The following is a 230,686-nucleotide window of genomic DNA, read 5'->3' on the forward strand; positions in this document are numbered from 1 at the left end:
ATACCCATTCCCAAACCCGCGAATATAAAAAATGAAGTCATTCCAAGTGTTGCCGCTTTACCTATTTCTCTTATATTTTGTTTTTCTTCTTCAGATATTATTTCAACTTCCATATTTTGTTTTTTAACAGGTGTATGTTTTTTTGCTTTTTTATACATCTTATATTCCAAATATACATTAACAATTAATAAAGAAGCTAATATGACTTGTTGTATAATAAACCCTGCTGATAAAAATTTGAAATTAAATCCTTGAAAAGCAACACAACATGACGCAACTCTTATAACCCAATCGATTATTGCTTCAATTTTAAACATTTTATATTCTTCTTTGTTATCAGTAGCTAATATAAATGATGTAGCGATTAAAAATACATATGGTGACAATACCCAAATCACTTCTATTGTTAAATTATTTTTCAATGCGATTTTATCGTATGAATATATAAATACAAATGCAAAATTACTTATATAACTCATTAAATTTAATAACATCAATAGCTTAACATCTTTTTTCATTTATAACATCTCCTATTTTTATAATTAGATTTTTTAACATGTATTTAGACGTATCTCAATGGTTTTTGTTAATTATCACTAATACAAAAATGTAATTAAATCTTCTTAGATTAAAGTCGAAGTGTTAGTCATTAGTTGTTCTTATGTAACCTTAATAATTAGCAAACTGTAAAGATCAACCCTGTTGGAAGCCCAGTAATTATAGCTATACCTTTATTTTTCACTACTGCATTAACGCATGCCCATGCAAATACTGTAGCATTTGCAGCTAATAATGCTACAGATACAGCAGCCATAATCTGCGACTTATTTTCTGTAATTACTATTCCTTGGCCTTTTACCATATAAGTTTTGGCTGATTTATTTGACCATACCAAAAACATTACTAAAAGTACTGTAACTAGCGCAATTATGTATATCATGAATTCGGGAGGATTTTTATCATAAAGAACCCTACTGTCAGTTAATTCGTTTAGATTATATACCTTCAAGCTCATCTACTCCTTATTTTAGCTCCATAAATACATCTGCCACAATTCCTTCTTCATTTTTACCTACGAGAACCGTGTAGCTGTCTCCTTTTAAATTACTTTGTATGTTTTTTTGAATATATATAAGAGCTGCACTAATAATTGTAAGAATCAACACTACTATAAACAACGTATTCATTATGTATAATATTACTGCTGAAAATAATGCTAAGGCAATATCCATAATTAGTGACAATGTTTGGAATCGGCCAAGTTTTTTTGTTCCTATTCTTTTTAAAGTTGCACGAGTTTCCTGCTTAAGTTTACTTCTACCTAATTCACATTAAATCTCCCATTTTTGATTAGCTTCCGCGTGCCCGGTACAACAAAAAAACACTGAAGTATATTTACTCACTTCAGTGTTTTTCCACTGGCTACTGCTATTTTTTGTTTCTTTTTTTATATTTTCAATTTTATACCTAATTTTACATCTAATAAATCGGCATCAAATGTACTCTTTTCGCCTTGCTAATCGTCCATTCCCATATACTGGGTGTCTGACGCAACCCCATTCCATTAAATGTATGAAGATCGAATCTGTTTAATGGTCGCTAAGACTTACAAATGATAATAAAATTTTAAAATAATTCCATCCCTACGAATATATGCTTTGACGTCCAACCCAGTCATTCAAGACCCCTTATCACGTCAGCTGTAGTTATTATAACTACAAAATTACTAACAAATAAACATTTGAATTGCCTACTACGGATTCCATATCCCACAAACATATTTTTAAGTATAATCAATTATTCCATTTAAAACTAACCATTAATAATCTACCTTTCCAAATTGTTTTGTATGACATATTATTGACTATATTATCTTTATAAAAATCAACATCTGCTCTTTTACTAAATATAAAAAACATATCAGTATTTTTTTGATCTCTTTTAAGAAATATAATATTTATATCTTTGCTTTTATTCATTAATATTTCATTACAATTTAAAAACTCTATAATACTATTAATATCTTTCTTTCCTTTTAAAAACCAACTACTTCCAATCATAAAAGGTATAGCTTTTGTTTCTGCCAATATATTATAGAGTTCAAAATTATATTTATCAAATAAGTAATAAAACCATATAACTATATTTAAACATTCTATTCCAAACATAGTGTAAAATAATTGTTCATTTCCTATAATTGTATAATCAATTATTATACTTAATATTAATACACAATTTGCAATAATTAAAATCAATTTCATTCTATAATTATAGTAAATTTTCAAAATGTAATACAATAATATTGCTATACCTGCAATTATAAAATAAGTAATTATATTCATAGGTGGCCTCCTCTTGCTAATTAATTACTAAACTTTAACAAATTATATAACATTGTTAAAGTTTAGTAATTTAAACATAGATTATATCAAATCAATCAATTAACTTATTTATACCACATTTAAAAACTAAGTGTTAAAGAACTATTTGTAAAATATATAGTTGCAATAGCTATTGATGCAGCGGCTATTGCACCACAACCTATTCCAAATGCTATTCCTGATATTCCTGCGAATGGTCCACCAGCTGCTGCTACTTTTAATAATGTACCTGCTCCTATATATCCTAGCGCACTAATTATTTTGGATCTATTAATAGTAATAGATGCCCCCCCCATCAACATACTCCATTTCATCGCTCTCAACCTCAACATAACTATTTGGTAATCTTAAAACCATTTCACTCATTTTTTAATCCCCTTCCCATTATTATAATATTTTTAACTGTTTACTACAATCAATAATAATTGCATTATTTATATCAAAGGTACCTGCAGACACCTAAAATAGCTAATTAAGTTTTATACCAATCTGTTCCATAAAATACTTCATATAAGTTATTTTTTCATACTTAACCCTGGTTTCCGTAACCATACCTAGTGTAAGGTTAACCTTTTCTCCTTTTTTATCTGAAAGATATGTTTTATCAAGTTTTACTTTAACCTTGAAATATACATTTCCTTTTTCGCTATCTATGGTAGCATCTCCATCTATATTTAAAACTTTCCCTTTAATAGTTCCATATTCTACTTGGTTTAAGCCTGCTACAGCAACTGACACTTCATCCCCTATATGTATCCTCGGTCTATCCCCAGAAGATAATAAAGTTTCTATTATTAATTCTTCTTTATTGTTAGTTATGCTACCCAGTACATTTCCAGCTTGTAGCACTATGCCCTTTGTTATAGTGGCGCTTAAATGTAGTTTACCATCCTTTGGTGCAACAGCTTTATATTCTTTTGCACTCTTTCCTAGGGTGGCCTTTTGAATTTCAAGTTTATCTCGTTCTAATTCAAGCTGCGTTCTTTCAGTAGTGAATTGTAAAATCGTATCGTAGTAATTTCCATCCAATTTAATTTTTTGTGTCCTTTTAAATTCTTTTATCTGATCCTCTGTACCACCCTGTTTTTTTAAAGCCTCTTCGTCTACTATGAATTCTTTTCTTTTTATGTAGCCGTTTCTTAATTTGTTATAAAACTCTTTTTCATCATCATATTTTTCAAATGTATTTGTTTGGTTAGTAGCATCCTTTTCTGCCCTTATAAGTAATGCTATTCTCTTATTAAGCAGTACAATTTGATCCTCTGCTTGTCCTGATTGCAGATTTGATTCTACCGGATTTAATGTAAATAGTACTTCCCCAGCTTTTACTTCCTTACCTTCTAATGCACTTACATCTACTATTGAACCAGATACAGCGGCCATAATCTGCGACTTATTTTCTGTAGTTACTATTCCTTGGCCTTTTACCATATAAGTTTTGGATGATTTATTTGCCCACACCAAAAACAGTGCTAAAAGTACTGTAACTAGCGCAATTATGTATATCATGAATTTGGGAGGATTTTTATCATAAAGAACCCTACTGTCAGTTAATTCGTTTAGATTATATACCTTCAAGCTCATCTACTCCTTGTTTTAGCTCCATAAATACATCTGCCACAATTCCTTCTTCATTTTTACCTACGAAAACCGTGTAGCTATCGCCTCTTAATTTCATATCATTTTCGAAGGCGAATAATCCTAATTTTGAATAAGCATACTGAAGATTTTCTTCTTTTTCAGTAAACCTTGCAAACAAGCAATTTGTTACTCTTATTTGATTCTTTAATTCATAAGGTTTTTCTATATTATGGATTGAATTTTTTAGCTGTATCATAAGCTTTATTGTTACTTTAGTCTGTCCATTTTCATCACCCTCCACAAATGAATAATTAATCATTGGACCCACTGTAGAATTCCCCTTTGACTTTATATAACTATCCATCATATATGTAATTTTGTTTATATCTATAAGTTCGTTTTGACTCACTTCTCTTATAAGTACATTGTTTAATTTCAGGATTTTATTTTCTTTTACTACTATTTTTTCAGTTATACTCATACTCTTCACCATCCTTAGTAACTTTTTTAGTATCTAATGTTTCATCATTTGTTTCTTTTTCAATATCCTTTACTATTATAGTCTCATCTAATTTTTCTATTCCTCCAACTTGACTTATATAAAGCCTATAATAATATCCTTTTTTATTTAAAAGTTCCTCATGGCTTCCCTGCTCCACTACCTTGCCCTTATCCATAACATAAATTATGTCGCAATTTCTTATGGTGGCGAGTCTATGTGCGATAATTAGCATTGTGTAACTTTCAAAACACCTAAAATCCATATTAATAATATATTTTGCCCCTAATATACCTTTTTGGCGGGATAGGCAAAACTACCCTAATACTCTATTTAAAGCCTCGCTCTAGAAATCACTTTCTATTTTGAGACGGCCTCTATTCAAAATACAAAAAACATCCATAGATTTGATTTACACAAATCTATGGATGTTCCCAACTCTTTATTAAATGTGTGATAATAGAATTATCTTGTTTATACTCTTTTATTCATTTTTTTATGATATATAGGAGCAATCCTGCTACAATCGCCATTATTTGTATAAATGCGTCCTTTATTTTGACATAAATGATCTATCATATTTACTTCTTACAAAAAGACATATAACCCAATAAACAGTATAAATTACTGCATATAATCCAATCAGAGTAGCAATCATATCTTTACTAAAATCAACATTTGTTGAATAAAAACCCAAACCTCCACTAGAAAACATTACGTTTACTAATTGATTTATTTGAAATGTATCTTTCCCTTTTTTAAGGTTTTTATTATACCTGAAAACGTCTGTTCCCAACCAAATCATATATGGTATAGCTGAATAAATTAAAATGCCCACAACAAAAACTCCTCAAAAATATTTTTTTCCTTTAGCTTACGCTAAATAAAGCAAACGGATTAGTAGTAGTTGTTATTGTAAATTTTCCTTTCCTACCCATGTTCCATAAAGCTGCCTCTCCAGCACTTGCCAGCTGAGAACTAACAAGAGCCATAGGTGCGAATGATATTGCTGCTGTAAGCCAACCTACAGCTCCAAATGGCAATAGCAAAGCAATCGCTCCTGAAGCAAAGCCTGCAGCACCAGCTCCAATAGATGCCATAGCGGAAGCTGCTCCCCAACCTTTAGCACCTGAATACGTTGCACCCCCATCAACATACTCCATCTCATCTCTCTCAACATCAACATAACAACTTGGTAATCTTAAAACCATTTCACTCATTTTTTAATCCCCTTCCCCATTATTATAATATTTTTAACTGTTTACTACAATTAATAATTACATTAATTGCATTATTTATATCAAAGGCACCTGCAGATACCTAAAATAGCTAATTAAGTTTTATTCCAATCTGTTCCATGAAGTATTTCATATAAGTTATTTTTTCATACTTAACTCTAGTTTCTGTAACCATACCTAGTGTAAGGTTAACCTTTTCCCCTTTTTTATCTGCAAGGTAATTTTTATCAAGTTTTACTTTAACCTCGAAATATACATTCCCTTTTTCGCTATCTATAGTAGCATCTCCATCTATATTTAAAACCTTTCCCTTAATAGTGCCATACTCTGCTTGGTTTAATCCCGCTACAGCAACTGCAACTTCGTCACCTTCGTGTATCCTTGGCCTTTCACTAGATGGTAGTAAAGTTTTTATTATTAATTCTTCTTCCTTACCAGTTATGCTTCCAAGTACATTTCCAGCTTGCAAAACCATGCCCTTTGTTATAGTGGCGCTTAAATGTAGTTTACCATCCTTTGGTGCAACAACTTTGTATTCTTTTGCACTCTTTCCTAGGGTGGCCTTTTGAATTTCAAGTTTATCTTTCTCAAGTACACTGTACGGACGACCTTTATCGGATACAGCGTTCCAACGTGTGAAATTATGAGCAGTTAAATAAATTTATGGTCATTATATGGTTATAACTTTACCTCTTCCATCCATTGTATTTAAAAAAAATAATCAATAAATCAACCATTTCATTGGAACACTTTACTTTCCGTATTGAATAGTCTCTTGTGTCTAATGATAGAGGATTATAATTTACGAATAAATTTTATATACATCACACGTCTAAGGCTCTTTCCTCTCCTATATTTCTTGATATAGGAGACAAATGGTACTACAGCATCGCTGTTAACCTATTCATAATCTTTCTTGTCCTACTCTTTCGGCGTGATCAGTCCCCAATTATTATTACCCCTTCCATTTGAACTAGGAATAGAGATTATTTGTTACGAAATTTAAATACAAGGAAATTCTAACCCTATATGACTGAACCCGAAGTGTGGCATTACTGCCAGTGTCTCCGACTTCACCTATGCTTCGCAACATTACATTACTACAAGGCTGGTACGAGCAGGAGTATTAGTCAGACTCAGCATCCATAAGATATTAGGCTCTCATTCTGGCCTCGAAAATATTAGCTACCTACAAATAACACGATTGCAGGTTTACATCAGTGCCACTCTACTATGAGAGTATTATGCTGTAATTAAGGTTGCACCAGCATCAAATATCCCATTTTTACCAAACCATCGCTTTATTCCTTCTTTAGGTGACTGTCCAAACCCCATAGGATGTAACTGAAAATCACCATAGAAGTCACTGAAAACAGTTCCTTCTATGGTGATGATTATAATTCAGAAAATCCGATTTATACACAAACTGCAGGAGTCGTAGTCGCATTCTTCACCTTGCTACAAATTCTTTTCTTTACAATTAAAATACAAATAAAAATTTTCACCTAAAATATCTTTAACTTTTGTATATCTAAGTCCTATTTTTCTATCAGTACATATTGTTGGATATAGTAATAAAATCCCAATCAATATAACCGCAGATTCAAGCAAAGTACCTATCCCAAAAAATCCAAATGCAGATATAAGAACTAATATATATCCAAGAGATGCATACAAATCGTCTCTAACAAAAATTCTCTTTGCTAAAGATTTATCTAAATAAAATAAATAACACTTTCTATAATTAGCAATTAAAAACCATATAAATGAATAAATAGAAACAAATACAATGAATATTCTTAGTAATTTAATATCAATCTGATGTATTTGTGTTATACCCATTCCAAAACCCGCAAATATAAAAAATGAAGTCATTCCAAGTGTTGCCGCTTTACCTATTTCTCTTATATTTTGTTTTTCTTCTTCAGATATTATTTCAACTTCCATATTTTCTTTTTTAACAGGTGTATGTTTTTTTGCTTTTTTATACATCTTATATTCCAAATATACATTAACAATTAATAAAGAAGCTAATATGACTTGTTGTATAATAAACCCTGCTGATAAAAATTTGAAATTAAATCCTTGAAAAGCAACACAACATGATGCAACTCTTATAACCCAATCGATTATTGCTTCAATTTTAAACATTTTATATTCTTCTTTGTTATCAGTAGCTAATATAAATGATGTAGCGATTAAAAATACATATGGTGACAATACCCAAAACACTTCTATTGTTAAATTATTTTTCAATACGATTTTATCGTATGAATATATAAATGCAAATGCAAAATTACTTATATAACTAATTAAATTTAATAACATTAAGATCTTAACAGACTTTTTCATTTATAATATCTCCTATTTTTATAATTATTTTTTTGACATAGGTATTTAGACGTATCTCAATGGTTCTTGTTTATCATCACTAACCCCAAAAGTAATTAGATCTTCTTAGATTAAAGTCAAGGTGTTAGTTATTAATTATTTTTATGTAACCTTATTAATCAGCAAATTTTGTAGCATTTGCAGCTAATTAGTAACTAAAAACTAGTCACTACGTTCCAGTTTTTATAATGGGGTGAGATGTCCGTTCTAAAGAATATATAAATTCCTAAATTGTTCAAATAATAATTTTTCTAATCTACTATTTACAATAGATGATTTAGGAATTGAGTTTAAAACCTCATTATAAGTAATCTCGTTAAGAAAATATTTTGTTCTACTAATAATGTATTTTTGATAAAAATTTCTCTTAGTAGAACTATTTCTTATTAACTCAAATAATTTTTTTGCCTCTTCTAATTTCCCCTCTTTAATTACCATATATATAACAATTACATTTATATATTCAAACAGATTTCCATTTAAATATTTTATTTGGGATAACTTTTCTATTAAATTCTCCATGTTTTTAATTATATTTATATTAAAATCATCAATACTATTAATTAATACATAATAAAGTATATATGTCTGTAAATTAATTTGATTTTTATTATGGCTGATTGACCTGGTCAAGCAAAATTGTAACACTTGTGTGTAATTAATTATTTAGAATATCTTTTCTCAAAAGGAGTTAACCCTCCCAGAGAACTATGAGGCCTTTTATGATGATAATATCTAAAAATATAGTCATTTATTAGCTCTTCTAAATGCAGAGCATCTTTAATACTGTAATGCTTAATATGTTCATTCTTAAGTTTTCCAAAGAAAGACTCCATAGGAGCGTTATCATATGGACAACCTGCTTTACTCATAGATTGTTGCATTTTTTTATTCTCACAAAAAGAAGTGAATGCCTTTGAGGTATATTGTGAGCCTTGATCACTATGAATTATTAATCCCGTAGGGGGCTTATGATTAGATATGGCTTCACTGAGTGTATCAATAGCTAGCTCCGCCGTTATATTACTAGATGTCTTAGTTGCTACAATACTTCTATCATATAGATCTAAAATAGAACAATTGTACATTATCTTACCGCTGGAAAGATGTATATAGGTGAAATCTGTACACCATTTTAAATTTTTAGCTACAGCTGTAAAATCTCTATTTAGAATATTAGAAAATACTTTATGTGAAGTTCCTTTTACATAATTAGGTCTTTTTCTAAATGAAACGGACTTAATATTTAATTCTTTCATATATTTATGCACAGTTAACAAGCTCAAATTAGTTCCTTGTTTTTCTAATGAGCGTTTTACCATTCTATATCCCATTTTCCCATTTTCACTGTGAAAAATTTTCTCTATATGTTTCAAAATTAATTTTTTTTGTTCATTATAGATACTTTTTCTGAATTTCAAATAATTATAATATGCATTGGGTGATAGCTCAAAACGGCGTAATAACCATCTGACACCAAATTCCTTATTGTTGGTAGATATAAACTGGTAGATTAATTGTCTATTTCCTTGGCGAAGAATGCCGCAGCTTTTTTTAAGAAAGCATTTTCCTTTTCTAATTCAATAGTTCTTTTTTTTAGTAATTTATTTTCCTCATAAACACTAGGAGATATTTTTTCTTCTGCTTCTTTGCATTCTTCGCAATAGCTTTTAATCCACACATTAAGGGTTGATCTAGATACACCATATTCTTTAATTAGACTTGGGATAGTTCTACTATTTTCTAGATTTAATTTTACTAGTTTTTCTCTAAAAATTTGATCATACATTTTTTTTGCCATTTGTAACACCACTCTCCTAATTTTATTATACTATTTTATTAGTACTAAGTGTTACAACTTTAGTATATCAGGTCAGATGTTGTGGAAAAATTTATCTTCCATATTTAATTCTTCACATACATCATTAGCATATTTGTAAATAAACAGATTCTCCTCATTCATATTTTGCTTTTGATTTGATAATATATTATTATAGTAAAATAAAGTTGATACGACAAACACTTTATCCTTGTATAGCCTATAAGACATTATCCCATCACTAAATAAAAGAGTAAGACCCCCTATTATCATTGACATAACACCAAAAACTTTAATAAACAAATTTGGAATATAATAATTATATATTGTATTAATTATGATTCCCAATACTAAACTTCCAAAAGAACCGGCCAAAGTTATAAAAATAATTTTATTTTTTTTAATTTTAAAATCAGTTTTATTTCTAAGCATACTTATTTCAGGTAAAACATAACCAGGCATGTATTCTTTAAGCTTAATATCTATTTTTATATTATACTTCCCTTCATTTTTATAAATTTTAATTGGATAAGCATCAAGACAATATATATCCAATCCTATTAATTTTAAAGCCCAAAAATGAATTAGCTCGTGAATTATGTTCGTTAATAAAAAACTTATAATGATATATATAAACACTAAACTCATATGTTCCCCTTTTGTAATTTATTATTATATGCTAACCAGAAGTTATCTCTTTGCTTAAATCAACTTCCCGTTCTATTAAATACATTATTATCTATATAATTTGCTTTCACAGACTTCTATTGTAATATGATTTAGTCAAATTTCATAAAATGCTTTTACTCATCGTGCTTGCTCCCTTGCTTGACTTCGAATACTTATTTCCATAATATATATTAATAGCTTACTAGTGAAATTAATGATTATATTTCCAAGAAAAATCACCACTCATTTGGTGTTAGTATAATATTGTAGACACGAAAAACCGAACACATTAAAATATAAATATGATAAGGATGTGTTTATAATTGCAAGAGGTCAAAAACAATATACAGCTGAATTCAAAAATACAATAGTAGAGCTATCTAACTCCGGAAAAAAGCTTAGCAGGGTTAAGCAGTGACTATTCCCTTTCAAAATCAACAGTAACAGATTAGATAAATAAAAGGTTGGTAAACCATAAAAATGATACATAGTAGCATTGGATATATTACTCCCCAACAAAGTGAATATTTGGCTAAATGCTCTGCGAGCTCTTTAATATTTAGATGATAATACGTTTTTCCTATTTTAGGTCCATATTCCGTGATCTCATTTCTGTATAAATATTAGTATTAATTTTTATCCTACCCACATAAAACACTTCTTGAGCATTAATAAAACTCTGTCACACCTGTTAAGTCCTAAAGTCTTTGCGATAGTAATTCCTCCTATATTTTCTTCTAAATACATATTTACAGTGTTTAGATTAACTTTAAGTCGATAATTTTTTTATTTTTTCAAAAAAATCATTCCATAAAATAATTTTTACAACTCTTTTTTAGTTGTGTCCATTCAATAGGGTGATACCAACTATGTTGAATGTTTTATCTAGGTGATTACTTCTTCCCCCTTAGGCTTGTGCCCGCATCCATGTTTTTACAGGCACCTAACAATTCTACACCTGTTAATCCTTTTTTTTTTAACAATACCGTAAAAATCTACTTATAAAAAACATATCAAAAATAATAAAAAAAGCTATTAACAAAAATTATAATATCATTTTTATTAAATTATTATTTATTAAGACTATTGATGTGCCTAAAAATAATACTACCGCCAAAAATAAATTACTTCCATTAGTTAATAATTTTGAGAGTATAGTGTCTTGCTTAACAAAGTCCTTGAATATATTCATTTATACCCACCTTTTTTTCTATTACTTTTCGAATATAATTAATGTTGTATTTGTTTTGTAGATTTACGAAGCCTTCCACTTCTAAACTAAGTATCGTTTTATTGGATAGCCTTTTTGTAAAATAAGGGTAATACCATTTAAATTCACCCATAAAAAAAACCATAATTCTACTTGCAAAATTCTTTATAGCTTTTGATTACAGCGCAAATAAATTTCAAATTAACTACAAACAATACTAAAAACATAAAATTTTCTAATATGCCTTCTGGCCAAAAGCTACTAATATTAAATTGGATAATTGAAATTATAATTAAACAAGGAATATATTTTCTAACATTAGCTGCATAATCGGACATAGCAAATTCATAAAATTTATTAATGATTTTCAAAATCTCACATCCATTTCCCCTACATATTTTCCAAACTTAATTTGCAATGATTTTTCTTCAATTTCTTCCTTATTCTTGTTTAATATTTTCGTTGCAATTAAAATACTTTCTTTTAACTGTTTATCAATATTATAATTTTTATCAATAAACTCTAAAACTCTTAGTTTATACTGAAAAACTTTAAATGCCATTTGTATGTGATTTGTCACAAAAATCATTTCACTTTTATAATCATCCAATTTCCTGATTTCTCCACCTAATGACAATCCATTTCTTTCTTCATTCAAGTTGATATCCAAAAGAATTGAAATTAATATCAAAATAAAAAAGATGAGCAATCAATAATAATTAATGATTACTTATCTTCTTTAAAAGAAATTAGTTTATTGGTATATTAATTAATAAAAATACAAATCAAATATGCCATACTACAAATAAATGCTTTTAGCATTTCCAATCTTCTCAAGAAGACGTTTCAAAATTAATGGAAATTCACCTAATTTTATCTCTTTAACGCCAATGTTATCCTTTTCTTGAAAAAAGTCTTCAATTTCATAATATATTTTTTTTGTAACTGCACTTTTATGTAAAAAACAGGGTTCTGAATCATTGAAGTATTCAATACTTTGCTCAATAATAATATTCTCTGCAACTGGTAGTTTATAAAGATTACCCTCATATAAAATGCAATTATCATTATCTGTTATTTTAATATTTCTCGGCATTTAATAAACTCCTTTATATTTACTATATTAAATTATAAAAACTATAAATAAACAAAATAGGAACATCACTATTGCGGTTAATAATTTTATTAAATACATTTTCTCTACAAGGAATGATGATACTTTGAACATATCAGTCCCTTTATCAATAATAAATACGATTATAATTGGTGGTATAATAAATACTAAATCATATAAGAATAAATAAGAAAAAGCCTTAAGAGAATAAATGCTATTTTTTTGTATCATGTAACTTATACTTGCAAGATATACTTGTCCTGTACATAAAAATTCTCCTAATGAAATAACTACACCTAATAAAAAACTTATAATAACTAATATTTTCCCACTTTTATTTTCCAAAAATCTTTTTATTACATTGTGATTAAAACGTCTAACTTTTCTTGGGAGTTGATTTTTAATTTGTCCAAATTTTTCCTTTCTTGCTTTTAAAAAATCATTTACATTCAAATAAATAATTATAGCAGAAAACAATATAAATATTTCTTTCATTATTGTATTATATATTCCTATATTTATTTTAGATAGATATGTGTATAAGACTGAACCTATTAATAAATATGCTATAAATTTACCTAAAATAAAACTAAAACCAAGCTTCTTTATTCCAACATTTTTGACACTAATAAGTGAGAGAAAAAATAAGAGCATGGATATAGAGCATGGGTTAAGTCCATTAATAAATCCTGTAAATATAAAACCTAAAATATCATAATTGAATGAATTTGCATTTATCTGAATTCCCTCCAAAATGGGTGTTTCCTTAACCTTCTCATTCTGTAATATTTCTATTATTATAGACTTTATTTCAGACGGCTCTTTTATATATCTATCTGATACGAATATAATTGGTGCTCCTCCAGTCTCTTTATTTAACTTATATTCATTATTATATCTAACAAGCATCTCATAATTTTGACTTTTACTTATATCATATTTATATATCTTAATATTTTTATGCTCTTTCTGTAATTTATTTAGTTCATCTTCAAACTTATTGCATGTATTACAAAGAGGCACATTGAAATAAATCAAATTTAACTCATTAGTCTTTGCCTGAATTGTATCGACCATTAAGAAATTAATGGCAAAGAATATTATTAGCAAAAATAATATTCTACAGTATCTTTTTACTACTTTATTAATATTCATACTTCTCATATTTTAACCTCACTTGGATTATTTATTATTTAAATTTCACTATGAATATGATAAAGTTCCTACCAATATTTATTTACGATTAAAACATCTAATCATAATTCTACCACAATTTATTTTCCTAATTGGAGTTTAATATACCTTCTACAATTTTTTTAAATTCATCTTTTTTATAAATACCAACCATTTTTTCATTACCTACATACATTGTTGGTATTGTATTAATCTTGAGATAGTCTATTTCTTTTTTTATTTCCTTGATATCGTTTTTCCTTTTATTATATAATTCTTCTCCCAAATATGATTTTAAGTACTGCTCCGATTTTGGATTAATATACTTTTCTTTTTCATTGAAAATCTTTCCAATTTTTTTATAATCCTCTGTACTAATTTTAGGCATATTTAAATGCATATTTTCATTAACATTCTTAAATATTAAAACAACTTTCTTATTAGCTATATATTCTAATAGAATTGGCTCAATATTTTCATTCATTTTTTTACAATCTGGACAATTAAAGTCCGTATACTCAATTATCTTAACAGGTGCCTTAATATCACCAAAAACAATTCCAGCATTAGATATAGTCTTAATATCATCTTTTTTACTTAAACCCTCAGATCTATTTATAAAAATACCCATAATCACTAATAGAACTAAACTTATTGTAATAACAACACATTTTTTCTTCCTTTTAAACTTCATTTTTCCTTAATCCTTTCAATAAAATATTAAATATTATTGATAAGACAATAGTCGCCAAAAATACAGCCAAAACTAATAATAAAAATGTAGTCTTTATATTAAACGTATAGCCATTGTTTCCAATTTTAAGAATCTCCATTGTGTTAAAAAGGATTTTACCACTTTTATTACCAAACATTTTAAGAAAGATTAAACTCATAGCAGTTATAGGTAAAATAATTATACTTAAAACAGCAGCTAAACCATATGTTTTTTCACTAATTTTTATCATCTTAATCTCCCCTAGTATCTAAATTATTTTTTTATTGTATATCATTAATAATATATAGTTAAGAATATTTTTACCATCACCTGTAAATGGTAGTAAATGTACTAATTGAATAACAAACATTCCCGCAAAAATATTGATATACAGAGAATATTGCCACTCTTTAAACATGGTGAAACTAATGATGTACATTAAAACTCCTAAGATTCCAGGAATTATTGATCCTGATAAGGCTATAATAATATTGTTATTAGAATTAGTTTCTGCCGGTCTTACAAATCTCACTCCCAATGGACTTATCCCTAAAAATCCTATATTTTTATTTTTCTTTTTTATCCATAAAGAGTACATGTGAGATAATTCATGTATGTTTGTGCTCAAAATTAATCCAACAAAAGCGATCAAAAATCCAAATGCTACTCCCGAAGCTAAACTATCACTAATTAAGACTACACTCAATATGTATAGAACTAATGTCCATATAAATAATATCCCTATTTTTTTAAAAATCACATTATTAATACTATTAAATACAGAAAAAAAGTTGCTGTTTTTTATAGTAACTCGTTCTTTATATCCTTTTTTATATTGTGAAATAAGGTTGATAAATATATTTTTTATCCTTATATTAGTTTTATATTTCCAGTTTAAAAGATAATTTGTATTTAATTCATAGAATAAATTATTTATATCATTATATAGAACATCATAATTGATTTTGATTTCTTTGTTTAAATATTCTGTAATCTCACTTACACTTTTAATTCCATCAACTAGTAATAATATTTTATAAGCCGTTTCATTTATTGGAATATCAGCATGTAGATTATGATCAAAAATGTGATCTTTATTAATCTCAATATTTTGAGGTATATATGGTATTCTTTTTAATTTATTCATATTTTATCCTCCATTTAGCCACTAAATAAAAAGCAGCAAATAATATAATTGTAAGTACTACCGCCACAATTATCAAAGACATATTTGTTGTAATTATTTGATTTAATATAACCACTATAGGAATCATTGTAAAAAAGAGAATAAAAAAAGCAAATACACCCATATAAGGGTTCTTGTTATCTACTGGAATTAATATTCCTAAAATATATAATGATATTATTGAACTAATAACTATTGGAATGCTAATCAATATTTGATATATATCCATATTAATTCCTAGTATTATTATAGTTATAAGTAGAAATAAACCATATCCAATAATACATAATCCTATTGCCTTTGAAATCAACACCTTTAACAATTCAACCCCATTAGCTTTATACATTATAAAGTAATTATTTTCATTTCCAAAGGAGTTTAGCGCCAACATACTAGAAACTAAACTTACTATCCCTATTATCATAATATTCGGCTCTAAATTTCCCAATTTAAATCTTACTAAAATTGACAACAACAAAAAAATTATTATATTTATGTAATTTTCTTCATTTCTAATTTGAACTTTAACTTCTTTTATAATTAATGATCTATTAAACCCTTTTGACATAGGCAGAAATTTTAATATTTTAGAAGAGTTGTTATTCTGAACTTTTTCATAGCAAAATAAAGTGCTTAAAGCTAAAAATGCAGTAATTAAGATATAAATACTTATTCTTAAATAGCTTACAGAATTAAATGCTGCAACCTTTACTGATTTCATAAGAACTCCACTAATTAAATAAAGTATATTATAATCAAATTTAGTGTATGAAGATAAAATCCCTTCCACCGAAAAATTTTCTATAAAATAATAAAATACTGACATTAGTAAAATTAAAAGCGTTATAAGTTTTCTATAAGGGAGTCCAATCATAGATATAATAAATATACAAAAGTCATATATTATTGTATTTAAAAAGAATACAAAAGTAATTTGTATAATAAAAGCTAATATACTGGCTAGCAAAAACCCTCCCTGTAAATCATTCATAACCAATGACGGTATAACTAATAAAGTATTTATAAACAATTCGCTGACAAATACAACAAAAAATATTGGAAGCTTGTATCCTAAATTCCTTTCGAATGTAGTAAGCGGAAACCAATTTAACTGCATTTCAAATTCACCGCGATCTTGTATTACAGATTTTACCAACACAAATAGTGCCGTTGTTACCACAGAAATATTTACTAATATACCAGAAAACAATAAATATAGTGACCTAGTATCCCCATTCACAAACATTACTATTATAGGATTTACAACACAGTATCCTGCTATTACGGATAAAAAGGTTATAAAAAATAGAAATGAAATTACTCCTACAACCTTACTTTTAGTATTCAATATTTTTGCTAGACTTCTCTGCCATATTTTAAAAACTAATTTACAAATTATTAATGACTTCGTCAATTTTATCACTCCTACTTTTATCAAGGGATGCTTTAATAAAAACTTCTTCAAGTGAATTACAGTTATATTCTTTTTTCAATATATTACTAGTATTTTCTGCAACTTTCCTCCCTTTAGAAATTATTACAATTCTATCACTCAAACTATCAGCTAAAAGAAGATCATGAGTTGACATTAAAATACTTTTTCCATCTTTCAAAAATTTTCTCAACATTTTTTTTGTTGTTATTATCGATTCTACATCTAATCCTCTAAATGGCTCGTCTAACACCATCAATTTGCCTTCTAACATAAATGCTGCAATTAATTGAAGCTTTTTCTTCATTCCATGTGAATAATTTTTTATTATTTGCTCCATAGCTTCTGCCATATTGTATATTTGTACAAGTTTTTTAATCTTTTCGTCATTTACATTTTGATACATTGATTTTACGAAGTTAATATATTCTTTACCTGTCAAAGACTCAATAAGTAATAGTTCGTCCGGTACATATGCAATATATTCTTTAAATTTCTTAGTATTATTTTTTTGACCGTATAAAGACAAAGTCCCTTTGGTTGGAGAAATAACTCCAAGTAAACAATTAATTATTGTAGTTTTCCCAGAACCGTTTGGACCAACAATTGAAACCAATTCTTTTTCTTTTAGTTCTAAATCAAAATTTTGAATGCCCCAAAAATTATTTGAATATTTTTTACTAAGGTCTTTAATTGATAACATAATAAAAGTTCTCCTCCCTAAATAGAATATTGTTTTTGTAAAATTTTATTTTGCAATCAACTATAAATTTAAATGAAACTTAGACAAGCTTATTATCCATTATAGGCTTGTCTAAGTTGAAGAATGATGCAATAAAATAGCTTTTTTATTGCATTTTATTCATTTAATAACATTCAAATTTGACTTTTAATCCCCATTCAATTATGCTATAATCTCCAGTGAAGCCACTGTAACCATTAGCAAGACACCACACTGACATACCTATGAACCATGTAACACCAATTACTAGTAATACTGCCATAAATATTATAATCCACGCTTGATCTTCAGTATATTCAACTGAAGTACAGTCAATTTTTGGACATAAATAAGTTTCCATACAACACCCCTTTTTTGTGGTATTGTCAAAAATACTAATCTATCTTTGACTTACCCAATTTTATTTTAATAATTTATATAAATAACTTGCTTCCAATTCAGGATTAGGTATTTTAGTTTCGCGAGAACTAAAATACCTAAACAAAAGAAAGGAACAAGATATCATCATGATTAATAATTCTTCAATTCAGTCAATCGTTTACATACAAAATAATTACTAACCTTATTTCTCTACTACCATATTATAAACCTTTAAGGGTCGTCCTTTTAATATTCTTACCTAAAATACAAACCCATACCAAATCTCTTTATAATTTTTTATCAACCTTATATAGTGATTTAGGCATCTTACATTCATTAAATGACCAAACTATACACATTGATGATGAAGCTTTCGCCACTGCCGATACACCAGAACAAGTTATTGAAGCTACTTTTTCTAATATTAAATTTTTCATTTTTCCACCCCTTATTATTAAGTTCTCCTATTGCTTTACTTGAATTACCATGATATTATTTTACCATATTGTGATTGCTTAATTCTACATTTTTTCCTAAGATGGGCTTTTTTGCACGTGAAATGTAATTAATATTAATTTTTATCAATAAATTATTGTTTAGGGTGGCGTTATATGAATATAAATGAAAAATTAAGCAACTTATACATGGAATTTGTCAAAAAAAATTTAGATAAGACAGAGGAAGAACTTGAAATACTCCATTATGGCACTCAAGTTATATTAATTAGTATATACAAATTAATTATTCTGTTTATAACATCATATTTTCTTAAAGTATTCACCTATACATTAATAGCATTTATAGTTTTTGGCTTCCTTAGATCTTTTGCTAATGGCGTTCATGCAGACTCTAGCCTAAAGTGTATTTTTTTAAATTATATAATTTTCTTAGGAAATGTGTTTTTAAGTCTAAATTTCACTCTAAATAGAACTTCAATAATTATCTTATTTTTAATAAGCTTAATTTTAGTTGTTAAATATGCTCCTGCCGATACAGCTGAGCGTCCCCTTGTAAGCAAAAAATTAAGAAAAGCTTTAAAACTAAAATCTATCGCTGTTGTATTAATTTCGTGTTCAGTAAGTCTATTATTACCAAATTCAATTTATAAAAATATAATTATTTATTCCATCTTCCAAGAATCCTTTTTAATTACTCCCTTTGCCTACTTTATTTTCAGAAAACCTTATAATAACTATAAAAATCTGCAACTTTAAAGCACTAATTATTAACAATAATTAGTGCTTGTGTAAAAACGAAGTTATCAATACTAATATTTAAATATACATTATTATATTTTTAATTCTAAATATCCTTACAGTATCCAAATATAGATTATAAATAAATCTTAGACAAGCCTAATTATAAGCTTGTCTAAGATGTTGCAATAATAAAATAAATTTATTATTACATTTTATTTACATTCAAAATTGACTTTTAATCCCCATTCAACTATGCTATAATCACCAGTGAATCCCTTGTAACCATTACTAACACACCACACTGACATACCTATCATCCATGTAGCACCTACCGCTAGTAACGCTGCCATAAATACTATAACCCACGCTTGATCTTCAGTATATTCAACTGAAGTACAATCAATTTTTGGACATAAATAAGTTTCCATACGACACCCCTTTTTTGTGGTATTGTCAAAATATTAATCTATCTTTGACTTACACCATTATATTTTTATAATTTATATAAATAACTTGCTTCCCGCTCATGATTTGGTATTTTAGTTTCGCGAGAACTAAAATACCTAAACAAAAGAATGGAACAAGATATCATCATGATTAATAATTATTCAATTCAGATAATCGTTTACATACAATATAATTATTAGTCTATTTCTTTAGCACTAAATCCAAACTTTTAGCACAATCTTATAAACCCTTTTTCCTCAGTTCTTCTATCGATTTACTTGAATTACCATGACTTTATTTTACCATGTTTAATTATTTGATTCTACATTATTTCCTAAGTTGGGCTTTTTTGAGCGTGAAATGTAATTAATATTAATTTTTATCAATAAATTACTCTCTTAGACTTCTTTATTTTCAGAAAATCAAATAATGACTATGAAAATTTACAACACAAGAACTAATTATTAACAATAATTAGTTCTTGTGTAAAAACGAAATTATCAATACTAGTATTTAAATATACATTATCATATTTTTCATTCAAAATATCTTTAACAGTTTTTAAGCCTATTCCTCTATTGACGCCTTTTGTTGAAAAATTTTTCTCGTATATTTTATGAATAGATGCAGTATTTTCCGGGCAAGAATTTTTTATAATAAATGTAGTACTATTATTATTTTTATATACTAAAAATTCAATAAATTTGTTATCGCATAATATCGCAGCTTCTATTGCATTATCAAAAACAATTCCGATAATCCTACAGATATCTATTAAATATATTGACAATTCATTAACATCGTCCACAATCTCTATTTTGACTTTTATGTTTTTTGATTGAGCCTTAATAATTTTAGAAGAAAGTAGTCCTTTCAACGAATCAATTTTTATATGCATAAGTGATGTATAAGATCGATTCTTTTCCAATATTTTTTTACTTTCAGGCATTAATTCTTTATAATAGAATTCCTTCAACTCTTTTATATTTTCTGACTCGATATATGCCCCTATTGTTTGGAATATATTAATTTGGTCATGTCTAAAACTTCTTAAGTCATTTGAAAGATTTTCTAAATTTATAGTATATTCTTTAAGATGGTCCAATTCTTTTTCTCTGTAATCCCATTCTAAATCTTTTTTAATACTTTCGTTATTTGTATTAGTTAATATTAATATCACAATAAAATAGCTAATTATCAAAAAAAGGTTTAATGAAATAAAAAATTTATTAGGCTTATTAAATATCATTTTTAATGATAAAGAATAAGAATATATAGAAATAAGTGATATTACTACAGTGGAGACTAAAATAGAAATATTTTTTGATTTTATATTCAAAAAATTTTTAATATAGTTATTTTTTAAAACTTTACATGAAAATTTACTTAGAAAATAACATACTATTAAAATTAATAAAGCTGTTAATAATTTAATTTTAGGATTATTTAGTATATCACAATATTTAATTTTTAAAATAAAAACTAAGATAACCCCAGTAACAGCATCACCAAAAGCAAAAATCAATTGTATAAAAATAGAAATTAATAGAGCATAGTATACTTTTTTAAAAAGTATATATAAGTATATAGTCATTATTATTGTTGTAATAGGAATTATCAACTTATTTTCATTATAATTATTCAATAATACAATTATAGAAAATAAAACACTATTAATAACTAAAAAGTTTTTTTTAGTTATTTCCATATAACTTATATTAATCATAATAATACCAAAATTTAATGCAATAATAAATATATATAATAACTCCACTATCATATTAAACATTTTTTAATTAATCCTTTTAGATATAATGCTGAGCTATAACAGATCTCATCATTAATCATATAGATAGTTTTATTTTTTTTATCAAGAAACTTAATTTTGGTGGTATTAACTATATAAGATCTGTGACATTTATAAAAATATGATGGTAATTTAGCTTCTAGATCCTTCATTTTTCCATAGAACTCAAAATGGCCATTAGTCGTATGGCCCCTTAATTTATGACCAATATCTGCTGTTTCAAAGAATAGGATTTCATTAAATAGAAAGTTTTCAATCCTATTCACTAGATTTATTGAAATGACTTCTTTTTCTTTAACATTAACATTTTTATAATTATTGTAGGCTCCACTTAAGCATTCTGAAATGCTGCTTTTAAGAGCCTCATCATCAAATTTTAAGATATAATCAAAAGCTCGTACTTTATATTTAAATGTTAAAAATGATAACTCAGCATGTGAAGTTATAAAAACAATATATCCTTTTGTATCATAATTTCTTATCTCTTTTGCAAGGTCTATTCCATTTGATTTAGTGCCTAAATCTACATCTAAAAAGTAAATAAAGCTTTTTTCTATGTTGTTCTTAAGATGATTAACTACATCTTTAGAATTATCAGCTGATAAAACTATCTTTAAATCAAGCTTTAAATCTATTAATTTATTTTTTATAATACATTCAATCTTTTCCCTTTGCATCTCATTATCTTCACAAATAATTATATCAAGCATTTTAGCACCACCTTAATAAGAATTCAAACTAAAACTTATAATAATATGACAATTTACATTATTATTATACCATTTCCAACAAAAAAACACTACATTGCTAATTAGTTACATGAGCTATGCCCGCGGTGGTTTTTATGAGCGAAGCTAATTTAATCCTTCTATGGCATTTTTAGTTTTTATATTATTCTATATACACGATATTTCGAATAGATTAAAATAGAGGAATGAATGTAATGACGTTTTCCTCTAAAATTAACTAAGGAGATGTTGCTTTGAAAAACAAATCTAAGCTACTATTTTGTATAATTATTTCAATAAGCTTTATTTCGCAGGGTTGTAGCAAAAAAGCTGAATCTATTGCTACGCCAAACCAATCAAACCCTAAAAAAACAGAATCCGCTGTAAAGACCTCACAAAAGTACTTCTCTCCTTATACGGGTGAAGCGGTAAAAAAAGAACTATTAGATAATATTGCTGTGCTTGTGGTAGTAGAAAACTCAGTAGCTGCAAGACCTCAATCGGGTTTGGATGCTGCGGATATAGTTTATGAGACCATGGCTGAAGGTGGCACACCTAGATTCATTGCATTATTTCAAAAAAACAATGCTGAAAAGGTTGGACCAATTAGAAGTGCCAGGCCTTACTTCTTAGATATTTCAAAAGAATATAACCTGCCCTTTGCTCATTGTGGTGGAAGTTCGGAAGCTCTTGTTAAAATAAAAAATGAAAACTTAATGAGTATGAATGAAATGACACATGCTTCTGCTTATTGGAGAGATTCGCTGCGAAAGGCTCCTCATAATCTTTATACCTCCACAGAAAAATTAAGAGAACTTGTTAAAAGAAAAGATTTTGTCAAAGCTCCTACTGTAAAATTAAAATTTGACAAAGGCTATTGGGATAACGCTAAATCACCGAAAGCTATAGATGTACTTTTAAAAATAAACAAAAATTACAACACTAGTTACAATTATAAGGATGGGCTTTACCTCAAAAGCATGGATGGAAAATCATCAACTAATAAAGAGAATAAGCTTCCACTAGCATTTAAAACCATAGTGGTGCAAATCACCTCCATTAAAAAACAAGCAGATGGACAACATTTAGACATTTCTCTTGTAGGTAAGGGGGATGGTTATGTTATTAGTAATGGCAAATTTATAAAAATGCATTGGGCTAAAAAAGATGCCACTTCGCAAACACTTCTAACTGATGAGGGTGGTAATAATTTGCCATTAAATCCCGGAAAAACTTGCTGGAACATTGTAGATAAAAATACCATTGTAGATATTAAGTAAATTATAAGGTTAGGCGGTTACTACTATAGTTGCTATATTAATTATTTAGATTGAATTTTTTTTTTTTTGAACCTTATAATATAAAAAAAGACTTGCCTCGTATAATGAGACAAGTCTTTTTGTTGTATTTCGATTAAGCTTTTTGAATTTTTCCATCAACTTCTTCCTGATTAGTTGTTTCTACAATATATTCCTCATCAAAATATTCTTCTTCAATATCTTCTTCAACAATATCATTGCAAACCTCAGCTTTAGTTAAGCATATTAAACATTTTGAAACTTTTTTGTTTACTACACCCACTCCTAATAGAAGAAATGCGATACCTCCATATATTGCAACTGGTTCAAATATTCCTGGCAACAATTGTGATGGCACTAACGCATCTCTTACAGTAGCGGCAGAATAACCCTGAGCTACTGCTTGATTAAAGTTAGTTCTATATAAGAAAACATTATTAACTAATAATGCAACTCCCATAATTGCAACAACTGAAGCGACAACATACAACGTAATTGAAATAGCAGATTTTCCTGATTTTTTAGACGCATTTTTTGCTTTGATTTTCATAGTAATTCGTCCCCATTTCCGCCATTAAAGGCTATATTATAATTTCGTTTTAATACTGATATTATTTTTCAGCACTTTTGCTTCTTTTAATAATAGTAACAAATAATTGTTGCATTTAAGTGTCAATATTGTGAACAATTTATAACTAGGGTTTCCAAGTTTTAAACCCATCCTCCATTAATAATACATCTAAGTGTTTTGAAAGAGATTTCCACTCACTTTTTAAACAATGATATGCTTCTTTACCGTCATCACTTAAAACGTAAAACTTACGTGGGCGACTAAAACAAACTCGATTTGTACTACAAAAAACAAAATATAAAATGTTTAAAACATAAATAACCTATATTCGGCCCCTACAAAAGACCATATCGCCAGTAATGGTACTATTATCTAGCATATGTTCCATTTTTATCCGTATATCACCTATACCCCAATATTGACAGACCTGTCACATTTATTCTCAATTTATGGAGTTTTGTAAACAGACAATCCTATGATACCATATAGGTTGTTAGTTTTAATTAATAAAATTTGACTGACATTCTATTATTTTATTGAGGAGAGGTTATATGTTAGAGTTTAGGAATATAAGGAAGGTTTTCAAGGGCAAAACCGTAATTAACGACATTAGTTTTACTGTAAATAAGGGAGAATTTGTAGTTATAGTAGGACAAAGTGGTTGCGGTAAAACCACAACCTTAAAATTGATTAATAGGTTAATTTCACCAACGTCAGGGAGCATACACTTGGATGGTAAAAATATATTAAAGGGTGATACAATTAAGCTACGACGGAATATGGGGTACGTCATACAGCAAACAGGACTTTTACCACATATGACTGTAGGAGAGAATATTGGAATAATACCAATGCTTGAAAAATGGCCAGAAGATAAAATACTTGACCGAACAACTGAACTTTTAAAGATGGTAGGAATGAAGGCAGAAGAGTATGTTGATAGATATCCATGTGAATTAAGTGGAGGTCAGCAACAAAGAATTGGGGTAGCAAGGGCCTGGGCAACAAATCCAGATGTAATTCTTATGGACGAGCCTTTTAGTGCCTTAGATCCAATTACGAGAAATCAGCTTCAAGATGAATTGTTTAATCTTCAGCAAGAGTCTAAAAAGACAATAGTTTTCGTAACTCATGATATGGATGAAGCCCTTAAGCTCGGTGATAGAATTTGTATTATGAAGGACGGAAACATTGTTCAGTATGATACTCCAGAAGAAATTTTAAATAATCCTGCTAATGATTTCGTTAAAGAATTTATAGGTAAAAATAGAATATGGCAGCAACCAGGGTTTATAAAAGCTAGGGATATTATGATTACAGAGCCAATTACAACTAGTGGCAACAGAACAGTAGTCCAAGCTTTAGAAATCATGAAGGCAAACAAAGTGGACAGCTTATTAATTATTAATAAAGAAGATAAGCTGGAAGGAATCATTACAATAAAAGACATTATAAGGAATTATATAGGTTCTATAAAGGTAAATACTATTATGGGCACAGAAATTAAAACCGTTAATTTAGATGACTCTTTAATAGATATATTAAATCTAATGAATGAACTTAAAATTGGATATGTTCCAGTTGTAGATGACAGTTCTAAATTAGTTGGATTAATTACTGAGAGTAGCTTGTTGATTGTTTTAAGCAATCAGTATATTAACCAGGAGGATGATGAATAATGGGCATATTAAATGGAATAGTTAGTTTTAAAGACTTCGTAGTTTCAAGGCAGAGTCAAATAATAGATTTAACACTTCAGCATATTGAATTAACCGTATTTGCTGTGGTTATAGCCATAATTATTGGAATCCCTTTAGGTATATTAATATCTAGAGTTAAGAAGTTATCGGGGCCCGTTATAGGTTTTGCGAATTTAATACAAGCAATACCTAGTTTAGCTTTATTAGGGTTTTTAATACCAATACTTGGAATAGGTAGTACGCCAGCAATACTTATGGTATTTTTATATTCACTACTTCCTATTATAAAAAATACCTATACTGGACTTATGAATATAAATCCAGATGTAATCGAGTCATCTAAAGGCATGGGTATGACAAATAAACAAGTACTTAAATTAGTTCAATTACCACTTGCGTTCCCAGTAATTATGACTGGTATAAGAATATCAGCAGTTACTGCTGTTGGACTTATGACAATTGCAGCATTTATAGGTGCAGGCGGACTTGGATATATGGTATTCTCAGGTGTGCAAACGGTAGATAATAATATGATTCTAGCTGGAGCAATTCCTGCATGTTTATTAGCACTGTTAATGGACTCTATTGTAGAGAAAATTGAACAAGGGGTAACACCTCCAGGAATCAGAAAAGCAGATGGAACAATTAAACTGTCTAAGAGAAAAAAACATAAGTTTAGTAAAACGCAAAAAATCATAGCTAGTAGTTTAGCCATGATACTGATAGCTAGCGGTGTGTATATGTCCACTAAAAAAACTGACACTATTGTGGTAGGTTGTTACAACAGTTCCGAACAAATTATATTAGGTAATATACTAGCAACACTAATAGAAAAAAATACAGATATCAAAGTAGAGACACATTTAAATTTAGGAGGATCAGGACTCGCTTATTCTGCATTAAAAACTGGTGAAATAGACATGTACCCTGAGTATACTGGAATGAGTTTAGTCGGTATTATGAAGAGGTCCCCAATTAATGATCCAGCTAAAGCTTATAAAATTGTAAGTGATTATTACATTAAAAACTACGGTATAACTTGGCTAAAACCCTTTGGTTTTAATGATACTTATACATTATCGGTAGGACAAGACACTGCTAAAAAATACAATCTAGAGACCATTTCAGACCTTGCAAAAGTAGGAGGCGAGCTTAATCTCGGTGCTACATTAGAATTTTGCAATAGAGCAGATGGTTATTCAGGATTAACTAAAGTATATAATTTGAAATTTAAAAGTGCTAGCGCAATTGATGGAGGACTTCGGTATGCAGCCTTAGATAATAAAAAAGTAGATGCTATAGATGCTTTTAAAACTGAAGGGTTATTAAAGTCATATAACCTTAAGGTTTTAAAAGATGATAAAAACTTCTTCCCAAATTATGATTGTGTACCCATAGTTAGTAGTAAAACTCTTGAAAAACATCCAGAACTTAAACCTTTAATTAATAAATTAGGCGGCAAGATTACGAAAGAAAAAATGATAGACTTAAATTATAAAGTTGATAAGCTTTCCGAAGAACCAGCAAAGGTTGCCGAAGACTTTTTGAGGGAAAATAAATTGATTAAGTAGTATATAAAGTTATAGAATATCTTTTATAAGAAGAGGTATAGCAAAATTTTGCTATACCTCTTCTTATAAAAGATTATTTAGACATGAAGTTTTTACCACGGTGCATATCAATTTCCTCTACCTTTATTACTTTGAGTGAATCGCTAGCATCTTTTTCTAACGCTAATTTTCCGTACTTATTTACTTCATTTTTATCTCGTGAACCATGTTTAAGGGATGCTGCTCCACCTATGCATCCACCAGAACAAGCCATGCCTTCTATGAAATTGCCGTTTGATCTATTAAATTTCAATAATTTCAAGGCTTTATCACATTCAATAAGGCCGTCACAGCTAATAGGTTTAAACTCAACTGAAACATTTTCAGCATCAACTAAGTGTTTTACTGCTTCGGTAAGACCGCCAGCTTTAGCAAAAATCCTTCCATAATAAGAAGCATTATTCAAAGGAAGTTCTTCACACTCTTGAAGATCTATTTCAAATGCCTCAAGCATTGCCTGAAGTTCTTCAAAAGTCATTACATAATCAGTAATGCCTTTTATATCTGATTGCTTTATTTCCATTTTTTTAGCCGTACAAGGTCCAATAAATACAACTTTAGCTAAAGGATCTGTATTTTTAATGAGCTTAGAAATTGCTATCATCGGAGAAACTGTGCTTGATACATGTTTACCGAGCTCTGGGTAATTTTTCTTGATATATGAAACAAAAGCTGGGCAACAAGAGCTTGTCATAGTTTTGAGCTCCTCGATAGTTTCTATAAATTCTTTTGTTTCATTTTGAACTACCATATCTGCACCAATAGCTGCTTCTACGACATCATAAAAGCCCATTTTTTTTATACCTGAAAGTACTTGACCAATCTTAACATCGGTAAATTGACTAGCGATTGCAGGCGCAACGACAGCATATACATGCATATTTTTATCTTCTTTTGATTTTATTAATGCATTAGTAATATCTACTACTGATGATTTATCCATAATTGCACCAAAAGGGCATTGATAAACACAAGCACCGCATTGTATACATTTATCATTATCTATTACTGCTTTTTTATCTTCATCAATACTTAATGCGCCTGCACTGCAAGCTCTACGACATGGTCTCATAACATCAGAGATTGCGTTGTACGGGCAAGCAGCTTCACATTTGCCACATTCAATACATTTTTCTGTATCAATGTAAGATCTACGATTTATAGAGTGAATTGCATCCACAGGGCATACTTGAATGCATTTGTGTGTTAAACAACCTCTACAAGCTTCGGTAACCGTGAATCGTTGTATGGGACATTCATCACAAGCAATACTTATTACTTCAATAACATTTTTGTTTTTTTTACATCCGCCCATTACAAGTTTTATTCTTTCCCCAATAATTGCTCTTTCCTTATGAATACAACAACGAGTTCTTGCTTTAGGGCCTGGAACAAGAACCTTAAATAGATTTCTACCTTCTTTTTTTAGAGTTCCTTTAATCGCAAGTTTAACTACCTCTGTTATTACCTCATATTTTATAAGTTGTATATCATTATCAAATTGCTTCAAATTTATCACTTCTCCTATTTTTATAATGTAAAGTACGAATATCAAATTCTAGACACTTTTAAAAACGTGTAAAAGATATTCAATTCCTATTATCGAGAATATATATATGTATTGTTCCTAATAATTGGTTTTAGTTACATTAAAATAATATCACTATGTTAAGAAATCAGCAAGTGGGCCCCTCAAGTACCCACAATACCTTTCCTTGACAAAACACCATTGTTATAATAAGTTCTAAACTTCTGGTTTATTTTTTATTAATTCCAATATACATTCTATATCCATAAATTTAAAATATAATTCTATAGTAAGCTCATCTAATACAACTACATCATATTCATTATTTTGTTTAATCCTAATTTTTTCTGAGTGCTTAGCAAGTAAAATTTAAACGTAATATGAAATATGTAATGAAATTGTAATAATTCTGTAATCTCTTAAATTAGAATAAGTAGTATTATAAATGTATAGATACGACAACATTTTACATATGAGATGATAATATTGCAAATTTTGGACAAGTTGTATTTGATTGTAATTTTATTCAGTGTTTATTATTTGCAAATAAGCTGTTAAGGAAGTGTTAAATAAGTGTTAAATATTAATGAAAAAAAGAGACTTAATAAAAGAACTATAAAAATAAATTTATTATCTGGCTGCATTTTTTTAATTTTAATAGGTGCTCTTATAATAGGTAAAAATTTTCTTAAAGAAGAAGTTAAAGCTGAACCAGTTACTGCTACAAATAATAATGCATTACAGCATAATAATGAAACCAGTAATAAACCACCAAAAAATTATACCGTAAATAAAGAAGGACAAAAGTACATTTATGATGCTACAAAGGTAAATGCCATAGTAAATTACAAAGAAAAAAATGATGGTAAGAAGATAGCATTTCTTACCTTTGATGATGGTCCATCTACCACTGTAACCCCCCAAATACTAGATATTCTAAAAGAGTATGACGTTAAAGCAACATTTTTTTTGATTGGAGAAAATATAGAAGAGAATGAAAAAAGTAAAGAACTTGTAAAGCGTGAATTTAATGAAGGACATGCAATAGGCAATCATACTTATTGTCATAGCCTGAATGTGTTGTTTCCTAACAACAAAATTAATATACCTGTTTTCATGAATGATGTGAAAAAAACCGAGGACGCTTTAAAAAATATTCTTGGCCAGGATTTTAATACAAATATTTTAAGGGTGCCAGGAGGATATATGTCCAGGACATATTATAAAGATCCAACTTTACCAGAGTTTGATACAATATTAAAGAAAAAAAACATGGTTAGTATAGATTGGAATGCTCAAATTAAAGATGCGGAAGGTAAGCGCAATAAAAGTCCAGAAGAGTTCCTTAGCATATTAAAGGAAGAGGTTGGGACAAAAGAAAAAGTAATTATATTGATGCATGATACTTATGGTAAAATAGGAACTGCTAATGCATTACCTCAAATTATAGAATATTTAAAGGGTCAAGGATATGAATTTAAAACAATAAAATAAGTGCTAACGCGACTAGTCGCGTTAGCACTTATTTTACTTTTTTTTGCCAATCATCCACATAACTACCCGTAGCCCAATGAGCCATTACTGGCAGTTCTCCTGATTTAAACTTCAAAGTTAATGATTTTTCTCCAAGGTTATATCCTTTTATAGTAAAAACCATTAATTCTGTATTGGTTAGAACAACAACAAAGTCTCTATTAGGTGAGGAATAAGCATCCACTGCACTAGGAACCTTTGTTTTTATTACGTTAAAAGAAGGAAATAAATTATCATAGGTAGTTAATGATTTAGGTGTAGCATAAGGAATATCAAAATCTATAAATGAATTCTTACTATTTATTTTCGTTTCCATTCTTCCCCTTAGTATCCATCGTCCACTCCTTCTTATTACACCCCAATTAGTATCCACTTTTTTTAGATTTTCATCTTTAATGTTTTTAGGTGCGTTTAAAAGTGTACCTGCCAAAGTAGACTTTTCTATTTCCATTCCCAGTATGCTTGTAAGTTTTATGGATTCTCCCAATAGATTATCCATAGGAAGAATTTTAAGCTGATTATTAGTGTATTTATTTTCTGAATAATTATTATTTACATCCTCTAAAGTATCAATTGAAACATAATTGCTACCTACAAATTTAATAGCCATACTACCTTCCGTTTTGGTATACTTTATTTGTTTTGAATTTGTATTTATCGGATTAATTGGATTAATTGGATAAGACCAAAGTACATCCTTAGCATCTCCATTTTCTATTTTCTTACTTATCCCTACCTTCCAAAATCCATCTTGCCTTGGAAGTAGCAAATCTTTAGTTTCCACAATGGGTAGAATTTTATCATTTACCGAACTAATCATTAAGGTTTTATATAAATATTTGCTAAGCCCATCTTCCGCTTTAGGGTTTTCATACCTTAGTCCAAGTAATAATCCTGACTTAGATCTTATTTCTTTTTCTGCCTTACTGATTAAAATTTTTGTGTTATCTTCTTTATCTTTATCATATGAAGGCGTAGTACTAGAATCTTTTACTTTATGAAAATATAATAAAATGCCCTCATAATTTTTTATTAAAGTTACCTCATCCAACTTTATGTATTCATCGAAAAAAATATTATTGGAGTTAATGGTTATAATTTGCACATCATCATTTTGTATTCCTAAACTTTTAGCACTTATTTTTACAGTATTCCAAAAATAGTTTTTAGTATTCACGGACTTAACTTTATATTGAGGATTATTAGAGATGTCACCATTAAAGTCAACTGTATCTTCACTAAAATAAGCACTCTTTCCAATTAATTCTTTTGCCTTTTTATCATCTATTGTAGCTCCACCAATAGAAACATATTTTTCTACTGTCCAGCTTCCTCCTATAGGAGACACCTTGAGTTTTTTATGTAATCCCTGAGAGTTTAAATTTAATCCTGCATACTGACTCCATATAAAAATTATAATAGAAAATAAAACAAAAAATAAACATAACGCCTTTTTCACTGCGAGCCACCTCTTATATATTTAAATTTTATTATTTCTTATGCCAACGGTAAGAATATTCTAACATCTGTACCCATGCCGTGTTCACTTGAAATCTCAAGTTTACCATTGTGCATTTCTACGATTTCTTTACAAAGAGAAAGTCCTATTCCATTTTGTGACATACTTGTTCTGCCTTTGAAAAATTTTTCTGTGACTTTAGGCAAATCCGCCGGTGAAATTCCTATTCCATCGTCCTTTATAATAATGCAAATATTATTACCGGCAATGCATGCTTCGAGTGTTACATTGCCCCCTTTTTTTGTAAAATTAAAGGCGTTATCTAAAACGTTAATAATAACTTGATTCACCCTTTTTTCATCTGCAAAAACTGGAGATAAAGCTTCTTGTATTTTAACAGTAAAATTAATATTGTGACGTATTGACTTGGGCATAAACTGTTTTTCTATATAGGCTATAATGCTTTGAATATTTACATATTCTTTTGTAAGTGGTACTTTTCCAGATATAAATTTAGAAAAGTCCAACAGTTCTTCCACCATTCCTGTAAGTTTATCGCTTTCCTTTTCTATGATGCTAAGTCCATCTAGTATTTCTTCCTTATCTTCTAAACTACCAGAACTAATAGTTGCAGCCCAACCTTTTATCGATGTCAACGGAGTTCTAAGTTCATGAGAAACCGACGCAATAAATTCATTTTTCAACTTTTGATTTTTTTCAATTTCTTCTGCCATAAAATTAAATGTATCGGATAGTTCTCCAATCTCATCATTTCTTATTTTTTCTAGTCTTTCATTGAAGTTTCCAGACGCAAATTTCTTAGCTAGGTTTTTTATTTCCTCTAAGGGTTCCACAATAGTATTAGATATAAATATACTAGAAACACCAGAAATCACAATTACAAGAGCCCCAACTCCTAAGAAAAGAAATGTTATTTTACGAATCAGTGCATCTACCTCAGATAATGAAGTAACAAAACGCAGTACACCCTCTATTTTATTAGAGGATTTTAAGGGGCATGAAACGTACATAAAATTTTCTTTTGTATACTTATCTTTCTTAGTAAAGGTCCCAAGTCCCCCCATCAATGCCTTTTTTACATCATCGTCTTCAATAGGTTTCTCATTAAAATTACCAATTGAATCCATTAGCATCATTCCTGAGCTATCAATAATTTGGACCTCAGCAGAGGTGTTTTTCCAAAAAATATCAGCATTATTCTCCACATTTTCCTTTAAACTTGATGAAGAAAAATAATTATTATAAAAATCAACAGACCCCTTAATTTGGCTCGAAAGCAAAGACTCCATGTTTTTGTAGTAATATTTCTCTATAGAAACCGTAAGAAAAACTTCTAAGGTAATTACCGTAAAAAAAATCACTAATAGATAACTCCAAACAAGTCTGGCTTTTATTCCTCTCAAAATATCACCTCTTTTTCCATCTATATCCAACGCCCCATACTGTTTCTATATATTTGGGCTTAGAAGGAGTATCTTCAATTTTTTCTCTAAGACGTCGTATGTTAACATCTACAATTTTAGAGTCTCCAAAGTATTCATAATTCCATACTAAGTTTAATAAATCATCTCTACTAAAAGCTTTTTCCTCATTTTCCATGAAGGCCTTCAGAATCAAGTATTCTTTAGGAGTTAAATCTAGAAGCTGGCGATTTTTATATACCTTCATTGAAACAGTATCTATGATGAAGCACCCAGAGATTAATCGCTCAGGATTTTTCTCTTCACTATGACTCATTCGTCTAAGTAGAGAATTTGCTCTGGCAATAAGTTCTAAAGGATTAAATGGTTTTACCATATAATCATCAGCACCATACTCAAGGCCCATTATTTTATCCATATCTTGTCCTCTAGCAGTAAGCATGATAATACCCAAATTCGGAAAATCAGCCCTTAACAATTCACAGGTTTTAAACCCATCCATACCAGGAAGTGTTATATCTAAGATTATTAAATCTGGTCGCTCCTGGTGGACTTTTTCTAAACCTTCCTCTCCAGATACAGCTTCAAGCACTAAAAAGTTATTTCTTTGGAAATTAATTTTAATAAACCCTCTAATAGATTCCTCATCTTCTATAATGAGCACTTTTTTTTCCATAATTTCACCTCTTACAATGAAAGCAATATTCTACTACAATCTGCTTTACATATTATTAGCTTTAATTATAACATAATGCAGCTATGAAATATTATAAGTAATAAACCTGTGAAAGTGTAAAAGATAAAAATACACCTACTGCGTATAAATGTAGAAGTAAATGAGCGTCAGCTTTAAACAAAATAATTAACATAGCAGCAGCTGACCCTAATACTATTATTCCATTTGAAAAGCTTAGCCTCTTTCCTCTTTGAGAAAATTGCCTTGGAGCATATCCATCCTTTACCATTATAGAGAGTAACAGTGGTAGACCTGCATAGGCTGTATTTGCAGCCATTACTAAAATTAATGCAGTGGTAACTTGAATAGTGTAAAACATAATGCTTTTTCCGAAAACTTGTTGAGCAATTTGAGCAGATACTGTCGCATCAATCAATTTAGCTTAAATCAGAAAGAGGTATAGCAACATCCTGCTATACCTCTTTCTTTGTAACTCTTGTATATAATCCTAAAAAGATAGGATGTCCATTTAAACAAACATCCTATTATAATTATTTATTTCATTGGCAAGTTATCTTTTATATTACTCTTAGCAAATATTTTTGTTAAATGTGTTATGAAAAACCCAAAAATTATAAATCCTACTGGCCCACCATAATTCTTTAATATTGGACCTATCGCTTCTTTGAAACTTGTAGCTCCTGCAATATCTCCCCAGCCAGCGCCAAAAAATGCTAATACACCTAATATGAAAACAACAGTTGAAGATGTAACTACAGCTGTTTTTGATTTTAGCATTACAAATGGAGGTACATTACCTTTAAGCCTAAATGTTAAATATGCGGCTGAAAGAACAATATAAGGTATTGCAAGGCATAAACCGGATAAATTAGTTAATGTGTTAAAAAAAGCATCTATTGAATTCAATCCTATTAGTGGTACTATTATTAATACTGATAGGATTCCACATTGAACCCAAAGTGCATTAACTAGTGTTCCATCTTCACGTTTCTTAGTTAAAAATTTAGGAAAGGTGCCACTCGGAACCTCTGAGAACATAGCCCTGATTGGAGATTCTAACCAAACCACAAATGCGGCTATTGACGATACGGTTAAAATAAAAGCATATATTTGGACAAATATTTTACCATTTAAGCCCCAGGTTTCTGCTAATATCTTATAAACAACATAACCTGCATCCTTAACACCAGCTTTGGTTATTAATTCAGGTGATGCAACTAAGCATATTGCAAGTGATCCTAGTACATACGCTCCAGCTATAAATGTAGTTGCTATAATAACTGCCCTTGGGAAAACTTTTTTAGGATTCTCAACATCTTTAATATAAGTTCCTGCCACCTCAGCCCCTGCAACAGCAAGAATCAGCCATGAGAAAGTTGAAAAATAATCAGCATCAAACTTGGGTATAACTGTTGCTTTTGTGAAGGTTGTAGCTGATGGTTGTTTGCCAACTAATACTCCAACAACTGCAAATAATATAAATATAACTGTAACTGCTAAAGTTAATTTCCCACCTAAATCACTAATTTTCGAAAATCTTTTAACTCCAGTTGTAGCTATATAGGTTAATAGTACTGCTAGTCCCAATCCTATCCAAGGTAACATATATGCATTGGCATCGTTGAATCTGTTTTCACCAAAAAGAGTCCATGATACCATGACTGGTATTCTTGCAAAAACCATTTGCAAATAGAATAAATTAGCAACAAAGTATGACCATGTACCTATAAACGCCCATCTTGGACCAATTGAGCATTCTATCCAGGTGTATAACCCTCCCTCTTTGTCTTTATTAGAGGACGCTAACTCTGCTATCATTACTGATAAAGGTAGGAAGAATAATAAGGCAACTATAAGCCATGACGGAATAGCTGCCGGCCCGAGTGCCACTGCATTTGAAGCAATATTGCCAAATCCAAATGTTGGAACAAAAATTAACATTACCAAAGTCCATAATCCAAGTTTTTTTGTATTATTCATAATTTACCTCCCTAATTTTAGAGGTTAGTGCAATCACTAGCCTTATTTTATACAATTATACCAATATTAGTCACATATAATCAACTACTACTTTCGCTTATAAACCAATTGTTTGATTTTATTGTAAAAAATGCACCTCTATAGTCCTTAAAATACGATAATAGCAACCATAATGGCCTCTGTCTTAGTCCTATAAATTATAATGTAATTCTTTACGCTAAATAAACTTTATGTTATATTTACTTTAGTTTAACATGCTCATTAACGGTACATAGATGCCCTACATATATATAAGTAAGAAAAAACAATTAACTCAGATATGGGAAATATTTCTAAGATTTTTCCTGAAAGACAAATTTAATTTTAAGAGGTGATATCGTGGTTAATAATAATAATAATAATAATAATAATAATAATAGGTCTATCGGAGTTATTGACTCAGGAATAGGAGGTTTATCAGTTGTTAAAGAACTTCGACTTCTCCTGCCTTATGAGAATATAATATATTTTGGAGATAATAAAAATGTACCCTACGGGAACAAAACAGTAGGCGAGATTACGAGTTTAACAAAACGTATGATTGATTTTCTAATTAGTAAAGACGTAAAGGTAATAGCAATTGCTTGTAATACAATATCCAGTATAATAGAACTATTTAGTATGGATTATGACATTAAGATAATTGGTATTATTAATCCTGTTATTGATACTATAAGCAAAAGTACAGACAAAGATGCTGTTGGTTTAATAGCTACATGTTTTACAGTAAATACTCATTGTTATAATAAAGCTCTATTAAAAGTGAATAGCAAAATAAAAATTATATCAGAGGGAAGTGCAGAACTAGCAGAAATTATTGATAGTTCTGATTATAAATCTGAGGCTGTAAAGTGTATAGTAAAAAATCATATCGGAACTATTATTACTAAAGAAAATGTTGATACTATTATTTTAGGATGCACTCATTACCCACTAATAATGGATATATTTAAGGAATGTTATCCCAATATAAACTTTATAAATCCTGCTTTACAACAATGTGCTGAGTTAAAGCAGTATTTACAAGAAAATAATATTATTAATAATGATAAGACTAACGGTTCATTTGAGATTTATACAACAGGCGATATTAAAAAGTATGAAAAAGGTGTGGATTTATTAGCACTAAGAAATCCTGACAATATCATAAAATATATTGAAGAGAATTAATTATATAATAGAAAATAAAACAGGCAAGTTCCTTAGGATCTTGCCTGTTTTTAATGTACCTTATAAAAAATTTGAAATTTTATAACTTCCATCACTGTTATCTTCACTCTCATCCTTCTTTGTTCTCACCTTACTCACACTTTCTAATGACTCAATATCAGAATGTTTTTTAAGAACTCGATCTTTTATACTATGACTTTCTGCTATATTATTTAGCACCGCTATCGCATTATCTTTTTGGTTTTTATCACGATCTTCATTATAATGTATATTATTATTGTGTGACATAAAAAAACCTCCTCTTTTTTTTAAATTTCATACTCTTATTTTAGGCTTTTTACCTTGTTGAAATACTATGAAATTCTTGGGATTTATATGAACTTGATAATGAAATAATGGTTATTGCTAAAAAAATTATAACCTAAAAAAACCCGTAGAAATCAATCTACGGGTTATCCTCTATTTTTTTCTTTGCTTTTTTTTTGTAGCTTTTACCTGCTTTTTTTTGTTTTTATTTTTATTCATCTTGTTAATTCCTAGCATATATTGAGACTTAGACTCAATACTCTCTCTAGGAAAACATCTCCAACACCCTAACTCTTCTATAGTATCCTTAAGAAATGAATACCCTTCCTCTTTTAACTTTGGAAATTTTTCTTTATCATGGATTTTAATAGCCCCATCCACTTCTTCTAAAGAAATGCACTCCTCATCTATTAGTCCATCTTTATAAGCCTTTTTTATGTGTTCATATAATTCACTAGGACCCGCTTCACAAGAATCATATATAAGTTCATTCCAAACTTGTGAAAATTCCCGTTCAAGTTTCTCTTCAAATAAACTTTTGTAATATTCAATAACTTCACTTTGTGATATAACTCCTTCGCCCAGAAGTACAATAAAGGATTTAATCGCAGCACTTCTAACATATTCATTAACACTGCTATCTTCTACTAATTTTTTTATTGGATCCATATCGCTTCCACAAACTGATGCTAAAATTTTGTGTAAATCCTCTGTAAGAAAATCACCAAAAATATCGTCTGAAATTTCATTTGGTAAACTAATTAAATCTATAATCGGCTCAATACTTTGCTTTTCTTTAAACTGTGCTAACAAGAAAATGGCATATATATGCGCAAAATAATTAGTTTTTTCTAAAATCTCTTGATAATTTTCTTTGGCATTCTTTAATATCTCAAGTAATTCAGGTATGAACTCTTCTTTGTGGTTAATTATTTCCTTCAATTGTGCTTCTGGGAATTTCCCATTATTATATTCAATTTCTTTAAGTAATTCATTCATAAAATAAAACTCCTTCTTCATTTTATTCGTTACTAATGTATTATCTTATAATTTCTTTATAATATCAATGCTTTTTATATTTTCAAGGACTCTCTATCACCAAGTACATTTTCACTTTCCCTAATAACTTGGATAAGGGCATCAGCAATCTCTTTATCGAACTGATTACCGCTAGATCTACTAAGCTCATCGATAGCGTCTTTATAAATTTTGCTTTTATTGTAAGGTCTGCACTACGAAAAAAATAATGAGGTCAGTAAAACTGACCTCATTTCTTTATTATTTTTCTCTTAGACATTTTGGTTCTACAGGCTGATAAGTAAACCACCAGCATGCTGAAGAAGCTACAGAAGTCGCCACAAATGTAGTTACCACTGCAATTAAAGTGAATAGGTGTTTATTTATTTTCTTCATACTAATTTTACCTCCTTTTCTTAATATTTATGATTTAAAAAGGTATCTACTTTGCCTATTAATAAGTGTGCTGGAGCTGTAAGCGTAAATGCTTGCCATAAGATGCCTGAATATATGCATAGAGCATAAAAAAGTAGATTTATTCCACCACTATTTATATACAACAGGATAATAAATACTGAAATGATTAAATAAACACTTAAAAGTATTGTAGATCCTTTTTTCATCCGCTTTCTTTTTTCTTCTTTTACTATAGGCTTTGAGGCACTGTCCACTGGGGCTAATTTGTAAATTATGTAATAGGACCATATAAAAATCAATGTTCCTATTATTATAATTAATTTTAAATTAACCACTGAGCTCATTAAAAGCGATATTAATACCGCTTCTCCTACACATACAATTGTTCCTATGAAAGTGCAAATTCCTGGTGAACTTGCATGAACTCCTCCAGAATATTTTCTAAGAATACTTGCTGTAAAGGAAATTATTAGAGCTTCAAACGCTACATGAAACAACAATCCAAATAAAAATACAATAATTATAGAAATAAACATCTGCATTAAAGCAAAAGTGCCATAGGCAATTACCTCTCTATTATCCTCATCAAGGGATAATTCTAATGCTACTTTATTAGCAATATTATCAGATAATTTCTCCATTTATTACCTCGCTCATCTTTTTTCTTCTAGCAACATATAAATAATATGTTGATACTATAATTGCAAAAACCAACAATGATGGAATTCCATATAATGTTTTTAATAAAGGTTCGCCTAACACATATATAAGATCTGCTTTAAAGATATTATCAATTATAAAAACATTAATTCCCTCACAAATAAATTCCAGAATTACTGTCATTATGCCTGCTTTTATGGATTTAATTATACTAATTTTATTTATATTAACCGTTAATACAATAATTACTATAATATTAAGAATAGCATGTACCCCATATTGAATTGGTAGTAATCTTATTAAATAAACTGCTATAATAAAAATAATACTTGATATTATATATCTTTTTATATTAATAACAGTCTTTGAAAATACATATACTGCGAAAAAAATTAGAACTCCTTCCGGCAGACCTCTAAATAAAAACTCTAACAACGTTATTTTCAACATATTTTACTTCTCCCCTAACACCCTTCTAAAATATCTATGTATATATTGCCAATTATATCATTAATATTACAAAATAGTATATAATTCTTAATACAATTCAATAAAACTTCAGATACTACTAGTGCAACCCTCAGACTTCATTATCTCTGTTTCATTAATGCTCTTTATGGTATTAAATATAATAATAAAGGCAAAAACTCTTATACATATATCTCCAATGCTCATAACGCTGTAACCCACATCAATTATATCTGTTAAAAATTTCAACTTAGTTACTTCACTCCCCATAATATGTATGTCATTGACTTTCATAAAAGAATCTGGTTTTGCATAACCAGTTAAGTATGCTAAAGTTGGAAATACTGGCATCTTCCCATTATTAGCTGCTATAGCAGTATTATTCAAAGCAGTTCCAATAAAAATAAATATTGACCCTATAATTGCACTAACATTAAGCTTATATTTAATAATCAAAATCAAAAACGTTAAAAGATAAAAGTAATGAAAAGTGCTAGCATACTTTATAAATGCATAATTACCATGAAATAGCATCACCTCTAAAATTACATATATTAGTACAAATGCTAATACAGGATATACTGCCCATGTCTTAAAAAGTGGCCTCACTTTGTACCCTTTTATTTTTGCAATAAAAAGAGCTAGAAGTATGGATTCAATCATATATATTCCTCACATTCAAAATCTCAATATTAAATCTATTTCTCTTTAAATTATACTATTTTTTCAACCAATCTTATAAATTCTTCCATGTTGTTTACAACATAATCGGGCTCATACTTAAGAATCATGTCCATAGGCAGTGCGCTCCACCCAACAACCACGGATGTAATTTTTGCATTTTTCGCACATAAAACATCAAATGAACTATCCCCCACAAAGATGGTCTCCTCTGGTTTCCCTTTCAATTCCTTTAAAGCCATAAGTGCTGGGGTAGGATCTGGCTTATGTTGGTCTGTATCGTCTGCCCCTATAATGCTTTCAAAATAATCCATTAATCCGAAATGTTTTAATCCTTTAATGGCCGAATCATTTAAACGGGAAGTTACGATTCCAAGATTATATCCTTGTCTATGGAGCTCTATTATTCCTTCCCTTACGCCCTTGTGGATTGTAATCAACTTTTCGAAGTTACCGGTTTGGAATCTACGATAGGTTTTAATGGCTTCTTCACTGTCATCACCAAATTCCCTATCTAATGTAATTTTTAAAATTTCTCCAAAGTTTTTAATAATCTCCTCTTTATCTACTTGCTTGTTCAAGTGCATTTTATAAGTATGCTGAAAAGATTGTATAATTAGTTCATTTGTATCTAACAAAGTCCCATCCAAATCAAACAAAATATTTCGAATTGCCATAAAAATCTCCCCCTTATCTACAATAACGGAGTTACTCCGCTAATTTCATTCTACCAAAATAACAAGCATTTTAAAAGAAAAATAAAACTATCTCTCCATATATTTGTATTAAAGTAAATTATATTTAAACGATAAAAAACCACTGAAATATATGTATATTTCAGTAGTTACCTTCGATAGCTTTCACTAAGTTTTTTGTTACTATTCTTCTCTGTATTCTAAAATATCTCCTGGCTGACACTGAAGCTCACTACATATAGCCTCAAGGGTAGAGAATCTTATTGCCTTTGCTTTATTGGTTTTTAATATAGACAAATTCGAATTTGTAATTCCCACTCTGTTTGCCAGTTCAGATAAAGAAATTTTTCTTTTGGCCATCATTACATCTAAATTCACTATTATTGCCATGTATTTCACCTCAATTTGTTTATATAACGCAAATATCTATACCGTAAAATCATTTTCTTCTTTAACTTCAATCGCCTGTTTAAAAACCTTAGAAAGAACTAATGTAAAACAACCTGCAAAGAAAAAAATTATAAACTCAATGTCTGTGTGAATCCCTTTAGCATCAATTTCTATTAACTTTAAATTTAAATATTGATTGTTAATAAAAAAATTGAGCACATAACAAGCAGCAATTATAAAACATGAAGCAGCAACAATTTTTAAACTTTCAACATTCTTCCATACAAAAGGGTTTGCTTTAACTAATGAATTCATAATGCACCTAAGATAATACATTATACAAAGTAATGCAAAACCACCTAGGACGAATAGAACGCAGGTGATAATATTTTTAAAGTTAAGTAAGTTTACTTGCTCAGTCACCAATGCTTTTCTAAGTATTAATAAATACACAATAAACCCTATAACAATTAAACCATCTAGCATTAACTTTAGTAGGGATGATAAAGAAGTTTTTCCATAATATTTCATAAAAATTCCCTCCATAACTTGTAATTTTATTTTTTTAAATTAAATGCTACTTTATATTAACAAGTAAGTATAAATCAATGTGATTAATTTCAACAATTTATGTTGTTTGCTTTTTATCTCCAGATTCTTAAATGATATAAAATTGTAATTTAACTTATATGAACTTTAAAACAATATTATCACATTAGTTTTTTTTTTACAATGCAAATTCACTGTTTATCAATGAATTTATATTGCAAAACACTAGTACCCTGCTATTATCGATAATAGATGGTATGAAGTCATTACTTCCAATTAAATTTAGCTATTTTCAATGTTTTCCTGTTTCGGTGGTAATATTTACGTTGAAATACATGGGTGTGATATAATAAAAAAGTTAGTGTGTATATTGGTGATCCCAATGTAATGATAGGGACAATGTACCTATCTGCAATAAATAAAAAAATGGAGAATCCTTGTATGTGGAGCATAAAAAAATATATATTCCTAACAATAATTGTAATAGAATTATAAGGAAAGAGATGATCAAATGATAAATGCAAATTTCAACGATTGTAAGTTAAGCAGTGAGTTATTAAAAGCAATTAACATGTTAAATTTCAAGAATTTCACAGAAGTCCAAAAGCAGGTTATACCAGCGGTACTCGCGCAAAAGGATGTAGTAGTAAAGTCCCAAACCGGAAGTGGGAAGACTGCCGCATATGCTATTCCTATTTGCCAATTAGTAGATTGGGAAGAAAATAAACCCCAAGCATTAGTGCTTACACCAACAAGAGAGCTTGCTATTCAAGTCAAAGAAGATATTTTTAATATAGGTAGATTTAAAAGACTTAAAGTATCTGCAATTTATGGAAAGTCTCCTTTCTATGATCAAAAAAAGGAACTTAAACAAAAAACACATGTAGTAGTTGGCACACCTGGTCGTATTATTGATCATTTAGAAAAAGGTACATTTGATACATCAAATGTAAAGTATCTTGTAATAGATGAAGCTGATGAAATGCTTAATATGGGATTTGTAGATCAGATAGAAACAATAATAGGTGGCTTATCAAAAGAACGTGTGACTATGTTATTGTCAGCCACAATGCCCAAAGACATAGAGACTTTATGTAACAACTACATGAAAGATCCTATATACATAGAAATAGAGGACCAGAATAAATTAAAAAGTAATATATGTCAAGAAAGATATAACGTAGACGAACTAGATAAAATAGACCTTTTAAGAGATATAACCATAGTAGAAAACCCTGATAGCTGTATAATATTCTGTAATACAAAACTAAAAGTAGATGCAGTTTATAATAAGCTGGTAAATCTCGAGTATACTTGTAAAAAAATACATGGTGGAATGGAACAAATTGATAGATTAAGAGTAATGAATGATTTTAAAAAAGGTTATTTTAGATATCTAGTGGCTACAGATGTTGCAGCTAGAGGCATAGACATAGATAGCATTAGCCTTGTAGTTAATTATAATATACCGGGCGACAAAGAAAGCTATGTCCATAGGATAGGAAGAACTGGACGCATAGGAAAGACAGGCCATGCAATTACCTTTGTAACCAGAAACGAAAGCAGATTTTTAAATGATATACATAAATATATTGGCAAAGAGATTATTTTAAACGAAAGACCTTCAACCGAAACCGTAAGTAATGCCAAAGAAGAATTTGCGAGAAAAATGAATACAAGACCTGAAGTTAAAGAAGCAAAAGGCGCCGAGCTAAGCAAAGAAATTATGAAATTACATATTAACGCAGGTAAGAAAACAAAGATGAGAGCAATGGATATTGTAGGTACACTTTGCAGTATTAACGGCATGACAAAAGATGATATAGGAATCATCAATATAATTGATATATCTACTTTTGTAGAAATATTAAATAATAAAGGTGAGTTGGTATTTAAGGAATTACAAGAAACACCTATCAAAGGTAGACTTCGCAGCGTAAGTAAAGTGATATATGAATAGAAAAGTAGCTATCAGTTAAGATGTTAGTAGTAGGGGTAAGGCTTCTTTTGTTCCCCTGCTACTAGTTTTTTTGTATAATAATTAACAACTTTGTTACTATTCTTATCTGTATTCTTAAACATCGCCCGGATGACAAATGATAAAGAGGTGTTTCCATAATATTCCATAAAGATCCCATCCATAACTAATTTCTTTAATAAGGTCCTGTATGCCACTTAAAAAATGAATCTACTTTTTATTTATTTTTTTGTTGTTCTTCTTTTTCTCTTCTTTCTTTTTCAACTTTTGGAAAAAAAATAAAATTAATATAAACAAATCCTATAATTAATATTCCAACAGTAACAATTACAATCATATCTTGAGAATTCATATCATTGCCTCCTTGTATTAGTATCTATAAATAATTTTTAATGTTTATTAATCAAAAAATAAAAAGGCGGGACTCAAATAAGAGTTTCCCGCCCTAGAAACAAAATTCTCGGAATCAAACTAAACTTCAGTTTGTCCAACCGCTAAAAAACATTAAAATATATTCTTCTATATAGTATATAATACTACATAGTTTAAATTAATTCAATTTCTAACTAAAAAATCCTTCCTTTGTAAAAAAGAATAAAATTTCTATGAATTTTCACTATTTAATTAAAAGCAATTTTCCATCATTTATTCCCCAAAGCTCGTCTTAACTGGATGTGACTTTTGGGGAATGGGATATTTTGAAGGTACAGTACATAAAAAGGCTTTTGAAAATAGTCATACCGTTGTATTTATTTTTGACGATGATAAGCTAATCGGTTTTGGTCGTGCAATTTCAGACGGAATTTGCCAAGCCACAATTTATGATATAGCAGTATTACCTAAATATCAAGGTAAAAAAATAGGTTCAACAATTGTTGATAGCATATTAAAACGTATCCCTCAATGTACTTTCATATTATATGCTTCACCTGGTAAAGAAATTTTTTACGAAAAACTTAGTTCACTTAAGAAATAAAGTAATACTTGGATGTTTAGCTTATGGTGGATATCTATAACACTATATCTCTTTTCTTTATAACCAATGAACTTATTAAAGAAAATACTATTATATATATAACAGCAGTTATTGCAAATAAAAATATACTGTGTGGTCCGCTCTTATTTATGTAGGGCGCAGCATACATTCCTCCACCTGGCATAAAGTAAATTACATCCTCTTGTAAGGTTATAAACATCATACTAAGTACAACAATTCCTATTCCTAAACCAATCATTGCACCACTATTATTAATAATCAATGCGAATAAACTTATCATAGCAGAGAAAGACAGTAAAGGAAGTATTACAACTCCATAACATTTAATATTGTAGACAAGATTTTTTAAAATATCCTCTTTCCCACCTAACCCAAGTGTAATAGAGCCTATAATATAGCTAAAAATAAAACTAATAGCCATAAATATTAATGCATATAAAGCTATAAATAAAAGCTTTCCAATTATAAAATCACTTTTCTTTATGGTTGTCATTAAAGAAAATTTCATAGTTCCAAGGCTATAGTCCTCTGTTAAAACTTCTGCTATAACCAGCACCATAAACATTGGCACTATAGGTTTCATCACCATACCATCTAAAGTTGCTATCACAAAATTATTTGCATTAATTCTAGGACCCTTTGCTGCACCCATGAGGATTATACTAAAAATCAATAAAGCACACAGTAAATAAAACTTTTTACCACTAACCATTTTTATTATCTCATTCTTAAAAACCTTAAGCATATTTTCCATCTCCTTCCATTAGATTTAAAAAGTAATCCTCCAAAGAGTTTTCCTTGCAGCAAATATTTTCAATATTTATTTCATTGGAAACTAGTAATTTATTTACATTCTGAAAATTACCCTTTGTAAGCCTAATTCTTATACCATTTTCAAATTTCTTAATCTTCATTGAAATGTCCATGTCTGTGAGAAGCCTTGCAGTCTTTTCCTCTTCTTTTGTATGAATTTCGATTATTTCCTCGTCGGTATTTAATAGTTCTTCTACATAACCTTGAACCCTTAGACAACCTTTTTCTATAATTCCTATCCTGTTGCATACAGCTTGAATTTCACTCAATATATGAGATGATATCAGGACGGTTACTCCATACTGTTTTGATAAATCATGTATTAATTTTCTTATGTCTTTTATGCCCTGAGGATCTAATCCATTGGTTGGTTCATCTAGTATAACTATATTGGGATTGTTTAAAAAAGCTCTTGCAATTCCAAGTCTCTGTTTCATACCTAAGGAATATTTTGAAACCTTTTTATTTGCAGCTTCAGTCATATCTACCATCTCAAGAACTTCCCTCACCCTCTCCTTTGGAAGTTCATAAAGATTAGCCATTAGAAGAAGGTTTTTGTAACCTGATAATCCGCCGTAAAAGCTTGGTGATTCTACCATGGCGCCTATTCTTTCAATAGCCTTTTCTCTTTGGATATGAACATCATACCCATTTATAATTACCTTGCCTGATGTAGGCTTTATAAGGCCCATAATACTCTTTATAGTTGTGCTTTTCCCCGCTCCATTTGGTCCAAGAAATCCGTAAACATCTCCCTCATATACTGCAATGCTTAGATTATTCACTGCTTTCCTTCCATTATATTTTTTAGTTAAACCCTCAGTTTCTAATAAATATTTTTGCGTCATATATAATCAGCTCCTTCATTTCGGTTTTATAATTATATATTACCAAGCTTTTGGTCCTATATTATCCAAGTCTTCCTAAGTGACATTTAATTGTTCATAAAAAAACTTACTTTTACGCTGAGGCTTAAAAAACTAACGGTTATGAAAACTATATAAAATCTCCAGTGCAATAAAAAAACATCCACATAGGATGCTTTTTAAATATATTTTATCCATAATTCTTGAACAAACATGTTACCTTCTATGCTTGTATTTAAGAATGCATTATGATATTTTTTATCTATAATCTGTTTTACGCTATATAAACCTAGCCCTCGTCTTTTCCCATTTGTGGAATAGCCTTCTTCATATATCTTATGAATCTTAGGTTTCTGTCCAAAAAAATTATTTTCAATAACTATGGTCACGTAGTTATCTTTGTTTACTAAGCAAACATAAAGCTTAGGATATTCACATTTTTGTGCAGCTTCAATAGCATTATCTATCAATATTCCTAGCATTCTGCATAAATCCATTATATTCATAGCTATATTCTTTATATCTTCAACTATTTCCACTTTTATATCAATATTAAGTCCTGCTGCCTTTATTAGCTTTGTAGATAGTATTGCTTTCACTCCATCCACCTTAATATATTTTAACTTATCAATATTGCTATTACTCCACTTTATATCCTTATCCATATCAATAACATTATCATAAAAAAATTCTCTTAATCCTTCTATATCAGCCTTATCTATGTATTCTTTAAGTGGTGTCAGCATATTCATATAATCGTGCTTAAATCTTCTGGTTTCTCCGTACATTTCTTCTATCATATTAGAATATTCCGCTATTCCTTGCTTTTCCTTAGTCTCTCTTTTAAGTTTAACCCTATATTCTAAACTTTTGTCGTAGTTATACACAATTAAGGTTATAAGAATAATAGCTATTAAAGGCAATACCGCTGGTATAAAGTTACCAGTAATAAAATGTATCTTATCATTATCTATTGCGTTAGCTGTTAAAAGAGGTAAAATTCCACATATCATTAAAGTTAAGGGTATACTAGTAATTAATATCATTCTAAATCTTAATTGATCTGCTGTAAGCTCCTTATAACCTTTTTTTCTTTTTACAATACTCCTTATTATGAAAAAACTTAAAATAACCACTGGCAACAATATAAGAAATTCTAAAAAGCTATATTTAAGTGGTATGTTTTGTGAATTTTTGCCTGAAAAAGTATATGCAAAAATGTATAGCGTATGTAGTAAATAAACCACATAAATTGTTATCAATGCTTTTATATTGCTTTTATTGTTTCTTAGCTGAAAAATAGTAATTATACAAAATACGGGAAGGATGATTAGATAAGAACCAGTACTAATAACTATTCCTATTATGATAGAAATAAAAAAATATTTCCTTATTTCTTCTTTCCCTATAAACTCGTTATTCAAAATATATATAGAAATGCAACATAAAATGCTCATAAGTAAGGCAGGTATAATCATATAAGTAAAAAATACCATTATAAAAGTTTCAAAGCTCATGTTAAGAGCCCCCTCATGTACCTAAAGGAAACATAGCATTCCTCTCCGTTTTCCATTACTATTTTATTATTTTTCTTGTCCACTTCTTTAATTTTATCCTTATTAACAATATAAGATTTATGACACCTGTAAAAGTTTGGAGTGAGTTTTTCTTGAATATCTTTTAAATTACCATAAAAGGCAAATTGCCTATCTTCTTCATGAACACAGATCTTATGAGCTACTCCTGTAGTTTCAATAAATAAGATATCATAAAGCTTTATATTTATTATTCTCGCTTCATCTTTTATGGATATGTGTCCCTTTTTATTTCCCGATTTATAATAAGCGTTATAAGCCTTTAAAATGCAGCTATTAACCCTATGTTTAAAATCTTCCTCGTCCTTTATTACATAATCCATAGCCTCCACCTTATATTTAAATGCCAAATAGCTCATCTCTAAATGAGTAGTAACAAATATGATAAAGCCTAAGGGATCCATTTCCCGTATCGTCTCACCTAGCCTTATGCCATTTATATTGTTTTTCAAATCTACATCTAAAAAGTATATACCTGTAGTTTGATTTTTTTGCACATAGCTTATCACTTCTTCAGGATTAGCTGTGCAAACTGCTACTTCGAGGTTCAGCTCTTCTCTCAAAATAGTATTTTCTATAAGATTCTTTAGCTTTTCCTTATGGACCGCATTATCTTCACAAATTATTACCTTAATCATAATATTTCTCCTTCTTGGCAGAGCTCATTATATTTTAGGTGGTAATATTTACTTATATCATACATCATCGCTTTTATCTTTATTATATCATAATTAACTTGAATTAAAGGAAATCCCTTCAGCTATAAACTACAACATATATGCACCAATGCATGTTAAATTATCTCCTATGGAGCTGCACAGCTTCAAGGAAGATGCATTAACGACTTCGGTGGATATGTAAATATAGTGCCACCCACGCGGAAAATAACAAGTGTGTAGCACTATCTCCTATTGTTATAATCCTAAAAACCAAGTAGCCAGTGTAAAGTACACCATCAATGCTACAGCATCCACTATTGTGGTTATTAGTGGACTTGCCATTACGGCTGGATCCAGTTTAAGCTTTTTTGCAACTATAGGCAAGATTCCTCCTATTACCGTTGCTAATAATATAGTTATAAACATAGTAATACAAACCGTAATCGCAATAAAAAATTCTACTTTTTCAAAATAAAATATTCTCAAAAAGTTAAATAAGGCTAGAACAATTCCAACAACGAAACTTACCCTAAACTCTTTAAATATAACTTTGAGTATATCCTTTAATTTTATTTCACCAAGTGCCAATCCTCTAATAACTAGCGTTGAAGATTGTGAACCAGCATTACCAGCAGTATCCATAAGCATAGGAATAAATGCTGCCAAAATTACTACAGATTGAATAACATCATCAAATTTTTTTATAATGTTACCTGTAAATGTTGCAGATATCATTAATACGAGAAGCCATACCATTCTATGTTTTGCATGATTCCACACGCTGGTTTTTAAGTATTCCTCCTCTGATGGAGCCATTGCAGCCATTTTTTGAAAATCTTCTGTATTTTCTTGATCTATAATATCAACTATATCATCTATTGTTATAATGCCTACTAATTTTTTCTCATTGTCAGTTACCGGAATTGATAACAAATCGTATTTTTTAAATAATCCAGCAATGTTTTCTTGATCATCCATTGTATTAACATAAATAACTGCTGTCTTCATAATATCTTTTATAAGTACAGTAGACTCACTTAAAATAAGTTTTCTTATAGATACAATTCCTTGTAAATATCTATTCTTTCCAATAACATAACAAGTATTTATTGTCTCTTTATCTGTTCCAACTTTTTTAATATGACTTATTGCTTCTTCTACTGTTATTTCTTTTTTTAAATCAACGTACTCCACAGTCATTATACTTCCAGCTGAACTTTCAGGATACTTTAATAATTGATTTATTATTTTTCTTCTTTTTTCATCTGTATTTGTTAATACCCTATCAACTACATTGGCTGGAAGTTCTTCTAAAAAGTCGACTGTATCATCTATAAATAAATCATCAATAATACTTGAAACCTCTTTATCCGTTAAGGCATCTATTACAAAAACCCTTTGTTCATGTTCCATATACGCAAACACATCCGCCGCTATATCTTTAGGAAGTAATCTAAATACCTTTACAACACTTTCTTTATTCAGCTCTTCAAATAATGCTGCTATATCAACTACATTTTTTCTTTCAAGCTCTCGTCTTGCTTCAATAAACTTATTTTCATCTATAAGCTGTAATACTTTTTTCATTATAGTCACCTCCAAAACAATAAAAAACCCCGTCAAACCTAACTACATAGTGATAGTATCCTTCTTTTAATTGCATGTCAATATTTTGTAAGAGTGTATTCTCATTATCATCATAGCAACTGAATTTTATGCTAAACATAAAACAATTAGTTAATATAACTTGCTTTTTATAATAAACTATGATAACATAAGAATTGACTTAAATGAATAGTAATTAATGTAGCACATATATATTTCAATTGGTACTTTTAAATATAGTATTTTAATATCGAAATTTTATTAGTGAGCTATTACAAAGCATTTAAGAAAATAAAATTTCGGAGGTATACATTATATGAATGGTACAGTTAAATGGTTTAATGGAGAAAAAGGATTTGGTTTTATTACAGGAGAAGACGGAGTAGATGTTTTCGCACATTTTTCTCAAATAAATTCAGATGGTTACAAATCACTTGATGAAGGTCAAAGAGTTTCTTTTGACATCGTTAAAGGACCTAAAGGACCACAAGCAGAAAACATTTCAGTATTATAATTAAAAAAAGACCATTAAATAGTTATACTATTTAATGGTCTTTTTTTATTTGTATGATTTACAACGTACGCATTTGTAGCTTAGAAAAGTGTTAACCATTACATTTGTTACTTATGCTTTCTTCCCACCAACCAAAAGCTATCCTACCTTCTGTTAAAACTCCTGGTGTTTCTGGATTTGATAGAAATATTAAGAAATTACCACCTTCGCCAATAATTATTTTACCATTTTCACTTTCCACCAATGTTGTTTCAGGCTGGGCACGTCTTACAAAGGCTTTGATTCCACCAGTTGGCTCACCTATAACATTAGATGCGTATTCTAGTTTCACCTTTGCTCTAGGTTGTGGTTTGACACTTAAATTTGTAGGCGTTACAAGTGCATACTTAACATCTGACTCAGGAGGAGTTGCGTTAAACCAAAACTGTGCACGGAAAGCTGACTCTGCAACATCAGTTACAGTCCAAACATTCACATGTAAAATAACACCTGAATTAATTGGATTGTATAATCTTGCCCAGGCACTTGTACCTTTTCCAAATACTAAGTAAGTAAACCAAGGGAACTTCACCCTTAGTTTCTCTCAGAACCGTACGTGAACCTCTCAGCTCATACGGCTCCCATCATTCAGTCGTTGGTAATATTCCCATTTTCCAGTGTGCAAACAAATTTCTATCTCTTTTCGCAATACTTCCCAACCAATATTCTGCCCTTCGTTTATGTTTTCGTTTCTTATACTTTCTTCGAACCCATTTTACTAAAGCATTATTGATATATCTTAATACTGAATACATTTCCGTTTTATAGAAATGTGTATAATAGTTAATCCACCCCTGTATCTTTTTATTAAACATACTTGATATATCCCACAAGTCTTTATCTACCTTCAACTGTACTCTCCAACTTCTTACTTCTTTCCTAATTCTTTTCTTTGCATTATCTGCTATCGCTGGTAAGAAACTTGTAAAATACTTTCCATATTTACTTTTTGCGCCTCTAGGCTTAAATGTATACCCTAGGAAGTCAAATGATATATTTGGATAATCTCCCTTTCTATCATCATCTTTACAGTATACAATCTTTGTTTTATCAAGGTTCAGTTGCAATCCGTATTCTTCGAACCTTTCTTGCAACCGTCTTTGTAGATATTTAGCCTGTTTTAGGGATACACAGTGTGCTATTCCATCATCTGCGTATCTTGCCCACGGAATTGTTTTGAATTCTTTTGTTATAAAATCATCAAACACATAATGTAAAAACAGATTCGCAAGTACTGGACTTATGACACCCCCTTGCGGGGTTCCAGAAATTCTTGGCACTAGTTTTCCCGTTTCCATTTGAAATGGTGCAGTTAACCACCTTTGAATATATAGAATAATCCATTCTTCATTTGTATGTTTCTTTACCATTTTAATTAAAATGTCATGTTTGATATTATCAAATAGTCCCTTTATATCAAATTCAAGGACCCAATCTTTCCTCCAACACCTTTTTCTTGTAACATCAAGTGCCTGTATTGCAGATTTATTAGGTCTATATCCGTAGGAATCCTCATAAAACATAGTCTCTACTTCTGGTTCAAAGTATAGTTTAACTAGCATTTGTGCAATTCTATCCTCAACAGTCGGTATCCCTAGTAATCTAGTTCCTCCACTTTTCTTTGGAATTGCAACTGCTTTTACAGGTTGGGGAAAGTAACTTCCTGATGACATCCTATTCCAGATTTTATATAGATTATTTTTCAAGTTCTTTTCAAAATCTTCAATTGACTGTCCATCAACTCCATATGTTCCCTTGTTTGCTTTCACCTTTTCGTAAGCTGTAACTACAGCTCTTTTAGAAATATTAAACGGCTTTGTTTCCATCATAAGCTCCTCCTCCTTTTCAAAGTTGACTTATTTCTGAAACTGAATAACTTGAAGTCCTTCGCTCCACTTCCATTACAGAAGTTTCTTCACTACTACGACCCAATCTGCCCCTATGCTTGCATCGATACTCTTTTCTCACAGTTCTTCTGCTTGAAATACTCTCTTAACATCAAGCCGTAGGTTCCCACGTTCCATACAAATGCCCATACTAAAGTCATGCCACCTTTATGCCGCCCACCGCCTAGCCAGTAAACAGGTTTCCTCTAGGCTTATCCCAAGTTAACGACTACCCCCTGGTTTTGATGGAGTCTCTACGCTTTCGACATTTTCGTAAGTGATTCACATGCTCGTTCATCTCTTTAGTACATACTTGACAGATTTACCTCTGCCTTTTCCTTAACGCTAAGCACCATAACTTTTGATTACAGCACCTTAAGGTAGTTTGAAATCTCCACCTGCATGGCGATTTCGGAGGACATTCCTCCATCATCTGTATAGCACAGCTATATTAATCAACTCTTGCGAGTTGATTACCACGCTTTCGTGGCGCACAATCATCAGCATACCCAATAAAATATTGTCCACGCATAGATTCGTACAGCTCTATAGGAATATCAACAGTTTTCGAAAGTGTTTCGTATCTATCTTTACAATTTTTTTGATTCATTAAATTACCACCTCACTACATTATATGTGCACTCTCGGAAACTCTTAAGGTACTGCTAACTCTTGATTCATTTTGCTCAAAAATCAACTTCACCTCAAAAATTCGTGGTGCCTCATATTGTACGAATAACCTAGAAAATTTAAGCTATTCGTATTACTTTTAATCTTTTTTACTTAAACATTGTGAAATAAGACTTGACAGCTAGTAAAAATTCGCAAAATTAAATATGTATATTTTTTTACATTATTTCATTTGCGAGGAGTGTTTTTATGTTAACTGTTAAGGTTTCTCATTCTCAATATCAATATTTTCTTGAAACATTTTTAGAAAAATTCTATATTCAAACCAATCAACAAATCACTTTGTTTGAGCGTAGTTCACAAATAACTAAAATCTGGTCTACCGACCTAACCGGAATTGTCCCTCTAATAGAAAGTACTTACTCTAAATCTAATCAAGGGGCTCCGCCCAAAGATGCGGTAGCATTACTCAGGTCACTTATTATCATGGCTTATTGTAAAGAAACTAGTATATCATCTTGGGTAAAAACATTACGTTCAGACCCTTTCTATTCAATTTTATCTGGCTTTATACCCGCTTGCTATTCAGACTCTAAAGCCGAAGGCATACATGTTGACCGAATTCCTGGTGTAGGTACTTTTTATGATTTTATGGATAGGCTGATTCATAAGGATAAGATCCTTAATAAATCCAAACTGCGTAAAATTAAACGTAAACCACGTAAAAAACAAAAGAAAAACCAAAAGATGAATAACTCCAAGTCTGGTGTAGTTGACCGTTTAGTTAAAAGAATCTTAAAATATGATAATTCAAAGCTCCTTGACAGAAGCGAATCCAAAATGAACAACATACTTAAAGAATTATTTGTTATTCCTTCTTTATCAATGGGTATTTTGGGCGATCCTTCTAAACTAAATATTGCTGGCGACGGAACCTGTATGCCAACACAGGCTTCGCCTTACGGTAAAAAAGTTTGTGATTGCAAACTTAAACCAGGAGAACATTGTGACTGTTATCGAAAGTTTACCGACCCCAGTGCTAGCTGGGGTTGGGATAGCTTTAATGAACATTATTACTATGGTCATACCTATCACGGATTTACTGCCTGTGATAGCTTTTACAGCCTACCTATCCATATTAAATTTGTTAGCGCGGCACGCCATGATGCTGTTACTGGCGTTTATGCACTTAAAGAACTTGTGGATTTATATCCTGAAATTAAATTTCATTCTGTAGCCTTAGATTCTGCTTATGATGCTAATGCTTTTTATCTTTTATGCATGCATTATGGAATAAATCCTATTATTGATTTAAATTCACGTTCTTCAAAACCTTCATCAAATAGTGAATTTGTTAAACTTGATAAGAATGCTATTCCACACGGAACTGTTTGTGGACATCAGCTTCGTAATTGGGGAATTATTAGTAAACAATATAGACATAAATGGTTATTCCCAGTTCAATGTGAAAACTGTGAAAAATGTCCTATGAAAAGCAATAAATCTTATTACACTAAAACATTAGACAACCCAAGGTATTTCACTCCAATATTAAGAGGTTCAAAACAATGGAAATCTCTTTATAAAAGACGTTCAACTACTGAAAGATGTTGGGATAGAATAAATAACAATTTTCATGCTGAAGATGCAATTATTTATTCTGTTGGGTGTAGAATAACAAGGGTATTTCTTGGTGCATTTTGCTGTTTCATAGATGCTTGGGCATCAGAAAGATTAATAGCCCTTGCCGATATTTTCCCAACTCTTAAAAATATAGCTGCGTAATTTAAAATAAATTTCAATTCAATAACCAGCCTACGGCTTTTTTAAAATAGTGTATAAAAAAGTCTTTTTGTCATGTCCGTAATTAATTCAAATATAACTTTTCATTCAAATAAGCACTTTTAATACTTAAATATGGAAATTGTTAATTATTGTTTTCCGACTATACTATTATATTTGCAATATTAAAATATCGTGACATGATAAGTTTTCAGAACAAAATCTCCCTACGGTCGAGTATTAAAGTGATGCTCCACAAATAGTGTGGCATCACCTCTTAATTATCATATCTGAACCACATTCTATACACAAAACAATAGGACTACCACTTTTCTTGTCATATTCTTCAGGCGTATAACATTCAAACGCAACAAAGTCAGGCACTTCTTCTTCAAACCCACATTTTTTACATTTAAAAAGTATCATTTTATCACGTTCTTGTGGTCGAAATGGTATGCTATCCTCATTCACTTTACCTTTAAAAATTCTTTTAATACGTTCCCATATCATATATATACCCATACTTTCTATGCCATATTTGCCACAATTCCATTAGCTGGCCGCATTTTAAACACTTTCTCGGATCTTTGGAAAAATTAATAATCATTAATTCTCTATAAGTCATTTTTCTTGTTTCCTTTTTCCAATTTATTTTTAGTGTGAACTGAATTGCCTTAAGACCACTTTTTATGTATTGCAAAAGACCAAAACACTTCCGAACTTTTACACTTATACTGCCTGAATATACTCCGTATAGTCTAACCATCTTGAAATATTTAGGGGTAATATGCATTAATAATCTACCTACGAATACTTGCGCTGTAACTGTTTCTTCTACTCTCTCATTGGTTTCATGACTCTTATACCAAAACGTTACATTTTTCTCATCATAACTAAGTATTCTATATTCTGCTATCGCAGGCCTTGCTAAGTATCTGCCTATATATCTTGCTGCACCTCTTGCACTTTTCATTCTTGATTTTGCATTTATATAGAATCCATCAGGATAATCTTTAAACATTTTTAAGTATTCTGCGTTCTTCTCTGGCTTTTTACTTATCATATAATTTATTAATTTAAACTGCCAAACTTTTCTGAAATATTTGTAGTCAAGGTATTCCATCTCCTTAACTTCATTGCCTTTTGTTTTTATTTCTGGAACCAATGCATGGACATGTGGATTAAAACCTACATTCCTTCCAAATGTATGCACTACTCCTATCATTCCACTTTGCCAAAGTACTCCTCCTTTTTTACCCCTTTTCTTTTTCTGATACTCTTCTCTATTTTTATAGTTTACACCATTCGCAAACTCGTTTATAGCCTCATATACCATGTCTTGTAAATCTTTTAAGCACTCCCTATTCCAGTAAAAATAATTCCTATATTCAGCTGGTATTGTGAATACACAATGTCTATGCGGTACATCTAAAATCTTGTTTACTTGTTTTTCTACCCATTCACTTATGTACTTTTTCCCACATTTACTGCAAAATCTACTTTTGCATGTAAACCCTATTTTAAATACTTCTAAACATTTTAAGCATATATACGCAACAAAACCTAATGAAATATCTCCACATCCTATCATTTTCATTACTTCGATATTCATATGTTCTCTCATCTTTTCAGGATACTTTTCTTTATTCAATTTCCAAAACTCTGGATAATTATCTTCAAATATTTGTTTTATAGTAATCTTATTTATTTTCATGATTTAATCATCTCATATTTATCTGATTTTTTCTATCTATTTTTTAGCTAGAATGTTATCCACAGCGGTTTCCGCAAGCTGTTTCCTATATAATAAAAAAAAGTAGTAAGAGTCACTCTTACTACTTTTTGAATGTTTGTTTTAATAATCTAAAACATCAATGTATTTGGCATTTACTGCTGGTATTTCTTGAGGTGAAAATGATGCCTATACCTTTACAAGTAATATCCCAAACATAATTATGCATAAAGATACCCTATGGAGCAGACTTTTTTTACTTGTCTACTCTATAGGGTATTTAAAAATTTCATTTATCATTATTATTTTATTTATACTACTTCATTATCTAAGTTTGCTCCACTAAATTGACTATTATAAAGATCTGCATAGAAGCCATTCTTAGCAAGAAGTTCATTATGGTTACCCATCTCAATAATACTTCCTTTATTCATAACTAATATTAACTCTGCATCTTTAATTGTAGAAAGTCTATGTGCAATTACAAAACTTGTTCTATTTTGCATAAGTTCTGTCATAGCTTTTTGTATATAAACTTCTGTTCTTGAATCAACGCTACTTGTAGCTTCATCAAGTATCATAATAGTTGGATTTGCAAGTATTGCCCTAGCTATAGTAAGAAGTTGTTTTTGACCCTGTGATATATTTGAAGCTTCTTCATTTAGTATTGTATTATATCCATCAGGAAGAGTCTTAATAAAGTGATGCGCATGAGCTGCTCTTGCTGCCTCTATAGCTTCTTCATTAGTTGCTCCATCTTTACCATACGCAATATTCTCCATTATAGTACCATTAAAGAGCCACGTATCCTGAAGTACCATCCCAAACATATTACGTAGTTCTCCACGCTTTATATCTCTTATGTCCACTCCATCAACTGTAATTGAACCTGCATCTATCTCATAGAACCTCATAAGCAAGTTAACAAGTGTAGTTTTACCAGCACCTGTTGGTCCAACTATTGCAATTGTATGACCTCGTTTTACATCAAGGTTCATATTCTTAATAAGAGGTTCATCTGATTTATAGCTAAAGTCAACATTTTCAAACTTAACTTCGCCCTTCGGAATCTCAATTACCTTAGAATTATTAGTTTCTACAATCTCCTCAACTTCATCAAGTAATTCAAAAATACGTTCAGCTGAAGCTACCGTTGATTGAATAATATTTGCAATATTTGCAGTTTGAACTATTGGTTGAGTAAACTGACTAGAATATTGAATAAAGGCTTGTATATTACCTATAGTAATTTTCCCTTGGGTTGCTAAATATCCACCAACAACGCAGACTACTACATAACCTATATTACTAACAAATCTCATCATAGGCATTATAACCCCTGATATAAACTGAGCTTTCCAACCTGCATTGTATAACCTATCATTAATATTTCTAAACTCTTCAATAGAATCCTTCTCATGTCCAAATGATTTAACTATTTTGTGTCCAGTATACATTTCTTCAACATGGCCATTAAGTGCTCCAATTTCTTTTTGCTGAGCAGCAAAATATTTTTGAGATCGTTTTGCAACAAACGCTGTCACAACAATATATAGTGGCAAAGTTAAAATAACCACAAGTGTAAGTAACGGGCTTATTGTGAGCATCATAATGATAATACCCATAATCGTAACAATAGCTGTAATAAGCTGTGTAAGACTTTGTTGAAGCGTTGTTGAAATATTATCAACATCATTTGTTACACGACTTAATATCTCACCATGAGTTCTTGCATCAAAAAATTTAAGTGGTAGCCGTGAAAGCTTATCTTCAACTTCTTTTCGCAAGTTATATACAGTTTTCTGTGCAACACCAGCCATTATATATTGTTGAAGAAACGCAAAAACTGTACTTACTAAATATAATGCAATTAATAAAATAATAATATTTCTAATATATGTGAAATCTATCTTTCCACCATTTACATTCATTATTTTAGAAATTCCAGTTTTAATTTGAGCGAGGCCCTCAATTACTTTGGGACTCTTTGCAGCTGCTGGATCAGACTTTATTAAATCTGCTATTTTGCCCTGCTGAGCATGTAGTTGAAGTAGAGCAAATTTATTCATTATACCTTGAACTAATCTATCTATAGCTTCTCCTGAGATCTTAGGCCCAACTATTGTAAAGATAGTACTTATGATCGCAAATATAAAAACTAGAATAAAATTAGTTCTCTGAGGCTTTAAATAACTTAAAAGCCTTTTTAATGTGCCTTTGAAGTCTTTGGCTTTTACTATAGGCCCTGCGAAGGATCCCATTGGTCCACCACCTTGGCGTCCCGAACCTCCGCCTGATTTGTTATTCTTGTTGTTTTCACTCATGATAATTCCTCCTCTGAAAGCTGTGAAGATACAATCTCATGATATACCTTACAACTAGTTAAAAGTTCCTTGTGAGTTCCCATTCCTGCAATTTTACCATCATCTATTACTATAATTCTATCCGCATCCATAACTGTTGCAACTCTTTGGGCAATAATTATTACTGTAGATTTTGCTGTTTCTTTTTTAAGTGCTGCACGTAGTTTTGCATCAGTTTTAAAATCAAGTGCTGAAAAACTATCATCAAAAATATATATTCCAGGTTTTCTAACTAAGGCACGCGCTATAGAAAGTCGTTGCTTTTGTCCACCGGAAACATTCGTTCCTCCTTGGGCAATAAGATGGTCATATCCTTCTTTCATTCCATTAACAAAGTCTGTAGCTTGTGCTACCGTAGCTGCATGCTGAATTTCTTCAATAGTAGCATTATCCTTGCCATATTTAATATTCTCAGCAATGGTTCCAGAAAAGAGTACAGTATTTTGAGGAACGAAACCAATCTTAGACCTTAGAGCTTCCTGACTCATTTCGCGTACATCCACTCCATCAACCAATACCTGGCCACTAGTTGCATCATAAAAACGCGGTATTAAGTTTATAAGAGTTGATTTACCAGAACCTGTACCACCAATAATTGCTGTTGTTTCACCAGGCTTTGCACTAAAGGTTATATTACTAATGGCTGGTTGATCCGCACCTGGGTAGCTAAATGTTACATCCTTAAACTCAACGTATCCACTTTGTTTATCAGCTAACTTAATAATCTTTGGATCAATAATTTCAGATTCCATTTCTAATACTTCATTTATTCTTATTGCAGATGCTTGCGCTCTTGGTATCATTATAAATACCATAGCAAGCATTAAGAATCCCATTAAAATTTGCATTCCATATTGTATAAATGCTATTAATGAACCAACTTCCATGCTTCCAGCATCTATTCTTTTAGCACCGAACCAAATAATAGCAACCGTTGTGACATTCATAATTAACATCATTACTGGCAATAAAAACGCCATAATTTTATTCACTTTTACAGCATTATTCATAAGATCAATGTTAGCATCATCAAATCTATTCTTTTCAGTATCTATACGGTTAAATGCACGTACAACCCTAATACCAGTAAGTCCTTCACGTAATACAAGATTTAATTTGTCTATCTTCACTTGCATTAATTTAAATAATGGCATAGCGAATTTAAGAGTTACTCCAATAATAATCCCAAGAAGCGGAACTACAACTGCAAAAATCCAGGTTAGTGATGCATCCTCTCTTAAAGCCATAACAACACCACCTAGGGCGGTTAAAGGGGCAAAAAGCATAATAGAAAAAATCATTACTGTTGCCGTTTGAACCTGAGTAACGTCATTTGTAGTCCTTGTTATAAGGGTGGCAGTACCTACCTTATCAAACTCATGAAGCGAAAATCCTTCGACTTTAGCAAACAATTTATTACGAATAATCCTACCAAGTCCTACAGCAGTTCTTGACGATAGGAATGCAGCTACAACTGAGCATATAACACCGCCTGCTGAGATTAATAGCATAAGTCCACCTATTCTAATAATATAATCAATTCCTTTATAAGTTCCACTAAATCCTAAAAATGAAATAGTTTGAACTACATCCTTGTGTACTATACCTTTATCAACTATATCAGCCATTAATGTTGGCAAATATAGGTTTGCAAGTACTTGAGTAAAAATCAATATAACTATTAGCACTATTTGCAATGTGTATTCTTTTAAAAATCTAAATAATTTAATCAAAAGTATCATCTCCATTCATTTGTTATTGCATTATTTTTATTGGTCATTTAAAAGCTTCTTAAGTGTATCTAAGCCTTCAAATATTTTATGAAGTTCTTCTGTACTTCCCTTACTCATTATATCTGCAATGTTTTTTTCAAATTGGTTATGAAAGTTTTTATGCATCTCTTTAAAGTTTGGTGACATACTTACGTAGACTACCCTCTTATCCACATCGCTTCTTTCTCTTACTACCATTTCCTGCTTTTCAAGCCTATCAATAATTCCAGAGACTGTACTATTTGATAAACAAAGCTCATTGCTAAGTTCTGTTATCTTAAGTTTCTTTTTTTTACTTAAAAGCCCCAAAACCATACCTTGAGGCGCAGAAATACCTGTATCACAAAGAACTTTACTCATATTATGTTTAAATAGCTGCATAACCTCTTGAAAAAGTCTTGCAACTTCTAAGCTTTCATTTATTTTTTTCACTTAATTACCCCCTTAAATGTATTTCGTCTACTAATATTTCGTATCCGTATATTTAGCTTACGAATTATATTATAATCCCATATATATTTTATGTCAATACATTTTCACATACCCTTAAATTGGATATGATTGATTTATGATAATGTCTTACTATACCACATTTGATTATGTCCCAAATATGAAAACATTGTATAATAAACCTCATGACTAGAAATGAGGTGCCGATAATGAGAAAGGTGAATTTAACTATGGAAGAAATAGATAAGTACTCTACTATAAAAAAATTAGTAGAAACAGATGGAAATAAAAAGCGAGCAGCTATAGCTCTCAATTGTTCAGTTAGGCATATTAACAGAATGGTTAAGGGATATAAAGAAAGTGGAAAGGAATTCTTTATTCATGGTAATCGAGGGCGGAAGCCCTCACATGCCCTCACTGTTAATACAAAGCAGTTAATCCTGGATTTATACCGTACCAAATACTCTGAAGCCAATTTTACTCACTTTTCTGAATTACTAAAAAAACATCACAATATAACGGTTTCTACTAGCACTATTCACTCTATCCTTATACAGGATTTCATCCTGTCCCCTAAGGCGAAGCGTGCTACAAGAAAAAGGATCAAGGCAGAATTAAAAGAACTACAAAAAACAACTAATTCTATTAAAGAAATTGCTGAAATTCAAAGTTCCATAATTGCTGCCGAGGATGCACATCCTAGACGTCCAAGATGTGCTTATACAGGTGAAATGCTTCAAATGGATGCTTCGGTACATCTTTGGTTCGGTAATGAAAAAAGTCAGTTGCATATCGCTGTAGATGATGCCACTGGCGCTATTATGGGGGCTTATTTCGATCCACAGGAAACTTTAAACGGATACTATCATGTACTACACCAAGTGCTTACTGACTATGGTATTCCCTACATGTTATTCACTGATAGACGTACTGTATTTGAATATAAACAAAAAAAATCCCCTTCAGTTGAAGAGGACACATTTACACAGTTTAGCTATGCGTGTAAACAATTGGGTATAGAAATTAGAACCAGTAGTGTTGCACAAGCCAAGGGACGCGTAGAAAGAATGTTTCAGACGTTACAATCACGCCTCCCCTTGGAAATGCGACTAGCTGGTATAAACACAATTGAGCAAGCAAACGAATTCTTAAACTCCTACATAAAAGAATTCAATGCTCAGTTTGCATTACCTGTTGATGATATCAAATCTGTCTTTGAAATGCAACCAGATAATGAAAAAATCAACTTAACTCTTGCCGTATTGACTAGTAGGAAGGTAGATAACGGAAGCTGTATCAAATTTAAAAAGAATTACTATTTACCTATAGATTCCAATGGTCATCCTGTACATTATCGCAAAGGAACATCTGGAATGGTAATTCAGGCATTTAGTGACGAGATTTTCTTGTGTGTAGATGAAAAGGTTTATGCGCTAGATTTATTACCAGGGCATAAACTTTCCTCTAAGAACTTTGATTTAGTTGTTCCAAATGACCAACCTAGAAAACGCTACATACCACCAATGAGTCATCCTTGGAAACAAGATTCTTTTGAGCGGTATCTAAATAAACAGGCTCACCGCAGCGATAATGTAGCATAGGAACACTAAAAATCTGTTCATTTTAGATCTTTGAAAAAGACAATCTTCTAAGGTTTATTAAGTGAACCCAAAACATATCTCAATAATAGATTAAGAAACTGGCCAATGGAAGCAAAAGCTAATAAAATCAAATTGACAAAAATAACTGGATTCCCATTCACTAGCTACGCTAATATAAATGGAAGGATTCTTGCATACCCTCAAAAACAATTTTTCAGTTTTAATGACATTTCAGAAGGAGATGCTTTAATGCATCAAAAATTATAAGCCTACGGCTAAAAGATATTTAGGAAAGATTTTAGGAGAAATTTCAAAGTAACTAAATAATCTTATATCCAGTTTGCACAACATGCATTAGGTAATCAAAATCAATGTAAAAGCACCAGAAAAACTGGTGCTAATGTTTTAAATATTTTGGGACATTTTCAAAAATGCTTGACATACATTTTCACATACCCTTAAATTGGACTTTAGGATATTTTACCTTTGCCAAGCCCTAGAGTTTAAGTTATAATTTTATAAATAATGGAGGTGTGTTTATGAATGTTGATTTTTCTAATATTAATCTGAATACCATTATTATGGTTGCATTAGCTATATTACTTGCTTATCTTGGTATTGCAGTATTTAAAATAATTGGAAGGATATTAAGCATTACACTCGGTGTCTTCCTTTTAATATATGTCCTTAAACAAATAGGTATTGCAATACCTGTATTAACTGATTTTCTTAGCTATCTTTTACAGGTGATAAATCCAATTATCGATAATATAAGACATTTAGTTACTTCTGTAAATTTTAAATAGGCATATAATTCAGTTAGGTTTTTTATGTTTCATAGTGAAATAAAAAAAGCGAAGAACAGATTATCCAAATTTCTTTTGATAAAATAACAATACAGGTTGTTTACAAACCCAGTATAATTTTTTTATTATACTGGGCTTTTTACATGCAATTATGCGATAGCATTTTGAGTTATGGATAAATTTAAAATAACAACTATGTTCTTAGTTAGAAAATCAAAAAACCTTAAAGATAGCAGGCTAGCTATCTTTTTCATATTCTGCACTGCTGCTGTAAGCAGACACTGCTCTTGCACATTTTCTAATCCACGCATATGGCAATAGCGAAGCCCATGCAGTTGTTTTGAATCTGCGAAGCTTCGCTCTATAGTTTCTTTTCTTCTTCTATATATATTTCTGCCTTTATCTGTTCTGGTGAACTTTACAACATCTTCTTTATACGTTTCCCAAACATGTCTTCTAATAGTTTTAAACTTGCTTTTTGCAGAAAAGCATTGAGCTCTGTTTGGACATATGTCGCAATATTTTGCATTACCAACATATTCTTTATATCCTTCTCTTGTTGTTGTTTTATAATGTAAAGCCCTTAAGTCAGGGCATACGTAAATGTCCTGCTCTTTAACATATTGGAATTTATTTTTTGTGTACATTCCTTTTGTATGTGGAGACCTACGGTATCCCATTACAGATTTTAATTCCCTCTCATATAGTTTTTTACATATAAGATTTGTAGCATAACCAGCATCTGCACCAACATATTTTGTATTAAAATTAAACTTTTTTATTTGCACATCTAATCTATCGATATAAGGATCAACATCATTTATGTTTCCAGGAGTAACATACACATCAGTAACATACACATCAGTAATTATATTATGTCTGCTATCGACAGTTCTGTGATCTAAATATGAGAAGCCTTCCGGCTTGCCATCTCTCATCATATATCCACTGTCGGGGTCGGTTGTGCTAACTTTAGTTTCTTTTATTTTGGTAACAGGTTCTTTTTCTTTTAAAGGTTTTTTACCATGGTTTATTCTATCTTCTTCCACTGCTTTATTAAGTTCAGCTACATATTCTTTCGGCGTTTTTTCAACTTCAATTTTCACAAGCTTTCGCTTATTAGCATTTGCTTTTAGGTGTGTAGAATCTGTGTAAAGTATTTTACCGGTTACCATCTTAAGATTTATAGCCTTAAATACTACTTTGTCAAATATTTTTTGAAACACATCTGTACCTTTAAACCGTCTACGTCTATTTTGGCTAATTGTTGAATGATCTGGAATAGGATCAGTAAGACTTAGTCCTAGAAACCATCTATAAGCCACATTTACTTCAATGTCCTTTACAAGTTGTCGTTCAGATTTTATTCCAAATAAGTACCCAATAAACAGCATTTTAAAAAGTATAATAGGATCTACGCCAGGTCTTCCATTATCTAAGCAGTAATATTTTTTAGTCAGTTCTCTTATAAAAGAGAAATCCATGTATTTATCTATATTTCTCAGAATATGGTCTTTAGGAACTAAATCTTCTAAATACACCATTTCTAGTTTTTGTTGTGTGAAGTTCTTTTCATTAATCATAATAATGCCCTCCGAATTATAAAGTTTGTATACTATATATATTCGACATTGATGTCCTAAAATCCTTTTTGAATATGAAAAAAACACTCCAATTTTAAATTAGAGTGTTTTACATTTTATGTTTGTCAACGGTCTGAAAAAAACATGCTAATTAGCATGTTTTTTTTATCGCTACTAGGGAATGATAATATTATAGAAATTAATTTTATTAGGAGATGACAACATTGGATGCTAGTCAATTTTTAAATTATAAAAACTGGGTTGTAGTTGGGGATGTATTAAACCCTTCCAAATATGCTTATAAAATATTGAATTCCTTAAAAAAACATGGGTTTAACGCAGTGGGGGTAAATCCATCTATTGAAAATGAAGGGATTTATATCACCCTAAGTGATATACCCTACAAGGTAGAAGTTTTAGATTTATGCATTAATCCATATAAAGGTATTAAAATTCTTCATGAAGCTCATGAGTTAAAAATAGATAAAGTCCTTATTCAACCAGGAGCTGAAAGCCCTGAAATAATTAATTTTTGTAAATCAAGTGGAATGCAAGTAATAGATGGATGTGCCTTAGTAGAATTATCAAAAATATAAACCAAATAAAATCTTTACTCCCCATATACCGTTTTGTAAACTCAACATAAATAAGTTTTGCACATTTTTAGAAATATTGCAGAAATTTGCAGAATAATTATTACCAATGATAACACAATATTACAAAATAATGTATTGCTTTGTGGTATAATTAAAATATTGCGGATAGGCATTTTACCTTTATATGTAAATTGTCTAACCGGCATTGTTTTATACTATAGCGGGAGGGGAATATATGGAATTAAATACATTAGAAAGCGAGATGCTAATTGACATTTACGATGCTGATATGTTGCCAGGAATGTCATTCGAAATTGAAAATTACAATTTAACAGAAGAAGATCCAAAAGAGAAGAATCAAGAATTTGCTTCTTATTTAGGAAAATTAAAAAGGTTAGGTTTTGTAAAATATGAAGAGATAGAAGCCTTTGTAAAATGTGGAAGTCGTAGCCCTAAATATAATAATAATGTAGTTATGATTTGTGAAGATAAAATACACATTGATTCCAAAGGAATAAAATTAGTAGAGTTGTATAATTACAGTAATTCCGAAATTCAAAGAAATCTGTATAGATGTGGCTAAATGATTAGCCCAAACAGTAAGAAATGAATTATTCGCTATGATATTATTTCAATTTGAATATTTTAAAAGATCCATATACAATGCAAGTAAACATTAGAATTCCAGTAATGGGATTCTTTTTTTTATTTATATCATAAGACATATCATAATAACACTATCCTAAAGGTGTTAACATGGTATAATAAGGTATTGGTATAGTAAAAAATAATAAACAGAATGGAGTGATAAAATTGGAATTCAATTTTAATAAAGACTTAAAAGTTACTATGGAGCAGACTATTAAAAGCAGTGACACCGCAATTTCTTATGGATCTGGAAATCTAGATGTTTATGCTACTCCAGCTATGACAGCGCTTATGGAGAATGCAGCAATGAATTGTGTTCAACAAAATCTACCTGATGGTTTCACAACCGTTGGTATAGAGATTAGTGTTAAACACATAAAGGCAACACCTGTTGGCGTTAAGGTTAGAGCTGAAGCTTTATTATCAAAGGCAGAAGGCAAAAAATTGTTCTTTAAGGTGGAAGCCTATGATGATATGGGTAAAATAGGTGAAGGAATTCACATAAGGTACATAGTAAATTCTGAAGAATTCATGAAAAAAACAGCACGTTAAATCATAACCTGCGGTTCTGTTCATCATCTTCGATGCTACAATATCACAATTAAGACTGTACCTAACAGGGCAGTCTTTTGTTATGTTAAAAATTAATACTATTTTTAGATACAATAGCAATATAAAAAAGCAGTAGAACTAACTACTGCAATTTTTTAGTTTTACTATATGATTTTTGCTGGCCTTTTGTATATACCACCAGCTTAAAAAAACTGTTAAATCTCCATAATAATTGGAAGAATAATTGGCCTACGCTTTGTTTTTTCATACAAATATCGCTCTGTGGATTTTTTTATATTAGATTTTAATACATACCATTCAATAATTTTCTTGTCTAAGCACTTATTAAGCTCGACCCTAACAATTTCTTTTACTTCACTAATTAATTCATCCGATTCCTTTGCATATATAAATCCGCGAGTTATTATGTCTGGTCCCGCAATAATACTATAAGATTCACGTTCTAAAGTAACCACAACAGTGAGCATGCCATCTTCTGCTAAGTGCTTTCTATCTCTAAGCACTATGCTTCCAACATCCCCAACACCAAGTCCATCTACAAATACAGATCCAGTGTGTACCCGTCCTGTTACTTTAGCTTCATCCTTTGTAAGTTCTAAAACCTGCCCTGTTTCCATAGTAAATATATCTTTGCCTTGCATACCTAATTTTTGTGCTAACTTAGCATGGTGACTTAAATGTCTGTATTCACCATGAACTGGCATAAAATATTTAGGATGAACTAATGCGTGAATTACTTTCAATTCTTCTTGATATGCGTGACCGGATACATGCACCTCTTCTAAATCCTCATAAATTACCTCTGCCCCTTTTTTGAATAGCTCATTGATTACTCTAGATATAAGTTTCTCATTGCCCGGAATTGGAGATGCAGAAATAACAAATAAATCCTCTGGCTCAAGGGTGATTTTCCTATGAGTAGCAAAAGCCATTCTAGCAAGTCCTGCCATAGGTTCGCCCTGACTTCCGGTAGTTATTATTGTAATATTTTTATTGTGGTAATTTTGCATATCATCTATACCTATAATGTAACCTTCTGGTACATGGAGATATCCAAGTTCAATAGCTACTTGTGAGATATTGTCCATACTCCTCCCACTAAAAACAATTTTTCTACCATGTTTCACAGAGGCATCTACGATCTGCTGTATTCTATGAATGTTTGAAGCAAATGTAGCTACAATAACCCTTCCCTCCGCATTAGAAATTATTCTAGTTAGAGTCTTCCCTATAGTTTTTTCAGAAATTGTATGCCCTTCACGTTCCACATTCGTGCTATCCGCCATAAGAAGTAGCACGCCCTCTTTACCTAAATTTGAGATACGTTCAAGATCCATGACCAATCCATCAATGGGGGTATAATCAATTTTGAAATCACCAGTATGTAATATAACACCTAGTGGTGAGTGGATGGCAATAGCACAGGAGTCTGCTATGCTGTGAGTAACCCTTATGAATTCAACTTTAAGATTTTGTAGTTCTATTGTTTCTCCAGCATTTACATTGTGAAGTTCACAATTAGATAATATATTGTGCTCCTTTAGTTTATTTTCAATTATCCCTAACGTTAACCTAGTACCATAAATAGGTACATTCAATTGTTTTAGAATGTACGGAAGCGACCCTATATGATCTTCATGTCCATGAGTTAAAAAAATACCTTTTACTTTTTCTGCATTATTTTTTAAATAAGTTATATCTGGAATTACTAAATCTACACCGTACATTGCCTCATCAGGAAAGGCTATACCACAGTCTATAACAATGATTTCATCCGCATATTCAATAGCTGTTATATTCTTACCTATTTCTCCAAGGCCTCCTAAAGGAATAACCTTTATACTTTCCTCGTTTTTCACTAAATTCTCCCCTTCATTTATATCAATTATATTATTAATATTATTTTCTTTATTTTGCCTTGAATTATAAAATTAATACCTTTATGGGAGAATTTTTTTTGCTTTTTTATAATCATTTTATTTATACCAACATTGTAATTTTATTTGAACTAAACACAGAATATACATAAACATTATAGTATAATAATATTATCTATATAAAAATAGATTTCATTATATTATAAATTTTATTTTTTGGAGGTTCACCATGAAAATAGCTGTAATAGACGCACAAGGGGCAGGTCTTGGTCAAACAATCATAAAAAAAATTCGTAAAGAAATTGACCTAGATATCTATATTGTTGCACTTGGTACAAATGCATTTGCTTGTTCAAATATGGTAAGAGCTGGTGCAAATATTGGTATAAGTGGAGAGGAATCAATTTGCTCATTTTGCAAGAAAAATAAAATCGATAGTATAATCGGTCCAATTGGAATAATATGTAGTGGTGGCATTAACGGTGAAATTACCCACATGATTGCCACATCAATATTTAATATGGATTGTACTAAATATATACTTCCACTACAAAAACATGGTATTTATATACCAGGCACAAGGAATATGCAAATCAAGGATATAATTGAAGAGATTGTACTTGATATAAAAAGTAATATAAAATATCATTTTATATAAGAAGGTTTATACATAATATTTAAAATACCAGTTCTTTATCCTCTGTAATTTTAGCATCTGACTCATACAAAGACTTTATTAATTCTTGGGTTAAGACTTCTGTTGGTATTCCATAACTAACAATCTTGCCTGCTTTCATGGCATAAATTTTGTTAATCCGCTCTATTAGCTATCTAAAATTTTTATTTAATGTTTTAAGGATTTAAACCCGTATCCAAAGACTTCATAAATATTATTCACTGTTACAAAAGCATCCTTATCAACAAATTTTATGAATTTTTTAAGTGTTATAAACTCCCTTCTTCCTACTATAACCACAACAACTTCTTTACTCTCATCTGAAAAATCCCCTACTCCGTTATATACAGTAGATGTTTTATCTAGCTTTTCTCTTATATATTTTCTTATCTTATCGCTGTTATTACTTATAATTGTAACTTCTTTGCACACATTTATTCCATCTATGATGTGATCAATAAGAAAACCATTAATTATAACTCCAAGCATTGCATATAATGATAGCTTAATTCCAAAGGCAAAAACCGCCATTAAAATTATAATTAAATCACACATTAAAACTCCTTTTCCTAAATTTATATGGAAAAATTCATTTAATATCTTAGCTAATATATCTGTCCCCCCTGTTGAAGCATTTTGATTAAATACTATCGCTGTACCTATTCCCGATATTAGTATTCCAAATATAAGTTCCAGTAAAATATCTCCTGTAATTGAATTATTAATAGGTATAAACTTTTGAAATACAATTATAATACCTCCTACACCAAAGCTTGCATACACACTTTTCCCACCAAAACTCTTTCCGATAGCAATAAATGCTATTACAAACAAAATAAGGTTTATTATCATCATTATCCAACCTACGGATAACCCCCCTGTAAATTTATTTATAACTATTGCTAATCCATTCGCCCCACCTGTCGCTAAATTATTTGGCATTAAAAAGAAATATAAACCTGCTGATACCATAAACATTCCTATGTTTATAAGCGCAAATTCCTTTATCTTTGTTTGCATAATATGCCTCCTTATAATTATCAATTGTATTACCTATCCTCTATAAAATAATCATAATTTCTTTCTCAACGAAAAATTAAGCCCTTTAGCATTTATGCTAAGGGCTTGATAATAATACCAACCATATTTGTAAAAAACGCAAAATTTAAAATGCATTTTCATACAAATATACGTCACACCCCCTATCACTCGTAGCGTTCTTGGTGTATTAATAAAGGCAGGTCTTCTGACTTTGGATCACAGTCGCTTTAATCCTTCCCAGCAAAATTGTCAGTGGTATAATTTAGAGCTTCTCACCATTACAGCGGCGGGACCGTTCAGGCTTTTCACCTGGTTCCCTTTTAAATGAAATGCAAAACATCTCATACCTTTAAATTCGATATTAAATTACTTTCATTTAAAAGTTTCTTTTAATCTCTTCCATAAAACCTTTTTTAATTGAGCTTTATTTAGTAACAGAGTTTTTATTAAATTCTTCCACAATAACCCTATCGGCTTTTCTATTTCCCGTTATATTGACAATAAATTCTTTGCCTAAGTTTTTGTACATATTCATAATAATTCCCCCTTCAAACTCTAAATATTATTAACTTAATTTTAAAATTTGAGGTGGTTATAATCAAAACTCTATACCCTCTCTAGATGGTATTCCTTCGTTAAAATAATGTTTAATATCCTTCATCTCAGTTACAAGATTCGCTTTATCTATTATAGCTTTAGGTACGTCTCTCCCTGTTAAAATCAATTCTATATTAGCAGGTTTATTCTCCATTAATTCTAGTAGTTGTTCTTCACTTATTAGTTGATTGTTCAATGCTCCCATTACCTCATCCATGATAAGTATGTCGCATTTTTCTTCTTTTAATGCTTCCCTGCAAAATTCATACCCCTTTTGTACTTCTTCTTTTAATTCATTTTTTTCCTCTGCATTTAATGTCCAAAAAAAACCTCTTTTTTTCTCAAACCTAAATATATTAAAAAAGGGAGCCAATTTTTTTGCACTTTCAATTTCACCAGTTTTACTTCCCTTCAAAAACTGTACCATAAATACAGTATATCCATTTCCTGCTGCACGTACAGCTATTCCTACAGCTGCAGTCGTTTTACCCTTGCCATTCCCCGTATAAATTTGAACATATCCATTTTTTAATTTCCCCATTATATTCATTTCTCCTTGTTTTAGCATATGCATACATATGCTTTATTATCTCAGGGTTATCTTATATTTTTTTATTTCATATTGCAAATCTTGTCTTGAAATACTTAATTCTCTTGATATTTTGCTAACATTGTTTTCGTTTTTATTCAGTGTTTTTTCAATAATTCCCTTTTCAATATCAGCCATATAGCTAACCAACTCGAACTTCTTTTCTACATTTACCACCATATTTTGAAAACACCTCCCTATCTCTCGTAGAGTTAACTGTGTATAATTATAGAAAGGTATTCTATAAGGCTGGAAAATCATTATTCAGTTTTATTCCCCTGATTTTCTTTTTTAGTTCTCTCTACGAATCTTCCCAGGAAAAAGAATAGAACACCAACTCCTATACCTGTCTGTAGACAAAAGAGTAAACTCTCAATTTCGCCTGGTAATTCTCCACCAATCCAAGTTTCCATAACAGGTTCAAACCAAGGCTTATACTCGGTACCTGTAATCTCGGAAACCACTTTGCTTCCTGCATCATCTGAGCCACCAAATTCAGCACCCTTTAACGTGAATAATGGTATAATGGCAATCACTGCAGCAATAATTAATAAAATGATAACCTTTTTTTTCGTCTTTACCATTAATTTTCGCCTCCCTTTAGGAATCCAAGTTCTGTTAATTCGGATTTTGCATATGTTTCAAGACCCATAATGATGACAACGGTCAGAATACCCTCGATAATTGCCAGCGGAAGCTGTGTCGGTGCAAATACTGCAAGGAACTTGACTACAGATGCTGCGATACCACCGTTTGCAGACGGATACGCAAGTGCAAGTTCAAAACTTGTTACACAATAGGTTAATAAGTCACCGATTGATGCTGCCAGAAAAATACCTACATATTTATTGACTTTGAGCTTCTGGCATGATTTGTAGATTACATAAGTAATAAGCGGTCCTGCAATAGCCATAGAAAACGTATTAGCACCAAGAGTGGTCAGTCCGCCATGAGCAAGCAAAATTGACTGAAAAAGTAGTACAATAATCCCCAGGATGCTGACTGCCATTGGTCCGAATAGGATTGCACCAAGTCCGGTACCAGTCATATGTGAGCAACTTCCTGTTACTGACGGAATTTTTAAAGATGAAAGCACAAAAATGAATGCGCCTGACATAGCAAGAATAGTGATGGATTTACGGTTCTTAGCTAATGTTTTCTTAATTGATAAGTAACCTGCTACCAAGAATGGAACGCATATAACACCCCATATAATACAGAATTTTGGTGGAAGGTATCCTTCCATGATGTGCATTGCGTTTGCTGCCGGAGCTACCCCGAGAATTAATGCGAAAGCAATCGCAATAAAGACAATTTTCTTTTCTTTCTGATTCATTTTTTTCCTCCTCTATTGTTTTTAATTTATATTAATCTAAGCTAACCTGCCTAGAAAATCCAACTATTTTTCAAACATTTCCTTAAATTCTTGCGTACTTTTCGGATAGGCACTAGTATCTTCCAGCAGATGTTTTTCTACAAGCAATTCATATATCTCCATCACGGTTGGCTGTTTTAGATTTGCTTGTTTTAAAATTTCTGTGTTTTGGAAAATTTCTAATGGTGTTCCATCTGCGATAATTTTTCCTTGGCAGAATACAAGGACTCGCTCCGCCCATCGATATGCGAAATCTACATCATGGGTGGAAATGAGCATTGTCTTGCCCTCCGAACCAAGCTTATCCAAAACTTCTTCTAGTATCAGTACATTTAAAGGATCAAGTGATGCAGTCGGTTCATCAAAGATAATGATTTCTGATTTCATAGCAATTATGCCCGCAATGGTGACTCGCTTCTTTTCACCGCCACTCAAATAGTGTGGCGGACGATCCTTGAAATCTGATATGTTCATGTATGCCAGTGCTTCCTCAACTCGCTTGAGTACTTCCTCTCTTGGAAGCTTTAAATTCATTGGCCCGAATCCAACTTCTGCCCTAACTGTAGATGCGATTATTTGATTGTCCGCATCTTGAAAAACAATCCCGATATTTTTTCTAAGTCCTTTTAAATTCTTCTTATTAACGACAGTACCCCGGTAAATTATTTTTCCCTGTTCAGGTGTAAATACACCGTTTATGTTCAAGAAAAATGTAGATTTTCCGGATCCATTAGAACCAATAACAGCGATTTTCTCACCTTCATTGATATCCACACTTACGCCGTCCAATGCAGACTTGCCATTTCCGTAGACGTAGTATAGATCTTCGACCTTCAATATTGATTTCCCCATAATCGCTCCTTTCTATCTTGTAACGCCCCATATCAGAATCAAAAAACTTATAAATGCTACCGCAGAGGCAATCTGTATTGTCTCTACCTTTTTATCTTCCTCCAAAAATATAAGATCCCCATCATAGCATCTGGCCTCCATTGCATCATAATAATCGTTTGCCTTTTTCAACGAAATAACCAGCATATTGCTTGCAATGCTTCCAAATGTATAGCATGAAGTCTTAAAATCACAGTAGCCCTGACGGGATTCTGCGGAATTTTTCATTTTAGTATAGACATCCATTAAAATGAAAATATAACGGTAAATGAGGTTCATCAGCTCTACAATAAGCTTTGGAACATGTGCCTTTCGAAGCACATATATAATCTCGGAGGACGGAGTTGACAGTGTCATCATTTGTAGGGCACTGATAGCTGCAAAAACTTTCAGAATCAAAAATGCCACTTCCTTAAGCTTTGCCTGAGAAGTAAACACATAGCAGAAGCCAAGATACAGGTTATACTGCCCCATTGGCTGCTTTGAAAAATCAATAGCAATTGTAAAAGTGCCAAGGAGGATAAAGATGATTGGAATCGCCAGTATTGACAAGTATTCGTTTACTGGAAGATCTCCTTTTACAATGGTCAGATAGCCCATTGCAATAATGACCACAACGGATACATAGGGATTTTCCAATACAATGCAAAGAATCAGTATCACAACAGAAAGAGATACTTTAAAAGTAGCATTCCAGTGTCTGATTTTAGAGGTATAAGCATAAAAATCAATTGAAAACCCTTCGCCGTGTTTATGTCCGGTTCCATGGTGATGATGATGATGTGTCCCATCCCCTTTTTTCCATTTGAAGAAAAAGCCCACCATTAGAAAAATGGCACATAAAATAATAATTTTTCCCATTTCACATCTCCTTTGAATTTTCACCCCATGGCAGCATTCTGGGAGATTTTAGAATAATAAAAATAGATGAAGCATAGTAAACAATTACACCTACAATCTGATTTAAAAATCTAAGGCCAGATAATGTAACTATAATCGCATTGAAGCACCCGGCGAAAACGATGATATTCTACCTAATGATGTTTAGGTTCGTTTTGACAATTTGTAGTATAGGCCTGTCTACAAAACAAAAAGCCTTCTAACTAAAGCGTTAGAAGGAAACGATTCAAAAATATGCTTAATCATATAAAATCAACAAACAAATTTTCATTATAAAGCCCTCTCTATCACTCGTAGAGTTTGTAGTGCGAAAATATGGGCCGGTATTCTGACTCAAGAATCATTATTTAAGCGCGCCTTCCCCGTTTTCGAGTGGCATAATGCACTTAAATTCATCTATTACAGCTACGAGATAGTTCAGGATTTTAACCTGATTCCCTTTTAATTAATTTAAACCTATATTTTATTATTTAATTTTTATAGTTCTTTCACACATGTACTCATTATATAGTAGCCTTATTATTACAAAAAATCAACTACTTTAGTTGTAAAAAGATAATATTTTTCAAATTTTCACAAAATAATACATTATACTATTTTCTCAAATTAATGCTACAGTAAAAAAAGGGACCCACTAGGGGACCCTATACGTACTTTCTCATGTGCTTTAATGCAGTTTTTTCCAGTCTAGAAACTTGAGCTTGGGATATACCTATTTCACCTGCTACTTCCATTTGAGTTCTTCCATCGAAGAACCTTAAATTTAAGATTAACTTTTCTCTAACATTTAATTTTTTCATTGCCTCTTTAATCGATATATTTTCAAGCCAATTATCATCTAAATTTTTGGTGTCACTTATTTGATCCATTACATAAATTTCATCTCCACCAGCGTGATAAATAGGTTCAAATAAAGATACAGGATTTTGTATAGCATCTAAAGCAAACACTACATCTTCCCTTGGTAATTCTAATTCTTTTGCTATTTCAGCTACAGTAGGCTCTTTATTGTCTTGATTCACCAATCTGTCCCTAACTTGTAATGCTTTATATGCAATATCCCTTAATGATCTACTAACTCTTATTGAGTTATTATCTCTTAAATATCTTCTTATTTCCCCAATAATCATAGGAACTGCATATGTTGAAAATCTAACATTTAGACTTAGATCAAAATTATCAATGGACTTCATTAAACCAATACAGCCTACTTGAAATAAATCATCTACGTTTTCTCCTCGATTATTAAAGTGCTTTATCACACTTAAAACCAATCTTAAATTTCCTTTAATAAATTTTTCTCTACACTCATACTCACCATTTTGTATCCTAAATAGTAGCTCTTTCATTTCCTTTTCTTTTAGTACGGGTAATTTTGAAGTATCTACACCACATATTTCTACTTTATTGAATACCATAAGGTCATCATTCCCTTCAGAGTAATTGCTTCTAAATTATGTCCTTATGGTTTGCTTTTTATACTACAGACAACCTTTAACATCTGAAAGGGTATTTTTATTTTAATCTTAATAATAGATTCATTAAAAATGTATCGCAATTTCTTTAATCCCGCCCATAACATTCCTACATATTAATTAAACTTATTTAAGCTATCTATTAATTCATTAAAATTCTTTTTAGCTACTATTTCTCTATTCTTAAAATCGCCCATTTTTTGTTTATTAAATTTTTCACTTTTATCCAGGTTTACTAGTTCCTCTTTTACAGTTTCTCTAAGCCTTGGAATAATATTTATTATTTTTTTTATTCCATAAATATATTCATCATCATAAAGCTTGAAACATTCAAATAAACCTGATATAAGTCTCCCATCTGAAAATATGTAAATATATCTATCACTCATTTCATCAGATAAATCGACTTCAATTTTATGCTTATACAGCCTAAAGAAAACATCATCTTTCTCAATGAAAACAGGAAATATCATAGAAAAAAGCACCTCTATTTCTTCTTCTTGCTCAACCAATCCTGAAAAATCGCTTTCATTAAGTTTTTTAACTATTTCATCTGTAAAAATATATTTCCTTATTTCTTTTCCCAATTTACTCCTTAGTTTTTGCTCTTTTTCATCGGATAATAAATTGTCTATTGAATCAATTAATTTATTTAGTGGACCTTTAATCTCATTTTTTTTCATAATGAAAAAACCTCCTTAATAATACATACACTACATATATAAACTTAATTTAATCGAAGCCAAAATGTAGCGTATTCCAAGAAATTATTTTAAAATTTCAAGAAACATATTCCATAAAAGAGGATATAAAAGGACAGCTACAATTCCTGAAATAGCCATAGTTATGCCACTCATCGCTCCCTCAGTTTCTCCTATTTCCATAGCCCTCGCTGTTCCCAGTGCATGAGAAGATGCTCCCATAGCAATCCCTAAGGCAACTTTATCATTAACTTTTAAAATTTTATATAAAAATGGTCCAACAATTGAGCCTACAACACCTGTCATTATTATAGCTACAACTGTGATTGAGGAAAGTCCCCCTAACTGATTTGACAATGCTATTCCTATAGGTGTTGTTATAGACTTAGGTATTAAAGATTCAATAAGTACATCGGAAATTCCAAATAATTTCGAAAGGAATACTACACATACAATACCAGAAATCGCACCACTGAAAATCCCTACAAGTATTGGAATAGCATTTTTTTTAAATAAAGAGAATTTCTTATACATAGGCAAAGCTAATGCCACTGTGGCAGGAAATAAAAAAAATGAAATTATTTTACCTCCGTTATTGTAGTCTTCATATTTAATATGTAGCTTTGTCAAAAAAAATATTAATATAATAATGGCTATCAAAAGTGGATTAAAAATTGAAAGTCTGCCTTTCTTCTTTATGTAAATCCCAATTTCATAAGCAATAAGGGATATTATTACACCAAAAACTGGTGAAGTAATTAAATCATTCATATAAACGTCCTTTCCTTAAAAATTTAACTACGAGCGCTGTTACAATCCAAACTAAACATGTGGAAAGAACAACTATAACGATAAATGGTATCCATTTTCCTTTTAACACACCAAATGCTGTCATTAGACCTACTCCAGCAGGAATAAAGAAAAAAGACATATTTGATAAAAGGAACTCACAAACTTCTTCTATCATTTCAACCTTAACTATACCTATTTGCAACCCCAAAAACAGTAAAATAAGTCCAATAACCGCTCCCGGAATCGGTAATTTAAACATAAGTTGCAATATAGTTCCAACAATATACGGAATCAAAATAATCATTAATTGTCTTAAGTACTTCATTGTTTCACCTACTTATTATAAAATGTTGTCATTTGTGTAATTTTCTTATTAAAGTATAAAATTCTTACCTATTTATATATGTAATCTCTTGTCAAAGGCAAATCATTATTTACACCTTTAGCAAACAATATCTGATGAAGATTGATATTACCGCGATTAAACGATGCAGCACATGAATTTAAATATAATCTCCACATTCTTATAAATGTTTCATCCTTACTCTTTTCTATTTCAGGAAGCGCCTTCTCAAAGTTTTGTGACCAACATTCTAACGTTTTCCCATAATGTCTCCTAATGCTTTCTATACCTATTAATTCAAACTCCTGCTCTGCTATATCAGTAATTATATTTTTAATTCCAGGTATATATCCACCTGGGAAAATATATTTATCTATCCATGTATTTGTACCACCTTCATTTACTCCTGTTATACAATGAAGTAGAGAGAGTCCTTTGTCCTTTAATAGATTATTTACTACATGAAAATATTCAGACAAATTTTCCTTTCCTACATGCTCGAGCATTCCTACACTAACGATCCTATCAAAACTTACGTTCTTCAATTCTCTATAATCTGAAAGCCTAACTTCAACTAAATCTTCTAGCCCTTCTGCTTTTATTCTATCATTAGCCTTTTGAAGTTGTTCTTCACTTAAGGTAATTCCAATAGCCTTTACTTTATATTGTTTTGCTGCTAAAATTATAAGTTCTCCCCATCCACAACCTATATCAAGCAAGCTTTGCCCTGCTTTTAAATTTAATTTTTTTAAAATATGATTCTCTTTATTTTCTTGAGCTTGATTTAAAGAATCTGTTTCATGCTCAAAATATCCACAGGAATAAGTCATAGTATCATCCAACCATAATTTATAAAAGTCATTACCAATATCATAATGAAATTGTATATTATCTTTATTTGTCTTTATGTTACTTTTTATTTTCTTTATTAATTTCATGTATTTTTCACTATTCTTCAAAAAGCTTTCCTTGTTATTATATAAGGATTCTATAACAAACTGTAAATTACCTTCTATGTCTATTTTTTTAGTCATATATCCTTCTCCAAGGGCTATTGAAGGATTATCTATAATGTCACCTTTCGGTATTGGCTCATTAAAAATAATTTTAAATTTAGACTCACCTTCGCCGTATTTTGCTACACTCCCATCGCAAAATTTAATTTCAAACGGATCAGAAAACATATTTTTTAATAAAGTTTTATAAAACAGTTTGTCAGTAACCAACATTTATCACTCCTTAATTATATTAATATAATTTACTAGTAATTAGTTATTTATTTCACAATTATAACAACTAATCTTCTTAGGTATACCATTTTTTTAACTAGAGGTCAAAAGCAATCCGTAGAAGACTAGTGCTTGGTAAACGATAATCATAATCTAATTGATATCAAACACTCCCATTTACTTACTTATACTATATACTTATACTATATATTTGTTTATAATTTCATTAAGTTCATATACATTTTGCTCAGTCCAACTAGTGAAATTTTTTTTATCATTAGTTGCAGCACTTGCAAGTTCGAATAAAAATTTTGGTACTTCTGCTTCCTTAATATCACCATAATATTTACCTAGCTTTGTTTTACCTATCCCAATCTCTCCCCCAAAATGTAATTCGAATACATTTATAAGCTCATCTTGGACCTTTTTCTTTTTACCGCAAAACCCAATTGTTCCTATTTCGTGTACAGAACAAGAATTAGGGCATCCTGATATATGAACATGAGGTAGTATATCTTTTGTTAAATTATTTTCTTTAAAATAGCTTAGTATTTCCTTTAAAGTGCGCTGAGTTTCTAAAATTCCCATCTGACAAGTAGGAACTCCTATACAAGCGATAGAACATTCCAGCGAAGTATTTCCACCCATTTTATCTGTTAGCTCAAGGATTATTTCAGCTTCTTTCCCATTCAAATTTCTAATGTATAATCCCTCTGACATAGCTAGTCTTATCTCTACTTCATTCATAACTTCTATTTTATCTATTATTAGTTTCAAATGCTCATTTTTTAATTGTCCGCCTATTGGATGCACATACACACTGTATAATCCCTTTTGTTTTTGAGTAAATAGTCTTGTATTTCGCATCGAGGTTTCAATTCCAACTTTGTCGTAGATTTTGGTTTCTACCTTTATTTTTAAATTTTCTCTAGTCTTAACTTTTTCCAAATAACTATTATAGCAGTTCACAAATTTCTCCTCGCCCATTCTTTCCATAATATATCTTATGCGAGCTCTTCCTTTGTTAATGTGGTCGCCTTCATTAATAAAAAGATCTGTTATTGCTTCAACATGATATAAAATATCTTCTGGCTTAATTAACTGTTCTCTCTTCACAGATAGTTTTGAATTATTCCCCATTCCACCACCTAAATATACTTTAAAATACTCTATGCCATTTTCTTTAACCGCTAAAAATCCCAAATCAGTAGCAGTTACATGTGCCTCATCTTTTTCATTACTTGAAAATGCAACTTTAAATTTTCTTGGAAGTTTATATGTATATACCTTACTTAAAAAATGGTCTCCTACAGCTGTTGCATAAGGCGATACATCAAACACATCTTTTTCCTCTACTCCAGATAGCGGTGAGACTGACACATTTCTAGGAAAATTACCGCCGGATCCCCTTGAATATAACCCTTTCTTTATACCTTCTTCCATTGAATCACAAACTTCATCAATAGTAATTCCATGTAGTTGTATTGCCTGACGAGTAGTTAGATGTATACTTTCTAATTTATATCTTTGTGCAAATTCATATATTAATTTAAGATCTTTTATAGAAGCTATCCCTGATGGTATTCTAAATCTTATCATAAATTTCTTGCCACTACGCTCGGCATACACGCCCATACCACCTGAGGCGCCTTTAAAGTCCATTTTACTTGTTTCCCCATTTAAAAATTTATGTCCAAGTGCTCTAAAACCCTCAACTTCCCCAAGAAGAATTTTATTTAAAGTTTTCATCTATATCAATCCTTTCCTATTGCAACATTATTATGACTATAGTATACTGTTTTTTAACCAATAAGTATAATACATGTTTTATATAATACTTATTAATATTTCTGATAGGTAGGGTGATAATTTTGATTGAGGAATTAAAAACCTTTATTGCTGTTGTAGATAACAAAAGTTTCACAAAGGCTGCAAAGAGCATCAACATATCTCAGCCAAGCGTAAGCTTACATATTGTAATTTTAGAAAAACACTTCAATACAAGGCTAATAGAAAGATCAAATAAACAGAGAAGTATATTAATTACACAAACTGGAGACATGTTGTACAAAAAAGCTAAACAAATAATCTCCCTAATAGATGACACAAAAGAAGAACTTAACAATTATCATAATTCCACCTCTGGCACTTTAAAGATTGGCGCAAGCATGACTATAGGTGAATTTTTACTGCCCTCAATACTAGGAGATTTTATTAAAGAATTTCCAAACATAAAACTAGAAGTTGCTATTGAAAATACCCATAATATTTATGAAAAATTTAAAAACTATGATATTGATATTGCTTTAACTGAAGGCAGTGTCCCTGTTCATAACTATACTTTCAAAAATTTTTATAAAGATACTATGGTTCTTGTAACTCCAAATTCCTTTACCTATGACCAAAATATTGGACTTAAAACCTATTTGTCAAATCAAACTTGGATGCATAGAGAAGAAGGTTCTGGCACTGGTGAATATCTAAATATATTTTTAAATACAGAAGGCATATCTCCAAAAAATTTCATTATTCTAGGAAGTAATTACTCCATTAAAGAAGCCGTTAAAAACAATTTAGGTGTAACTTTTATTTCATCTTTAGTCGTAACTGAGGCTGCTATTAACAATGAACTTAAAATTATACCTACCAAAACAAACTACAATAGATTTTTTTCTTATTTAGTTCATGAAAAAAATCTATCTAGGATTGCAACATTATTCGTTGAGAAATTAGAAAAGTGTAGCTGTATGAATAAATAATACTTAATGATTAATGATCAAGCATATGAATAATAGAAGTGCTTTTATTTTATAAATAAAGGAAGGACTGATATTATGTCAACAGATTCAATTAATGATGACTCGTATACCTATATTTATGCCACTCCTAACACAGGTAAAATAACTCTATTTGAACAAGAAAGAGTGAACTATGGAAATATATATATTAAATTCACTCAATATATTCACATTAGAGGTACACAATATGCAAACTACGCAGACAAAGATATAAGTTTTGAAACAACTAGAACCGAGTTAAATGATAAAGCAAGATTTATAACTTCACCATCTAATATATCAGATTGTCTTTTGTTAAGAGATTTAGAAGCACTTGTTATAGATCATATATCTAGAAAAGTTAAAATAGTAACAAGAAATCAATATAATTGTATTATACACACTTTATTACTTCTTAATGTTGCAGGCAAGGCAACTACAGGGCTTTTACTAGATATATATAATCAACAATATATTGATAATTTGCAACAGAACGCTCCACTTACGGGAGGATTACAACAATATGCAATTAATGATATTAAAGAAACACAAAAGAAAGTAGTTGATATTAGTACAAATGATACAATACAATTTGCTTTTGCAACAGACCTTCATGCTGATGATTATTTAAATTATTATGACCAAATTCAAAGACATTTAAAATCAATCGTAGATATTCAAAAATATGGAATATTAGATTTTATTGCTATAGGTGGTGATTTACATTCAGGTGTTTATCCAGATAAAGAAAATCCTAAAGAGAAATTAAGCGAACTTACTAAGACTTTAAAAGAGTCTAAAATACCAGTACTTATACTTCATGGAAACCATGATGATAATAGTTATAATGTTATTGCACCTGTTAATCCTATTTTATCTAGTCTAATAACTAAAAAGGAATGGTTCAACAGAATGATTAGACCTTTTATGAACGGAGAAATACATGATACATGCGATAGTATGAGCCTTTATTATTACAAGGATTTTTATGATAAGAAAATTAGAGTAATATGCCTCGATTCAACAGACTATCCAATAATTATAAATGATGATGGTACTATGAAATGGCACGGACAAAACTTTTGGGGATATGGAGCAAGACAAGTACAGTGGCTACAAAGTGAAGCACTTAATACATTAGAAAAAAACGATTGGTCAGTTGTAGTACTATCCCACATGGCTACAAGAGATACAGATTTAATGTTTAATGGATATGATCCATATAACGGTAATCTAGTTGAAGGATTGTTGAAAGCATTTATGAAAGGCTTAACATTTACAGGAACTACTACAGGTGATTATGGTGTTACAGTAAATGGAAACTTCACGAGCCAAGGTCCAAGGAAAATACTATGTTATGTCTATGGACACACTCACACTGATAATAATAATAAACCTATTAATTTGGGATGGAATTTTATTAATACTGCTTCTTGTTATAGTGCAGGAGTTGCAGGAAGAGCTATAGGTACAAATACGGAAGACTTATGGGATGTTATTGTTGCAGATAAAAGTTCGAGTGTTGTCGATTGCTTTAGGTACGGATATGGTGTTGATAGACATATGTTATAATCTATACTGAGAAATAATTTTAAGGCAGGATTATCCTGCCTTAAAATTATTTCTCAGTAGTTCCTTTAGATGCTTCTGAACGTGCATTTAATTGTTGCTTTTCTTCTGGAGTAGCATCACTAGGGCCACTAGTCATGTTGGACATGTTATACATACTAGTCACATCGCCGTTTGAAGCACCGCTAACACCTTTATTTGATTCCGATTGTTTATTCATTTTTTTTATTTCTTCTAAATCATTTTTATTCATAAATATTCTCCCTTCTAATGTACAAAATACACTGCACATATCCAATGCATTATATAGTTTACCCATTTTGTGATATAATATTATGGTTATAAATTGTTAACAATATTGACACTTAAATGCAACACTTATTTAGTAGTATTAATTTATATAGGAATATGTTGCTGCAACGATAGTATAAAACAATACACGCAAAATATAGCTAATAAGAATTTACATCATACCAGTATTAGATTGAGATTTATAGTATGGCCAATAATTGCTGAAATGGAGACAAATAATTATGAAACCTGAAAACGAAAATGTGTCTGAAATGTCGGAAAATACTTCTATTTTAATTACTCTGTGTGTTGTCGCCTTAGTTCTAGCACTTGTTGGGGTTAAAATAGTAATAACAACTATGTAACTCAAGGGTATGCTAACGCTACCATTATAAATTAATATTCTTGCAATTAACCCCAAGAATATTTGAACCACCTTTGGATCTAAATCAAATATATTTCACAATAAATTAGAACCATCCTAGATATTAAATTTAGGATGGTTCTTTCTACTTAAATACAGACCTTGCCTAAAGATAACTGTTTTGTTATAATTATGGTGATTTTACCTATTTAAGGAGATGAACATATGCTTACTGTACAAAACCTAAGTAAAAAATATTCTAAGGAATTAGTTGTAAACAATATTAGCTTTCAAGTAAATGAAGGTGAAATTGCTATTCTTTTAGGCCCAAATGGCGCTGGAAAAAGCACCACAATAAAATGCATTGCTGGACTATTAAAATATGATGGATATGTTGAAATTTATGGTCACAAAAATAAGAGTGTTGAGGCAAAAAAGTTATTCTCCTATGTTCCAGAAGTTCCAGCTATGTTTGATTTGCTCACAGTTTATGAGCATATAGAATACATGGCCGCCGCTTATGGGATAAATGGCTATAAGGAAAAAGCTGAAGAATTACTTAAAAGATTTGATTTAAGTGATAAAAGAAATAAGCTTGGAAAAGAGCTATCCAAGGGTATGATGCAAAAAGTAAGTATTTGCTGCGCCTTAATAATAAATCCTAAGGTAGTATTATTTGATGAGCCTTTAATGGGCCTAGATCCTAAAGCAATAAAAGAGCTAAAGAAAGCAATAAAAGAGCTCAGAGAAAAAGGTTCTGCTATTCTAATAAGTACCCACATAATAGATAGTGTTGATGATTTTTGGGACAAGGTATTGATAATGAAAAATGGAAATATAGTACTCTCCGGTACAAAGCAAGAGCTTATGAATAGGAATGAGACCTTGGAAGAACTCTTCTTCGATGTAACTGAGGATGACTTATGAAGCCATTATTTTATATAATAAAAAAATCTATAAGAAATTTTTTATTAGAACTAAAGCGAAAGCCAACAAAGCTAATTGGCTATATTATAGTTCTTATACTTTTGTCACTAACTTTTATTTTTGGCAGCAGTAATAGCAGCGAACAAAAGATTTTAGATCCAGCGTTGTACACTACTATTGTAGGAATTATTATTTTACTGTTCACCGCACCGGACCTCTATTCCTCAATAAATAATGGGGCCACTTTTTTTAGAGGCGCAGACATAAATTTAGTATTTACATCTCCTACTAGTCCTCAGAAAGTTTTAGTATATGGATTTTTAAAACAAATATATACTTCATTTATAGCAGTTTTTTTTGTTTCATTTCAAGGACCTAACCTTTATAGTTTTAGTAATATCAAGCCCTATGGAATTATAGTAATTATCTTTGGATTATTCATTATGCTCATTTTTAACTCAATACTAAAGATATTATTATATTCAATAGCTTCTAAATGTGAAAAAAATAAGATTATGTTAAGAAACACTTTTAAATTTTTAGGAGTATCTCTAATTATAGCGTACTTTGTAGAATTATATATAACTAGGTCACCAGCTAAGGCTATTATGTCATTGCTAAATAGTCCTGCCATTGCTTATATTCCTGTATACGGGTGGATAAAATCAATTATAATGTCTTCAATGAATGGCATACATCCAATATTTTTTGTTTATATAGCTCTGATTGTTGCGTCTGGAGGCCTTTTCAGTTATTTAATTTACTCTATGGAACTTGACTATTATGAAGATGTTTTAGCTTCAACTGAATTAAAAGAAACAGCTATCTCCGCCACGCGTAGGGGTGAGCGAGTATTTGTACAAACGGGTAAAAAAACTAAAGTAAGAAAAGTTCAATACACTAAAAAAGGAAAATTTGCCTCTGCTATATTTTGGAGACAAATATTAGAGTATAAAAAGACTGGTTTTGCATTGATAAATGTAGTGTCTGTTATTTACGCAGTTATAGCAATAAGTGCTGGATTATTTAGCCCTATAAAAGATTTAAAAATAGTCTTAGGTGGCATGATATATCTTCAATTATTTTTTACCTTTGCCAGTAAGTGGCAAAGAGATTTATCAAACCCATACATTTACATATTGCCAGCCCACGCCTTTAAGAAGGTTATCTATGCAACTGTAGTTGATAACCTTAAAAACCTTATTGATGGAACTATAGTGTTTGCAATAACAGGAATATTATTTAAAAGTAGTATCATTCTTATTCTTCTTAATATAATAGCCTTTGTTTCAATAGGTTCTCTTTTCATCTATGGTGGAATTCTTACTAGAAGAATTTTAGGCAGTGGTAATAACATAGTATTTACATCTCTTATAAGAATTGCAATCTTACTTTTAATACTATCACCTGGTATAGTTCTTCTGATAGCATTATATAGTTCTAAAGGAATGCTCATAGCCTACACCACGTTTATCAGCTATAATCTTATATTTAGCAATTTAATAGTGTTTTTGGGTAAGGGAGTGTTTGAAAATATTGAATTATAGTAATATTTTTTTTAGATTAATTAGGTACAGGCGACATATATATGTCGCCTGTACCTAATTAACCTCTATTTAAAATTGACGCATATACTCACTCTTTTTTATGTAAACCTTCAGTATTTCTGTTATCACAGATTTATCGGCTGCACCCCTTTAAACCTATAATTAATAATAGTAACACATAAATTATAATTATTATTTCAAAAATAAAATCCACTTTTTTGTTTTTATATTCTATTTTTTTAAAAAATTTATTTCTTAGTAATGAGGATATCGCCCCTACACATAAGATAATTACACCGCCAGAAAAGTTATTTGTATAACTAAGCCACGCACCTATTAAAAGCAATGCTAAGGTTAATATTGTGACAAACTTTTCAACAACGTATAATTTTTTCATATTCTTCATAATCACCTCAATAAAATTAATATAAACAGTCTTACTTAAGAATAAATTGTTTATATTTTTTATTCTACTCTTTATAAGAGTAATTATCTACACTTAAATTAACACTATCTTTTACTAATCTGCTTACATATAAACTAGGAATAACTGCATACATAGCTGCAGCATTTACTAATTCACGTTTCCAAGTTCTTTCATTTGGAGAATGTGACTCTTCTTCATGACCTGGTCCAAAGCCAATGCAAGGTATACCATATCTGCCCATAATAGAAACTCCATTTGTAGAAAATGCCCATCTGTCAACTAGAGGCTCCTCATTAAATAAACCTTTATATCCGCTTACTAATGTTTCGCAAACTGGATGGTCCTCATCTGTTATCCAAGCTTCAAAATAAGCAGCTGTAGGGTAAACAACTCCCTTATAGGAAGGTTTTTCGTAATCATACATGGAAACCTCAGCTTTCAAATCTTTCACTGATGAAAGATTTCTTATTTGCTCTAGGGCCTCATCATACGTTTCTCCATTGGTTAATCTTCTATCTATTGATATGGTTTGACTATCTACCATCGCACTTCTTGATGAAGAAGTAAAAAACACCTCAGAAACAGTTAATGTTCCTTTCCCCAAAAAATCATCATGATGTAATCTTTCATTAAGATCTTTCATCTCATTAAAAAAAGGTGCCATTTTATAAATATCATTTTCTCCTCGCTCTGTTGTGCTACCATGAGTAATTACTTTTATCTCCATTCTTCCTCTTTGCCCCCTATATATATTGCAGGAGGTAGGCTCTGTAATCACAACAAATTCCGGCTGAATCTTGTCTTCATTTATCATGTACTGCCAACAATTCCCTTCACATTCATGTTTTTGTAGCGTACCTGTAATAAGCAGAGTATAGTCACCTTGTAAGTTTAATTCTTTAATAATTTTCCCGGCATAAACCATAGAAGCCATACCACCCTTTTGGTCACTTCCACCACGTCCTATGATCACTTCCATATCTTCATAGCCTTTGTATGGGTCATACTGCCATAACCCCTTATCTCCTATGCCTACTGTATCTACATGTGCATCCATAGCAATAACATGTTTACCATGCCCTATAGTTCCTATTATATTCCCCATATTATCTATGTCTATCTTATCGAAGCCTACTTTCTGCATTTCCTCTTTTATTCTCTCAACGACTCTACGTTCATCACAGCTTTCACTAGGAATAGCAATCATGTCACGAAGAAACCTTGTTATGTCCCCTTTGTACTCTTCTGCTTTCTTTAATACTTTTTGAAAATCTAAATTCATAGAAAATCCTCCTTCTATTCCTCTATATTTTGTTATTTATTTGAATGTGCTTCAATCATAGTTTAAATCTATTACTATAGTCTCTGCACCTAATTTTCTAATAGCTTGGACATAGCTCATATTCTATTTTCATGTTATTTTACTACTACCAATATCATATTAATGAATATATAAAAAAATTACTAAACAGAGCAAATAAAAAAAAGCCTTATAATCTAAGGCTTAATAATTTTATTAGCAGCATTCATTTTTTCAACAATGTTATACATATTTGTGATTTGTCCAACAGACAGCTCATCTTCTAAATTATAATAGTTAAGGCATGTTCCGCAAGCTAAAATTTCCACTCCCAACCTTTCTAATTTTTGCAAGCTATCTAACACTGAAGATTGTTTGGTTGGAAGTTTTACTCCCCCATTATAGAAAACAATAGTAGAGGGGATTTGTTCTGCTTCTACCAAAGCATAAATAAAGCCTTTAATTAGAACTTGTCCTAATTCATCATTCCCTTCTCCCATTTTATCAGAAGATATAACAACTAATGTATTTTCCTTTTTCTCATTTTCTAACTCTTTAACAGATTCATCTGAACCTAACCCTTTTATAATTTTAACCTCATAATGATATTCACTAATAATTTTGGAATCACATTCATATCCCATTCCCTTAGCCATTTTTTCTAAATTTTTCTTAGCCATTTCATTATCTACAATAACTAATACGGTTTCATCTTCTTCAACTGCTTTAAGAGCGTTTCTGGCTTCTATAACTGGTATGGGACAAGTTTTTCCTTTAGCATCAATTCTTATCATATAACTTACCTCCCATGGTAACGTCAAGATTTTCAAGTTTAATTCCACCCTGTAAATGTTTTCTACTCCTCTTATCCATTTCATTATATTACCATTCTGCAAAATAAAAGTCAATAAAGTTCTCAGAATATTATTGCAATTAAAATAAATCACTTCCCTTCGCTAATCTGAATGGGAGTGATTTATTGGGAACATTATTTTAATACTTCCACATTAACACAAGTATCCGGCTTTTCACCATTCAATACTTTAATAATATTATTAGCTGCAGTTAATCCCATTTTTGTTCTTGTTTCCATCGTAGCCGAGGCAATATGTGGAACAATTGCAACATTGTACATATCGAGAAGCTCTGATTCAATGTCTGGCTCATGTTCAAATACATCAAGCCCAGCTCCCCATATTTCACCTTGCTTAAGGGCTTTAACTAATGCTTTTTCATCGATTACTGGACCACTACATGTATTAACAATAACTGAAGTGTTTTTCATCATAGAAAATTCCTTTTCACTAATATAGTGTCTGGTAGAAGGTGAAAGTGGTACATGTAATGAAACGAAATCCGCTCCCTTTAATAATGTTTCTTTATCCACATAAATAGCACCCAAATCTTTTTCCATTTCATAATTTCGCAGCAAATCAGTATAAAGTATCTTCATATCAAAAGCCTTGGCTTTCTTTGCAAAATTAAAACCAATTCTCCCTGCTCCTACAATTCCTAAAGTCTTACCCGTGATTTCACGTCCAAGAAACATCATAGGATCGCAAGATTGAAAAGCACCATTTCTTGTGAATTTATCTGCTGCAATGATTCTTCTAGATACAACCATAAGCAGTGTCCATGCTAAGTCAGCAGTCGCATCATCTAGTACCTGCGGAGTGTTTGTAATTATTACTCCACTTTGAGTCGCTGCAGCTGTATCAATATTGCTGTACCCTGCTGCGTAGTTAGCAAATATCTTACATTTTTCACCAGCTGTCTCAAATACCTCTTTATCAATATTATCAGTCAAGAGACATAAAACTGCATCCTTACCTTTTACCTTTTGAAGCAGCTCTCCTCTTAATAAAACTCTATCTTGAGGATTAATTTCTACATCAAAATGCTTTTTTAAAAGCTTAATAGCCTCATTGGGAATTATTCTTGTTACGTAAACCTTCTTCTTATCCATATATTAGTCCTCCTATAATTCTAAAATTGACCTCCGACTTGTAGTAATAGTTTTTTTATTAATCCTCAACTTTTTTATCAACATTGCTACAACTGAAACAAAAGAAAAATAAAATACGATAGTCGATGCTTTTTCTCTATCTCTTAAACATCGGATTAAGGTATAGGCTGATCCTGCACACATAGCAGATATAAATCCTAAAAGTGGAGGCAGAACTAAAAAATTGAATTGAGGTTTAATAATTAATAGAGCTCCTATAAATGCTAAAGCGAATATCAGCATAAATGTGATAGCTTTAGGTTTATTATCCATTCTTCACACCCTCTCAAATATAAGTTCATTTTTAATCTTTCCTACTTCTTTTATAATCTTCATTTTTCTAAAACAATAAGTAATTTTTCTTGCCTTGTATACTGTAACTTTTAATGTTTTCGCTAATTGTTTATTGGTAAAATTCACTGGTAGTTCTTGTGGTAAAAATTCAAAAAAATCTTTTACTTCTCTAAATGTTATTTTATCTACTACTTCTAAAAGCTTTCTATCCACAATGCTTATACCTTTTCTTCTCCAGCTTCCTTTACCATCCTTGCACCGTATCTCTTCTTCTTTAGTCATTAAGATTTCTAGTATAAAATTTTCTTCCGCCATTAAATCAGGTATTCTAATTAGCTCATCAAATAAATCAACCACTTTACCTTTTTTAGGAGATTTTCTTCTACTAATTACTTTATTAGGTTTTTCTGTTGTTACTATATATTTTTCAACAGCTATAGGGTGTACTAGCATAACCTTATTGTACTTAACCAATTCTCTAAGCTTATTGCCAATTGCGCCAAAATTTTTCGTTTGTATTTCAATTAATGAATCTTCCCTTACTAAATCAATTATATATTTATCTACTTTTACTTCTAATCTATCCCCTGACACCGCATACCATTGCTTAATGGATGAGTGCAAAGATCTCTCATTTTTTATATTTATCCCTGTTTGCTCTAACATTAAGACCGTGTCTTCTATTTCCCCCATTTTTTCTCCTTGCACTTTAATAAACATTTAAAACTTCACAACAAATGTAAAAATATACCCTTTTATTTATATAATAATTATAACAGAAATATCATATACCGCACATACTAATTATGTAGCAAATAATAATATAAAACACTATAATATTATAAGGTGATGAAATATGAAAATTGCGATATTATCTGATACTCATGCGAAAAAACATAATGATAAACTTTTTAAATTAATAAATAATATATTTAAAGAAGCTGACATGATAATTCATGCAGGTGATTATATTTCCTCAAGCGTCGTGTCAAAATTAAAAGAGCATAAGAACTTTGTTGGGGTATGGGGAAATAATGATAAAGGATACATCAGAGATTTACTAAAAGAAAAAGTAATTATATCTGTGGAAGGATATAAAATTGGTTTGTATCACGGCCATGGTAATAGCAAAAGCACACTAAATACAGCCTATGATAAATTTATTGATGATAAAGTTGATATAATCATCTTTGGACACACTCATCAGCCACTTATTTTGACTAAAAATAAAGTACTCATGATAAATCCAGGTTCACCCACGTGTAAAAGACGTGAACCATGGTATTCTTATGTTATTTTAGAAATACAAGATAAGAAAATAAATGTTCAATTAAAATTTTATAATTAATATTTTTATATTGAGTAAATAATTTCTTATAATTATTTACTCAATATTTATAGTTTCTACATATAATGGACATGAAAAAGTAGACAGAAAAAAAGCCTACCAATATTGGCAAACTTTTTATTTTTTTATATTAATCTTCTTCTACCTCAGTAACTTCATATCCTATTTCTTCAATAGCTTCCGTAATGTCATTATCAGTTGTTTCGTCTTCAAATTCTGCTACTGCAAATTTTTCTTCTAAATCTACTTTTAATTTACTAGCACCAATATCAAGTAATGCCTCCTTTACATGGCTTACACAATGTGAGCAACTCATTCCATCAATATATATTTTTTTCTTCATTTAAACTACCCCTTTCTATTGTTAATTCATATTATTATATATGTTACATTCTAAATTATATAATCAATAAGTCAACTTATTTTTTTAAATTCTTTTTATCTACCTGTATTTAATAATAATCCTGAACTAAAATTAATACATACTGTTGCAACCAAAAGTTAAATAGAGCACACCATTAATGGTTAAAATTTCAATTATTATCGGTATATTTAAAGTATTATATCCAAAAATTCAAAATAAATTCTCTTTTATCCCTTATTTTAGCTTTAATTTTGACAGCCTCTTCATTAATTCTAATGTAAGATTATCCAATTCATTTAATACAGGTTCCAAATTTACTAGCCGCTATTCCCACATAACTATATACCTCTTTGACTCTGTGTGCAACACCTTTATTCATTCCCTTTTTTGTCTTTATAGGTATATAAGTACCCATTGAGTATGTCCTACAATTACGTCGCCCTGAACATCTGAAATTGTTGATTTAAATTCAAGTTAAATTACCCCTATATTAATTTTATATAATACTTTTCAAAAAACTTTCTTTAAAAAGAATCTTCTTCAAACGCACTAAGTACTCTATCCAATATACCATTTATATGTGCTATAGCTATACCGAAATTGGTAATAGGTAGTTCCTCTATATTAGCCTTCTTAATCCTTGACATGAATTGCTGCCTATTAACCATACAGGCTCCACAATGAACTATTAGCTTATATCCGCTTAAATCATCTGGAAAACTGCTGCCGGCGCAAATCGTTATATCTAGCTTTCCACCTACCCTTTCCCCAAGCCATATAGGCAGTTTTTCTCGCCCTATATCTCCAACAAGTGGATGATGGGTGCAAGCTTCTGCTATAAGTACCTTATCTCCTGGTTTCAATGTATCTATAGCTTTTGCCCCTTTAACTAAGGTGCGTAAATCTCCTTTATACCTAGCCATAAGTATAGAAAAGGAAGTAAGTGGTACATCTTTTGGTACTATAGAATTGACTTTTTTAAATACCTGCGAATCCGTAATCACCAAATCTGGTTTGTCCTTTAGCGCGGCTAAAATGTCCTCTAGTTCACTATCCTTTACCACTAGTGCCATAACATCATTATCAAGAAGATCTCTTATTACTTGAACCTGTGGTAGTATTAGTCTCCCCTTTGGTGCTTGGATATCTTGTGGTGCTACAACTATTACTCTTGCCTTCGGATTTACTATGTCACCGACAATCGTGCATTTTTCAAAATCCTCTGGCGCATTAGCCATAATTACTTTTTTTAACCCATCAATATTGGTCTTATCTTTAGCGCTAACATTAACAAAAGTTAGATCTATTACCTTTTGAATATCCTTGAGTGATACTTCATTTTTGTCTACTTTATTGATGACTCCAACTACAGGTATTTTTCTTTTTTTTAAATCTTCATACCATGTTTTCTCAAATAATAAATCTTCCTCATTACCGTCAATAACCAAAAGTGCTAGATCAGTTTTGTCCATAACTTCTTTAGTTTTCTTTATTCTAAGTTCTCCGATTACGCCTTCGTCATCAAACCCCGCAGTATCTATAATAACAACAGGACCTATTGGAAGTAGCTCCATTGCCTTATAAACTGGGTCTGTTGTGGTTCCTGCTAAATCAGATACTAATGCAATATCCTGCGACGTAATTGCATTAATCAAACTTGATTTCCCTACATTTCTTTTTCCAAATATAGCTATATGAAGCCTATTAGCATTCGGCGTTTGTTGCATAGTATATCCTCCTCTTATCTTTTATGTTCAAATTTATAATTTAAAAATTTTATCAATTTATTTTTCCATACAAATTAGAAGATTCCAACTTTATCAAACAACATAATTATACAAAATTTGAGTATTGAATGTCAACAATTCATCAGATATGTTCTTGCCCTACTTTAACATAATTATCATCACCTGTGGTGATGATATACTAACTATCTATAAATCCCTATTACACGTTACATAAAAATTTTACATATAAAAATATACTGCTTTAATACATTTTTCTTTGGGTATACTAATTACGACAAAATTAAAGGTGTGTGATAATATGAGTTTTAGAAAAAAAAGTATTTTCCTTGTTTTTGCTACCACTATTATTTGTTTCTTATTATCTAACAGTCCACATATATCCAATATACAGAAAAACAGCCAGGCATTTATACCATGTAGTCCGTCATTAAAATCTGCTGGCGATATTGAAACTTCAAAATTTGTTTATTTAACTTTTGATGATGGTCCTACATACGTTGTTACCGATGCTTTATTAGATGTATTAAAAAAACAAAATGTAAAAGCTACTTTTTTTATAGTAGGAAAAGAAATTGAAGGAAAGGAATCAATTCTTAAGAGAATATATAATGAGGGTCATGGTATAGGTCTTCACACATACAGTCATAATTTTAAAAAAATATATAGAAGTACAGATGAGTTTATTTATGAAATGAAAAAAGATTCCAACAAAATTGAAGAAGTCACTGGCTTTGCTCCTAAGGTTATTAGATTTCCTGGCGGTAGCGCTAAACGCTTAAATGCTTCTAATTTAGAGAAACTTCATAAAAACAATTTTAAAGTATATGATTGGAATGTTAATTTATCTGATGGTATAAACCCTAATTTAAGTGTCTCACAACTTATTAAAAATTCAAAAATAATTAAAGGAAATAAAAATGTAGCCATACTCCTTATGCACTGCAATTTTAATAATAAAAACACTGTAAAAGCTCTACCTGAAATCATAAAATACTATCTAGATTCAGGTTATGAATTTAAGGTTATTACTGAAGATACCCCTGAATATTATTATAAATTTAGAGATTAAATCATCTCCTGCGGAGCTGCACATCTTCGAAGAAGATAAATTGACGACTCCAGAAGGTGATTTATATTCCCACTGAAATTTTATTTTTGCTATAATATGTGCCCCCAATTATATGCGTAGGAAACTCACCTTCTGAAATGTCGTTAAAAAAACCTCACTATAAAGTGAGGTTTTTACTATAATTGCGTTATAAATTTTTTTTCATTATAATTGTTTAACTATTGTTTTTTAAATTTTAATTTGCTTACCATTAAATAAGATAATATAACCATTAAAATCATAGTCGACCCTAAATTTGAAGCTTTGTTAAACATAAATAAAGCATACAGTGCTAAAAATGTGCCTGTAACAGTAATAGGAATTCCTGAAAAAACCCCATCAAAATCCGTAATATTATATTTCGCTAACCTATATGCGCCTGCTACTGGGAAAATTAAAACCATTAAATACCCAATTGACCCAAGCCCTGCGAAATTATAAATATTAAATATTAATATTGAAGGTGCCAAACCAAAAGATACTAAATCGCATAATGAATCTAGTTCTTTACCTAAATCGTTATCCACATTTAAAAACCTAGCTATTTTACCATCATATCTATCAAATATTCCTGCTAAAAGAATAAATACCGCTGCTAATTTATAATTTCCGTCAAAACTCATAAGTATAGATAAAATTCCACAAGACATATTGCTTAAGGTGAACATGTTTGGCACAGCGTTTTTTATTTTAACCATCTATATCACTCCTATCCTTATAATTATACCATATTATTAGCAGTTATTCTTTAGTATTATATAACATTATTATTAAAAGCTTCTTAAATTTTACTTAATCTTCATTTATATCAAAATTTTAAATTAAATCCTTACTTAATTAATATTCTGAATATTAATTAATAATTACTTTATTTTCTATCAACTAAAAAAGGACCAGCATTTTTTTGCTGATCCTTTTTTGCTATTATCTTTGAACGATAATCGCAGTTCCTTGACCGCCACCTATACATAATGTAGCAAGTCCTGTTTTAGAATCTCTTTTTATCATTTCATATATTAATGTAATAAGTATTCTTCCACCTGAAGCTCCTACTGGATGTCCAAGTGCTATAGCCCCACCATTAACATTTACTATTTCTGGATTTAAGCCTAAATCTTTAGCTACAGCTAATGATTGAGATGCAAAAGCTTCGTTAGCTTCTATTAGATCTAAATCAGCTACGGTCATTCCTGCTTTTTGTAATGCTTTTTTACTTGCTGGAACTGGACCATATCCCATTATTTTCGGATCTACTCCACCTGATGCATAAGATTTTATTGTAACTAGAGGTTTAAGTCCTAATTGATCTGCTTTAGCCCTTGACATTACTACAAACATAACTGCACCGTCATTTATTCCTGATGCATTAGCTGCTGTTACAGTACCGTCTTTTTTAAATGCTGGTTTTAATTTTCTTAATTTTTCTATAGTTGAACCAAATTTCGGGAATTCATCTGTATCAAATGTTATTGGGTCACCCTTTCTTTGAGGGATTACCACTGGAACGATTTCGTCTTTGAATTTACCTTCTTTTATAGCTTTTTCAGCTTTTAATTGACTTTTCAAAGCAAATTGATCTTGATCTTCTCTAGTTATGTTCCACTTTTCTGCTATATTTTCTGCTGTAACTCCCATATGATAGTCATTAAACGCATCCCATAGAGCGTCTTTAATCATAGTATCAACTACTTTTCCGTCTCCCATTCTTGCACCCCATCTATTGTTTGGTAGTGCATATGGAGCGTTGCTCATGCTTTCAGTTCCACCTGCTAAAACTACTTCCGCATCTCCACACATTATAAATTGTGCTGCCATGCTTACAGCTCTAAGTCCTGATCCACAAACCTTATTTATTGTAAGTGCTGAAGCCTCATCTGGAATACCTGCATGTATTGATATTTGTCTTGCAACATTCTGTCCAAGTCCTGCTTGTATTACATTACCAACAACAACTTCTTCTACAAGTTCTGGTTTAATTCCTGCTCTTTTTATAGCCTCTTTAGCTGCAACAGTTCCCATTTCTACAGCCGATACTTTTGATAATCCTCCACCAAAAGATCCTATTGCTGTTCTTGCTGCTCCTACAATTACTACTTCTCTCATATTATAACCCTCCATTTATTTATTTTTCTAGTATATTATTACCACATAATAGGAATTTATTATATGTTTTTGTTTTTTTCCTATATGTATATATTACTAGCAATTTCCATGCCAAGTGTACAAACTCTTACAAAGCTTACTATACCAACCTCTGCCAATTTCTTAAAACAAATTATAACTACGACTGTAAACTTAGTTTACAGTAATAATTCCATACACTTACTCATTTTTAGTTTGTTAATATTATAACCTAATTGTTAAAAAAATCACTAAAAGTATTTTCAACGTATTGATACACTTAAGCACATAGTTTTTTTTATAATTTCCATTTATGTCACCACAACTATTTTTTATATAAAAACAACACATGTAACCACAGTTTACATGTGTACTATTGTAGATTGGCTGATTTCATTAAATTATACCTGTTTAATTTCTTATACAAACCAGCTCTACTTAGTCCCAATATTCTTGCAGTTTCTTTTTTATTTCCCCCTGTTTTTTTTATACATTCCATGATAAGGTCTTGTTCAATAGTTTCAACAACATCTTTTAAATAATTATTTTCTAATGAATATTTTTTCACTTTACCATTAATTATCTTCTCTGGCAAATGGCTTGGCATTATAGAAATATCTGTATCAAGCAGGTTTATAGCTCTTTCTATTACATTTTCAAGTTGTCTTATATTGCCCGGCCAGTTATAAGATTTCAAACAATCAATAGCCTCCCTTGAAATGCCCTCCGAGTAGATATTATATTTTTTACATATTTTTACCCTTAATGCATTAGACAATTCATCAATGTCTTCTACTCTTTCTCTTAATGAGGGTAATTTTAAATGCATAACATCCAACCTATAATACAAATCTTCTCTAAACTTTCCATCTTTTATTAACTGTTCTAATGACTTATTAGTTGACGCAATAATTCTTATGTCAACTTTGATAGCATCATTCCCGCCAACCCTCACTAATTCTTTTTCTTGAATAACTCTTAGGAGTTTAACTTGCATATTCATAGGCATATCACCAATTTCATCTAATAAGACTGTCCCGCCATTTGCATGTTCAAACTTACCTTTCTTACCTGATCTTTTAGCACCAGTAAAAGCGCCTTCTTCATAACCAAACATTTCCGACTCAAAAAGCTGTGCTGGAATAGCTCCACAATTAATTTTTATAAAAGGCTTTTGGCATCTTCTACTAGCATTATGAATGGAGTGCGCGAAGAGTTCTTTACCCGTTCCACTTTCACCAGTAATTAAAACGTTTGAATCTATCTTAGCTACTCTTCTGGCGAGTTTCATTACCTCGCGGCTTTTAACACTATTGCCTATAATGTTTTCAAAAGTATATATTGCTTTTTGATCTGTGCTTAATTCATTTTTACAATATTCAGCATCTTTTTGTGAATTGTTTATCTTATTACTTAATATTTTAAAATTGTCTAAATCTTTAAACATTATTTTCCCAATGGCCCCTACAATTTTACCATCTTTCTTTATAGGAACTCTTATAGAAATTATCTTATGGCCATTAGTTTCTTGAATTTCTCCAAACTCTTGTTTACCAGTCTTCGCTATTATATGTAATTTTGTATTTTCTATAACATCAGTTACATGTTTTCCCTCTGGATTTTCGCAATTAATAAATTCTTTATATTCATCGCTCATCATAGTTATTATTCCATTTTGATCTACTACAACTACACATTCTTTTACAGCATTAAAAATTGTATTCAAAATATTTTCGTCTATTCTTCCATTTCTTTGTGAATTCATTAATATCTTATTTTCCGTTTTTTTACTAAATATTTGGAGTGCACCTATGACTTCGCCATTTTGGGTTATTACTTTACGGGTTATAATAAATTTACCCTCTTTTATATTTAATTGTTCTTCTCTATTTTCAATTATACTTAATAATTCACCATAAGGAAATATTTTTAAAATATGTTTCCCTATGCTACTTTCTGCATTAACCTTCAACATTTTTTCAGCAGCATTATTAATGATTTTTATGATGCCTTTCTTATCTATAACAATAACACCTTCATTAATAGTGCATATAACCTGGTTATAATAATCATTAATTGTACCCATTTGTCACCTTCCCTTAAGCTTATAACACAATTATAAAGTCCATAGTTTTTTTTATCAAGATATAATTAAAATAGCGAGATTTTTTCTCTCTATTTATGATTATTAGCTTAATTTTTAACTTACTAAAAAAAGCATGTATTTTAAGTAATACATACTTTTCTTCTGAAATGTCGTTAAAGTATAGAATTTGTAAGATTAAAAGTGTTTATTATTTAATAAAGAAATTCATAAATGTCGTAATGATTCCAACGTTAACAAAATCTACAAATAAACCTCCCACTAATGGTACAACAAAGAATGCACGTTCAGCATGACCATATTTTAATGTCATAGCTTCCATGTTCGCCATTGCATTTGGTGTAGCTCCCATACCAAATCCACACTGTCCACAAGCCATTACCGCTGCGTCATAATCTCTTCCCATAACCTTAAAGGTTACGAAATATGCAAATAACGCCATTAGAACTGTCTGAGCAAATAACATTATTACTAGAGGTAAAGCTAAATCTGCTAATTCCCATAGCTTTAATCCCATTAATGCCATAGATAAGAATAAAGATAATGAAATGCCTCCTATAACATCAATTTCATCTAAATGCACCTTATAAGACTTTGTAGCATCCGCTATATTTCTTAAAACTGCGGCCGCCAACATACCACCTATATATCCTGGAAAAGCAAATCCTGTTTTTTCAAAAAGAGCAGATATAATTGTACCTATTCCCATAGCTAACAAAATCTGAGATGCGGCACTCATAAAATTGTCAGGTATCATTGGTTTTTTAGTGTCTTCATTGGATACTGTTGCATCTTTAGAGTTTTTTGAATTAACCGTTTTCATAGGATATGAAAGATTATTTTTTTCAAGTAATTTTTTACCTATAGGTCCTCCAATCATACTGCCCATAACTAGTCCAAAGGTTGCTGATGCCAATGCTACTGTTGTGGCACCTGCTATACCTTTTGCTTCAAATAATGGACCAAAAGCAGCTGATGTTCCATGTCCACCTACCATAGGGACAGAACCAGTACAAAGACCTATAATTGGACTTAATCCAAATATCTTAGCAAGTGTAACCCCTGTAATATCTTGAAGAATTATAAGTACTGCAGTTATTGCTAAAAAGATTAAAACTTGTTTTCCACCCTTTTTTAATAATTGAAGACTTGCTGTAAACCCAATGGTTGTAAAGAATGCCGTCATAAATACTGCTTGAAGCGTTATATCCATATCAAAAGTCAATATGTTAGTTACTTTTAGTATTAAAGTAAGAAATACAAAAAGTAATCCACCAATAACCGGTGCTGGAATACAATACTTATCTAAAAATGTTAACTTGTTTTTGGTTTTTTGTCCTATAAATAAAACGATAACTGCTAATGCTACTGCTTGAATCATGTCTAATTTTATAACCATTTTTATCCTCCTTGTATTATATCATATTATATTATAGTATATATGATAATTATAATAAGCTTATACAGATAAAAACACAATACTACAAAATACTTCTTTTTAAAAATTAAATTTTCAGACTTTTATGTTTTTTCTTAACCAAGCAATATGCATTAAATAATTATGTCTATAATAATGTAGTATGTCCTATAAAATCCTTTTGATGTATGTGACAGTGTTAAAATATCTAGTGTATATGCTTGTACACCAATTGTTTTTTTACATATAAATTATCCCATAAAAACACTTCCACTATATGTAATCTTATGTTTCATAAGTCTCTGTTATGCTCTTATAATGCAATAAAAAAATAGCGAGATTTTTTCTCGCTATTTTTTACTATTATCTTAGGAATGCTCAAGCAAATAACCCTAGTTACTAAAAGCATTTAGAATCCTTATTATTTACAAAAAAAGTTCATAAACATTGTAATTACTCCAGCGTTACAAAAATCTATAAATAAACTTCCAACTAACGGAACTATAAAAAACGCTCTTGGAGCAATCCCATATTTTGCTGTCATAGCCCCCATGTTTGCCATTGCATTTGGTGTAGCGCCCATACCAAATCCACAATTACCAGAGGCCATTACCGCTGCATCATAATCTCTTCCCATAACATTAAACGTTATGAAATATACAAATAACCCCATTAAAATGGTCTGAGCAAATAACATTACTATTAGAGGTAAAGCCAAATCTGCTAATTGCCATAATTTCAATCCCATTAACGCCATAGATAAGAATAAAGATAATGAAATACCCCCTATGACATCGATTTCATCTATATGGATTCTATATGCATTTGTAGAATCAGATATATTTCTAAGAATTGCAGCTGCAAACATAGCACCAATGTATGGTGGAAAAGTTATCCCTGTTTTTTCTAGAAGTGTTGATATAATTGTACCTAGCCCCATAGCTAATAAAATCTGAGATACAGCTCCCATAAACTTCTCGGGAATTAGATGTTTTACAGTGTCTTCTTTGGTTGTTGCTGCCTCTTCATGCACCTTTGAATTAACCGTTTTCATAGGATATGAAAGATTATTTTTTTCAATTAATTTTTTCCCTATAGGCCCTCCAATAACGCTGCCCATAATTAAGCCAAAGGTTGCTGATGCCATTGCTACCGTGGTAGCACCTACTGCACCTGCTTTTTCAAATATTGGACCAAAGGCACCTGCAGTTCCATGTCCACCTACCATAGGTACTGATGCCGTTGAAAGACCTATAAGTGGATTTAGACCAAACATCTTAGCAAGTGCAACTCCTGTAATATCTTGAAGAACTACAATTACGACGGATAATCCTAAAAAAATAAAAACTCCTTTTCCACCTTTTTTTAGTAATTTAAGACTTGCAGTAAACCCGATAGTTGTAAAGAACGCTGTCATAAATAATTTTTGTAGCGTTATATCCATATCAAAAACCAATATATTACTTACTTTTAGTAGCAATGTGATTATTGCAAAAATCAATCCTCCGATTACTGGTGCTGGTATGCAATACTTTTCTAAAAAAGTCAACTTGTTTTTAATTTTTTGTCCTGTAAATAGAACGATAACTGCCACTGCGACTGCTTGAATCATATCTAATTTAAAATTCATTTCTTGTACCTCCTGATAATGTTTTTGTTATATACTATATATTATAAGCAAATTATACAAATAACTACACAAAACTACGAACTCTTGCACAAATAAATTAACTTTTTATATTATTAGTATTTTTTTGTTATCTATAGGACTATGTTTTGAATACTATGAGCTTAATTTGGTAATAATGCTTTCAATAAATTTTTTTGTATTTATTTTGCCGGGCTCATTTGTATTATTGTTTATATGTCTCATTTCCTGCCTTACTTGCTTGAAGTCAAATAATAATGTGCTATATTCCATAAAAATACTACTACTATAATCATCACAACCGATCTCTGCTATAGTTTTTAAGGCCTTTTGAATAGTTCTCCTAATCCTCTGTTCTAATGCCTTTTTATTTATGTTTACATCTCCATATTCCTCCTGTGCGATTTCACTGTATATTTTTTGTAGCTGATATGTAGATGATGGATTCCTTTTTTTAAAATCTATTATTTTATGTATAATTTTTATTAGCTCATTACTCCCTACAGCACCTGTAATACCTATATCGGCAAAAATATTAGTTATTTGATCATCCAAAAATAATTCCTTTGTTATACTTTTATCATTATTTAAGCTTGATACTGCACTTTTTATAAGTGCTAACGAATTTTCAAGCTCAATATTATGACATATCCCTCTTATAACATTAGTAACTTCTATACTGTTTATAGGTTTACTTATAAAAAAAATTATTCCATTTTCATAGGCTTTTGATACCAATAACTCATCCTCAACTTGAGATATCATAATAAACTTACCATTATACCCTTTCTTCTTAGCATCCTTAATTATTTCAATTCCATCCATTGTAGGTAACAAAAAATCAATAAGCACTATATCCGGGCTATAGAATATAATGTCTTGCGCAGCATCTTCACCACTATCTATTTCACAAATAACTTTTCCAAGGTTATTTTTCTTTATTAAAAGGCCTAGCATTTTTCTAATATTAACATCGTCATCAATAATCAAAAAACTTTTTCCCACAGTTATCCTCCATTCAATGAGTTCTTAGGTATTTTCAATATAAATGTAGTACCCGTCACTCTATCTGATTTTACCTCTATATCTCCTCCTAAGTCTTCAATAATATTTTTCACATGTGAAAGTCCGATACCCGTAGATGCTTTTCCTGTTATATTATCATACTTTGTAGTAAACCCTGGATTAAAAATATAAGGAAGAATCTCTTCATCAATTCCATTCCCTGTATCAGTTACTTCAAAATATATATTACCTTCATCTTCTTTTTCAGATATTTTAATGAACCCTCCATTTTCACAGTCATCTATACTGTTAATTATTAAATTATTAAGAATAATAAATAAATTATAATAAGCCCTAATAGTAAAATCATTTTTAAACTGGAATGCTATTATTATTTCTTTATTGCCTTCTTTTATATATCTGCTTGTATTATCATTAATAATAGTAAAAATACTTGAGAGTGTCATTTCATCTTGATTTTCAAAATTATCTATAAGTGATTCAAATCCTTTTAAAATTCTATAATGATCTTTTTTTATTTCATGTACCTCTCTTGCGATGTCCAACGTTTTTTCTCTTAAATCATCATTATACTTGTAAGTCTCATATAAACAATAGCTTTTTGACATCACCTTTTCAATATCTTTCATAGACTTCTTTAAATAAAACATTTCTGCATGTATATTCGAAATTAATAAATTGAGCTCTGTATATCTCTTCTGATGTTCACTATTTATGATAAATAATTTTTGTTTATTATAAGTGAGGTAAACAAGGTAAGATAAAACCGCCCTAATAAATCCTGCCAAAAATATGATTCTTATAATATATAAATTAATGCCATTTCGCATCATAGCTTCAAATATGTTACTTATCGAATCTATTAATGTTAATAATAAAATTGTATTAACTATACGGTCTTTATATTTTCTAACTTTAGTAAGCTTAATAAAAGCACCATAGATTAAATAATATACTAGCGAAGGAAAATTAGAAGCTATTATATCTATAATTCCATACTGTGATAATACTATTCCAAAAATATTCCTCATTACGAATATTATTAAGCCACATAAAAACGCCATTTTCACTTCTGACATATCGTCCATTATAAGTATGCTTAAGTTGAAAATAATTACCCCTACTGAAAATTTCAGTTGACTTTCTAATGGGTAAAAATATATTTCTGCGAATAGAGATACAATTAATGATATGACGATATATTTCTTTGTCTTTAGCATATATCCCTCCAAACAGGTAACTATTATAACCGATTACGATATTCCGTTAAATCATCTTCTGCGAAGCTGTAATATTAACGACTTCATAAGGAGATTTAGTCTCCACTGAAGTTTTCTCTTTATTATAGTATATAACCCCCTATTATAGAAGAGGGAGACTTTCCTTCTGAAATGTCGTTAAAGTACTCAAATATTCCTCTACAGAATTAAAGAATACAGTTACGGCTAGCAAGTCTGCTGATCCTCCCGGACTTATGTTGCTTTTTATAAATTCTTTGTCCAGTTCTTCTACTGCCGTTTTACCACTTTCTGTAGCCATTCCGCCTAAAGAAATTATATGAATTGCCTTTTTCTTTACTTCTTTTAACGTATCCATCGAATGTCTGTGAAGAACATTCGAATCCTCACAATGTTGCATAATGGATATGAGAGTATGTATTAATCTATTATTTAATTTTTGAGCCTTATTTTCCTTATATACTCCAAGCGAATAATCAAATACTAGTGGTATACCCCTCTCTACTTGCCCCCTTATTCCTTCTACATGATATTTTAAAAATAATTTTTCTCCATAGCTTGTGGCTTTATCTTTATTCATATAAAATAATTCATCCTGAACAATCCCTCTAGTCATTTGCTTTATTATATTTTGAATTTCCCCAAAACTTTTCTTATCATACATCACTTTGGTCACGGCTGCACAACTTATACCTAAGAGAAAAATCATACCTTTATGAGTGTTTACACCCTCGGTAGCCTTAAACATCTCTTTTTCGGCTTCTATTCCTATATTTCGAATAGCCTTAAATATTTCATTGGGAGTTCTCTTTGAATATCCTTCCTGCGCAAACAATACCATATACTTACTTAGAGCCGAGGTGCTTTTAATAAAAGAATAGTGATCCATATCTATATGGGCCCCTTTTGATATAGATGACACTAACCCAGGTGACGGATATGCCGCCACTTCACATAGCATTGCTTCAATTGCGTACCCTGCTATAACAAACGCTTCATGGGATATTAAATATTTATTATTCATAAAATTTCTCCCCATATTCTGCAAATCTACTTTTAATAAATCCCTCAACTTCTTCTTTGTTGTGTTTTTTGCTTCTTACACAATTATGAGCTACGTCTTCACAGATATAGCATTTTCTCATATCTAACCCGAAATCCCTTCTACTAATACTTCTACCTTTTTCATCATATACATCTAAGTCTACACATCTTCCTAAAATGTGATTATCTTCTAAATTAAGTGTCATCGATTTAATGTCCCTTGCTTTCTTATTTATGCACATAATCACAATGGGACCTTCTGCAGTTGTAACTATTTTTTTATAATTAATAGAATCAGAAAGTATTTTACAAATTATTTGATCCATTATCACAGTTATTTCTTGTGAGTAATGATTATCCTTGTTTATGCCTGGATAGTTAACCCTAACAACCAATATTGGCATTTTGTATCTCTTCACTAGTTCTTCTTGATATTCAATTCTTTTTTCTCTTGCTAGCAATATATCTTCTGCTGTATACATATCGTAATTAATGCGGAGAATCGCTGAGCCTTATTTTCCGCATTATCTCCTTCCCTACCAAAGTATTTAAAAATTCCCACGTTGAACTAGGTACAATATGTTCAATATGGCTTATTTGGTCTTCCTTAATTAATTTTCTAACCTTTGAAGCACTGATAATGTCTCCCATAAGAGCTTTTCTTTTTACCTCTACAACTTCTACCCCATAGGTGGGTAGTATTTCCTTTAAAGCCTCATTATAAGAATTTGTAACGATGCAATAAGGCTCTTCTCCTATATATCTCTTAGTTATATTTAAAGTTTCACAAAAATATCTTCCAAAAATCGATGCATCGAGTGTTGTATATGCCTTTAGTATTACATCTTCTTTTCTTAAAAAATAGGATGGAAAAGTAGCCTCCGAAATAATATATTCTCCCCCTTTAATCACCCGTACATTATGTAAATGGGAAACACCTTCTTTAACCATAGCATATCTATAGATAAATGGGAATGAAGATTTATCTTCTTCAACTATAAATACCAGGACTTCTGTGCTTTGCCTCGCAGCCTCTTCTATTAAATACTTATGTCCTAATGTGAAAGGATTACAATTCATAACGATTGCTGACTTGCGAGTATTTGCATCTATATCGTATTCCTTTTTCATATCATTTAAATACTTTTTTATATCATATATTCCACTTTCAAGTAGAGCTACATTTTCTATTTTATGTATAAGTTTGTACCCAAGTGACGTAAATATATCTGTGTTTTCTACCTTAGTAAATATAAAACTATGATAAATTCCTTCTTCAAAAAGCTTATCCGATAATGCTCCCATCAATATAGCGGATACCCCTTCTCCTCTTAAATCATCTGAAACTGCAAAACATTTAAACACGTTTTTTGACTTAGAGCAAGTTGCTTTAATCTCTTCATTTTTTCTAATAACAATGGTATAATCCACATTATCATCCAGTAGTAGCTCAAATGTTTGCAAAAAATCTTTTACTTTCTTTACCTCATCTTCATCCTTTAGATTAATTTTTTCAGCGTTAAATCCATACATAGAAATCCTCCTTATGAAAGCTTCTGGCACACCCTAAGACCTATTATTGCTACACTCTATTATATCTTTATTGCGCAATAAAATCCAATATATATAGTTTTACCATTTCACCATTTAATATAATCGAGTAGGAGCTAAATAATTAGTTTATTTAGCGACCTCTCACACCACCGTACATACCGTTCGGTACACGGCGGTTCAATAAGAATTAATGTTTTAATAAATATGTCTCAGATATAGAAACTAATCCTATATTTTTAAGGTATTTATTGGTCAATGTTTTGTTTAATATAGGGCTATTGGATGTTCTCCAATAGCTCTTCCTTGTGTTTGTATATTGCCAGGCTTTATTCTTGTTCAAGCCTAATTTAACAAGGTTTTTATATTTGGTTTTAATCTTTTTCCATTGTTTCCAAAAACACATTCTAATCCTTCGCCTTAACCATTCATCAAGTGTTTTGAGAATGCTTTTAATATCTGCGATAGCAAAATAATTTACCCATCCAACTATCACTTGCTTAAGTTTCATAAATCTATATTCCATGCTCATCGCATTACTTCTTGAAGTTAATTCCTTTAGCTTTGCTTTGAATTTACTTATAGGTTTTTGAGGAACTCTCATTCTGTATTCACCTTTTGCTCGGTAAAACGAAAATCCTAAAAATTTAAGTTTCCAAGATCTATCTACTGTACTCTTTTCTTTATTCACTTTAAGCTTTAATTTTTCCTCAATAAATCTTGTAATACTCTTCATTACTCTATTTGCTGATTTCTCACTTTTAACATATATATTAGCATCATCAGCATACCTACAAAAGTTTAGTCCTCGCTTTGTTAGTTCTACATCAAGTTCATGTAACATTACGTTACTCAATAATGGGGACAAGGGTCCACCTTGAGGTGCTCCTTCTTCAGTATTCATAAATACCCCATTTATCATCACTCCACTTTGTAGATACTTTCGTATCAGAGAGATTACTCTACTATCTTTAATATCTTCCGATAGTATCCTTATTAATTTATCGTGATTTATCGTATCAAAGTATTTAGAAAGGTCTATATTTACTGTCCATGTATGTCCAGCATTAATATATCCCCTACATTTTTCAACAGCTTGCTTTGCACTTCTTAAAGGTCTAAAACCATAGCTATTATCTGAAAATTTGTTTTCATATATTGGTATTAGAACTTGTGAGATTGCTTGTTGAACAACTCTATCTACTACAGTAGGTATTCCAAGTAGTCTTATTCCCCCATCAGGTTTGGGTATTTCCACCCTTCTTACTGCTTGAGGTCTATATCTGTTTTCCAGTAATGATTGCCTTAATTCTTGTCCATGCTCTTTTAGGTGTTGTAGAAGTTCATCTACCGTCAACCCATCAATACCATGACTTCCTTTATTTGCTTTTACTCTTTTATATGCTTTATTCATATTATCTCTCGACGATACTTGTTCGAGTAAATCATTACCGTATCTATTCACATCGTTTCTTCCTTCTTCTGACATAGGAGAAATACTATGCACTTCTACGTTACCTTTAAGTTCCACTTTATTCTCTCGTAGAGAGCCTTCTTTATGAAGTTGTCTGCTTTCATCATATTTCTTCGTATCTTTCAAAATTTCAAAACCTCCTATTGTTCAGTCCTTCCCACGCTAACGCGTTTAGCATGGTACTATGACGTCTGCTGACTTCTGATAGTTCAGCCATACATCACTGTATAGTTTGTTATTTCTAAATTCATATCCACAACTTACCTATCAGATCTCCCCGGGTAAGAACGCAATCTTTCACTCCATCTATCTGCTACATTTACATCGCCTGTTTCGAATAGTTTTGGGCTTCATTTTGTATTGCAAACTTACCCACAAGCATATGCCTTATATGTAGTTTCTGTTCGTCAGACCAGAGTTTCGCCGCCGACTTCCTTCAGATTCCACCTCGCGGTGGACACCCTTGTCTTAAGCTATGCACTTGGCACTATTAACCCGTGCTAGGGACTTTCACCCATTAGATTGCGCCCATGCCGGGCGCACAATAAAATAAAGCTGAAAATTATTATTTTCAGCTTTATCTTATGCCTTATAGTGGTCTTCTAACCACATCAATTACCGAACCATCTCTATATTCTATAACTGCAACTATTTCCTGCGAAAGTTCAATTGCTTTTGGTTTACCTGTCATTTTTTCAGCTATTGCTTTCATCTCTTCAATCGTCATTATAGGAAGATTAGTTTTCTTTAATTTCTCAATTATGTCCGTCCTCTTTGGATTAACGGCTATTCCTCTTTCTGTTACAATAACATCAATACTTTCTCCTGGAGTTGTTACCGTAGTTACACTATCCTTTATAATTGGAAGTCTTGCCTTCGTTAATTGTGTAACAATTATTGTAAGCTTAGCTCCTGCTGCTGTATCACTATGGCCCCCAGAACCACCCATGATAGCCCCATCTGAACCAGTGGTTACATTAACATTAAAATTTGTGTCTATTTCTGTAGCACCTAATATGACTATGTCTAGGTTATTTACAACTGCACCTTTGTTATCTGGATTTCCATACATGGAAGCAGACATTCTTTGATGTTTATGAGTACTTACATAAGATTGTATTGCTTGCAAATCAAAACACTGCACATCAAATAATGATCTAAATAATCCTTCTTTAAACATATCTACAAGATATCCAGTTATTCCACCTGACGCAAAGCTACCAACTATACCATTCTCTTTCATATACTTTCTTAATTCTGCAGCTACAGCTAAAGAAATCCCACCTGCGCCTGTTTGAAATGACATTTCATTTTTAACAAGCCCTGACGCAACCATAACATCACTTGCCATTTTAGCTATTTTAAGTCCCACTGGATCCTTAGTGATTTTTGTAGTACCTGATACTATTCCAGCTGGATCACCAATGGAATCTACCTTTAGAATATAATCTGTATATATTTGACTTATTTCTATAGGGCAAGTAGGGTAAGGTACCAAATTATCTGTTATTGCCACTACCTTATCTGCACACTGCGCATCTGATACTGCATACCCTAGGGCTCCGCAGGCTGATTTTCCATACAATCCATTAATGTTTCCATATGTGTCTGCTGTAGGTGCTGCAATGAAAGCTACGTCTATGTGCAAATCTCCACTTTCTATTGCTCTAGCACGTCCACCATGGGTATGCATTATAATTGGTGTTTTTAATATTCCTCTGGAAATTTCTTGTGCCACAGGACCTGACATATAATTAGTCACTATTTTAGTAATTACACCGTTTTTTATGTGCCCAATTAAAGGCACATTGTTTGGGAACAGAGAGCTTGCTGCTAAGGTAATATTCTTTATTCCTCTTTCTGCAATAGCATCCACCACCAAATTTAATACATGATCTCCATTTCTTAAATGATGATGGAATGAAATTGTCATACCATCTTTTAATGAAACCTTCTCTAAAACTTCCTCTATACTACTTAAAACTTTTTCGTCACTAGGAGTTACAGAGTTTACTTTTACTTCTTTTTTCATTTTAATGCCAACATGTTTAAATTCACCTTCGAAAGGGGTTACTTTTCCATAACCTTCTATATATTCTGGTATTTCTCTACCTAGTATATTTTTCATTACTATCACCTCAATTAACTAATCCACTAAAGTAGCTTAAAAAAAGCTTTTATATAATGCCTAAAAGCTTTGCTAATTCTACTGTGTTTTTAGCTCTATTTATAACTGGAGCATCTACCATTTTCCCATCTAGGGAAAATACTCCTTTTCCTTCTTTTTCTGCTTCTTCCATAGCCTCTAGGACTCTTTTGGCGTATTTTACTTCTTCTGAAGTTGGAGCGTATACAGAATGAATGGTATCAATCTGTCTTGGATTTATTGCTGCTTTACCTGTGAATCCTAGGCTTTTAGCTTTAAACGTATCTTTTGATAATCCCTCAAAATCGTTAGTATCTGTAAATGGAGTATCAATAGAATCCACCTTCATTGCCCTACATGCAATTGCTACTCGATTCCTTGCATAGAAAACTTCTTCTCCTTCTTTGGTTCTTTTTATACCTAAATCTGAAGTTAAGTCCTCTCCTCCAAGTAAAACAGCTACTATCCTATCACAAGATTTTATTATGTTATAAACATTTTCAACTCCATAGGCTGTTTCCACTATTGGAATTAGCTTTATACTTCCCTTTGCAAAACATTCCTGCGCTTCTATGTTTGTAAGTATTTCATTTATATCCTTTAGTTCTTCTTCTGTAGCTTTCGGTATCATCAATGTATCTGGTTTAACTCTTGCAATTATATCAATATCCTTTTGTGCAAATTCAGTAGAAAATGGATTTACCCTAACTACCACTTCTACATTACTATAATCTACATTTTTTATTGCTTCGCTTACCAAAATTCTAGCACTGTCTTTTTCTGTTAGACTTACAGCATCCTCTAAATCTAATATAATTGAGTCTGCGCCTAAAATTCCTGCGTCCTGAAGCATCGCTGGAGTATTACCAGGCATAAATAGCATAGTTCTTCTCAACCTTTTCATATACATCACCTCTTATTGAGCTCTTTTTGTAGCTGTTTCTATTCTAGCTTTTATTGTATAGTTTAATGCACCTTTATCTTGAGCATTTACTATAATATTTTCTACTTTTAATTCCTTAAGTGTATCTAGTATTACTCTTTCTATTTCTTCCCCAAACTGTTTCATAACAATACTTTGAAGATTTATTTCAATACCGCCCTTAGGGTTTGGCATAAGCATTACATATATATCGTTAGATTCCATTGTTCCGGCTTTTGCTGGTTTATTAATTTCCATGGTATCACCTCACACTATAACTTAAATCAAATTTATTTTACACTTTCCAAATAAGCATTTTGTCCTTGTTTATATAGATTGTTACCTTCCCTATCTATTACTACAACTATCGGTAAATCCTCTACTTCAAGTCTTCTTATAGCTTCAGAACCTAAATCCTCATAGGTTACTATTTCTGCTTTTTTTACACATTTACCTATTAGAGCCGCTGTTCCACCAATGGCTGCAAAATATACAGCACCATTTTTAATCATAGAGTCTACAACCTCTTGTGATCTTAATCCCTTACCTATCATTCCCTTTAAGCCTTTTTCTAAAAGCTTTGGAGTGTATGCATCCATTCTATAGCTTGTAGTTGGTCCTGCTGATCCAAGGGCCTTTCCAGGCTTTGCTGGAGTTGGTCCAACATAATATATGACTGAGTCTTTAATATCCATCGGAAGTTTTTCTCCCTTATCTATAAGGTCCACGAGTCTTGCATGAGCTGCATCTCTAGCAGTATATATAACACCAGATAATAGCACACTATCTCCTGCTTTTAAATCTTTAACCTTATCTTGCGTAAGTGGCGTAGTTATTCTTTTCTCCATAACATTTTCCTCCCCTCGTCCTTATTATAACTCTTTACTCGCATGTCTTGCCGCATGACAGTTTATATTTACCGCAACTGGTAGACCCGCTATATGAGTTGGATAGGTTTCAATATTAACAGCTAATGCGGTAGTTCTTCCCCCAAAACCTTGAGGTCCTATACCAAGCTTATTTATTTCCTGCGTAAGCTCTTTTTCAAGTTCTGCATAGAAAGGGTTTGAGTTTGCCTCTTCAGTAGGTCTAATCGCTGCTCTTTTAGCAAGATTAGCTGCCTTATCAAAAGTCCCACCTAATCCTATACCTACAACTATTGGTGGGCATGGGTTAGGACCAGCTTCTTTTACTACTTTTAGAATAAATTCCTTAACCCCTTTAAGACCATCTGAAGGTTTTAACATTTTAATCTGACTCATATTTTCTGAACCAAAACCCTTTGGAGCTACAGTTATTTTAAACCTATCCCCTGGAACTATATCATAATATATAACTGCTGGAGTGTTATCTTTTGTATTTACTCTGTCTATTGGGTCTTTAACTACTGACTTTCTTAAAAATCCATCTTCATATCCTGCTGCTACACCTTTATTAATAGATTCGTAAAGGCTGCCTCCTACTATATGGACATCTTGGCCCATTTCTATGAATACACAAGTCATCCCTGTATCTTGACACATTGGCATTTTTTCATTTTTAGCTATATCTGCATTTATTAAAATCTTATCTAAAACACCTTTAGCTATATCCCAAGTTTCCTCTTCTTTAGCCTTCGTTAATTTATTTCTCATGTCATCAGAAAGATAGTAATTAGCATCTATACATAAATTTCTTACGGTTTTTGTTATTTCAGCCACATTTATTTCTTTCATCGTTACTCTCCTTTTAAATCAATATTTCAATATAGGAAAAGGGGAAAAGGCAGTTTAAATAAACCGCCTCTGAAAATCATCCCATATTTATTATGCTTATTTTTTTCTATTAACTAGAGCTACAACTCTATTCATTTCATTGTTAACTATCATGTAACCTTCATCCACACCCATACCTGGTTTTGCTAAGCATTGATCTGCTCCACAAGCAATAGCTATGTTTGTGCAAACTTCTGCAGATCTGTTAGTTTCGTTACATGTTCCACCACAGTATGCTCCACGGCCCTGTTTTTTGCAGTATAGTATTGATTCAATTATGTTGTTAACTCCACCTAAGTCTGGAGTTTTTATTTGAAGCATGTGGCCTGCTTTCTTATCAGCAAATAATACTACGTCTTCATATGTGTTACACCATTCGTCTGCAACTAGTTCCACATTAATTTTTCTATTATCAAGTTCTGCTGTTAATCCAGCTAATGATTCAACTTGTCTTTCTCTATGCTCAACATCCATAGGTCCTTCTATCCTTAACTTAAATGGTTTTGCAGCTTCTTCGAGTGTTGCTATATAATCTGCCATAGCTTTTATATCATTATTAAAAGCTAGTCCTATTGTTCCATATACATCTATGTGGAATATTGGATTATAATTCTCGCTAGTTCTTATTTTTAATACTCTATTTTTTAACCATTCAACATAAGCGAGTAATTTTTCACCCTTAAGTCCTAATTTTTCTTCTACGTTGTTTATAAGTGCGTGAGGCATTACGTCTGCACCCTTAATTATCATTTTATCTGCACTAGCATATCTATCATCACCTGATTGTGTGAAAATATCAATTCTCTTGATATCTACTCCAGTTTTATATTCATCACGTACAATCTCTGCCATAGTTACTTTTTTAGCTTTTGCTACAGCGTCTAGAATAGCTTGAGTTATTCCGTATCTCATTGCTGTATGAAGTCTTTTACCGTTAACTAACATATGATCAAACTCTTCTGCAAGTGCTTTAAAGCTTTCTAATTCTCTACCTATTAACTTTGGTGCTATTTCTTTTTCTATAATTGGTATAAAATCTTTTGCAAGGAATAATGGATCTCTTCCACCTGCTCCTGAATATTGTACTGCTGCACAGTCTCCGTAAGCTACTTGACCATCTTCAAGTATAATCATTACTGATATTGATTCTCCCGCTTGTCTAATTGATGTAAATCCTTCTGTTACTGGCGCACCTACATATGTAAATCCATCATGGTCTGCACCTTTTTTTATAGCTCTTTGGTCGTCAAAATAAAATCCTGTTCTTCCTGTTGAACACACTACATCAATAATTTTCATAATATACACCTGTCCTTCTATAAATTTTTGTAACTTTGAATCATCTATACATTTATTTATTCTGTGGTCTTCCTATAAGTACACCTTTTCCTACTGCAAATATATCATCTATAGTCATTTGAAAGCTTATACCCCTGTTTTCAAATTTTGCTCTATCTTCAAGTTTTTTCATATTGAAATTTTTCAATTCTTGTGTAAATGGTAGATTCCCAAATTTCAGGTATCTTATTGCTCCATTATTATCTCTTGCAGGCATCATTTTACCAGCATTATATTTACTTGGTGCAAATGGTACATCAATAATCCCCATTTCAAATCCTTTAACTGTCGCTATAGCTAAATCGCCTTTTCCGATTTCATACATCTTATCTAACATACACTTTGTTTCAGCCTTTATTACTTCTATCTCTGTTTGCAACTCTTTAGACATAGGCATCCTTTGGCCTTTTAATAAGTTTAAAGTCATCTTTGTACATCTTATTCCCATAGCATTAGCTTCTTTAGTAGGAATCCCTATAGCCTCATGAGGAGTTTTAACTATTACTTTTGTTGCTCCTGCAAGTGCAGCTGTTGCAGCTCCCGTAGCTATAACTCCAAAAGCTTTCGCTTCATCTTCAGGGAAGCCTCCCATCCATTGATGTAATACTGTGGTTAAATATATATCTTTATATCCATTAGCTTTTAAGTATTCGTCGCATTGCTCTTCTAATGCTCTTATAGCTGCAACATCTTGTATTAAATTTCCACACTGACCATATCCAACTGTAATATTTTTAACTCCTTGCTCTGCAGCAAGTAAAGCTTCAATTATTGCAATTGCATTTGACGTACTAGGTGGCACTAAAGTTCCTGTTAATGGTCCAAAAGGCTCTCTATTAAATGAGACTCCTTGTTCTTCATAAAAGCCAACAAGTCTATCACAATATTGCCAATCTAAAACTGATTTTGCTAAAGTTACATTTTTAGCATATGGAATATTGTAAGAAATACCGCCTCCTTCATTTGAAGTCCAACCTGAAGCATGAGTGATTTCAGCTAATAATCTTCCATCTGGAGTTCCGTGTCTTGCTTGCAATGGAGAATTTACAGCTTCAAAAACTTTTCTACCACCTTTAACTCCATGATTAACTCCTGGGAATCCGTTTAGTAAAGATCTTCCTGCCTTTAAACTTTCTTGTATTCCAATTTCACATTCATCATATCTATTCAGTCTTGTATAACTATCTATTGTAGTTGGCAGTAAATCTGCTCCGCCTTGTTCCTCTAAGTGTTTTAATAATTCGATATGCTTATCAATTAACGCAACACCTGCTCTTGGTTGTGCGAGTGTTACTCCTTCTTCTTTAGCTTTTATTAATTTTTTTGCAAAGTCCTTATGCTCTGGAATTCTCTTGTTATATTCTACAGCTTCTTTTAAATCTACCTCTTTACCTGTTGGCCATTGACTTACTACTTCTTTTCTAACCTCAAAGAACTCTTCATCCGTCCATTTTTTATTTCTTAATTCCACTGAAATTACCTCCTAATTAATTATACTTTTACTAAATACTTTTTCATGATTCTAACAGCTTTGTCTGGGTAATCTTGAGACAATAAACCCATTGCAGATAATATATAAGTTTTATCAATCAAATACATTGCATCCCGCGGCTTTAAATACGTTGGATTCTCTGCACTAAAGGCTCCCGCTTTTAAGATTCCTTGTGGATTATCACTATGTATTAATGCTCCACCTGTACCTATCATATACTTTACTTCCATAAGATCTTTTCCTGTTTGAGTGTACATAGCTCCCATAGGAGTGTTTGTGTGTTCTATAGTACCTACATGTCTTTCCATAGATATATCTGTGGCTACTTTCGCCATAGCCTCATCAAATTCTATTTCTTCCTTAGTTGTAGGAACCATTTTTATATGCTCTATTCTATATTTACAATTTGCTTCAATATCAATTTTTCTTTCTGTGTCCCCTAAGTACTTTCTGATTTTTCTGCTACCGGCCGCTTCCCTCAAAGAAACTGCAGAGTATCTCATACCAAGGTCACCTTCGACAGTTCTTTTTGCAAAAGGTTCTTCTAGGCCTCTTATTGAAACGCCAGACTTTGTAGGTTCTCCCTCTGCTATAGAATGTACATCCGTTGTTGCTCCACCAATGTCGATAATTATTAAATCTCCTAGACCTTTTTCTTCATCACTGCCTTCACTAAGTATCGTAGCTGCCTTTAGAACGGCCGCTGGTGTTGGCATTAAAATGCCCTTCACTAAATCTTCTGCATTACTTAGCCCTTTAGCGTCAATAATTTTTTCCATAAAGACTTTTCTAATTTCTTCTCTAGCCGGCTCTACATTTAGTTTACTCAAAGTTGGCATTACATTTTTAGTAATGCTAAAATACATTTTAGCGTCAGTGAGTATTTGTCTTATTTCATCACTTGCTACTTTATTCCCAGCTACTACTATTGGTAATTCAACTCCATTGTCAGCTAACATTTTTGCATTGTGTATAATGCATTCCTTATTGCCACCATTAGTTCCACCTGCAAGAAGTATTATATCTAAGTCTGAATTTTTAATTTCTTCAATTTCAGTCAATGTTAATTCATAGCTATATACTTTTAATACTCTAGCTCCAGCTCCAAGTGCTGCTCTTTTAGCAGCTTCTGCAGTTAGATCTGGCACTAGTCCAATGGCTATCATCTTAAGGCCTCCCGCGGCTGAGGAGCATGCTAATTTATTAATAAGATTAGCATTTTTGTCTTTTAATATTGGTTCTATTTTTGCATAGGCTTTTTCATAACCGATCATTATATTGTCTTCAATTGTCGTTATGTCCTTAGCCGTAGCAATTATTTCTTCTTTTGCTATATCTACAACAGTTAATTTCGTATATGTACTTCCAAAATCTACAAGCAAATATGCATCCACTTATATCACTCCTATTGATTTTATAATATTTTCAAATCTTCTTTTAAATCATGTATTGTTGTTTCGAGTGTTGTTCCTGGTGGATATATTCTATCAAATCCCATTGCACTAAATCTACTGTGCACATCTTCCCAATTTTGTTTTCCTACAACTATATTTCCGCCTACAGTAAGTAATATACCCTTTAATCCTGCTTCATCACATTGTTCCCTCATGCCTCTGCAATCGATTTCTCCTTGTCCATAAAGAGAAGATACTATTATGGCATCTGCATTAGTTTCAACAGCTGCATTTATAAAATCTTCTTGTGGTGAAAGCACTCCTATGTTTATAACATTAAAACCAGCTTCCGTTAAAGCATAATCTAAAATCTTATTACCAACCGCGTGACAATCTGAACCTATTACTCCTAAAATTAAAGTCTTTTTTTCCATTTTTTAAAAGCCTCCTAAATAATTTTTTAACACATTATTTTTTGAACTTTATTTCAATAATCTTTGACTTAAGCGCTTTTACTGAACCCTCATCTAGACTATATAGAAATTCAATTATTTCCTTATTGCTGGGATTTTTACTTTTAACATCTTTATATCTGCCTGGTGATACTATCATCACATCTGATTCTCGAATTATATCTTTAAGTTCATTATCATCAGTAGTATTTGAGAATTTTATATTGGCATCAGCTAATCCTGCCTTTTCTAAAGCTCCTTTTATTTTAAAAATAAATTCTTCAGAGATACATACAAATCCAAATTTTGTATTCTCACCATATCTAGCTATTTTAACTATTGGTTCTAAATTTGGAGTAATTGCAACACCTAAAATCTCCTTATTAAGCCCCTCAGTTAAATTTGTAACTTCATTAATGTGATTAAATGTGGTTATTATAAACTCAGCACTTTCAATCTTATCTTTAGTTAGCTTGTCCATCTTTCGTAAATCATTTACCATTAAGAACATTACATCCATATTACTATTTTTACTAAGTTGCTTACTAAACATCTTAGCTTGTTCTATGTTGCACTCTATATATATTGCTATTACTTTATCCATTATTTGTTTTTTTTCATTTACCCTTTGATTTACTAAATCTAGAAATTCTTCTGGTTTCATTCCAATTTCTAGAGCTTCCTCTAATCCTAAATCAATGAATTTCATTATTTTATTTTCAATATCGAGATTTTCCCAAGATATAGATTCTTCAACTACGAAAGTTCCCTTTCCTTGATAGGATTTTAACGCCCCATCTTGTTCCAAGTCGTTATATGCAGTGCTTACAGTGTTTCTACTTACTTTTAATCTCGCAGACAATTCTCTTTCTGTAGGCATTTTTCTTCCAACCTTAAGAGTTCCTTTTTTTATTTCATCCATAATTTGTTTTTTAACTTGAATATAAAGCGGTATTCCATTTTTTTTGTTTATTTCGATATTAATAAAAATTCCTCCTAAAGCATATTGGATTAATGGACTAATCCATTACAAGATTTATTATACTATATGGACCAATCCACTTCAATCGTTGTTTTACGAGCATTTAGTTGCGTTTTCCGTATTTTAGAGCAATTAGACACAATTATCTAACTTGTTCTTAGATTTAATACTATTTCCATGTAAACGTAACACTATTCGTCTGTAAACGTAATAAAATACTATATCTAACTTTTTATATAATTTATTCTTATTTCTTTTTTTTAATAAGCATGATCTATTTGGGCAAAATAAATATTAAGGAGTTGATAATATGAATAGTGAAAACATTAAAAATTTGAATTCTATTCTGGAAGGCGAATACATGGCTGTTAACAGTTTTGATGACCTAATTGAGCATGCTAATGATGCTAATACCAAAAGTGAACTACAAAAAATACAACAAATTCATAAGCAACATACCACCCAAATTTCTACTAAAATACAGGATCTTGGTGGTAATCCATCAAATGGTATAGGAATCCAAGGTGTCGTAGCAGAAACTATATCAAATATAAAACATATTGGCACTACTGATACTGCTAGTTATCTTAAAGAAGCAGTCCAAGGAGAATACATGGGAATAAAATTTGTTAATGAATTACTTGCTGGTAGTGATGCTCATAACAACTTTGAACTATTAAACACTATCATAACCGAATATCAAAATAATATTAATTCAATAAATAATCTTATTAATACTTCAAACGATGTATAGTAATATTACAAAAAAATAAAATTGGCCTAATATACACTTAGTCCAATATTTCATATTAATAATATAATAGCAGAATTTAATTAGACTTTTTAAGATGACTTCTGCATTTTTTAGTAAATAACAAAAGGAGCACAATTGTGCTCCTTTTCAGGTTGTTTACAAACCCAGTATAATTTTTTTATTATACTGGGCTTTTTACATGCAATTATGCGATAGCATTTTGAGTTATGGATAAATTTAAAATAACAACTATGTTCTTAGTTAGAAAATCAAAAAACCTTAAAGATAGCAGGCTAGCTATCTTTTTCATATTCTGCACTGCTGCTGTAAGCAGACACTGCTCTTGCACATTTTCTAATCCACGCATATGGCAATAGCGAAGCCCATGCAGTTGTTTTGAATCTGCGAAGCTTCGCTCTATAGTTTCTTTTCTTCTTCTATATATATTTCTGCCTTTATCTGTTCTGGTGAACTTTACAACATCTTCTTTATACGTTTCCCAAACATGTCTTCTAATAGTTTTAAACTTGCTTTTTGCAGAAAAGCATTGAGCTCTGTTTGGACATATGTCGCAATATTTTGCATTACCAACATATTCTTTATATCCTTCTCTTGTTGTTGTTTTATAATGTAAAGCCCTTAAGTCAGGGCATACGTAAATGTCCTGCTCTTTAACATATTGGAATTTATTTTTTGTGTACATTCCTTTTGTATGTGGAGACCTACGGTATCCCATTACAGATTTTAATTCCCTCTCATATAGTTTTTTACATATAAGATTTGTAGCATAACCAGCATCTGCACCAACATATTTTGTATTAAAATTAAACTTTTTTATTTGCACATCTAATCTATCGATATAAGGATCAACATCATTTATGTTTCCAGGAGTAACATACACATCAGTAACATACACATCAGTAATTATATTATGTCTGCTATCGACAGTTCTGTGATCTAAATATGAGAAGCCTTCCGGCTTGCCATCTCTCATCATATATCCACTGTCGGGGTCGGTTGTGCTAACTTTAGTTTCTTTTATTTTGGTAACAGGTTCTTTTTCTTTTAAAGGTTTTTTACCATGGTTTATTCTATCTTCTTCCACTGCTTTATTAAGTTCAGCTACATATTCTTTCGGCGTTTTTTCAACTTCAATTTTCACAAGCTTTCGCTTATTAGCATTTGCTTTTAGGTGTGTAGAATCTGTGTAAAGTATTTTACCGGTTACCATCTTAAGATTTATAGCCTTAAATACTACTTCGTCAAATATTTTTTGAAACACATCTGTTCCTTTAAATCGTCTACGTCTATTTTGGCTAATTGTTGAATGATCTGGAATAGTATCAGTAAGACTTAGCCCTAGGAACCATCTATAAGCCACATTTACTTCAATTTCCTTTACAAGTTGTCGTTCAGATTTTATTCCAAATAAGTACCCAATAAACAGCATTTTAAAAAGTAGAATGGGATCTACGCCAGGTCTTCCATTATCTAAGCAGTAATATTTTTTAGTCAGTTCTCTTATAAAAGAGAAATCCATGTATTTATCTATATTTCTCAAAATATGGTCTTTAGGAACTAAATCTTCTAAATACACCATTTCTAGTTTTTGTTGTGTGAAGTTTTTTTCATTAATCATAATAATGCCCTCCGAATTATAAAGTTTGTATACTATATATATTCGACATTGATGTCCTAAAATCCTTTTTGAATATGAAAAAAACACTCCAATTTTAAATTAGAGTGTTTTACATTTTATGTTTGTCAACGGTCTGGAAAAGGAGCACAATTGTGCTCCTTTTTCTTTATTGGTGATGATGTTCACCGTGATGATTACATACTACATTTTTATCTTCTAACGTTCCATTAATATATTCCTCTATAACCTTTTTATATTCTCCAGATGCTCCTTTTATCACTTCAAGGCCATTCTGCTGTAGACCGCTAATTGCTCCCCCACCAATTCCTCCAGTAATAACTACTGTAGCTCCGTGCTTTGTAAGTAGGTCTGCCAAGCCTTGATGCTGATGTGCAAGCTCTACTGCAGATATTTCTTCAATGTTTACTATCTTTTTGTCCTCTACTGTCGCAATTACGAAACTTTTGCTCATTCCAAAATGTTGATTTACCATACTGCCATTACTAGGTATTGCTATTTTCATATCGTTCACCTCCATTTCTATTTTTTTATATTATTAATAATTTTATTAATAATATTTTCGGCTATTTCTGATAATTCAGGATTTAGGTTGTATTCTCCCTTGTTAGAAATATTAACAATTTCTCTACACATCGGAATTTCGCCAAGCAAATCTAGGTCATTTTTATTTAAGAATTCATCTATGTTATGTGATTCAAAGATTTTTATTTTCTCACTGCATCCTGGACAAATAATATAACTCATATTTTCTATTAATCCTAATATATTTATATTAAGTTTACGGGCCATATTGATTGCTTTCCCAACAATCATAGACACTAAATCCTGTGGCGTTGAAATCATTACTATACCTGTAATTGGTATTGATTGCATTACCGTCAAAGCAACATCTCCTGTGCCAGGAGGCATATCTATAATTAAATAATCAAGCTCTCCCCATATAACGTCAGTCCAAAACTGCTTAACAACCCCAGAAATTGCGGGCCCCCTCCAAATAACTGGATCCTCTTCATTCTCCACAAGAAAGTTCATTGAAATAACATCAATACCCTCAACTGTTCTAACTGGTATAATACCCGCTTCACTCATTACAGGTTTAACATCTTTAATACCTAACAACCTTGGTATACTTGGGCCTGTAATATCCGAATCCATAAGACCGACCTTATAACCTTTTTTATTAAGTTCATGCGCAATAAGAGCAGATATTGTTGATTTACCCACGCCGCCTTTACCACTCATGACGCCGATAATGTTTTTAACTTTGTTTAATGGATTGTTTTCTATGCTACATGTATCTTTATTATCACACTCACCATTTGATGGGCAACTTTTACAATCAGCCATGCATTATCACCTCGCTTTTTATTTGTCATATGCCATTTATATTATAATACTATTATTTATTGTTGTCAAATGCCAATAAACATAGATTTGTTTTAAGTAAAAACTTATAAAACTATTTATCATCTGTTGTCTGTTTATTACATTGTCCATGACAAAAACTGCTTCTTTTATTACAAGTAACTTGCTGCGAAGCACATGATGGACAAATTTTTCTATCTTCTTCATACTTTATTTCATAGGTATAACCGCAGGATGCACATTTGAATTGACATATATTCCTCGTATAGTTTCCACCACTTATATTTATTGCTTTTCCCTCTATTAAAGCTATAGCAATCTTTTTTCGTGCGCTATCAATTATATTTTGAAAAGTTTGTCTTGAAACTAGCATTCTCTTTGCACATTCTTCCTGATTTAGTTCTTCAACATCTTTAAGCCTCATGGCTTCAAACTCTTCAACCTTTATAATTATTTCTTCAATTTCACATTTCCTTCTACCTGCAGGTACAAAGTATGTATATTGCGGTAGATTTTCCACCCTTCTATCCTTAACTGGTCTTGCCATTAATATTCTCCTTATTTCATATACTTTTTTAAGTTCTTAAATGTTCTTAATTGGTGGCATATGCTAATAAATTTTACATCCTTTTGCCATTAATGTCAAATAACAATATTTAATATATATTTTTTTTCTTAACATGTTGAAGATACAATTAAAATACGAATATTTATAGGTTGAAATTACAATTAGTATAATTAAAAAAAGTATGATCATAAAAATAAAATGTATCTTATATGATAGACACTTTTTATATATTATTAAATAAATAGATTTACATTTGAATCTTCAGTTTGGCCTAGGTAATAACCAACTCCACCAATTTTCACTCCATCAATAAGTTCTTCCTTTGTAATTCCCATAACATCCATGGACATTGAGCAGGCTACCACTTCCACTCCACTATCAATCGCTGATTTTATTAAGTCCTCAAGAGAACTTATATTTTTATTCTTCATTACTGATCGAATCATTTTAGCTCCAATTCCCATCATGTTCATTTGTGAAAGTTTAAGTTTCTTACTTCCTCTTGGCATCATAACTCCAAACATTGAATCTATTAAACCTTTTTTTACAGATACTTTTTCAGGTTTCCGTATGATGTTAAGACCCCAGAAGGTAAATAAAATGGTAACTTTACTCCCCATTGCAGCTGCTCCATTTGCGATAATAAATGCCGCAATAGCTTTGTCTAAATCACCACTAAAAACTACCATTGTTTTATTATTTTTTTCCACTGTATCTGAGGAACATGATTTATTTATTTTTGTAAGATTATTATTGTTTTTTTTTATAAATGCGTAAACCATACCTTTTTCTTTTCTTAAATCTATTAATTCATTATTTGTTTTATTACACCAAGATTTAATGTCCTCATAAAATCCAGGGTCAGTTGCTGTTACTTTTAATATTTGATCTTCATTTAAATCGTCAATGCTAGCTTTAACTTGAATTAACGGTCCAGGACAACATAGTCCACAAGCATCGAGAGTTTTATCATAATTATCAACGCTTATAGCCACTTCATCCTTTATAACTTGAGTATCTGGATCTAAACTCTGATTTTTGGGTATATCCCTAATTTTAGCTTTATTTGGTTTAAAATTTAAACTTGAAGCTGATTTATATCCCCCAGTTAAGTTCTTAACCTTAAATTGTTTTTGAGCTAAAATTCTTGCAGCTACGTACCCTCTTAATCCTACCTGACAATACTCAATAATTTCTTTGTTTGTGTCAAGTTCACCAATTCTTTCTCTTAAACTATCTACAGGAATATTTATAGCACCTTCAATATGTCCATTATTAAATTCCATTTCAGTACGAACATCTAATACCGTAACATTTTCTTTATCGTAGTCTATAAACTGATCTGTGGTTAATACATCCACTCTTCCTGCTAACACATTTTCAGCGACAAACCCGGCCATATTTACTGGATCCTTAGCAGATGAGAAAGGTGGTGCATATGAAAGTTCTAACTCAGTTAAATCAGTTACTGTTCCACCAAGTCTAATAACTGTAGCAAGTACATCTATTCTCTTGTCCACTCCATCATACCCTACACCTTGAGCTCCGAGTATTTTACCTTCATCATTAAAAATAAGTTTTAATGTCATTGAAAGAGCTGCTGGATAATAGGAAGCATGACTCGCAGGGTGTACAAATATAACTTTATAAGGGATATTAAGTCTTGTTAAAGTTCTTTCATTATTACCTGTACTTGCAGCTGTTAAACCAAATACCTTTATAATTGAAGTACCCTGAGTTCCCTTATATGTAGTTTTTAAACCAGCTATATTATCGGCTGCTATTCTACCTTGCTTATTTGCAGGACCAGCTAGTGGTATTGCAGTATTTGTTTTGTTTATAAAATCTACAACTTCAATAGCATCACCTACTGCAAATACCCCCTCTGCACTAGTTTCCATTTTATTATTTACTAATATATGACCCTTAGCGCCTACTTTAATACCAGCTTCTTTCGCAAATCCAGTATCAGGAAATACGCCTATTGCCAATATAATCATATCAGCGCTTAATTTTGCACCACTATTTAAAGTTATTTCAACACCATCTTCAGTATCTTTAAAGGCTTTAACTCCATCATTCAAAATTATTTCTACACCGTTATCTGAAATTTCTTTTTCGACGGTTACAACAATATCCGTGTCAAAAGGAGCCATTATATGAGGTGCTGCTTCTACTAGAGTAACCTTAAGACCTCTTTCTTTTAAGTTTTCAGCCATTTCCACACCAACATATCCTCCACCAATAACTACCGCACTATTAATACCTTTTTTATCCACATATGTTTTAATGTTATCAGTATCTGGTATATTTCTTAAAGTAAATATTCTTTTATTGTTTATACCTTCGATATTAGGTTTAATTGCTTTTGCTCCTGGTGATAACACTAAATAATCATAACTTTCTTCATAAGTGCCTTTAGCCTTACTATTAACTGTTACAACCTTTTTGCCCGTGTTAATGGAAGTTACCTCACTGTTATTTCTTACATCTATGTTAAATCTAGCTTTCATACTCTCAGGTGTTTGTACTAAAAGCTTATCTCTTTCTTTTATTACCTCACCAATATAATAAGGTAGCCCACAATTTGCAAAAGAAATGTATTCATCTCTCTCAAACATAATTATTTCTGCATTTTCATCTAGTCGTCGTAACCTTGCGGCGGCTGAAGCTCCACCAGCTACGCCACCTACAATTAATATTTTTTTTATCACAAATATCCCCCTCTTATTCTTTTAATTGGTTTACTAACTTTATTATTATTTCATCTTTAATTTTATACTTAACATCATGTGGATATTATCCGAGCATCATCTAGTTAGACCGTATCTCCAAGAAGATATTCCACGACCTAGATGGTAAATATTTTTAAAATCATTGTTTTCCAAAATATCCACTGCTCTTGGGCTTCTTCCACCAGATGCACAATAAACTAGTACCGGCCTATCTTTATACTTATCAAATTCAGCAAGTTTCATAGGAAGAATCTGAACTGGAACAAGTTTTGCTCCTTGAATGTGACCATTATCATATTCCTCTTTAGTTCTAACATCTAAAATAATAAGTTCTTTATCACCACTTATAAGCTTATATGCCTCTTCTGCACTGACATTTTTAATTGAATTAAACATAGTTTAAGCCTCCCTAGAAAATTTATATTTATATATTATTATATCTTAATATTACGTTATAATAATACAATAACATATATAAAATAAAAAGCAATAGAAATTTCAAATTTCACTAAGTATTTATTTTTAACCACTTAATAAAATAAGATACACGAAAGTTGTTCGTGTACCAAACTATTTTTAAAATTAAATTTTCAAGTTAAAAAGAGAAATTTGCGGCATATTAAACAATCTAAATGGTACCTTTGTATTTCCCAGTCCACTATTAACATATATTTTTGTTCCTCTATGGTTGTCTAATTTATAAAAGCCCTTGGTATATTTTTCTGATAATACATTTTTCTTTAGTGGACCATAAAAAGGAATGTATACTTGTCCACCATGGCTATGTCCACTAATAACTAAATCAACTGGATAATCACTATATTTGTCTACTAAATCTGGTTCATGTAACAATAATAAATTTACAGACTTATTGTTAATTCCGTTCATTGTTTTATCTACACTATGATTTCCCATTAACCCATCATCTGCTCCAAAAATTTTTATATGCTTATCCTTAAACACAATGCTTGTCCCATCATTTTTCAAAACCTTAAATCCACCTTTATTCATTATATTCTCATAGTATCTAACAGCCCCTCCACCATAGTCGTGATTACCGTATATAGCATATTTACCTATTTTACATTTTATTTGTTTAAGAACCTCTGCTATATTGTCAATCTCATTATATGTTGAAGCATTATCTATTAGATCACCTGTAAATACCACTATATCAGCATCTAATCCATTAATTTCTTGGACAACCTTCTCTAGCTGATTTAAGTTATAAAATTCTCCAAGATGCATATCTGTAATTTGCACTACCTTTAGCTTTTCCTCCCCATTTTTATTAATTGTAACATTATGCCTTTTTACAATTAATAAATTTCTTTCTATATAAGTTGTGTATACTCCTAATAAGCTTACAAATAATATTATCCAAATAGTAATTTTTCTTTTCACTTTCATTTTTTATCATATCCTTTATCCTTAGTTTTAAACTATTCTAACATTAACATAACTCTTCTATGTTACAGTAATGTTTCATGTCTTTATTGTTTAGTCCAAAAAAACTAGCTTAGTCCTTTATGGGGTATATTTAATTTTATTGTTTCCATCAAATATAATAAGGGATTTTGCGGCAATTTTTTCCCCTTCAACATTAACTTCCTTATTAGAAAAGTTAGCTATTACCTTTAAATCCTCTCCATATTTAGTCATTTGGACTAATCTATCCTTTGATAGAATCTTAAAATCTGTCATTTCCTTAGTAATTGCCTTTTTACTAAAATCAGACCATACCTTTGTATGTTTTACAATAACGGCTTTATTCTTATTCCATTCATTTTTATCAATATGATAAAGTGGTGGTACATTATATAAAACCTCATATAGCATTCTATTTTCTACTTCATCTTTTATTTTTAATGTACCCCAGCCCCACCAATGAGAAGTAATAACTGAATCATTATAAACTAACTTGTATAGTGGAATTGTATATGCGGTATCCATAAATAACTTCTTATACTTATCCTTTATAGGTATCTGCTTTGAAAATAACTCTGGCGCTCCTCCATTACTTGAATAATATCTTCCCACATAATATTTACTATCCTTATTTTTACTCATATCCTTATCCATCCATGAAAAAGATGGTGTTTCTATGCCATGAGCAAATGCTATAGATTTGCTTGCAAAATCATTTCCTCCTTCACTTCCAACTACCATATTAAACTGTTTTTGAAGGTATTCCATTCTTTCTATTCTTGCCTTTATATCTCCTGCTTCTGTTGTAGGATGCTCTTTAGAATAATCATCCACCACTTCTCCTGTTGCATCTGTATCTAAAAACCACGAATTAAACTTTAAACCAGTCTTTAAAATAGATGAACCTCGCTCATTTACACTTGGCATAGCAAGTGTTGGATTTAACTTTCTTCCAGCCCCTTGGAACCCCTCTATCTTTTTGCCCTCTTTATTGGTTACAGTAGCATTTTCATAAAGAGATGTATCAGAAAATTTCGCTGTTGACCACTTTTCTTGTCCTGGCTTATGAATTGAATGATAAGAATCATAAGTACCTATTAAATATCCCAATTCATTTGCTTTTTCAACTAATTCTGGCTTTAAAAAGCCTTCTTGAAAGTCGTCTAATCCAACCCACATTTTATCAATACCGGACTTTTTCATATCGTAAAGTACATTAACAGTATTAGCATCTGCCCATTTTTCAATAGGATCTGCTACATCTCCTAAAGATGATTTTAATAAACCTTTATTTAAATCTATTAATTCTACTGGGTTTAATTTATTTATTCCCTTATCTATTAACTCTTTACTTTTTTTATCTAAATTCGTAAACACCTTAGGATTATAAAACGCCTTTAACTGTATCACAGAATTAAAACCTTTTATAATTCTATTTTTTGTATATTTATCAACATAATCTGAAGAATCTAAATCATTAAAAGCAGTAGCGAGCTCTCCACCATCCTCAACCTTTGTTTTTAATAACTCCTGCATCCAAAGTTTTAGATCTTTTGGAATGCTTCCTTTTATCTTATCCCATTTAACATTTTCCTCAGATATTGCAGACCTATCCCAAAAATAAACATGTGGCGCTCCATAAAGCTTTTCAATATTTTTATTATCCTTAGCCTTATCCTCTAGAGATTTAAAGTTACCCTGCTTCACAATAAAATTTTTATAAGTTTTAGCTACATCTACTGGATTATTCTTAGTTAAATAAATTCTAAATCCATAATCCTTGTTTTTATTTATTGAAGGATATTCATGATTAAAAGTAAATTTAATATTTTCTTTAGTATCAAATTTAACTTCATTATTATAAGGATTGTTAATTGTATATAATAGCGAATAATTCTTTTTGCTTGCTGCAAAAAACTGCATAGAAAAAGACTCTAAAGTTTTCATTTCATTATCATTTAAATAGTCTTTCCATACTTTATCATCCTTTGGAATATACTTACCCTCATTTAATGGAAGCATATATCCTTCTCCTGTTACTTTTGGCCATGAAAATTTATTTTCACCATCCTTATTACTAGATTTTATAGATACATCTAAATACTTATCTTTCTTTTGAATTTCTACATCAATATTTTTCTTTTTATAACTCCAAGATATTTTATCTCCATTGTCCTTTAAGTTTGATACCTCCGTTTTTTCTAAAGGCTCAGATACTGTTTCCGTGATTCCATTAGATTCTACCGTTACCTTAAAGGTAACAGGTTCTACTTTAAACTTAAAATCTAAATTTTCAACCTTAGTATTCATTTTGTTATTAATCGGATTAACTTTATTATTACTTGAAATAGCTTTATTATTACAACCTGAAAACAATGTTGTTACAGTTATAGCTACTAAAACTAATGATATTCTTTTTTTCAACTAAATCACCTCATAAGTAAAATACGTGCACTCTCGGAAACTCTTAAGGTACTGCTAACTCTTGATTCATTTTGCTCAAAAATCAACTTCACCTCAAAAATTCGTGGTGCCTCATATTGTACGAATAACCTAGAAAATTTAAGCTATTCGTATTACTTTTAATCTTTTTTACTTAAACATTGTGAAATAAGACTTGACAGCTAGTAAAAATTCGCAAAATTAAATATGTATATTTTTTTACATTATTTCATTTGCGAGGAGTGTTTTTATGTTAACTGTTAAGGTTTCTCATTCTCAATATCAATATTTTCTTGAAACATTTTTAGAAAAATTCTATATTCAAACCAATCAACAAATCACTTTGTTTGAGCGTAGTTCACAAATAACTAAAATCTGGTCTACCGACCTAACCGGAATTGTCCCTCTAATAGAAAGTACTTACTCTAAATCTAATCAAGGGGCTCCGCCCAAAGATGCGGTAGCATTACTCAGGTCACTTATTATCATGGCTTATTGTAAAGAAACTAGTATATCATCTTGGGTAAAAACATTACGTTCAGACCCTTTCTATTCAATTTTATCTGGCTTTATACCCGCTTGCTATTCAGACTCTAAAGCCGAAGGCATACATGTTGACCGAATTCCTGGTGTAGGTACTTTTTATGATTTTATGGATAGGCTGATTCATAAGGATAAGATCCTTAATAAATCCAAACTGCGTAAAATTAAACGTAAACCACGTAAAAAACAAAAGAAAAACCAAAAGATGAATAACTCCAAGTCTGGTGTAGTTGACCGTTTAGTTAAAAGAATCTTAAAATATGATAATTCAAAGCTCCTTGACAGAAGCGAATCCAAAATGAACAACATACTTAAAGAATTATTTGTTATTCCTTCTTTATCAATGGGTATTTTGGGCGATCCTTCTAAACTAAATATTGCTGGCGACGGAACCTGTATGCCAACACAGGCTTCGCCTTACGGTAAAAAAGTTTGTGATTGCAAACTTAAACCAGGAGAACATTGTGACTGTTATCGAAAGTTTACCGACCCCAGTGCTAGCTGGGGTTGGGATAGCTTTAATGAACATTATTACTATGGTCATACCTATCACGGATTTACTGCCTGTGATAGCTTTTACAGCCTACCTATCCATATTAAATTTGTTAGCGCGGCACGCCATGATGCTGTTACTGGCGTTTATGCACTTAAAGAACTTGTGGATTTATATCCTGAAATTAAATTTCATTCTGTAGCCTTAGATTCTGCTTATGATGCTAATGCTTTTTATCTTTTATGCATGCATTATGGAATAAATCCTATTATTGATTTAAATTCACGTTCTTCAAAACCTTCATCAAATAGTGAATTTGTTAAACTTGATAAGAATGCTATTCCACACGGAACTGTTTGTGGACATCAGCTTCGTAATTGGGGAATTATTAGTAAACAATATAGACATAAATGGTTATTCCCAGTTCAATGTGAAAACTGTGAAAAATGTCCTATGAAAAGCAATAAATCTTATTACACTAAAACATTAGACAACCCAAGGTATTTCACTCCAATATTAAGAGGTTCAAAACAATGGAAATCTCTTTATAAAAGACGTTCAACTACTGAAAGATGTTGGGATAGAATAAATAACAATTTTCATGCTGAAGATGCAATTATTTATTCTGTTGGGTGTAGAATAACAAGGGTATTTCTTGGTGCATTTTGCTGTTTCATAGATGCTTGGGCATCAGAAAGATTAATAGCCCTTGCCGATATTTTCCCAACTCTTAAAAATATAGCTGCGTAATTTAAAATAAATTTCAATTCAATAACCAGCCTACGGCTTTTTTAAAATAGTGTATAAAAAAGTCTTTTTGTCATATCCGTAATTAATTCAAATATAACTTTTCATTCAAATAAGCACTTTTAATACTTAAATATGGAAATTGTTAATTATTGTTTTCCGACTATACTAAAAATACTATAGAAGTGTTACGCCAATGTTACAAAAAACTTTATTTAAAATATTATGTAAAATTCAATCTTATTCTGTTTTACATTAAATCCAAAGTCAAGATTATGTTTTTCTAATATTTTTTTCACTATAGATAACCCTAATCCCGTACCCGAAAGTTCCTTACTTCTTGATTTTTCAAGCACATAAAATGGTGTCCATACATTTTCTAAATCTTCTTTACTACTTTCTTCTAATCCATTTTTTATAGAAAACATTGTTTTATTATCTTCTTTGACTATTTCTACTTCTACCTCATTATTATTAGTATACTTTATAGCATTTGTAATTAAATTATTTAATACAATATCAATGCCTCCCTCATCTCCATAAACAATATATTCCTCATCTTTATTTATATTTGATATAAAATTTATGTTAGCCTCATCTATAAGTAGTTTATATTTTTTTAAAACACTACTAAACTTTTTCTCCAAACTAAAGTTAACTTTTTTTAATTCTTTTTTTTCAAGCTTTGACAAAAACAAAAGATTTTCTACTAAACTATCCATATGGTCTATTTGCTCATTAATTATTCCCATATATGTTCCATCATCTAAACCATCCTCAATTCCCTGTCCATACGCCTTTATTAAAGCTAATGGAGTTTTAACCTCATGAGCCATATCTGAAATTAAAGTCTTTAACTTTTCATTTTGAAAATTAATTTCCTTATGTGCCATCTCTAGGCTTTCGCTCATACTATTTATACTTATAGAAAGCTCTTCTATCTCATCATTTGTTTTAATTTCTTCTTTCCTGAAGTTTAAATTAGCAATATCCTTTGATAATTCTTTTATAAGTTCTAATGGTTTTATTATTTTTCTAGAAAAAAATCCAACTAAAATTATAATTAAAATCAAAGAAAATATATTTAAATATATATTAAACTTATTTATAATATCTATAGTTTCTCCCATGTATGGTAGCGGCATCGCTATAGCAAATATATACTTATCAATCTTTATAAACTTTGTTAGTACCTTATATTTTGTTACTCCTTGGTCATATATCTTATTTACACTTTTACTATCTAACTCACTTAAAGTATCTTCCGTAAGCCAAAATTTATTTAGCTTTATTTTATTTGAACTAAATTTAGTTATTAAATCCTCATTAATATTGTTAATGTCTCTACTCACCTCCGAATAAACTATGGTTACATCATTTTTCTTTTCTATTTCTTTTATATTTTTAAAAATATAATCTGTTTTTTTTCTGCTTATTTGCTCAGAAATCTGGTCTAATGCCCTTGTCTTTTTAAATATATAAAATCTATCAATAAAAAATACATTTATCACCATAGAAATTATAGTTGCAAAAATTGTGACTGACGCTATAGACAATGTGAACTTTTTACTTATTTTGATTTTCATCCGCCTCCATACTATAACCAATTCTTCTATAGGTTTTTATACTATCCTCACCTATTTTCACTCGGAGTCTTCTTATATTAGTATCCACTGTTCTATGATCTCCATCGTAATCCATTCCCCAAACTAAATCTATTAGCTTATCTCTAGATAAAATAATCCCCCTATTTCTAACAAGAGAAATCAAAAGATCATATTCTATTTTTGTTAATTTTAATATTTCTCCATTTTTATATACCCTTTTCTCATCTGTGTTTATTTTTATATTATTAATGCTTATCTCATCATCAAAGTTTATAAGCTTTTTCGCCCTTATTAAAAGTATTCTAGGATCAAAAGGCTTTTTTATATATTCATCGGCTCCACAATCTAATGCTTCAATTTCATCCTCATTTTGTGTTCTTGCAGTTAAAATTAATACCTTTGTATTACTATTTTCCTTAATATATTTACAAGCCTCAACTCCACTAACCTTTGGCATCATCCAATCCAAAATTGCCAAATCAATTTTATGTAAATGAAACAAATCTAAGGCTTCCTCTCCATCCTTTGCTGTAATTGCATTAAACCCTTCGTTTTGAAAATAAGCTGAAAGGATTTTTACCATTTGTTTCTCATCATCAGCAATTAGTATATTCAATTAAACCTCTCCTTTTAGCTACTAACTATTATAGTTTTTATTTAGATTATACCCAAAGATAAGTATTTTCTCTATAACATTTATAACTTCTACTCAATTGATATCGTGTTATATTCAAAAAACATAGCAAAGCATTAATAAGACTGCAATCCTTTAAACTTATTTTAAAGGATTGCAGCCTTGTTATATGGAACAATGTTAGCATTCACTGCCTTTTACAGCAATTCCTTAACTTAACTCAGTTCTTTTATTAAGCTTCTTCAAATATTGGAGCTTCTATAAGTGTAGCAAATATTAATTCATGGCAATGGTCATCAACGACATTAGTTCTAGCCTTTACAAAATGAACATGCCTACCACCGCCAACAGGTATTGCTAAACCTGAAGTTGCTTCAAATTCATGAAAGTGGTCAAAAAAATCTGTTCTTGATTTAACTTTATGCACATGCCCCCCTTGAACTGGTATTGCAGGACTTGACACTCCAGCAAATCTGTGATTATGAGCATCCTCACTATCTAATTCTGCTAATCTAGTACTTCCTAAGAATTCATGGTCGTGGAATTGTTTTTCTTTTTTACAACAGTTATCCTCATGCTTTTTTTCACAACCACAGTTATTTTCAATATTTGACATTAACATCACTCCTTTTTATCTTCAGTTACTATTGTATGTATCTTATTTAAAAAAAGAACTAAATGCAAAAAAATTCTTATGTATTTTATTTCTAACGCTCTCTATACTCTCCTAAAATAATTTAGTATAATTTTTTATACATTACAAATAATAATTTATAATATAAATCGTTTAGGAGGTCGATATGAAAAAAAATTTGTGTTTCATATTTATATTAATTTTTTTAACCTCTATCCTTGGATGTTCAAAATCTATTTCAAAACCTATACCCATAACAAAGAAAGAGTCCACAGTTAATAAACCTTACGGTAAGAGTATTCCAGTCCTAATGTACCACTCAATTACCTCTGGAAAAAGTGATTCCAATTCTCTTCCTATTGAAACGTTTAAGGAGCAAATGAAATACCTAGAAGATAACGGTTACCAGACTATAACGCTTACAGATTTATATAAGTACTTTATGAATCAGAAGCCTCTACCTGAAAAATCTGTAGTCCTTACTTTTGATGATGGCTATGAAAATAATTATACTGCTATGTTCCCTGTTCTAAAAGAATATAATTTTAAAGCAGCAATTTTTGTTATTACTTCTCATATTGATAAAGATCATGAATTTATGACATCCAAACAGCTTTTAGAAATGGATAAATACGGAGTAGATATAGAAAGCCATACCGTAAATCATGATAAGTTAAAATCACTTTCTAAGGACCAGCAACTAGAAACATTAATTCAATCTAAAAAAGATCTAGAAAAAATATTAAATAAAGAAATAAACTTCTTTGCCTACCCTGGTGGTGCGTACAACAAAAGTGCCATTGAGGCTGTGAACGAAGCTGGTTACAAAATGGCTTTCACCATTGATGGTAAGTCGTCTAGTTGGTCCTCTAAAAATGATGGTCTACTTTCCTTACACAGGGTAGATGTAAGTTCTTTTCAGGACCTGAATGCCTTTAAAACTGGAATTTCTAATGCTGATTATAAATCTTTATCTCAATAAAAACAACCATCTGGGCTCCAGATGGTTGTTTTTATTGTTATTTTACCCGGCCATCATTATAGAAAACTTTTCTTTTACTATCCATTAATATAATTAAATTTAAGCTTCCACATATACATTTTCTTCCTCTTTATGTTCAGATTGATTTTTAACAATCGCATTTACTAACTTTTCTCCATATGGAAGGCAAAATTGTATGCATGGACCTGTTAACAATGCAGATATTATTGTACCTATACCAAATACTCCACCGAGTGTAAATCCTGTTATTAAAAAGATAGCATCTAAGCTCATACGAACCCAACGATATTCTAAATTAGTTTTATCTTTTATTATAAATGGAATAATATCATTTGGTGCAACGCCTAGATTACTTGCAGAAAGTATAGAAAATCCAATTGCAATTAGAACACAGCCGAATACAACTAAAAGTATTTTTACACCAATATTTAAAGATTCAATCGGAAAAAATGAAACAGCCTTTACTCCAAGATCCATAATGGGGCCTACCCCCACCACGCATATAATTGTTCCTATATTAATACGCGTTCTTTCAACTAAAAGTATTATACAAACCACTACAAATAAAATAATCATATTGGCGCTTCCAGGTGTTTTCTTTAATAAAAATGCTAATCCTTGAGTGAATAAAGTAAACGGATCAGAACCAATATTAGTTTTTAAAAACAAAGCTACCCCGATCTGTATTATACTCATTCCTATAAAAAATAGGATTAGTCTTTTAATTAGATTTAATTTTTTTGTCATTTTTTCCATCCTTTGCCTTATATTTTATAGTTCTCTCTATAATATTTTCAAATTTTTATTATAAACTACCAAAAAGGTCAATTTTAATTATACAATGATACAAATTTATATACAAGTATATATTATTTATGTAATTGTTTGAAAAATATAGTTATATTAAGTATATTTTGAAATTGTTAAAGAATTAGTTGGCGTTTGTCTACGGTATAACGTAAACGAGCTAAAAAATGAGCATTTCTGCTTCTAGTCTCTCACAATATATTTGATAAGTTAGATATTTCTTCTTCATTCGAAAGTGTTGTAAAAGACAGTAATTTGGTAATTAACGACTTCTTGTCACACCACAATATAAGAATATAGTACATTGATTTTGTGCCCCTCTGGGACACTTTTCAGCCTAAAACATACATTTATGGGTTTATGCTTTTCTTAACGTACGAAATATCATTTTTACGTATCTTCCCCCAGATACAACGCAGTTTATAATAATTTACTATCTAATTTTCTTGCTGCACAATTTTATAATAAGTCTTGGCTGTCAATCCATCCGCATATTTCTTCACTGTTTGACGAATAATGTTATGTAATGAATATAACTCTAATTTTAAGTCAGAGGACAAATTCCCCAGCCTTATATAATGCAACACCATCTCTACATATTGTTCAATTTTAAATAGCTCCTGCTCCATAAGTTTTTTTTCTATACCTGCCTGCATAGACTGAATAATCATAGAAAAAGCAGCAATAGGGGTCTTTATTTGATGTGTCCACATTGTATAATAATCAACCATCTCACTTAATTTATTATCAGAGTTATATAATACTTCTGATTTTTCCTTATATATAGTTGTAATAATACTCTGGTAGTCTTTTTCTATTAAGGTCTTAGCCTTTGGTAGCTTATCCAGTTTAAATTGTATCCCACTGAGAATATCTTTAAGAATCATATGCTTATCATAATATATGCTAAAATCATAAAGGCTAAACAAAAAAGCTAATGTAGCTGATAGTAAGGTTGCATATAAAATAGGCTCTAATGGAAGATGATATAAAAAATATACACTGAAAAATATCATTATAAAAATCAAAAATTTAATAATTGTTTTTATTTTCTCCTTGCAATAGGAACTTGCAATAGTCCAAAGATAATTTTTTTTCATCTTAATCACCCACTATATATCCTATGCCTTTTTTTGTCTTAATAAAATCCCTAAGCCCTATATCCTCTAGCCTTTTTCGAAATCTAGTGACATTAACCGTTATAGTATTATCATCAATAAAACTATCACTTTCCCACAGCTTCCTCATAATCTCATCACGGGAAACAACCTTGTTTTTGTTTTCTAAAAGAATCTGTAATATCTTGAACTCATTTTTACTTAAATCCAACTTATGATTTTTATATGTAAAAGTCAGCTCTCCTAAATTAAGAACAGCTCCATCACTTTCTAAAATACTTACTTGTCCTTGAAAAGATTATTTATCCATTAATTTACTATACTAAATGTTATATGTATTTCAGTCAAGTTTTTCCGAGGCATCACCCATAATTTTATTGCAAATATATAATTGATGGAGCTACCGGGGTACAGGTAGGAATGGAACTAAAAACAGTTCTAATGACTTAATGTTGGTAAACATGATATAATTACTTTAATTATAAAATGATTATAAAAATATTAGGAGAAGTTAGGAGTTGAGAAAATGGTTCAATCGATTATCTACATAGCTCTAGTTGTGAAGGATTATGATGAGGCGATAGACTTTTATACGAAGAAACTTAATTTTACATTAATTGAAGATACCTATCAGCCAGAACAAGATAAACGTTGGGTAGTAGTATCTCCACCTGGATCGATCGGTACTACAATATTACTTGCAAAAGCATCTAAATCTGAGCAAGATTCATTTGTAGGTAACCAGACAGGTGGTAGAGTTTTTCTTTTTTTAAACACTGATGATTTTTGGAGAGATTATAATGAAATGATTTCAAGAGGAATAGAATTTGTGAGAGAACCAAAAGACCAATCTTATGGAATGGTTGCAGTATTTAAGGATTTATATGGGAACCTGTGGGATCTGCTTGAGATGAAAGAAGATCATCCGATTTTGAAACGAATTAAGTAACTGTTTGAATTCATTTCAACTATATAAACGGATAATAATCTATAAGATACTGTATTATTCCGCGCAGGAGATGATTTGATGACTGTTTTATTAGTAGATGCGCTTCCTACCGGAATCGCTCTATTAATGTCTATAATGAACACGAACATCAAGTTTTACTAAAATCCAAGCAATAACCGATATTATGAAACAACAAAGACATGTAATAGACACTCTGCGTAAATTTTGTATGTACGTAGGGATATGAGCATTAGGAACCAGACCTATCCTAACATTATATTTAATACCTTTTTCAGTGGTAATCTGTTTTCCAATATAATTAAAGGTATCCTTATGTTTATATTGAATATCTTTTGGATAAGAATATTTTAAATCCTTTAAATCCTTGTACCATACATCTTCACCACTTGGCACACGATACATTGTTACATCTGTAATTTTTCTTTTAGATTTATTAAATACTGTACTAATATTTTTATTTATATTATCTATATTATTTTGATTATATGAACCCATTATATTAAATATTTTATTGTTCCTCGCTAAGTATTGTCTTATAGAAAGTTCAGTTCCAATTACAGAAACGGAAAAAGATATTATGGTCATTATTAGAAATGATACTGCTACAATTAATGTTTTCTTTGCTTTCTTGTTTACGAATTTAAATATACCAAGTAATTCATTTTCAATTTGCGTTTCTTTCCCAAATCTTTTAATTGCAATTGAAATACTTTCATCTTCAGCCTTACCTTCTGATTTTAATTCTTCTACTATTTGCAGTAAATGATTTCTCATTTCATTTTTTAATATTTCAATTTCTTCTTTATTGCCACCTATATGCCTATAAACCGATTTAACATACCTATCAATTTGTTCCATGATTTATACCTCCCCATAAAATGTATCAATAATATTCTTGAAAAAGAGCCATTCATCCTTCTTATTTTTTAAATAATTAATACCTTGTTTAGTAATTTTATAGTATCTACGCCTTCCCCCACCACTTTCTGTATCATCCCAATATGGAGAAATTAGGGCGTTTTGTTCAAGTCTTTTTAATACAACATACATTGTTCCCTCTTTGATTTCAAATCTTTCTTGACTTGTATTTCTTATCTTTCTGGCAATATCATATCCGTATAAATCTTCACCTACTAAAAGGCTCAATATTATACTTTCAATGTATCCTTTTATCATCTCTTTATTCACTTCCAACTTTTGTCACCCCCTTAATACTATAATAGCATAAACTACTACACAGTGTAAAGTAGTATATGCTATAGAGTTTAGTAAAATAAAAAAAACATAGACTTAATTAGATCTATGTCAAATTAAAAGTAATTCAATTGTATTGTGATACTATCAAAATATCAATACACGCTTAATAAAGTAACCACCTATCTAATTAAAAATGTTACTAAACCTGCTCCCATTTCTGGTTTTCTGATTTCTTCTACAATTTTACCTCCATATTTATTTGTTTTTCTTATGTTTAATAATCCTCACAACAATAACTATAGCAATGATGACTACGATTCCTTCAAAGGCTGGCGACCACCATTGAATAGTTTGAATAATTCCTTTAGACACTCCTAAATTCAATAAAAAATTCTCCATATTTACCTCTCCTCCTATATTTCTTTATTTTATCTTTTGTTCAACAATGATTTGTTTTGCACTTTCGTAAGTTGCAATGAAGTACATGATATACAAAACGATAATAATTGCAAAACTTACCCCCATATTTAGCCCAATAGACATCTGAAAGAATGACTCCACTTCATTTAGTACGGATCTAGTAATAAACATAGATAAGACCATTGACATAATGAGTGGCACAATAAAGTAAAATCCAATCTGTAGAAATAATGTGCTACGAATCATTTTTCCATCTGCCCCCATATTTGCTAATGTGTGATATCGTTCTTTATTATCTTGCGTTTCGGTTAATTGTTGCAGTGCGAGTACTGCCAAACAAATTATAATAAGCACAAGACCAAAATAACTACATATGAATGCGACAACCCCAAATGTTCCAAAATAGAAGTCCTGCAGAACATCTTTTGTGGTATAGGTAATGCTTCCACCTACTATTGAATCAGACCATGCTTTAATCATCTGTGCGTTCAATAATTCTTTGTTCGCGTTCGCCTTATAAAGACCGTTTAAAAAATATGTCTCTGGTATTAACTTTGAAACAATTTCATCAGGTACAATAATTGTTCCCGGATCATTTGCGCCTATAGGAGCAAATGCTATAATTGTCTTGTTAAGGGGTTCTGCCCTTTGTGGTGTTAATTCTTGACCAGCAACCTTAATCTTCCCATGATTCTTTAAAAAATGATCTACATAAGGTATTGTGTTCTTATAGGTTGCATTTATAAGATATTGATTTTTAGATAAGCTAATCTGTTTCTCATTTTGAAGAGTCATCTGTTTATTAAACTCCGTCTCTGACATGAAGTTAATTTTAGATTCTGGCATATCCTTATCCGTAATGGATAATTTTACGACTTGCCCCTCAAATATATCTCCATAGGTATAATCCGTAACATATAGAATACTCTCACAATAATCCTTCAAATTTTCTTGCAAAATGACTCCATCTTTTTGGGATTTTTCTAGTGGAGTTACTTTATTCTTGCTTATAGGTAACAGAACGGTAACATCATAAGGAATAGATTTTTTCATCAGATTGTTAATTTGACCACTAATACTAAACCCTGAGCTAAGGACTACAAGCGAGCACAAAAGCAATCCACTAATAACTGTTATGACAAGATAATTTGTCTGAAGCTTGCTACCAATTTGTCTAAATAAGAATGTATTTAATCCATGAAAGTACATACGTTTATTTTTTTGAACAAATAATATCATTACACTAGAAGCAGTATAATAAAACAATAGAATACCAACCCCAATAAGCACCATAACTTTTGGTAACGCTTCTTTGCTAAGTCCAGTACTAAATAATATGTATATACCTAAAATCATACAAAATGCTGATGTAGCAAGTAATAAAATGAAATCCATTTATTATGAACTCTTAATTCTTGATTCTTTCTGTCTGCCGTTAATAAATCAATTAACTTTAATTTAAAAATCGAACGCGTGTTAACTATCATAACAACCCCAAAAATAATTGCAAAATTAATAATTGTCTCTTTTATAGCATTAACAGACAAAACCAACTGGAATGAAGATACATCTGTTGCAAATAAATTTAATGCTATTAGTGAAAGTCCTTGAGATAAAAGCACACCTATACCTAATCCAACTATTAAGAAAAAAATACCAACCAAAACAATTTCCCCCACAAAAATAGATGAAATGCGCCACTTGTCCATGCCGAGAGTCATATACATTCCCATTTCTTTTTTTCTTCTTTTCATAATAAACTGATTTGCGTATACTACAACAAAAGCAAGAATCACAGCAATAAATTTTGATAGAATTCCTATATATTGATTCATAGTATCGGTCATCATTTTCATTGCAGAAGATAATTTGCTTAATCCTGGCTGAGATGCTATTGAATTAAACGCATAAAACAAACTAACCGCCAGTGCCAATGTTAAAAAGTAGACCACATAGTCTTTAATACTCCTACGTACATTTTTAAAAACAAGTTTAAAAAACATTATCACTCTCACCTCCTAAAACAGAAACAACTTCCATGATGCTATTAAAGAAGGTTTTTCGATCATGACTGCCTTTATATAACTCATTGAATATTTTTCCATCCTTAATAAAAATGATTCTTTTACAAAAGCTTGCATTATACGCATCATGAGTTACCATAAGAATTGTGGCCTCTTGATTACGATTTAAATCTTCCAAACTTTTTAATAGCATTTTTGCAGATTTACTGTCAAGCGCTCCTGTTGGTTCATCTGCTAAAAGTAAAGATGGATGAGCCACCATAGCACGAGCTGCTGCCACTCTTTGTTGCTGTCCTCCAGACATTTCATAAGGATACTTATTAAGTATTTTCTCTATATTTAAAGCCAAAGCTACATTATCTATTTCTTGTTTCATTTTATTCACAGGACAATGATTAATGGACAATGCTAATGAGATGTTTTCATATGCTGTCAATGTGTCCAATAAATTATAATCTTGAAATATAAATCCCAATTTTTCACGACGAAATTTGGAAAGCTTACTTCCACCTAAAAGAGTGATATCTTCTTCGTCTACATATACATGTCCTGATGTAATAGTATCAATGGTAGAAATACAGTTAAGTAATGTGCTTTTTCCGCTTCCACTAGAACCCATTATTCCCAAAAATTCACCCTTATTAACTTCAAAAGAAATGCCATTTAAGGCATGTGTAACTTTCCCTTTATTCCCATATACTTTTTCAATATCTTTAACTTTTAAAATCGTATTAATATTCATCGTTATCGCTCCTTTTCTCTCTCTTACACTACTTTATCATCTTTCTATTTTTCAAACTATCGATTAACCTTACCGTAGCATTACCATTTTGTAAGGTTAATCATCAATTGCATTGCTGTAACCAGCACCGTAAGTGATGATTGGGCTACTCTACTCCTTGCCATTATAACGAATATTATGTACAATATACCATATAATTCATTATAATTGTCGTATATGCAAAGTACTTCAATATAATATTGTGGTATCGTTTATTATATTTATATCGAAGAGGAGACTGTAAAATGAAGATATTTATCATAGAGGATGATCCAACAATTTCTAGGGAGCTAAAGAGTTTCCTCTCTAAATATGGTTATGAGTGTTTTGATAGCAATGATTTTGAAAATATTATTGAAATTGTATTACATTCAAAATCTAATTTAATACTTTTGGATTTAAATTTACCTTATCAGGACGGGTTCCACGTATGCCGTGAAATACGCAAACAATCTCCTGTTCCTATGCAGAAACACACCAATAGACGAATTGCTAAGCTTAAACATTGGAGCTGATGATTTTATCACTAAACCTTATAATCTTCAAATATTACTAGCTCATATTCAGTCTGTGTTAAAAAGAACCACCGATAATCCTGAGAGTATCTTACTTAGCCATAAAGACCTAACCGTAGATGTTTTAAAAAGCAAAATGATCTATGATGGCGGGGAAGTAGACTTATCAAAAAATGAGTTAGGTATAATTCGATTGCTCATACTGAATAAGGGCAATATAATTTCAAGGGATGATCTTATGAATGAGCTATGGCAAAATGGGGATTATGTTGATGAAAATACCTTGAATGTCAATATTGCAAGGCTTAGACGGAAACTTAAGTCTTTTGGCTTAACCGATTATTTAATTACAAAACGCGGTCAAGGGTATCAGATATGAGTGTCATAAATTATCTTAAAGAAAAATCAATTCAAATTATTCTTGTACTTTTATCCTATGTTATTAGTACTGGCATACTATACCTGTTTAATGTTAAAAGTGCTATTATTATTTTCATTTGTGGTATATTGCTTTTCTGTTATATTTCTGGATTATGCTTTGACTATTACAGAATGAAGCATTTTTACAGCGAACTGCTTTTAATTTTTCAAAATCTTGATGAAAAGACATATATCACTGATATTGTTGAAGCACCGCATTTTTTTAGTGGTCAGGTTTTTTATCAGATTTTGAAAGACTCAACAAAGGTCATGAATGATAATATCGCAAGCTTTAAAATATCACAGCGGAACTATCACGATTATATTGAATTATGGGTGCATGAAATCAAAACACCTATTACGGCAATCAATTTGATTATAGCAAATAACAAATCACCTATATCGCATCAAATACAATCTGAAATTGATCGAATTGAAGGTTATGTTGAGCAAACACTTTACTATGCCAGAAGTAATACGCTTTATGAAGATTATCAGATAGAGACGACTCGTCTCTCATCCATAGTCAATAGCACAATAAAAAGCTGCTCAATGAGTATCATACGAATGAGTGGCAAAATACAAATGAAAGATTTGGAATTAGATGTAACAACTGACCCTAAATGGATTATGTTTATTTTGAAACAACTCATTGATAATGCAATCAAGTATCGAAGTGATAACCTAATAATTTCATTTTATACGAGGCAAGTAGTATCAGGCACCATTCTGCATGTTCATGATAACGGCATAGGCATTCCCCCTGAGGATATGCCTCGCGTTTTTGATAGAGGATTTACTGGACATCATGGTAGATCATATATGAAATCCACGGGAATGGGACTTTATCTATGTAAAATACTATGCAAAAAATTAGGATTAGATATAACCGTTCAGTTTTCTGAACCTTCTGGAACTACAATGATGATTTTCTTTCCTAATAAACTGAAAATATTTGACGAGTAGTAACCTTTAGGGGTTCTTCCTCAAAGTATCCTGAGGTTACTATGATGTAAAATAAAATACAACTAAAAAATAGATAGAGCATCATAGAATACTATGTGCCTACCTATTTTCTATGAACAATATTGAGCTAATTTATATCTAATGTATTTTCGCTCCAAAAGGTATGAGCCCAAGTTGAGCAAATTTAAAATGCTGAAGTCCAAAAGGTATTCCTACAATTGTTATACAAAATATCACACCTGTAATGAGGTGCGCTATGGCAAGTTCCCATCCTAAAAAAATAATCCAGATAACATTAAAAATCAATCCTCCAACACCAAAATTACCAAGCTCTATTTCTTTTTCAAAAGGCCACAATACAAATATTGAAATCTTAAAACATTGAATACCAAACGGTATTCCAACAATTGTAACGCATAAAATTAGACCTGATAAAAACCATGCAATAGCTGAAATGATTCCACCAAATAATAGCCAAATAATATTACCTATAAAATTCATTATCCATCTCCATTCTTATTATATTCATAAAAATCTTTAAATCGAATACTTATTTATAAATAGATTTCTATTTCTGTACCACGTCCGAGCTCACTTAGCACCCTAATTTCTCCATCATGTGCTTTTACTATGTCCCTCGCAATAGCCATTCCAAGTCCCGAACCTTCATGTCCTTTCCCGGTATTTGCACCTCTGTAATATCTTTCAAATATAAGGTTTAGTTCTTCCGGTCTTATTCCTTTTCCGTTATCACTTATAACAATTTTTAAGTTATCCTTCTTTTCAACCAATACTTTTATATTTACGCCTTCTTTATTATGAACTATTGCATTATATACCAAGTTTTTTATAGTCCTCATTATTAGAATATTATCCACAAAAGCTTCTATAACCTCATTATCACAAGCAAAGTCAATATCTACATTAGCATTCTTAGGATCGTTTAGTATATCAATTACAGCATTTCGTGCCAAGCTAACCATATTTACTTTTTTCTTATTTAGCCTTAATACCTTATTTTTTAATCTTGTTGTTAAATTTAAATCGTCTACTAGCTCTTTTATATAATTAGACTTGCTCTCTATTATTTTTGAATACTGATTTATCTCTTCTTTTGATAAATCATACTCATCACTACTTAAAATTTCCGCATATCCTTTTATAGATACCAGCGGTGTCTTAATATCATGTGACATATTTGAAATCCATTCTTCTCTCATTTGATCAAGTTTTTTTCTTTCTATTTCATTACTTCTAAGCGTTAATGAAAGATTGTTTAAGTTCCTATAGACCCCAGTGTATATTCCCTTTTCCGATAAATTCAAATTATATTTTCCATCCGATAATATTAGAACTCCATTTATTATGTTACTTACAGGTCTAGTTAGTTTTCTTGAGAATAAATATGCAAAAAATAATGCAATTAATGCATCTAATATTAAAATACTGTAAATATATTTACCTATAATTGCTACAAAATTATTATTCTTAATAGTAATTACTTGTCTTTGAATCTTATCCCGCGGAAATCCTATTATATAACTGTATTTACTTCCTTCTATTTGTTTTTCACCCATGAAAATAGTTGCTAATGTTTTTTCATCTGCATATTTGTATTGATTAATCAATTCAAAAGGAGTATAACTTTTTTTTATACTATCTGGCTTTTTATAACTATATATTTCACTACTTTGCTCATCTAATATCTGTATCCATATATTGTTATTATCCAAGCTAGATTTTCCATCATTATCTATATATACAGTTTCTTTATTCCCTACAATATATTCACTAAAATTTCTAGTGTAATCCTCTACCCCTAAACTTTCTAATTTCCCCTTTATTAAAGTGCTTTTTGTCTCATTATTATAAATTATAAAAGAAAAAACTGTAATAATATTTATAATCATTACGATTATAACTACAGAAACCACAGTTGCCATGAATCTTGCCATCAATTTCCATTTCATATCTATTCATCCTTTACAACAAATTTGTACCCAAGACCCTTAATATTAACTATATATTTTGGCATTGAAGGATTATCCTCTATTTTTTCTCTGAGTCTCCTTATGTGAACCATAATTGTATTGTCAAACCCTATATAATCTTCTCCCCAAACCCCACTACAAATTTTTTCCTTGCTAAGAATTTGGTTCGGATTTTTTGCAAAGTATGCTACCATCTTAAATTCTTTTGGTTTTAACTCTATTAATTCCCCATTTTTTTTAAGCTCTACCTTTTCCTCATTTAATTCAAAGGGTCCAAAAACTATGATTTTGCACTTTTGATCAGGCTCTTCACCAATGTAATTATTTCTTCTTAGATGAGCCTTAACCCTATATGCAACCTCTTTTGGACTAAAAGGCTTTGTAATATAGTCATCAGCCCCTAAAGCAAATCCTAATATCCTATCTAGCTCTTCTGTTTTAGCCGACATAAACAAAATTGGTGTTCTAGAAGTACTCCTTATTTCTTTGCATACTTCATACCCATCTCTATCTGGCATCATTATATCCAAAAGAATAATATCTGGGTTTATTCGTATTACTATATCTAATGCTTCTTTTGCCGCTGATGCAGTGTATATATTTTCAAAACCTTCTTTTCTAAGCACAGTAGATAAAAGTCTTAATATATCCTCTTCATCATCAACTATTAATATTTTACTTTTATTAATTGAATTGTTCATAATTACCACCTCTTATATTATCACCTAAATGTTCCATATTAAATATTTCAGAAGACTAAACAATTATTAATTGTTTAGTCTTCTGAAATATCTTTGTATTTCTTACTTATATAATACCATAGAAACTATCTTGTCATATTTTTTATTCCTTTATAAATGATTTGTAAGTAAGCTTCGGTAAAAATATAAAACAAGCAATAACTATTGCTATTTGAATCATAATCAATGAGATTGGAACTTGATATTTTATTAATTCCATAGACATCATTCCCCAAAGTGGATTTACCCCAAAATATTTTGCGTACACCCCTTGCGATAATAAACCACTTAGTATATATGGCACCCCCATAAGCAATCCCCCAAAAACAAAAGGTATAGAAGCTGATTTACTTATTGCTGATAAATATAATCCTAACTGTGAGAAAAAGAACGAACCTATTATAACTGTTATTATAAGTATAATCATCATTTGCAATACAGTTATGTTTGTGCCACTATTTCCAAAATACCAAACTTTTTTTAATGGTAAATCTAGCCCTTTAAAATTAGATTTTATTAATCCATCTATACATACTGTAAGTACTATTGATAGATTACCTATTGATGTTGCTATTCCAGCCCCAATGGATTTTGCCATTACAACCTTTTTCTTTCCATTTTGGGTTGTATTTATAAGTTCATTCATATTAGAACTATATTCAAGGGTATATACAGCTGAAATTATCATAAAGGTTATTAGTCCTATTAATGGCACGATCCCAGAAATTTTACTAAATACATCTGCCCAAACCTCTACGCTTTCACCTGGCCTAATTAAAATTTTACTAAATAAAAGCAAAACAATCCAAGTTATTATAATGCTAGGTTTTAATAACATTTTTCTTATTTCTGATTTGATAAGAATTCCCATAAGTTACACCTCCCTAGTGTTTTCTAAATCAAAGTAAAACATATACACATCCTCGAAACTTGGCTCTATGCTTTCAGCTGATGCATATAAAGGCATTTTATCGCTTACTACTCTTAGCTGCGTAGAATCTGCCCCCCTTTGCATGTTGACCACTTTATAATCTCTTTGTATATCCATAATTTCATTTTCTTTATTCGTTGTAATCTTGTATACTTTTCCAGTCATGCCCGATAATATATCTTTATGATTTCCTTTTATTATAACGCTACCGTTTTTAATCATTATAGTTTCTCTTGCTACTGCTTCTATATCTGAAATAATATGAGTTGAAAGTATTATTATTTTGTCCTTTGATATTTCAGCTATAAGGTTTCTAAATCTTGCTCTTTCTTGTGGATCCAGGCCTGCTGTTGGTTCATCTAGTACAACTACTTTAGGATCATTTAATAATACTTGTGCAATTCCAACTCTTCTTTTCATCCCACCTGAAAATTTACCAACTGCCTTGTTTCTAACCTCATATAAGCCAACAAGGTTTAGTAGTTCATCAATTTTTTCAGATGCACTATTTTTGTCTATTCCTTTTAATGCAGCCACGTATTTCAAAAATTGCTTTGCTGTAAAATTTTTATATGCACCAAATTCTTGTGGCAGATATCCAATAATATTTCTATACTCATCCTCTTTATCGTAAATACTTTTCCCATTATAAATAATTTCTCCACTAGTAGGTTTTGTTAATGTTACTATTTGTTTCATTAGTGTAGTTTTACCCGCTCCATTTGGTCCTAAAAGTCCATATACACCATTTTCTAAAGTAAGTGTTATATTATTATTTGCATTCTTTTTTCCAAAGGTTTTTGTTAATTTTTTTATTTCAAGCTTGTTCATAATTATTCCTCCTCTAATTTTAATTATCTTACTAATACTTTTTTAAATGATATTATGCTTAATGTAATTGCTGCCACTATAGTCACTTCAAGTATTCCAATACAAAGATTTATTAAATCAAAATTCATACCAAAGAATTTTATATTTCCCCAATATGATCCAGCAAACATTTGAAAATAGACTATTAAATCTATAAAATTAACCTTGCTTAATACCTTTTGAACATTACTTGGAATTACTCTTACTATAGTTAACAGTTTTGGAGTAATAACAATAATTAAAAACGCACTTGTTGATGCTATTGAACTTTTTGTTATAAATGAACATAAACATGCAATTACACCTAAAGTAACTAGTATTAATATCATTATGATTATCTTAGATATTATAAATTGAATTATGGTATATGCATCCCTTACTAGAATAGGATTATCTATTATTCTTATTGCTTGTAGTTTCCCATTTATAGGCATGCCATATTGAATTGCTGTTATTGTGAATTGAATTGCTAGGTAAAATCCATATAGAACTGTTGGTATTAATATTCCAAGTCCTAATTTTGAATATAAAGCTCTATTTTTATTTTTTGATGTAAGAATCAAATTTTCTACCGTAGAAACAATTTCATCCGTATATGTATTACAGCAAACTATAATTAAAATTACCACCATACAGAATGCCATAAACGTATTGGTCGCTCTATAATCGAATACCTTCCAAAAACTAACTTCTTTATACATGGCGCCTTCCATACTTTTTAGCTTTTTGCTGGATATTTCTTTAATACCTTTACTAAAGCCATCCTTCTGCTGATTATTTGCGGCTTCCTTTATTGTTCCTATTTTTGCATCTAATTTTTCTTGTGCAATTACCTCTGCCTTCCTCGTATCTTTAATTAACTCATATTGCTGATTTCTATGTGATTTCTGTGTTTCCATCTCTGGTTTTATAACAGCCATTACTCCGCAAAGTAAAATAAATATCGCCGCTACAATTATTCCAGTTTTTAATTTTAATATTTTTTTAATTTCCCAGTGTATCATATTGTTCCTCCTTCTATCCCTCTTCAGTAATTATTTTTTTTCGGTAAGATAATAATTATGAAGTGACTCTTGCTATAGGTACATTATATAAGGTTAATCTTATCTCTTGATAACATTAACCTTAAATAAACCTTACAAATGTTTTATATTTTTAAAATAAGATAGAAAAAGAATTTTATTCAACTAGTTAAAAATATTTTGTAAACAAATTCTTTTAAATATGTTATTGATTGTAAAAATAAATGGCGATTTGCTAAATTCATAAAATATTCATAAAATTCTTTTAATTAATCATTTTATTGGCATAATGAGACACCATAATAAAAGGGGGGGGTAAATGATAAAATGAAATATATTTAAAATACAACAAAAATATTAGGAAGGGGGGGGGGGTTCTAATGAATAAAAAGCAAATAAAAGCAATGACCATTATCTTGACGCTATCCCCACAAACGAAAGAAAAAGCTTTTGGAGTATTACAATGGTATGGACTGGATTTGTCTTCGTTATAGCTAGTATGATGGCTGGAGGTGGATTATCCGCAGGTTTAAATATGAAAGATATAATTCTAGTAACAATACTGGGCAACATTTTTCTAAGCACTGTTGCAATTTTAGTAAGTAGAATTGCAACAAAGACTGGATTAAGTTTTGCTCTCATTAGTAAATATAGCTTCGGTGATAAAGGTTCAAGAGTTGCTTCTATATTTATTCCTATTGTTAATATAGGCTGGTATACCATTCAATCTGCAATCTATGGACATTTTATAGCATTGATCCTTAATCTAAATCCTACAGGTGAATATATAGCTATGATATTGAGTGCTTTAGTTATGGGTATATTTGCACTTATAGGTATAAGTGCTTTAACTGTACTTGGATTTGTGGCGATTCCTCCAATTATCTTCTTATCATTGGCAACTGCAATTAAGGCTACAGGAATGGCTGGTGGAATTAGTGCGATTATGTCAATAGAGCCAAAGATCCCAATGACCCTACTCGATGGATTAACAATTATTATTGGTACTTGGATTTTTTCAGCTTCTACCTGCATAGCAGATATTATGAGATATTCAAAAAATACTAAAGAAGCTACTATAAGTACTTTAACAGGATTAGTATTTGGAAATAGCCTACTAATAATTTGCCGCGCTATAACATCCTTTTCCCTACAAGATAGTGATTTGACAAGTGTACTATTAAAAATGGGATTAATAATTCCAAGCTTTATACTAATGACCACAAATATTTTTACAACCAATGGTGCTAATATTTATTCTACAGGATTAAATTTAGCAAATGCCTTTAAAAAGGAAAGTAGTAAAATAATAACTGTAGTATTAATAATATCAGCTCTCCTTACATTGACCAAACCTTATGAAATAGATTCATTATTTAAATTTTTGGGGTTTTTAGGTAATGCCATCCCACCATCCCACCACTTCCTGGGATTATATTAGCAGACTATTATCTAATTAATAAAGGCAATTATATAAATTTAAGCCATTGCAAAATAGCACCATGGAATATAATAGCTTGGATTGCATGGATTCTATCAGCAGTTATAGTTATGGTAGTAGATTTTGGATTTGCTCCGTTAAATGGAATCATATTAGGTGCACTAATTTATACTGTTTTAATGAAGCGTACCAAAACAAACGTAATTATGATCAAATAGAAATGTAATTTGATGTAGGAGGTCTTTATGAATAATAACATTAAAAAATATAAAACAATCGCCTTTATAGGAATATTCATAATGGGGATAGGTTCATTTCTCTCATGTCTTGCTCCCAATAAATTTTTAAGCGGAATAGGTTCAGCACTATTAGTATTGAGCCTCGTTATATCAAGTTATGGTTTTGCTTACTGGCAACCTTAAAACATTCGTTACAACAAATATAATTACTTTAACATAAGCTCATTATATTGTATGGAGGAGGAGTTAATTGGGCTAGAAAAGATCATATATTTTATATAAAAAAAAGCAATTGACATATCAAAAAAATCAAGAGAAAATGGAAATACTCCATTGGGAGCTATATTAGTAGATGGTGAAGGAAATATACTTCTTGAACAAGAAAATGTAGAATTAACTGAAAAAAGATGCACTGGCCATGCCGAAACAATTTTAATGGAAAAGGCTTCCACTAAATACTCAAAAGACTTTTTTTGGAATTGTACTTTATATACAACTGCCGAACCATGTGTAATGTGTTCTGGTGCAATATATTGGGGTAATGTGGGGAAAGTAGTATATGGTATAAGCGAAAAAAGATTACTAGAGCTTACTGGTAATAATGATATAAATCCAACCTTTGATTTATCTTGCAGATATGTCTTTGCAAAAGGACAAAAAAATATTAATGTTGAAGGCCCTTTTGAAGAAATTGAGCAAGATGTCGTAAATGTTCATGACGGTTTTTGGGATTAATTGAGTAAACAAATACGAAAGCTGTATTGGAATTTTCTAATACAGTTTTTGTATTGATGCTGCTACAGTTATAATCTTAATGAAACTACCCTTGTCACTACTGACCTATTTGATTATAATTAAGTATGATCATTTTTTTTTACAAAGGAGATAAATTATGCACTCACCACAATACTTTATTGACACATTAAATATGGAACCTCATCCTGAAGGTGGTTTCTACAAAAGCAGCTTTGACTCTTGTGAAAATATTAGCTCCAATGATTTAAAAACTAGCTTTGAAGGTGAAAGAATACTTTGGACTAGTATTTATTTTTTATTAAGAGATGGAGAAATTTCAAGTTTTCATAGATTGAAATCAGATGAAATGTGGTACTATCATGCAGGTTCCCCCCTTACAATATATATGATAAGTCCAGAGGGAGAACTTACTACTAAGCAACTAGGTCTTAATATAAAAAATGGAGAAACTCCACAATTCCTAGTACCTAAGAATTATATCTTTGGTTCTGCTATGAATAGTTCAGGTTACTCTCTTGTTGGCTGTATGGTATCCCCTGGCTTTGACTTTAAAGATTTTGAAATATTAAAAAGAGATGTTCTTTTAAACAAGTACTCTCAATATAAGGATATAATAATTAAGCTTACAAAATAACTATTGCTTTGTAATTAGAGACCCTACTAGAATCAATGATTCTAGTAGGGTCTCACTATTTTAATACTGTTTATTTATATTCTAAACATTTAAGCATTCTCTTAGCATAATCAATATATAACCATTTTTTTATTTTATAACCTCTCCATCATATTTCCAGTTCTTACCAAAGTCTTCACTGATAAACCTACATACCTGGCTTTTGCCTGCTCCATAGTCACCATCATCCCCTTGTCCAACATAAAGCTCACCATGGCTCCCCTTAAATACAGGTGCTACTGAATCATCATATATGCCTTTAAGTTCCTCTGGCATTGGCAACTCAATTGTATTCCAACTCTCTCCTCCATTAGTAGTCATATATATACTATTAATTTTAGTTGTTATAAATCCAATTTTGCTCGTTGAAAATGAAATTCCAGTTGCAAGACTTGATCCGTCTTTCATTAATGGGCCTTTAAAGTCCCAAGTATCTCCTCCATCTTTACTAATATAAATATCTATCATTTCAAAACTCATTGCTCTATCGCCAGCAATAATTGCATATCCAAATCCTTCATCCGTAAATCCAATGAATTGTCTTCTTATACCCATAATATCACTTTGTAAATTTACATCTTTCCACGTTTTCCCTTCGTCACTCGATATACATAAACTTCCAGTTCCATATATAAAAGCCGTTTTCTTTTCGGATATATAATAACTTCCTTTATTCAAGTCATCTGATTTTGTATCTTGCTTATCTTTATCCTCTAACGGCATAAGCGCTATTGGAATTTTAGTCCAATTTACACCGCCATCATAAGTTATACACACATCATCTTTTTCTATTTTATATTTACACTTATCCGCTGTTACTACTGGCTCTATTATATTACTATTTTTCTTTGATATACCTAATTTTTTCTTTACATCGCTGGTTTGTAAAACATCTAAAAGTTTATACTTATTACCTTTAAACTTACTTATAATTAAAGTCCAATCACAATGAATCATTCCATCATTATCTATTAAACCCCATTTACTTAGCTTGCTAAGGTCACCTTTATCATATGGCTCCACATCAAATATTGCCGATATTGCAAAAGTTCCACTATCCCCTGCAATAAGTTGACTGCTTTTATAAGTATAATAACTTATCTTTTCATTTACCTTATTCTTAGTATTAATTTTATATTGTCCTAGATATTTTTCAAGCATCGGACCTGCTATATATTGAAGTCTTGAAGTATCTTTATATTCTATAATCGGATGATTTTTACTGTAATTGCTTTTGATATTATATATATAATATCCACCTATAATACAAAATACAACTAAAATTATTGATGTACCAATTAATATCTTATTCTTTTTATTCATATCTTTCCCTACTTCCTGCACACCTTATCTTCCTAAATCCTTACCTATTTCAACTAGCTCATATGTAAATGGTTTATCTGTAGCCTTTATATGGAACCTTGTTCTAAATAAGGGTCTATTTTTACCTTCTATCATAGAATTCTTTAATAGATTTGCATCATCTTTTAAGTATCTTGTGTTAAAAGTAACTTCAATTAGAAAGTCTTTTAGATTACCTTTAATAATTTTATTACTTTCATACTGAAGCCCATCAAACTCCATTTCACTAATATTATTCTTAAGTGTATTTACCTGATATTTCTGGAATATACTACTTCCAATTGTTGAACAATCCGTTGCTGTACTCTCAATACTTGTTTTTATAAAAGGAAAGTTTATATCTATAACCTTTACTTTGTTTATTTCATTTTTTAAAGTTTGGTCTTTACCTTCATCATTTACTGCCGTCTTCATATCACTTAATACATATGTAATTTTATTTTTTCCCTTTACTGTTTCATAAAGAAAAAAAGCCATAATTATAGATGCTACTATCATTATAGAAGTTATAATATTTAATACTTTATTATTTCCCATATGCTTACTTTCCATATGCTTATTCTCCTTTTACTATTTATATAAGAAAAAATACCTCTTGCTATTTATTCTCTATGATTATGCTAAAATAATAACCTTAGTTAATACTAATATTCCAAGTATAATACCTACTACTATTCTATATATTGCAAATACTTTCATTGGTTTCTTTTTTAAATAATCCACAAATTTTTTCATAACTATCAAAGATACTATGAAGGCTACAACAAATCCTACTATTAATGAAATCCATAATGTTAGTGTCATTATAGAATAATCAAATTCAAATAAGTCCTTACCTGTTGCCCCTATCATAGCTGGAATCGCTATAAAAAATGAAAATTCTGCTGCTATTGGTGTTGATAATCCTGCAATCCATCCACCCATAATTGTAGAAGCACTTCTTGACATTCCTGGCCACATTGCAAGCAGTTGTAATAAACCGATCTTAAATGATTGTATAGGCGTTATGCTATCTATACTTTCTACTTTATGATCCCTATTTCTAACTCTCTTCTCGATTATTAGTAACAATAATCCACCAACTATGAATCCTACTATAACTGCCTCTGGTGTAAACAATAGTTTTATTTTATCGTATAATACTACTCCTGCAATTCCCATTGGAATAGATGCCGTAATAACATTTATCCCAAACCTGAATCCTTTCTTTCCCTCTTTTCCTTTAGTAAATATAAACTTAAAAAATTCTATTATACTTTCGCTAATCTTCTCCCAATACAAAACAACAACTGCCATTATTGCTCCAAGTTGGATTACAACTTCAAACATCTTTACAAACTCTCCCTCAAACCCAATTGCCCATCCAATCAATATCATATGTCCTGTAGACGATACTGGGATAAATTCAGTTACCCCTTCTACTATTGCTATTATAATTGCTTTTAATAAAAATATTATGTCCATAACTCACCATTCCTTCCAATCTAATTATTACTGTATATAGTTTATCATAATAATCTATAAGGTACCATCTTCAAAACTTACAGTAATATTACATCTATTCAAATTTTAGAAAACACTTTACCTGTCGTAGTAATTGTGTTATCCTTGAATTACCACGACAGACAAAGTACTACAGATGCAGTAAAAGCGAAGGAGGATATAATTTGATAAGCAGCGATGTAATTCGAGGATATAATGATACGATTATTCTTTTTATGCTTCAAGATGGCGAATCCTACGGGTATGAAATATCAAAAAACATCAGGAAATTATCAGAGGAGAAGTATGTTATGAAAGAGACCACACTCTATTCAGCATTCAACCGTCTTGAGAAGAATGGATATATCGAATCTTTCTATAAAGACGAAACCTTTGGTAAAAGACGCACATATTATAAAATCACCCCCGTAGGTTTAACCTACTATAAAGAAAAATGTGAAGAATGGAGCTTAACAAAAGAAGTTATTAATAAATTTATTAAGGAGAGGGATTAAAATGGAAACTATAAAAAATTATTTAGATAATATGTTTAAAGTCCTACCAAGAACAAATCAGACGATGAAATTAAAAAATGATTTATTATGGAATATGGAAGAAAAATATAACGAGAATAAGAATGATGGAAAATCAGAAAATGAGGCCATTGGTATTGTAATCTCAGAATTTGGCAATATTGACGAATTAATTGATGAACTTGGCATCGAACATATGAAAAAGGGTGCGATACTTAAAACCATTACACAAGAAGAGGCCGATAACTTTATGACTACAAAAAAAGAATCTGGCTTATTGATGGGTATAGGTGTTTTTTTATGTATTATAGCAACAGCTATATTAATATTAATTACCACTCTCATAGATGGTGGCATTATCTGTAAAGGCATTTCAAAAGATTTCAGCGATATGTTTGGCATTATTGCACTATTCTTACTGTGTGTACCTGCTGTAGCTTTATTCATTTATTCCGGTATGAAGCTAGAAAAATACAAGTATCTAAAAAGCGGTTTTGATTTACCTCTTCATGCAAAAGCAATTATAAATCAAAAAAATAATGCTTTTGCATCAACTTATATGATATCTATAATAACGGGTGTATGCATATGTGTCATATCCCCAGTTGCACTTTTCGTATCATCCGCTTTTGGCGACAATGCATCAAGCTACGGAGTAGTTGTTTTACTTGTGATGGTTGCTATTGCCGCTTTCATCTTCATATACTTTGGAAATATTAAGCAGAGTTTCAGTATTCTTTTACAGATTGGTGACTTTTCAAAAGAAGAAACTGAAGATAATAAACTTATTGGTGCAGTTGCTGCTATCGTATGGCCATTAGCAATCTGTATCTTCCTTGTCAGTGGATTAGTTTTTAATCTATGGCACATTAATTGGATTATATTCCCTATCGTTGGCATTTTATTTGGTATGTTCAGTGCAGCATATAGTATTATAAAAGGGCATAATTAAAATAACTTTATCTTTTAAAAAAGTATTGACAATTGTTTTTATGAGTAATATACTAAATACTAATAACTGAATACAACTTATCCAGAGTGGCAGAGGAACTGGTCCGATGAAGCCCGACAACCAGCATTCTTATTCGAATGTAGTGGTGTCAATTCCTGCAGATTGTAAAATCTGAAAGATAAGGATGTTAGCAAATTTTATGATACAATTTTATTGTTTATTAAAGTTAACTATTGCTACTTTCCTTATAGGAAAGTAGCTTTTTTTCTTCCCCAAAAATCTAAATAAATAATGTACTAAATACTAACAACTAAATATAACTTATCCAGAGCGGCAGAGGGACTGGCCCGATGATGCCCGACAACCAGCATTTTTAAAAGAAGTGCAATGGTGTCAATTCCATCAGATTGTAAAATCTGAAAGATAAGGACGATAGCAAATTTTATGATACAATTTTATTGTTTAATAAAATTAATCATGCTGCTTTCCTTATAGGAGAGCAGCTTTTTTTTGAAAAATAATTATAAAAGGAGAAATTAATATGAGTGAGCGAAAATTAAGTTTTGAAACATTACAGGTACATGCAGGGCAGGTTCCAGACCCTACTACAGGCTCGAGAGCAGTCCCAATTTATCAAACATCATCTTTTGTTTTTAAAAATGCAGATCATGCAGCAAATTTATTTCAATTAAAAGAAGAAGGAAATATATATTCAAGAATAATGAACCCAACTACAGACGTTTTTGAAAAAAGAGTAGCCGCTCTCGAAGGCGGAGTAGCAGGACTTGCTACAGCTTCAGGAATAGCTGCAACATTCTATGCAATACTTAATGTAGCAAATTCAGGCGATGAAATAGTAGCTGCAAGCACTCTATATGGTGGTACTTATGAACTATTTAATGTTACTCTTAGAAAACTTGGAATTAACGTAACATTTGTTGATCCAGATGATCCTGAAAATTTTAGAAAAGCTATCTCGAATAAAACAAAAGCACTTTATGCTGAAACAATGGGAAACCCAAAAATAAATGTTCTAGATATAGAGGCAGTAGCGGATATTGCTCATGAAAATAAAATACCCCTTATTATTGACAATACCTTTGCAACTCCCTTCCTTTGCCGTCCAATTGAGTATGGTGCAGATGTAATTATTCATTCAGCAACAAAGTTCATTGGAGGACATGGAACTACTATTGGTGGAATTATAGTTGATGCTGGTAAATTTGATTGGGCAGCTAGCGGTAAATTCCCTGATTTTACAACTCCGGATAAAAGCTATAATGGAATAGTATATGCTAATTTAGGTGCTCCAGCATTTGCTTTAAAAGCTAGAGTTCAACTTTTAAGAAACACCGGTGCGACGCTTAGCCCTCAAAGTGCATTTTTATTTCTTCAAGGTTTGGAATCATTATCGTTAAGAGTTGAGAGACATGTAACAAACGCTAGGAAAGTTGTTGAATTTTTGAGTAAGCATCCAAATGTTTCATGGGTAAATTATCCTGAACTTGAAGGGAGCAGATACAAAGATTTAGCTAAAAAATACCTACCAAAAGGAGCAGGATCAATATTCACTTTTGGAATAAAAGGTGGCCTTGAAGCTGGAAAAAAATTCATTAATAATGTAGAATTATTTTCGCTGCTTGCAAATGTTGCAGATGCAAAATCTCTAATAATTCACCCCTCAAGTACAACTCATGCAGAGCTTAACGCAGAGGAGCAAAAATCTGCTGGAGTTACTTCAGATTTGATAAGACTTTCAATTGGCGTTGAGGGTATCGATGACATTATATACGATTTGACGCAAGCTCTAGAAAAATCAGTTCAATAAAAAGTCAATAATTCTTTGGCAGCTGGTTTCAAAATAAGGTCTTGTTCCTAACTATATTCCTCCATCACCTTAGATGACGGAGGAATAACTTTAAAGTTTAGAAAGGAAAACTATTATGAAAAAGGTAAAAATAGCGATTTTAGGTTTTGGAAATGTTGGGACGGGTGTATGGAAAATACTTCACGAAAATAGAAAAGAAATAATGAAACGTTCAAATTATGAAATAGAAGTTGCTAAAATACTTGTAAAAGATATAAATAAAAAAAGAGATATCAAAGCACCTAATGGCCTATTAACAGATAACATTGATGATATTATAAATGATGAAAGTATAAAAATTGTGGTTGAACTTATTGGTGGATGCGATAAATCTAAAGAGTATATGATACGCGCAATGAAATCTAAAAAACATATTGTAACTGCTAATAAATTAGTTATCGCGAACTGGGGCGAAGAGTTATTTAAAACAGCGGAGAAAGAAAACGTATTGTTTTATTATGAAGCAAGTGTGGCTGGTGGAATTCCAATAATACGCGAGATTAATGAGAGCCTTACAGCCAATAGGATTGAGCAGATAATTGGAATTATAAATGGAACAACTAATTACATATTAAGCAAAATGACAATGGATGGGATTAGCTTTGATGAAGCACTAAAGGAGGCGCAAGAAAAGGGTTATGCTGAAGCAGACCCAACCTCTGATGTTGATGGCTTTGACGCTGTATATAAGCTTGCAATAATGTCTTCTCTAGCATTTGGAACTAAGGTAGATCATGATTGTATTTATAGAGAAGGAATAAGAAGTATTAGTGACATAGATATAGAATATGCTAAAAAACTTGGTTATTCAATAAAACTTTTAGCAATAGCTAAAGAAGTAAATAACAAATTAGAACTAAGAGTACATCCAACCCTAATACCTTCGAGCCACCCAATGGCAAATGTAGCCGATGCATTTAATGCTATTATGATAAAAGGAAATGCAGTTGGAGAGTTAATGCTATATGGAAAAGGCGCTGGAGCTTTTCCAACTGGAAGTGCAGTTGTAGGTGATATAATATCCATATTAAGAAATAATGTAAATCCTTATGACTTATTAGACCTAAGTGACAAGACTGATTTTAAAGAAGTGAAAAAATCAGAAGAAAATGAATCAGAATTCTATATTAGACTTAATGTTAAAGATACAGTAGAAGTTTTAGGAGATACAGCGAAAATATTTGGGGAAAACAATGTCAGCATTATGTCCGTTACTGGAGATGTAAGGCACGATGATCATGGACCACTAGGATTTATTACACATAAAAGTTCAGAAAAAAACATAAGAATTTCATTAGAAAAAATAAAAGAACTAGAAAACGTCAACAAAATAGAAAGTATAATAAGGATGGAATCATTTTATTAAACTTATTCTCCTTTTAGTATTTATATATAAAAACACCCCATCAAATGAATTTTACAACTTTTTTAGTTATAATCATTCAATGGGGTGAAGTTCACTACTTCGGTTCTATTACATTAAACCTTGATTTATACCTTTTTAACAAATTCAGATTTTAATTCCATAGCTCCAAACCCATCAATTTTGCAATCAATATTATGATCTCCATCAACCAAACGTATATTTTTTACTTTTGTACCTTTTTTTATGGCTAATGGACTTCCTTTTACTTTAAGGTCTTTGATTATTGTTACAGAATCACCATCGTTTAATACATTTCCATTTGCATCTTTGATAATCCTTTTCTCTTCACTACTTTCTGTTTCTAATTCTAAAGTCCATTCATGAGCACATTCAGGGCAAACAAAAATACTTCTATCTTCGTAAGTGTATTCTGAATTACATTTTGGGCAATTTGGCAAATCAGCCATAATTTCATTTCCTCCATTCGTTATTGTTAACTCTAATACATAAGAATTATTGTCAATTTTCTTTTTACAACTTCATAAGAATAGAAATTACAAAGTTAAAATTCACAAAAAAAATATAGGGAGTTCCTTATATGCTTATATACTATCATAGTCTCCTCATATTGACAAACCTTCCTCCACCCTCTCCTTAAAGTCCCTTTTTTCTATTAATCATTTTTTACATACAAGTTTTTTAAAAGCAAGTCTAATTTCAAAAATAAATATGGCAGTCATTTATCCTGCCAAATTAATATTTTTAATATTTTCCATTTTCCATAAATCTGAATATGCCCTAATATAAAATAATACATTACTTTCCTTATGATTTTTTAATAGTAAATCCCATTTTGATGTTATCACATTATCATCCATGCTTTTAGTAAATCCCCAGCTTTCCTCGGTGTCATGGGACATTACATAAATAACCATCTTGCTCTGGTTGGTTGCATCACCATCAGTTAACACATTGATAAAAGGTGTATACTTGTTTAATAGCTCTTTACTGGATTCGATACATTCAGCATAGTTGAACATATCTTTAAATTCACCAAATACCCTTGTCCAAAAGTAACTTCCTTCACTTTCTAATGCAAAATGCTTACCCATGTCGATTCTGAACCCACCCACTCCGCAATTCTTTAGTTCTTTTAAAAAATTTATATAAATTTTTTGTAATTCTACATCATTGTAATTGAGCATTGGTAATCCAAAAGCACCGTTAACTATTGCATTTCTATTGCCATAATCTACTGTATTTTTTGCGTTAGTCCAAAATTTAGGGTTATCTCGTAAGTTTTGATCTACGGTTTGACTTGGTATTAGCTTTCCACTCTCATCACCCGCTAAATGTCGTAACACTACGTCAACGATGATTTTAATTCCTATTTTATTAGCTTTATAACATAATTCTGTTAAATCTTCCTTTGTTCCACTTCTATTACCTATTTTAAATGATAGCGGTTGATAGTATGTCCACCATTCATCTCCTTTTTTGCAAGGTTGCACGGGAGTAACCTGTATAGATGTATAGCCACACTCTTTTACTTTATCTAAAATTTTAGTTATATCTGAGATTTTCCATTGAAAACAGTGTAATATTATTTCTCTCATATTATGTCCTTTCATTAATCATTTATTTTATAATGTATTTAAACATTTATTTACTTTCCAACCATTTAACCCATTTTCAGATTAAATCATCACCTTCGTAACTATTCATCTTGCTCAAGCTGCAACATTAATTAAATTATTACTATTACAATCAGATAATTTTTACAGGAACTAAATTTAACATAATGTAGTTCCTATAGATAATGATGTACTTAATTACCATTAAATATACATAGAATAATTTTTCAAAAAAATATAATACACCTGATGTATAACACCAAGTGCATTTTGCAGTGAAAAGAATTTAAATACAAAATTTATAGTGGACTATAAGAAAACCCCCGACTAAAATTAATTAGTCGAGGGTTTTACTGATGGAGGCGATGCTTGACCTTTAATACCAACCAATAATATAAAATTATTTTATTATATCCTCTTGCTCTTCTTAATCATACTTATTTAATAGAAGACATCCATATTTAATATTGATTATTAAATAATCCAGCCCCTTCTATGATTTCCTGCTCCGTAAATAAACTTAAGACAGCTTCATTATAATCACTTAAATTTTGTGACTTCTTTATTTTCTTAGCATATTTTTTATTATCTGAAAACATGTAAATCATATACCCCCATAGTTCTTTCATTCTAAATATTGCATTTCTATCTTCATCAAATAATTCTATATATTTATTTAAAATTTCATCATGAAAATCTTTTAGTACTTTTTTATCTATATTAGTATTAGTATTATTTTTAATCTCATTTATTAACCTTGGATTAGCTAGTATCCCTCTTCCTAGCATTACTGCTTTTACCTCTGGAAAAGCTTTCATTAATTTATTATGATCATCAATAGTGAAAATATCCCCATTATAACATACTGGATTGGTGCTTAAAGATAATGCATCTTTAAATACCTGTAAATTAGGTTTATTTCCATAAAAATCTTTTTGTATTCTCGGATGGATAATTAATTCTTCTAAAGGATATTTATTGTAAATTTTTATTAGCTCATAAAATTCCTCTGGACTATCTTTTCCTATTCTAGTTTTTATAGAAATTTTCATATCATCTATTTTAAATATTTCATCTAAAAACATATCAAGTTCTTCCCTTTTGGCTAGAAATCCCGAGCCTCTATTTTTTGAAACAACCGTTCCAGCAGGACATCCTAAATTTAAATTAACCTCCTTATAACCTAATTGTTGTAATTTTCTAGAAGTAATAATAAACCCTTCTGAATCGTTAGTAAGTATTTGGGGAACTATATTCATCCCTTTATTATTTTCAGGCAAAACATCTCTTAATTCTTTAGACTTAAGACTTCTACTTTTATTTGTAACAATAAAAGGTGTAAAGTATTTATCAATATTATTAAAAAATTTTTCATAAGAATTTCTATATATGTATCCCGTAATTCCTTCCATTGGCGCTAAATAATATTGCATTTAATAACCCCTTTATAACTATTCTAAAAAACATTATATCAGCATTCTTTTTTCTTATCTACTTAATATTAATTAATTATATTTTCTTTCCAGTAATCAAAGGCAAAACATAGCAAACAATTTTGCAGACATTGTCTGCAAAATCTGTTGATTATAAAGAGGTTTAAAAACTCCTATTACGTTAAATAAGTAGCTAGTAAACGCACTAAGTTTTACTAGTTACTTACTTAATATATTATTTGTCCAACTTGGCATATTTTTACCTTTCCAAATTAGATTACCATCCTTAAAATTAATTATTTCTTTAAACATTTCAGTATTATCGTATACATTAATTTCATCACATATTTCGATGGCATATTTTAAATTCTTTAATGAGGAATGGTACCTTCTTTCAATGGTATCCTCAGGTATTCCATGCCCGCCTTTACTAACTCTTATCTTAACTCTATCTTTTGCAACATCAGCATTTTCAACTCCTATATAATTCATAACTACAAAGAATCCTCTTTCTTTTGCCATTTTTATATTTTTGATTATGCTTTTACCAGATAACGTAGTCTCTTGATTAAATGATATTTCTTCTGAAATATAACTTTTTATCAGTTTAACTGCCTCTCTAGCAGACTTCATTTGAAGATTGTTATCTTTCCACGAACCTATATGAGCTACCATTTCATCGGTATTTATTCTTTTTACTTCTTTATTTTCATTATAGTAAATCGACTTATAAATTGATTTTTACCAGCACCATTAGCGCCTGCAAATATTGTGTACGTTGGCATAATTATTTACCTATTACCTTTTCTTGTTCCTTTTGTAGAACCATATTAGATAACATAATATAAAAATCATGCTCTTCTTTACTCTTTGCCTTCTTAAATAAACTTTTTAATTGACTATAAGTGAAGTTCAAAAAAATATCATATATTTCATTATTTTCATTTTCCATATCTAATACCTCCAATTCAAACTATTATATACCAATATGTTAAATTAATAAACTATTGTCTTATTATTTTGATTCTATTCATATAATTATATGTAATTTATTTTTTTGAACTTAATAATTAGCTTATTTTTTACAAACACAAAAGTCTTCCTACTAAAATAAAATCTGAGGCTAGATTCTATATATAATTAAATCATAAGAAAACCCCCAACTAATTTATTAATTAGTCGAAGGTTTACTGGTGGAGCCGAATCATGATAGGTTAAATCCACTATATAAATGTGCCTTCCTTAAATACAGAAGACATCTCTAATAACCAGTGAACTCTTGTGTCTCAGTAGGGGGTTGGGCATGAAACTAAAGAATAGACTTCAATATGTATAGCCTAGTACCATACCACTTTTCAAGTCTACCTTTTTAATATTATTTCACCCATTAACTTGTACCTCCCATACTCATCTCATTTATGATTTTAAGCTATCTGATACTCCTTTGAAGAAATCCCCAATAGAATCACATACACTTGAGAACCAACTTTTAGCCTTATCACTCTCTAATGTATTTTTCATTGTATTAGCTACACCCTCAAGCTGTCCTTTTACTTTGCTGTAATCCAAGTTTAATTTATTTACACTTTTCATTAATCCAACAATACCACTTACATCATCTTTAGACAGATTGTAATTGTAATTATTTGTTACATTATTTACTGTTTTTGTTATACCTGCATCATTCTTAGGTTTATCTTTTATAACTTCACTCTTTACTTCATTGATTAATCCCGCTGCTTTATCTTGTCCAATTTTTTCACCTAATTTGCCTGTAACTGCGACCTCTTCATTAGCTGTTTTCTTTGTACTTTCATCTAATTTCTTACCATCTTTACTATTTTCGAATCCCTTTAATATGCCAGTCATAGCTGCCGTACCTGATACGGTGAATGGTGCAGAAACTTTAATATTAGCATTCTCAACTCCTGCTGTAATTAGGGCATTCTTTATCATACTAGCATTTACCCAAATTACATTATTTGTATTCACTACTAAACCACCAGTACTTGTTGGCTCAATATAAGAACATTATATCGCCTTATTACCTAATTGAGCTCTAGATACTGTATCTCCCAGATATTTCTTCTCCTCACTAGCTGTAACTTCAACAACACTCGCACTATTCCTATCTACATCAAAATACTTTAGCATGTTTTCTTTCTCTTGATTCGTCAAATCATACCCTATAGTAACACTCTTATATGAATCAGCATATACATTTTTTATAGGTGTTGCAAGCAAACTTGCTGTTAAAATTACACCTAAGGCTAGAACCCCCACCTAATTTTTCATCTAAATGGGCTTGATAATGGATATTTTCTTAACATAAATTATAGACCCATAATGTCACGTCATATTTTTATACTATTTAAGTATCAAAGTAATCCTTTAATTTTCTTGGTCCTGCAAGTACTTCGCTGTCTACGAATAAAGTTCCGTCCTTCTTTGTGTTAACATACCACTTTACAAGTTTGATATTACCAAAATCAATTTCCATTGCTGTTATGCATCGAGGATGAACACAGCTTCCATCATTGAAATATGGAGGATCACCTACTTCAGGAAACATAGGCCTATGTGTATGTCCTGCGACCATCATCTGTTTTTCTTTTATTACCCATTCAATAAGCTTTTTTTCTACTACTTGTTTCTTATGATAATTCTGTGCTGTTCTAGTTGGATCATTTACTCCAAAGAAGTTAAGAGGTCTCCATAAATACCTTACTAAAAATCTGGTCAATCTCCACATTTTATCATTTGGACAGTCCACTTGATGCCCGTGTATTAGAAAGATTTTGTCATTAGTAACTTTATGCCTCAATACTATCCCCTCATGGAGCCTAATATTATCGAATAAAGGAATATACCTTTTCTTGAGTTCATCAAAATATTTATATAAATTATTTTTTACAAATTTATCGTTTCTTTTTACTATATCATGGTTTCCAAAAATAAAATTAAGCCTATCTTCATTATAAAATTTAGATAGCAACCAGAAAACATCGCTATGTACCCTCTTAATGTCAGAAAGTCTTTTATTCTCCCAAAGTTCATCTCCATCACCAATCTCTATATAAGTATAGTGTCCGTCATAGTAATGAGTTAAGGCCGCAAAATAAATATTTTGATTCTTTGAAAAATTATCTGACCAGTTTCCATCACCTCTATGGCAATCACTCATTAAAACAATCTTGGAGGAATCGTCAAAAATAATTTCCTCCGATGACTCAAAAACTTTAGATAAATGCTTTAATGTATTCATCTTTTCCCCCTCTAAGCCACAAAATTCTTTTTATAATTAAATATATTACAAAATTTACTCATAAAGAACACTTAGAGGCCCGTAAAAAAGGATATCGATGCTTTAGAAACGACGGTCAAGGAATTAATATTAACCTATCTTGAAGAAGTTATTATATTAGGTTCGTTACCTCATATAATATTTTAAAAAAAATAAGAGCCTTGGAAAAAGTCCAAGGCTCCCCTAAGGTGATTAACTGAGTAGTATCCATTTATCATTAAATTACAATACTTTATTATTAATAAAGTTAATGGAGATAAACCTAACATAGAGACTAACCATATTAAAATTATGCATTTAATTTTATTGTTTAATCCTTTAAATTTAAGGCATAACTTCTTCTAAAAAAATAATATATAGTGAAACAAGAACTAGGTTAAAAAAGGTATTAGTTACTATTTTCTGTTCCTATTGATCAAGTGGTAATTTTGTTTTAAATTCTGTTTTTTCCTTAGAGCTCGCAACCTCTATATTACCATTATGTAATTCTACTATTGTCTTTACAATTGCAAGCCCAAGTCCAGTTCCATCTTTTTTATTACAAGATTTTTCTACCCTGTATAACCTTTGGAATAAATTCTTCAAATTCTCTTCTTCTATTATATCTCCATAATTTACAAAGCTAACTACAGCCATATTATTTTCTTTCCCTATATTTATATCTAAATATTTCCCCTTACTACCGTACTTAATTGCATTAGATATTATATTTTCAAAGGCTCTAACTAATAAAATAGCATCTCCAGTTATTATTAAACCTGCATCCTTTGAATATATTTTATATTCCATTCCAACATTCTCAAAAGACGGTATAAATCCAATGATAACTTGTTCTATTAATTGATGTAGATTTATGTTAGATTTATTTAAATTTACATCTCCATTACTTATCTTTGTAAACTCAAAAAGTTGATCTACTGAGCTCTTTAATTCCTTTGCTTTACTTAACGAAACTTCACAATAATGCTGCAGCTCATCATCATTTTTATAACTTCTCTTTTTAATTAACTCTAAAAACCCAAGGACAGATGTAAGTGGAGTCCTTAAATCATGAGATAAATTTGTAATCAAGTTATTCTTCTGCTTTTCCCACTGTCTTTCTTTTTTCATAAGTTCTTTTATACTATATGCCATTTTATTAACATCTGAAGCTAATCTTCCTAGCTCATCCTTTGTTTTAACAGGTATATTTATATCCATATTTCCATTAGTTACTATATTTAAATTCTGTGATATTTCTTCTATATAATCAGTAATTTTATTCATTCTTTTTATAAATATTAAACACATTAGCACTATAAAAGTTACAAAAACTCCTATACTAAACCCTAACATAACTAAACTATTTGTATTATACTCATTAGTAAATTTCATATAAAGGCTTGGCCAGAAAATATGTAGCCATATAATCACTAAAAAAACTCCTACTAATGTTGATATTATAGACATTAACATAGCTATAAAGAAATTTATGAGTATATTGTATTTAATACTCGTACTCTTCAATCTTATATCCAACTCGCCACACTGTTTCTACTATTTTAGGCTCCTTAGGATTATCCTCTAATTTTTCTCTCAACCTCCATATATGCACCATAACAGTGTTATTTCCTTCAAAATATTTTTCCTTCCAAATCTCTTTAAATATATCCTCAGCACCAAATACTTTTCCACTGTTACTTGCCAATAATAGCAATATCGTATATTCTGTTGGAGTTAATTTTAACTCTGCACCAAATAAATTAACTTTATGATTTCTTTTGTTTATAGTAATCCCTTTTATTTCAATTACATCTTCATTATCAAAGGGTTTATGATTTTCATTAAGATATACATATCTTCTTATTTGGGCTTTCACTCTAGCAATGAGTTCCATTGCATTAAATGGTTTTACCATATAGTCATCTGCACCTGTAGATAATCCTTGTATTTTATCTATGTCTTGACCCTTTGCACTCACCATTATAATTGGAATATTGTACTCTTTTCTAATCTTCATGCAAACCTGTAACCCATCCATTCCTGGCATCATTATATCTAAAATCACAAGATGAATCTTTCCTTTATTAATTATATTAAGTGCATCTACGCCATTTGTAGCTTTAAATACCTTATACCCATCATTTAATAAGTATACTTCCATAAGTTCAATTATTTCTACTTCATCATCTACAATCAGTACATTAAACATAGCGCTTATTTCTCCCATCAAATATCTGTTTTTAATAAAATTATACCACATTTCAAAATAACTGATGTTCAGGTTTATATTTTAAATCCTAAAAAATTAAAGTAATATATAAACCATATAAAAATAAAATTAGCTATAGTTATGATTGTAAAATAAATTTTTTCTGCTTTTCTCCATCTCTTTTTAACCCAATTATATATTAAAATAATTAATCCACAAATACTTAAAACCGCTCCTACTATTAAAAACCCTAAAAAGGTATAAAGTAACCATGCAAAGGTAAAATCATTAGTACTAATCATAGTCATTGCCATTACAGTTGCACCAAGCATTCCAACTACATTAAATGTACTAATAACTAAGTTTGCTGTTCTAATTAATTTTATGCCCCTACAACTTTTGCACCCTGTTTGTTTAAACTTCCTTTTTATAAACAAAACTATTGTTCCAATTATATTAATAATGAACATAATCATAGCTATAGCAAATATAGATATATTAAAATTTGCTTCATCAAAAAAACTTATCTTTTCAAAGGAATTATGGCTTACATCATTAAATGCATAAGTTACTTTACCACTATCATTTATTTTAAATTCAAAATCTCCTCGTCCATCTTCCCTTGCAAATACTCCATCTTCCTTTTCAACAAGAGTTGTATTGATTTCCTCTTTAGCAGACGTATATTCATTAAGTGTTAATGTACCATCTTTGTTATCTTTAATTTTCATATTCATATCACGCATCATTAAACTAAAAATCTTCATAATATTACTTTTTGCTATTCCATCATAGCTTCTATATGTTCCTTCATATTTACTAAAATCCTTAGATGGATTTTTCTTTATTTCATTAAACTTATTATTAGTGGTAGGATAAAATTCATTTAAAAACTCTTCTTCAAAGTTAAATGGAAGTGGATTTAATGAATTAGTTGCAATATATATCCCTAAACCTTCCTTTGGCATTAAAAATAATGTAGTAGTACTACCTGCAATTAATGCACCTTCATGTTTTAATATTTCTTGTCCATTTCTATTGCTTCTTATGAATCCATATCCCATTCCAGGCAAACTATTATTATTTGAAAATTGTTTATTCTTCATTATTGTTGATGTTTTTTCATTTAAAATTTTATTTCCTTGAAACTCTCCATTATTTAAGTGAGCTATCATAAAGTTTTCCATATCTTTAACTGTTGTATTTATTCCTGAAGATCCGGAAGTATATTGATAATCTAAAGGACTTTCATTATAATCTCCGCCTATTCCTCTATACCCATAACACTTAACTGTATTATTATTTTTTAATCTAACTAAGCTATTATCCATTTTTAAAGGTTCTAATATGTTTTTCTTTATATATTCCTCATAACTAATACCAGCTACCTTTTCTATACCATACCCTAGAAGGTTATAACCTTGATTAGAATATCTACTAACAGTATTAGGCTCTCTTACTACCCTCGGAGTATGGTTATCAAAATAATACTCCTGTGATTTTATTGACTTTTCATCTCTCGTACCAACATTAAGCTCACTAGCTTCATCAACTCCACTAGAATGCGTTAATAAATTACCACAAGTTACTGGTTCCTTATAATTATTAATAACCTTATACGGTTTTATATAATTATCAATATTTTCATTAAGATCTATTTTCCCCTCTTCATACAGTTGCATAATAGCTGTTGCAGTAAACATTTTGCTTACTGATGCTGCTGGGAAAACAGTTTTATCTGGATCTACTGATATCTTTCCTGCAATATTACTATATCCATATCCCTTTTTAAACACTTCTTTGCCATCCTTAACAATCGCTATAGCTGCTCCTGGGATTGAATACTTCTCCATATTTTTCTTAAAAAAATCATCTGTGAATCGCTGTAAATTCTGACTGTTATTCACCGCTAAATGTTTCTTATTGACTTCCTTTTTCTTCTCTATTTCCTTTCCAAAACCATTACTATGTATACCTAAGCTTATTAACATAACACTTAATAATATTGTCATAAATCTTTTTGCTTTCATATTCACAAATTCCAACTCCTTAACTATTCTTTAGTTAAATTTTACATCAAAATAAATTTCTAATTTTAACTTTTTTCTTACGAAAAAATAACGTTTACGTTTTAAATTAAGGCATAAAAAAATCCTGAACATCTCTGTTCAGGATTTTACTGGTGGAGGCAAGCATAATGTATGAAATCCACTATATAAAGATGCCTTCCTTAGGTACAGAAGACATCTCATTCTCATCTCATTCACCTTTTAAACCATCTGATACTCCTTTGAAGAAATTTCCAATAGAATCACATACGCCTGAGAACCAACTTTTAGCCTTATCACTCTCTAATGTATTTTTCATTGTACTAGCTACACCCTCAAGCTGCCCTTTTACTTTGCTGTAATCCAAGTTTAATTTATTTACATTTGTCATTAATCCAACAATACCACTAACATCATCTTTAGACAGATTGTAATTATAATTATTTGTTACATTATTTACTATTTTTGTTATACCTTCCTCATTCTTAGGCTTATCTTTTATAACTTCACTCTTTACTTCATTGATTAATCCCGCAGCTTTATCTTGTCCAATTTTTTCACCTAGTTTGCCTGTAACTGCGACCTCTTCATTAGCTGTTTTCTTTGTACTTTCATCTAATTTCTTACCGTCTTTACTATTTTCGAATCCCTTTAGTATGCCCGTCATAGCTGCCGTACCTGATACAGCGAATGGTGCAGAAACTTTAACATTAGCATTCTCAATTTCTGCTGTAATTAGGGCATTCTTTATCATACTAGCATTTACCCAAGTTACATTATTTGTATTCACTACTAAACCACCAGTAGTTGTTGGCTCAATATAAGAACATGATATCGCCTTATTACCTAATTGAGCTCTAGATACTGTACCTCCTAGATATTTCTTCTCCTCACTAGCTGTAACTTCAACAACACTCGCACTATTCCTATCTACATCAAAATACTTTAGCATGTCCTCTTTCTGTTGATTCGTCAAATCATACCCTATAGTAACACTCTTATATGAATCAGCATATACATTGTTTATAGGTGTTATAAACAAACTTGCTGTTAACATTAAACCAAAGACTAATTTCTTATTCATTTAACAAGACCTCCTTATTCCGCATTATTTTACTGCTATGACTTAGATATATTATAACCCAAATTATATTAATTTGGTAAATGGTTTTTTTTACTATTAAGTATTAAAGTAATCCTTTAATTTCCTTGGTCCTGCAAGTACTACCTTGTCTACGAACAAAGTTCCATCCTCCTTTGTGTTAACATACCATTTTACAAGTTTGATATTGCCAAAGTCAATTTCCATTGCTGTTATGCATCGAGGATGAACACAGCTTCCATCATTGAAGTATGGAGGCTCACCTACGTCAGGAAACATAGGCCTATGTGTGTGTCCTGCGACCATCATCTGTTTTTCTTTTATTACCCATTCAATAAGCTTTTTTTCTACTGCTTGTTTTTTATGATAATTCTGTGCTGTTCTAGTTGGATCATTTACTCCAAAGAAGTTAAAAGGTCTCCATAAATACCTAACTAAAAATCTGGTTAATCTCCATATTTTATCATTTAGACAATCCACTTGATGTCCATGTATTAGAAAGATTTTGTCATTAGTAACTTTATGCCTCAAGACTATCCCCTCATGGAGCCTAATATTATCGAATAAAGGAATATACCTTTTCTTGAGCTCATCAAAATATTTGTATAAATTATTTTTTACAAATTTATTATTTCTTTTTACTATATCGTGGTTTCCAAAAATAAAATTGAGCCTATGTTCATTATAAAATTTAGATAGCAACCAGAAAACATCGCTATGTACCCTCTTAATGTCAGAAAGTCTTTTGTTCTCCCAAAGTTCATCTCCATCACCAATCTCTATATAAGTATAATGCTCGTCATAGTAATGAGTTAAGGCCGCAAAATAGATATTTTGATTCTTTGAAAAATCATCTGACCAGTTCCCATCTCCTCTATGGCAATCACTCATTAAAACAATCTTGGAGGAATCGTCAAAAATAATTTCCTCCGCTGACTCAAAAACTTTAGATAAATGTTTTAATGTATTCATTTTTCCCCCTCTAAACCACCAGATTCTCTTTATATTTAAATATATTACAATGTTTACTCATAAAGAACACTTAGAGGCTCGTACAAAAGACAGGGATTTAGCTCTTATCAAGATACACTTAATTAAAATAGCTTTTAATCTTATCATGATAGGATCAATATAGATATCAATTAAATCATCTCCTGCGGAGCTAAAATGTTGTTGAAAATTTCTGATAAAAAGGCTCTAGATTATCTTTTATGCTATCATCATTCAAATTCAATTAACTTAAAACATAATAAAATCCACAACTAATTAATTAGTTGTGGATTTTACTGGTGGAGGCGAAGCATAGTGAGCGAAATCCACTATTATTTACATAATAGCAATTATTAGAGCAAGTAAAGTTAGATTTAGCTCCTCCAATTTAATGTATCCCATTTACTATCTAATTTTCTTGCTGAACAATTTTATAATAAGTCTTTGCTGTAAGTCCATAAACTACAGTGTATAACACTGCAAAGATTACAACTGTGCCAGCTATTGCAAGTATTAATGTACTGGTACTAAATAGACCAAACAAAGATAATAGTTTAGATACAACGTTGAAAGCAACGACAATGTGCATTACTGCTACTGCTAGTGGAAGGAAAAACACCATAAGTATTTGCTTGTTTATAGTGTTTTTAACCTCTTTCTTGCTCATACCTACCTTTTGCATGATTTTAAATCTTTCTCTATCATCATACCCTTCAGACATTTGCTTATAGTAAATTATTAAAACTGTTCCCATTGTAAATAATAGTCCTAAAAAACATCCAATAAATATGAATCCACCATTAAGTATATAAAAATCTTCTCTAGTTGTATAAATGCTTTTAAAATCACTGTCTTTCATGGCATTTATATGGCTTTTTAATGAATCACAGAATTTTATAGTATCCTCTTTATTACCATCAATATCAAATGCAATACGATGAGTAGCATTTACAAATTCATTGGCATTTTCTTCTTCAGAGGTATCCTTTAATGTATTCATATCCTTAACTATAATTCTATATTCATCTATCATGTTATTTTTATTTTTATTCGCTATCTTTATTTTATTAAGATGGTCTTTCACTTTAAACTTTTTACCACTTATAACAATAGAATCATAACTAAATTCCTTCCCAACTGAAAAGATGAGTACTTCATTATCTTTTAAAGCTACAGCTTTACCTTCCATTTTGTTATAATCTTCTAAGGTACAAAGATGTATACTTTTTACATCACTCATAGCCGATACATCTGATTTAGCAATTTTGAATGAATTTTTATCTTGTAATGTTATTAATTCTTTATCGTCAAATTCTACTTGGTTTTTTAGTGTTACATGACTCTTAGCAGCTTCTTCTTTTATCATATTTGCTACTTTGTCATTTTCTTTTGCTGCTCTATTTCCTATAGATATTGATACATCTAATGGATAAGCAATTTTTAAGCTGCTTTCTTGTCCAGCATATAAAGCAACAGTTGTTGATATTGTTAGTAATACCGCTGTACTTAAAATGCAAATATTAGCCAGACCTACAGCATTTTGCTTCATACGATAAATCATTCCAGATACTGAAACAAAATTCTTTGTTTTGTAGAAAAACTTCTTATTTTTCTTTAATATCTTCAAAAACGCTATACTTCCAGCTATAAAAGTACTATAGGTTCCAGCAATAACTAAAATTACTGCTATAAAAAATGTAGTAAATGCTTTTAATGGTGATTCTATATACATAGCAAGGCCATACCCAACAGCTAATTCAATAACACCAGAAATAGCTAATATCCAAGATGTCTTTGGCTCTTTTTCCCCCTTTTGCCCACCTTTTAGTAATTCAATCGGATTGGTAATCTTAACTTGTAGAAGATTTCCTATTAAAATAACTGCAAAAATCATACTAAATAATTCTATGGTTTGTATTATTGCTGGCACTGATATTGAAAATGAAGATGAAATAGTAATATCCAGTTTCATTAAATTTATTAATATTAAAAATATTAATTTTCCAACTACAATTCCACCCAAAACACCTAAAACTAAGCTAATAGCAGCTACTATTAAGGTTTCAATAGAAAGAACCTTGGCAATATGCTTTTTTTCCATTCCAAGCACATTATAAAGCCCTATTTCCTTTTTTCTTCTCTTTATTAAGAAACTATTAGTATAAAATAGAAATACTATAGAAAATAGGCCAATGACTTTAACTGCAAATTTCAGAATCATTTTTAATGCATCTGCACCTTTAATCTTATCTAATCCTTCATTTAATACTATACAATCCATGGTGTAAAACATGATAATTGCACTTATACAAGCTAATATATAGGGCAAATAAGTTTTGCTATTTTTCTTTAAATTAGTCTTAGCAAATTTGAAATAAAAGGAACTATTCATTTTCACTACCTCCTGTAGTTAACAGGGTTAGTGTATTTGAAATCTTTTGATACATTTCATCATTACTCATAGCTCCACGATAAATTTGATTAAAGAGCTTTCCGTCCTTTATAAAAAGCACACGACTAGCATGGCTTGCAGCTATTGTACTATGTGTAACCATAACAATAGTTTGACCAGATTTATTTATATTTGAGAATAATTTCAGAATCTCACCTGCGGACTTTGAATCTAATGAACCCGTTGGCTCATCTGCAAGAACTAACTTTGGATTTGTAATAATAGCTCTGGTTATTGCTGCCCTTTGCTTTTGTCCTCCTGATACTTCATAAGGATATTTTTCTAATATATCTTTGATTCCTAGCTTATTTACAATTGGTTGTAGTCTGCTATCCATTTCTTTATAGTCTTTTCCTGATAACACAAGTGGCAGGAATATATTATCCTTTATAGAGAAGGTATCAAGTAAATTAAAATCTTGAAACACATAACCTAAATGATTTCTACGGAAGGCAGATATTTCACTTTCCTTTATGTTAACAATATTTTTCCCTTCTAATAAAACTTCTCCACTTGTAGGTTTATCAAGTGATGCCAATATATTAAGCAATGTAGTTTTACCTGATCCTGATTCCCCCATAATAGCTATATATTCACCAGCTTCTACTGAAAATGAAACATCATCTAAGGCTTGAACCTTATTACCCCCAAATCTTGTTGAATATATTTTCTTTAAATTTTTAACTTCTACTAATACCATGTTGACCCCTCCAATTTTTACTTTCGGAAATTGATTTATGTTATTTCCTAACTTACAAATTAATTATACAAAAAAAAGGAATGTTTTGCCTTAACTTAAGCTTACACTTCCTTCTTTAACCTTACATCTCTGTAAGGTTAGTCCTTACCTCTATGTAAGGCTAGTCTATATTTATTTTATCTGTATAAAAATCAATAGCTACCTTTGTTCCTTTTCCTACTTCTGAGGTCATAGATATTTTATGGGACAGTCTCGTAATAATTTCCTTACATAAATATAATCCTATTCCTGTTGATTTCTTGTCCATTCTGCCATTATATCCTGTAAACCCTCTTTCAAAAACTCTTGGAATATCTTCAGAGGCTATTCCTATGCCAGTATCCTCAATTATTAAGGTTTTCTCTAAATCCCCCTCTATATAAATCGAAATGCTGCCACTTTTTGTATACTTTAACGCATTAGATAAAATTTGTTCTAGCACAAAGGTAATCCATTTTTCATCAGTTATTACCTTGCAATCAAACTCCTTCAAATTTAGTGAAATCTTCTTATATATGAAAGTAGCCGCATATTTCTTCACGGTTTGACGAATAATGTTATGTAGTGAATATAGCTCTAATTTTAAGTCAGAGGACAAATTCTCTAGCCTTATATAATGCAACACCATCTCTACATATTGTTCAATTTTAAATAGCTCCTGCTCCATAAGTTTTTTTTCTGTACCTGTCTGCATAGACTGAATAATCATAGAAAAAGCAGCAATAGGGGTCTTTATTTGATGTGCCCACATTGTATAATAATCAACCATCTCACTTAATTTATTGTCAGTGTTATATAATACTTCTGATTTTTCCTTATATATAGTTGTAATAATATTCTGGTAATCTTCTTCTATTAATGTCTTAGCCTTTGGTAGCTTATCCAGTTCAAATTGTATCCCACTGTGAATATCTTGAAGAATAATATGCTTATCATAATACACTCTAAAATCACGAAGACTAAATAAAAAAGCTAATGTAGCTGATAGTAAGGTTGCATATAAAATAGGCTCTAAGGTCAGATGATATAAAAAATATACACTGAAAAATATCATTATAAAAATTAAAAATTTAATAACTGTTTTTATTTTATCCTTGCAATAGGAAATTGCGATAGTCCAAAAATAATTTTTTTTCATCTTAATCACCCACTATATATCCTATGCCTTTTTTTGTCCTAATAAAATCCTTAAGCCCTATATCCTCTAGCCTTTTTCGAAACCTGGTAACATTAACCGTTAAAGTATTATCATCAATAAAACTATCACTTTCCCACAGCTTCCTCATAATATCATCACGGGAAACGACATTGTTTTTGTTTTCTAAAAGAATCTGTAATATCTTGAACTCATTTTTACTTAAATCCAGCTTATGATTCTTATAGGTAAGAGTCAGCTCTCCTAAATTAAGAACAGCTCCATCACTTTCTAAAATGCTTACTTGTCCTTGAAAAGAATATGTCCTCCTGAGTAAGGCCTGTATCTTTGCAACTATTACATTTAGATCAAACGGCTTAGCAATAAAATCATCAGCTCCCATATTAATAGCCATGATCAAATTCATATTATCACTGGCAGAAGACGCAAAAATTATTGGAATCCTTGATATTTTCCTAATTTCCACGCACCAGTGAAAGCCATTATAAAAAGGCAAGGTAATATCCAAAATCACCAACTGCGGATCATATTTTATAAATTCATCTATAACATTATTAAAATCAGAAATAACTCCTGCCTCATAACCCCATTTGCACAATTGATTCTTTAATATACTTGATATAGTTGGGTCATCTTCTACAATTAATATTTTATACATATTCATCACCCCTTGCCATTATTTATCCATGTATTTACTATACTAAATGTCATATGTATTTCAGTCAAGTTTTTCCAAATTATCAGATGTAATTTTTCACAAATATATAATTGGCTTATTCGGGTTTAAATCTAAACTACTGGGTATCTATATTTCATACAATTCAATAGAAGAAAAATTCATTTAGCAAATTAGCATAATTTACGTTATAATATATCTAAGTCATAACAGTAAAATAATGTGGAATATGGATGTCTTGTTAACTGAATAAGAAATTAGTCTTTGGTTTAATGTTAACAGCAAGTTTGTTTGTAACACCCATAAACAACGTATATGCTGATTCATATAAGAGTGCTACTATAGGGTACGATTTAACGAATCAACAGAAAGAAGACATGCTAAATGGATTCGAAAATAGTAAAGACGATAACAAATAATTACAATTACAACTTGTCTAAAGATGATGTTAGTGGTATTGTTGGATTAATGACAAATGTAAATAAATTAAACTTGGATTATAGCAAAGTAAAAGGACGGCTTGAGGGTGTAGCTAGTACAATGAAAAATGCATTAGCTAGTGATAAGACTAAAAGTTGGTTCTCAAGTGTGTGTACTTCCATTGTAGATTTCTTCAAAGGAGTAGCAGATGGTTTAAAATCATAAATGAGATGAGCATGGTTGGTATAAATAAAAAATATACCCTTTTCAATATAATTCTTTACAATATTATAATATAATAAAAAATATTATTAATATTTATAGCCATTTTAAGGAGGTTCATGAATGAAAAAAATAATAATATCTGTTGTTATGATGCTAACAATAACTATCAATGTCAATACTTTTGCTGCGCCAAATACTAATGAAACATCTGAATTAGAACAAGTTCAAAGCAGCAAAAAAGCTTTACAGATAAAAGCAAATAATTTCGACATTGAAATTGATAAAGTATTAAATAAAATTGACGTTAACAAAGCTAAAATGAATGACATCGCTCAAGATATAAGAAAAACACAAACTAAATTAGAAATTGTAGAAAAAAACGCTATCGATCAAGAAGACTTGTTTGAAAAAAGAGCAAGAGCTATCTATATAAATGGTGCAGATAGTTATCTTAAGGTAATTCTAGATTCAACTAGTTTTAGTGATGTTATATCAAGAGTAGATACACTTGAAAGGATAATAGAGCATGATAAAAATCTCATTGCTAAAATAGAAAAACAAAGAAATTCTATAATAAAACATAAAGACACTTTAAATAATGAAAATGATAAATTATCAGCGCTAAAAGCAAATAATGAAATTATTCTAACAAAATTAAGTAAAGACATAAAAGAACACAAGGTGCTTATTAGCAACGCAACTAAAAAAGAAACTAAATTAATTGCTGACAAAAATGCAAAAGAATTAGCTGATGCAAGAATAAAAGAATTAGCAGCAGCAAAACAGATAAAAGAATTAGAAGCTGAAAAAAGAATAAAAAAAGCAGCAGCAATCAATTCCATTACTGTATCTAGACACTTAGATTCTAGTAAAAGTTCAACGCCTAAAGCTGCTGATATCCCTAGTGATGTATCAAAATCAACTAACTACTTCACTGTAGAATCGACCGCATATTCAACGGATGGTTTTACAGCATCAGGTTCTAGAACAAACAGAGATCCAAATGGATACAGCACTATAGCTGTGGACCCTACGGTTATACCAATGGGCTCTAAAGTTTATATAGAAGGCTACGGATATGCTATTGCATCAGATACCGGTTCCGCTATTAAAGGTAATATCATCGATGTGTTTTTAAATACAGAAGCTGAAGCACTTAATTGGGGCCGAAGAAATGTAAACATACGTATAATAAATGACTAATAAAGAGAGTGTAAATTGTTTGAACTGAGTCCACTTAATTGGACATTACGAGGGTGTAAATTATTTTGTGTATTCTCTTTCTTTAAGCAAAATAATTGAATTATTTAATTATGAAAAAATGTTAATATAGTTGATAAATGTTGTTACTTTGTAATTACTTTTCAGTATATCATTTCCATTTTTAGTTATTAATATACCCTCTAAATATTAGGTTAGGGCAGTATTGAAAAGTGATTTGAGTCGTTATTGGTGAATCATACATGAACGGACTGCCTCTGGGTGGTTCGTTTTGCTTGCTTAACGGGAAAATTCAAGCTATAACTCTTAGGGGTTTGGGGGACGGAGTCCCAAAGCTACGCTCCTTCATTTAAGACCTCACTAAATAGTATATTGAGCTGGCTAATAACAAGGTCCCAATTTGCATATACTCTAGTCCATTTCTTACTTACCTTTTCAGTTGCCAAATATAGCATCTTCATAAGACTATCATCGTTCGGGAATATAATCTTTGTCTTCGTAACTTTTCTAAATTGACTGTTAAGACTCTCTATAGCATTTGTGGTATATATAATTCTACGAATATAATCTGGAAATACAAAGAAAGTTATGAGATTATCCCAATTATCTTCCCAACTTTTTATTGCATTTGGATATTTACTACCCCATTTTTCTTTAGCAAAATTTAAATTTTCTAGTGCAAGATCTTCATTTACTGATCCATAAACAGCTTTCAAATCTTTAGCAAATGCCTTCTTGTCTTTATGTGGTATATATTTCATACTTGCTCTTAATTGATGAATTATGCATCGTTGTATCTTTGCAAAAGGATATACCGCGCCTATTGCTTCCTTGAAGCCACTTAATCCATCGACACAGAACACCAAAACGTTCTTAAGGCCTCTGTTTCTAAGGTCATTAAGCACTGAAAGCCAGAACTTACTGCTTTCATTTGCTCCTATCCAAATACCAAGCACTTCTTTTTCGCCATCCATATTTACACCTAAAACAACGTAGGCTGCCTTGATTATGATATGCTTGTCGTCGCGTACTTTGTAGTGAATTGCATCCATAAAAATAAAAGAGTACGTTTTTTCAAGTGGTCTATTTTGCCACTCTGTAACTACAGGCATAATTCTGTTTGTTATGTTCGAAACCATTTCAGCAGATATCTCAACCTCATATAGATTTTTCACTTGCTCTGATATGTCTCTTGTAGTCATTCCAGCTGCATAGAGAGCCATTATTTTATCTTCGATACCAGTTATATTCCTTTGATACTTAGGTAATATTTTAGGCTCAAATTCACCATTTCTATCACGAGGTATATTAAGATCTACTGCTCCCAACTCAGATTTTACAGTTTTTTTAGAATAACCATTTCTACTGTTAGGAGTTCGTTTTTCGGATATATCATACTTATCATATCCAAGTTGCGAATCCATTTCTGCTTCTAATGTCTCCTGAAGAATGTCTCTAAACATACTTTTCATAGCAGTTAAAACCTCATTTGGACTTGTAAACTTTTGCTCGTTGATATAATCCCTTAAAATATCTTTCGAAATGTTTGACATAAAAATACTCCTCCTTGCAATCTTTGATAATTAGCTTATCTCAATTATTGCCAAGAAAGAGTACTTTTTATTCTGTTTACACAAAATTATTTACAGGCCCGACATTACTCTAAAAAACAAGTTATTTCTAATCCACATTCCTATATTCAATAGGGGTGTGCTTTTTTAATTTTAAGGTATGTTATTGAAGTCTCTCATTCTACCTTTACAATGCGTTAATGCATAAGAAAACCCTTGAGAAAATTATTCTGTTTTCTACGCATATGAACGACTAAATGTTGACTTTTTCGGCTCGCTTACGACAACAATCGCTTCAATCATATATCAGGAACTAAGGAAATTTTTTTTAATCTCTCACGCCCATATTAGCGACTTGAATCGAAACTTCCTGTATGACCTGCATTCCCGAACTTTTTTACCTATGAATTTAAATCCCTTTAATAATTAGGCTGTGTTAATGTTCAGTGTTGTTTTATTGTGCTTAATAATGCAAAGGAAAGTATTGCTCTTGCTATATCCAATTCGGGATATATATTGTAATCTATCAAAATATAAAATCGCATAGATTCGCAAGCTAACCCAGTTTTTTTTGTTATGCTCGGAAACTAAAAAAGCATCAAGATTTCTGCCATAATCGGCTAAAATCTCGATGCTTTTTCATCTGCGCTGTTAAAAAACAGAAGCTGTCTCAATTTTCATTTGAGACAGCTTCTTTTTATGATTAGGATATGCGATTTCGCATTCACCGTCGGCATTAACAAGTAACTTTGATAGTTCCTGTATTTACAAACAAATGCCTGTTATGCTTTTGGAGGTGTTCCTTCAGCGTTTGCTACAACTACATCGATTTGGACTAAAGCATCTTTAAGTAAAGCTGATACGCCAACTGTTCTTCGTGCAGGAACACCGCTTGGGAAGAATGTTGTGTAAACTTCGTCTACAGCATCAATATCTGCAATATTTTTAAGGAAGATATTTACTTTAACCACATCGTCCATAACGTGATCGACACTTTCTATAATTGCCTTGATATTTTTTAAGCACTGTCCAGCCTGCTCTTTTACACCACCAGCTACCATTTCACCAGTTTTTGGGTCTAAAGGTAATTGAGCTGAAATATGATTGTAATGAGAAAAAGCTACAGTTTGTGTATATAGAGAACTTTTTGGTGCATTTTCCGTATTGTTTGCTTCTATGATGAGTCCATGCCTGTCTTCAACAAGTTGTGGTGGTGTACCATCTCCGTGTGACACCACTGCTTCAATTTGTACCAAAGCATCCATAAGTAAAGCTGAAGCTGCAACTATTGTACGTGCAGGGACATAGGCTACAGCCCTTGCGATAGCCGAGTCTGGGAAAAATGTTGTATAAACTTCGTTTACGGCTTCAATATCCGAGAGGTTTTTAAGGAATATATTAATTTTAACAATATCGTCAAAAGGAACGTCGATACTTTCTAAAATTGCCTTGATATTCTTTAAGCACTGTCCAGCCTGCTCTTTTACACCACCAGCTACCACTCTACCAGATTTTGGATCGATAGGTAATTGAGCTGAAAGATTATTGTAATGAGAAAAAGCTACAGCTTGCGTAGATAGATGACTTGTTGGCGCATTTGCTGTGTTATTTGTAAGCTTTATGATGTCGCCTGCTTGTGGTGCGTTTGGAATTGTACCTTCACCGTTTGAAAGAAGTGCTTCAATTTGCACCAAAGCATCCATAGGCAAAGCTGCAACTGCGACTATCGTCCGTGTAGGAACATAGCTTGGGAAGAATGTTTTATAAACTTCGTCTACAGCGTCAATATCTTTGATATTCTTAACGAATACAGTGATTCTAACAACATCGCTCATAACATGGTCGATGCTGTCTACAATTGCCTTGATATTTTTAAAGCACTGCTCAGCCTGCTCTTTTACACCACCAGCTACCAATTTATCAGATTTTGGATCGATAGGTAATTGAGCTGAAAGATTATTGTAATGAGAGTAAGCTACAGTTTGTGAATATGGACCGATACCTTTTGGAGCATTTTCCGTATTTCTTGCTAATACTGTGTTATAGTCGATCATGATAGTATTCCCCTTTTAGATAAATTTATTAATAGATAGATATATTTATTAATAGGAGAATTGTAATCCACCCTGCAGGAATTGTCAATCGTTTTCATAGAAAAAAATCTCGTGTGTAGATTGCAATATTAATGTCCGTATACTCAGTAACTCTTATTGAAATTTTTTTCGATTATTTCTTTTATTTCAGCCAGTATACTACTTTTTTCATTTATCATATTTAACTACTCCGTGTAAATCTCTATTGTTCATAAGATTAAGGTTCTTTATAATACACATTATAACAAATTTTTCAAAATATCACATGTATTATTCATGCAGTCACTCTCTATTTTTCAAATCTTTTACTTTTAACTCACCCATCTTTGCTTTAAATTCATAATAGGCAAATCCTTAGACAATCGCATTTACTATATTATTAATCCGGTTATTAATGTCCTCAAGCTCTTTGACTATCACATAAAAGTCTCCGTTACTTATGGTACGGTTCTGCTCACATTACTCTAATCCAACTAATTAAATCATCTCCTGCGGAGCTGCAATATCAACGACTTCAGAAGGAGATTTATATTCCCACTGAAGTTTTTTATTTGTTAGGGCATGTAACTCCCACTTATAGAAGTGGGAGACTTTCCTTCTGAAATGTCATTAAAGCATAAGAAAACCCCCGACAATACATTTCTGTATCGTCGAGGGTTTCACTGGTGGAGGCGAAGCACGTTATCTCAAACCCACTAGTTTAATAAAGCCTCTACAAGCTCCCCCTGTAATATGTTACATTAATGTATATTTAATCTATAGTAAATATTAAACAATTTCTTTATCAACACGCTCTGACTGATGCCTCTTATTTATGCATGTTCATTGACTAGCTATTCTCAAACCATATACTGATATTAAAATCTCCTTCTACTTTTGCAGCATCAACGCTAATATATTAAATGTAGTTGAAATCTTTGGTACTCAACTCATCCTTTACAATATCCGGCATAATATATTCAAACACTTCTAAAAATTTATTATTATAAATTTCTATATCCATCTTTTCTTTTATTTTTTCTATATTATATATTAAGTAATAATCACCATCATACCGTTTATTAAATTGGTCCAATTCCCTTTTCCCCTTTTTATTTATCTTACCTTTTTTACTCTCACTAATTACTCTATTCTTTAATTCACCATAACAATTTACAGTATCTATGATAAAGGGATTAAAATAATAAGGTATGAACAATTCAAAATCTGGAGTTATTATAGCGTTCTCAATATTCCATGCCTGAGGGATATATCCAGTTACTAAAAACCAAGTTTCAGGAGATAGTTGAATATATTCACAATTGTTATTTATAATAGAGAGTATACATCCTTCTGATTTAAAAAGATCTATTTCCTCTCTAAATTTTTCTAGTATAAAATCACACTTCGATACATGTACCCATTCTCTACTATCCTTTTGTATTAATAAAAGTACTTTAAAAATTAGATTGGCCTTTAACCCCTTCTTTCTAAAATAGAACATGTAAAATTCATTTAAAATATCTTTTGTGCCAATTCTCCATAACTTTAAAACATATTTATTTAGGCTTATATAATTATTTAAACCTTTAGAAATTATATTAACACCTTCCAAATAGTCAACCAGAATACTCATAGTTTGCTTACCCGCAATATTACAATTCATTAAGTCCTCATAACATTTGACTTGTTCCTTCTCAACATACCCGATTAATAGTATTAATTTCATAAACATTGATGTTTTTATTTGGACTGAGTAACTATCAATATTACTAACTAAATCTGTTCTCCATCCCTCAATAAATTTGTCTTTCAAATCGTCAGGTAATACTTTTCCTTCATATACTATACCTAAATCCTTTAATATAAATAAACTACCTTCCCTAATTGTCATATCATCAAAACATAATTTTTTTAAATCAAATACAACCTTTTCATCTATATACAAATTAGAATTTTTATTTTCTATTACATCCCACAAATATCTGTCCAACTCAATTGTAATCCTTTTAATGTATTCTCTCTTACTTCCAAAGGAATCATTCGAGTCAACACAATGTAACTTTTTCGCTATATTATCAAGTTGATTAATACTTAATTGGTTTAAGTGCTCCCTAAGTTTCATCACTTATATCCCCTTATTATAACTTCTATAGTAAATGATTTTAAACTTATATCCGTGCTTCACCATATCCTGACTACGCTTTTTAAAAACTCTATCCTCACATGTATTTTCAGAAACTAGCGCATAATAATAAGCTACTTTATGTTTATTTAAATTACTGCTCTTTAGCTTTCCTATTCTTAAGTATTCTTCACGTTCTGATTTCCCAATATATGATAATGATATAAGAACATCAATATTATTTATCTGTAACTTCTCAAGCAATTCTGATGCAATAAGTTTACCAACATTCTTACTATTATATTCCTCAACTAATATTTGTCTATTATTTGGGTTTGTTTTGCCAACAATTAATGTTGAATCACAAATTATGTCATGAAACTTATAAGCTACCTCTTTATAAGTACTAACCAAAACAATTTTACTATTTTTATGTTTTCCCTCTAAAAGTTTATATATTTCAATCTTATTTTGATTTTTCGCCTCCCTTAGTAGCTCCTTCTCATTAACTCTCTGGTTAAAGTCCCAATAATTCTGTGGTATTTTAACTTCAGTACAAATAACTTCTATTTGTATTCCCCTTATTTCTAGTTCTCTAAGTGTTAAGTTATATATCTTGGGGCCTACGGCTTTGTATATAATATAGTGCCTATTGTCTTCTCGTTTTAGAATGGACCCAAGTGCTAATTTATACCTGGATGATATATAACCTAAAATCTTTGATTTAGGTCCAGGTAATTTATGAGCATCATCATAAATTATAAGTCCCCAACGTTCTGTCTTAATTCTGGTAAGTAATTCTTGTGCTTCTCTATATGTTATTATGGATATACTACTGTTTAATTCATTATATTTAATTAATGATTCAGAATTTGCACCCAAATTTGTTTTATCTTTTAACTCTTCCAACCAGCAATTAAAACTTTCCTTATTTTCTACTAATATTAAGGTTTTTACCTTCATATATTCAATAATTTTTAATCCAACCAATGTTTTTCCAGAACCTGGAGGCATCGAAATTACACCACGACCTTTGATGATTCCTCTATTTCCTGAAATAAAAGCATTTACTGCCTCCACTTGATAGTCATATAAGTCAGAAATTACTTTTACTTTAATGTCTTTTATATTACCTATTATCTCATCGATATAAATATTGTTGTTTATCAAAAATTCTTTAAGCGAATAGATATCTTTACATTCTAAAACAACAGTTAACTCATCAACACTAATAATACTTATCTGAGCTTTTGATAGCTCAACTGCTTTGTCAAATCTGATTTTTATTATTAACTCTTTTATTGTTCTATTGTCATTAGCCTCTAAAATAACTTTATTATCACTTACATACTCTAATTTAATGGTCCAAAATTCCTTGATTTTGTTTTTAATATATATTTTAATTTTATCTGAGACTATATTTTTACAGTTATCCTGTAAAAATAATATTATATGATCATATTTCATACCTAATGCTGCAGAAGACCATAAAGAGTATTCATCCAATTCATATGTATGAATACCTTCAGGAACTTTTATTAATGACGCGAATTTGTTTAACTCCCTTTCAATTTCATAATTATTATCTAAAGATTCTATTATATATATTCTACGGTCATTATGAACCACTAGTGATTTTTTTTCAACATTAACAACCTCTTTTAAAAGTACTTTCTCTTAAATATTTTATGAAAACATAATTTAATGTATACCGGCATTATAGATATAGTTCTATGATTATTTTTAATTTCAATACAAATTAAATCGCGTGATGCAATTTAATATTATTATTTAATACACCTTTGGTAACAATACATCCCTTATCAAATGTTATCATCAATAAGGGCTTATGATTATATGTGTTAAAAAGAGTAGTCTTCTTTATAGCTTCCCTAACTTTATAGGCTTCATAATTCTTTAAAATAGTAAAGACCACATTGAATGTTACTTCAACATGGTCTTTGTTTAAATCCTATTTATCCTATAAAACTCCCTTGAGCATATCTTCTATTTGCTTCTATAACTGAGTATAATTTAATACTCTCGATGAATCCTTCTAATTTTTGATCTATCGCTTCATTAAACCCTGAGTTTCTTAATATATTCCTAATAGTTCTTTCTTTTGTTTGTACATCTTTAGAAAATATATTATTAAATCTTTTTATTTTATCTTCTTTTATATAATAATATATTACCTTATCTGCATATTTCACTCCGTCTAATTTTTCCAATAAAATATCATCTAATATGCATATGTACGCTATACTAGCCCTAATCATTGAAGCTACCTCTTTAAAACTTGGTTCTTTAGAAGTATCAAATTTAAATAACATTAGTTCTGTATCCAATCCACTGTAATTTTTGTTTATATATTCCTTTTTTTCAATCAAAACTGTTCTTGATGCATCCATTATTTCATTTTCCGCTTTATAATGAACTAGTCTATTTCTCCAACATATAATTAAATCAACAAATGCCTTTTCAATTCCATCAATATTATAATATTCACAAATAGCTTTATACTTATTATATACACTTCTACCACACTTATCAAACTTTTGAATTAATAAATCATCTTGAATTAATTTCGGTTGTTCATTGCACTTTATAAGGTACATATCAATATTATCTACTATCCATGCTAACGTAGATTTTTTAGCAAAATTTCTACTTCTTTGAGCTGATACTTTTTTATCCTTAGGATTCCAAGAAGTTCTGAATTCAGTTTTTAATTCTACTTTACCATCTTTTATTCCATCTAAACCTACTAATAGTGTAATCAAGAAATGATTAGCTTGTCCTATTTCTTTTTTAAATATTTTCAAATTCGTACTTCTATTCAAGTTCATACATTACCCCATTGGTGCCTCCGATGCGAATCGAACGCATATCTTTCACTTTAAAGATACCTAATTAGCATTATAAAGGTGAACGAGATACCATTAGTCCACAGAGACAAATTTTCCCTTTCTAAGTATATACTATAAATCTTTCAATTTCAACTTTTACCATCAATTTTTTGTTGTAGAATTTGATCTTTTATATATTCTTTATTTGCTTGACTAATTTCAGCCAGCCAGTGCTCCTTGACCACTTTTAACTACTTTCTTGAACCATATACTAAATCCTCCTTATGATGTCACTTTCGCCTCTAAATAAATCAAGACATTTACCACACTGCCTTCCCATTCTTCAAATGCTTTCTTAGCATAAGTTCTATAGTGCTGTTTAACCACTAAGAACTATAAAGATTTTAATATACATTTATATTTTGTTAATGCTGGTCTTTAAATACAACTACCTTATCGACATAGTTTTGATAGTACAAATTCCTCAATGTAATCCTTACGTATTTCCTTGTTATCATAATCCTTTTTTTTGCAATCTACTGCCACATCTATAGGAAATATACACGGTTTATTTACAGGTTCTTCCTGTTGCCTTGCATTGCTGAACCACACTCCCCACAAAATATTAGACCTGACAACAAGTATATTTATTTTGCTTTATTAGCCCAAAGAGCTCTTTTTATTGCTACCATCATTTTCTTAGCCTTTTGAAATGTTTCTTTAAATATTATAGCAGGCATTCCACCGTCAACTCATTTTCTTCACTGGCACATTTAGATAAATGACTCAACATAATATACCTAATTATATCTTGTATAGTCCTTGTACATTCCATGGCATAATAACCCAATCTCCATTCTCATCATATGGTATTGATATTTTATTATCTCTTCCTTGATAAGCTAATCCAAACTCTAATTTCTCTAACATTAGTTTTTCATTACATTCCCACTGTACTTCAACTAATACTCTTCTCATTGAACATGCCCTTTCCTCAATTTCAAGTAATCTAAATTCAAGAAATGCTTTATCTTGAAAAAGTTCTCTACATAATTTAGGTACTAATTTATCTACTTTCTCATAGTTAAACATATTTTTAAGTGACTTAGAAAGTTCTCCATAATTCCGATTAGCCCAATACTCAAACATCCTTACAATTTTTTGAATATAATCATAATCACCATAATCATCAACATATCCATTTTCAGGGATATCTTTGCCTATAATGACCTTTCTTGAATGCCACTCATCAATTCTCTTCTTGTCATCACTGTTTTTTTGAATACCCGCGGCAATTTCCTTCCATGTTTTTGTTTGTTGTTCTTCTAAGAATTTTCGCTTTCTATTTTCCTCATTTTTCTTACTGATTATCCAATCATGAATTGCAAACAATAATACTAAACATTTACTAGAAACAAATATATTATCATAGTTTAAATCTCTCCCGTGTAATATTCCATTTCTATATGGAAGATCTATCATCTCTACATTGGTTTTCTTCCGACCTTTGCAATATATACCTTTTAACTTTTCTAAACCATCACTACATCCTACTAGACAATCCCAAACATTGAGATCGGTACCTTCTGCAAAAAATCCCTTCCTTTTGGTATAATCATTCACCGCTCCATCTATGATCATCAAAAATAAAGGAACGCTAGCATAATATCTACCAGCTTTATGATCATCAAATGCCTTTAAGATTAAGTTATAACGTAGCGATAATTCTTCAGAACCATTTTTCAACATGAATAAAGAATCTTCAACTTCTGTAGAATAATATGTAGTCAATGCCTTCTCACATTCATCCATTCCCTCTTCATCATAAATTCTATTAATTTCCGCAATTAACGTTGAACTCATTTTATCATAAGCTATCCATCCTTTATCTGAAAAACGTTTATTAAATAATTCAACTTGCAAGACTATATCATTAAATTGAGTTTCAATATCTTTGACTAGTTTTCTGGTCTTTTTACCTAGTAAAAACGATAAAATTTTAACCCCTTTTATTTCATTTTGTAATTTAATAATGCTAGGCATTTCATTCCCAATTTTTTTCAATACACTCACCACCTATTAATACTAACTATACTAGCTATACTTTCTACACTTTATATTGCTTTATTATACCATATTGTTACTGCCACATCTGGGCTTAACCCATCCATTTTAGACATTAACCCAGACAATCATTCATTTATACAGTTCACCTTTTACAAATCTAATTAAATTAAAAAGGACATAAGAAAACCCTCAACTAAAATTAATTAGTCGAGGGTTTCACTGGTGGAGGCGAGGGGTGTCGAACCCCTGTCCGAAAGCCATAACACCTAGGCATCTACGAGCGTAGTCAGTACTTTAAAATTCCCGTTTCCTAACCCCTACTGACGGGGTTTAGGTTTCGGTAGCTTCATATTTTCCGTTCCTGGGTCAAAGCTTTCCCAAGCTCGGTTCACCGCTGTCGGCGCCCTATCCTAAGTCGCGGTATTCAAAGGTAAGACGTAGCAGAACTAAGCTGCTAGTGCTAAATTATCGTTTGCGTTTAAATTGTTCCAATAGTTTTTTAACGCGGGTCCATAGGTTCCCTCGGCTCGCTTCCTCGATGCAACGTACCCCCGTCGAAACCAAGTACGCCCCCTAATATGTCAAAAGATTAAACTAAAATCTTTTGTACTACAATAATATATAACTATTATTGCATGTAATTACGCAAATTTAAATTATTAAATTTTTATGACCCATAAATCAATTAGATATCAACTGCTAATCTAATTTCTTGTTACTTACTATAAACCTAATGATACACTATATTATATCCTTTATCAAGTGCTAATATCATGGAATGTATGTGCATTATTGCTAGTTATCTCATTCTCTCTTTTATCTGCCTATCCATGTCTCTCTTAGCATCTTTTTCTAGCATTGCATCTCTCTTATCATAGTCTTTCTTACCGCGAACAATACCAAGATTAACTTTTACCTTAGTATCCTTAAGATATAGGGATAATGGAACTAGTGTAAAACCCTTTTGAGACGTAAATGATGCTAGTTTATTTATTTGCTCTTTATGAAGCAATAATTTTCTTACTCTTAAAGGATCTGTATTAAATTGATTCCCATTTTCGTAATGACTAACATGCATATTTTTTATAAATACTTCACCATTTATAACATCTGCATAAGCATCTTTTAAGTTCGCTTTTCCAGATCTAATAGACTTTACTTCTGTACCAACAAGCGCTATACCAGCTTCCATTGCTTCTTCTATAAAATAGTCATGTCTTGCTTTCCTGTTTTCTGCTAGTGTTTTGTTTTCCGATTTCTTTGCCACAATTTCACCTGCTTTATTCTTATTAATATATATAAGAACACATTATATATATTATGTATAATACATATTATTATACTATACTATGTATTCTTTTTCAAGAATGCATGGATTATTTTTACAATATATTTTTTAAATATATTACACAGAAGAAGCTATTAACCTCTTCTGCATATTTTAAAATTATTCTATATTATATTCCTCTTATCTTTTTTGCTACTCTTCCTTTATAAGTTCATTTAAATCACTTACAGAGTATTCAACTTCTTGGTCTTCTTCTTTCTCTTCATCAGCTTCAATTATATCAAAATAAACTTCATGTGAAGTTAAATCAACTTTACTAACTACAATTCTTACTTCTTCTCCTAGTTTATACATTTTCTTAGTTCGCTCACCAACAAGGGTTAAATGTCTTTCATCGAAGACATAATAATCATCATCCAAGCTAGTCATATGAACTAACCCTTCTACAGTATTAGGAAGTTCAACAAACAATCCGAAATTAGTTACCGAGGATATAATACCATCATATTCTTGACCAATTCGCTCACTCATATACTCAGCTTTCTTTAAGTCATCTACTTCTCTCTCAGCTTCCATAGCTACTCTTTCCATATCTGATGATTGTTTTGACGCTATCTCTACTTCTCTACCTAATCTATCTGTTCTCGCTTGACTTAATCCTCCATTTATAACTTCTTTAATTATCCTATGGATCATTAAGTCAGGATATCTTCTAATTGGTGATGTAAAATGACAATAATACTTGGCTGCTAACCCAAAATGCCCAACACATTCTGGAGAATATTTTGCTTTCATCATAGAACGTAATAATAAAGTGCTTAGTACCATCTCTTCTTTTTGGCCTTTTACTTTTCCTATTACTTCCTGAAGCATTCTAGGATGTATATCCTTTCCCCACTTCATAGAATATCCTAAATTATGAGCAAATTCACTAAATCGCATTAATTTTTCCTCATCTGGATCCTCATGAATTCTATATACAAATGGCACATTTAGCCAGAACATATGCTCAGCTACAGTTTCATTAGCCGTTAACATAAATTCCTCAACTAATCTATTTGCAATAGCTCTCTCATAAGGTACAATGTCTACAGGTTTTCCTAATTCATTTAATATTATTTTACACTCAGCGAAATCAAAATCTATAGCGCCCCTATTCATTCTCTTCTTATTAAGAATTCCACATAACTCTTCCATATGTTTAAAATCTTCATATAAATAATCATATTTTTTGATAGTTTCAGTGTCTTTATCCCTTAGTATTTTAGTAACATCTGTATAAGTCATTCTCTCATTAGTTTTTATAACACTTTCCATTATTTCATGATCTACACATTTACCCTCTTTATCCATTTCCATAATACAACTAAGAGCTAGTCTATCTACTTTAGGATTTAAACTGCAAACCCCATTAGATAATTTTTTAGGAAGCATTGGTATAACCCTATCAATTAAGTATACTGAAGTTGCTCTTTTAAAAGCCTCTTTGTCCAAAGGATTTTTATCTTTTACATAGTGAGAAACATCTGCTATATGAACTCCTAAACGATAGTTTCCATTATCTAAAATTTCAATAGACACAGCATCATCTAAATCTTTAGCATCCTCGCCATCTATGGTTACCATACGTAAATCCCTTAAATCTGTTCTGCGCGTATATTCTTCTTGTGGAATCACTTCGGCTATATTATCGGCATATGCTTCAACATTTTGTGGGAACTCCTCTGGTAGCTTATGTTTTTTAATTATAGTTAATATATCAATGCCCGTGTCACCTTTGCTTCCGAGAATTTCTATAATTCTCCCCTCGGGATTTCTTTTTTGTCCTGGCCACTGAGTTATTTCAGCTATTACTATTTGCCCTGTTTTTGCACCATTTCTTTCTGATTTAGGAACAAATATATCCTGAGCAATCCTCTTGTCATCAGCTACTACAAACCCAAAATTACTACTGTCCTCATAAGTTCCTATTATTGTTTTATTAGACCTTTCTATTACTCTTACAATTTCACCTTCACATTTTTTCCCGCTATTTTCTTCCTTTAAAACTTTTGCAAGAACTTTATCACCATTCATTGCTCCATTTAAATTATCCGCAGGAATAAATACATCTGGTCTTTCTACTTCTGCTATTACGAATCCAAAGCCTCTTTGATGACCTTGGAATTTACCAATTACAAGACCCATCTTCTCTGGAATACCATAATATTCGGCATGTGTTCTAACCACATCCCCATTTGTTTCCATTTCAGCTAATAAATTAGAAAACCCTTTCATATCCTTTTTTTTAATATCGAATACTCTAGAAAGTTCTGCTATATTCATAGGCTTATATGCCTGCTCTGTCATAAAATTTATTAAATTTTCTTTTATCTCCATAAGATTTCCTCCTATCTAATTTTCATATTGATATATTTTTCAAATTTTAAAAAATATTTAGTATTGCTTTAGTTTCTCACTAAATGTTGTGTTAAATTATTCATGTGTTTCTATATTTACTCGCTTTTATTATAATCCAAAAAATACATCTAGTATATACTATGTGCTTATATACTTCCCTATTATCAAATAAAAAATGCTCACATTAAATAATGCTATTTAATGTGAGCATTTTATCGAAATATGTTATATCAAGAATTCTTCACAAAAATCGACTTTTTTATACAAAATAAAACAGCCCTTGGGGTTGGGCTGCTTTAAACAAATAAAAAGGGGGCTATTTATCTCTCTATTTAACTTTACTACTTAATTATATTAAATTTAACTAATGTTTGCAAGCGTTTTTTACAAATTTAATTCTAATAATATTTTAAAATAAAGACATTTTACTTATTTTTTTCATAAAAAATAATATTATTAACTAGATTAAACCTGTTTTAATAAATCCAACTCTTCTTCCGACAATTCTCGATATTGTCCTTCAGATAAATTTTCATCTAATTTTAGTGGTCCAAAACTAATTCTTCTTAAAAATGCAACATTTTTATCAACACTTTCGAACATTCTTTTTACCTGATGAAATTTGCCTTCTTGAATAGTAATCATTACCTCAGATCCATTTTCATTCGCATTTAATACTTTTAATATGGCCGGCATGCATTTATAACCATCATCTAATACAACACCTTTCTTAAAGGTGTCTATATCCTTTTGATCTACAAATTTATTAATCTCGGCATAATACGCCTTATCTATATGATTCTTAGGTGCTATCAATTTATGATTTAATTCACCATCATTAGTGATTAGCAATAACCCTACTGTGTCTTTATCCAATCTTCCTATAGGAAATGGATTAAAAGCATGGTATTCTTGATCTATTAAATCAATAACAGTTTCATCATACTTATCTACTGTAGCAGAAACTACCCCAGCTGGCTTATTCATGACTATATATATGTATTTTCTATATGTTATTTCTTCACCAGCTACCTTTATTACAGCCTTATCCGGATCAATTTTCATTGTATTATCAGAAACTATTACTCCATCGACCTCTATTTTCCCTTTTTTTAACAATGACTTCACTTCTTTTCTTGTTCCATGGCCTAAATTCGATAATATTTTGTCTATTCTTTCCATTTCTATTCATCTCCTTAACTATTTCTAAAACTTCAGGTAAATTATCACCTACGGTACTATTCATCTTCTTCGAAGCTTAACATTAAATCTTTTACTCATAAAAAAAACAGCCTTTAAAAGCTGTTTTAAAGTTATTCTTTTACTTCAATCTCCATTATATCATAATCTTCATATGAAATACTCTTATAAGAACTTTTTGATAATACTAGTATTCTGTAAATCCCTTTAGTAAAAGGCATAAAGATGTAATCATTTTTCCTGCTAAATTTTTGTACCAAACTCCAGTCTCCTTTTTCCATGAGATAGACCTCATATTCAACATTCTTGCCACCCTTACTTTGTGCTACAAATGTTATTGTTTCATTAGCCATAAAATTTGCCTTATCACATAGAATCTTTGTATCTCTTACAGGTAACGTCTCATGTATTTCTATTCTTATTTCCTTCTTACTATCATATGCATTCGTGCTCAATTTATTCTTTGCTAGAAGTTCTATTAAATAGTTTCCACTACATTTAGGTTTAATCTCATAATTTTTATGTTCCACAAAATTTGTTTGTTCTACTAAATGACCATCTATTTTCAAAACGTAATTCACAAGAGTATTTTTTGTATTTTCAGATATAACTTGGAGAGAAATAGTATCTCCAACCATAAAGTATTCTCTTGTTGGCATTAATACATAGTCTATTTTAGCTGGAATGCATTCTAAAGCTTGAATACATAGAACTTCGTGACAATCAAATTTCCTTTTGGAATATTTATCTTTTACTCTTACCTCCAGTTTGAACTTTCCACTCTCCTCTGGCGTAAACTCTAGAAAATCACGTGTTCCAAATTGTATTTTTTCTATCTCTTTATCATCTTTAGAAATTATAAAACTATATCTTAAAGAATTTCCTCCTGTTGCTTTAACTTTTACATGAACTATTTGGCCTATTAGTACTGTCTCTTTATTATCCAAAATTATATCATCAATAACCACATTTTCATTACCTATATCGTCAATTAGAAAATCTAAAGAACCTTTCTTCTCATATTCTCCTTTAAAAGATGCATCCTTCACCCATAAGTAAGCTTTATATTCTCCCGCTTCTTTTGGTATCCAAAAAAAATTATTTTCTCTAATGTAACCAGAATCCTCTATGCATTTTCCATCAATTTTGAATTTATATAATAACTCTTTCCCACCTCTAGCAATACACTTTAAAATTATAGGAGTGCCACATACTTGCGGTGAGCTTAAATCACTAGTGAAACTATGTATGTTTATTTCTTCATAAGGTTTAACGCTATAATGAATCAATGCTCTATCATCAAATTCATGAATTGAATACATATCCTTTGCCATACATAGTAGCTTATAATCACCCTTGTTTTCTTCAACATAACTAACTAATTTCTTAGTTGAATAATCTTGTATGCATTTGGTATTCCCCTTAGGATTAATTTTTACAAATTTGTACAAAACCATTCTGTTATCCCCATAGTTTGCCTCCACCTCAAAAACTAGTTCCGCACCTTCTACCATACCATCCGTCAAACATTTAAAACTTACAATTTCTACTGATTGTATGGCTTGTACATTAAATCGTATTTTCATAGAGTCATCAAATGTATTTTTTGAATCTAAATTCCTGCATTCTACCAAAAACTCTTGCTCTCCACAATATTTTGAAGTCCAAGTCAGTATATTTTCTGATGAATAGTCTTTTATAAGTAGCCAATTCCCCCTTTCATGTACCCAATATCTATACATAATAGGAATCTTTGTGGCATCTACTGTTAAGGTGACTTTTTCACCTGCCATTATTTCTATTTTATCTATGTATATATCATTTATTAACTTTTCGTAAGCCTCGCCTACCAGGTAATCTGTTTTTGACATATAATCAAAGGGCTTCTTACTTTCTTTTCTTTTAGCTTGTACCATTATGGAGTACTTACCATCTGCCTGTGGCTTCCATATAGCATCACTGGCTCCACTTAATTTTTTCAAAGTAGTCCATGTTCCATCAATCCCTACAAGAAATTTATAGTTCAAATTATCCTCTAATATATTTTCAACACTTATTCCGATTTCTTTATATTTTTCTTCAGGGTTTTCTAAGCTAAACGATATATTCATTTCATTCATTTAAATTCACCTACCTTTATAAATAAGCTATACAATACAAAAATATTATTAAAAAACCAATCTCTATACTGAATATATTATACTATAATTCCATTATTTGTAACAGCGTATATTCCATATTTTTTCTTTTATATATAGACATAAACTTTCAATGTTTTATTATAAAATAATAAAATTTAAAATTTCATAGCTATTCATGTATTAAATTTGTCATTATAATTTGAACGTTACACCCAAAAATTCATCTCATGACTGAATTCGCGATTATTCTTTTCAAAAATATAAAAATAGCTAGTAATTTTTATTACTAACTATTTCGTATATTCTAAGTGCATTATTGCGTTTTTAGAATCAATTTAATTAAATTGTTATAAAGCTTTTCATCATCTTCATTTGTTCGTTTTTTAGGACCAAAGGTTTTACCTCCGCTCCGTCTTAGTTTGCCGGATAAATGCCTCTCAAATAATAATTTATCAATATTATCATCATCATATATATGTCCTTTAGGGCCTATTGCATATGCACCTTTAGCTAAAACCATAGCAGCAACCCCAAAATCTTGAGTGATTACTATGTCATTAGATTTCGCCTCATTAGCTACTTTCATATCAACACTTTGAAATCCACTATCAACATACCTTATCGAGGCATAATCGCTACTCAAAACATGATTAATATCACAATACATAATAAGCTCTATAGAGTTTTCCTTAGCTGCCTTTTCTATTAGCTGTTTACCAGGGCAACCATCTGCATCTACAATAATTCTCATATGATTTTTCTCATTTTTTAAAGCCTTTTTTCGAGTGCTGCTTTGGTTTCTTCATATCCTGATTTTCCAAGAAGAGCAAACATATTTTTCTTATATGCTTCAACTCCTGGTTGATCAAAAGGATTCACGCCTAATAAATATCCGCTTATTGCTAAAGCCTTTTCAAAGAAATAAACCATATGTCCAAAATTATACGCTGTTAATGCTGGCACATTTAAAATAATGTTAGGTACCCCCCCATCATTATGAGCAAGTACTGTTCCTTGGAAAGCTTTTCTATTAACAAAATCCATAGTTTTACCTGCTAAAAAGTTTAGTCCATCTAGATCTTCACTTTCCTTTTCTACTACAACTTCTTTTCTTGGCTTTTCTACATTAATAACTGTTTCAAATATATTTCTTACACCCTCTTGAATATACTGTCCCATAGAATGCAAATCTGTAGAGAAATTAACTGATGCTGGGAATATTCCCTTTTGGTCTTTTCCTTCACTTTCCCCACAAAGTTGTTTCCACCACTCACCAAAATATTGAAGTGATGGCTCATAGTTAACTAAAATTTCTGTAACCTTGCCTTTTCTATATAGTGCATTTCTAGCTGCTGCATATTTATAACAATCGTTATTGTTTAAATCCTCTACACTGTATGCTTCTCTTGCATCCGCTGCACCCTTCATCATTTCATCAATGTCAATGCCCGCTACTGCTATTGGAAGTAAACCTACAGCTGTTAACACTGAGAATCTTCCTCCTATATCATCCGGAATCACAAAAGTTTCATAGCCTTCTGCATCTGCTGATTTTTTTAGAGCTCCTTTAGAAATATCTGTAGTAGCAAAAATTCTTTCTTTAGCTCCTTCTTTTCCGTATTTCTTTTCTAATAATCCTTTTAATATTCTAAAAGCAATAGCTGGTTCTGTAGTAGTCCCTGATTTTGATATTACATTTATAGAAATATCTTTTCCTTCTACAGCATCAATTAAATCTGCCATATATGTAGAACTTATATTATTACCTGCAAAGAATATTGCTGGCGCTTTTCTCTTATCGCTTGAAAGACTGTTATAAAAACTATGACTTAACGTTTCTATAGCCGCTCTAGCTCCTAGGTAAGAACCACCTATTCCAATTACTATTAAGACTTCAGAATTATTTTTTATCTTTTCTGCTGCCTGTTTAATTCTTTTAAATTCTGATTTATCATAATTTAAAGGAAGGTCCATCCATCCTAAAAATGCATTCCCCGCACCTGTTTTATCTGCAAGCATTTTGTGTGCAGCAGATACCATTGGCTGTAAATAAGAAACTTCATGTTCACCTAAATATGGAATTGTTTTGCTTAAATCTAATGATAAAATTTTTGCCATTAATATTCCTCCTTGTTTATATCTTGAAGCAAAACAATCATTGATTATTTTGCTCATCGCATTGCATTGCCTCGCTAAAACAATATACTATAATTTTAGTTTATTCATTTAAATAAATCAAGTTTTTTAATAAAATTTTGTATTTATAACAAATTTTGTTATTTTTTTATTAAAACTTTAAAAATTAAACTTAAATATAAAAGTCCCTAAAATTGGAGTCGCCTATACATGATAGCTATAGTATTATCTGTGAATGCTTCATTTATTCTAGTGACTTTCCCAAATAATTGACCGTGACTTTATTCACCATAAAAATATAGTATGTACTCCCTTGTATTGTATAGCATATATTAAATTATATTACTATAAGAGGTGTGATTTTTTTTGATTATTCATGTTGTAAAAAGTGGTGAAACCTTATATATAATTTCTAAATTATATGGAGTTCCATCTAATAAAATTGCTTCTGATAATGAACTTGCAAACCCAGATGAACTTGTGGTAGGCCAAACGCTTGTAATACTTCAAGGCACAAGAAAACACAAAATTCTTCCTGGTCAATCACTTTACATGATAGCTAGAATGTATGGTGTAACTATTTCAGATTTATATGCTGCAAATCCTAACCTTAAAAGTTCTATACTAATTTATCCTAGTGAAATTATTATTATACCACCATCAACGCAAAAATTAGGCTCACTTGAAGTTAATGGCTATGCACTTCCTACTACGGATATGGATGTTCTCGCAAAGACTCTTCCAAGTCTCACATACCTTAGTATATTCAGTTATCAGGTGCTACCTAATGGAACTCTAAAAGGAATAAATGATGTCCCCTTAATAGTTGCTGCTAGAAAAGCTAAAGTAGCTCCTATGATGGTAATTACGAATTTAGAAGAGGGTGGTGGTTTTGATAGTGACCTAGCCCATATTATACTTACAGATGAAAATATACAAAACACTTTATTAGATAACATAGTCAGCATCTTGGAAAATAAAAATTATTACGGTTTAGCTATAGATCTAGAATATATTTTCCCAAAAGATAAACAAAGCTATAATGATTTTTTACGCAAAACAGTAATCAAACTAAAGGCTTTAGGCTATATTGTTACTACAGCTTTAGCCCCTAAGCCAAATGGTGATATAAAAGGATTACTTTATGAAGCGCATGATTACCCATTTCACGGTGCCATAGCTTCCCATGTTATACTAATGACTTATGAGTGGGGTTATACTGCAGGTCCACCAATGGCGGTGGCTCCAATTAATGAAGTAAAAAAAATCCTTGATTATGCTGTAACCGTAATTCCAAGTAAAAACATCTTTATGGGCATACCTAATTATGGGTACGTTTGGACTTTACCTTATGTAAAAGGAACTAAAGCAACTGTACTCGGTAATGTAGAAGCAGTTGATCTTGCGAGAAAGGTATTTGCATCTATTCAATATGACTATACCGCTCAAGCACCGTTTTTTAACTATTACGATTCTAATGGCAACAGACATGTAGTTTGGTTTGAAGATGCTAGGAGTATGAACGTCAAACTTAGGACTGCTAATGCATATAATTTAGGTGGGGTTAGTTATTGGACTATTGGGAAATACTTCCCTCAGGCCTTTCTAGTTCAAAATTCATTATTCGATGTAAAAAAGGTAATTTAGTTAAGCGATTGTTATTTCAAATAAGAATTAAGAGTTTTTCTTTGATTATGCTATAATCAAAAGGATATGTTGCTAAGATGCTTTCTGCGCAACATATCCTTTTGGTTTACTTAAGAGTGCATTTTTTGTATTTTATTGTATTATAGTAAATATTGAATTAAAATTATTAAAGGTATATATTATAACTATACCATATATTTACATCAATTTTATGTAATTGGTATTTTCACAACAGATTTATCACCTCCCTATTTTATGGGATACCTAAGGAATAAAAATTAAGGGAGGTGAGAATTAAATGTCGGAGATTACCCAAATGTTCAAGCTGTTTTGTATTACCTCAATAGCTGTTCTTGGTATAACTTCCGCAGTAGTATTTTTTTCAAAAGATAGAATAAGTTTTAATATAAAAGCGCGTACCAAACTACCTGATCAGTCCGAAACAGAATTTGGTATCGAAGTTCATAAGGATGATAAAAAAACAAAATAGATAGTTATGCGTACTATCTATTTTTTACTACTAATTCTTAATCTGTTGTGTCCTCTGGTATCCCTATTTTATTAAATAAACTAATTGTATTATATGCAATTTATCCATAAAGTGTGCATGTTTTTAAGAATTCAGTATATATTTATTCGCCCATCGATTTTGCTTATATTATCACCATTTTAACTTAAAAGTTCTTGGCGCTACTCTATATGTTAAAATCAACGCAACTACCATATACACAATAGTTGTTATAATAATCCCTGCTGTGAAATAATATGAAGTCGTCTTAATTTGAAGACACGTATAGCTACCGATATACATAACCATGTTTACGACTTTAAATAAGGGACTTTTCACTGTTAACCCTGATGTATAAGGCTGCAATACATAGTACATGAACAAATGATGTATTGAGAAGAAGCAAGCTAAACAAATAATACACAAAAATAGTGGTATCATTCCAATAAGCTGCGAGCTATAACCACTAGCTAATATAATACAGATTATAGCAGAACATAAAGTTAAAGCCGGTATCAGGTTAAGAATAACTACCCTCTTAAGTCTTGAAGTGAAGTTGGATAAAATCACACTTGCCTCTCGGTAATAGCCTTGTCTTAATAGGCTTGCATCACAATTAAAAAACATAGCCTTGCAAATTCTTTCTCCCGTTGACATGCTGTACATTATAAATACCAATGGGGGAATGCTTTTTTTAATTATGTTCACTATATCCACCCTTTTACTCGGCATAAAAATCACAAAGTACATGGTAATTAGAAATATAAAACCTATAAAGACGACTCTTTCCTTTACAGGTTTTACCATTATTCTTCTGAAACGAAGAAAAAATAATGAGTTTAAATATTCATAGCCCTTCTTTTGGTCATATTTTTTTGTATTTAATTCTTCCTTACTCATTCTCTTTTCATCCAATTTCACAGTTGAAAAAGTCGCTTGATTTCTAATAGCCTCTACATCAAATAAACTATCCTTATTTAATAAATCTTTTGCTATTAAAGTATATTTCTTAAATTTCCATAAGTATATAAAAGCTGCCACGCCTAGAATTAATACAATAATCGCCACGAAAGCATTGAATAATATTAAATTAAAATCAATAGTAACTCTTAATAAAGGTAGTGCATAGGCAAGGACAAGTCCTCCTATGATTACTAGTGACATAAATAAATCTTTATGTTTTTGTATTATTTCTGTCTTATCATATATAAAAAGCTGTAGCCCTTCTTCTATCAATCTAAAAGCTATTATTTCCGCTACAAGCACCATAGCTTTTAATGGTGAAAATCCTATTATTAAACCTATAATTATTACTGGAAGAACAAAGTATATAAAGTCTGTTATATTTTTATATACTATTTCTCCAAGATAGTATTCTCTTGCGTCAGCTCTCATTAGTGTTATCATATTAAAGGCCGCTTTGTTGGTTTTATCAAAAATTACATTTTTCATAACTGGTCCCAAAATAAAGCTTAAAAAGAAAAGAATATGTAAAAAATAAGGTTGTAACTTTACTATATCCTTAGTCATTAAATAGGATGGCAAAATAATCATTACACCTAAATATATAGTTTTTCCTATAAATCCACCTAGCACTCCTAAAATTTCACGTATAACCCCTATAACCAGTTTAGCATGGGTTCTTTTATACAAATTTTCAGGAATTTTTTTACCCAAAATTGGTATCCTTTTAAGAAAATATATAAAAGTATTAGCCTGCTCTGCAAAAGATACCTTAAAACTATTTATAAATGTACTAATCATTTCCTCCCTCCTTTAAAATCTCCATAATTTTCTCTTCAAATTCAGGACTCTTTAGAACCTCACTATCCACTTCTTCTAAAATACAATTATTTAAAACCAATATTTCATCACATAAATCTGTAGCCAGCTGAAGAATATGAGTAGAAAAAATAATAATGTGCTCACTTTTCATTTTCTTTAACAAATTTTTAATTTCTAGGGCCACCACTACATCAAAAGAGGTTAAGGGCTCATCTAGCAAAATTACAGCAGGTCTAGTTATTAAAAGGCAAACCATTTGCATTTTGTTTTTCATTCCATGGGAATATCCCTTCATCAACCTATATCTGTCTTCATCCTTAATTTTTATAATATCAAAATACTCATCTATTGTAAGCAAATTTTCAATTTTCTCCTTATTAATATCAATATAAAATTTTAAGAACTCATATCCAGTTAAAAACTCTGGTATCACTGGATCTGAAAAAACATATCCTACCTTACTATAATCTATTTCCACTGATGCTTGTCCATCTTCTACTATACTCACGCTACCATCCTCATATTTAGTTTCCCCACTTATGCAATTAAAAAGGGTTGTTTTACCTGCTCCATTTCTTCCTAAAAGTCCATATATTCTTCCTTTTTCAAATGTAAATGATGCTTTTTTTAACACCTGTTTTTCTCCATAACTCTTTTCTATATCTTTAAGTACTAATTTCATTTTATTCTACCACCCTCATTTTTCTCTATTACCAAATTAACAATGCTCAGCCCTAGGCCAACACCAGTACTTGCCTTTTTACTTCTAGAGTCATCACACTGATAAAATGGTAAAAACACTTTATCTTTATCTCTTATGTTACACCAGTTATGCCAATAAATATAGTAATAATTGTCTTATTAACCATAATAATTCTCCCTTTCTCTAATTCCCTAATTTAAAATAAAAAAAGGTTCAGCCTAAGCCAAACCACTTTATATGCTAATTACTAATTATATGCTAATTACTAATTATAGGATAATTATTCTTTGTATTTCTCAATATATTCTAGAAGTGCCATGCTAACTAAATCCATACTTTTATACTCTTTATATGTCTCTGCAAAATCTTTAAAATCCCCCCAAACTTCTGAATATAATCTAATAGTAGTCGTCATCTTAAATTCTCCATTAAGTATATCTTCATCAATTTTTAATTCTTGTGGTTGCGGTATATCAATTATAGTTTTATGATCCTTTGTTTGCTTTGATGTTTGTGTTTGTGTTTGTGTTTCTGTTTCGATTTCAGTTTTATCTGCCCCTGTTTTCAGCTCTTTTACAAAGTAATAAGCTGAATCAATAGCTTCCTCTACATTATCCGCATTAAAACTCACACAAGGGATTGTATCCTGCAAAATCAAACAAAATTTAGCATTTGACTGAATTTCTATCTTATATCCTGCATCTATTAATGTTTCTAATTTATTCATTTTTTTTCACACCCTTTTCTTATCTATTTACTTTTCGAATAATTTCTTATTAACTCATTTTGGTGATATATTACATTTTGTTATTGCTCTCTAATATTTATAAAATTATTATGCCACAATTTAATATATATTATGTTTTATAATTACCTTACTATATATCAATTAAATCATTTCCTACGGAGCTACAATATTTTTCTTGTTTTAAACTTATATCCCATACTTCTATTGAAAAACATAAAAAAAGGTGTTTATGAAATACTAATTTAATAGTATATTTCATAAACACCTTTAATTAACTTATTTCATTAATATATATAGGTATAACAACGTTCATACCTATTCCCACTCAATAGTTGAAGGTGGCTTAGAAGTTACATCATAAACAATTCTGTTTACTCCTTTAACTTCATTAACAATTCTTCTAGAAACTATATCTAACACTTCATATGGTATTCTAGCCCAATCTGAAGTCATTCCATCTGAACTAGTTACAGCTCTTAGGGCAACTGTATGGCAGTATGTTCGTTCGTCTCCCATAACTCCAACAGATTGGATGTTTGGTAGACATGCAAAGTATTGCCATATTTCACTTTCAAGTCCAGCTTTAGCTACTTCATCTCTGAATATTGCGTCTGCTTCGCTAGTTATAAATAATTTTTCAGGTGTTATTTCTCCAAGTACTCTTATAGCGAGACCTGGTCCTGGGAATGGTTGTCTCCACACTAAGTAATGAGGAATTCCAATCTCTTCTCCTACTGCTCTAACCTCATCTTTAAATAATTCTCTTAAAGGCTCTATTAGTTTAAAGTGCATATCTTCTGGAAGTCCGCCAACATTATGATGACTTTTTATAGTAGCTGAAGTAGCAGTACCACTTTCAACTACATCCGGATATATTGTTCCTTGAACAAGGAAATCTAATTGTCCGAGTTTATTAGACTCCTCTTCAAAAACTCTTATAAATTCTTCTCCAATTATCTTTCTCTTTTTCTCTGGATCACCTACACCTTTAAGCTTACCTAAGAATCTCTCTTGGGCATTAACTCTTATTATATTCATTTTAAATTCGCCTTTGAATATTGTTTCAACTTGATCGCCTTCATCTTTTCTTAAAAGGCCATGATCTACAAATACACAAGTTAACTGATCTCCTATTGCTTTATGTACAAGCACTGCCGCAACTGAAGAATCTACGCCTCCTGAAAGAGCACAAAGTACTTTTTTATCTCCAACTAGTTCTTTTATAGCCTTGATTTTTTCCTGCGCAAAAGATGACATTGACCAATCGCCTTTAACCTCGCAAACATCATATAGGAACTTTCTAATCATTTCTTCACCAAAAAGAGTATGTTTTACTTCTGGGTGAAATTGAACTCCATAGAGTTTTTTAGAAACACTCGCCATAGCAGCTACTGGACAATCTTTAGTAGTTGCAATTATATCAAACCCTTCTGGCACTTTAGATATATGGTCTGTATGACTCATCCAGCATTGATTTTCTACTACTCCTGTAAAAATAGTAGCATCCTTGCATAGGTCAACTTCTACTTTTCCATATTCTCGAACATCAGGTGTTATAACTTCTCCACCAAACACTTGAGCCATTAATTGAGCCCCATAACATATTCCTAAAATAGGAACACCTAGCTCAAATATTGCTTTTTCTACTTTTGGAGCACCAATTGCATATACACTATTTGGTCCACCAGTGAATATTATTCCTTTTGGATTCATGTTTTTTATTTTTTCGGCAGAAGATGTATATGGTATTATTTCGCAATAAACATTATTCTCTCTAACTCTTCTTGCAATAAGTTGATTATATTGACCACCAAAGTCAACAACTAAAATTAATTCTCTATTAATCAATGTTTTTCCTCCTGTACACTTAAGCTTTATACTTAGCTATTTATATATATTTTATCTATTCTCATCTATACTAGTTGTTCACGCTATAATTTGGCGCTTCTTTTGTAATTGACACATCATGTGGATGACTTTCTCTTAGCCCTGCTGATGTTTGGACAACAAAGGTTGAAGTCTCAAATAATTGCTCTAGCGTTTCAGAACCTAAATATCCCATTCCTGAACGTATACCGCCTATCATCTGATATATAGTTTCTATAACACTTCCTTTGAAAGGTATTCTTCCTTCTACCCCTTCTGGAACTAACTTTTTATTTCCTTCTTGGAAATACCTATCCTTACTTCCGCAAGCCATAGCACTTAGAGAACCCATGCCTCTATATACCTTATAGCTTCTTCCCTGATAGATTTCCATTTCACCTGGAGCTTCCTCACAGCCTGCAAACATAGAACCCATCATTACCACTTTAGCACCTGCTGCTAATGCCTTAACTATATCTCCTGAGTATTTTATGCCGCCGTCTGCAATAACAGGAACTCCATATTTATTCCCCTCTTCAACGCAATCCATAACTGCTGTAAGTTGTGGAACTCCTACTCCTGCTACAATCCTTGTAGTACAAATTGATCCAGGACCTATCCCTACTTTTACACAATCTGCTCCTGCCTCAATTAAATCTCTGGTTGCCTCACTCGTAGCAACGTTCCCTGCTATTATTTGAAGTTCTGGGTATACAGCTTTTATTTTTCGTACTGCATCCATTACTCCAAAAGAATGTCCATGAGCTGTATCTATAGTTATTACATCTACTCCAGCTTTCACTAAGGCTGCTACTCGCTCCGCTATGTCTACAGTTACACCAACAGCTGCACCACATAATAATCTTCCTCTAGAATCCTTTGCAGCATTCGGAAATTTTATGGTTTTCTCTATATCTTTTATAGTAATAAGTCCTCTTAAATAATTTTCGCTATCTACTAAAGGTAACTTTTCTATTTTATGTTTTTTAAGAAGTTCTTTAGCTTCCTGCATACTTGTTCCTTCTGATGCAGTAATTAGATTTTCACTTGTCATTATATCTTTAATTTTCTTACTATAATCAGTTTCGAAAACTATATCCCTATTAGTGATTATTCCAACTAATTTACCATTTGTTGTAATTGGAACTCCTGATATTCTATATTTACTCATTAGTGCTAATGCATCTTCTAAAATATTATCTGGAGATAAGAAGAATGGATCTGTAATTACACCATTTTCTTGTCTTTTAACTCTATCAACTTCAATAGCTTGGTTTTCAATACTCATGTTCTTATGTATAGTTCCTATTCCACCCTCTCTAGCCATAGCAATAGCCATTCTAGACTCAGTAACAGTGTCCATACCAGCACTCATTAAAGGTATGTTAAGTTTTATTTTTTTCGTAAGGTAAGTAACTAAACTAACATCCTTAGGTAATACTTTAGACTTATTGGGAACTAGCAATACATCGTCGAAAGTATATGCTTGTTTTAATATTTTTGCCATTTAATTAACACCCTTTCACAATTTTATTTTACATTCGTCTTTATAATTAGCATAAGAATATTTATATATACGATATTTTAAAATAAGGTATAAAGTATAAAAAGGCATACTAATCCTACCTTAACTAAAGTAAAATTAGCATGCCAAAAATAAGCTCATACTAAGATTACTCATAGTCGGAAATTTACGGCTTCCGGTAGATACTCCTTGCCATATTCAAGGTATATATGAGTAGCGTAATTGTTCTTTGAATTTGTTATTACAATAATGATAGTTAATGTTTAAGCATTTGTCAATGAATATTTCTAGTATGTTCATGAACTAGTTCGCGAACATACTAGAAACATAATTATAAGGCTTAACAAAATAAAAAAAATTAACTAGGGCAAAACCCTAGTTAATTTTTTATTTGAATATACTTTATTTATAATAATTATTGTTCAAATTATTTTTAGTACATTCCATCCATTCCCATTCCTGGTGCGCCACCCATTGGTGCTGAATTCTTTTCTGGAATATCTGCAACTGCAACTTCAGTTGTTAAGAATGTTGCTGCAACAGATGCTGCGTTTTGAAGTGCTGATCTTACAACTTTTGTTGGATCAACAATCCCAGCTTTTATCATGTTTACCATTTCTCCACGTAAAGCATCATATCCATTTTCTCCAGCGCTTTCTCTTACTTTTTCTATTATAACTGAAGCTTCAGCGCCAGCATTTGTAGCTATTTGTCTTAATGGTTCTTCTAATGCTCTTTTAATTATGTTAATACCCACTTGAACATCTGGTGTATCTGATGATAATTTTGCAATCTCAGAAATAGCATTAATATAAACTGTTCCACCACCAGGAACTATTCCCTCTTCAACTGCTGCTTTTGTAGCTGCAAGAGCATCTTCTATTCGGAGTTTCTTTTCTTTTAATTCAGTTTCAGTAGCAGCTCCAACTTTTATTACAGCTACTCCGCCTGCAAGTTTAGCAAGTCTTTCTTGTAATTTTTCTCTATCAAAATCTGATGTAGTTTCTTCAATTTGTTTTTTAATTTGGGAAACTCTATCATGTATTGTATCTTTTTCACCCTTGCCATTTACTATAGTAGTGTTTTCTTTAGATATTTTAACACTTTCTGCTTTTCCAAGCATGTCAACAGTAACATCTTTTAGTTCTCTTCCTAATTCTTCGCATATAACTTCTCCTCCAGTTAGGATTGCTATATCTTGAAGCATTTCTTTTCTTCTGTCACCAAAACCTGGTGCTTTAACAGCTACACAAGTAAAAGTTCCTCTTAATTTATTAACAACTAATGTGCTTAAAGCTTCACCCTCAATATCTTCAGCAATTATTAATAACTTTTTGCCTTGTTGAACGATTTGCTCAAGTATTGGAAGTATGTCTTGTATATTAGTAATTTTCTTATCAGTTATTAAAATATATGGCTCATCAAGATTTGCTTCCATTTTTTCTGCATCTGTAACCATATATGCACTTAAATATCCTCTATCGAATTGCATTCCTTCAACAACATCAAGTTCTGTTCCCATAGATTTTGATTCTTCTACAGTTATAACACCTTCGTTGCCTACTCTTTCCATAGCATCAGCAATTAGAGCTCCTGTTACTTCATCACTAGCTGATATAGCAGCAACTCTCGATATGTCTTCCTTACCATTAACTGGTTTAGAAGATTTTTTAATTTCTTCAACAGCTTTATCTACAGCCATTTTTATACCAGTTCTTATTAACATTGGATTGGCACCAGCTGTAACATTTTTTAAACCTTCTCTTATTATAGCTTGGGCAAGCAATGTAGCTGTAGTTGTTCCATCTCCTGCTACATCATTTGTCTTTGTAGCAACTTCTTTAACAAGTTGTGCTCCCATATTTTCAAATGCATCTTCTAGCTCTATTTCCCTAGCTATAGTAACACCATCATTTGTTATTAATGGTGATCCAAACTTTTTATCTAAAATAACATTTCTTCCTTTGGGTCCGAGTGTTATTTTAACAGTATTTGCAAGTTTATCTACACCTCTTTGCATAGCTCTTCTTGCTTCTTCTCCAAACAATATATCTTTAGCCATTTTAAACCCTCCTATACCCTAATTATTATCTACTTGTCGAATTATCATTTAACTATTATTACATTAATCAAATAATTACCTGTGGTACTGAAATGTCGTTAAAGTTATTTTTCAATTACAGCTAATAGTTCATCTTGCTTTAATATGATATACTCAATACCATCATATTTTATTTCACTTCCTGAATATTTAGAGAATAATATTATATCCCCTGCCTTAACTTCCATTTTAATTACTTTCCCATCTTCAACTTTTCCTGGTCCTACTGAAACTACTTCAGCCTCTTGTGGTTTTTCCTTTGAAGCTCCTGCAAGAAGTATTCCACTTTTTGTAGTTTCTTCCGCCTCTAATCTTTTAATTAACACTCTATCACTAAGTGGTCTAATATTCATTTTAAACCCCTCCTTATATATTTTTGTTATTTTTGTTAGCACTCATCACATCTGAGTGCTAATGAGTTCTATACCTAATATTTTAATTAATAATCAGTATAATATCAACTTCACCTATTCCATATATTATACCATTTATACGCAACTAAACTATATTATGTTTAGTTATCACTGCATTATATAGTTTTTCTCTTATTTACTTACTTTTAATGAAATTATAATTTTAGTACATTTTTATTATCATTGAATATATTTTGATTTATTGTTAAAATCACTAATAGAGGTGATTTTATGAATAGTCTATATAAATGGTTTAATAACTATTTTTTTAGAGACTCCATTTTAAGAAATGTAAAAACGCTTATTAAATTTTCATTCAAAACGTTTTTTATCTTAAGTTTTACTTTTTCTTTTATAATTTTAAGCATAAATCTTACTTTGCTTTTTAAACCATTATACTATATGGATATTGATGTTTTAAAAATCGAAGAATCTTCTAATTTAAATAAAAAGGAACTAAAGACTAATTATGACTATGTAATCACATATTTAACTCAAAATAAAATTGAAGAATTCACTCTTCCGACGCTACCTTCATCCAATAATGGTAAAATTCATTTTAAGGAAGTTAAAATAATATTTGATACTCTTAAGGTAATGCTATTTTTCTCCATATTAATAAGTATTATAGGTATAATCATAAATAAGAGACACAAAACAATAAGATACTTGTTAACTAGTTCCATTTTTCTTATTATCGTACCTATAATATTACTTATACCCTTTTTAATTAATTTCGATAAAAGCTTCACAGCTTTTCATCATATTTTCTTTAAAAATGATTACTGGTTATTTGATATTAAATATGATCCAATAATAACGATCCTTCCACAGGATTTTTTCTTCCATTGTGCAATATTAATAATTATTTTGATTACTATAAGTAGCATAATATTAAGGTGTATATATAAATCACAATATAAAAAGCTACACTCTTTATAATATTTATAAAAAGCTACACTCTTTATAATATTTATAAAAAGCTATACTCTTTATAATATTTTATAAAACATGTGTTATCGTAACTTTTTAATAAGATTTTTTCTTTTTAATTACATTTTTTATTATAGTATTTCCTTTAAAAATCCCTACTATTGATATAATACTCATTGTTATGCCTATAGTTATTAAACTTGTAACATCCCATGCATCTATTTTTTGACCAAAATAAGAAGAAATAAAAATCCCTGGAATTCTACCGAGTGTTGAATATATAAAGAAATCTTTAAAAGAAACATCAGATACTCCACATATGTATATTAGAGCATCTTTAGGTATTCCTGGGATTAAAAAAAATATGAATATAACATTTTTTTTGCTTCCTATTTTTAATATTTTTCTAAAAAATTTCACTTTCTTTTTTAATAACAACTTCTCCACAAAAGGCCTACCATAACTATTAGCAATAAGATATACTATTATACCTCCTAAAGTAATACCCATTAAAGATATTATACCGCCTAAAAATGCACCGAAAATATATCCTCCAGCAATTTGTATAAATTCTCCTGGAATAAAAAAAACTACTACTTGTAAAACCTGCATAAGAATGAAAATTAAAACACTGAAATTTCCATAAGAAAGAATAACTTCTTTTAATATATTCGGATTTCTCAATATATATGAATACTTGAAATAATATTCATATCCTATGTATGCGAAAGCTAGCAAAACTGCTGATATTAATATATATTGTTTATATCCTGATACCTTCATTCTAATACTATTCCACATTGTTTTTCATCCTCTTCACTCTTGTATTTATTCAATAGTAACTCATAGTTTTATATAGTATTACTTACTTTGCTTAATTTATTCTATTTTAATATTATTTTCTCTTGCATAATAAAACAAATACTGCTGTGCAAAACCTGCTAAGTTTTCAAATTTGTCTCTAGCAAAGGTCCTTATTTTAGGTAGAGAAACATCTGGTGCTAAATAAAAAAATTGCATCGCCCTCTTAACCCACACATCCACTGGGAAAGCAGAATATTTTTGCATAGAAAATAACATAATACAATCCGCCACTTTTGGGCCTATTCCACTAAGTTTTTTTAGTTCTTCATGGCAAATATCATCTTCCGCGGCTTTAATAAGCTCCAAATTCACTTCACCAGTATATACCTGATGTACTGTGTTTTTTACATATTTAGATCTAAACCCCAGACTACAACTCTGAATTTCTTCTATAGTAGCTTCTTCTAAATCTGCAGGCGTTGGAAATGTGTAGTACGTTTTCCCCTTATATTCTATTGGTTTTCCCCATTTTTTGCTCAAATTGTTTATAGCTCTTTTTATCATTGGGATTCTATTATTTGAAGAAATTATAAATGATATGGTAAGTTCAAAAGGCTCCTGCTGCAATAATCTAATGCCATACCCGAAATCAACAGATCTTTTAAGAAGAGGATCCATCTTAAATTTCTCTTTGATAACTGTGTAATTTCTTTTAAGGTCAAAATACTCACACCAAATCTCATTAAATTCTTCCTCATTTATATTATATATCTTTACTTGCGTCCCCTTTTTTTCTACTTCTATTACCTTCCCATATGCTACCCCTATGTAATTGCCATTAGGCTCCTTGTCCCATCTAAAGCATTGTCCACATTCGAATATATGGTCTAATTCAAAGTTCTCTACATCTTTTATTAAAATGCCTTCATTAAATGATTCAATATTTTTGTAATCCATAATTTTTCCTTTCATTGAGTTAAATTATTAACTTTTAATTCGCGTATCACAATTTCATCTAATATTTCAGTAGCAGTTTCAATCATTACCTTGCAACTACCATCCTCTTTCTTATATTTTGCTTTAAGAGCCGCGCAATTATTCGTGCTTAACTTTGATTCAAATTTTTGGAAGAATTCCTGACATAGTCTTTTAACTCTATCACCTTCATGTGCTTTTTCTTTAGTAAATAGTATACCTATAACTGCCAAAGAACCTGTTATTGCTCCGCATACGCTCTCAATACCCATTCCTCCACCAAAGGATGACATGGTTTTAAACGTTTCGCTTTTTAATTTCATATTATATTCATCACTAGCAGCGTAAATCATCACCTCAGCACAACTTAAATCATATTCCTTAGTGTAATATTTATTTATTTTATTTATTAACATAATATACCTCCTCCTATGCAATATTATTATACCAAATAGTTGTTACCTGTCCTCACTTTTTTAAAACAAACTCCATAAACCTTTGTTTATGGAGTTTGTAATTTTAATTATTATTTTGTTAACATTTCATCTATAGCTTTAGCAGCTTTTTTACCTGCTTCCATAGCTAATATAACTGTAGCAGCTCCTGAAACAGCATCTCCACCAGCATATACATTCTTTTTAGATGTTAATCCAGTTCCATCTTCTGCAACTATGCACTTCCATTTATTGATTTCTAACCCTTCTGTTGTTAAAGGAATTAATGGATTTGGTGATGTACCTAGAGACATTATAACCGTATTTACATCCATTATGAATTCCGACCCTTCAATCGCTATAGGTCTTCTTCTTCCTGATGCATCGGGTTCTCCTAGCTCCATTCTTATACACTTCATGCCTATAACATTTCCTTTTTCATCTCCTAGGATTTCAATTGGATTCACAAGTAAATCCATTATAACTCCCTCTTCTTTTGCGTGATGCACTTCTTCGGCCCTTGCAGGAAGTTCTGATTCTGATCTCCTGTACACTATGTGCCCTTCTGCTCCAAGTCTCACTGCTGTACGCACAGAGTCCATAGCAACATTTCCTCCACCTACAACAGCAACCTTTTCACCTGTTCTTATAGGAGTCTGATACCCCTCTTTAAATGCTTTCATCAAATTGCTTCTAGTTAAATATTCATTTGCAGAAAATACTCCATTTAAATTTTCTCCTGGTATTCCCATGAACATTGGAAGTCCAGCACCTGAACCGATAAATACAGCTTTAAAATCTTCTTCTTCCATCAGCTGATTTATTGTTACAGTTCGTCCTACTATCACATTCGTTTCTAATTTAACTCCTAATTTCTTAACATTTTCAACTTCATGTTTAACAACTGTATCTTTTGGCAACCTAAACTCTGGAATTCCATATACCAAAACTCCACCAGCTTCATGAAGTGCTTCAAAAATAGTTACATCGTACCCAGCTTTAGCTAAATCTCCTGCGCAGGTAAGTCCTGAAGGACCACTTCCGATTACCGCAACCTTAATGCCATTTTTAGGTTTTGTTTCTGAAAGGTCAACATTATGCTCTCTTGAATAGTCACCTACAAATCTTTCAAGTTTACCAATAGCTATGGCATCTCCCTTTATTCCTAATATACATTTGCTTTCGCATTGAGTTTCTTGTGGACAAACTCTTCCACAGACTGCTGGTAACGCACTATATTTTGCAATTACCTTAACTGCCTCTGTAAATTCTCTATTTTTTACGTGAGCTATGAACCCAGGAATATCTATTGCTACTGGGCATTTTCCAACACACATTGGCTTTTTACAATTTAAACACCTTGTAGCTTCCTCAACTGCTTCGTCCTCTGTATATCCTAAACATACCTCTTCAAAATTAGTTGCTCTTACTTTTGGATCTTGTTCCCCTATTGCAACTCTGTTCATTTTACCCATTATTTAGCACCTCCTAAACCGCAGCCCGCTTTAATGCCTTCACCTTTAGAACTCTCTTGAGTTTTGTACATTGTTTGTCTTCTCATTGCCTCATCAAAATTAACTTTATGACCATCAAATTCTGGACCATCAACGCAAGCAAATTTAGTCTCACCATCTACAGTAAGTCTGCAAGCTCCACACATTCCTGTTCCATCAACCATAATAGGATTCATGCTTACAATAGTTGATATTCCAAGTTCTTCAGTCAATTTGCAAACAAATTTCATCATTATCATTGGTCCAATTGCAACAACTAAATCGTATTTTATGCCATCATTTTGAACTAATTCTTTTAATTTATTTGTGACAAGCCCCTTATATCCATATGAACCATCATCAGTACATGGATATACATTCCCCGCTACTTTCTTCATTTCTTCTTCCATAATTACATAATCTTTAGCCTTTGCGCCTATTATTACGTCTGCCTTAATACCTTGATCGCTGAGCCATTTAACTTGAGGGTAAACTGGTGCAGTTCCTAGCCCACCAGCTACAAATGCAATTTTCTTTTTCTTTAAATCTTCAATGCTCTCACTCATTAATTCAGATGCTTGTCCAAGTGGTCCTACAAAATCTGAAAATGAGTCACCAATTTCATACTTTTCCATTTCTTTTGTTGAACAACCTATTGTTTGAACTACTATAGTTACTGTACCTCTTAACGCATCATAATCACTAATTGTTAAAGGTATTCTTTCGCCTTTTTCATCCATCTTTATAATTATAAATTGACCTGGTCTTGCTGATTTAGCTACTCTCGGAGCCTCAATATCCATTAAGAATATCTGAGGTGCTAATGCTCTCTTTTCGACTATTTTATACATTTTTAATCCTCCATATTCATCTATTATTTTGGTCTGCCTATGTTCCCACACTAAAACCTTCGTTATTATATATTCATTTTACCACAAAAATCTAAATTATATATTTGTTAAAATACATTTTACATTATCTCTATTTTGTAAAAATAAATTACATGAGATTTTTATTAGAGTGAAAATAATAAGTCAAAATAGACAGGTAGTAAAGAGTATTAAATACTAATGCTCTTTACTACCTGTCCTCTTATTAATCATTTAATTATTGTCTATTGGTACAATTTCATAATGTGCCTAAGATTAAAATTTAACTTTTTCTCCTGTAAAGGTACAAGTTAATATTTTTTTCATTTCACAAGTATTTATTGGTCTTGGGTTAGATCCTGTGCATGCATCTTTTATAGCATTTTCAGATATAAAATCTACATTTGCATCAAACTCTTCTTTTGTCATTCCGTTTTCCTTTAAAGAAGTTGGTATATTCATAGCTTTATTTAAATCTCTTATCATATCAGTTAATGAATCAATTAATTCATCTTCTGTATTTCCAGCTAAATTAAGACTTCTAGCAATTGTAGCATATCTATCTCCACAAGATTTTTTGTTAAAATCTATAACATATGGAAGTAATATTGCATTAGCTAAGCCATGTGCAACATGAAATACGCCACCTATTTTGTGTGCCATACTATGAGATATTCCTAGTAGTGCGTTGGAAAATGCCATTCCCGCAAGACATTGTGCCATGTGCATTTCATTTCTCGCTTCCACATCACCTTCAAATGATTTTAATATATTTTCTCTAATCATAGTTATAGCTTGTATTGCAAGAGGATCTGAAAAGCTTGACCTAAGTCCTGCTACATAAGCCTCAAATGCATGTGTTAATGCATCCATACCTGTATGTGCTACTAATTTAGGTGGCATTGTTTGAGCTAGTGCTGGGTCTACTATTGCTATATCTGGTGTTAAGTTGAAATCCGCTAAAGGATATTTTATTTTTGCTTTATAGTCAGTAATTACTGAAAATGCTGTAACTTCGGTTGCTGTTCCACTAGTTGATGGTATAGCTATAAATTTAGCTTTTTGTCTTAAGTCAGGAATACCAAATGGTATAACCGCTTGTTCAAAAGTAAATTCTGGATACTCATAAAAAATCCACATAGCTTTTGCTGCGTCAATTGGTGAACCACCCCCGATTGATACTATTAAGTCCGGCTGGAATTCTCTCATTACTGCTGCACCGTTCATAACTGTTTCTACCGATGGATCTGGTTCTACTCCAGTAATATGCTTAACTTCAATTCCAGCTTCTTTTAAATAAGCTTCAACCGTATCTAAGAATCCGAATCTTTTCATAGAGCTTCCGCCAGTAACTATTACTGCTTTTCTGCCTTTTAAGGTTTTTAACACCTCTAATGAATTTTCTCCAAAATAAATATCTCTTGGTAACGTAAATCTATTCATTATATTTCCCCCCATTTTTAAAAAATATTATATTCTTTTATACGTTTATACTTAGTTGTTTATACCAACTTTTGTCATTTTTCTGTTATATTGTTAATGATATATCATTAACAATGCAAAGTCAACATTAAAACAAGAGCATTACAACCCTCTACAAGTTGTAATGCTCTCTAAATTCATTGTTCATATTAAAATAATATCTTATTTCGAATAATCAAATATTCCCTTTTTAGTTTTTCTTCCTAGCAATCCGCCTCTAACATATTTTCTTAAAAGACTATGAGCTCTGTACTTATTGTCTCCTGTTTCAGTATATAAAACATCCATGATAGCAAGACATACATCAAGACCTATAAGGTCTCCTAGTGCTAGAGGTCCCATTGGATGATTAGCGCCAAGTTTCATTGCTTTATCGATATCTTCTGCAGATGCAACACCTTCTGCAAGTATTCCTACAGCTTCGTTAATCATTGGTATTAATATTCTGTTTACAACAAATCCAGGAGCTTCAGCAACTTCTACTGGATCCTTACCGATAGCAATTGCAATTTCTTTAACTGCATCGAAAGTTTCAGTGGACGTACCCATTCCTTTAATTATTTCTACAAGCTTCATCATTGGAGCTGGATTAAAGAAATGCATTCCTATAACTTTGTCAGGTCTATTTGTAGCAGCTCCTACTTCAGTTATAGACAGTGATGATGTATTTGATGATAATATAGTTTCCGGCTTACATATTCTGTCAAGTTCTGCAAAAATTTCTTTCTTTATTTTCATAATTTCTACAGCTGCTTCAACTACTAAATCACAGTCTGCTGCTAATTCCATATCAGTAGTTCCTGTAATTCTTGAAAGTATTTCTTCCATTTGTGCTTCAGTAATTTTTTCTTTTTTAACTAATCTTTCTAAATTCTTTTTAATTGTAACAAGTCCTCTATCAACAAATTCATCTTTAATATCTCTCATTATTACTTCGCAACCACTTACTGCGAATGTTTGAACAATACCCGCTCCCATAGTTCCAGCTCCAAGTACAAAAATCTTTTTCATAATAACACACTCCTTTTATTTTTTTAAAAACTAAAAGTAATAAATATTTTTAAAACTTACTCTAATGCTAAATTTCAGCATTAGAGCAAGTTCATTTAAATACTACTTTAAAATCTAATTATTTGTTTCTTAATGTATTAATCTGAGCTATCATTTCTGGAATAACTTTTATGAAATCTCCAGCGATTGCTACATCAGCAGCTTTCATGATTGGCGCTGTTGCATCTTTGTTTATAGCTATTATGAAATCAGAATCTTGCATACCAGCTAAATGCTGAATTGCTCCTGAAATACCGCAAGCTATGTATACAGTTGGTCTTACAGTTTTTCCTGTTTGACCTACTTGAACTGCTTTATCTATCCAACCATTCTCAACTGCAGCTCTTGATGCTCCAACAACTCCGTCGAGGGTAACTGCCAGTTTTTCAAGTAACGCGAAGTTTTCTTTACTTCCAACTCCACGACCACCAGATACTATAATGTTAGCTTCTCCGATATCCGCTAAAACTGAAGCAACTTTTACAACGTCTACTGTTTTAGTTCTGATATCTGATTCTTCTAAGTTTACAGTTATTTTTTCAACTGGGCAGCTTCTTTTTTCATCTCTAGCTAATTTTTCAAAAACTCCTGGTCTAATAGTAGCCATTTGTGGTCTATGTTCTCCACAAACTATTGTAGCCATTAAGTTTCCTCCAAATGCTGGTCTTGTCATCATTAGATTGTTGTTTTCTATATCTATATCTAATGAAGTGCAATCAGCAGTAAGTCCTGTTGAAAGTCTTGCGGATACTCTTGGTCCTAAATCTCTTCCTAAATAACTTGCTCCTACAAATATAATTTCTGGTTTTCTTTCATTTGCAAGATCACATATTACTTTTGTATATGCATCAGTTGTAAAGTGGCCCAATAATGGATGACTAGCAACTATTACTTTGTCAGCGCCATATGCTACTAATTCTTTAACCATATCATCTGTTTTATCTCCAAGTAATACAGCTGTTAATTCTTCTCCTAATTTATCTGCTATTTCACGTCCCTTACCTAAAAGTTCAAATGAAATCTTTTGAAGTTCTCCGTCTCTTTGCTCAGCAAAGACCCATACGCCCTTGTACTCTTCTATATTCATAACTTAATCCTCCCTGCTTCTTAGATAAAGTGATTTTCTTTTAATTTTGAAACTACATATAAAGCAGCTTCGTTAGCTGGTAATTGTATTAATTCGCCTTTTCCCTTAGCTTCTTTAGTCATAGACTTTTTAACCTTTGTTGGTGAACCTTTAAGACCGAGAACAGCTATGTCTGCTCCGATATCTGCTGCATTCCAAACTTTTACTTCCTTATTTTGGAACATCTCAAAAATGCTTTTTATGTTCATATATCTTGGCTCATTCAACTCTTTTATTGCTGTTAAAAGAACAGGAGTCTTAACTTCTATATCTTCATATCCGTCTTCCCAAGCTCTTCTAACTTTTAATCCACCCTCAATCACATCGACTTTTTCAACATATGTTATTTGGGCAAGATTTAAATGTTCTGCTATTTCAGGTCCAACTTGCGCTGTATCTCCGTCTATAGCTTGTCTACCTGCAAATACTACGTCATAATCTAATTTCTTTAAAGTTGCTGCAAGTGCATGAGATGTAGCTAATGTATCTGCTCCTGCGAATGCTCTGTCAGATACTAATATTGCTTCATCAGCTCCCATAGCTAAAGCTTCTCTCAAAGCTTTTTCTGCTTGTGGGGGTCCCATGCTTATTACTGTTACATGTGCACCATGTTCATCTTTTAACCTTAAAGATTCTTCCAGTGCATTTTTATCATCTGGATTTATTATTGATGGAACGCCTTCTCTTATAAGTGTTCCTGTTTTAGGATCTATTTTAACTTCGTTTGTATCTGGAACTTGTTTTAAACATACAACTATATTCATTCCTTAATCTCCTCCTACTTTAATAAATTTCCAGCTATAACCATTCTTTGAACTTCTGAAGTTCCTTCATATATCTCAGTTATCTTAGCATCTCTCATCATTCTTTCTAATGGATATTCTTTAGTATATCCATATCCTCCGAAGATTTGAACAGCTTTAGTTGTAACTTCCATAGCTGTTTCTGACGCAAATAATTTTGCTCTAGCAGCTTCTACTGTATATGGTAAACCATTATCTTTATTCCATGCTGCTTTATATATTAAAAGTTTAGAAGCCTCAATTTTAACATCAAGTTCTGCAACCATCCATTGTAAACCTTGGAATGCTGAAAGTGGTTTTCCAAATTGTTTTCTTTCTTTCATGTATTTAGTAGCTTCATTGAGTGCGCCTTCTGCAATTCCTAGGGCTTGAGCCGCTACTCCGATTCTTCCTCCATCAAGGGTTTTCATTGCGATACCGAACCCCCTTCCTTCTTTTCCAAGCATGTTTTCTTTAGGAACTATGCAGTTTTCAAATACAAGTTCTGTAGTTGATGATGCTCTTATTCCTAATTTATCTTCGTGTTTACCAATTGAGAATCCTGGAAACTCTTTTTCAACTATGAAAGCAGTGATTCCTTTTGTTCCCTTAGTTTTATCAGTCATTGCAAAAACTACAAATGTATCTGCTACTCCACCGTTTGTGATAAATATTTTTGAACCATTTAATATATAGTTATCACCATCTAAAGTTGCTGTAGTTTGTTGACCTGACGCATCTGTTCCTGCATTAGGTTCAGTTAGTCCAAAAGCTCCTAGTTTTTCACCTTTTGCAAGTGGAACTAAATATTTCATTTTTTGTTCTTCTGTACCGAAAGCATCTATTGGGCCAGCACATAATGAAGTATGAGCTGATAGTATAACTCCTGTAGTTGCACATGCTTTTGATAATTCTTCAACAGCCATAATGTATGATACATTATTTCCGCCTGCTCCACCGTATTTAGTAGCAATTGGGATACCCATCATATGGTATCTAGCCATTTTCTCTACAGTTTCGCTAGGAAATCTTTCTGTCACGTCTATTTCCGCAGCTAAAGGTTTAACTTCGTTTAATGCGAACTCACTTACCATCTGTTTTACAAATTCTTGTTCTTTTGTCAATGCAAAATTCATGAACTTTCCTCCTCACTATTCTCTGAGACAAATAATAATCTTTAATTGTTATCTGCCTATTCTTTTTACAGAATACTTTTTATTACTTATTTTTAAAGCATTTTTCTGTTTTTTCAATAAATGCTGTCATTCCATTTTTTTGATCTTCAGTCGCATAACATTCTCCGAATATCTCTGACTCGTATGAAAGCGCTGAATCTATATCTATTTGTATTCCCTTATTGATTGCTGCCTTACAAAAGCTTACAGCAATAGGTGCTTGTCCTGCAATTGTATTTGCTAGTGCTTTAGCTTCTGATAATAAATTTTCTGGATCAACTACTTTATTTACAAGTCCAATTCTTAATGCCTCTTCCGCATTAATAATCTTTGCTGTATAAATTAGTTCTTTAGCCATTCCAAGTCCTACAAGTCTAGGAAGTCTTTGCGTACCTCCAAAGCCAGGAGTTATTCCAAGACCTACCTCAGGTTGTCCAAATTTTGCTTTTGAAGAAGCGATTCTAATATCACAAGCCATAGAAAGTTCGCATCCTCCACCTAGCGCAAAACCGTTTACTGCAGCTATTATAGGTTTTTCTAAAGTTTCTAGTTTTCTGAAAACTTTATTCCCTAGATTTCCAAATTTCCTTCCACCCATAACATTAAGATCTTTCATTTCGGTGATGTCAGCCCCTGCTACGAAAGCTTTCCCTTCTCCTGTTAAGATCACTGCGTAGATTTTATCATCTTCAGCAATTTCATCTATTGCTAAATCTAGCTCTTTTAATGTTTCTGTATTTAATGCATTTAGAGCCTTTGGTCTACTAATTGTAAGTATTGCGACTTTGTCTTCTTTTTGAAGAACAATATTCTTGTATTCCATAACAATCAACTCCTTACGAATTAATCCATTCATTAAATATTTGTTAATAATATAACAAATAAACCTAAATGTAATTGAAGCCCTTCGCCTCAATTACATTATATCTCTTTATAGTAATTATTTCAACAAGAAATATTCATAATCTTTTAAATCAATCTTGTTGATTTCATAAATTTTATAAACTTTGTAAATTTTATGAATATGATTTGTCATTCATTAAACAACTAAGTGTTAGCAAGCTCTCACTTAAATGGACATTCTCCACAATTGTTTCTACAGGTACCTCTAAATCCACAGGTGCAAAATTCCATATACCTTTAACCCCATTTGCTACCATTATGTCACTAACTTTTTGAGCACTAATATGTGGAACACATATTACGCCAATATCTATTGGTGTCGCTTTAAGGAAACGCGCTAATTCATCTAAGTCTATTACTTCAACATCTCTAATTTTTAATCCTATAAGCTTTGGGTTAACATCAAAAATACCCGCCAAGTTAAATGATAGCTTTTCAAAATTAGTATAATTGGCAATAGCTTGCCCGATATTCCCCGCGCCTACTATTACCATCTTATATTCTTTTGAGAGTCCTAGTATTCCACTAATTTCATTCAACAATTCTTTAACATTATATCCGTATCCCTGTTGTCCAAAATCTCCAAAACAATTTAAGTCTTGTCTAATTTGAGATGCTGTAAACCCAATCTTTTCGCCCAATTCTTTCGAGGATATCCTATCTACATCATTTCTTAAAAGTTCTTTTAAATATCTATGGTATTTAGGCAATCTTTTAATAACTGCCATTGATATATTCTTTTTTCTTTCCACAATATACACTCCTCTACGAATATCATAAATTACATACTATCTATACTAACACACTATTATAAATTAAAACTACTTTTGCTATAAATTTAGTAGTTATTGTGAAATTATTACCATTATATATATATATATACTATTATTAAAAATTAATCTATATATATTTCTTTTTTACTACAAAAAATTAAATATAAATAGTACAATAATATATGAAGCAACTTTAATTAATATTTATAACTAATTAAGTTGAATTTTTTTAATACTACATAACAGGGAAGGTGAAAACAATGATAGTTTTAAGTTGCAAGAATATTCACAAAAGTTACGGTATAGATGTTATTTTAGATAAAATAACTTTAAGTATAAATGAAGGTGAAAAGATTGGATTTATTGGTGCTAATGGGGCAGGTAAATCTACGCTTTTTAAAATACTCACATCACAATTGGATTATGATAATGGTGAGCTATTTATAGATAAAAATAAAAAAGTTGGTTATCTATCTCAAAATCTTGAATTAACTTTAAGTAATACTATATATGAAGAAACTCTTTTAGTATTCCACAATCTATTAGGCCTCGAAAAAAGACTTAAAAATCTAGAATCAAAAATGAATGAACCTTATGATACTTCCAAAGAAGAATATAATAATAGAATAATAAAAGAATATACATTAATCTGTGAACTTTACAATAACAGGGGCGGCTACACATATAAAGCTGAAATTAGTAAGGTTCTCAAAGGTCTTGGCTTTATGGAAGAAGATTATAATAAGCCAATAAACATACTAAGTGGAGGTCAAAAGACTAGGGTTGCACTATGCAAATTATTACTTAAAAATCCCGATATTCTTTTATTAGATGAACCTACTAACCACCTAGACTTAGATGCTATAGAATGGTTAGAAGATTATTTGAAATCTTATAAAGGAACTATTTTTATAATATCCCATGATAGATTCTTTTTAGATGCTATTACCAATAAAACTTTTGAACTTACTAACGGTCATGTAGATTCTTATAATGGAAATTATACAAATTTTATTGATTTAAAGAAAAAAAATTATGAAGTTCAATTAAAAGCATACAATTTGCAACGCTCAGAAATAAAAAGGCAAGAGGACATCATAACTAGATATAGATCCTTTAATAGAGAAAAAAGTGTAAGAGCTGCAGAGAGCAGACAAAAATCCTTAGATAAACTCGACCGTGTTGATTCCCCCGACACAGCTCCTAGGGAAACTAAAATCAAATTTGAAACAGAAATTAAAAGCGGAAATGACGTTCTCCATGCAGAAAATTTATCAAAACGATTTGGGGACAATCTTTTGTTTGAGAATTTAAATTTAGATATAAAAAGATCCGAAAAGTTCGCTCTTATTGGTGAAAATGGTCGTGGCAAAACCACTCTTTTAAATATTATAATGGATAAAATTTCAAGTGATACAGGTATAAAAATATTGGGCAAAAATATTTTTGTAGGATATTATGACCAAGAACAATCAAATTTGAATCCAGAAAAAACTATAATAGATGAGGTTTGGGATGAATTTCCTAAACTTACTACCACAGAAGTACGTACTGCATTAGCTGCATTTTTATTCATAGGAGAAGATGTATTTAAAAGTATATCCACATTGAGTGGTGGTGAAAGATGTAGAATTAATCTTCTAAAAATAATGCTATCAAAATCTAACTTTTTACTATTAGATGAGCCAACAAATCACTTAGATATTATGTCTCGTGAAGCTTTAGAAGACTCGATACTTGGATATGACGGTACTGTTCTTGTAATATCTCATGATAGGTATTTCTTAAACAAGGTAATTACTAAAATACTTGAATTAAAACAAGATGGTCTTAAAGAGTATTTAGGTAATTATACTTATTATATAGAAAAAAAGAAAAACCCTCTAAGGTTCCAAGTAGAAGAAGCATACGACGGCATGTCAAAAACTCAAATTAATCTTGATAAAAGAAAGAAGAGAGATGAACAAAAACTAGAAAAACAAAAGAAAATCGATTTAAAAGACCTAGAAGATAAAATTACCTTATCGGAACAGCGATTAGAAAAATTAAATAGTGATCTTTGCCTTGAAGAGATTTATTCAAGTCCTAGTCGGAGTGTTGAGACAAATAATCAAATTTCTAGTATTAAAACCGAACTTGAAACTCTTTATGCAAACTGGGAAGACTTTATATCGGAAGTGGACTAAAATTAAGGCTCTTAGCACACAATCAAACATTTGTGGTCTAAGAGCTTTTTCTTTTAGATACCTAAATTAATGCCCCTTCTAATAAAACTTTAATATTGTCCTTATAAATTTTATTAAACTGACTTATTGGCAGAGGATTTTTTCCAATTCCGACCTCAATGGTATAACCCGGCCTTCTATATTTTTCTATAAACCAATCCTTATATCCTGCATAGCTTGTGATTCCATAGGTTTCTGCTAATTCATAACCACTTAAAGAGGAAAATATCTCTCCTATTTTTCTAGCCTCAGCACTTGCCAAATTTTGAAAATCCCAGTATATTACTTCCCCTTGGGTGTGATACGCTATTACCAATCTAAACCCATGTTTTCTTGTAAAATCTGCTACCGCTTTAGACTCTGATTCTGATTCTGGCGCAGTACCTGAATATCTTGTAGGGCCCGGTCCATATACGCCATAACTTTTTTCCGCGTCCTTTGATTTTTGCCACATAGCATCATAGTTATGATTAAGGTCTACACCGCGAATATTAGCACTCCATGTTTTAGAAAAATCAGAACTCCCATTATTCCACTTAATTAAATCATTGTAGTATGGGTTACTCCTCTCTAGGCCATTAAGCACTAAGTCAATCCCATCTGGATTTACCATAGGCATAATGTATATAGTACTTTTATTCCAGATATCTAAGGCACTATACCCTTCTATATTTTCACCTGTTGCATAGGCTTTAGAAAAGTTTTCAATAAACTTCATCAAAAGCACAGTAGTTATCCATTCAATAGCATGATGAGATCCATTATAAAAAACTTTATTGGGTCCATTACCGAGTTTCACATAATAAAGTTCTTTTCCAAGCTCACTCTTGCCGCCACTAGCCACTTCAATAAATGGGTATCTAGCCTTTAGCCCTTCTAAATCTTTTTTCATAATATCATAAGTGTAATCAATATTTGTATAAACTACATCTAATGAATATGGAACTATGATCACCTCTCCAACTTGCAAGTTGTTAGGATTTATTTGAGGATTTGCAGTAATTATACTTTCTACGGTCACAAAGTACTTACTTGCTATAAGGTATATTGTATCACCCGGTCTAATTCTATAAGTATCATAACCCATTAAAAATCTATTCATAAGTTTATAAGTATCATCATTTACTGTGCCTGTAGGTGATAAGCCAAAATATCTTTGAAACATCAATACTGCCTGTGCCGTTTTATTTCCGTAAATTCCGTCTATTCCTCCCACATCATAGCCTAATTTATTAAGTAGTGCTTGTATTTCCATTACCGATGTTCCTCTTGAGCCTATTTTTAGGGTTTGCAACTTTTACCCTCCTAAATTTTTCTATAATACTATTATATGAATTTTTATAAAAATGTTGCAGGTTTTAACGAATAAAATACCACACCTATTTTTTTGCCTCCTCCTTTGTATACAAATTTTCACTCATAAAAATATATTTCTCCTTTTTTGACTTATTATATGATGTCATGTATAATTTTGTCATACATATTAATATTTATTCACAAAAAATCATAAATATGTTTTCTTGTATAGATTAATTTCACATAATAAAATAGGAGGAATAATAATGTTTAAAAAATTTACAAATGGTTGTGTTAATCTTGTCCAAAAGTATTTACCAGACCCATTCATATTTGCTGTAATCCTTACCTTTCTAGTATTAATTTTAGGGATGGTGCTTACTGGTCAAGGACCATTAGCTATGACTATTCACTGGAGTAAGGGTTTGTGGACGCTCCTCGCTTTTTCAATGCAAATGGCGCTAGTATTAGTTACAGGTCATGCGCTTGCCAATGCACCATCTTTTAAAAAGGGTCTTAAAATTCTT

Annotated in this window: 223 protein-coding genes, 1 tRNA gene, 1 other RNA gene, 7 pseudogenes, 5 riboswitches and 1 other annotated feature (2 of these 238 cut by a window edge); of the genes and pseudogenes, 45 read left to right on the forward strand and 187 right to left on the reverse strand. The window is 30.8% G+C overall.

The features are described from left to right. From ACWJKP_RS17645 to ACWJKP_RS17775, 27 genes and pseudogenes are all read right to left on the reverse strand, one after another. A protein-coding gene (locus ACWJKP_RS17645; protein ID WP_165414881.1) for a hypothetical protein crosses the window boundary here: on the reverse strand, positions 1-518 show its 5' portion. Its footprint begins 376 nt before the window's first position; the window shows 518 of its 894 coding nt (coding positions 1-518); the start codon lies at positions 516-518; its stop codon lies off the left edge, out of view. A gap of 158 nt (positions 519-676) precedes the next feature. Continuing rightward, on the reverse strand, positions 677-1,009 hold the full coding sequence (locus ACWJKP_RS17650) for a hypothetical protein (RefSeq protein WP_187351459.1): 333 nt from the start codon (positions 1,007-1,009) through the stop codon (positions 677-679). A gap of 13 nt (positions 1,010-1,022) precedes the next feature. Beyond that, complete coding sequence (locus ACWJKP_RS17655; RefSeq protein ID WP_165414880.1) at positions 1,023-1,244, reverse strand: hypothetical protein; 222 nt, start codon at positions 1,242-1,244, stop codon at positions 1,023-1,025. Between the two features lie 549 nt (positions 1,245-1,793). Then, positions 1,794-2,342, reverse strand: coding sequence for a hypothetical protein (locus tag ACWJKP_RS17660; RefSeq protein WP_165414879.1), 549 nt, complete (start codon positions 2,340-2,342; stop codon positions 1,794-1,796). A 119-nt stretch (positions 2,343-2,461) separates the two neighbouring features. After that, positions 2,462-2,695, reverse strand: coding sequence for a hypothetical protein (locus ACWJKP_RS17665; protein WP_224578752.1), 234 nt, complete (start codon positions 2,693-2,695; stop codon positions 2,462-2,464). Positions 2,696-2,849: 154 nt separating this feature from the next. Continuing rightward, on the reverse strand, positions 2,850-3,959 hold the full coding sequence (locus ACWJKP_RS17670) for an HlyD family secretion protein (protein ID WP_462961336.1): 1,110 nt from the start codon (positions 3,957-3,959) through the stop codon (positions 2,850-2,852). Then, positions 3,946-4,443, reverse strand: a complete 498-nt coding sequence (locus tag ACWJKP_RS17675; protein WP_165414876.1) for a hypothetical protein — start codon at positions 4,441-4,443, stop codon at positions 3,946-3,948. The genes ACWJKP_RS17670 and ACWJKP_RS17675 overlap by 14 nt, the downstream gene beginning before the upstream one ends. Then, positions 4,430-4,699: pseudogene (locus ACWJKP_RS17680) on the reverse strand (peptidase domain-containing ABC transporter); the annotation flags it as partial. The pseudogene ACWJKP_RS17680 and the gene ACWJKP_RS17675, both read right to left, overlap by 14 nt. Before the next feature lie 315 nt (positions 4,700-5,014). Further along, positions 5,015-5,299, reverse strand: a complete 285-nt coding sequence (locus ACWJKP_RS17685) for a hypothetical protein (RefSeq protein ID WP_165414875.1) — start codon at positions 5,297-5,299, stop codon at positions 5,015-5,017. Between the two features lie 31 nt (positions 5,300-5,330). Then, the gene (locus ACWJKP_RS17690; protein WP_165414874.1) at positions 5,331-5,681 is read right to left on the reverse strand and encodes a hypothetical protein; all 351 of its coding nucleotides are present in this window, start codon (positions 5,679-5,681) and stop codon (positions 5,331-5,333) included. Between the two features lie 109 nt (positions 5,682-5,790). Then, entirely contained in the window at positions 5,791-6,360 is a 570-nt protein-coding gene (locus ACWJKP_RS17695; protein WP_165414882.1) for an HlyD family efflux transporter periplasmic adaptor subunit, read from the reverse strand. Between the two features lie 797 nt (positions 6,361-7,157). Continuing rightward, positions 7,158-8,051, reverse strand: coding sequence for a hypothetical protein (locus ACWJKP_RS17700; protein WP_165415052.1), 894 nt, complete (start codon positions 8,049-8,051; stop codon positions 7,158-7,160). A gap of 246 nt (positions 8,052-8,297) precedes the next feature. Then, positions 8,298-8,723 (reverse strand): hypothetical protein, encoded by a 426-nt coding sequence (locus tag ACWJKP_RS17705; RefSeq protein WP_224578749.1) that lies wholly within the window; start codon positions 8,721-8,723, stop codon positions 8,298-8,300. Positions 8,724-8,752: 29 nt separating this feature from the next. Then, a protein-coding gene (locus ACWJKP_RS17710) for an IS3 family transposase (RefSeq protein ID WP_165415075.1) occupies positions 8,753-9,900 on the reverse strand; the annotation gives its coding sequence in 2 pieces (ribosomal slippage) (positions 8,753-9,654 and positions 9,654-9,900; 1,149 coding nt in all). Positions 9,901-9,963: 63 nt separating this feature from the next. Then, positions 9,964-10,557, reverse strand: a complete 594-nt coding sequence (locus ACWJKP_RS17715; protein WP_165413329.1) for a hypothetical protein — start codon at positions 10,555-10,557, stop codon at positions 9,964-9,966. A 1,066-nt stretch (positions 10,558-11,623) separates the two neighbouring features. Continuing rightward, the gene (locus tag ACWJKP_RS17720; protein WP_165413328.1) at positions 11,624-11,770 is read right to left on the reverse strand and encodes a hypothetical protein; all 147 of its coding nucleotides are present in this window, start codon (positions 11,768-11,770) and stop codon (positions 11,624-11,626) included. A 167-nt stretch (positions 11,771-11,937) separates the two neighbouring features. Next, positions 11,938-12,159, reverse strand: a complete 222-nt coding sequence (locus ACWJKP_RS17725) for a hypothetical protein (protein ID WP_165413327.1) — start codon at positions 12,157-12,159, stop codon at positions 11,938-11,940. Then, entirely contained in the window at positions 12,156-12,446 is a 291-nt protein-coding gene (locus ACWJKP_RS17730; RefSeq protein ID WP_165413326.1) for a response regulator, read from the reverse strand. Before ACWJKP_RS17730 ends, ACWJKP_RS17725 begins: the two co-directional genes overlap by 4 nt. Positions 12,447-12,587: 141 nt before the next feature. After that, complete coding sequence (locus ACWJKP_RS17735) at positions 12,588-12,884, reverse strand: hypothetical protein (RefSeq protein ID WP_165413325.1); 297 nt, start codon at positions 12,882-12,884, stop codon at positions 12,588-12,590. A gap of 27 nt (positions 12,885-12,911) precedes the next feature. Continuing rightward, positions 12,912-14,066 (reverse strand): urease accessory protein UreH domain-containing protein, encoded by a 1,155-nt coding sequence (locus ACWJKP_RS17740; protein ID WP_165413324.1) that lies wholly within the window; start codon positions 14,064-14,066, stop codon positions 12,912-12,914. 118 nt (positions 14,067-14,184) lie between these two features. After that, positions 14,185-14,769, reverse strand: coding sequence for a thioredoxin domain-containing protein (locus tag ACWJKP_RS17745; RefSeq protein WP_165413323.1), 585 nt, complete (start codon positions 14,767-14,769; stop codon positions 14,185-14,187). After that, positions 14,759-15,040: a hypothetical protein gene (locus ACWJKP_RS17750; RefSeq protein WP_165413322.1), complete on the reverse strand. Its 282-nt coding sequence runs from the start codon at positions 15,038-15,040 to the stop codon at positions 14,759-14,761. The genes ACWJKP_RS17745 and ACWJKP_RS17750 overlap by 11 nt, the downstream gene beginning before the upstream one ends. Before the next feature lie 18 nt (positions 15,041-15,058). Then, a complete protein-coding gene (locus ACWJKP_RS17755; protein ID WP_165413321.1) occupies positions 15,059-15,937 on the reverse strand; it encodes a zinc metalloprotease in 879 nt (292 codons plus the stop codon). After that, a complete protein-coding gene (locus ACWJKP_RS17760) occupies positions 15,930-17,390 on the reverse strand; it encodes a hypothetical protein (protein ID WP_165413320.1) in 1,461 nt (486 codons plus the stop codon). Before ACWJKP_RS17760 ends, ACWJKP_RS17755 begins: the two co-directional genes overlap by 8 nt. Beyond that, entirely contained in the window at positions 17,365-18,111 is a 747-nt protein-coding gene (locus ACWJKP_RS17765; RefSeq protein WP_165413319.1) for an ABC transporter ATP-binding protein, read from the reverse strand. The genes ACWJKP_RS17760 and ACWJKP_RS17765 overlap by 26 nt, the downstream gene beginning before the upstream one ends. Before the next feature lie 163 nt (positions 18,112-18,274). Then, complete coding sequence (locus ACWJKP_RS17770) at positions 18,275-18,490, reverse strand: hypothetical protein (protein WP_165413318.1); 216 nt, start codon at positions 18,488-18,490, stop codon at positions 18,275-18,277. Between the two features lie 307 nt (positions 18,491-18,797). After that, positions 18,798-18,947 carry a cyclic lactone autoinducer peptide gene (locus ACWJKP_RS17775; RefSeq protein ID WP_165413317.1) on the reverse strand — a complete coding sequence of 50 codons (150 nt, stop codon included), beginning with the start codon at positions 18,945-18,947 and terminating at the stop codon, positions 18,798-18,800. Between the two features lie 174 nt (positions 18,948-19,121). Between ACWJKP_RS17775 and ACWJKP_RS17780 the strand changes: the two genes are divergently transcribed. Then, on the forward strand, positions 19,122-19,724 hold the full coding sequence (locus ACWJKP_RS17780; protein ID WP_165413316.1) for an accessory gene regulator ArgB-like protein: 603 nt from the start codon (positions 19,122-19,124) through the stop codon (positions 19,722-19,724). Positions 19,725-19,921: 197 nt separating this feature from the next. On the opposite strand, the gene ACWJKP_RS17785 is transcribed toward ACWJKP_RS17780, so the two are convergent. The 3 genes from ACWJKP_RS17785 to ACWJKP_RS17795 form a co-directional block, all read right to left on the reverse strand. Further along, positions 19,922-20,137 carry a hypothetical protein gene (locus ACWJKP_RS17785; protein ID WP_165413315.1) on the reverse strand — a complete coding sequence of 72 codons (216 nt, stop codon included), beginning with the start codon at positions 20,135-20,137 and terminating at the stop codon, positions 19,922-19,924. Positions 20,138-20,613: 476 nt separating this feature from the next. Then, positions 20,614-21,945 carry a sensor histidine kinase gene (locus ACWJKP_RS17790; protein ID WP_165413314.1) on the reverse strand — a complete coding sequence of 444 codons (1,332 nt, stop codon included), beginning with the start codon at positions 21,943-21,945 and terminating at the stop codon, positions 20,614-20,616. Beyond that, complete coding sequence (locus ACWJKP_RS17795) at positions 21,933-22,673, reverse strand: LytR/AlgR family response regulator transcription factor (protein WP_165413313.1); 741 nt, start codon at positions 22,671-22,673, stop codon at positions 21,933-21,935. Before ACWJKP_RS17795 ends, ACWJKP_RS17790 begins: the two co-directional genes overlap by 13 nt. Before the next feature lie 272 nt (positions 22,674-22,945). Between ACWJKP_RS17795 and ACWJKP_RS17800 the strand changes: the two genes are divergently transcribed. After that, positions 22,946-23,971, forward strand: coding sequence for a DUF3048 domain-containing protein (locus ACWJKP_RS17800; RefSeq protein ID WP_165413312.1), 1,026 nt, complete (start codon positions 22,946-22,948; stop codon positions 23,969-23,971). A gap of 133 nt (positions 23,972-24,104) precedes the next feature. Here the strand turns inward: ACWJKP_RS17800 and ACWJKP_RS17805 are convergent, their stop codons facing one another. Beyond that, positions 24,105-24,539 (reverse strand): hypothetical protein, encoded by a 435-nt coding sequence (locus tag ACWJKP_RS17805; RefSeq protein WP_224578746.1) that lies wholly within the window; start codon positions 24,537-24,539, stop codon positions 24,105-24,107. Between the two features lie 572 nt (positions 24,540-25,111). Here ACWJKP_RS17805 and ACWJKP_RS17810 point away from each other — a divergent pair. Further along, positions 25,112-26,239 (forward strand): ABC transporter ATP-binding protein, encoded by a 1,128-nt coding sequence (locus ACWJKP_RS17810; RefSeq protein ID WP_165413311.1) that lies wholly within the window; start codon positions 25,112-25,114, stop codon positions 26,237-26,239. Continuing rightward, on the forward strand, positions 26,239-27,831 hold the full coding sequence (locus ACWJKP_RS17815) for an ABC transporter permease/substrate-binding protein (RefSeq protein WP_165413310.1): 1,593 nt from the start codon (positions 26,239-26,241) through the stop codon (positions 27,829-27,831). The genes ACWJKP_RS17810 and ACWJKP_RS17815 overlap by 1 nt, the downstream gene beginning before the upstream one ends. A 73-nt stretch (positions 27,832-27,904) precedes the next feature. On the opposite strand, the gene ACWJKP_RS17820 is transcribed toward ACWJKP_RS17815, so the two are convergent. Both ACWJKP_RS17820 and ACWJKP_RS17825 read right to left on the reverse strand, forming a co-directional pair. Beyond that, positions 27,905-29,380: a 4Fe-4S dicluster domain-containing protein gene (locus ACWJKP_RS17820; protein ID WP_187351429.1), complete on the reverse strand. Its 1,476-nt coding sequence runs from the start codon at positions 29,378-29,380 to the stop codon at positions 27,905-27,907. A 234-nt stretch (positions 29,381-29,614) separates the two neighbouring features. Beyond that, on the reverse strand, positions 29,615-29,767 hold the full coding sequence (locus ACWJKP_RS17825; protein ID WP_165413331.1) for a cob(I)yrinic acid a,c-diamide adenosyltransferase: 153 nt from the start codon (positions 29,765-29,767) through the stop codon (positions 29,615-29,617). A gap of 204 nt (positions 29,768-29,971) precedes the next feature. Here ACWJKP_RS17825 and ACWJKP_RS17830 point away from each other — a divergent pair, with 204 nt between their 5' ends. Beyond that, positions 29,972-30,892, forward strand: a complete 921-nt coding sequence (locus tag ACWJKP_RS17830) for a polysaccharide deacetylase family protein (RefSeq protein WP_165413308.1) — start codon at positions 29,972-29,974, stop codon at positions 30,890-30,892. A 28-nt stretch (positions 30,893-30,920) separates the two neighbouring features. On the opposite strand, the gene ACWJKP_RS17835 is transcribed toward ACWJKP_RS17830, so the two are convergent. The 5 genes and pseudogenes from ACWJKP_RS17835 to ACWJKP_RS17855 form a co-directional block, all read right to left on the reverse strand. After that, positions 30,921-32,390, reverse strand: a complete 1,470-nt coding sequence (locus ACWJKP_RS17835) for a hypothetical protein (RefSeq protein ID WP_462961337.1) — start codon at positions 32,388-32,390, stop codon at positions 30,921-30,923. A 38-nt stretch (positions 32,391-32,428) separates the two neighbouring features. Beyond that, the gene (locus ACWJKP_RS17840; RefSeq protein WP_165413306.1) at positions 32,429-33,814 is read right to left on the reverse strand and encodes a HAMP domain-containing sensor histidine kinase; all 1,386 of its coding nucleotides are present in this window, start codon (positions 33,812-33,814) and stop codon (positions 32,429-32,431) included. Between the two features lie 4 nt (positions 33,815-33,818). After that, positions 33,819-34,508: a response regulator transcription factor gene (locus ACWJKP_RS17845; protein WP_165413305.1), complete on the reverse strand. Its 690-nt coding sequence runs from the start codon at positions 34,506-34,508 to the stop codon at positions 33,819-33,821. 106 nt (positions 34,509-34,614) lie between these two features. Further along, positions 34,615-34,938, reverse strand: a pseudogene (locus tag ACWJKP_RS17850) (amino acid permease); the annotation flags it as partial. Positions 34,939-35,063: 125 nt separating this feature from the next. Then, entirely contained in the window at positions 35,064-36,509 is a 1,446-nt protein-coding gene (locus ACWJKP_RS17855) for an amino acid permease (RefSeq protein WP_165413303.1), read from the reverse strand. A gap of 378 nt (positions 36,510-36,887) precedes the next feature. Between ACWJKP_RS17855 and murI the strand changes: the two genes are divergently transcribed. Further along, positions 36,888-37,718, forward strand: coding sequence for a glutamate racemase (murI, locus tag ACWJKP_RS17860; protein ID WP_165413302.1), 831 nt, complete (start codon positions 36,888-36,890; stop codon positions 37,716-37,718). A 60-nt stretch (positions 37,719-37,778) separates the two neighbouring features. Here murI and ACWJKP_RS17865 read toward each other — a convergent pair whose 3' ends face one another. The 9 genes from ACWJKP_RS17865 to ACWJKP_RS17905 form a co-directional block, all read right to left on the reverse strand. After that, positions 37,779-38,006: a hypothetical protein gene (locus ACWJKP_RS17865; protein ID WP_165413301.1), complete on the reverse strand. Its 228-nt coding sequence runs from the start codon at positions 38,004-38,006 to the stop codon at positions 37,779-37,781. A gap of 171 nt (positions 38,007-38,177) precedes the next feature. After that, positions 38,178-39,023 (reverse strand): DUF1186 domain-containing protein, encoded by an 846-nt coding sequence (locus ACWJKP_RS17870; protein ID WP_462961338.1) that lies wholly within the window; start codon positions 39,021-39,023, stop codon positions 38,178-38,180. A 279-nt stretch (positions 39,024-39,302) separates the two neighbouring features. Continuing rightward, positions 39,303-39,437 carry a cyclic lactone autoinducer peptide gene (locus tag ACWJKP_RS17875; protein ID WP_165413299.1) on the reverse strand — a complete coding sequence of 45 codons (135 nt, stop codon included), beginning with the start codon at positions 39,435-39,437 and terminating at the stop codon, positions 39,303-39,305. 20 nt (positions 39,438-39,457) lie between these two features. Beyond that, positions 39,458-40,099: an accessory gene regulator ArgB-like protein gene (locus ACWJKP_RS17880; protein ID WP_165413298.1), complete on the reverse strand. Its 642-nt coding sequence runs from the start codon at positions 40,097-40,099 to the stop codon at positions 39,458-39,460. Then, positions 40,083-40,568, reverse strand: coding sequence for a hypothetical protein (locus tag ACWJKP_RS17885; protein ID WP_165413297.1), 486 nt, complete (start codon positions 40,566-40,568; stop codon positions 40,083-40,085). The genes ACWJKP_RS17880 and ACWJKP_RS17885 overlap by 17 nt, the downstream gene beginning before the upstream one ends. Positions 40,569-40,676: 108 nt before the next feature. Further along, on the reverse strand, positions 40,677-41,249 hold the full coding sequence (locus tag ACWJKP_RS17890; RefSeq protein WP_165413296.1) for a DUF5317 family protein: 573 nt from the start codon (positions 41,247-41,249) through the stop codon (positions 40,677-40,679). Positions 41,250-41,299: 50 nt separating this feature from the next. Next, positions 41,300-41,944 carry a pyrophosphatase PpaX gene (ppaX, locus tag ACWJKP_RS17895; RefSeq protein WP_165413295.1) on the reverse strand — a complete coding sequence of 215 codons (645 nt, stop codon included), beginning with the start codon at positions 41,942-41,944 and terminating at the stop codon, positions 41,300-41,302. Between the two features lie 201 nt (positions 41,945-42,145). Then, on the reverse strand, positions 42,146-42,352 hold the full coding sequence (locus ACWJKP_RS17900) for a helix-turn-helix domain-containing protein (RefSeq protein WP_165413294.1): 207 nt from the start codon (positions 42,350-42,352) through the stop codon (positions 42,146-42,148). Between the two features lie 36 nt (positions 42,353-42,388). After that, positions 42,389-42,883, reverse strand: coding sequence for a DUF2975 domain-containing protein (locus ACWJKP_RS17905; RefSeq protein WP_165413293.1), 495 nt, complete (start codon positions 42,881-42,883; stop codon positions 42,389-42,391). A 529-nt stretch (positions 42,884-43,412) separates the two neighbouring features. Between ACWJKP_RS17905 and ACWJKP_RS17910 the strand changes: the two genes are divergently transcribed. Continuing rightward, the gene (locus ACWJKP_RS17910) at positions 43,413-44,861 is read left to right on the forward strand and encodes a DEAD/DEAH box helicase (RefSeq protein WP_165413292.1); all 1,449 of its coding nucleotides are present in this window, start codon (positions 43,413-43,415) and stop codon (positions 44,859-44,861) included. A 235-nt stretch (positions 44,862-45,096) separates the two neighbouring features. Here ACWJKP_RS17910 and ACWJKP_RS17915 read toward each other — a convergent pair whose 3' ends face one another. Next, positions 45,097-45,231 carry a hypothetical protein gene (locus ACWJKP_RS17915; RefSeq protein ID WP_258280576.1) on the reverse strand — a complete coding sequence of 45 codons (135 nt, stop codon included), beginning with the start codon at positions 45,229-45,231 and terminating at the stop codon, positions 45,097-45,099. A gap of 82 nt (positions 45,232-45,313) precedes the next feature. Beyond that, positions 45,314-45,372: a sequence feature (sodium ion sensor (DUF1646 type); this cis-regulatory element may regulate processes involved in with the transportation of sodium ions), on the reverse strand. Between the two features lie 192 nt (positions 45,373-45,564). Here ACWJKP_RS17915 and ACWJKP_RS17920 point away from each other — a divergent pair. Beyond that, a pseudogene (locus tag ACWJKP_RS17920) lies at positions 45,565-45,849 on the forward strand (GNAT family N-acetyltransferase); the annotation flags it as partial. Between the two features lie 40 nt (positions 45,850-45,889). On the opposite strand, the gene ACWJKP_RS17925 reads toward ACWJKP_RS17920, so the two are convergent. The 5 genes from ACWJKP_RS17925 to mgtE form a co-directional block, all read right to left on the reverse strand. Next, the gene (locus tag ACWJKP_RS17925) at positions 45,890-46,621 is read right to left on the reverse strand and encodes an ABC transporter permease (protein ID WP_165413290.1); all 732 of its coding nucleotides are present in this window, start codon (positions 46,619-46,621) and stop codon (positions 45,890-45,892) included. Next, positions 46,614-47,537 (reverse strand): ABC transporter ATP-binding protein, encoded by a 924-nt coding sequence (locus tag ACWJKP_RS17930; RefSeq protein WP_165413289.1) that lies wholly within the window; start codon positions 47,535-47,537, stop codon positions 46,614-46,616. The genes ACWJKP_RS17925 and ACWJKP_RS17930 overlap by 8 nt, the downstream gene beginning before the upstream one ends. Positions 47,538-47,734: 197 nt before the next feature. After that, positions 47,735-49,072 (reverse strand): sensor histidine kinase, encoded by a 1,338-nt coding sequence (locus ACWJKP_RS17935; RefSeq protein ID WP_165413288.1) that lies wholly within the window; start codon positions 49,070-49,072, stop codon positions 47,735-47,737. Next, positions 49,069-49,788: a LytR/AlgR family response regulator transcription factor gene (locus ACWJKP_RS17940; RefSeq protein ID WP_165413287.1), complete on the reverse strand. Its 720-nt coding sequence runs from the start codon at positions 49,786-49,788 to the stop codon at positions 49,069-49,071. Before ACWJKP_RS17940 ends, ACWJKP_RS17935 begins: the two co-directional genes overlap by 4 nt. A gap of 276 nt (positions 49,789-50,064) precedes the next feature. Next, on the reverse strand, positions 50,065-51,396 hold the full coding sequence (gene mgtE / locus ACWJKP_RS17945; protein WP_165413286.1) for a magnesium transporter: 1,332 nt from the start codon (positions 51,394-51,396) through the stop codon (positions 50,065-50,067). 334 nt (positions 51,397-51,730) lie between these two features. Here mgtE and ACWJKP_RS17950 point away from each other — a divergent pair, with 334 nt between their 5' ends. Continuing rightward, positions 51,731-51,928 (forward strand): cold shock domain-containing protein, encoded by a 198-nt coding sequence (locus ACWJKP_RS17950; RefSeq protein ID WP_165413285.1) that lies wholly within the window; start codon positions 51,731-51,733, stop codon positions 51,926-51,928. Between the two features lie 91 nt (positions 51,929-52,019). Here the strand turns inward: ACWJKP_RS17950 and ACWJKP_RS17955 are convergent, their stop codons facing one another. The 3 genes from ACWJKP_RS17955 to ACWJKP_RS17965 all read right to left on the reverse strand — a co-directional run bounded on the left by ACWJKP_RS17955 (position 52,020) and on the right by ACWJKP_RS17965 (position 54,463). Further along, positions 52,020-52,499: a DUF6143 family protein gene (locus tag ACWJKP_RS17955; RefSeq protein ID WP_165413284.1), complete on the reverse strand. Its 480-nt coding sequence runs from the start codon at positions 52,497-52,499 to the stop codon at positions 52,020-52,022. Between the two features lie 52 nt (positions 52,500-52,551). Further along, complete coding sequence (ltrA, locus tag ACWJKP_RS17960; protein ID WP_224578743.1) at positions 52,552-53,796, reverse strand: group II intron reverse transcriptase/maturase; 1,245 nt, start codon at positions 53,794-53,796, stop codon at positions 52,552-52,554. 508 nt (positions 53,797-54,304) lie between these two features. Then, positions 54,305-54,463, reverse strand: coding sequence for a hypothetical protein (locus tag ACWJKP_RS17965; protein WP_165415072.1), 159 nt, complete (start codon positions 54,461-54,463; stop codon positions 54,305-54,307). Positions 54,464-54,732: 269 nt separating this feature from the next. Here ACWJKP_RS17965 and ACWJKP_RS17970 point away from each other — a divergent pair, with 269 nt between their 5' ends. Beyond that, entirely contained in the window at positions 54,733-56,268 is a 1,536-nt protein-coding gene (locus ACWJKP_RS17970; RefSeq protein WP_224578784.1) for a transposase, read from the forward strand. Between the two features lie 267 nt (positions 56,269-56,535). On the opposite strand, the gene ACWJKP_RS17975 is transcribed toward ACWJKP_RS17970, so the two are convergent. The 5 genes from ACWJKP_RS17975 to ACWJKP_RS17995 form a co-directional block, all read right to left on the reverse strand. Then, entirely contained in the window at positions 56,536-56,775 is a 240-nt protein-coding gene (locus ACWJKP_RS17975; protein WP_165415064.1) for a hypothetical protein, read from the reverse strand. Continuing rightward, positions 56,756-57,979: an IS91 family transposase gene (locus ACWJKP_RS17980; protein ID WP_165415065.1), complete on the reverse strand. Its 1,224-nt coding sequence runs from the start codon at positions 57,977-57,979 to the stop codon at positions 56,756-56,758. The genes ACWJKP_RS17975 and ACWJKP_RS17980 overlap by 20 nt, the downstream gene beginning before the upstream one ends. A gap of 329 nt (positions 57,980-58,308) precedes the next feature. After that, positions 58,309-60,321, reverse strand: a complete 2,013-nt coding sequence (locus tag ACWJKP_RS17985; RefSeq protein ID WP_165414965.1) for an ABC transporter ATP-binding protein — start codon at positions 60,319-60,321, stop codon at positions 58,309-58,311. Then, a complete protein-coding gene (locus tag ACWJKP_RS17990) occupies positions 60,318-62,093 on the reverse strand; it encodes an ABC transporter ATP-binding protein (RefSeq protein ID WP_165414964.1) in 1,776 nt (591 codons plus the stop codon). The genes ACWJKP_RS17985 and ACWJKP_RS17990 overlap by 4 nt, the downstream gene beginning before the upstream one ends. 36 nt (positions 62,094-62,129) lie before the next feature. After that, complete coding sequence (locus ACWJKP_RS17995; protein WP_165414963.1) at positions 62,130-62,564, reverse strand: MarR family winged helix-turn-helix transcriptional regulator; 435 nt, start codon at positions 62,562-62,564, stop codon at positions 62,130-62,132. Positions 62,565-62,812: 248 nt separating this feature from the next. On the opposite strand from ACWJKP_RS17995, the gene ACWJKP_RS18000 reads away from it, so the two are divergent. The 3 genes from ACWJKP_RS18000 (at position 62,813) to ACWJKP_RS18010 (ending at position 64,989) form a co-directional block, all read left to right on the forward strand. After that, on the forward strand, positions 62,813-64,183 hold the full coding sequence (locus ACWJKP_RS18000; protein WP_462961669.1) for an ISNCY family transposase: 1,371 nt from the start codon (positions 62,813-62,815) through the stop codon (positions 64,181-64,183). A gap of 105 nt (positions 64,184-64,288) precedes the next feature. Then, a complete protein-coding gene (locus ACWJKP_RS18005) occupies positions 64,289-64,450 on the forward strand; it encodes a hypothetical protein (RefSeq protein WP_165415094.1) in 162 nt (53 codons plus the stop codon). Positions 64,451-64,722: 272 nt separating this feature from the next. After that, entirely contained in the window at positions 64,723-64,989 is a 267-nt protein-coding gene (locus tag ACWJKP_RS18010) for a hypothetical protein (RefSeq protein ID WP_165415082.1), read from the forward strand. A gap of 149 nt (positions 64,990-65,138) precedes the next feature. Here the strand turns inward: ACWJKP_RS18010 and ACWJKP_RS18015 are convergent, their stop codons facing one another. Continuing rightward, positions 65,139-66,572 (reverse strand): IS1182 family transposase, encoded by a 1,434-nt coding sequence (locus ACWJKP_RS18015; protein ID WP_462961339.1) that lies wholly within the window; start codon positions 66,570-66,572, stop codon positions 65,139-65,141. A 224-nt stretch (positions 66,573-66,796) separates the two neighbouring features. Here ACWJKP_RS18015 and ACWJKP_RS18020 point away from each other — a divergent pair, with 224 nt between their 5' ends. The 3 genes from ACWJKP_RS18020 to ACWJKP_RS18030 all read left to right on the forward strand — a co-directional run bounded on the left by ACWJKP_RS18020 (position 66,797) and on the right by ACWJKP_RS18030 (position 68,368). After that, positions 66,797-67,168 (forward strand): CoA-binding protein, encoded by a 372-nt coding sequence (locus ACWJKP_RS18020; protein ID WP_165413372.1) that lies wholly within the window; start codon positions 66,797-66,799, stop codon positions 67,166-67,168. 235 nt (positions 67,169-67,403) lie between these two features. Next, on the forward strand, positions 67,404-67,751 hold the full coding sequence (locus tag ACWJKP_RS18025; protein WP_165413371.1) for a hypothetical protein: 348 nt from the start codon (positions 67,404-67,406) through the stop codon (positions 67,749-67,751). 230 nt (positions 67,752-67,981) lie between these two features. Then, positions 67,982-68,368 carry a thioesterase family protein gene (locus ACWJKP_RS18030; protein WP_462961340.1) on the forward strand — a complete coding sequence of 129 codons (387 nt, stop codon included), beginning with the start codon at positions 67,982-67,984 and terminating at the stop codon, positions 68,366-68,368. 215 nt (positions 68,369-68,583) lie between these two features. Here the strand turns inward: ACWJKP_RS18030 and ACWJKP_RS18035 are convergent, their stop codons facing one another. Then, on the reverse strand, positions 68,584-70,248 hold the full coding sequence (locus ACWJKP_RS18035) for a ribonuclease J (RefSeq protein ID WP_165413370.1): 1,665 nt from the start codon (positions 70,246-70,248) through the stop codon (positions 68,584-68,586). Positions 70,249-70,495: 247 nt separating this feature from the next. On the opposite strand from ACWJKP_RS18035, the gene ACWJKP_RS18040 reads away from it, so the two are divergent. Further along, positions 70,496-70,924: a DUF3842 family protein gene (locus ACWJKP_RS18040; protein ID WP_165413369.1), complete on the forward strand. Its 429-nt coding sequence runs from the start codon at positions 70,496-70,498 to the stop codon at positions 70,922-70,924. A gap of 186 nt (positions 70,925-71,110) precedes the next feature. On the opposite strand, the gene ACWJKP_RS18045 is transcribed toward ACWJKP_RS18040, so the two are convergent. From ACWJKP_RS18045 to ACWJKP_RS18105, 13 genes are all read right to left on the reverse strand, one after another. After that, positions 71,111-71,962: a YitT family protein gene (locus ACWJKP_RS18045; RefSeq protein WP_165413368.1), complete on the reverse strand. Its 852-nt coding sequence runs from the start codon at positions 71,960-71,962 to the stop codon at positions 71,111-71,113. 199 nt (positions 71,963-72,161) lie between these two features. Continuing rightward, a riboswitch (cobalamin riboswitch) is annotated at positions 72,162-72,349 on the reverse strand. Between the two features lie 232 nt (positions 72,350-72,581). After that, complete coding sequence (locus tag ACWJKP_RS18050) at positions 72,582-73,121, reverse strand: cob(I)yrinic acid a,c-diamide adenosyltransferase (protein ID WP_165413367.1); 540 nt, start codon at positions 73,119-73,121, stop codon at positions 72,582-72,584. Positions 73,122-73,166: 45 nt separating this feature from the next. After that, positions 73,167-73,349 carry a helix-turn-helix domain-containing protein gene (locus tag ACWJKP_RS18055; protein WP_165413366.1) on the reverse strand — a complete coding sequence of 61 codons (183 nt, stop codon included), beginning with the start codon at positions 73,347-73,349 and terminating at the stop codon, positions 73,167-73,169. An 80-nt stretch (positions 73,350-73,429) separates the two neighbouring features. Further along, a complete protein-coding gene (locus ACWJKP_RS18060) occupies positions 73,430-73,753 on the reverse strand; it encodes an energy-coupling factor ABC transporter substrate-binding protein (protein ID WP_165413365.1) in 324 nt (107 codons plus the stop codon). After that, positions 73,753-74,505: an energy-coupling factor ABC transporter permease gene (locus ACWJKP_RS18065; RefSeq protein ID WP_165413364.1), complete on the reverse strand. Its 753-nt coding sequence runs from the start codon at positions 74,503-74,505 to the stop codon at positions 73,753-73,755. Before ACWJKP_RS18065 ends, ACWJKP_RS18060 begins: the two co-directional genes overlap by 1 nt. Before the next feature lie 63 nt (positions 74,506-74,568). After that, positions 74,569-75,396 carry an energy-coupling factor ABC transporter ATP-binding protein gene (locus ACWJKP_RS18070; protein WP_165413363.1) on the reverse strand — a complete coding sequence of 276 codons (828 nt, stop codon included), beginning with the start codon at positions 75,394-75,396 and terminating at the stop codon, positions 74,569-74,571. A gap of 12 nt (positions 75,397-75,408) precedes the next feature. After that, on the reverse strand, positions 75,409-76,260 hold the full coding sequence (gene cbiQ / locus ACWJKP_RS18075; protein ID WP_411955890.1) for a cobalt ECF transporter T component CbiQ: 852 nt from the start codon (positions 76,258-76,260) through the stop codon (positions 75,409-75,411). A gap of 376 nt (positions 76,261-76,636) precedes the next feature. Further along, positions 76,637-76,810, reverse strand: a riboswitch (cobalamin riboswitch). Positions 76,811-76,979: 169 nt separating this feature from the next. Then, the gene (sigG, locus tag ACWJKP_RS18080; RefSeq protein ID WP_165413361.1) at positions 76,980-77,753 is read right to left on the reverse strand and encodes an RNA polymerase sporulation sigma factor SigG; all 774 of its coding nucleotides are present in this window, start codon (positions 77,751-77,753) and stop codon (positions 76,980-76,982) included. Between the two features lie 173 nt (positions 77,754-77,926). Beyond that, a complete protein-coding gene (locus ACWJKP_RS18085; protein ID WP_165413360.1) occupies positions 77,927-78,493 on the reverse strand; it encodes a hypothetical protein in 567 nt (188 codons plus the stop codon). Positions 78,494-78,577: 84 nt separating this feature from the next. Beyond that, the gene (locus ACWJKP_RS18090) at positions 78,578-79,282 is read right to left on the reverse strand and encodes an LrgB family protein (protein ID WP_165413359.1); all 705 of its coding nucleotides are present in this window, start codon (positions 79,280-79,282) and stop codon (positions 78,578-78,580) included. Continuing rightward, positions 79,275-79,628, reverse strand: a complete 354-nt coding sequence (locus tag ACWJKP_RS18095; RefSeq protein ID WP_165413358.1) for a CidA/LrgA family protein — start codon at positions 79,626-79,628, stop codon at positions 79,275-79,277. Before ACWJKP_RS18095 ends, ACWJKP_RS18090 begins: the two co-directional genes overlap by 8 nt. Positions 79,629-79,696: 68 nt before the next feature. Then, complete coding sequence (locus ACWJKP_RS18100) at positions 79,697-80,872, reverse strand: class I SAM-dependent methyltransferase (protein ID WP_165413373.1); 1,176 nt, start codon at positions 80,870-80,872, stop codon at positions 79,697-79,699. A 201-nt stretch (positions 80,873-81,073) separates the two neighbouring features. Further along, the gene (locus ACWJKP_RS18105; protein WP_165413357.1) at positions 81,074-82,624 is read right to left on the reverse strand and encodes a nitrite/sulfite reductase; all 1,551 of its coding nucleotides are present in this window, start codon (positions 82,622-82,624) and stop codon (positions 81,074-81,076) included. Between the two features lie 122 nt (positions 82,625-82,746). Here ACWJKP_RS18105 and ACWJKP_RS18110 point away from each other — a divergent pair, with 122 nt between their 5' ends. Both ACWJKP_RS18110 and ACWJKP_RS18115 read left to right on the forward strand, forming a co-directional pair. Beyond that, entirely contained in the window at positions 82,747-83,634 is an 888-nt protein-coding gene (locus ACWJKP_RS18110) for a LysR substrate-binding domain-containing protein (protein WP_165413356.1), read from the forward strand. Positions 83,635-83,709: 75 nt separating this feature from the next. Then, on the forward strand, positions 83,710-85,224 hold the full coding sequence (locus ACWJKP_RS18115; RefSeq protein ID WP_165413355.1) for a metallophosphoesterase family protein: 1,515 nt from the start codon (positions 83,710-83,712) through the stop codon (positions 85,222-85,224). 46 nt (positions 85,225-85,270) lie between these two features. Here the strand turns inward: ACWJKP_RS18115 and ACWJKP_RS18120 are convergent, their stop codons facing one another. Beyond that, entirely contained in the window at positions 85,271-85,474 is a 204-nt protein-coding gene (locus ACWJKP_RS18120) for a hypothetical protein (protein WP_165413354.1), read from the reverse strand. A gap of 280 nt (positions 85,475-85,754) precedes the next feature. On the opposite strand from ACWJKP_RS18120, the gene ACWJKP_RS18125 reads away from it, so the two are divergent. The 3 genes from ACWJKP_RS18125 to ACWJKP_RS18135 all read left to right on the forward strand — a co-directional run bounded on the left by ACWJKP_RS18125 (position 85,755) and on the right by ACWJKP_RS18135 (position 88,350). After that, positions 85,755-85,877 (forward strand): hypothetical protein, encoded by a 123-nt coding sequence (locus ACWJKP_RS18125; protein ID WP_263492332.1) that lies wholly within the window; start codon positions 85,755-85,757, stop codon positions 85,875-85,877. 224 nt (positions 85,878-86,101) lie between these two features. Further along, positions 86,102-86,803, forward strand: coding sequence for an ABC transporter ATP-binding protein (locus ACWJKP_RS18130; RefSeq protein ID WP_165413353.1), 702 nt, complete (start codon positions 86,102-86,104; stop codon positions 86,801-86,803). After that, positions 86,800-88,350, forward strand: a complete 1,551-nt coding sequence (locus tag ACWJKP_RS18135) for a putative ABC exporter domain-containing protein (protein WP_165413352.1) — start codon at positions 86,800-86,802, stop codon at positions 88,348-88,350. Before ACWJKP_RS18130 ends, ACWJKP_RS18135 begins: the two co-directional genes overlap by 4 nt. Before the next feature lie 133 nt (positions 88,351-88,483). On the opposite strand, the gene ACWJKP_RS18140 is transcribed toward ACWJKP_RS18135, so the two are convergent. The 6 genes from ACWJKP_RS18140 to ACWJKP_RS18165 all read right to left on the reverse strand — a co-directional run bounded on the left by ACWJKP_RS18140 (position 88,484) and on the right by ACWJKP_RS18165 (position 93,069). Then, on the reverse strand, positions 88,484-88,756 hold the full coding sequence (locus ACWJKP_RS18140; RefSeq protein WP_165413351.1) for a hypothetical protein: 273 nt from the start codon (positions 88,754-88,756) through the stop codon (positions 88,484-88,486). A 64-nt stretch (positions 88,757-88,820) separates the two neighbouring features. Further along, positions 88,821-90,059, reverse strand: a complete 1,239-nt coding sequence (locus ACWJKP_RS18145) for a YgeY family selenium metabolism-linked hydrolase (RefSeq protein ID WP_165413350.1) — start codon at positions 90,057-90,059, stop codon at positions 88,821-88,823. Positions 90,060-90,274: 215 nt separating this feature from the next. After that, positions 90,275-90,871, reverse strand: a complete 597-nt coding sequence (gene yedF / locus ACWJKP_RS18150; RefSeq protein WP_165413349.1) for a sulfurtransferase-like selenium metabolism protein YedF — start codon at positions 90,869-90,871, stop codon at positions 90,275-90,277. 194 nt (positions 90,872-91,065) lie between these two features. Beyond that, positions 91,066-92,043: a 2-hydroxyacid dehydrogenase gene (locus ACWJKP_RS18155; RefSeq protein WP_165413348.1), complete on the reverse strand. Its 978-nt coding sequence runs from the start codon at positions 92,041-92,043 to the stop codon at positions 91,066-91,068. A gap of 12 nt (positions 92,044-92,055) precedes the next feature. After that, a complete protein-coding gene (locus ACWJKP_RS18160) occupies positions 92,056-92,355 on the reverse strand; it encodes a hypothetical protein (protein WP_165413347.1) in 300 nt (99 codons plus the stop codon). Between the two features lie 3 nt (positions 92,356-92,358). Beyond that, entirely contained in the window at positions 92,359-93,069 is a 711-nt protein-coding gene (locus ACWJKP_RS18165) for a hypothetical protein (protein WP_462961341.1), read from the reverse strand. Positions 93,070-93,232: 163 nt separating this feature from the next. Between ACWJKP_RS18165 and ACWJKP_RS18170 the strand changes: the two genes are divergently transcribed. Further along, the gene (locus tag ACWJKP_RS18170; protein ID WP_165413345.1) at positions 93,233-93,724 is read left to right on the forward strand and encodes a metallophosphoesterase family protein; all 492 of its coding nucleotides are present in this window, start codon (positions 93,233-93,235) and stop codon (positions 93,722-93,724) included. A 130-nt stretch (positions 93,725-93,854) separates the two neighbouring features. Here ACWJKP_RS18170 and ACWJKP_RS18175 read toward each other — a convergent pair whose 3' ends face one another. Continuing rightward, a complete protein-coding gene (locus ACWJKP_RS18175; protein ID WP_165413344.1) occupies positions 93,855-94,067 on the reverse strand; it encodes a heavy-metal-associated domain-containing protein in 213 nt (70 codons plus the stop codon). A gap of 545 nt (positions 94,068-94,612) precedes the next feature. Further along, positions 94,613-95,815 carry a [FeFe] hydrogenase H-cluster maturation GTPase HydF gene (hydF, locus tag ACWJKP_RS18180; RefSeq protein ID WP_165413343.1) on the reverse strand — a complete coding sequence of 401 codons (1,203 nt, stop codon included), beginning with the start codon at positions 95,813-95,815 and terminating at the stop codon, positions 94,613-94,615. A gap of 319 nt (positions 95,816-96,134) precedes the next feature. On the opposite strand from hydF, the gene ACWJKP_RS18185 reads away from it, so the two are divergent. Further along, positions 96,135-96,905 carry a polysaccharide deacetylase family protein gene (locus ACWJKP_RS18185; RefSeq protein WP_165413342.1) on the forward strand — a complete coding sequence of 257 codons (771 nt, stop codon included), beginning with the start codon at positions 96,135-96,137 and terminating at the stop codon, positions 96,903-96,905. 218 nt (positions 96,906-97,123) lie between these two features. Here the strand turns inward: ACWJKP_RS18185 and pssA are convergent, their stop codons facing one another. From pssA to ACWJKP_RS18290, 21 genes are all read right to left on the reverse strand, one after another. Continuing rightward, positions 97,124-97,642 (reverse strand): CDP-diacylglycerol--serine O-phosphatidyltransferase, encoded by a 519-nt coding sequence (pssA, locus tag ACWJKP_RS18190; RefSeq protein WP_165413341.1) that lies wholly within the window; start codon positions 97,640-97,642, stop codon positions 97,124-97,126. 226 nt (positions 97,643-97,868) lie between these two features. After that, positions 97,869-99,047, reverse strand: coding sequence for an acetyl-CoA C-acetyltransferase (locus ACWJKP_RS18195; RefSeq protein WP_165413340.1), 1,179 nt, complete (start codon positions 99,045-99,047; stop codon positions 97,869-97,871). A 391-nt stretch (positions 99,048-99,438) separates the two neighbouring features. After that, positions 99,439-101,151 carry a sigma-54 interaction domain-containing protein gene (locus ACWJKP_RS18200; RefSeq protein WP_165413339.1) on the reverse strand — a complete coding sequence of 571 codons (1,713 nt, stop codon included), beginning with the start codon at positions 101,149-101,151 and terminating at the stop codon, positions 99,439-99,441. A gap of 208 nt (positions 101,152-101,359) precedes the next feature. Further along, positions 101,360-102,568 (reverse strand): sodium/glutamate symporter, encoded by a 1,209-nt coding sequence (gene gltS / locus ACWJKP_RS18205; RefSeq protein WP_165413338.1) that lies wholly within the window; start codon positions 102,566-102,568, stop codon positions 101,360-101,362. 439 nt (positions 102,569-103,007) lie between these two features. Further along, a complete protein-coding gene (gltS, locus tag ACWJKP_RS18210) occupies positions 103,008-104,216 on the reverse strand; it encodes a sodium/glutamate symporter (protein ID WP_165413337.1) in 1,209 nt (402 codons plus the stop codon). 153 nt (positions 104,217-104,369) lie between these two features. Further along, positions 104,370-105,239 (reverse strand): response regulator, encoded by an 870-nt coding sequence (locus ACWJKP_RS18215; RefSeq protein WP_165413336.1) that lies wholly within the window; start codon positions 105,237-105,239, stop codon positions 104,370-104,372. A 2-nt stretch (positions 105,240-105,241) separates the two neighbouring features. Continuing rightward, on the reverse strand, positions 105,242-106,480 hold the full coding sequence (locus ACWJKP_RS18220; protein WP_165413335.1) for an ATP-binding protein: 1,239 nt from the start codon (positions 106,478-106,480) through the stop codon (positions 105,242-105,244). Between the two features lie 142 nt (positions 106,481-106,622). Next, positions 106,623-107,522: a triphosphoribosyl-dephospho-CoA synthase CitG gene (gene citG, locus ACWJKP_RS18225; RefSeq protein WP_187351430.1), complete on the reverse strand. Its 900-nt coding sequence runs from the start codon at positions 107,520-107,522 to the stop codon at positions 106,623-106,625. Then, positions 107,515-108,024 carry a citrate lyase holo-[acyl-carrier protein] synthase gene (citX, locus tag ACWJKP_RS18230; protein ID WP_224578728.1) on the reverse strand — a complete coding sequence of 170 codons (510 nt, stop codon included), beginning with the start codon at positions 108,022-108,024 and terminating at the stop codon, positions 107,515-107,517. Before citX ends, citG begins: the two co-directional genes overlap by 8 nt. 7 nt (positions 108,025-108,031) lie before the next feature. Then, positions 108,032-109,075, reverse strand: coding sequence for a [citrate (pro-3S)-lyase] ligase (gene citC / locus ACWJKP_RS18235; protein ID WP_165413332.1), 1,044 nt, complete (start codon positions 109,073-109,075; stop codon positions 108,032-108,034). A 208-nt stretch (positions 109,076-109,283) separates the two neighbouring features. Next, positions 109,284-110,693: a group II intron reverse transcriptase/maturase gene (gene ltrA / locus ACWJKP_RS18240; RefSeq protein ID WP_224578726.1), complete on the reverse strand. Its 1,410-nt coding sequence runs from the start codon at positions 110,691-110,693 to the stop codon at positions 109,284-109,286. A gap of 463 nt (positions 110,694-111,156) precedes the next feature. Continuing rightward, positions 111,157-112,695 carry a citrate lyase subunit alpha gene (gene citF / locus ACWJKP_RS18245; protein ID WP_165414715.1) on the reverse strand — a complete coding sequence of 513 codons (1,539 nt, stop codon included), beginning with the start codon at positions 112,693-112,695 and terminating at the stop codon, positions 111,157-111,159. 49 nt (positions 112,696-112,744) lie between these two features. Next, positions 112,745-113,617: an HpcH/HpaI aldolase/citrate lyase family protein gene (locus ACWJKP_RS18250; RefSeq protein WP_165414716.1), complete on the reverse strand. Its 873-nt coding sequence runs from the start codon at positions 113,615-113,617 to the stop codon at positions 112,745-112,747. Positions 113,618-113,629: 12 nt separating this feature from the next. Next, a complete protein-coding gene (gene citD / locus ACWJKP_RS18255) occupies positions 113,630-113,893 on the reverse strand; it encodes a citrate lyase acyl carrier protein (RefSeq protein ID WP_165414717.1) in 264 nt (87 codons plus the stop codon). 32 nt (positions 113,894-113,925) lie between these two features. Next, on the reverse strand, positions 113,926-114,483 hold the full coding sequence (locus tag ACWJKP_RS18260; protein WP_165414718.1) for a Fe-S-containing hydro-lyase: 558 nt from the start codon (positions 114,481-114,483) through the stop codon (positions 113,926-113,928). Between the two features lie 24 nt (positions 114,484-114,507). Then, the gene (locus ACWJKP_RS18265) at positions 114,508-115,350 is read right to left on the reverse strand and encodes a fumarate hydratase (protein WP_165414719.1); all 843 of its coding nucleotides are present in this window, start codon (positions 115,348-115,350) and stop codon (positions 114,508-114,510) included. A 96-nt stretch (positions 115,351-115,446) separates the two neighbouring features. Continuing rightward, positions 115,447-116,688, reverse strand: a complete 1,242-nt coding sequence (locus ACWJKP_RS18270; RefSeq protein ID WP_165414720.1) for a methylaspartate ammonia-lyase — start codon at positions 116,686-116,688, stop codon at positions 115,447-115,449. Positions 116,689-116,740: 52 nt separating this feature from the next. Then, the gene (locus ACWJKP_RS18275) at positions 116,741-118,198 is read right to left on the reverse strand and encodes a methylaspartate mutase subunit E (RefSeq protein ID WP_165414721.1); all 1,458 of its coding nucleotides are present in this window, start codon (positions 118,196-118,198) and stop codon (positions 116,741-116,743) included. 20 nt (positions 118,199-118,218) lie between these two features. Then, complete coding sequence (gene glmL / locus ACWJKP_RS18280) at positions 118,219-119,613, reverse strand: methylaspartate mutase accessory protein GlmL (protein ID WP_165414722.1); 1,395 nt, start codon at positions 119,611-119,613, stop codon at positions 118,219-118,221. A gap of 20 nt (positions 119,614-119,633) precedes the next feature. After that, positions 119,634-120,047 carry a methylaspartate mutase subunit S gene (gene glmS, locus ACWJKP_RS18285; RefSeq protein ID WP_216302221.1) on the reverse strand — a complete coding sequence of 138 codons (414 nt, stop codon included), beginning with the start codon at positions 120,045-120,047 and terminating at the stop codon, positions 119,634-119,636. A 34-nt stretch (positions 120,048-120,081) separates the two neighbouring features. Next, on the reverse strand, positions 120,082-121,089 hold the full coding sequence (locus tag ACWJKP_RS18290; protein WP_309137253.1) for a GntR family transcriptional regulator: 1,008 nt from the start codon (positions 121,087-121,089) through the stop codon (positions 120,082-120,084). A gap of 268 nt (positions 121,090-121,357) precedes the next feature. On the opposite strand from ACWJKP_RS18290, the gene ACWJKP_RS18295 reads away from it, so the two are divergent. Further along, positions 121,358-121,801, forward strand: a complete 444-nt coding sequence (locus tag ACWJKP_RS18295) for a DUF2383 domain-containing protein (protein WP_165414725.1) — start codon at positions 121,358-121,360, stop codon at positions 121,799-121,801. A 205-nt stretch (positions 121,802-122,006) separates the two neighbouring features. On the opposite strand, the gene ACWJKP_RS18300 is transcribed toward ACWJKP_RS18295, so the two are convergent. From ACWJKP_RS18300 to ACWJKP_RS18335, 8 genes are all read right to left on the reverse strand, one after another. After that, positions 122,007-123,440 (reverse strand): IS1182 family transposase, encoded by a 1,434-nt coding sequence (locus ACWJKP_RS18300; RefSeq protein WP_224578724.1) that lies wholly within the window; start codon positions 123,438-123,440, stop codon positions 122,007-122,009. Positions 123,441-123,606: 166 nt separating this feature from the next. Beyond that, positions 123,607-123,963, reverse strand: coding sequence for a NifB/NifX family molybdenum-iron cluster-binding protein (locus ACWJKP_RS18305; RefSeq protein ID WP_165414307.1), 357 nt, complete (start codon positions 123,961-123,963; stop codon positions 123,607-123,609). A 17-nt stretch (positions 123,964-123,980) separates the two neighbouring features. Beyond that, entirely contained in the window at positions 123,981-124,808 is an 828-nt protein-coding gene (locus ACWJKP_RS18310) for an Mrp/NBP35 family ATP-binding protein (RefSeq protein WP_165414308.1), read from the reverse strand. Between the two features lie 112 nt (positions 124,809-124,920). Further along, entirely contained in the window at positions 124,921-125,373 is a 453-nt protein-coding gene (locus tag ACWJKP_RS18315) for a DUF134 domain-containing protein (protein ID WP_165414309.1), read from the reverse strand. A gap of 254 nt (positions 125,374-125,627) precedes the next feature. Then, the gene (locus ACWJKP_RS18320) at positions 125,628-128,108 is read right to left on the reverse strand and encodes a CoA-disulfide reductase (protein ID WP_165414310.1); all 2,481 of its coding nucleotides are present in this window, start codon (positions 128,106-128,108) and stop codon (positions 125,628-125,630) included. Between the two features lie 96 nt (positions 128,109-128,204). Further along, the gene (locus tag ACWJKP_RS18325; protein ID WP_165414311.1) at positions 128,205-128,525 is read right to left on the reverse strand and encodes a rhodanese-like domain-containing protein; all 321 of its coding nucleotides are present in this window, start codon (positions 128,523-128,525) and stop codon (positions 128,205-128,207) included. Positions 128,526-128,711: 186 nt separating this feature from the next. Next, positions 128,712-129,539 (reverse strand): metallophosphoesterase, encoded by an 828-nt coding sequence (locus ACWJKP_RS18330; RefSeq protein WP_165414312.1) that lies wholly within the window; start codon positions 129,537-129,539, stop codon positions 128,712-128,714. Positions 129,540-129,656: 117 nt separating this feature from the next. Beyond that, the gene (locus tag ACWJKP_RS18335; RefSeq protein ID WP_187351451.1) at positions 129,657-131,981 is read right to left on the reverse strand and encodes a glycoside hydrolase; all 2,325 of its coding nucleotides are present in this window, start codon (positions 131,979-131,981) and stop codon (positions 129,657-129,659) included. Between the two features lie 268 nt (positions 131,982-132,249). On the opposite strand from ACWJKP_RS18335, the gene ACWJKP_RS18340 reads away from it, so the two are divergent. Next, positions 132,250-133,785 carry a transposase gene (locus ACWJKP_RS18340; RefSeq protein WP_224578784.1) on the forward strand — a complete coding sequence of 512 codons (1,536 nt, stop codon included), beginning with the start codon at positions 132,250-132,252 and terminating at the stop codon, positions 133,783-133,785. A gap of 212 nt (positions 133,786-133,997) precedes the next feature. Here ACWJKP_RS18340 and ACWJKP_RS18345 read toward each other — a convergent pair whose 3' ends face one another. The 3 genes from ACWJKP_RS18345 to ACWJKP_RS18355 all read right to left on the reverse strand — a co-directional run bounded on the left by ACWJKP_RS18345 (position 133,998) and on the right by ACWJKP_RS18355 (position 136,639). Then, entirely contained in the window at positions 133,998-135,368 is a 1,371-nt protein-coding gene (locus ACWJKP_RS18345) for a HAMP domain-containing sensor histidine kinase (RefSeq protein ID WP_165414313.1), read from the reverse strand. Then, the gene (locus ACWJKP_RS18350) at positions 135,349-136,005 is read right to left on the reverse strand and encodes a response regulator transcription factor (RefSeq protein WP_165414314.1); all 657 of its coding nucleotides are present in this window, start codon (positions 136,003-136,005) and stop codon (positions 135,349-135,351) included. The genes ACWJKP_RS18345 and ACWJKP_RS18350 overlap by 20 nt, the downstream gene beginning before the upstream one ends. Positions 136,006-136,255: 250 nt before the next feature. Then, on the reverse strand, positions 136,256-136,639 hold the full coding sequence (locus tag ACWJKP_RS18355; RefSeq protein ID WP_165414315.1) for a YmaF family protein: 384 nt from the start codon (positions 136,637-136,639) through the stop codon (positions 136,256-136,258). A 184-nt stretch (positions 136,640-136,823) separates the two neighbouring features. On the opposite strand from ACWJKP_RS18355, the gene ACWJKP_RS18360 reads away from it, so the two are divergent. Beyond that, the gene (locus ACWJKP_RS18360) at positions 136,824-137,639 is read left to right on the forward strand and encodes a polysaccharide deacetylase family protein (protein WP_165414316.1); all 816 of its coding nucleotides are present in this window, start codon (positions 136,824-136,826) and stop codon (positions 137,637-137,639) included. A 99-nt stretch (positions 137,640-137,738) separates the two neighbouring features. On the opposite strand, the gene ACWJKP_RS18365 is transcribed toward ACWJKP_RS18360, so the two are convergent. The 3 genes and pseudogenes from ACWJKP_RS18365 to ACWJKP_RS18375 form a co-directional block, all read right to left on the reverse strand. Next, on the reverse strand, positions 137,739-138,407 hold the full coding sequence (locus ACWJKP_RS18365) for a YczE/YyaS/YitT family protein (protein WP_165414317.1): 669 nt from the start codon (positions 138,405-138,407) through the stop codon (positions 137,739-137,741). Between the two features lie 497 nt (positions 138,408-138,904). After that, the gene (locus ACWJKP_RS18370) at positions 138,905-139,567 is read right to left on the reverse strand and encodes a HAMP domain-containing histidine kinase (protein WP_165414318.1); all 663 of its coding nucleotides are present in this window, start codon (positions 139,565-139,567) and stop codon (positions 138,905-138,907) included. A 1-nt stretch (position 139,568) separates the two neighbouring features. Beyond that, positions 139,569-139,883 (reverse strand): annotated as a pseudogene (locus tag ACWJKP_RS18375) (winged helix-turn-helix domain-containing protein); the annotation flags it as partial. Positions 139,884-140,111: 228 nt separating this feature from the next. Between ACWJKP_RS18375 and ACWJKP_RS18380 the strand changes: the two are divergent. Then, positions 140,112-140,534, forward strand: a complete 423-nt coding sequence (locus ACWJKP_RS18380) for a VOC family protein (protein WP_165414319.1) — start codon at positions 140,112-140,114, stop codon at positions 140,532-140,534. A gap of 123 nt (positions 140,535-140,657) precedes the next feature. Here ACWJKP_RS18380 and ACWJKP_RS18385 read toward each other — a convergent pair whose 3' ends face one another. From ACWJKP_RS18385 to ACWJKP_RS18410, 6 genes are all read right to left on the reverse strand, one after another. Continuing rightward, positions 140,658-141,413 (reverse strand): permease prefix domain 1-containing protein, encoded by a 756-nt coding sequence (locus tag ACWJKP_RS18385; protein ID WP_165414320.1) that lies wholly within the window; start codon positions 141,411-141,413, stop codon positions 140,658-140,660. A gap of 3 nt (positions 141,414-141,416) precedes the next feature. Beyond that, positions 141,417-141,749, reverse strand: a complete 333-nt coding sequence (locus ACWJKP_RS18390; RefSeq protein ID WP_165414321.1) for a PadR family transcriptional regulator — start codon at positions 141,747-141,749, stop codon at positions 141,417-141,419. Positions 141,750-142,007: 258 nt separating this feature from the next. Further along, entirely contained in the window at positions 142,008-142,151 is a 144-nt protein-coding gene (locus ACWJKP_RS18395) for a hypothetical protein (RefSeq protein WP_165414322.1), read from the reverse strand. Positions 142,152-142,175: 24 nt separating this feature from the next. Then, the gene (locus tag ACWJKP_RS18400; protein ID WP_202881887.1) at positions 142,176-143,567 is read right to left on the reverse strand and encodes an FtsX-like permease family protein; all 1,392 of its coding nucleotides are present in this window, start codon (positions 143,565-143,567) and stop codon (positions 142,176-142,178) included. Continuing rightward, positions 143,525-144,175, reverse strand: coding sequence for an FtsX-like permease family protein (locus ACWJKP_RS18405; protein ID WP_202881888.1), 651 nt, complete (start codon positions 144,173-144,175; stop codon positions 143,525-143,527). The genes ACWJKP_RS18400 and ACWJKP_RS18405 overlap by 43 nt, the downstream gene beginning before the upstream one ends. Continuing rightward, positions 144,165-144,938, reverse strand: coding sequence for an ABC transporter ATP-binding protein (locus ACWJKP_RS18410; protein WP_187351452.1), 774 nt, complete (start codon positions 144,936-144,938; stop codon positions 144,165-144,167). Before ACWJKP_RS18410 ends, ACWJKP_RS18405 begins: the two co-directional genes overlap by 11 nt. Before the next feature lie 284 nt (positions 144,939-145,222). Between ACWJKP_RS18410 and ACWJKP_RS18415 the strand changes: the two are divergent. Both ACWJKP_RS18415 and ACWJKP_RS18420 read left to right on the forward strand, forming a co-directional pair. Further along, positions 145,223-145,871: pseudogene (locus tag ACWJKP_RS18415) on the forward strand (response regulator transcription factor). Beyond that, positions 145,868-146,878 (forward strand): sensor histidine kinase, encoded by a 1,011-nt coding sequence (locus ACWJKP_RS18420; RefSeq protein WP_165413586.1) that lies wholly within the window; start codon positions 145,868-145,870, stop codon positions 146,876-146,878. The pseudogene ACWJKP_RS18415 and the gene ACWJKP_RS18420 overlap by 4 nt, the downstream one beginning before the upstream one ends. 138 nt (positions 146,879-147,016) lie before the next feature. On the opposite strand, the gene ACWJKP_RS18425 is transcribed toward ACWJKP_RS18420, so the two are convergent. The 6 genes from ACWJKP_RS18425 to ACWJKP_RS18450 all read right to left on the reverse strand — a co-directional run bounded on the left by ACWJKP_RS18425 (position 147,017) and on the right by ACWJKP_RS18450 (position 152,414). Next, positions 147,017-147,379 carry a YccF domain-containing protein gene (locus tag ACWJKP_RS18425; RefSeq protein ID WP_165413585.1) on the reverse strand — a complete coding sequence of 121 codons (363 nt, stop codon included), beginning with the start codon at positions 147,377-147,379 and terminating at the stop codon, positions 147,017-147,019. 53 nt (positions 147,380-147,432) lie between these two features. Next, positions 147,433-148,848, reverse strand: coding sequence for a HAMP domain-containing sensor histidine kinase (locus ACWJKP_RS18430; protein ID WP_165413584.1), 1,416 nt, complete (start codon positions 148,846-148,848; stop codon positions 147,433-147,435). 2 nt (positions 148,849-148,850) lie between these two features. Continuing rightward, positions 148,851-149,570: a response regulator transcription factor gene (locus ACWJKP_RS18435; RefSeq protein ID WP_165413583.1), complete on the reverse strand. Its 720-nt coding sequence runs from the start codon at positions 149,568-149,570 to the stop codon at positions 148,851-148,853. A 142-nt stretch (positions 149,571-149,712) separates the two neighbouring features. Then, on the reverse strand, positions 149,713-150,480 hold the full coding sequence (locus ACWJKP_RS18440) for a hypothetical protein (RefSeq protein WP_165413582.1): 768 nt from the start codon (positions 150,478-150,480) through the stop codon (positions 149,713-149,715). A 3-nt stretch (positions 150,481-150,483) separates the two neighbouring features. Then, positions 150,484-151,371: an ABC transporter ATP-binding protein gene (locus ACWJKP_RS18445; RefSeq protein ID WP_165413581.1), complete on the reverse strand. Its 888-nt coding sequence runs from the start codon at positions 151,369-151,371 to the stop codon at positions 150,484-150,486. 23 nt (positions 151,372-151,394) lie between these two features. Next, positions 151,395-152,414 carry a hypothetical protein gene (locus ACWJKP_RS18450; protein WP_165413580.1) on the reverse strand — a complete coding sequence of 340 codons (1,020 nt, stop codon included), beginning with the start codon at positions 152,412-152,414 and terminating at the stop codon, positions 151,395-151,397. Positions 152,415-152,895: 481 nt separating this feature from the next. On the opposite strand from ACWJKP_RS18450, the gene ACWJKP_RS18455 reads away from it, so the two are divergent. Continuing rightward, on the forward strand, positions 152,896-153,873 hold the full coding sequence (locus ACWJKP_RS18455) for a cytosine permease (RefSeq protein ID WP_263492331.1): 978 nt from the start codon (positions 152,896-152,898) through the stop codon (positions 153,871-153,873). A 28-nt stretch (positions 153,874-153,901) separates the two neighbouring features. On the opposite strand, the gene ACWJKP_RS18460 is transcribed toward ACWJKP_RS18455, so the two are convergent. Continuing rightward, complete coding sequence (locus ACWJKP_RS18460) at positions 153,902-154,024, reverse strand: hypothetical protein (RefSeq protein ID WP_263492330.1); 123 nt, start codon at positions 154,022-154,024, stop codon at positions 153,902-153,904. Between the two features lie 94 nt (positions 154,025-154,118). Between ACWJKP_RS18460 and ACWJKP_RS18465 the strand changes: the two genes are divergently transcribed. From ACWJKP_RS18465 to ACWJKP_RS18475, 3 genes are all read left to right on the forward strand, one after another. Then, positions 154,119-154,295 (forward strand): hypothetical protein, encoded by a 177-nt coding sequence (locus tag ACWJKP_RS18465; protein ID WP_165413556.1) that lies wholly within the window; start codon positions 154,119-154,121, stop codon positions 154,293-154,295. A gap of 150 nt (positions 154,296-154,445) precedes the next feature. After that, on the forward strand, positions 154,446-154,847 hold the full coding sequence (locus tag ACWJKP_RS18470; protein WP_411955876.1) for a nucleoside deaminase: 402 nt from the start codon (positions 154,446-154,448) through the stop codon (positions 154,845-154,847). A gap of 157 nt (positions 154,848-155,004) precedes the next feature. Continuing rightward, positions 155,005-155,502: a cupin domain-containing protein gene (locus ACWJKP_RS18475; protein WP_165413579.1), complete on the forward strand. Its 498-nt coding sequence runs from the start codon at positions 155,005-155,007 to the stop codon at positions 155,500-155,502. A 129-nt stretch (positions 155,503-155,631) separates the two neighbouring features. On the opposite strand, the gene ACWJKP_RS18480 is transcribed toward ACWJKP_RS18475, so the two are convergent. The 3 genes from ACWJKP_RS18480 to ACWJKP_RS18490 form a co-directional block, all read right to left on the reverse strand. Further along, positions 155,632-156,864 carry a WD40/YVTN/BNR-like repeat-containing protein gene (locus ACWJKP_RS18480; RefSeq protein ID WP_165413578.1) on the reverse strand — a complete coding sequence of 411 codons (1,233 nt, stop codon included), beginning with the start codon at positions 156,862-156,864 and terminating at the stop codon, positions 155,632-155,634. A gap of 24 nt (positions 156,865-156,888) precedes the next feature. Beyond that, a complete protein-coding gene (locus ACWJKP_RS18485; RefSeq protein ID WP_165413577.1) occupies positions 156,889-157,455 on the reverse strand; it encodes a hypothetical protein in 567 nt (188 codons plus the stop codon). Between the two features lie 63 nt (positions 157,456-157,518). Continuing rightward, positions 157,519-158,367: an undecaprenyl-diphosphate phosphatase gene (locus ACWJKP_RS18490; protein WP_165413576.1), complete on the reverse strand. Its 849-nt coding sequence runs from the start codon at positions 158,365-158,367 to the stop codon at positions 157,519-157,521. Positions 158,368-158,570: 203 nt separating this feature from the next. Here ACWJKP_RS18490 and ACWJKP_RS18495 point away from each other — a divergent pair, with 203 nt between their 5' ends. The 4 genes from ACWJKP_RS18495 (at position 158,571) to ACWJKP_RS18510 (ending at position 163,103) form a co-directional block, all read left to right on the forward strand. Then, positions 158,571-158,900 carry a PadR family transcriptional regulator gene (locus ACWJKP_RS18495; protein WP_165413575.1) on the forward strand — a complete coding sequence of 110 codons (330 nt, stop codon included), beginning with the start codon at positions 158,571-158,573 and terminating at the stop codon, positions 158,898-158,900. Between the two features lies 1 nt (position 158,901). Beyond that, positions 158,902-159,870 (forward strand): permease prefix domain 1-containing protein, encoded by a 969-nt coding sequence (locus ACWJKP_RS18500; protein ID WP_462961342.1) that lies wholly within the window; start codon positions 158,902-158,904, stop codon positions 159,868-159,870. A 74-nt stretch (positions 159,871-159,944) separates the two neighbouring features. Then, a riboswitch (SAM riboswitch) is annotated at positions 159,945-160,055 on the forward strand. A 133-nt stretch (positions 160,056-160,188) separates the two neighbouring features. Beyond that, positions 160,189-160,300: riboswitch (SAM riboswitch) on the forward strand. 111 nt (positions 160,301-160,411) lie between these two features. Continuing rightward, a complete protein-coding gene (locus ACWJKP_RS18505) occupies positions 160,412-161,698 on the forward strand; it encodes an O-acetylhomoserine aminocarboxypropyltransferase/cysteine synthase family protein (protein ID WP_165413573.1) in 1,287 nt (428 codons plus the stop codon). A 115-nt stretch (positions 161,699-161,813) separates the two neighbouring features. Then, entirely contained in the window at positions 161,814-163,103 is a 1,290-nt protein-coding gene (locus ACWJKP_RS18510; RefSeq protein ID WP_165413572.1) for a homoserine dehydrogenase, read from the forward strand. A 125-nt stretch (positions 163,104-163,228) separates the two neighbouring features. Here ACWJKP_RS18510 and ACWJKP_RS18515 read toward each other — a convergent pair whose 3' ends face one another. The 16 genes and pseudogenes from ACWJKP_RS18515 to ACWJKP_RS18590 all read right to left on the reverse strand — a co-directional run bounded on the left by ACWJKP_RS18515 (position 163,229) and on the right by ACWJKP_RS18590 (position 180,810). After that, positions 163,229-163,570 carry a zinc ribbon domain-containing protein YjdM gene (locus tag ACWJKP_RS18515; protein WP_165413571.1) on the reverse strand — a complete coding sequence of 114 codons (342 nt, stop codon included), beginning with the start codon at positions 163,568-163,570 and terminating at the stop codon, positions 163,229-163,231. Between the two features lie 273 nt (positions 163,571-163,843). Then, entirely contained in the window at positions 163,844-164,719 is an 876-nt protein-coding gene (locus tag ACWJKP_RS18520) for an alpha-amylase family glycosyl hydrolase (RefSeq protein WP_165413570.1), read from the reverse strand. 479 nt (positions 164,720-165,198) lie between these two features. After that, the gene (locus ACWJKP_RS18525; RefSeq protein WP_165413569.1) at positions 165,199-166,170 is read right to left on the reverse strand and encodes a tRNA dihydrouridine synthase; all 972 of its coding nucleotides are present in this window, start codon (positions 166,168-166,170) and stop codon (positions 165,199-165,201) included. Positions 166,171-166,389: 219 nt separating this feature from the next. Next, positions 166,390-166,955 (reverse strand): annotated as a pseudogene (locus ACWJKP_RS18530) (zeta toxin family protein). Positions 166,956-166,957: 2 nt separating this feature from the next. Then, positions 166,958-167,122: a hypothetical protein gene (locus ACWJKP_RS18535; protein ID WP_462961343.1), complete on the reverse strand. Its 165-nt coding sequence runs from the start codon at positions 167,120-167,122 to the stop codon at positions 166,958-166,960. 464 nt (positions 167,123-167,586) lie between these two features. After that, a pseudogene (locus ACWJKP_RS18540) lies at positions 167,587-168,453 on the reverse strand (DUF1002 domain-containing protein). Positions 168,454-168,541: 88 nt separating this feature from the next. Further along, the gene (locus ACWJKP_RS18545) at positions 168,542-169,435 is read right to left on the reverse strand and encodes a metallophosphoesterase (protein ID WP_462961344.1); all 894 of its coding nucleotides are present in this window, start codon (positions 169,433-169,435) and stop codon (positions 168,542-168,544) included. Between the two features lie 447 nt (positions 169,436-169,882). Then, on the reverse strand, positions 169,883-170,980 hold the full coding sequence (locus tag ACWJKP_RS18550; RefSeq protein ID WP_165413565.1) for a sensor histidine kinase: 1,098 nt from the start codon (positions 170,978-170,980) through the stop codon (positions 169,883-169,885). After that, the gene (locus ACWJKP_RS18555; RefSeq protein ID WP_462961345.1) at positions 170,961-171,665 is read right to left on the reverse strand and encodes a response regulator transcription factor; all 705 of its coding nucleotides are present in this window, start codon (positions 171,663-171,665) and stop codon (positions 170,961-170,963) included. Before ACWJKP_RS18555 ends, ACWJKP_RS18550 begins: the two co-directional genes overlap by 20 nt. A 74-nt stretch (positions 171,666-171,739) precedes the next feature. Further along, positions 171,740-173,701, reverse strand: coding sequence for a serine hydrolase domain-containing protein (locus tag ACWJKP_RS18560; protein WP_165413563.1), 1,962 nt, complete (start codon positions 173,699-173,701; stop codon positions 171,740-171,742). 223 nt (positions 173,702-173,924) lie between these two features. After that, positions 173,925-174,797 carry a DUF1002 domain-containing protein gene (locus ACWJKP_RS18565; protein ID WP_165413562.1) on the reverse strand — a complete coding sequence of 291 codons (873 nt, stop codon included), beginning with the start codon at positions 174,795-174,797 and terminating at the stop codon, positions 173,925-173,927. Positions 174,798-174,893: 96 nt separating this feature from the next. Continuing rightward, a complete protein-coding gene (locus ACWJKP_RS18570) occupies positions 174,894-175,787 on the reverse strand; it encodes a metallophosphoesterase (protein WP_165413561.1) in 894 nt (297 codons plus the stop codon). Positions 175,788-176,214: 427 nt separating this feature from the next. Next, positions 176,215-178,197, reverse strand: a complete 1,983-nt coding sequence (locus ACWJKP_RS18575) for an FtsX-like permease family protein (RefSeq protein WP_165413560.1) — start codon at positions 178,195-178,197, stop codon at positions 176,215-176,217. Beyond that, positions 178,190-178,957, reverse strand: a complete 768-nt coding sequence (locus tag ACWJKP_RS18580) for an ABC transporter ATP-binding protein (RefSeq protein ID WP_165413559.1) — start codon at positions 178,955-178,957, stop codon at positions 178,190-178,192. The genes ACWJKP_RS18575 and ACWJKP_RS18580 overlap by 8 nt, the downstream gene beginning before the upstream one ends. Positions 178,958-179,117: 160 nt before the next feature. Continuing rightward, on the reverse strand, positions 179,118-180,134 hold the full coding sequence (locus tag ACWJKP_RS18585) for a sensor histidine kinase (RefSeq protein WP_165413558.1): 1,017 nt from the start codon (positions 180,132-180,134) through the stop codon (positions 179,118-179,120). Between the two features lies 1 nt (position 180,135). Beyond that, positions 180,136-180,810 carry a response regulator transcription factor gene (locus tag ACWJKP_RS18590; RefSeq protein WP_165413557.1) on the reverse strand — a complete coding sequence of 225 codons (675 nt, stop codon included), beginning with the start codon at positions 180,808-180,810 and terminating at the stop codon, positions 180,136-180,138. Positions 180,811-181,212: 402 nt separating this feature from the next. Here ACWJKP_RS18590 and ACWJKP_RS18595 point away from each other — a divergent pair, with 402 nt between their 5' ends. Continuing rightward, on the forward strand, positions 181,213-181,473 hold the full coding sequence (locus tag ACWJKP_RS18595) for a DUF1002 domain-containing protein (protein ID WP_165412544.1): 261 nt from the start codon (positions 181,213-181,215) through the stop codon (positions 181,471-181,473). A gap of 120 nt (positions 181,474-181,593) precedes the next feature. Continuing rightward, positions 181,594-182,676 carry a 3D domain-containing protein gene (locus ACWJKP_RS18600; RefSeq protein ID WP_165412545.1) on the forward strand — a complete coding sequence of 361 codons (1,083 nt, stop codon included), beginning with the start codon at positions 181,594-181,596 and terminating at the stop codon, positions 182,674-182,676. A 353-nt stretch (positions 182,677-183,029) separates the two neighbouring features. Here ACWJKP_RS18600 and ACWJKP_RS18605 read toward each other — a convergent pair whose 3' ends face one another. From ACWJKP_RS18605 to ACWJKP_RS18675, 15 genes are all read right to left on the reverse strand, one after another. Then, entirely contained in the window at positions 183,030-184,247 is a 1,218-nt protein-coding gene (locus ACWJKP_RS18605) for an IS256 family transposase (protein WP_165412546.1), read from the reverse strand. Positions 184,248-185,047: 800 nt separating this feature from the next. After that, a complete protein-coding gene (locus ACWJKP_RS18610) occupies positions 185,048-186,319 on the reverse strand; it encodes a RidA family protein (protein ID WP_165412547.1) in 1,272 nt (423 codons plus the stop codon). Positions 186,320-187,256: 937 nt separating this feature from the next. Beyond that, entirely contained in the window at positions 187,257-188,462 is a 1,206-nt protein-coding gene (locus ACWJKP_RS18615; RefSeq protein WP_165412548.1) for a hypothetical protein, read from the reverse strand. A gap of 3 nt (positions 188,463-188,465) precedes the next feature. After that, positions 188,466-190,091: a DEAD/DEAH box helicase family protein gene (locus ACWJKP_RS18620; RefSeq protein ID WP_165412549.1), complete on the reverse strand. Its 1,626-nt coding sequence runs from the start codon at positions 190,089-190,091 to the stop codon at positions 188,466-188,468. Between the two features lie 347 nt (positions 190,092-190,438). Further along, positions 190,439-191,311, reverse strand: coding sequence for a hypothetical protein (locus tag ACWJKP_RS18625; RefSeq protein ID WP_165412550.1), 873 nt, complete (start codon positions 191,309-191,311; stop codon positions 190,439-190,441). Between the two features lie 12 nt (positions 191,312-191,323). Next, positions 191,324-191,419: transfer RNA gene (locus ACWJKP_RS18630), tRNA-OTHER, on the reverse strand. Positions 191,420-191,883: 464 nt separating this feature from the next. Then, the gene (locus ACWJKP_RS18635) at positions 191,884-191,952 is read right to left on the reverse strand and encodes a recombinase zinc ribbon domain-containing protein (protein WP_462961690.1); all 69 of its coding nucleotides are present in this window, start codon (positions 191,950-191,952) and stop codon (positions 191,884-191,886) included. Between the two features lie 163 nt (positions 191,953-192,115). Continuing rightward, positions 192,116-193,375: a hypothetical protein gene (locus ACWJKP_RS18640; RefSeq protein WP_165412551.1), complete on the reverse strand. Its 1,260-nt coding sequence runs from the start codon at positions 193,373-193,375 to the stop codon at positions 192,116-192,118. 223 nt (positions 193,376-193,598) lie between these two features. Next, positions 193,599-193,952: a transfer-messenger RNA gene (gene ssrA, locus ACWJKP_RS18645) on the reverse strand. Positions 193,953-194,177: 225 nt separating this feature from the next. Then, complete coding sequence (gene smpB / locus ACWJKP_RS18650; protein ID WP_411955889.1) at positions 194,178-194,648, reverse strand: SsrA-binding protein SmpB; 471 nt, start codon at positions 194,646-194,648, stop codon at positions 194,178-194,180. Positions 194,649-194,858: 210 nt separating this feature from the next. Then, positions 194,859-197,045, reverse strand: coding sequence for a ribonuclease R (gene rnr, locus ACWJKP_RS18655; RefSeq protein ID WP_165412553.1), 2,187 nt, complete (start codon positions 197,043-197,045; stop codon positions 194,859-194,861). 486 nt (positions 197,046-197,531) lie between these two features. Continuing rightward, positions 197,532-198,248 carry a pseudouridine synthase gene (locus ACWJKP_RS18660; RefSeq protein WP_165412554.1) on the reverse strand — a complete coding sequence of 239 codons (717 nt, stop codon included), beginning with the start codon at positions 198,246-198,248 and terminating at the stop codon, positions 197,532-197,534. A gap of 131 nt (positions 198,249-198,379) precedes the next feature. Beyond that, complete coding sequence (locus ACWJKP_RS18665; protein WP_165412555.1) at positions 198,380-200,386, reverse strand: triple tyrosine motif-containing protein; 2,007 nt, start codon at positions 200,384-200,386, stop codon at positions 198,380-198,382. Between the two features lie 334 nt (positions 200,387-200,720). Next, complete coding sequence (locus ACWJKP_RS18670) at positions 200,721-201,158, reverse strand: YaiI/YqxD family protein (RefSeq protein ID WP_165412556.1); 438 nt, start codon at positions 201,156-201,158, stop codon at positions 200,721-200,723. 17 nt (positions 201,159-201,175) lie between these two features. Next, positions 201,176-202,525 carry a glucose-6-phosphate isomerase gene (locus ACWJKP_RS18675; RefSeq protein ID WP_165412557.1) on the reverse strand — a complete coding sequence of 450 codons (1,350 nt, stop codon included), beginning with the start codon at positions 202,523-202,525 and terminating at the stop codon, positions 201,176-201,178. Between the two features lie 384 nt (positions 202,526-202,909). Here ACWJKP_RS18675 and ACWJKP_RS18680 point away from each other — a divergent pair, with 384 nt between their 5' ends. Continuing rightward, on the forward strand, positions 202,910-204,190 hold the full coding sequence (locus tag ACWJKP_RS18680) for a LysM peptidoglycan-binding domain-containing protein (protein WP_462961346.1): 1,281 nt from the start codon (positions 202,910-202,912) through the stop codon (positions 204,188-204,190). 298 nt (positions 204,191-204,488) lie between these two features. Next, a complete protein-coding gene (locus ACWJKP_RS18685; RefSeq protein ID WP_165412559.1) occupies positions 204,489-204,680 on the forward strand; it encodes a hypothetical protein in 192 nt (63 codons plus the stop codon). A 171-nt stretch (positions 204,681-204,851) separates the two neighbouring features. On the opposite strand, the gene ACWJKP_RS18690 is transcribed toward ACWJKP_RS18685, so the two are convergent. The 7 genes from ACWJKP_RS18690 to ACWJKP_RS18720 form a co-directional block, all read right to left on the reverse strand. After that, entirely contained in the window at positions 204,852-206,462 is a 1,611-nt protein-coding gene (locus tag ACWJKP_RS18690) for a hypothetical protein (RefSeq protein ID WP_165412560.1), read from the reverse strand. Continuing rightward, positions 206,455-207,165, reverse strand: a complete 711-nt coding sequence (locus tag ACWJKP_RS18695; protein ID WP_165412561.1) for an ABC transporter ATP-binding protein — start codon at positions 207,163-207,165, stop codon at positions 206,455-206,457. The genes ACWJKP_RS18690 and ACWJKP_RS18695 overlap by 8 nt, the downstream gene beginning before the upstream one ends. Before the next feature lie 301 nt (positions 207,166-207,466). Then, a complete protein-coding gene (locus ACWJKP_RS18700; protein ID WP_165412562.1) occupies positions 207,467-207,913 on the reverse strand; it encodes a hypothetical protein in 447 nt (148 codons plus the stop codon). A 336-nt stretch (positions 207,914-208,249) separates the two neighbouring features. Continuing rightward, positions 208,250-209,779 (reverse strand): glutamine-hydrolyzing GMP synthase, encoded by a 1,530-nt coding sequence (gene guaA / locus ACWJKP_RS18705; protein WP_165412607.1) that lies wholly within the window; start codon positions 209,777-209,779, stop codon positions 208,250-208,252. A 73-nt stretch (positions 209,780-209,852) separates the two neighbouring features. Further along, positions 209,853-211,307: an IMP dehydrogenase gene (gene guaB / locus ACWJKP_RS18710; protein WP_165412563.1), complete on the reverse strand. Its 1,455-nt coding sequence runs from the start codon at positions 211,305-211,307 to the stop codon at positions 209,853-209,855. Between the two features lie 153 nt (positions 211,308-211,460). Next, a riboswitch (purine riboswitch) is annotated at positions 211,461-211,558 on the reverse strand. A 200-nt stretch (positions 211,559-211,758) separates the two neighbouring features. Continuing rightward, positions 211,759-213,387, reverse strand: coding sequence for a chaperonin GroEL (groL, locus tag ACWJKP_RS18715; RefSeq protein WP_165412564.1), 1,629 nt, complete (start codon positions 213,385-213,387; stop codon positions 211,759-211,761). A gap of 104 nt (positions 213,388-213,491) precedes the next feature. Then, positions 213,492-213,779 (reverse strand): co-chaperone GroES, encoded by a 288-nt coding sequence (locus ACWJKP_RS18720; RefSeq protein WP_165412565.1) that lies wholly within the window; start codon positions 213,777-213,779, stop codon positions 213,492-213,494. A 291-nt stretch (positions 213,780-214,070) separates the two neighbouring features. Here ACWJKP_RS18720 and ACWJKP_RS18725 point away from each other — a divergent pair, with 291 nt between their 5' ends. Then, positions 214,071-214,781 carry a TIGR01906 family membrane protein gene (locus tag ACWJKP_RS18725; protein ID WP_165412566.1) on the forward strand — a complete coding sequence of 237 codons (711 nt, stop codon included), beginning with the start codon at positions 214,071-214,073 and terminating at the stop codon, positions 214,779-214,781. Positions 214,782-214,868: 87 nt separating this feature from the next. Here ACWJKP_RS18725 and ACWJKP_RS18730 read toward each other — a convergent pair whose 3' ends face one another. From ACWJKP_RS18730 to ACWJKP_RS18785, 12 genes are all read right to left on the reverse strand, one after another. Then, positions 214,869-215,573, reverse strand: coding sequence for a TVP38/TMEM64 family protein (locus tag ACWJKP_RS18730; protein ID WP_165412567.1), 705 nt, complete (start codon positions 215,571-215,573; stop codon positions 214,869-214,871). A 78-nt stretch (positions 215,574-215,651) separates the two neighbouring features. Then, complete coding sequence (locus tag ACWJKP_RS18735; RefSeq protein WP_165412568.1) at positions 215,652-216,533, reverse strand: DNA-3-methyladenine glycosylase family protein; 882 nt, start codon at positions 216,531-216,533, stop codon at positions 215,652-215,654. 11 nt (positions 216,534-216,544) lie between these two features. Then, positions 216,545-216,967: a C-GCAxxG-C-C family (seleno)protein gene (locus tag ACWJKP_RS18740; protein ID WP_165412569.1), complete on the reverse strand. Its 423-nt coding sequence runs from the start codon at positions 216,965-216,967 to the stop codon at positions 216,545-216,547. 110 nt (positions 216,968-217,077) lie between these two features. Continuing rightward, a complete protein-coding gene (gene gltA, locus ACWJKP_RS18745) occupies positions 217,078-218,460 on the reverse strand; it encodes an NADPH-dependent glutamate synthase (protein ID WP_165412570.1) in 1,383 nt (460 codons plus the stop codon). Beyond that, positions 218,460-219,329, reverse strand: a complete 870-nt coding sequence (locus ACWJKP_RS18750; protein WP_165412571.1) for a sulfide/dihydroorotate dehydrogenase-like FAD/NAD-binding protein — start codon at positions 219,327-219,329, stop codon at positions 218,460-218,462. Before ACWJKP_RS18750 ends, gltA begins: the two co-directional genes overlap by 1 nt. Positions 219,330-219,623: 294 nt before the next feature. Further along, on the reverse strand, positions 219,624-220,790 hold the full coding sequence (locus ACWJKP_RS18755; RefSeq protein ID WP_165412572.1) for an iron-containing alcohol dehydrogenase: 1,167 nt from the start codon (positions 220,788-220,790) through the stop codon (positions 219,624-219,626). Between the two features lie 201 nt (positions 220,791-220,991). Next, positions 220,992-221,840 carry a 3-hydroxybutyryl-CoA dehydrogenase gene (locus tag ACWJKP_RS18760; protein ID WP_165412573.1) on the reverse strand — a complete coding sequence of 283 codons (849 nt, stop codon included), beginning with the start codon at positions 221,838-221,840 and terminating at the stop codon, positions 220,992-220,994. Between the two features lie 118 nt (positions 221,841-221,958). After that, positions 221,959-222,966 (reverse strand): electron transfer flavoprotein subunit alpha/FixB family protein, encoded by a 1,008-nt coding sequence (locus tag ACWJKP_RS18765; RefSeq protein WP_165412574.1) that lies wholly within the window; start codon positions 222,964-222,966, stop codon positions 221,959-221,961. Between the two features lie 20 nt (positions 222,967-222,986). After that, positions 222,987-223,769, reverse strand: a complete 783-nt coding sequence (locus ACWJKP_RS18770) for an electron transfer flavoprotein subunit beta/FixA family protein (protein WP_165412575.1) — start codon at positions 223,767-223,769, stop codon at positions 222,987-222,989. Between the two features lie 14 nt (positions 223,770-223,783). Next, a complete protein-coding gene (locus ACWJKP_RS18775; RefSeq protein WP_165412576.1) occupies positions 223,784-224,923 on the reverse strand; it encodes an acyl-CoA dehydrogenase in 1,140 nt (379 codons plus the stop codon). 82 nt (positions 224,924-225,005) lie between these two features. Beyond that, entirely contained in the window at positions 225,006-225,785 is a 780-nt protein-coding gene (locus tag ACWJKP_RS18780) for a short-chain-enoyl-CoA hydratase (protein ID WP_165412577.1), read from the reverse strand. A 193-nt stretch (positions 225,786-225,978) separates the two neighbouring features. After that, on the reverse strand, positions 225,979-226,617 hold the full coding sequence (locus ACWJKP_RS18785) for a redox-sensing transcriptional repressor Rex (RefSeq protein WP_165412578.1): 639 nt from the start codon (positions 226,615-226,617) through the stop codon (positions 225,979-225,981). 281 nt (positions 226,618-226,898) lie between these two features. Here ACWJKP_RS18785 and abc-f point away from each other — a divergent pair, with 281 nt between their 5' ends. Continuing rightward, positions 226,899-228,824, forward strand: a complete 1,926-nt coding sequence (abc-f, locus tag ACWJKP_RS18790) for a ribosomal protection-like ABC-F family protein (RefSeq protein WP_165412579.1) — start codon at positions 226,899-226,901, stop codon at positions 228,822-228,824. A gap of 61 nt (positions 228,825-228,885) precedes the next feature. On the opposite strand, the gene ACWJKP_RS18795 is transcribed toward abc-f, so the two are convergent. Continuing rightward, complete coding sequence (locus tag ACWJKP_RS18795) at positions 228,886-230,157, reverse strand: M14 family metallopeptidase (RefSeq protein WP_165412580.1); 1,272 nt, start codon at positions 230,155-230,157, stop codon at positions 228,886-228,888. Positions 230,158-230,425: 268 nt separating this feature from the next. Between ACWJKP_RS18795 and ACWJKP_RS18800 the strand changes: the two genes are divergently transcribed. Next, on the forward strand, positions 230,426-230,686 hold the start of the coding sequence (locus tag ACWJKP_RS18800) for a TIGR00366 family protein (RefSeq protein WP_165412581.1). Its footprint extends 1,089 nt past the window's final position; the window shows 261 of its 1,350 coding nt (coding positions 1-261); its start codon is at positions 230,426-230,428; its stop codon lies off the right edge, out of view.

This window comes from Clostridium sp. CM037 (assembly GCF_055081095.1).

What these genes read in the sequence shown, in the direction of transcription:
- ACWJKP_RS18155 (WP_165413348.1), bottom strand. Translation starts at nt 92,043, where the DNA reads ATGGATAAGAAGAAGGTTTACGTAACAAGAATAATTCCCAATGAGGCT.
- ACWJKP_RS18040 (WP_165413369.1), top strand. Translation starts at nt 70,496, where the DNA reads ATGAAAATAGCTGTAATAGACGCACAAGGGGCAGGTCTTGGTCAAACA.
- ACWJKP_RS18270 (WP_165414720.1), bottom strand. Translation starts at nt 116,688, where the DNA reads ATGAAAATTATTGATGTAGTGTGTTCAACAGGAAGAACAGGATTTTAT.
- ACWJKP_RS18425 (WP_165413585.1), bottom strand. Translation starts at nt 147,379, where the DNA reads ATGAATTTTATAGGTAATATTATTTGGCTATTATTTGGTGGAATCATT.
- ACWJKP_RS18070 (WP_165413363.1), bottom strand. Translation starts at nt 75,396, where the DNA reads ATGGGGAAATCAATATTGAAGGTCGAAGATCTATACTACGTCTACGGA.
- ACWJKP_RS18770 (WP_165412575.1), bottom strand. Translation starts at nt 223,769, where the DNA reads ATGAATATAGTTGTATGTTTAAAACAAGTTCCAGATACAAACGAAGTT.
- ACWJKP_RS18265 (WP_165414719.1), bottom strand. Translation starts at nt 115,350, where the DNA reads ATGAAAGAAATAAATGTGGCTGAAATAACAAAAACCGTAAGAAATTTA.
- ACWJKP_RS18690 (WP_165412560.1), bottom strand. Translation starts at nt 206,462, where the DNA reads ATGATTAGTACATTTATAAATAGTTTTAAGGTATCTTTTGCAGAGCAG.
- ACWJKP_RS18055 (WP_165413366.1), bottom strand. Translation starts at nt 73,349, where the DNA reads ATGGTGGTAAATGTAGAAAAGAAGTTCGAGTTGGTTAGCTATATGGCT.
- ACWJKP_RS17970 (WP_224578784.1), top strand. Translation starts at nt 54,733, where the DNA reads ATGTTAACTGTTAAGGTTTCTCATTCTCAATATCAATATTTTCTTGAA.
- ACWJKP_RS18575 (WP_165413560.1), bottom strand. Translation starts at nt 178,197, where the DNA reads ATGAATAGTTCCTTTTATTTCAAATTTGCTAAGACTAATTTAAAGAAA.
- ACWJKP_RS18380 (WP_165414319.1), top strand. Translation starts at nt 140,112, where the DNA reads ATGGTTCAATCGATTATCTACATAGCTCTAGTTGTGAAGGATTATGAT.
- ACWJKP_RS18200 (WP_165413339.1), bottom strand. Translation starts at nt 101,151, where the DNA reads ATGGGTACAATTAATGATTATTATAACCAGGTTATATGCACTATTAAT.
- citX (WP_224578728.1), bottom strand. Translation starts at nt 108,024, where the DNA reads ATGTATACAGCAGAAGATATATTGCTAGCAAGAGAAAAAAGAATTGAA.
- sigG (WP_165413361.1), bottom strand. Translation starts at nt 77,753, where the DNA reads ATGGTATTCAATAAAGTAGAAATATGTGGTGTAGATACTTCAAAATTA.
- ACWJKP_RS17785 (WP_165413315.1), bottom strand. Translation starts at nt 20,137, where the DNA reads ATGGAAACTTATTTATGTCCAAAAATTGATTGTACTTCAGTTGAATAT.
- ACWJKP_RS18490 (WP_165413576.1), bottom strand. Translation starts at nt 158,367, where the DNA reads ATGGACATAATATTTTTATTAAAAGCAATTATAATAGCAATAGTAGAA.
- hydF (WP_165413343.1), bottom strand. Translation starts at nt 95,815, where the DNA reads ATGCAACAAACGCCGAATGCTAATAGGCTTCATATAGCTATATTTGGA.
- ACWJKP_RS18725 (WP_165412566.1), top strand. Translation starts at nt 214,071, where the DNA reads ATGAATAGTCTATATAAATGGTTTAATAACTATTTTTTTAGAGACTCC.
- yedF (WP_165413349.1), bottom strand. Translation starts at nt 90,871, where the DNA reads ATGATAAGAATTGATGCTAAAGGAAAAACTTGTCCCATACCAGTTATA.
- cbiQ (WP_411955890.1), bottom strand. Translation starts at nt 76,260, where the DNA reads ATGGTGGGCTTTTTCTTCAAATGGAAAAAAGGGGATGGGACACATCAT.
- ACWJKP_RS18145 (WP_165413350.1), bottom strand. Translation starts at nt 90,059, where the DNA reads ATGAATTTAGATTTTCAAAAAGTATTAAAGAAAGCAGAAGAGTACAAA.
- ACWJKP_RS18355 (WP_165414315.1), bottom strand. Translation starts at nt 136,639, where the DNA reads ATGTCAAATATTGAAAATAACTGTGGTTGTGAAAAAAAGCATGAGGAT.
- ACWJKP_RS17735 (WP_165413325.1), bottom strand. Translation starts at nt 12,884, where the DNA reads ATGCCGAGAAATATTAAAATAACAGATAATGATAATTGCATTTTATAT.
- ACWJKP_RS18465 (WP_165413556.1), top strand. Translation starts at nt 154,119, where the DNA reads ATGAATAATAACATTAAAAAATATAAAACAATCGCCTTTATAGGAATA.
- ppaX (WP_165413295.1), bottom strand. Translation starts at nt 41,944, where the DNA reads ATGGCAATTCGAAATATTTTGTTTGATTTGGATGGGACTTTGTTAGAT.
- ACWJKP_RS17855 (WP_165413303.1), bottom strand. Translation starts at nt 36,509, where the DNA reads ATGAATAATACAAAAAAACTTGGATTATGGACTTTGGTAATGTTAATT.
- ACWJKP_RS17815 (WP_165413310.1), top strand. Translation starts at nt 26,239, where the DNA reads ATGGGCATATTAAATGGAATAGTTAGTTTTAAAGACTTCGTAGTTTCA.
- ACWJKP_RS18130 (WP_165413353.1), top strand. Translation starts at nt 86,102, where the DNA reads ATGCTTACTGTACAAAACCTAAGTAAAAAATATTCTAAGGAATTAGTT.
- ACWJKP_RS18400 (WP_202881887.1), bottom strand. Translation starts at nt 143,567, where the DNA reads ATGGATTTCATTTTATTACTTGCTACATCAGCATTTTGTATGATTTTA.
- ACWJKP_RS18420 (WP_165413586.1), top strand. Translation starts at nt 145,868, where the DNA reads ATGAGTGTCATAAATTATCTTAAAGAAAAATCAATTCAAATTATTCTT.
- ACWJKP_RS17745 (WP_165413323.1), bottom strand. Translation starts at nt 14,769, where the DNA reads ATGAAGTTTAAAAGGAAGAAAAAATGTGTTGTTATTACAATAAGTTTA.
- ACWJKP_RS18430 (WP_165413584.1), bottom strand. Translation starts at nt 148,848, where the DNA reads ATGAAATGGAAATTGATGGCAAGATTCATGGCAACTGTGGTTTCTGTA.
- ACWJKP_RS18670 (WP_165412556.1), bottom strand. Translation starts at nt 201,158, where the DNA reads ATGAGAATTATTGTAGATGCAGATGGTTGCCCTGGTAAACAGCTAATA.
- ACWJKP_RS18675 (WP_165412557.1), bottom strand. Translation starts at nt 202,525, where the DNA reads ATGGCAAAAATTTTATCATTAGATTTAAGCAAAACAATTCCATATTTA.
- ltrA (WP_224578743.1), bottom strand. Translation starts at nt 53,796, where the DNA reads ATGATGGAAACAAAGCCGTTTAATATTTCTAAAAGAGCTGTAGTTACA.
- ACWJKP_RS18475 (WP_165413579.1), top strand. Translation starts at nt 155,005, where the DNA reads ATGCACTCACCACAATACTTTATTGACACATTAAATATGGAACCTCAT.
- ACWJKP_RS17805 (WP_224578746.1), bottom strand. Translation starts at nt 24,539, where the DNA reads ATGAAAATCAAAGCAAAAAATGCGTCTAAAAAATCAGGAAAATCTGCT.
- ACWJKP_RS17875 (WP_165413299.1), bottom strand. Translation starts at nt 39,437, where the DNA reads ATGAAGAAAATAAATAAACACCTATTCACTTTAATTGCAGTGGTAACT.
- ACWJKP_RS17700 (WP_165415052.1), bottom strand. Translation starts at nt 8,051, where the DNA reads ATGAAAAAGTCTGTTAAGATCTTAATGTTATTAAATTTAATTAGTTAT.
- ACWJKP_RS18615 (WP_165412548.1), bottom strand. Translation starts at nt 188,462, where the DNA reads ATGAAACTTAGGGAGCACTTAAACCAATTAAGTATTAATCAACTTGAT.
- ACWJKP_RS17660 (WP_165414879.1), bottom strand. Translation starts at nt 2,342, where the DNA reads ATGAATATAATTACTTATTTTATAATTGCAGGTATAGCAATATTATTG.
- ACWJKP_RS18580 (WP_165413559.1), bottom strand. Translation starts at nt 178,957, where the DNA reads ATGGTATTAGTAGAAGTTAAAAATTTAAAGAAAATATATTCAACAAGA.
- ACWJKP_RS17930 (WP_165413289.1), bottom strand. Translation starts at nt 47,537, where the DNA reads ATGACGCAAAAATATTTATTAGAAACTGAGGGTTTAACTAAAAAATAT.
- ACWJKP_RS18105 (WP_165413357.1), bottom strand. Translation starts at nt 82,624, where the DNA reads ATGAAAACTTTAAATAAAATTCTTCTTGGGGAAGTTGAGGGTTTTAGA.
- ACWJKP_RS18330 (WP_165414312.1), bottom strand. Translation starts at nt 129,539, where the DNA reads ATGAAAGTGAAAAGAAAAATTACTATTTGGATAATATTATTTGTAAGC.
- ACWJKP_RS18370 (WP_165414318.1), bottom strand. Translation starts at nt 139,567, where the DNA reads ATGAAAAAAAATTATCTTTGGACTATTGCAAGTTCCTATTGCAAGGAG.
- ACWJKP_RS18480 (WP_165413578.1), bottom strand. Translation starts at nt 156,864, where the DNA reads ATGAATAAAAAGAATAAGATATTAATTGGTACATCAATAATTTTAGTT.
- ACWJKP_RS18120 (WP_165413354.1), bottom strand. Translation starts at nt 85,474, where the DNA reads ATGAATAAAAATGATTTAGAAGAAATAAAAAAAATGAATAAACAATCG.
- ACWJKP_RS18565 (WP_165413562.1), bottom strand. Translation starts at nt 174,797, where the DNA reads ATGAATAAGAAATTAGTCTTTGGTTTAATGTTAACAGCAAGTTTGTTT.
- ACWJKP_RS18165 (WP_462961341.1), bottom strand. Translation starts at nt 93,069, where the DNA reads ATGGGGGAAATAGAAGACACGGTCTTAATGTTAGAGCAAACAGGGATA.
- ACWJKP_RS18185 (WP_165413342.1), top strand. Translation starts at nt 96,135, where the DNA reads ATGAGTTTTAGAAAAAAAAGTATTTTCCTTGTTTTTGCTACCACTATT.
- citF (WP_165414715.1), bottom strand. Translation starts at nt 112,695, where the DNA reads ATGAAAAATATACTAGGTAGAGAAATACCAGAATATATAGAAGGTTAT.
- ACWJKP_RS17780 (WP_165413316.1), top strand. Translation starts at nt 19,122, where the DNA reads ATGAATATAAATGAAAAATTAAGCAACTTATACATGGAATTTGTCAAA.
- ACWJKP_RS18610 (WP_165412547.1), bottom strand. Translation starts at nt 186,319, where the DNA reads ATGATCGACTATAACACAGTATTAGCAAGAAATACGGAAAATGCTCCA.
- ACWJKP_RS17755 (WP_165413321.1), bottom strand. Translation starts at nt 15,937, where the DNA reads ATGAATAAATTAAAAAGAATACCATATATACCTCAAAATATTGAGATT.
- ACWJKP_RS18535 (WP_462961343.1), bottom strand. Translation starts at nt 167,122, where the DNA reads ATGGAAAATGAAAATAATGAAATATATGATATTTTTTTGAACTTCACT.
- ACWJKP_RS17790 (WP_165413314.1), bottom strand. Translation starts at nt 21,945, where the DNA reads ATGTTTAATATGATAGTGGAGTTATTATATATATTTATTATTGCATTA.
- ACWJKP_RS18590 (WP_165413557.1), bottom strand. Translation starts at nt 180,810, where the DNA reads ATGTATAAAATATTAATTGTAGAAGATGACCCAACTATATCAAGTATA.
- ACWJKP_RS18005 (WP_165415094.1), top strand. Translation starts at nt 64,289, where the DNA reads ATGGAAGCAAAAGCTAATAAAATCAAATTGACAAAAATAACTGGATTC.
- guaB (WP_165412563.1), bottom strand. Translation starts at nt 211,307, where the DNA reads ATGGCAAAAATATTAAAACAAGCATATACTTTCGACGATGTATTGCTA.
- ACWJKP_RS18115 (WP_165413355.1), top strand. Translation starts at nt 83,710, where the DNA reads ATGTCAACAGATTCAATTAATGATGACTCGTATACCTATATTTATGCC.
- groL (WP_165412564.1), bottom strand. Translation starts at nt 213,387, where the DNA reads ATGGCTAAAGATATATTGTTTGGAGAAGAAGCAAGAAGAGCTATGCAA.
- ACWJKP_RS18405 (WP_202881888.1), bottom strand. Translation starts at nt 144,175, where the DNA reads ATGTTTTTTAAACTTGTTTTTAAAAATGTACGTAGGAGTATTAAAGAC.
- ACWJKP_RS17740 (WP_165413324.1), bottom strand. Translation starts at nt 14,066, where the DNA reads ATGAGAAGTATGAATATTAATAAAGTAGTAAAAAGATACTGTAGAATA.
- ACWJKP_RS18000 (WP_462961669.1), top strand. Translation starts at nt 62,813, where the DNA reads ATGGAAGAAATAGATAAGTACTCTACTATAAAAAAATTAGTAGAAACA.
- ACWJKP_RS18570 (WP_165413561.1), bottom strand. Translation starts at nt 175,787, where the DNA reads ATGAATACATTAAAACATTTATCTAAAGTTTTTGAGTCAGCGGAGGAA.
- ACWJKP_RS17940 (WP_165413287.1), bottom strand. Translation starts at nt 49,788, where the DNA reads ATGATTAAGGTAATAATTTGTGAAGATAATGCGGTCCATAAGGAAAAG.
- ACWJKP_RS18510 (WP_165413572.1), top strand. Translation starts at nt 161,814, where the DNA reads ATGAAAAAGGTAAAAATAGCGATTTTAGGTTTTGGAAATGTTGGGACG.
- ACWJKP_RS18300 (WP_224578724.1), bottom strand. Translation starts at nt 123,440, where the DNA reads ATGATTAATGAAAAAAACTTCACACAACAAAAACTAGAAATGGTGTAT.
- ACWJKP_RS18455 (WP_263492331.1), top strand. Translation starts at nt 152,896, where the DNA reads ATGGTATGGACTGGATTTGTCTTCGTTATAGCTAGTATGATGGCTGGA.
- ACWJKP_RS17775 (WP_165413317.1), bottom strand. Translation starts at nt 18,947, where the DNA reads ATGAAAAATTTAATATTAGAAAAAGTAGCTTCAATAACTTGTTCTGGT.
- ACWJKP_RS17870 (WP_462961338.1), bottom strand. Translation starts at nt 39,023, where the DNA reads ATGAATGAATTACTTAAAGAAATTGAATATAATAATGGGAAATTCCCA.
- mgtE (WP_165413286.1), bottom strand. Translation starts at nt 51,396, where the DNA reads ATGAAAAAAGTATTACAGCTTATAGATGAAAATAAGTTTATTGAAGCA.
- ACWJKP_RS18520 (WP_165413570.1), bottom strand. Translation starts at nt 164,719, where the DNA reads ATGAGAGAAATAATATTACACTGTTTTCAATGGAAAATCTCAGATATA.
- ACWJKP_RS17975 (WP_165415064.1), bottom strand. Translation starts at nt 56,775, where the DNA reads ATGATATGGGAACGTATTAAAAGAATTTTTAAAGGTAAAGTGAATGAG.
- ACWJKP_RS17925 (WP_165413290.1), bottom strand. Translation starts at nt 46,621, where the DNA reads ATGCTTAAGGTTTTTAAGAATGAGATAATAAAAATGGTTAGTGGTAAA.
- ACWJKP_RS18545 (WP_462961344.1), bottom strand. Translation starts at nt 169,435, where the DNA reads ATGAATACATTAAAGCATTTATCTAAAGTTTTTGAGTCATCGGAGGAA.
- citC (WP_165413332.1), bottom strand. Translation starts at nt 109,075, where the DNA reads ATGTATGGATTTAACGCTGAAAAAATTAATCTAAAGGATGAAGATGAG.
- ACWJKP_RS18750 (WP_165412571.1), bottom strand. Translation starts at nt 219,329, where the DNA reads ATGTATAAAATAGTCGAAAAGAGAGCATTAGCACCTCAGATATTCTTA.
- gltS (WP_165413337.1), bottom strand. Translation starts at nt 104,216, where the DNA reads ATGAATTTTAAATTAGATATGATTCAAGCAGTCGCAGTGGCAGTTATC.
- ACWJKP_RS18755 (WP_165412572.1), bottom strand. Translation starts at nt 220,790, where the DNA reads ATGAATAGATTTACGTTACCAAGAGATATTTATTTTGGAGAAAATTCA.
- ACWJKP_RS17770 (WP_165413318.1), bottom strand. Translation starts at nt 18,490, where the DNA reads ATGGAAACTTATTTATGTCCAAAAATTGACTGTACTTCAGTTGAATAT.
- ACWJKP_RS18760 (WP_165412573.1), bottom strand. Translation starts at nt 221,840, where the DNA reads ATGAAAAAGATTTTTGTACTTGGAGCTGGAACTATGGGAGCGGGTATT.
- ACWJKP_RS18525 (WP_165413569.1), bottom strand. Translation starts at nt 166,170, where the DNA reads ATGCAATATTATTTAGCGCCAATGGAAGGAATTACGGGATACATATAT.
- ACWJKP_RS18260 (WP_165414718.1), bottom strand. Translation starts at nt 114,483, where the DNA reads ATGGAGAAAAGAATAACTACGCCACTTACGCAAGATAAGGTTAAAGAT.
- ACWJKP_RS18435 (WP_165413583.1), bottom strand. Translation starts at nt 149,570, where the DNA reads ATGAACAATTCAATTAATAAAAGTAAAATATTAATAGTTGATGATGAA.
- ACWJKP_RS18010 (WP_165415082.1), top strand. Translation starts at nt 64,723, where the DNA reads ATGAATGTTGATTTTTCTAATATTAATCTGAATACCATTATTATGGTT.
- ACWJKP_RS18695 (WP_165412561.1), bottom strand. Translation starts at nt 207,165, where the DNA reads ATGAAATTAGTACTTAAAGATATAGAAAAGAGTTATGGAGAAAAACAG.
- ACWJKP_RS18065 (WP_165413364.1), bottom strand. Translation starts at nt 74,505, where the DNA reads ATGAATCAGAAAGAAAAGAAAATTGTCTTTATTGCGATTGCTTTCGCA.
- ACWJKP_RS17715 (WP_165413329.1), bottom strand. Translation starts at nt 10,557, where the DNA reads ATGAGTTTAGTGTTTATATATATCATTATAAGTTTTTTATTAACGAAC.
- ACWJKP_RS18160 (WP_165413347.1), bottom strand. Translation starts at nt 92,355, where the DNA reads ATGGATAATAAACCTAAAGCTATCACATTTATGCTGATATTCGCTTTA.
- ACWJKP_RS18460 (WP_263492330.1), bottom strand. Translation starts at nt 154,024, where the DNA reads ATGATTCCATTTAACGGAGCAAATCCAAAATCTACTACCATAACTATA.
- ACWJKP_RS17675 (WP_165414876.1), bottom strand. Translation starts at nt 4,443, where the DNA reads ATGAGTATAACTGAAAAAATAGTAGTAAAAGAAAATAAAATCCTGAAA.
- ACWJKP_RS17915 (WP_258280576.1), bottom strand. Translation starts at nt 45,231, where the DNA reads ATGAATTCTCAAGATATGATTGTAATTGTTACTGTTGGAATATTAATT.
- ACWJKP_RS18700 (WP_165412562.1), bottom strand. Translation starts at nt 207,913, where the DNA reads ATGAATAAATTAGAAACATTAATAGATGCAGGATATAAGATAGAAATT.
- ACWJKP_RS18175 (WP_165413344.1), bottom strand. Translation starts at nt 94,067, where the DNA reads ATGAAGAAAAAAATATATATTGATGGAATGAGTTGCTCACATTGTGTA.
- ACWJKP_RS17865 (WP_165413301.1), bottom strand. Translation starts at nt 38,006, where the DNA reads ATGTCACACAATAATAATATACATTATAATGAAGATCGTGATAAAAAC.
- ACWJKP_RS18500 (WP_462961342.1), top strand. Translation starts at nt 158,902, where the DNA reads ATGGAAACTATAAAAAATTATTTAGATAATATGTTTAAAGTCCTACCA.
- ACWJKP_RS18595 (WP_165412544.1), top strand. Translation starts at nt 181,213, where the DNA reads ATGGATTCGAAAATAGTAAAGACGATAACAAATAATTACAATTACAAC.
- ACWJKP_RS18775 (WP_165412576.1), bottom strand. Translation starts at nt 224,923, where the DNA reads ATGAATTTTGCATTGACAAAAGAACAAGAATTTGTAAAACAGATGGTA.
- ACWJKP_RS17750 (WP_165413322.1), bottom strand. Translation starts at nt 15,040, where the DNA reads ATGATAAAAATTAGTGAAAAAACATATGGTTTAGCTGCTGTTTTAAGT.
- ACWJKP_RS17795 (WP_165413313.1), bottom strand. Translation starts at nt 22,673, where the DNA reads ATGCTTGATATAATTATTTGTGAAGATAATGAGATGCAAAGGGAAAAG.
- ACWJKP_RS17985 (WP_165414965.1), bottom strand. Translation starts at nt 60,321, where the DNA reads ATGAGTGAAAACAACAAGAATAACAAATCAGGCGGAGGTTCGGGACGC.
- ACWJKP_RS18765 (WP_165412574.1), bottom strand. Translation starts at nt 222,966, where the DNA reads ATGAATATAGAAGAGTACAAGGGCGTATGGGTCTTTGCTGAGCAAAGA.
- ACWJKP_RS18315 (WP_165414309.1), bottom strand. Translation starts at nt 125,373, where the DNA reads ATGGCAAGACCAGTTAAGGATAGAAGGGTGGAAAATCTACCGCAATAT.
- rnr (WP_165412553.1), bottom strand. Translation starts at nt 197,045, where the DNA reads ATGGAGATAAAAGAAAATTTAATAAATTTTATGACAGAGCAGGCATAT.
- ACWJKP_RS18395 (WP_165414322.1), bottom strand. Translation starts at nt 142,151, where the DNA reads ATGGAGAATTTTTTATTGAATTTAGGAGTGTCTAAAGGAATTATTCAA.
- ACWJKP_RS18135 (WP_165413352.1), top strand. Translation starts at nt 86,800, where the DNA reads ATGAAGCCATTATTTTATATAATAAAAAAATCTATAAGAAATTTTTTA.
- ACWJKP_RS18325 (WP_165414311.1), bottom strand. Translation starts at nt 128,525, where the DNA reads ATGTTTAATTCAATTAAAAATGTCAGTGCAGAAGAGGCATATAAGCTT.
- ACWJKP_RS18295 (WP_165414725.1), top strand. Translation starts at nt 121,358, where the DNA reads ATGAATAGTGAAAACATTAAAAATTTGAATTCTATTCTGGAAGGCGAA.
- ACWJKP_RS18340 (WP_224578784.1), top strand. Translation starts at nt 132,250, where the DNA reads ATGTTAACTGTTAAGGTTTCTCATTCTCAATATCAATATTTTCTTGAA.
- ACWJKP_RS17900 (WP_165413294.1), bottom strand. Translation starts at nt 42,352, where the DNA reads ATGGCAATAATAGTGAATTTAGATGTAATGATGGCCAAAAGAAAAATT.
- ACWJKP_RS18085 (WP_165413360.1), bottom strand. Translation starts at nt 78,493, where the DNA reads ATGAAAAAAAATGAGATTAAAGGTCCACTAAATAAATTAATTGATTCA.
- ACWJKP_RS18060 (WP_165413365.1), bottom strand. Translation starts at nt 73,753, where the DNA reads ATGGTAAAGACGAAAAAAAAGGTTATCATTTTATTAATTATTGCTGCA.
- ACWJKP_RS17845 (WP_165413305.1), bottom strand. Translation starts at nt 34,508, where the DNA reads ATGGAAAAAAAAGTGCTCATTATAGAAGATGAGGAATCTATTAGAGGG.
- gltA (WP_165412570.1), bottom strand. Translation starts at nt 218,460, where the DNA reads ATGGGTAAAATGAACAGAGTTGCAATAGGGGAACAAGATCCAAAAGTA.
- gltS (WP_165413338.1), bottom strand. Translation starts at nt 102,568, where the DNA reads ATGGTTATAAAATTAGACATGATTCAAGCAGTAGCATTAGCAGTTATC.
- ACWJKP_RS18485 (WP_165413577.1), bottom strand. Translation starts at nt 157,455, where the DNA reads ATGGAAAGTAAGCATATGGGAAATAATAAAGTATTAAATATTATAACT.
- ACWJKP_RS18515 (WP_165413571.1), bottom strand. Translation starts at nt 163,570, where the DNA reads ATGGCTGATTTGCCAAATTGCCCAAAATGTAATTCAGAATACACTTAC.
- ACWJKP_RS18780 (WP_165412577.1), bottom strand. Translation starts at nt 225,785, where the DNA reads ATGGAATACAAGAATATTGTTCTTCAAAAAGAAGACAAAGTCGCAATA.
- ACWJKP_RS18625 (WP_165412550.1), bottom strand. Translation starts at nt 191,311, where the DNA reads ATGAACTTGAATAGAAGTACGAATTTGAAAATATTTAAAAAAGAAATA.
- ACWJKP_RS18730 (WP_165412567.1), bottom strand. Translation starts at nt 215,573, where the DNA reads ATGTGGAATAGTATTAGAATGAAGGTATCAGGATATAAACAATATATA.
- ACWJKP_RS18735 (WP_165412568.1), bottom strand. Translation starts at nt 216,533, where the DNA reads ATGGATTACAAAAATATTGAATCATTTAATGAAGGCATTTTAATAAAA.
- ACWJKP_RS18250 (WP_165414716.1), bottom strand. Translation starts at nt 113,617, where the DNA reads ATGAAAAGGTTGAGAAGAACTATGCTATTTATGCCTGGTAATACTCCA.
- ACWJKP_RS17885 (WP_165413297.1), bottom strand. Translation starts at nt 40,568, where the DNA reads ATGTTGAAAATAACGTTGTTAGAGTTTTTATTTAGAGGTCTGCCGGAA.
- ACWJKP_RS18140 (WP_165413351.1), bottom strand. Translation starts at nt 88,756, where the DNA reads ATGAAGAATATGAAAAAATTATACGTTGTTGAAAAGTTTGTCACAATA.
- ACWJKP_RS18050 (WP_165413367.1), bottom strand. Translation starts at nt 73,121, where the DNA reads ATGGGGAAATTAAAAAATGGATATGTTCAAATTTATACGGGGAATGGC.
- ACWJKP_RS18310 (WP_165414308.1), bottom strand. Translation starts at nt 124,808, where the DNA reads ATGGCTGATTGTAAAAGTTGCCCATCAAATGGTGAGTGTGATAATAAA.
- ACWJKP_RS18125 (WP_263492332.1), top strand. Translation starts at nt 85,755, where the DNA reads ATGAAACCTGAAAACGAAAATGTGTCTGAAATGTCGGAAAATACTTCT.
- ACWJKP_RS17810 (WP_165413311.1), top strand. Translation starts at nt 25,112, where the DNA reads ATGTTAGAGTTTAGGAATATAAGGAAGGTTTTCAAGGGCAAAACCGTA.
- ACWJKP_RS18740 (WP_165412569.1), bottom strand. Translation starts at nt 216,967, where the DNA reads ATGTTAATAAATAAAATAAATAAATATTACACTAAGGAATATGATTTA.
- ACWJKP_RS18365 (WP_165414317.1), bottom strand. Translation starts at nt 138,407, where the DNA reads ATGACAAAAAAATTAAATCTAATTAAAAGACTAATCCTATTTTTTATA.
- ACWJKP_RS18220 (WP_165413335.1), bottom strand. Translation starts at nt 106,480, where the DNA reads ATGCTAAAGACAAAGAAATATATCGTCATATCATTAATTGTATCTCTA.
- ACWJKP_RS17965 (WP_165415072.1), bottom strand. Translation starts at nt 54,463, where the DNA reads ATGAATCAAAAAAATTGTAAAGATAGATACGAAACACTTTCGAAAACT.
- ACWJKP_RS18025 (WP_165413371.1), top strand. Translation starts at nt 67,404, where the DNA reads ATGGAATTAAATACATTAGAAAGCGAGATGCTAATTGACATTTACGAT.
- ACWJKP_RS17890 (WP_165413296.1), bottom strand. Translation starts at nt 41,249, where the DNA reads ATGATTGAATCCATACTTCTAGCTCTTTTTATTGCAAAAATAAAAGGG.
- abc-f (WP_165412579.1), top strand. Translation starts at nt 226,899, where the DNA reads ATGATAGTTTTAAGTTGCAAGAATATTCACAAAAGTTACGGTATAGAT.
- ACWJKP_RS18090 (WP_165413359.1), bottom strand. Translation starts at nt 79,282, where the DNA reads ATGAATGATTTAATTACTTCACCAGTTTTTGGTGTAATAATATCCCTT.
- ACWJKP_RS17665 (WP_224578752.1), bottom strand. Translation starts at nt 2,695, where the DNA reads ATGAAATGGAGTATGTTGATGGGGGGGGCATCTATTACTATTAATAGA.
- ACWJKP_RS17980 (WP_165415065.1), bottom strand. Translation starts at nt 57,979, where the DNA reads ATGAAAATAAATAAGATTACTATAAAACAAATATTTGAAGATAATTAT.
- ACWJKP_RS18345 (WP_165414313.1), bottom strand. Translation starts at nt 135,368, where the DNA reads ATGAAAATCAAAATAAGTAAAAAGTTCACATTGTCTATAGCGTCAGTC.
- ACWJKP_RS18360 (WP_165414316.1), top strand. Translation starts at nt 136,824, where the DNA reads ATGAAAAAAAATTTGTGTTTCATATTTATATTAATTTTTTTAACCTCT.
- ACWJKP_RS18660 (WP_165412554.1), bottom strand. Translation starts at nt 198,248, where the DNA reads ATGGAAAGAATAGACAAAATATTATCGAATTTAGGCCATGGAACAAGA.
- ACWJKP_RS18450 (WP_165413580.1), bottom strand. Translation starts at nt 152,414, where the DNA reads ATGATACACTGGGAAATTAAAAAAATATTAAAATTAAAAACTGGAATA.
- ACWJKP_RS18720 (WP_165412565.1), bottom strand. Translation starts at nt 213,779, where the DNA reads ATGAATATTAGACCACTTAGTGATAGAGTGTTAATTAAAAGATTAGAG.
- ACWJKP_RS17880 (WP_165413298.1), bottom strand. Translation starts at nt 40,099, where the DNA reads ATGGAGAAATTATCTGATAATATTGCTAATAAAGTAGCATTAGAATTA.
- ACWJKP_RS18410 (WP_187351452.1), bottom strand. Translation starts at nt 144,938, where the DNA reads ATGAATATTAATACGATTTTAAAAGTTAAAGATATTGAAAAAGTATAT.
- ACWJKP_RS18555 (WP_462961345.1), bottom strand. Translation starts at nt 171,665, where the DNA reads ATGTTTAATGTACTGATTGTAGATGATGAAGTAGAAATAATTGAACTT.
- ACWJKP_RS18195 (WP_165413340.1), bottom strand. Translation starts at nt 99,047, where the DNA reads ATGAGAGAAGTAGTAATTGTAGGAGCAGCAAGAACAGCAATAGGATCT.
- ACWJKP_RS18605 (WP_165412546.1), bottom strand. Translation starts at nt 184,247, where the DNA reads ATGTCAAACATTTCGAAAGATATTTTAAGGGATTATATCAACGAGCAA.
- pssA (WP_165413341.1), bottom strand. Translation starts at nt 97,642, where the DNA reads ATGGTTAAAATAAAAAACGCTGTGCCAAACATGTTCACCTTAAGCAAT.
- ACWJKP_RS17765 (WP_165413319.1), bottom strand. Translation starts at nt 18,111, where the DNA reads ATGTTATCAATTAAAGACCTTAGTAAAAAATATTCAAATAATTTTTGG.
- glmS (WP_216302221.1), bottom strand. Translation starts at nt 120,047, where the DNA reads ATGGAAAAAAAGACTTTAATTTTAGGAGTAATAGGTTCAGATTGTCAC.
- ACWJKP_RS17905 (WP_165413293.1), bottom strand. Translation starts at nt 42,883, where the DNA reads ATGAAATATTATGGAAAAACTTCTTTATCATCCCTACTAAAGTTAATG.
- ACWJKP_RS18585 (WP_165413558.1), bottom strand. Translation starts at nt 180,134, where the DNA reads ATGAAAAAAAATTATTTTTGGACTATCGCAATTTCCTATTGCAAGGAT.
- ACWJKP_RS17935 (WP_165413288.1), bottom strand. Translation starts at nt 49,072, where the DNA reads ATGAGCTTTGAAACTTTTATAATGGTATTTTTTACTTATATGATTATA.
- ACWJKP_RS18445 (WP_165413581.1), bottom strand. Translation starts at nt 151,371, where the DNA reads ATGAACAAGCTTGAAATAAAAAAATTAACAAAAACCTTTGGAAAAAAG.
- ACWJKP_RS17950 (WP_165413285.1), top strand. Translation starts at nt 51,731, where the DNA reads ATGAATGGTACAGTTAAATGGTTTAATGGAGAAAAAGGATTTGGTTTT.
- ACWJKP_RS17690 (WP_165414874.1), bottom strand. Translation starts at nt 5,681, where the DNA reads ATGAGTGAAATGGTTTTAAGATTACCAAGTTGTTATGTTGATGTTGAG.
- ACWJKP_RS18095 (WP_165413358.1), bottom strand. Translation starts at nt 79,628, where the DNA reads ATGAAGTACTTAAGACAATTAATGATTATTTTGATTCCGTATATTGTT.
- citD (WP_165414717.1), bottom strand. Translation starts at nt 113,893, where the DNA reads ATGGAAATTAATAAACCAGCAAAAGCCGGAACAATGGAATCTAACGAT.
- ACWJKP_RS18685 (WP_165412559.1), top strand. Translation starts at nt 204,489, where the DNA reads ATGTCGGAGATTACCCAAATGTTCAAGCTGTTTTGTATTACCTCAATA.
- ACWJKP_RS18305 (WP_165414307.1), bottom strand. Translation starts at nt 123,963, where the DNA reads ATGAAAATAGCAATACCTAGTAATGGCAGTATGGTAAATCAACATTTT.
- ACWJKP_RS18440 (WP_165413582.1), bottom strand. Translation starts at nt 150,480, where the DNA reads ATGGGAATTCTTATCAAATCAGAAATAAGAAAAATGTTATTAAAACCT.
- ACWJKP_RS18385 (WP_165414320.1), bottom strand. Translation starts at nt 141,413, where the DNA reads ATGGAACAAATTGATAGGTATGTTAAATCGGTTTATAGGCATATAGGT.
- ACWJKP_RS18015 (WP_462961339.1), bottom strand. Translation starts at nt 66,572, where the DNA reads ATGATTAATGAAAAGAACTTCACACAACAAAAACTAGAAATGGTGTAT.
- ACWJKP_RS18045 (WP_165413368.1), bottom strand. Translation starts at nt 71,962, where the DNA reads ATGCAAACAAAGATAAAGGAATTTGCGCTTATAAACATAGGAATGTTT.
- ACWJKP_RS18665 (WP_165412555.1), bottom strand. Translation starts at nt 200,386, where the DNA reads ATGAATGAAATGAATATATCGTTTAGCTTAGAAAACCCTGAAGAAAAA.
- ACWJKP_RS18600 (WP_165412545.1), top strand. Translation starts at nt 181,594, where the DNA reads ATGAAAAAAATAATAATATCTGTTGTTATGATGCTAACAATAACTATC.
- ACWJKP_RS17910 (WP_165413292.1), top strand. Translation starts at nt 43,413, where the DNA reads ATGATAAATGCAAATTTCAACGATTGTAAGTTAAGCAGTGAGTTATTA.
- ACWJKP_RS18170 (WP_165413345.1), top strand. Translation starts at nt 93,233, where the DNA reads ATGAAAATTGCGATATTATCTGATACTCATGCGAAAAAACATAATGAT.
- ACWJKP_RS17720 (WP_165413328.1), bottom strand. Translation starts at nt 11,770, where the DNA reads ATGAATATATTCAAGGACTTTGTTAAGCAAGACACTATACTCTCAAAA.
- ACWJKP_RS18505 (WP_165413573.1), top strand. Translation starts at nt 160,412, where the DNA reads ATGAGTGAGCGAAAATTAAGTTTTGAAACATTACAGGTACATGCAGGG.
- citG (WP_187351430.1), bottom strand. Translation starts at nt 107,522, where the DNA reads ATGAATAATAAATATTTAATATCCCATGAAGCGTTTGTTATAGCAGGG.